Origin of the sequence: Rhodococcus sp. NPDC056506, assembly GCF_042794945.1 — a bacterium.
In the GTDB taxonomy this organism is placed as follows: domain Bacteria; phylum Actinomycetota; class Actinomycetes; order Mycobacteriales; family Mycobacteriaceae; genus Rhodococcus_F.
Genome location: NZ_JBHTSW010000003.1, coordinates 57,672 through 282,471 on the forward strand (window position 1 = coordinate 57,672; position 224,800 = coordinate 282,471).

General features: G+C 62.0%; 223 protein-coding genes and 1 pseudogene (2 of these 224 only partly in view). 123 read left to right on the forward strand and 101 right to left on the reverse strand.

The features are described 5' to 3' along the window. Positions 1 to 491, reverse strand: the 5' end (the start) of a protein-coding gene (locus ACFQ6H_RS04065; protein ID WP_378644506.1) for an FAD-dependent oxidoreductase. The gene continues 1,042 nt to the left of window position 1, outside the view; 491 of the gene's 1,533 nt are visible here — the first part of the coding sequence; it begins with the start codon at positions 489 to 491; the stop codon falls past the left edge of the window. A 153-nt stretch (positions 492 to 644) separates the two neighbouring features. Here ACFQ6H_RS04065 and ACFQ6H_RS04070 point away from each other — a divergent pair, with 153 nt between their 5' ends. The 7 genes from ACFQ6H_RS04070 (at position 645) to ACFQ6H_RS04100 (ending at position 8,383) form a co-directional block, all read left to right on the forward strand. After that, positions 645 to 1,271: a TetR family transcriptional regulator gene (locus ACFQ6H_RS04070; RefSeq protein ID WP_378532734.1), complete on the forward strand. Its 627-nt coding sequence runs from the start codon at positions 645 to 647 to the stop codon at positions 1,269 to 1,271. A gap of 192 nt (positions 1,272 to 1,463) precedes the next feature. After that, the gene (locus tag ACFQ6H_RS04075) at positions 1,464 to 2,627 is read left to right on the forward strand and encodes a steroid 3-ketoacyl-CoA thiolase (protein WP_378629116.1); all 1,164 of its coding nucleotides are present in this window, start codon (positions 1,464 to 1,466) and stop codon (positions 2,625 to 2,627) included. Positions 2,628 to 2,661: 34 nt separating this feature from the next. Further along, on the forward strand, positions 2,662 to 4,842 hold the full coding sequence (locus ACFQ6H_RS04080; RefSeq protein WP_378644113.1) for an acyl-CoA dehydrogenase: 2,181 nt from the start codon (positions 2,662 to 2,664) through the stop codon (positions 4,840 to 4,842). A 7-nt stretch (positions 4,843 to 4,849) separates the two neighbouring features. Continuing rightward, entirely contained in the window at positions 4,850 to 6,052 is a 1,203-nt protein-coding gene (locus ACFQ6H_RS04085; protein WP_378644115.1) for a lipid-transfer protein, read from the forward strand. Beyond that, a complete protein-coding gene (locus ACFQ6H_RS04090) occupies positions 6,052 to 6,921 on the forward strand; it encodes a MaoC/PaaZ C-terminal domain-containing protein (RefSeq protein ID WP_378644117.1) in 870 nt (289 codons plus the stop codon). Before ACFQ6H_RS04085 ends, ACFQ6H_RS04090 begins: the two co-directional genes overlap by 1 nt. Beyond that, positions 6,921 to 7,571: a PaaI family thioesterase gene (locus ACFQ6H_RS04095; protein WP_378446788.1), complete on the forward strand. Its 651-nt coding sequence runs from the start codon at positions 6,921 to 6,923 to the stop codon at positions 7,569 to 7,571. Before ACFQ6H_RS04090 ends, ACFQ6H_RS04095 begins: the two co-directional genes overlap by 1 nt. Positions 7,572 to 7,594: 23 nt before the next feature. Then, positions 7,595 to 8,383: an SDR family NAD(P)-dependent oxidoreductase gene (locus ACFQ6H_RS04100; RefSeq protein ID WP_378644509.1), complete on the forward strand. Its 789-nt coding sequence runs from the start codon at positions 7,595 to 7,597 to the stop codon at positions 8,381 to 8,383. 7 nt (positions 8,384 to 8,390) lie between these two features. On the opposite strand, the gene ACFQ6H_RS04105 is transcribed toward ACFQ6H_RS04100, so the two are convergent. Continuing rightward, positions 8,391 to 9,215 carry a mycofactocin-coupled SDR family oxidoreductase gene (locus ACFQ6H_RS04105; protein WP_378644120.1) on the reverse strand — a complete coding sequence of 275 codons (825 nt, stop codon included), beginning with the start codon at positions 9,213 to 9,215 and terminating at the stop codon, positions 8,391 to 8,393. A gap of 135 nt (positions 9,216 to 9,350) precedes the next feature. Between ACFQ6H_RS04105 and ACFQ6H_RS04110 the strand changes: the two genes are divergently transcribed. Next, positions 9,351 to 9,506: a hypothetical protein gene (locus tag ACFQ6H_RS04110; RefSeq protein WP_378644123.1), complete on the forward strand. Its 156-nt coding sequence runs from the start codon at positions 9,351 to 9,353 to the stop codon at positions 9,504 to 9,506. A 22-nt stretch (positions 9,507 to 9,528) separates the two neighbouring features. Here ACFQ6H_RS04110 and ACFQ6H_RS04115 read toward each other — a convergent pair whose 3' ends face one another. The 6 genes from ACFQ6H_RS04115 to ACFQ6H_RS04140 are packed head-to-tail and all read right to left on the reverse strand — an operon-like array spanning position 9,529 to position 15,003. Then, entirely contained in the window at positions 9,529 to 10,989 is a 1,461-nt protein-coding gene (locus ACFQ6H_RS04115) for a DUF222 domain-containing protein (RefSeq protein ID WP_378644126.1), read from the reverse strand. A 43-nt stretch (positions 10,990 to 11,032) separates the two neighbouring features. Then, on the reverse strand, positions 11,033 to 11,581 hold the full coding sequence (locus tag ACFQ6H_RS04120) for a nuclear transport factor 2 family protein (protein ID WP_378644128.1): 549 nt from the start codon (positions 11,579 to 11,581) through the stop codon (positions 11,033 to 11,035). Between the two features lies 1 nt (position 11,582). Next, positions 11,583 to 12,479 carry a TIGR03619 family F420-dependent LLM class oxidoreductase gene (locus ACFQ6H_RS04125; RefSeq protein WP_378644130.1) on the reverse strand — a complete coding sequence of 299 codons (897 nt, stop codon included), beginning with the start codon at positions 12,477 to 12,479 and terminating at the stop codon, positions 11,583 to 11,585. A gap of 5 nt (positions 12,480 to 12,484) precedes the next feature. Beyond that, a complete protein-coding gene (locus ACFQ6H_RS04130; protein ID WP_378629166.1) occupies positions 12,485 to 12,841 on the reverse strand; it encodes an EthD domain-containing protein in 357 nt (118 codons plus the stop codon). A gap of 33 nt (positions 12,842 to 12,874) precedes the next feature. Beyond that, on the reverse strand, positions 12,875 to 13,345 hold the full coding sequence (locus ACFQ6H_RS04135; protein WP_378629169.1) for a nuclear transport factor 2 family protein: 471 nt from the start codon (positions 13,343 to 13,345) through the stop codon (positions 12,875 to 12,877). After that, positions 13,342 to 15,003, reverse strand: coding sequence for a class I adenylate-forming enzyme family protein (locus tag ACFQ6H_RS04140; protein ID WP_378629171.1), 1,662 nt, complete (start codon positions 15,001 to 15,003; stop codon positions 13,342 to 13,344). The genes ACFQ6H_RS04135 and ACFQ6H_RS04140 overlap by 4 nt, the downstream gene beginning before the upstream one ends. A 254-nt stretch (positions 15,004 to 15,257) precedes the next feature. Between ACFQ6H_RS04140 and ACFQ6H_RS04145 the strand changes: the two genes are divergently transcribed. From ACFQ6H_RS04145 to ACFQ6H_RS04155, 3 genes are read left to right on the forward strand one after another with little or no spacing between them, the layout of a single operon-like run. After that, positions 15,258 to 16,889 (forward strand): AMP-binding protein, encoded by a 1,632-nt coding sequence (locus ACFQ6H_RS04145; RefSeq protein ID WP_378644512.1) that lies wholly within the window; start codon positions 15,258 to 15,260, stop codon positions 16,887 to 16,889. Then, on the forward strand, positions 16,886 to 17,716 hold the full coding sequence (locus ACFQ6H_RS04150) for an SDR family NAD(P)-dependent oxidoreductase (protein ID WP_378644133.1): 831 nt from the start codon (positions 16,886 to 16,888) through the stop codon (positions 17,714 to 17,716). The genes ACFQ6H_RS04145 and ACFQ6H_RS04150 overlap by 4 nt, the downstream gene beginning before the upstream one ends. After that, positions 17,713 to 18,594, forward strand: a complete 882-nt coding sequence (locus ACFQ6H_RS04155; RefSeq protein WP_378644136.1) for an LLM class F420-dependent oxidoreductase — start codon at positions 17,713 to 17,715, stop codon at positions 18,592 to 18,594. The genes ACFQ6H_RS04150 and ACFQ6H_RS04155 overlap by 4 nt, the downstream gene beginning before the upstream one ends. A gap of 13 nt (positions 18,595 to 18,607) precedes the next feature. On the opposite strand, the gene ACFQ6H_RS04160 is transcribed toward ACFQ6H_RS04155, so the two are convergent. Continuing rightward, on the reverse strand, positions 18,608 to 19,870 hold the full coding sequence (locus tag ACFQ6H_RS04160) for a TetR/AcrR family transcriptional regulator (RefSeq protein WP_378644139.1): 1,263 nt from the start codon (positions 19,868 to 19,870) through the stop codon (positions 18,608 to 18,610). A 210-nt stretch (positions 19,871 to 20,080) separates the two neighbouring features. Here ACFQ6H_RS04160 and ACFQ6H_RS04165 point away from each other — a divergent pair, with 210 nt between their 5' ends. Next, positions 20,081 to 20,320 (forward strand): LuxR C-terminal-related transcriptional regulator, encoded by a 240-nt coding sequence (locus ACFQ6H_RS04165; RefSeq protein WP_378446777.1) that lies wholly within the window; start codon positions 20,081 to 20,083, stop codon positions 20,318 to 20,320. Between the two features lie 36 nt (positions 20,321 to 20,356). On the opposite strand, the gene ACFQ6H_RS04170 is transcribed toward ACFQ6H_RS04165, so the two are convergent. Next, entirely contained in the window at positions 20,357 to 20,920 is a 564-nt protein-coding gene (locus ACFQ6H_RS04170; RefSeq protein ID WP_317825746.1) for a GtrA family protein, read from the reverse strand. 65 nt (positions 20,921 to 20,985) lie between these two features. Then, on the reverse strand, positions 20,986 to 22,191 hold the full coding sequence (locus tag ACFQ6H_RS04175) for an enhanced intracellular survival protein Eis (RefSeq protein WP_378644142.1): 1,206 nt from the start codon (positions 22,189 to 22,191) through the stop codon (positions 20,986 to 20,988). Between the two features lie 135 nt (positions 22,192 to 22,326). Here ACFQ6H_RS04175 and ACFQ6H_RS04180 point away from each other — a divergent pair, with 135 nt between their 5' ends. Then, positions 22,327 to 23,547 (forward strand): fatty acid desaturase family protein, encoded by a 1,221-nt coding sequence (locus ACFQ6H_RS04180; RefSeq protein WP_378531539.1) that lies wholly within the window; start codon positions 22,327 to 22,329, stop codon positions 23,545 to 23,547. Positions 23,548 to 23,551: 4 nt separating this feature from the next. On the opposite strand, the gene ACFQ6H_RS04185 is transcribed toward ACFQ6H_RS04180, so the two are convergent. The 4 genes from ACFQ6H_RS04185 to ACFQ6H_RS04200 form a co-directional block, all read right to left on the reverse strand. Continuing rightward, positions 23,552 to 24,220: a methionine ABC transporter permease gene (locus ACFQ6H_RS04185; protein WP_007732650.1), complete on the reverse strand. Its 669-nt coding sequence runs from the start codon at positions 24,218 to 24,220 to the stop codon at positions 23,552 to 23,554. Further along, on the reverse strand, positions 24,217 to 25,218 hold the full coding sequence (locus ACFQ6H_RS04190; protein WP_378644144.1) for a methionine ABC transporter ATP-binding protein: 1,002 nt from the start codon (positions 25,216 to 25,218) through the stop codon (positions 24,217 to 24,219). Before ACFQ6H_RS04190 ends, ACFQ6H_RS04185 begins: the two co-directional genes overlap by 4 nt. Positions 25,219 to 25,230: 12 nt before the next feature. After that, the gene (locus ACFQ6H_RS04195; protein ID WP_378644146.1) at positions 25,231 to 26,088 is read right to left on the reverse strand and encodes a MetQ/NlpA family ABC transporter substrate-binding protein; all 858 of its coding nucleotides are present in this window, start codon (positions 26,086 to 26,088) and stop codon (positions 25,231 to 25,233) included. A gap of 114 nt (positions 26,089 to 26,202) precedes the next feature. After that, complete coding sequence (locus ACFQ6H_RS04200) at positions 26,203 to 26,661, reverse strand: nuclear transport factor 2 family protein (protein ID WP_378644153.1); 459 nt, start codon at positions 26,659 to 26,661, stop codon at positions 26,203 to 26,205. 130 nt (positions 26,662 to 26,791) lie between these two features. Here ACFQ6H_RS04200 and ACFQ6H_RS04205 point away from each other — a divergent pair, with 130 nt between their 5' ends. Genes ACFQ6H_RS04205 through ACFQ6H_RS04230 form a run of 6 tightly spaced genes read left to right on the forward strand, consistent with a single transcriptional unit; the run spans position 26,792 to position 32,456 of the window. Beyond that, entirely contained in the window at positions 26,792 to 27,958 is a 1,167-nt protein-coding gene (locus ACFQ6H_RS04205; RefSeq protein WP_378644155.1) for an acyl-CoA dehydrogenase family protein, read from the forward strand. Beyond that, positions 27,955 to 28,902 (forward strand): MaoC family dehydratase N-terminal domain-containing protein, encoded by a 948-nt coding sequence (locus ACFQ6H_RS04210; protein WP_378644157.1) that lies wholly within the window; start codon positions 27,955 to 27,957, stop codon positions 28,900 to 28,902. The genes ACFQ6H_RS04205 and ACFQ6H_RS04210 overlap by 4 nt, the downstream gene beginning before the upstream one ends. Next, on the forward strand, positions 28,902 to 30,017 hold the full coding sequence (locus ACFQ6H_RS04215; RefSeq protein ID WP_378644160.1) for an acyl-CoA dehydrogenase family protein: 1,116 nt from the start codon (positions 28,902 to 28,904) through the stop codon (positions 30,015 to 30,017). Before ACFQ6H_RS04210 ends, ACFQ6H_RS04215 begins: the two co-directional genes overlap by 1 nt. After that, positions 30,014 to 30,442 (forward strand): MaoC family dehydratase, encoded by a 429-nt coding sequence (locus ACFQ6H_RS04220; protein ID WP_378644162.1) that lies wholly within the window; start codon positions 30,014 to 30,016, stop codon positions 30,440 to 30,442. The genes ACFQ6H_RS04215 and ACFQ6H_RS04220 overlap by 4 nt, the downstream gene beginning before the upstream one ends. Continuing rightward, on the forward strand, positions 30,442 to 31,620 hold the full coding sequence (locus ACFQ6H_RS04225; protein ID WP_378531557.1) for a lipid-transfer protein: 1,179 nt from the start codon (positions 30,442 to 30,444) through the stop codon (positions 31,618 to 31,620). Before ACFQ6H_RS04220 ends, ACFQ6H_RS04225 begins: the two co-directional genes overlap by 1 nt. 14 nt (positions 31,621 to 31,634) lie before the next feature. Next, positions 31,635 to 32,456 carry a MaoC/PaaZ C-terminal domain-containing protein gene (locus tag ACFQ6H_RS04230; RefSeq protein ID WP_378644165.1) on the forward strand — a complete coding sequence of 274 codons (822 nt, stop codon included), beginning with the start codon at positions 31,635 to 31,637 and terminating at the stop codon, positions 32,454 to 32,456. 111 nt (positions 32,457 to 32,567) lie between these two features. Here ACFQ6H_RS04230 and ACFQ6H_RS04235 read toward each other — a convergent pair whose 3' ends face one another. Continuing rightward, entirely contained in the window at positions 32,568 to 33,344 is a 777-nt protein-coding gene (locus ACFQ6H_RS04235) for an SDR family oxidoreductase (protein ID WP_378542573.1), read from the reverse strand. A 199-nt stretch (positions 33,345 to 33,543) separates the two neighbouring features. On the opposite strand from ACFQ6H_RS04235, the gene ACFQ6H_RS04240 reads away from it, so the two are divergent. Further along, positions 33,544 to 34,305, forward strand: a complete 762-nt coding sequence (locus ACFQ6H_RS04240; RefSeq protein ID WP_378531563.1) for an SDR family NAD(P)-dependent oxidoreductase — start codon at positions 33,544 to 33,546, stop codon at positions 34,303 to 34,305. Positions 34,306 to 34,320: 15 nt separating this feature from the next. Here ACFQ6H_RS04240 and ACFQ6H_RS04245 read toward each other — a convergent pair whose 3' ends face one another. Together ACFQ6H_RS04245 and ACFQ6H_RS04250 are read right to left on the reverse strand one after the other, a co-directional pair. Beyond that, positions 34,321 to 35,097, reverse strand: a complete 777-nt coding sequence (locus ACFQ6H_RS04245; protein ID WP_378644168.1) for an SDR family NAD(P)-dependent oxidoreductase — start codon at positions 35,095 to 35,097, stop codon at positions 34,321 to 34,323. Next, entirely contained in the window at positions 35,094 to 35,732 is a 639-nt protein-coding gene (locus tag ACFQ6H_RS04250) for a hypothetical protein (RefSeq protein WP_378644170.1), read from the reverse strand. The genes ACFQ6H_RS04245 and ACFQ6H_RS04250 overlap by 4 nt, the downstream gene beginning before the upstream one ends. 188 nt (positions 35,733 to 35,920) lie before the next feature. On the opposite strand from ACFQ6H_RS04250, the gene ACFQ6H_RS04255 reads away from it, so the two are divergent. The 5 genes from ACFQ6H_RS04255 (at position 35,921) to ACFQ6H_RS04275 (ending at position 40,872) form a co-directional block, all read left to right on the forward strand. Next, the gene (locus tag ACFQ6H_RS04255) at positions 35,921 to 36,820 is read left to right on the forward strand and encodes a LysR family transcriptional regulator (protein ID WP_378644172.1); all 900 of its coding nucleotides are present in this window, start codon (positions 35,921 to 35,923) and stop codon (positions 36,818 to 36,820) included. Between the two features lie 84 nt (positions 36,821 to 36,904). After that, positions 36,905 to 37,936 (forward strand): hypothetical protein, encoded by a 1,032-nt coding sequence (locus tag ACFQ6H_RS04260; RefSeq protein ID WP_378542579.1) that lies wholly within the window; start codon positions 36,905 to 36,907, stop codon positions 37,934 to 37,936. 5 nt (positions 37,937 to 37,941) lie between these two features. Then, complete coding sequence (locus tag ACFQ6H_RS04265) at positions 37,942 to 38,928, forward strand: hypothetical protein (protein WP_378542581.1); 987 nt, start codon at positions 37,942 to 37,944, stop codon at positions 38,926 to 38,928. A 13-nt stretch (positions 38,929 to 38,941) separates the two neighbouring features. After that, entirely contained in the window at positions 38,942 to 40,225 is a 1,284-nt protein-coding gene (locus ACFQ6H_RS04270; RefSeq protein WP_378644175.1) for an adenylosuccinate synthetase, read from the forward strand. Continuing rightward, positions 40,222 to 40,872 carry an NUDIX hydrolase gene (locus tag ACFQ6H_RS04275; RefSeq protein WP_378644177.1) on the forward strand — a complete coding sequence of 217 codons (651 nt, stop codon included), beginning with the start codon at positions 40,222 to 40,224 and terminating at the stop codon, positions 40,870 to 40,872. Before ACFQ6H_RS04270 ends, ACFQ6H_RS04275 begins: the two co-directional genes overlap by 4 nt. Positions 40,873 to 40,878: 6 nt before the next feature. Here ACFQ6H_RS04275 and hppD read toward each other — a convergent pair whose 3' ends face one another. Continuing rightward, positions 40,879 to 42,084 (reverse strand): 4-hydroxyphenylpyruvate dioxygenase, encoded by a 1,206-nt coding sequence (hppD, locus tag ACFQ6H_RS04280; protein WP_378446760.1) that lies wholly within the window; start codon positions 42,082 to 42,084, stop codon positions 40,879 to 40,881. A gap of 177 nt (positions 42,085 to 42,261) precedes the next feature. Between hppD and ACFQ6H_RS04285 the strand changes: the two genes are divergently transcribed. After that, the gene (locus ACFQ6H_RS04285; RefSeq protein WP_378531577.1) at positions 42,262 to 42,783 is read left to right on the forward strand and encodes an Lrp/AsnC family transcriptional regulator; all 522 of its coding nucleotides are present in this window, start codon (positions 42,262 to 42,264) and stop codon (positions 42,781 to 42,783) included. Here ACFQ6H_RS04285 and ACFQ6H_RS04290 read toward each other — a convergent pair. Next, positions 42,780 to 44,324 (reverse strand): MFS transporter, encoded by a 1,545-nt coding sequence (locus ACFQ6H_RS04290; protein ID WP_378542586.1) that lies wholly within the window; start codon positions 44,322 to 44,324, stop codon positions 42,780 to 42,782. The two genes, ACFQ6H_RS04285 and ACFQ6H_RS04290, sit on opposite strands and share 4 nt — an antisense overlap. Positions 44,325 to 44,380: 56 nt before the next feature. Between ACFQ6H_RS04290 and ACFQ6H_RS04295 the strand changes: the two genes are divergently transcribed. Then, entirely contained in the window at positions 44,381 to 45,031 is a 651-nt protein-coding gene (locus tag ACFQ6H_RS04295) for a TetR/AcrR family transcriptional regulator (protein ID WP_378644180.1), read from the forward strand. Between the two features lies 1 nt (position 45,032). Here the strand turns inward: ACFQ6H_RS04295 and ACFQ6H_RS04300 are convergent, their stop codons facing one another. Continuing rightward, a complete protein-coding gene (locus ACFQ6H_RS04300; protein ID WP_378644183.1) occupies positions 45,033 to 46,118 on the reverse strand; it encodes an adenylate/guanylate cyclase domain-containing protein in 1,086 nt (361 codons plus the stop codon). A 206-nt stretch (positions 46,119 to 46,324) separates the two neighbouring features. Between ACFQ6H_RS04300 and ACFQ6H_RS04305 the strand changes: the two genes are divergently transcribed. Next, complete coding sequence (locus ACFQ6H_RS04305) at positions 46,325 to 47,044, forward strand: DUF6319 family protein (RefSeq protein ID WP_378446755.1); 720 nt, start codon at positions 46,325 to 46,327, stop codon at positions 47,042 to 47,044. A gap of 74 nt (positions 47,045 to 47,118) precedes the next feature. Next, positions 47,119 to 47,775 (forward strand): serine protease, encoded by a 657-nt coding sequence (locus tag ACFQ6H_RS04310; RefSeq protein WP_064687707.1) that lies wholly within the window; start codon positions 47,119 to 47,121, stop codon positions 47,773 to 47,775. A 13-nt stretch (positions 47,776 to 47,788) separates the two neighbouring features. Here ACFQ6H_RS04310 and ilvD read toward each other — a convergent pair whose 3' ends face one another. Further along, positions 47,789 to 49,483 carry a dihydroxy-acid dehydratase gene (gene ilvD / locus ACFQ6H_RS04315; protein ID WP_378644186.1) on the reverse strand — a complete coding sequence of 565 codons (1,695 nt, stop codon included), beginning with the start codon at positions 49,481 to 49,483 and terminating at the stop codon, positions 47,789 to 47,791. A 142-nt stretch (positions 49,484 to 49,625) separates the two neighbouring features. On the opposite strand from ilvD, the gene ACFQ6H_RS04320 reads away from it, so the two are divergent. From ACFQ6H_RS04320 to ACFQ6H_RS04330, 3 genes are all read left to right on the forward strand, one after another. Continuing rightward, positions 49,626 to 49,967 (forward strand): hypothetical protein, encoded by a 342-nt coding sequence (locus ACFQ6H_RS04320; protein WP_378644189.1) that lies wholly within the window; start codon positions 49,626 to 49,628, stop codon positions 49,965 to 49,967. A gap of 103 nt (positions 49,968 to 50,070) precedes the next feature. Then, complete coding sequence (locus ACFQ6H_RS04325) at positions 50,071 to 51,759, forward strand: alkaline phosphatase D family protein (protein ID WP_378531593.1); 1,689 nt, start codon at positions 50,071 to 50,073, stop codon at positions 51,757 to 51,759. Beyond that, on the forward strand, positions 51,756 to 53,030 hold the full coding sequence (locus ACFQ6H_RS04330; RefSeq protein ID WP_378644191.1) for an alkaline phosphatase family protein: 1,275 nt from the start codon (positions 51,756 to 51,758) through the stop codon (positions 53,028 to 53,030). The genes ACFQ6H_RS04325 and ACFQ6H_RS04330 overlap by 4 nt, the downstream gene beginning before the upstream one ends. Here the strand turns inward: ACFQ6H_RS04330 and ACFQ6H_RS04335 are convergent. After that, positions 53,027 to 53,584 carry a TIGR03086 family metal-binding protein gene (locus ACFQ6H_RS04335; RefSeq protein WP_378644194.1) on the reverse strand — a complete coding sequence of 186 codons (558 nt, stop codon included), beginning with the start codon at positions 53,582 to 53,584 and terminating at the stop codon, positions 53,027 to 53,029. The genes ACFQ6H_RS04330 and ACFQ6H_RS04335 overlap by 4 nt on opposite strands. A 101-nt stretch (positions 53,585 to 53,685) precedes the next feature. Between ACFQ6H_RS04335 and ACFQ6H_RS04340 the strand changes: the two genes are divergently transcribed. The 6 genes from ACFQ6H_RS04340 (at position 53,686) to ACFQ6H_RS04365 (ending at position 60,186) form a co-directional block, all read left to right on the forward strand. Next, positions 53,686 to 54,681 carry an aldo/keto reductase gene (locus ACFQ6H_RS04340; protein ID WP_378644197.1) on the forward strand — a complete coding sequence of 332 codons (996 nt, stop codon included), beginning with the start codon at positions 53,686 to 53,688 and terminating at the stop codon, positions 54,679 to 54,681. 45 nt (positions 54,682 to 54,726) lie between these two features. Next, on the forward strand, positions 54,727 to 55,998 hold the full coding sequence (locus ACFQ6H_RS04345) for a nitrate/nitrite transporter (protein WP_378531637.1): 1,272 nt from the start codon (positions 54,727 to 54,729) through the stop codon (positions 55,996 to 55,998). Between the two features lie 70 nt (positions 55,999 to 56,068). Next, the gene (locus tag ACFQ6H_RS04350; RefSeq protein WP_317551990.1) at positions 56,069 to 56,497 is read left to right on the forward strand and encodes a DUF6325 family protein; all 429 of its coding nucleotides are present in this window, start codon (positions 56,069 to 56,071) and stop codon (positions 56,495 to 56,497) included. A gap of 24 nt (positions 56,498 to 56,521) precedes the next feature. Continuing rightward, positions 56,522 to 56,845 (forward strand): SHOCT domain-containing protein, encoded by a 324-nt coding sequence (locus ACFQ6H_RS04355; RefSeq protein ID WP_378531639.1) that lies wholly within the window; start codon positions 56,522 to 56,524, stop codon positions 56,843 to 56,845. An 83-nt stretch (positions 56,846 to 56,928) separates the two neighbouring features. Beyond that, positions 56,929 to 58,833, forward strand: a complete 1,905-nt coding sequence (locus ACFQ6H_RS04360) for an alkyl/aryl-sulfatase (RefSeq protein WP_378644201.1) — start codon at positions 56,929 to 56,931, stop codon at positions 58,831 to 58,833. Between the two features lie 114 nt (positions 58,834 to 58,947). Beyond that, positions 58,948 to 60,186, forward strand: coding sequence for a DUF222 domain-containing protein (locus ACFQ6H_RS04365; RefSeq protein ID WP_378644204.1), 1,239 nt, complete (start codon positions 58,948 to 58,950; stop codon positions 60,184 to 60,186). A gap of 69 nt (positions 60,187 to 60,255) precedes the next feature. Here the strand turns inward: ACFQ6H_RS04365 and ACFQ6H_RS04370 are convergent, their stop codons facing one another. Then, a complete protein-coding gene (locus ACFQ6H_RS04370) occupies positions 60,256 to 61,251 on the reverse strand; it encodes an endonuclease/exonuclease/phosphatase family protein (RefSeq protein ID WP_378644206.1) in 996 nt (331 codons plus the stop codon). An 81-nt stretch (positions 61,252 to 61,332) separates the two neighbouring features. Next, positions 61,333 to 62,754: a short-chain fatty acyl-CoA regulator family protein gene (locus ACFQ6H_RS04375; RefSeq protein WP_378644209.1), complete on the reverse strand. Its 1,422-nt coding sequence runs from the start codon at positions 62,752 to 62,754 to the stop codon at positions 61,333 to 61,335. Between the two features lie 168 nt (positions 62,755 to 62,922). On the opposite strand from ACFQ6H_RS04375, the gene prpD reads away from it, so the two are divergent. The 6 genes from prpD to ACFQ6H_RS04405 all read left to right on the forward strand — a co-directional run bounded on the left by prpD (position 62,923) and on the right by ACFQ6H_RS04405 (position 68,773). Continuing rightward, positions 62,923 to 64,425: a 2-methylcitrate dehydratase PrpD gene (gene prpD / locus ACFQ6H_RS04380; RefSeq protein ID WP_378644212.1), complete on the forward strand. Its 1,503-nt coding sequence runs from the start codon at positions 62,923 to 62,925 to the stop codon at positions 64,423 to 64,425. Beyond that, complete coding sequence (gene prpB / locus ACFQ6H_RS04385) at positions 64,425 to 65,342, forward strand: methylisocitrate lyase (protein WP_378644215.1); 918 nt, start codon at positions 64,425 to 64,427, stop codon at positions 65,340 to 65,342. Before prpD ends, prpB begins: the two co-directional genes overlap by 1 nt. Continuing rightward, positions 65,339 to 66,460: a bifunctional 2-methylcitrate synthase/citrate synthase gene (locus tag ACFQ6H_RS04390; RefSeq protein ID WP_378629267.1), complete on the forward strand. Its 1,122-nt coding sequence runs from the start codon at positions 65,339 to 65,341 to the stop codon at positions 66,458 to 66,460. Before prpB ends, ACFQ6H_RS04390 begins: the two co-directional genes overlap by 4 nt. 125 nt (positions 66,461 to 66,585) lie before the next feature. Then, positions 66,586 to 67,368: an enoyl-CoA hydratase gene (locus ACFQ6H_RS04395; protein WP_378629270.1), complete on the forward strand. Its 783-nt coding sequence runs from the start codon at positions 66,586 to 66,588 to the stop codon at positions 67,366 to 67,368. A gap of 60 nt (positions 67,369 to 67,428) precedes the next feature. Next, the gene (locus tag ACFQ6H_RS04400; protein ID WP_378644217.1) at positions 67,429 to 68,289 is read left to right on the forward strand and encodes an SDR family NAD(P)-dependent oxidoreductase; all 861 of its coding nucleotides are present in this window, start codon (positions 67,429 to 67,431) and stop codon (positions 68,287 to 68,289) included. A 10-nt stretch (positions 68,290 to 68,299) separates the two neighbouring features. Then, positions 68,300 to 68,773 (forward strand): MerR family transcriptional regulator, encoded by a 474-nt coding sequence (locus ACFQ6H_RS04405; RefSeq protein ID WP_378644220.1) that lies wholly within the window; start codon positions 68,300 to 68,302, stop codon positions 68,771 to 68,773. A gap of 6 nt (positions 68,774 to 68,779) precedes the next feature. Here ACFQ6H_RS04405 and ACFQ6H_RS04410 read toward each other — a convergent pair whose 3' ends face one another. Then, positions 68,780 to 69,289, reverse strand: a complete 510-nt coding sequence (locus ACFQ6H_RS04410; protein WP_378644223.1) for a MarR family winged helix-turn-helix transcriptional regulator — start codon at positions 69,287 to 69,289, stop codon at positions 68,780 to 68,782. 94 nt (positions 69,290 to 69,383) lie between these two features. Here ACFQ6H_RS04410 and ACFQ6H_RS04415 point away from each other — a divergent pair, with 94 nt between their 5' ends. Then, a complete protein-coding gene (locus ACFQ6H_RS04415) occupies positions 69,384 to 70,352 on the forward strand; it encodes an NAD(P)/FAD-dependent oxidoreductase (RefSeq protein WP_378644226.1) in 969 nt (322 codons plus the stop codon). Here ACFQ6H_RS04415 and ACFQ6H_RS04420 read toward each other — a convergent pair. Together ACFQ6H_RS04420 and ACFQ6H_RS04425 are read right to left on the reverse strand one after the other, a co-directional pair. Then, entirely contained in the window at positions 70,310 to 71,230 is a 921-nt protein-coding gene (locus ACFQ6H_RS04420; protein WP_378644228.1) for a TIGR01777 family oxidoreductase, read from the reverse strand. The two genes, ACFQ6H_RS04415 and ACFQ6H_RS04420, sit on opposite strands and share 43 nt — an antisense overlap. Continuing rightward, entirely contained in the window at positions 71,227 to 71,904 is a 678-nt protein-coding gene (locus tag ACFQ6H_RS04425) for a TetR family transcriptional regulator (RefSeq protein WP_378644231.1), read from the reverse strand. Before ACFQ6H_RS04425 ends, ACFQ6H_RS04420 begins: the two co-directional genes overlap by 4 nt. A 145-nt stretch (positions 71,905 to 72,049) precedes the next feature. Here ACFQ6H_RS04425 and ACFQ6H_RS04430 point away from each other — a divergent pair, with 145 nt between their 5' ends. Together ACFQ6H_RS04430 and ACFQ6H_RS04435 are read left to right on the forward strand one after the other, a co-directional pair. Next, positions 72,050 to 72,454: an EVE domain-containing protein gene (locus ACFQ6H_RS04430; protein ID WP_378644234.1), complete on the forward strand. Its 405-nt coding sequence runs from the start codon at positions 72,050 to 72,052 to the stop codon at positions 72,452 to 72,454. 12 nt (positions 72,455 to 72,466) lie between these two features. After that, the gene (locus ACFQ6H_RS04435; protein WP_378644236.1) at positions 72,467 to 72,913 is read left to right on the forward strand and encodes a MarR family winged helix-turn-helix transcriptional regulator; all 447 of its coding nucleotides are present in this window, start codon (positions 72,467 to 72,469) and stop codon (positions 72,911 to 72,913) included. Positions 72,914 to 72,919: 6 nt separating this feature from the next. Here the strand turns inward: ACFQ6H_RS04435 and ACFQ6H_RS04440 are convergent, their stop codons facing one another. Further along, positions 72,920 to 73,573, reverse strand: coding sequence for a TetR/AcrR family transcriptional regulator (locus ACFQ6H_RS04440; protein WP_378644239.1), 654 nt, complete (start codon positions 73,571 to 73,573; stop codon positions 72,920 to 72,922). Positions 73,574 to 73,669: 96 nt separating this feature from the next. Between ACFQ6H_RS04440 and ACFQ6H_RS04445 the strand changes: the two genes are divergently transcribed. Genes ACFQ6H_RS04445 through ACFQ6H_RS04455 form a run of 3 tightly spaced genes read left to right on the forward strand, consistent with a single transcriptional unit; the run spans position 73,670 to position 76,457 of the window. Further along, on the forward strand, positions 73,670 to 74,131 hold the full coding sequence (locus ACFQ6H_RS04445) for a MaoC family dehydratase (RefSeq protein WP_054781524.1): 462 nt from the start codon (positions 73,670 to 73,672) through the stop codon (positions 74,129 to 74,131). Positions 74,132 to 74,159: 28 nt separating this feature from the next. Further along, on the forward strand, positions 74,160 to 75,332 hold the full coding sequence (locus ACFQ6H_RS04450; RefSeq protein WP_378644241.1) for an acyl-CoA dehydrogenase family protein: 1,173 nt from the start codon (positions 74,160 to 74,162) through the stop codon (positions 75,330 to 75,332). Between the two features lie 9 nt (positions 75,333 to 75,341). After that, a complete protein-coding gene (locus tag ACFQ6H_RS04455) occupies positions 75,342 to 76,457 on the forward strand; it encodes an acyl-CoA dehydrogenase family protein (protein WP_378644244.1) in 1,116 nt (371 codons plus the stop codon). A 273-nt stretch (positions 76,458 to 76,730) separates the two neighbouring features. On the opposite strand, the gene ACFQ6H_RS04460 is transcribed toward ACFQ6H_RS04455, so the two are convergent. Next, positions 76,731 to 77,393, reverse strand: a complete 663-nt coding sequence (locus tag ACFQ6H_RS04460; RefSeq protein ID WP_378542626.1) for a response regulator — start codon at positions 77,391 to 77,393, stop codon at positions 76,731 to 76,733. Positions 77,394 to 77,429: 36 nt separating this feature from the next. Beyond that, the gene (locus ACFQ6H_RS04465) at positions 77,430 to 78,614 is read right to left on the reverse strand and encodes a histidine kinase (RefSeq protein WP_378542627.1); all 1,185 of its coding nucleotides are present in this window, start codon (positions 78,612 to 78,614) and stop codon (positions 77,430 to 77,432) included. Between the two features lie 165 nt (positions 78,615 to 78,779). On the opposite strand from ACFQ6H_RS04465, the gene ACFQ6H_RS04470 reads away from it, so the two are divergent. From ACFQ6H_RS04470 to bla, 4 genes are all read left to right on the forward strand, one after another. Continuing rightward, positions 78,780 to 79,502, forward strand: coding sequence for an ABC transporter ATP-binding protein (locus ACFQ6H_RS04470; protein WP_378542628.1), 723 nt, complete (start codon positions 78,780 to 78,782; stop codon positions 79,500 to 79,502). Further along, complete coding sequence (locus ACFQ6H_RS04475) at positions 79,499 to 80,836, forward strand: FtsX-like permease family protein (protein WP_378644246.1); 1,338 nt, start codon at positions 79,499 to 79,501, stop codon at positions 80,834 to 80,836. The genes ACFQ6H_RS04470 and ACFQ6H_RS04475 overlap by 4 nt, the downstream gene beginning before the upstream one ends. A gap of 258 nt (positions 80,837 to 81,094) precedes the next feature. After that, entirely contained in the window at positions 81,095 to 82,594 is a 1,500-nt protein-coding gene (gene dacB / locus ACFQ6H_RS04480; protein WP_378644248.1) for a D-alanyl-D-alanine carboxypeptidase/D-alanyl-D-alanine-endopeptidase, read from the forward strand. Positions 82,595 to 83,176: 582 nt separating this feature from the next. After that, positions 83,177 to 84,082, forward strand: a complete 906-nt coding sequence (bla, locus tag ACFQ6H_RS04485; RefSeq protein ID WP_378644250.1) for a class A beta-lactamase — start codon at positions 83,177 to 83,179, stop codon at positions 84,080 to 84,082. 34 nt (positions 84,083 to 84,116) lie between these two features. Here the strand turns inward: bla and dacB (ACFQ6H_RS04490) are convergent, their stop codons facing one another. From dacB (ACFQ6H_RS04490) to ACFQ6H_RS04520, 7 genes are read right to left on the reverse strand one after another with little or no spacing between them, the layout of a single operon-like run. After that, the gene (gene dacB / locus ACFQ6H_RS04490; protein ID WP_378644252.1) at positions 84,117 to 85,478 is read right to left on the reverse strand and encodes a D-alanyl-D-alanine carboxypeptidase/D-alanyl-D-alanine-endopeptidase; all 1,362 of its coding nucleotides are present in this window, start codon (positions 85,476 to 85,478) and stop codon (positions 84,117 to 84,119) included. After that, the gene (locus ACFQ6H_RS04495) at positions 85,475 to 86,467 is read right to left on the reverse strand and encodes a phosphatase PAP2 family protein (RefSeq protein ID WP_378644254.1); all 993 of its coding nucleotides are present in this window, start codon (positions 86,465 to 86,467) and stop codon (positions 85,475 to 85,477) included. Before ACFQ6H_RS04495 ends, dacB (ACFQ6H_RS04490) begins: the two co-directional genes overlap by 4 nt. Then, positions 86,464 to 88,386 (reverse strand): glycoside hydrolase, encoded by a 1,923-nt coding sequence (locus tag ACFQ6H_RS04500; RefSeq protein WP_378644256.1) that lies wholly within the window; start codon positions 88,384 to 88,386, stop codon positions 86,464 to 86,466. Before ACFQ6H_RS04500 ends, ACFQ6H_RS04495 begins: the two co-directional genes overlap by 4 nt. Positions 88,387 to 88,431: 45 nt before the next feature. Beyond that, positions 88,432 to 89,772 (reverse strand): ATP-binding protein, encoded by a 1,341-nt coding sequence (locus ACFQ6H_RS04505; RefSeq protein WP_378644258.1) that lies wholly within the window; start codon positions 89,770 to 89,772, stop codon positions 88,432 to 88,434. Next, positions 89,769 to 90,434, reverse strand: a complete 666-nt coding sequence (locus tag ACFQ6H_RS04510) for a response regulator transcription factor (protein WP_133727074.1) — start codon at positions 90,432 to 90,434, stop codon at positions 89,769 to 89,771. The genes ACFQ6H_RS04505 and ACFQ6H_RS04510 overlap by 4 nt, the downstream gene beginning before the upstream one ends. Positions 90,435 to 90,491: 57 nt before the next feature. Continuing rightward, positions 90,492 to 91,493, reverse strand: a complete 1,002-nt coding sequence (locus tag ACFQ6H_RS04515) for a GDP-mannose 4,6-dehydratase (RefSeq protein WP_378644263.1) — start codon at positions 91,491 to 91,493, stop codon at positions 90,492 to 90,494. Further along, positions 91,490 to 92,653 (reverse strand): glycosyltransferase, encoded by a 1,164-nt coding sequence (locus ACFQ6H_RS04520; RefSeq protein ID WP_378644265.1) that lies wholly within the window; start codon positions 92,651 to 92,653, stop codon positions 91,490 to 91,492. The genes ACFQ6H_RS04515 and ACFQ6H_RS04520 overlap by 4 nt, the downstream gene beginning before the upstream one ends. 277 nt (positions 92,654 to 92,930) lie before the next feature. Here ACFQ6H_RS04520 and htpG point away from each other — a divergent pair, with 277 nt between their 5' ends. From htpG to ACFQ6H_RS04550, 6 genes are all read left to right on the forward strand, one after another. Then, positions 92,931 to 94,859, forward strand: a complete 1,929-nt coding sequence (htpG, locus tag ACFQ6H_RS04525) for a molecular chaperone HtpG (RefSeq protein WP_378644267.1) — start codon at positions 92,931 to 92,933, stop codon at positions 94,857 to 94,859. Between the two features lie 155 nt (positions 94,860 to 95,014). Further along, on the forward strand, positions 95,015 to 95,554 hold the full coding sequence (locus tag ACFQ6H_RS04530; protein WP_378644269.1) for a DinB family protein: 540 nt from the start codon (positions 95,015 to 95,017) through the stop codon (positions 95,552 to 95,554). An 81-nt stretch (positions 95,555 to 95,635) separates the two neighbouring features. After that, positions 95,636 to 97,216, forward strand: coding sequence for an FAD-binding oxidoreductase (locus ACFQ6H_RS04535; protein WP_378446964.1), 1,581 nt, complete (start codon positions 95,636 to 95,638; stop codon positions 97,214 to 97,216). Then, positions 97,213 to 98,130, forward strand: a complete 918-nt coding sequence (locus ACFQ6H_RS04540) for a diacylglycerol kinase (protein ID WP_378531690.1) — start codon at positions 97,213 to 97,215, stop codon at positions 98,128 to 98,130. The genes ACFQ6H_RS04535 and ACFQ6H_RS04540 overlap by 4 nt, the downstream gene beginning before the upstream one ends. A gap of 47 nt (positions 98,131 to 98,177) precedes the next feature. Further along, positions 98,178 to 99,005 (forward strand): potassium channel family protein, encoded by an 828-nt coding sequence (locus ACFQ6H_RS04545; RefSeq protein ID WP_378644271.1) that lies wholly within the window; start codon positions 98,178 to 98,180, stop codon positions 99,003 to 99,005. A gap of 47 nt (positions 99,006 to 99,052) precedes the next feature. Next, positions 99,053 to 99,739 (forward strand): TetR/AcrR family transcriptional regulator, encoded by a 687-nt coding sequence (locus ACFQ6H_RS04550; protein WP_378644273.1) that lies wholly within the window; start codon positions 99,053 to 99,055, stop codon positions 99,737 to 99,739. Between the two features lie 6 nt (positions 99,740 to 99,745). On the opposite strand, the pseudogene ACFQ6H_RS04555 reads toward ACFQ6H_RS04550, so the two are convergent. Then, positions 99,746 to 100,933, reverse strand: a pseudogene (locus ACFQ6H_RS04555) (metallophosphoesterase). A 121-nt stretch (positions 100,934 to 101,054) separates the two neighbouring features. Here ACFQ6H_RS04555 and ACFQ6H_RS04560 point away from each other — a divergent pair. Continuing rightward, positions 101,055 to 101,684 carry a GyrI-like domain-containing protein gene (locus ACFQ6H_RS04560; protein ID WP_378629327.1) on the forward strand — a complete coding sequence of 210 codons (630 nt, stop codon included), beginning with the start codon at positions 101,055 to 101,057 and terminating at the stop codon, positions 101,682 to 101,684. A 3-nt stretch (positions 101,685 to 101,687) separates the two neighbouring features. Here the strand turns inward: ACFQ6H_RS04560 and ACFQ6H_RS04565 are convergent, their stop codons facing one another. The 6 genes from ACFQ6H_RS04565 to ACFQ6H_RS04590 all read right to left on the reverse strand — a co-directional run bounded on the left by ACFQ6H_RS04565 (position 101,688) and on the right by ACFQ6H_RS04590 (position 106,787). Next, positions 101,688 to 102,080, reverse strand: coding sequence for an RNA-binding S4 domain-containing protein (locus ACFQ6H_RS04565; RefSeq protein ID WP_029256216.1), 393 nt, complete (start codon positions 102,078 to 102,080; stop codon positions 101,688 to 101,690). Between the two features lie 24 nt (positions 102,081 to 102,104). Next, positions 102,105 to 102,980 carry an oxygenase MpaB family protein gene (locus ACFQ6H_RS04570; RefSeq protein WP_378644275.1) on the reverse strand — a complete coding sequence of 292 codons (876 nt, stop codon included), beginning with the start codon at positions 102,978 to 102,980 and terminating at the stop codon, positions 102,105 to 102,107. A 163-nt stretch (positions 102,981 to 103,143) separates the two neighbouring features. After that, positions 103,144 to 103,992 carry a 3-hydroxybutyryl-CoA dehydrogenase gene (locus tag ACFQ6H_RS04575; RefSeq protein WP_378644278.1) on the reverse strand — a complete coding sequence of 283 codons (849 nt, stop codon included), beginning with the start codon at positions 103,990 to 103,992 and terminating at the stop codon, positions 103,144 to 103,146. 92 nt (positions 103,993 to 104,084) lie between these two features. Further along, a complete protein-coding gene (locus ACFQ6H_RS04580; RefSeq protein WP_003939784.1) occupies positions 104,085 to 105,242 on the reverse strand; it encodes an acyl-CoA dehydrogenase in 1,158 nt (385 codons plus the stop codon). Positions 105,243 to 105,401: 159 nt separating this feature from the next. Further along, entirely contained in the window at positions 105,402 to 106,094 is a 693-nt protein-coding gene (locus ACFQ6H_RS04585; RefSeq protein ID WP_378644280.1) for a TetR family transcriptional regulator, read from the reverse strand. A 72-nt stretch (positions 106,095 to 106,166) separates the two neighbouring features. Next, positions 106,167 to 106,787: a TetR/AcrR family transcriptional regulator gene (locus tag ACFQ6H_RS04590; RefSeq protein ID WP_378531704.1), complete on the reverse strand. Its 621-nt coding sequence runs from the start codon at positions 106,785 to 106,787 to the stop codon at positions 106,167 to 106,169. 90 nt (positions 106,788 to 106,877) lie between these two features. On the opposite strand from ACFQ6H_RS04590, the gene ACFQ6H_RS04595 reads away from it, so the two are divergent. Next, the gene (locus ACFQ6H_RS04595; protein ID WP_378644282.1) at positions 106,878 to 108,245 is read left to right on the forward strand and encodes a cytochrome P450; all 1,368 of its coding nucleotides are present in this window, start codon (positions 106,878 to 106,880) and stop codon (positions 108,243 to 108,245) included. Positions 108,246 to 108,260: 15 nt separating this feature from the next. On the opposite strand, the gene ACFQ6H_RS04600 is transcribed toward ACFQ6H_RS04595, so the two are convergent. Continuing rightward, positions 108,261 to 109,865 (reverse strand): acyl--CoA ligase family protein, encoded by a 1,605-nt coding sequence (locus ACFQ6H_RS04600; RefSeq protein WP_378644284.1) that lies wholly within the window; start codon positions 109,863 to 109,865, stop codon positions 108,261 to 108,263. Positions 109,866 to 110,004: 139 nt separating this feature from the next. Here ACFQ6H_RS04600 and ACFQ6H_RS04605 point away from each other — a divergent pair, with 139 nt between their 5' ends. Together ACFQ6H_RS04605 and ACFQ6H_RS04610 are read left to right on the forward strand one after the other, a co-directional pair. Continuing rightward, positions 110,005 to 110,871, forward strand: coding sequence for a response regulator transcription factor (locus tag ACFQ6H_RS04605; RefSeq protein ID WP_378542665.1), 867 nt, complete (start codon positions 110,005 to 110,007; stop codon positions 110,869 to 110,871). Between the two features lie 115 nt (positions 110,872 to 110,986). Next, the gene (locus tag ACFQ6H_RS04610; protein ID WP_378542667.1) at positions 110,987 to 112,414 is read left to right on the forward strand and encodes an amidase; all 1,428 of its coding nucleotides are present in this window, start codon (positions 110,987 to 110,989) and stop codon (positions 112,412 to 112,414) included. A gap of 31 nt (positions 112,415 to 112,445) precedes the next feature. Here the strand turns inward: ACFQ6H_RS04610 and ACFQ6H_RS04615 are convergent, their stop codons facing one another. From ACFQ6H_RS04615 to ACFQ6H_RS04670, 12 genes are all read right to left on the reverse strand, one after another. Beyond that, positions 112,446 to 113,126 carry a 3'-5' exonuclease gene (locus tag ACFQ6H_RS04615; RefSeq protein WP_378644290.1) on the reverse strand — a complete coding sequence of 227 codons (681 nt, stop codon included), beginning with the start codon at positions 113,124 to 113,126 and terminating at the stop codon, positions 112,446 to 112,448. A gap of 124 nt (positions 113,127 to 113,250) precedes the next feature. Then, positions 113,251 to 114,384, reverse strand: coding sequence for an o-succinylbenzoate synthase (menC, locus tag ACFQ6H_RS04620; protein ID WP_378446709.1), 1,134 nt, complete (start codon positions 114,382 to 114,384; stop codon positions 113,251 to 113,253). After that, positions 114,374 to 115,195, reverse strand: coding sequence for a GNAT family N-acetyltransferase (locus ACFQ6H_RS04625; RefSeq protein ID WP_378644293.1), 822 nt, complete (start codon positions 115,193 to 115,195; stop codon positions 114,374 to 114,376). The genes menC and ACFQ6H_RS04625 overlap by 11 nt, the downstream gene beginning before the upstream one ends. Beyond that, on the reverse strand, positions 115,173 to 116,336 hold the full coding sequence (locus ACFQ6H_RS04630; protein WP_378446708.1) for a M20/M25/M40 family metallo-hydrolase: 1,164 nt from the start codon (positions 116,334 to 116,336) through the stop codon (positions 115,173 to 115,175). Before ACFQ6H_RS04630 ends, ACFQ6H_RS04625 begins: the two co-directional genes overlap by 23 nt. Then, the gene (locus tag ACFQ6H_RS04635; protein ID WP_378644296.1) at positions 116,333 to 119,692 is read right to left on the reverse strand and encodes a serine hydrolase; all 3,360 of its coding nucleotides are present in this window, start codon (positions 119,690 to 119,692) and stop codon (positions 116,333 to 116,335) included. The genes ACFQ6H_RS04630 and ACFQ6H_RS04635 overlap by 4 nt, the downstream gene beginning before the upstream one ends. Beyond that, on the reverse strand, positions 119,689 to 120,480 hold the full coding sequence (locus ACFQ6H_RS04640) for an ABC transporter ATP-binding protein (RefSeq protein ID WP_003940215.1): 792 nt from the start codon (positions 120,478 to 120,480) through the stop codon (positions 119,689 to 119,691). The genes ACFQ6H_RS04635 and ACFQ6H_RS04640 overlap by 4 nt, the downstream gene beginning before the upstream one ends. Beyond that, entirely contained in the window at positions 120,477 to 122,357 is a 1,881-nt protein-coding gene (locus tag ACFQ6H_RS04645; RefSeq protein WP_378644298.1) for a dipeptide/oligopeptide/nickel ABC transporter permease/ATP-binding protein, read from the reverse strand. Before ACFQ6H_RS04645 ends, ACFQ6H_RS04640 begins: the two co-directional genes overlap by 4 nt. A 1-nt stretch (position 122,358) precedes the next feature. Beyond that, positions 122,359 to 123,372, reverse strand: coding sequence for an ABC transporter permease (locus ACFQ6H_RS04650; protein WP_378644301.1), 1,014 nt, complete (start codon positions 123,370 to 123,372; stop codon positions 122,359 to 122,361). Positions 123,373 to 123,434: 62 nt separating this feature from the next. After that, positions 123,435 to 125,036, reverse strand: a complete 1,602-nt coding sequence (locus ACFQ6H_RS04655) for an ABC transporter substrate-binding protein (protein ID WP_378644303.1) — start codon at positions 125,034 to 125,036, stop codon at positions 123,435 to 123,437. A 227-nt stretch (positions 125,037 to 125,263) separates the two neighbouring features. Continuing rightward, on the reverse strand, positions 125,264 to 126,862 hold the full coding sequence (locus tag ACFQ6H_RS04660) for an ABC transporter substrate-binding protein (RefSeq protein ID WP_378644306.1): 1,599 nt from the start codon (positions 126,860 to 126,862) through the stop codon (positions 125,264 to 125,266). Positions 126,863 to 127,006: 144 nt separating this feature from the next. Next, positions 127,007 to 128,608, reverse strand: coding sequence for a PucR family transcriptional regulator (locus ACFQ6H_RS04665; RefSeq protein WP_378644309.1), 1,602 nt, complete (start codon positions 128,606 to 128,608; stop codon positions 127,007 to 127,009). Positions 128,609 to 128,657: 49 nt separating this feature from the next. Beyond that, the gene (locus ACFQ6H_RS04670) at positions 128,658 to 129,572 is read right to left on the reverse strand and encodes an SDR family NAD(P)-dependent oxidoreductase (protein ID WP_378531730.1); all 915 of its coding nucleotides are present in this window, start codon (positions 129,570 to 129,572) and stop codon (positions 128,658 to 128,660) included. A 100-nt stretch (positions 129,573 to 129,672) separates the two neighbouring features. Between ACFQ6H_RS04670 and ACFQ6H_RS04675 the strand changes: the two genes are divergently transcribed. Both ACFQ6H_RS04675 and ACFQ6H_RS04680 read left to right on the forward strand, forming a co-directional pair. Then, positions 129,673 to 130,290, forward strand: a complete 618-nt coding sequence (locus tag ACFQ6H_RS04675; RefSeq protein WP_378531732.1) for a TetR/AcrR family transcriptional regulator — start codon at positions 129,673 to 129,675, stop codon at positions 130,288 to 130,290. Between the two features lie 314 nt (positions 130,291 to 130,604). Further along, complete coding sequence (locus tag ACFQ6H_RS04680) at positions 130,605 to 131,756, forward strand: magnesium and cobalt transport protein CorA (protein WP_007731382.1); 1,152 nt, start codon at positions 130,605 to 130,607, stop codon at positions 131,754 to 131,756. A gap of 87 nt (positions 131,757 to 131,843) precedes the next feature. Here the strand turns inward: ACFQ6H_RS04680 and ACFQ6H_RS04685 are convergent, their stop codons facing one another. Beyond that, positions 131,844 to 132,461: a hypothetical protein gene (locus ACFQ6H_RS04685; RefSeq protein ID WP_007731384.1), complete on the reverse strand. Its 618-nt coding sequence runs from the start codon at positions 132,459 to 132,461 to the stop codon at positions 131,844 to 131,846. Positions 132,462 to 132,570: 109 nt separating this feature from the next. Between ACFQ6H_RS04685 and ACFQ6H_RS04690 the strand changes: the two genes are divergently transcribed. From ACFQ6H_RS04690 to ACFQ6H_RS04750, 13 genes are all read left to right on the forward strand, one after another. After that, complete coding sequence (locus ACFQ6H_RS04690) at positions 132,571 to 133,617, forward strand: ATP-dependent DNA ligase (RefSeq protein ID WP_378542681.1); 1,047 nt, start codon at positions 132,571 to 132,573, stop codon at positions 133,615 to 133,617. After that, positions 133,617 to 134,657, forward strand: a complete 1,041-nt coding sequence (gene ligD, locus ACFQ6H_RS04695) for a non-homologous end-joining DNA ligase (RefSeq protein ID WP_378446698.1) — start codon at positions 133,617 to 133,619, stop codon at positions 134,655 to 134,657. The genes ACFQ6H_RS04690 and ligD overlap by 1 nt, the downstream gene beginning before the upstream one ends. A gap of 95 nt (positions 134,658 to 134,752) precedes the next feature. Next, positions 134,753 to 135,268 carry a DUF6764 family protein gene (locus tag ACFQ6H_RS04700; RefSeq protein ID WP_378644312.1) on the forward strand — a complete coding sequence of 172 codons (516 nt, stop codon included), beginning with the start codon at positions 134,753 to 134,755 and terminating at the stop codon, positions 135,266 to 135,268. Between the two features lie 108 nt (positions 135,269 to 135,376). Further along, positions 135,377 to 136,588 (forward strand): serine hydrolase domain-containing protein, encoded by a 1,212-nt coding sequence (locus ACFQ6H_RS04705; RefSeq protein ID WP_378644315.1) that lies wholly within the window; start codon positions 135,377 to 135,379, stop codon positions 136,586 to 136,588. A 15-nt stretch (positions 136,589 to 136,603) separates the two neighbouring features. Next, positions 136,604 to 136,822, forward strand: coding sequence for a dodecin (locus ACFQ6H_RS04710; RefSeq protein ID WP_003939815.1), 219 nt, complete (start codon positions 136,604 to 136,606; stop codon positions 136,820 to 136,822). A 10-nt stretch (positions 136,823 to 136,832) separates the two neighbouring features. Continuing rightward, entirely contained in the window at positions 136,833 to 137,714 is an 882-nt protein-coding gene (locus ACFQ6H_RS04715; protein ID WP_378644318.1) for a hypothetical protein, read from the forward strand. 81 nt (positions 137,715 to 137,795) lie between these two features. Further along, on the forward strand, positions 137,796 to 139,478 hold the full coding sequence (locus ACFQ6H_RS04720) for an FAD-dependent oxidoreductase (RefSeq protein ID WP_378531743.1): 1,683 nt from the start codon (positions 137,796 to 137,798) through the stop codon (positions 139,476 to 139,478). A 216-nt stretch (positions 139,479 to 139,694) separates the two neighbouring features. Then, entirely contained in the window at positions 139,695 to 140,618 is a 924-nt protein-coding gene (locus tag ACFQ6H_RS04725) for an Ig-like domain-containing protein (protein WP_378644321.1), read from the forward strand. A gap of 74 nt (positions 140,619 to 140,692) precedes the next feature. Next, entirely contained in the window at positions 140,693 to 141,667 is a 975-nt protein-coding gene (locus ACFQ6H_RS04730; RefSeq protein ID WP_378446692.1) for a carbohydrate ABC transporter permease, read from the forward strand. Continuing rightward, positions 141,664 to 142,566 carry a carbohydrate ABC transporter permease gene (locus tag ACFQ6H_RS04735; RefSeq protein WP_378531745.1) on the forward strand — a complete coding sequence of 301 codons (903 nt, stop codon included), beginning with the start codon at positions 141,664 to 141,666 and terminating at the stop codon, positions 142,564 to 142,566. Before ACFQ6H_RS04730 ends, ACFQ6H_RS04735 begins: the two co-directional genes overlap by 4 nt. Before the next feature lie 37 nt (positions 142,567 to 142,603). After that, positions 142,604 to 143,935, forward strand: a complete 1,332-nt coding sequence (locus tag ACFQ6H_RS04740) for an ABC transporter substrate-binding protein (RefSeq protein ID WP_283302725.1) — start codon at positions 142,604 to 142,606, stop codon at positions 143,933 to 143,935. A 15-nt stretch (positions 143,936 to 143,950) separates the two neighbouring features. Then, positions 143,951 to 145,036, forward strand: coding sequence for an ABC transporter ATP-binding protein (locus tag ACFQ6H_RS04745; RefSeq protein WP_378542689.1), 1,086 nt, complete (start codon positions 143,951 to 143,953; stop codon positions 145,034 to 145,036). Between the two features lie 16 nt (positions 145,037 to 145,052). Then, positions 145,053 to 145,379, forward strand: coding sequence for a YnfA family protein (locus tag ACFQ6H_RS04750; RefSeq protein WP_029256194.1), 327 nt, complete (start codon positions 145,053 to 145,055; stop codon positions 145,377 to 145,379). Between the two features lie 68 nt (positions 145,380 to 145,447). Here the strand turns inward: ACFQ6H_RS04750 and ACFQ6H_RS04755 are convergent, their stop codons facing one another. Next, on the reverse strand, positions 145,448 to 147,406 hold the full coding sequence (locus ACFQ6H_RS04755; RefSeq protein WP_378644323.1) for a M13 family metallopeptidase: 1,959 nt from the start codon (positions 147,404 to 147,406) through the stop codon (positions 145,448 to 145,450). A 113-nt stretch (positions 147,407 to 147,519) separates the two neighbouring features. Between ACFQ6H_RS04755 and ACFQ6H_RS04760 the strand changes: the two genes are divergently transcribed. The 3 genes from ACFQ6H_RS04760 to ACFQ6H_RS04770 are packed head-to-tail and all read left to right on the forward strand — an operon-like array spanning position 147,520 to position 150,798. Further along, complete coding sequence (locus ACFQ6H_RS04760; protein WP_378644326.1) at positions 147,520 to 147,969, forward strand: helix-turn-helix transcriptional regulator; 450 nt, start codon at positions 147,520 to 147,522, stop codon at positions 147,967 to 147,969. A gap of 5 nt (positions 147,970 to 147,974) precedes the next feature. Then, on the forward strand, positions 147,975 to 148,385 hold the full coding sequence (locus ACFQ6H_RS04765; RefSeq protein ID WP_209909792.1) for a VOC family protein: 411 nt from the start codon (positions 147,975 to 147,977) through the stop codon (positions 148,383 to 148,385). A 52-nt stretch (positions 148,386 to 148,437) separates the two neighbouring features. Beyond that, the gene (locus ACFQ6H_RS04770; protein WP_378644328.1) at positions 148,438 to 150,798 is read left to right on the forward strand and encodes an ATP-binding cassette domain-containing protein; all 2,361 of its coding nucleotides are present in this window, start codon (positions 148,438 to 148,440) and stop codon (positions 150,796 to 150,798) included. A gap of 13 nt (positions 150,799 to 150,811) precedes the next feature. On the opposite strand, the gene ACFQ6H_RS04775 is transcribed toward ACFQ6H_RS04770, so the two are convergent. From ACFQ6H_RS04775 to ACFQ6H_RS04800, 6 genes are all read right to left on the reverse strand, one after another. Further along, the gene (locus ACFQ6H_RS04775) at positions 150,812 to 151,795 is read right to left on the reverse strand and encodes an intradiol ring-cleavage dioxygenase (RefSeq protein ID WP_378629415.1); all 984 of its coding nucleotides are present in this window, start codon (positions 151,793 to 151,795) and stop codon (positions 150,812 to 150,814) included. 66 nt (positions 151,796 to 151,861) lie between these two features. Continuing rightward, complete coding sequence (locus ACFQ6H_RS04780; RefSeq protein ID WP_378629418.1) at positions 151,862 to 152,788, reverse strand: PaaI family thioesterase; 927 nt, start codon at positions 152,786 to 152,788, stop codon at positions 151,862 to 151,864. Positions 152,789 to 152,832: 44 nt separating this feature from the next. Next, complete coding sequence (locus ACFQ6H_RS04785; RefSeq protein ID WP_378531757.1) at positions 152,833 to 153,615, reverse strand: pirin family protein; 783 nt, start codon at positions 153,613 to 153,615, stop codon at positions 152,833 to 152,835. Between the two features lie 114 nt (positions 153,616 to 153,729). Next, the gene (locus ACFQ6H_RS04790) at positions 153,730 to 154,476 is read right to left on the reverse strand and encodes a pirin family protein (protein ID WP_378629422.1); all 747 of its coding nucleotides are present in this window, start codon (positions 154,474 to 154,476) and stop codon (positions 153,730 to 153,732) included. A 1-nt stretch (position 154,477) separates the two neighbouring features. Continuing rightward, positions 154,478 to 155,443: a pirin family protein gene (locus tag ACFQ6H_RS04795; protein ID WP_378542700.1), complete on the reverse strand. Its 966-nt coding sequence runs from the start codon at positions 155,441 to 155,443 to the stop codon at positions 154,478 to 154,480. Between the two features lie 148 nt (positions 155,444 to 155,591). After that, the gene (locus ACFQ6H_RS04800; RefSeq protein WP_378644329.1) at positions 155,592 to 156,314 is read right to left on the reverse strand and encodes an IclR family transcriptional regulator; all 723 of its coding nucleotides are present in this window, start codon (positions 156,312 to 156,314) and stop codon (positions 155,592 to 155,594) included. 138 nt (positions 156,315 to 156,452) lie between these two features. On the opposite strand from ACFQ6H_RS04800, the gene ACFQ6H_RS04805 reads away from it, so the two are divergent. The 6 genes from ACFQ6H_RS04805 to ACFQ6H_RS04830 all read left to right on the forward strand — a co-directional run bounded on the left by ACFQ6H_RS04805 (position 156,453) and on the right by ACFQ6H_RS04830 (position 161,922). Further along, on the forward strand, positions 156,453 to 156,902 hold the full coding sequence (locus ACFQ6H_RS04805) for a nuclear transport factor 2 family protein (protein ID WP_378542704.1): 450 nt from the start codon (positions 156,453 to 156,455) through the stop codon (positions 156,900 to 156,902). A gap of 49 nt (positions 156,903 to 156,951) precedes the next feature. Continuing rightward, entirely contained in the window at positions 156,952 to 157,788 is an 837-nt protein-coding gene (locus tag ACFQ6H_RS04810) for an SDR family NAD(P)-dependent oxidoreductase (RefSeq protein WP_378542706.1), read from the forward strand. Next, complete coding sequence (locus tag ACFQ6H_RS04815) at positions 157,781 to 158,563, forward strand: SDR family NAD(P)-dependent oxidoreductase (RefSeq protein WP_378644330.1); 783 nt, start codon at positions 157,781 to 157,783, stop codon at positions 158,561 to 158,563. Before ACFQ6H_RS04810 ends, ACFQ6H_RS04815 begins: the two co-directional genes overlap by 8 nt. After that, positions 158,560 to 160,017: an FAD-dependent oxidoreductase gene (locus ACFQ6H_RS04820; protein ID WP_378644333.1), complete on the forward strand. Its 1,458-nt coding sequence runs from the start codon at positions 158,560 to 158,562 to the stop codon at positions 160,015 to 160,017. Before ACFQ6H_RS04815 ends, ACFQ6H_RS04820 begins: the two co-directional genes overlap by 4 nt. A 76-nt stretch (positions 160,018 to 160,093) precedes the next feature. Beyond that, entirely contained in the window at positions 160,094 to 161,407 is a 1,314-nt protein-coding gene (locus tag ACFQ6H_RS04825) for an MFS transporter (RefSeq protein ID WP_317552316.1), read from the forward strand. 26 nt (positions 161,408 to 161,433) lie between these two features. Next, entirely contained in the window at positions 161,434 to 161,922 is a 489-nt protein-coding gene (locus ACFQ6H_RS04830; protein WP_378644336.1) for a nuclear transport factor 2 family protein, read from the forward strand. Positions 161,923 to 161,989: 67 nt separating this feature from the next. Here ACFQ6H_RS04830 and ACFQ6H_RS04835 read toward each other — a convergent pair whose 3' ends face one another. Together ACFQ6H_RS04835 and ACFQ6H_RS04840 are read right to left on the reverse strand one after the other, a co-directional pair. After that, entirely contained in the window at positions 161,990 to 163,630 is a 1,641-nt protein-coding gene (locus ACFQ6H_RS04835) for an ABC-F family ATP-binding cassette domain-containing protein (RefSeq protein WP_378644338.1), read from the reverse strand. 208 nt (positions 163,631 to 163,838) lie between these two features. After that, complete coding sequence (locus ACFQ6H_RS04840) at positions 163,839 to 164,396, reverse strand: TetR/AcrR family transcriptional regulator (RefSeq protein ID WP_378644341.1); 558 nt, start codon at positions 164,394 to 164,396, stop codon at positions 163,839 to 163,841. Positions 164,397 to 164,447: 51 nt separating this feature from the next. On the opposite strand from ACFQ6H_RS04840, the gene ACFQ6H_RS04845 reads away from it, so the two are divergent. The 8 genes from ACFQ6H_RS04845 to ACFQ6H_RS04880 all read left to right on the forward strand — a co-directional run bounded on the left by ACFQ6H_RS04845 (position 164,448) and on the right by ACFQ6H_RS04880 (position 171,967). Then, on the forward strand, positions 164,448 to 165,404 hold the full coding sequence (locus tag ACFQ6H_RS04845; RefSeq protein ID WP_378531778.1) for a DMT family transporter: 957 nt from the start codon (positions 164,448 to 164,450) through the stop codon (positions 165,402 to 165,404). Then, entirely contained in the window at positions 165,401 to 166,996 is a 1,596-nt protein-coding gene (locus ACFQ6H_RS04850; protein ID WP_378644344.1) for an amidohydrolase, read from the forward strand. Before ACFQ6H_RS04845 ends, ACFQ6H_RS04850 begins: the two co-directional genes overlap by 4 nt. Positions 166,997 to 167,769: 773 nt before the next feature. Next, on the forward strand, positions 167,770 to 168,711 hold the full coding sequence (locus tag ACFQ6H_RS04855; protein WP_378644347.1) for an Ig-like domain-containing protein: 942 nt from the start codon (positions 167,770 to 167,772) through the stop codon (positions 168,709 to 168,711). A gap of 215 nt (positions 168,712 to 168,926) precedes the next feature. Beyond that, complete coding sequence (locus tag ACFQ6H_RS04860) at positions 168,927 to 169,439, forward strand: alternate-type signal peptide domain-containing protein (RefSeq protein ID WP_378644350.1); 513 nt, start codon at positions 168,927 to 168,929, stop codon at positions 169,437 to 169,439. A gap of 22 nt (positions 169,440 to 169,461) precedes the next feature. Next, the gene (locus ACFQ6H_RS04865) at positions 169,462 to 170,007 is read left to right on the forward strand and encodes a hypothetical protein (protein WP_378644352.1); all 546 of its coding nucleotides are present in this window, start codon (positions 169,462 to 169,464) and stop codon (positions 170,005 to 170,007) included. Continuing rightward, positions 170,004 to 170,744, forward strand: a complete 741-nt coding sequence (locus ACFQ6H_RS04870; protein WP_378644354.1) for a signal peptidase I — start codon at positions 170,004 to 170,006, stop codon at positions 170,742 to 170,744. Before ACFQ6H_RS04865 ends, ACFQ6H_RS04870 begins: the two co-directional genes overlap by 4 nt. Positions 170,745 to 170,753: 9 nt before the next feature. Then, complete coding sequence (locus ACFQ6H_RS04875) at positions 170,754 to 171,359, forward strand: SipW-dependent-type signal peptide-containing protein (RefSeq protein ID WP_378644357.1); 606 nt, start codon at positions 170,754 to 170,756, stop codon at positions 171,357 to 171,359. Then, positions 171,356 to 171,967: a signal peptidase I gene (locus ACFQ6H_RS04880; protein ID WP_378644359.1), complete on the forward strand. Its 612-nt coding sequence runs from the start codon at positions 171,356 to 171,358 to the stop codon at positions 171,965 to 171,967. Before ACFQ6H_RS04875 ends, ACFQ6H_RS04880 begins: the two co-directional genes overlap by 4 nt. A 513-nt stretch (positions 171,968 to 172,480) precedes the next feature. On the opposite strand, the gene ACFQ6H_RS04885 is transcribed toward ACFQ6H_RS04880, so the two are convergent. Then, a complete protein-coding gene (locus tag ACFQ6H_RS04885; RefSeq protein ID WP_378644361.1) occupies positions 172,481 to 172,810 on the reverse strand; it encodes a hypothetical protein in 330 nt (109 codons plus the stop codon). On the opposite strand from ACFQ6H_RS04885, the gene ACFQ6H_RS04890 reads away from it, so the two are divergent. Beyond that, entirely contained in the window at positions 172,797 to 173,051 is a 255-nt protein-coding gene (locus ACFQ6H_RS04890; RefSeq protein WP_378644363.1) for a hypothetical protein, read from the forward strand. The two genes, ACFQ6H_RS04885 and ACFQ6H_RS04890, sit on opposite strands and share 14 nt — an antisense overlap. A 4-nt stretch (positions 173,052 to 173,055) precedes the next feature. Here the strand turns inward: ACFQ6H_RS04890 and ACFQ6H_RS04895 are convergent, their stop codons facing one another. Further along, positions 173,056 to 173,469, reverse strand: a complete 414-nt coding sequence (locus ACFQ6H_RS04895) for a limonene-1,2-epoxide hydrolase family protein (protein WP_378644365.1) — start codon at positions 173,467 to 173,469, stop codon at positions 173,056 to 173,058. Then, entirely contained in the window at positions 173,466 to 174,707 is a 1,242-nt protein-coding gene (locus tag ACFQ6H_RS04900; RefSeq protein WP_378644367.1) for a cytochrome P450, read from the reverse strand. The genes ACFQ6H_RS04895 and ACFQ6H_RS04900 overlap by 4 nt, the downstream gene beginning before the upstream one ends. A gap of 185 nt (positions 174,708 to 174,892) precedes the next feature. Here ACFQ6H_RS04900 and ACFQ6H_RS04905 point away from each other — a divergent pair, with 185 nt between their 5' ends. The 4 genes from ACFQ6H_RS04905 (at position 174,893) to ACFQ6H_RS04920 (ending at position 178,968) form a co-directional block, all read left to right on the forward strand. Beyond that, positions 174,893 to 175,444, forward strand: coding sequence for a TetR/AcrR family transcriptional regulator (locus ACFQ6H_RS04905; protein WP_378644369.1), 552 nt, complete (start codon positions 174,893 to 174,895; stop codon positions 175,442 to 175,444). 122 nt (positions 175,445 to 175,566) lie between these two features. Then, positions 175,567 to 176,715: a TetR/AcrR family transcriptional regulator gene (locus ACFQ6H_RS04910; RefSeq protein WP_378644371.1), complete on the forward strand. Its 1,149-nt coding sequence runs from the start codon at positions 175,567 to 175,569 to the stop codon at positions 176,713 to 176,715. Between the two features lie 58 nt (positions 176,716 to 176,773). After that, a complete protein-coding gene (locus tag ACFQ6H_RS04915) occupies positions 176,774 to 177,901 on the forward strand; it encodes an acyl-CoA dehydrogenase family protein (protein ID WP_378644373.1) in 1,128 nt (375 codons plus the stop codon). Next, complete coding sequence (locus ACFQ6H_RS04920; RefSeq protein WP_378644376.1) at positions 177,898 to 178,968, forward strand: acyl-CoA dehydrogenase family protein; 1,071 nt, start codon at positions 177,898 to 177,900, stop codon at positions 178,966 to 178,968. The genes ACFQ6H_RS04915 and ACFQ6H_RS04920 overlap by 4 nt, the downstream gene beginning before the upstream one ends. Before the next feature lie 13 nt (positions 178,969 to 178,981). On the opposite strand, the gene ACFQ6H_RS04925 is transcribed toward ACFQ6H_RS04920, so the two are convergent. Beyond that, a complete protein-coding gene (locus tag ACFQ6H_RS04925) occupies positions 178,982 to 180,520 on the reverse strand; it encodes a long-chain fatty acid--CoA ligase (RefSeq protein ID WP_378644378.1) in 1,539 nt (512 codons plus the stop codon). A 192-nt stretch (positions 180,521 to 180,712) separates the two neighbouring features. On the opposite strand from ACFQ6H_RS04925, the gene ACFQ6H_RS04930 reads away from it, so the two are divergent. Both ACFQ6H_RS04930 and ACFQ6H_RS04935 read left to right on the forward strand, forming a co-directional pair. Then, positions 180,713 to 181,714 carry a phosphatidylinositol-specific phospholipase C domain-containing protein gene (locus tag ACFQ6H_RS04930; RefSeq protein WP_378644379.1) on the forward strand — a complete coding sequence of 334 codons (1,002 nt, stop codon included), beginning with the start codon at positions 180,713 to 180,715 and terminating at the stop codon, positions 181,712 to 181,714. A 59-nt stretch (positions 181,715 to 181,773) separates the two neighbouring features. Beyond that, complete coding sequence (locus ACFQ6H_RS04935) at positions 181,774 to 182,550, forward strand: trans-aconitate 2-methyltransferase (protein ID WP_378531839.1); 777 nt, start codon at positions 181,774 to 181,776, stop codon at positions 182,548 to 182,550. 27 nt (positions 182,551 to 182,577) lie between these two features. Here ACFQ6H_RS04935 and ACFQ6H_RS04940 read toward each other — a convergent pair whose 3' ends face one another. The 5 genes from ACFQ6H_RS04940 to ACFQ6H_RS04960 all read right to left on the reverse strand — a co-directional run bounded on the left by ACFQ6H_RS04940 (position 182,578) and on the right by ACFQ6H_RS04960 (position 187,167). Continuing rightward, the gene (locus tag ACFQ6H_RS04940; protein WP_378531841.1) at positions 182,578 to 183,573 is read right to left on the reverse strand and encodes a glycine betaine ABC transporter substrate-binding protein; all 996 of its coding nucleotides are present in this window, start codon (positions 183,571 to 183,573) and stop codon (positions 182,578 to 182,580) included. Continuing rightward, positions 183,570 to 184,349 carry an ABC transporter permease gene (locus tag ACFQ6H_RS04945; protein WP_378532752.1) on the reverse strand — a complete coding sequence of 260 codons (780 nt, stop codon included), beginning with the start codon at positions 184,347 to 184,349 and terminating at the stop codon, positions 183,570 to 183,572. Before ACFQ6H_RS04945 ends, ACFQ6H_RS04940 begins: the two co-directional genes overlap by 4 nt. Positions 184,350 to 184,384: 35 nt before the next feature. Next, positions 184,385 to 185,602: an ATP-binding cassette domain-containing protein gene (locus ACFQ6H_RS04950; protein WP_378531843.1), complete on the reverse strand. Its 1,218-nt coding sequence runs from the start codon at positions 185,600 to 185,602 to the stop codon at positions 184,385 to 184,387. Further along, the gene (locus ACFQ6H_RS04955) at positions 185,599 to 186,246 is read right to left on the reverse strand and encodes an ABC transporter permease (protein WP_283302663.1); all 648 of its coding nucleotides are present in this window, start codon (positions 186,244 to 186,246) and stop codon (positions 185,599 to 185,601) included. The genes ACFQ6H_RS04950 and ACFQ6H_RS04955 overlap by 4 nt, the downstream gene beginning before the upstream one ends. A gap of 300 nt (positions 186,247 to 186,546) precedes the next feature. Next, positions 186,547 to 187,167 (reverse strand): malonic semialdehyde reductase, encoded by a 621-nt coding sequence (locus ACFQ6H_RS04960; protein WP_378644382.1) that lies wholly within the window; start codon positions 187,165 to 187,167, stop codon positions 186,547 to 186,549. Between the two features lie 110 nt (positions 187,168 to 187,277). Between ACFQ6H_RS04960 and ACFQ6H_RS04965 the strand changes: the two genes are divergently transcribed. After that, on the forward strand, positions 187,278 to 187,631 hold the full coding sequence (locus tag ACFQ6H_RS04965; protein ID WP_378644388.1) for a winged helix-turn-helix transcriptional regulator: 354 nt from the start codon (positions 187,278 to 187,280) through the stop codon (positions 187,629 to 187,631). Between the two features lies 1 nt (position 187,632). On the opposite strand, the gene ACFQ6H_RS04970 is transcribed toward ACFQ6H_RS04965, so the two are convergent. Beyond that, complete coding sequence (locus ACFQ6H_RS04970) at positions 187,633 to 188,049, reverse strand: PPOX class F420-dependent oxidoreductase (RefSeq protein ID WP_378644391.1); 417 nt, start codon at positions 188,047 to 188,049, stop codon at positions 187,633 to 187,635. A gap of 229 nt (positions 188,050 to 188,278) precedes the next feature. Here ACFQ6H_RS04970 and ACFQ6H_RS04975 point away from each other — a divergent pair, with 229 nt between their 5' ends. Both ACFQ6H_RS04975 and ACFQ6H_RS04980 read left to right on the forward strand, forming a co-directional pair. After that, positions 188,279 to 189,127 (forward strand): alpha/beta hydrolase, encoded by an 849-nt coding sequence (locus ACFQ6H_RS04975; RefSeq protein ID WP_378644393.1) that lies wholly within the window; start codon positions 188,279 to 188,281, stop codon positions 189,125 to 189,127. A gap of 178 nt (positions 189,128 to 189,305) precedes the next feature. Next, positions 189,306 to 189,509, forward strand: coding sequence for a PspC domain-containing protein (locus ACFQ6H_RS04980; RefSeq protein WP_378531852.1), 204 nt, complete (start codon positions 189,306 to 189,308; stop codon positions 189,507 to 189,509). A 9-nt stretch (positions 189,510 to 189,518) separates the two neighbouring features. On the opposite strand, the gene ACFQ6H_RS04985 is transcribed toward ACFQ6H_RS04980, so the two are convergent. Beyond that, entirely contained in the window at positions 189,519 to 190,178 is a 660-nt protein-coding gene (locus tag ACFQ6H_RS04985; RefSeq protein WP_378531854.1) for a TetR/AcrR family transcriptional regulator, read from the reverse strand. 99 nt (positions 190,179 to 190,277) lie between these two features. Between ACFQ6H_RS04985 and ACFQ6H_RS04990 the strand changes: the two genes are divergently transcribed. After that, a complete protein-coding gene (locus ACFQ6H_RS04990; RefSeq protein ID WP_378644396.1) occupies positions 190,278 to 191,774 on the forward strand; it encodes an MFS transporter in 1,497 nt (498 codons plus the stop codon). 49 nt (positions 191,775 to 191,823) lie between these two features. On the opposite strand, the gene ACFQ6H_RS04995 is transcribed toward ACFQ6H_RS04990, so the two are convergent. After that, positions 191,824 to 192,531, reverse strand: coding sequence for a TetR/AcrR family transcriptional regulator (locus ACFQ6H_RS04995; RefSeq protein WP_378531856.1), 708 nt, complete (start codon positions 192,529 to 192,531; stop codon positions 191,824 to 191,826). Between the two features lie 141 nt (positions 192,532 to 192,672). On the opposite strand from ACFQ6H_RS04995, the gene ACFQ6H_RS05000 reads away from it, so the two are divergent. Both ACFQ6H_RS05000 and ACFQ6H_RS05005 read left to right on the forward strand, forming a co-directional pair. After that, positions 192,673 to 193,110: a GtrA family protein gene (locus ACFQ6H_RS05000; protein WP_020908979.1), complete on the forward strand. Its 438-nt coding sequence runs from the start codon at positions 192,673 to 192,675 to the stop codon at positions 193,108 to 193,110. 62 nt (positions 193,111 to 193,172) lie between these two features. After that, positions 193,173 to 193,943 carry an ABC transporter permease gene (locus ACFQ6H_RS05005; RefSeq protein ID WP_378531858.1) on the forward strand — a complete coding sequence of 257 codons (771 nt, stop codon included), beginning with the start codon at positions 193,173 to 193,175 and terminating at the stop codon, positions 193,941 to 193,943. On the opposite strand, the gene ACFQ6H_RS05010 is transcribed toward ACFQ6H_RS05005, so the two are convergent. The 3 genes from ACFQ6H_RS05010 to ACFQ6H_RS05020 form a co-directional block, all read right to left on the reverse strand. Then, positions 193,921 to 194,592, reverse strand: a complete 672-nt coding sequence (locus tag ACFQ6H_RS05010; RefSeq protein WP_378542759.1) for an NAD-dependent epimerase/dehydratase family protein — start codon at positions 194,590 to 194,592, stop codon at positions 193,921 to 193,923. The two genes, ACFQ6H_RS05005 and ACFQ6H_RS05010, sit on opposite strands and share 23 nt — an antisense overlap. 362 nt (positions 194,593 to 194,954) lie before the next feature. Further along, on the reverse strand, positions 194,955 to 196,436 hold the full coding sequence (locus ACFQ6H_RS05015) for a flavin-containing monooxygenase (RefSeq protein ID WP_378644399.1): 1,482 nt from the start codon (positions 196,434 to 196,436) through the stop codon (positions 194,955 to 194,957). A 73-nt stretch (positions 196,437 to 196,509) separates the two neighbouring features. Further along, on the reverse strand, positions 196,510 to 196,968 hold the full coding sequence (locus tag ACFQ6H_RS05020; protein ID WP_378531865.1) for a DUF5990 family protein: 459 nt from the start codon (positions 196,966 to 196,968) through the stop codon (positions 196,510 to 196,512). A 38-nt stretch (positions 196,969 to 197,006) separates the two neighbouring features. Between ACFQ6H_RS05020 and ACFQ6H_RS05025 the strand changes: the two genes are divergently transcribed. Beyond that, positions 197,007 to 198,176 (forward strand): lipase family protein, encoded by a 1,170-nt coding sequence (locus ACFQ6H_RS05025; protein ID WP_378644402.1) that lies wholly within the window; start codon positions 197,007 to 197,009, stop codon positions 198,174 to 198,176. Positions 198,177 to 198,212: 36 nt separating this feature from the next. Here ACFQ6H_RS05025 and ACFQ6H_RS05030 read toward each other — a convergent pair whose 3' ends face one another. From ACFQ6H_RS05030 to ACFQ6H_RS05050, 5 genes are all read right to left on the reverse strand, one after another. Then, a complete protein-coding gene (locus tag ACFQ6H_RS05030; RefSeq protein ID WP_003940071.1) occupies positions 198,213 to 198,545 on the reverse strand; it encodes a CD225/dispanin family protein in 333 nt (110 codons plus the stop codon). Between the two features lie 72 nt (positions 198,546 to 198,617). Further along, on the reverse strand, positions 198,618 to 199,145 hold the full coding sequence (locus tag ACFQ6H_RS05035) for a hemerythrin domain-containing protein (RefSeq protein WP_378542765.1): 528 nt from the start codon (positions 199,143 to 199,145) through the stop codon (positions 198,618 to 198,620). After that, the gene (gene msuE / locus ACFQ6H_RS05040; RefSeq protein WP_378531872.1) at positions 199,142 to 199,708 is read right to left on the reverse strand and encodes an FMN reductase; all 567 of its coding nucleotides are present in this window, start codon (positions 199,706 to 199,708) and stop codon (positions 199,142 to 199,144) included. Before msuE ends, ACFQ6H_RS05035 begins: the two co-directional genes overlap by 4 nt. A gap of 8 nt (positions 199,709 to 199,716) precedes the next feature. Next, positions 199,717 to 200,775: an LLM class flavin-dependent oxidoreductase gene (locus tag ACFQ6H_RS05045; RefSeq protein ID WP_047271106.1), complete on the reverse strand. Its 1,059-nt coding sequence runs from the start codon at positions 200,773 to 200,775 to the stop codon at positions 199,717 to 199,719. Positions 200,776 to 200,786: 11 nt separating this feature from the next. Next, positions 200,787 to 201,290 (reverse strand): MarR family winged helix-turn-helix transcriptional regulator, encoded by a 504-nt coding sequence (locus tag ACFQ6H_RS05050; RefSeq protein WP_007731489.1) that lies wholly within the window; start codon positions 201,288 to 201,290, stop codon positions 200,787 to 200,789. Positions 201,291 to 201,448: 158 nt separating this feature from the next. Between ACFQ6H_RS05050 and ACFQ6H_RS05055 the strand changes: the two genes are divergently transcribed. After that, complete coding sequence (locus tag ACFQ6H_RS05055) at positions 201,449 to 202,747, forward strand: DUF222 domain-containing protein (RefSeq protein WP_378644405.1); 1,299 nt, start codon at positions 201,449 to 201,451, stop codon at positions 202,745 to 202,747. A 91-nt stretch (positions 202,748 to 202,838) separates the two neighbouring features. Here ACFQ6H_RS05055 and ACFQ6H_RS05060 read toward each other — a convergent pair whose 3' ends face one another. Next, positions 202,839 to 203,831 carry a GGDEF domain-containing protein gene (locus ACFQ6H_RS05060; protein WP_378542774.1) on the reverse strand — a complete coding sequence of 331 codons (993 nt, stop codon included), beginning with the start codon at positions 203,829 to 203,831 and terminating at the stop codon, positions 202,839 to 202,841. 173 nt (positions 203,832 to 204,004) lie between these two features. On the opposite strand from ACFQ6H_RS05060, the gene ACFQ6H_RS05065 reads away from it, so the two are divergent. Continuing rightward, on the forward strand, positions 204,005 to 205,273 hold the full coding sequence (locus ACFQ6H_RS05065) for a VWA domain-containing protein (RefSeq protein WP_378644408.1): 1,269 nt from the start codon (positions 204,005 to 204,007) through the stop codon (positions 205,271 to 205,273). Between the two features lies 1 nt (position 205,274). Here the strand turns inward: ACFQ6H_RS05065 and ACFQ6H_RS05070 are convergent, their stop codons facing one another. The 4 genes from ACFQ6H_RS05070 to ACFQ6H_RS05085 form a co-directional block, all read right to left on the reverse strand. Next, positions 205,275 to 206,366 carry an alpha/beta fold hydrolase gene (locus tag ACFQ6H_RS05070; RefSeq protein ID WP_378644411.1) on the reverse strand — a complete coding sequence of 364 codons (1,092 nt, stop codon included), beginning with the start codon at positions 206,364 to 206,366 and terminating at the stop codon, positions 205,275 to 205,277. Between the two features lie 146 nt (positions 206,367 to 206,512). Continuing rightward, entirely contained in the window at positions 206,513 to 207,139 is a 627-nt protein-coding gene (locus tag ACFQ6H_RS05075) for a superoxide dismutase (protein ID WP_378644414.1), read from the reverse strand. Next, entirely contained in the window at positions 207,132 to 207,704 is a 573-nt protein-coding gene (locus tag ACFQ6H_RS05080; protein WP_378644416.1) for a flavin reductase family protein, read from the reverse strand. The genes ACFQ6H_RS05075 and ACFQ6H_RS05080 overlap by 8 nt, the downstream gene beginning before the upstream one ends. Before the next feature lie 104 nt (positions 207,705 to 207,808). After that, positions 207,809 to 208,654 carry an LLM class F420-dependent oxidoreductase gene (locus ACFQ6H_RS05085; protein WP_378644419.1) on the reverse strand — a complete coding sequence of 282 codons (846 nt, stop codon included), beginning with the start codon at positions 208,652 to 208,654 and terminating at the stop codon, positions 207,809 to 207,811. Between the two features lie 88 nt (positions 208,655 to 208,742). Between ACFQ6H_RS05085 and ACFQ6H_RS05090 the strand changes: the two genes are divergently transcribed. From ACFQ6H_RS05090 to ACFQ6H_RS05110, 5 genes are all read left to right on the forward strand, one after another. Beyond that, entirely contained in the window at positions 208,743 to 209,579 is an 837-nt protein-coding gene (locus ACFQ6H_RS05090; RefSeq protein WP_378644422.1) for a class I SAM-dependent methyltransferase, read from the forward strand. Positions 209,580 to 209,822: 243 nt separating this feature from the next. Further along, complete coding sequence (locus ACFQ6H_RS05095; protein ID WP_378644425.1) at positions 209,823 to 210,680, forward strand: ABC transporter permease; 858 nt, start codon at positions 209,823 to 209,825, stop codon at positions 210,678 to 210,680. After that, complete coding sequence (locus ACFQ6H_RS05100; protein ID WP_378644428.1) at positions 210,677 to 211,777, forward strand: aliphatic sulfonate ABC transporter substrate-binding protein; 1,101 nt, start codon at positions 210,677 to 210,679, stop codon at positions 211,775 to 211,777. The genes ACFQ6H_RS05095 and ACFQ6H_RS05100 overlap by 4 nt, the downstream gene beginning before the upstream one ends. Continuing rightward, positions 211,761 to 212,588, forward strand: coding sequence for an ABC transporter ATP-binding protein (locus ACFQ6H_RS05105; protein WP_378542791.1), 828 nt, complete (start codon positions 211,761 to 211,763; stop codon positions 212,586 to 212,588). Before ACFQ6H_RS05100 ends, ACFQ6H_RS05105 begins: the two co-directional genes overlap by 17 nt. A gap of 81 nt (positions 212,589 to 212,669) precedes the next feature. Further along, positions 212,670 to 212,897, forward strand: coding sequence for a hypothetical protein (locus tag ACFQ6H_RS05110; RefSeq protein WP_007733785.1), 228 nt, complete (start codon positions 212,670 to 212,672; stop codon positions 212,895 to 212,897). Positions 212,898 to 212,921: 24 nt separating this feature from the next. On the opposite strand, the gene ACFQ6H_RS05115 is transcribed toward ACFQ6H_RS05110, so the two are convergent. The 6 genes from ACFQ6H_RS05115 to ACFQ6H_RS05140 all read right to left on the reverse strand — a co-directional run bounded on the left by ACFQ6H_RS05115 (position 212,922) and on the right by ACFQ6H_RS05140 (position 217,574). Then, complete coding sequence (locus ACFQ6H_RS05115) at positions 212,922 to 213,110, reverse strand: helix-turn-helix transcriptional regulator (RefSeq protein ID WP_378531923.1); 189 nt, start codon at positions 213,108 to 213,110, stop codon at positions 212,922 to 212,924. Next, positions 213,110 to 213,520, reverse strand: a complete 411-nt coding sequence (locus ACFQ6H_RS05120) for a hypothetical protein (protein WP_378644430.1) — start codon at positions 213,518 to 213,520, stop codon at positions 213,110 to 213,112. Before ACFQ6H_RS05120 ends, ACFQ6H_RS05115 begins: the two co-directional genes overlap by 1 nt. Positions 213,521 to 213,610: 90 nt before the next feature. Beyond that, entirely contained in the window at positions 213,611 to 214,129 is a 519-nt protein-coding gene (locus ACFQ6H_RS05125; protein ID WP_378644515.1) for a GNAT family N-acetyltransferase, read from the reverse strand. Positions 214,130 to 214,148: 19 nt separating this feature from the next. Further along, positions 214,149 to 215,027 carry an SDR family oxidoreductase gene (locus tag ACFQ6H_RS05130; RefSeq protein ID WP_378542795.1) on the reverse strand — a complete coding sequence of 293 codons (879 nt, stop codon included), beginning with the start codon at positions 215,025 to 215,027 and terminating at the stop codon, positions 214,149 to 214,151. Continuing rightward, positions 215,024 to 216,556, reverse strand: a complete 1,533-nt coding sequence (locus ACFQ6H_RS05135; protein WP_378644518.1) for a flavin-containing monooxygenase — start codon at positions 216,554 to 216,556, stop codon at positions 215,024 to 215,026. Before ACFQ6H_RS05135 ends, ACFQ6H_RS05130 begins: the two co-directional genes overlap by 4 nt. A 13-nt stretch (positions 216,557 to 216,569) precedes the next feature. After that, positions 216,570 to 217,574 (reverse strand): patatin-like phospholipase family protein, encoded by a 1,005-nt coding sequence (locus ACFQ6H_RS05140; protein WP_378644433.1) that lies wholly within the window; start codon positions 217,572 to 217,574, stop codon positions 216,570 to 216,572. A 129-nt stretch (positions 217,575 to 217,703) separates the two neighbouring features. On the opposite strand from ACFQ6H_RS05140, the gene ACFQ6H_RS05145 reads away from it, so the two are divergent. Further along, positions 217,704 to 218,294, forward strand: coding sequence for a TetR/AcrR family transcriptional regulator (locus ACFQ6H_RS05145; RefSeq protein ID WP_378644436.1), 591 nt, complete (start codon positions 217,704 to 217,706; stop codon positions 218,292 to 218,294). Here ACFQ6H_RS05145 and ACFQ6H_RS05150 read toward each other — a convergent pair. Further along, a complete protein-coding gene (locus tag ACFQ6H_RS05150) occupies positions 218,280 to 219,371 on the reverse strand; it encodes an alpha/beta hydrolase (RefSeq protein ID WP_378644439.1) in 1,092 nt (363 codons plus the stop codon). The genes ACFQ6H_RS05145 and ACFQ6H_RS05150 overlap by 15 nt on opposite strands. A 19-nt stretch (positions 219,372 to 219,390) precedes the next feature. Between ACFQ6H_RS05150 and ACFQ6H_RS05155 the strand changes: the two genes are divergently transcribed. From ACFQ6H_RS05155 to ACFQ6H_RS05165, 3 genes are read left to right on the forward strand one after another with little or no spacing between them, the layout of a single operon-like run. Beyond that, the gene (locus ACFQ6H_RS05155; protein WP_378644441.1) at positions 219,391 to 220,155 is read left to right on the forward strand and encodes an MBL fold metallo-hydrolase; all 765 of its coding nucleotides are present in this window, start codon (positions 219,391 to 219,393) and stop codon (positions 220,153 to 220,155) included. Further along, on the forward strand, positions 220,152 to 220,817 hold the full coding sequence (locus ACFQ6H_RS05160) for an alpha/beta fold hydrolase (protein WP_378644443.1): 666 nt from the start codon (positions 220,152 to 220,154) through the stop codon (positions 220,815 to 220,817). The genes ACFQ6H_RS05155 and ACFQ6H_RS05160 overlap by 4 nt, the downstream gene beginning before the upstream one ends. Before the next feature lie 43 nt (positions 220,818 to 220,860). Then, entirely contained in the window at positions 220,861 to 221,412 is a 552-nt protein-coding gene (locus tag ACFQ6H_RS05165; RefSeq protein ID WP_378644445.1) for an SRPBCC family protein, read from the forward strand. Positions 221,413 to 221,416: 4 nt separating this feature from the next. Here the strand turns inward: ACFQ6H_RS05165 and ACFQ6H_RS05170 are convergent, their stop codons facing one another. Next, a complete protein-coding gene (locus tag ACFQ6H_RS05170; protein WP_378644448.1) occupies positions 221,417 to 222,502 on the reverse strand; it encodes a LacI family DNA-binding transcriptional regulator in 1,086 nt (361 codons plus the stop codon). Between the two features lie 148 nt (positions 222,503 to 222,650). On the opposite strand from ACFQ6H_RS05170, the gene ACFQ6H_RS05175 reads away from it, so the two are divergent. Together ACFQ6H_RS05175 and ACFQ6H_RS05180 are read left to right on the forward strand one after the other, a co-directional pair. Next, positions 222,651 to 223,823: an acyl-CoA dehydrogenase family protein gene (locus ACFQ6H_RS05175; RefSeq protein ID WP_003939770.1), complete on the forward strand. Its 1,173-nt coding sequence runs from the start codon at positions 222,651 to 222,653 to the stop codon at positions 223,821 to 223,823. After that, a protein-coding gene (locus tag ACFQ6H_RS05180) for a CaiB/BaiF CoA transferase family protein (RefSeq protein ID WP_378644451.1) crosses the window boundary here: on the forward strand, positions 223,820 to 224,800 show its 5' portion. It continues 168 nt past the right edge of the window; the window shows 981 of its 1,149 coding nt (coding positions 1–981); the start codon lies at positions 223,820 to 223,822; its stop codon lies beyond the right edge, outside the window. The genes ACFQ6H_RS05175 and ACFQ6H_RS05180 overlap by 4 nt, the downstream gene beginning before the upstream one ends.

The window sequence follows — 224,800 nt, forward strand, 5'->3', positions numbered from 1 at the left end:
GGAGCATGGCCTTGACCGGTGCGGTCTTGGTCCAGTTCCGGACGCACCTTGCCGGCGAGATCACCGATGTCGGCGGGATCAAGATCGAGCGGGTTGATGGAGCGTCCCGTGTCCATCCGGCCCTCGGCCTTGTAGTAGTCGGGAAACGCCCGGAACTCGAATTCGATGTTCGGGTTCTCCTCGAGCAACGCGACCACTGCCGGTGCGGTCTCGACGTAGGCGTCCTGGCGATCGGACTCGGAGTCGCCGAGCAGCGCGCGCAGATAGGTGCGTGCGTTCTCCGTCGAGTCAGGCAGTCCCGCGCGTTCCTGTACCTGGGTTCCCGGCAGCCAGATGGATGCGCCCGAGTACGCGGAAGTTCCGCCGAAGCGATCGGTTTTCTCGAGGACGATCGTCGTCAATCCTCGAGCTGCCGCGGTGTATGCGCCGGTCAGCGCGCCGCCGCCGGAGCCGACTACCAACACGTCGCACTCGGTGGTCCAGTCCTGCATCATTGCGTCCTTACTCCAAGAGGGTGGGGTGTCCACGGAATACCGCACGGAGAGAGAAGGCCATGCCAGGTCCCACTGAGCGGGCAATATGCCGAGATGGGTGATCGAGATGCGAGAATTGGCGAGGTCGTTCGCGACCGAGACACAGAATCGATGATGGGGGCGACGTTGCCGAGAATTGCCGAGGTCAGGGACGCTGCCGAGCCCAGTTCGGACGAGCAGCGGGCGCGCCATGTGCGAATGTTGGAAGCGGCTGCCGAATTGGGGACCGAGAAGGAACTCTCACGGGTTCAGATGCACGAAGTCGCCAAGCGGGCGGGCGTGGCCATCGGCACCCTTTATCGCTACTTCCCCTCGAAGACGCACCTCTTCGTCGCGGTGATGGTCGAGCAGATCGATCAGATCGGCGACAGCTTCGCCAAGCATCAGGTTCAGTCGGACAATCCGCAGGACGCGGTGTACGAGGTGTTGGTTCGCGCCACTCGCGGGTTACTGCGTCGGCCGGCTCTCTCGACCGCGATGCTGCAGTCGTCCAGTACCGCCAATGTCGCGACGGTGCCGGACGTGGGCAAGATCGATCGTGGATTCCGGCAGATCATCCTCGATGCGGCCCGAATCGAGAACCCCACCGAGGAAGACAACACAGGTCTGCGTCTGCTGATGCAGCTGTGGTTCGGGGTCATCCAGTCCTGCCTCAATGGTCGAATCTCCATCCCCGATGCGGAGTACGACATCCGCAAAGGGTGTGACCTGCTTCTGGTGAATCTCTCACGACACTGACGTGACCTCGCCCTCTCGGGGGTGAGTTCGTCATAGCTTCAAAATTGAAATCAATTCTATTATTGAAGGTGTCGTGGTGCCGAAGTGGCCGTTTGTGGGGGCATTGCCCTCCTCTCTTTAATAGAATACATTGCAAAAAAGTTGACGGTGAGCCAGCTCACCGACCGAAAACTCCACGAAGGAGCGAACATCATGGGTCATGCAGTCATCGTCGAGGCCGCGCGGACACCGATCGGACGTCGTCGCGGCGCCCTGGCGGGACTGCACCCCGCCGAGATTCTGGGAGCAGCGCAGCTCGGGGTCCTCGAGCGGGCAGGCGTCGCACCGGAAGACATCGGACAGATCATCGGCGGCTGTGTCACGCAGGCGGGCGAACAGTCCAACAACGTCACGCGTCAGGCGTGGCTGCACGCCGGCCTGCCGTACAGCACGGCCGCAACCACCATCGACTGCGCCTGTGGATCTGCCCAGCAGGCAGTGCATTTGATCTCCGGACTCATTTCCTCGGGTCAGATCTCGGCCGGTATCGGCTGCGGCGTCGAGGCCATGAGTCGTGTGTTCCTGGGCCAGGCCAATGCGCCCGGAACGGGAAACCCGTACCCGGACGACTGGACCATCGACATGGGTGACCAGTTCACCTCTGCTCAGCGTATTGCCGAGAAGCGTGGCATCACACGCGCGGACGTCGACGCCTTCGGTCTCGAGTCGCAGCGCCGTGCAGCCCAGGCCTGGGCAGAAGGCCGTTTCGACCGGGAGATCGTTCCCGTCAAGGCTCCGGTCGTAGACAAGGAAGGCGTGCGTACCGGCGAGATCGCCACCGTCACTCGCGATGGCGGCCTGCGTGAGACGACGGCCGAAGCGCTCGCTGGGCTCAAGCCGGTTATCGAAGGCCATATCCACACCGCCGGCAACTCGTCGCAGATCAGTGATGGCGCGGCTGCGGTACTGCTGATGAGCGAAGAGCGCGCACAGGAACTGGGATTGAAGCCCCGCGCGCGGATCGTCGCGTCCGGCATGGTCGGATCCGATCCCTTCTATCACCTGGACGGACCGATCGAGTCCACCCAGATGGTGCTCGACAAGGCCAAAATGACCTTGGACGACATCGATCTCGTCGAAATCAACGAAGCGTTTGCCTCGGTCGTGCTCTCCTGGGCGCAGGTTCACGGCGCAGACCTGTCCAAGGTCAACGTCAACGGTGGTGCGATCGCGCTCGGACATCCCGTCGGTTCCACGGGCGCTCGTCTGATCACCACTGCGCTGCACGAACTCGAGCGCTCGAACAAGTCGACGGCTCTGGTCACGATGTGCGCCGGTGGCGCTCTCTCGACCGCCACCATCATCGAACGCATCTGACCCGTACTGACACTGTCGAATTGACGAGGTAGACATGACTATTGGATTGAGTGAAGAAGATCGCGACCTCCGCGACTCCGTACGGGGCTGGGCGGCGCGCCACGCAACACCCACCGTCATCCGGGAAGCTGTCGAGGCGAAGATCGAAACCCGCCCGCAACTCTGGAACGGGCTTGCCGAGCAGGGGCTTCTCGGACTGCACGTAGCCGAGGAATTCGGTGGCGCCGGTTACGGACTGGTCGAACTCGCGATCGTCGTCGAGGAACTGGGACGCTCCATGGTTCCCGGTCCGTTCCTGCCGACGGTAGTGATCAGCGCTGTTCTCAGTGATGCCGGAGTATCGGGCAGACTGCCGGCACTCGTGGACGGAAGCACGCTCGGAGCTGTTGCACTGCAGCCGGGTTCGCTGAAGATCATGCGGGACGGTGACACTGCCACGCTGAGCGGTACGTCCAGTCAGATTCTCGGCGGTCATGTCGGCGACGTGTTCCTGCTCGCTACGGACAGCGGGTTCGTGTTGCTCGAACGCGATCGTCTCGAGGTGACAGACCTGGCCAGCTACGACGTTGTACGTCGTAACTCCGAGGTCACCGTCGACGGACTAGTTCTCGCTGATGCGGAAATCCTCACCATCGACACCCAGCGCGTACTCGACATTGCCGCAACGTTGTTCGCGGCCGAGGCATCCGGCTTGGCGGACTGGGCAGTCACGACCTCAGCCGACTACGCGAAGGTGCGTCAGCAGTTCGGTCGTCCGATCGGCCAGTTCCAGGGCGTCAAGCACAAGGCTGCTCGGATGCTCGCTCTTGCCGAGCAGGCACGCGTCTGCGCCTGGGATGCTGCACGTGCCCTGACGCCGGCGAACGGTGTCGGTGCCGAAGAGGCTTCTCTCGCAGCAGCCGTCGCCGGAGCAACTGCTCTGGAGGCCGGCTTCTCCGTCACGCGCGACTGCATCCAGGTGCTCGGCGGTATCGGCTACACCTGGGAGCACGACGCACACCTTTACTTGCGTCGTGCGCAGTCCTTGCGAATTCTGCTGGGTTCCACGGCATCCTGGCGTCGACGCGTTGCCGAGTTGACCATTGCCGGTACCCGGCGCGTGCTCAGCATCGAATTGCCGCCCGAGGCCGAGGCGATCCGCGCCGACGTTCGAGCCGAGCTCGCACCGGCGTTGGACCTCGAAGGTGCCGCGCAGAAGACATATCTCGCGGAAAAGGGTTACACCGCGCCACACTTCACGGCTCCGTGGGGCAAGTCCGCCGATGCCGTCAGCCAGCTGGTCATTGCCGAAGAGCTACGCGCTGCGAAGATCAAGCCGCACGACATGATCATCGGCAACTGGGTCATCCCGACGCTCATCGCGCACGGCAACGAGGAGCAGCTTGCCAAGTTCGTCCCGCCGTCACTGCGCGGCGACATCGTCTGGTGCCAACTCTTCTCCGAGCCCGGCGCAGGTTCCGACCTCGCGGCTCTGAGCACCAAGGCCACCAAGGTAGATGGCGGCTGGAAGTTGCAGGGCCAGAAGGTGTGGACGTCGATGGCACGCGACGCGCACTGGGGAATTTGCCTCGCCCGCACCGACGCCGACGCCCCCAAGCACAAGGGCTTGTCCTACTTTCTCATCGACATCAAGAACAGCGGTCTCGACATTCGTCCGCTGCGCGAGATCACCGGCGAGGCACTCTTCAACGAGGTGTTCTTCGACGACGTCTTCGTTCCGGACGAGTGCCTGGTCGGCGAGCCGGGTGACGGCTGGAAGCTCGCTCGCACCACGCTGGCCAACGAGCGTGTCTCGCTGTCCAACGACTCGTCTCTGGGATCGGGCGGCGAGGCTCTGCTGAGCCTGGTCGACGGACTTCCCGGTGGTATCGACGACGAGCAGCTGACGGTTCTCGGAAAGGTGCTGTGCGACGCACAATCCGGCGGTCTGCTCGGTCTGCGCACCACATTGCGCTCGCTTACCGGCGCACAGCCGGGGGCTGAGTCCTCGGTGGCAAAGCTGATCGGCGTCGAGCACATCCAGCAGGTCTGGGATGTGGCGATGGAGTGGGCTGGTCCCAGTTCCCTTCTGGGCGATCAGCATCGGATGTCTGCGACGCAGATGTTCCTGAACTCGCAGTGCATGTCCATCGCCGGTGGTACAACCAATGTTCAGCTCAACATCATCGGTGAGCGAATCCTGGGTCTGCCCCGTGACCCCGAACCGGGAAAGTGATCTGCGCATGAGCAATCGCACCTTCGTCATCGGCGTGGGCATGACCAAGTTCGAGAAGATCGAGACCCGCGACTGGGAATACCCGGACATGGTGACCGAGGCAGTCTCGAATGCCCTGACCGATGCCGGGATCGGCTACGACCAGATCCAGCGTGCTGCAGTCGGTTACGTGTTCAACGCGTCGACTGCCGGCCAGCGAGCCCTCTACGAGACCGGGCTGACCGGCATCCCCATCTTCAACGTTAACAACAACTGCGCCACGGGGTCGACGGCGCTGATGATGGCGCGCGAATGGGTCCAGGCAGGACAAGCGGACTGCGCGTTGGCTGTCGGATTCGAGAGGATGACCAAAACGGCGTTGACCGGCAACGGTGAGATGCCCAAGGTCACCACTTTGGACTCTCAGCTGAAAATCATGGTCGAGGACTACGGCTTCGCCCGCTCGCCCATGACCGCTCAGTTGTTCGGCAACGCTGCCGTCGAACACATGAAGAAGTACGGCACCACGATCGAGCAGATTGCAGCCGTGGCGGTCAAGAACCACAAGCACTCGGTCAACAATCCGTATGCACAGTTCCGTGACGAGTACACCCTCGAACAGGTACTGGGCGACAAGATGATTCACGAGCCGCTGACGCGCTCACAGTGTTCGCCGACCTCGGACGGTGCTGGTGCCGCAGTGGTCGTGAGCGAGAAGTTCGTGCGTGAGCACGGTCTCGAAGACCAGGCGATCGAGATCGTCGCGCAGGCTTTGACCACCGACACCGAGGCAGCGTTCGCCGAGAAGTCGATGATCGACGTGGTCGGTGCGCCGATGACGGCAGCCGCGGCCGAACAGGTCTTTGCGCAGGCCGGGATCACCATCGATGATGTCGACGTCATCGAATTGCACGACTGCTTCGCGATCAACGAGATCATCACCTACGAGGGCCTGGGGATGTGCGCAGTCGGAGAAGGCGGAAAGCTCGTCGAATCCGGCGCGACCACGTACGGCGGCCAATGGGTCGTCAACCCGTCGGGTGGTTTGATCTCGAAGGGACACCCGCTGGGTGCGACGGGCTTGGCACAGTGCGCCGAACTCACGTGGCAGCTCCGCGGGACGGCAGATGCCCGCCAGGTCGAGGGCGCTCGAATTGGACTGCAGCACAACCTCGGACTGGGCGGCGCGTGCGTCGTGACGGTCTACCGATCCGGAACCTTGGAGAACTGATGGCTATCGATCTTGCGGTGGCATTGGCTGCCGAACCGACTGTGCGCGAGGCGTCGTGGACCGACCGCGACGTCATGCTTTACCAACTGGGTCTGGGGGCCGGCGTGAACGCGCTGGATCCTGCGGAACTCACCTGGGTGTACGAAAAGGGCCTGAAGGTACTACCGACATTTGCAATGGTTGCAGGCCAGGGAGTTTCGGCGGGTGTACTGCCGGCGCCGTCGATGAGCATGCCGGGAATCGACATCGACCTGCGCAAGATCCTGCACGGCGGGCAGTCGCTGTCACTTCACGCCCCGATCCCGTCGACGGGTACCGCGCGTATTTCCTCCCGAGTTGCCGACGTCTGGGACAAGGGAAAGGCGGCTGTGATCGTTCTCGAGACCGCAGCGCATGACCTTGACGGGAATCCGTTGTGGACCACAGGAATGCAGATCTGGGCGCGCGGCGAAGGCGGATTCGGCGGAGATACCGGACCCGAAGTTGTTGCCGGGGTGCCTGATCGAGCGCCGGACAAGGTACTGACGTCGAGTACCAGTCCCTCGCAAGCGTTGGTGTACCGACTCAGCGGAGACATGAACCCTCTTCACGCCGATCCTGCCTTCGCGAAGATGGCGGGCTTCGACGCACCGATCCTGCATGGTCTCGCGTCGTACGGCATCGTCTGCAAGGCAGTGGTAGACGGGATTCTCGACGGAGATCCGAGCCGGGTGAAGAACTACTCAGTGCGGTTTGCCGGTTCGCTGTTCCCCGGCGAATCCATCACCACCTCGGTATGGCAGGACGGCAACATACTGACCTTGGCGGCGACGTGCCCCGAGCGCGAGAACTCCCCGGTTCTCACACACGCAACAATGGAGATCAACTGATGGACCTCGGTACGCACCCCACGGCAGCAACACATCCGGGCGGCACGATTCTGACGTCGCCGCCGCAGGACGCCCCGGTCGACCGGGCGACGGCAGCGGCGCGTCGCGTTGTCGACGCGATGCTGCGGACCGACCGCGGAAACGCCAATTTGGACCGGGTTGCGGAGGAGCTCAACAGCATTGCCGAGCACCTCGAGCAGCACTCGCCCGAGGTGGCCGAGCGGTTGATCGACATGTGGAACGGTGAGGGCGTGACTCGTCACGATCCAGTGACCGGTCCCGAGAACGCCATTGCGCCGCCGCTCGTCCTGGAAGGGCTTGCTGACGGTTCGGTGCAGGGAGTCGTCACGTTGACACTGCCGTACCAGGGACCTCCCGGTCACGTGCACGGCGGCGTTTCGGCGCTGCTGCTCGATCACGTTCTCGGTGTCGCCAATGCCTGGGGTGGAACCTCCGGTATGACAGCACAATTGAGCACTCGCTACCACCGCCCGACTCCGCTGTTCGAGCCCCTCACCATCAGCGGCAAGTTCCTTTCCAAGGACGGCCGCAAGATTCACACCGTCGGCGAGATCAAGACGGCGGACGGCGAAGTGTGCGTGTCCGTAGAGGGATTGTTCATCGACAAGACGGTGCCGCGCCCCAGGTAGGGGTTCTGATGAAGGAGGCCCCCGTGGGCAAGCTCGACGGACGTGTAGCAGTGGTCACCGGTGCCGGTATGGGCATCGGTCGCGGAGTGGCAGGCGCGTTTGCACGTGAAGGCGCGTCGGTCCTGGTTGCCGAGATCGACGAGGCAGCTGGTATCGAGACGGCGCAGTGGCTGCGCGACGAATGGGGCGTGGACGCGGAGTTCATCCGCACCGACGTCACTGACAAAGCGCAGGTTGTTTCCATGGTCGACCGGGCCGTGGAGCGGTTCGGACGCCTCGACATTCTGGTCAACAATGCTTGGCGGACTTTCGGTTTCGCTCGGTTCGAGAAGATGACCGACGAGCAGCTGCGCGGCGGTTTCGACATGGCAGTGATGGCGGCTTTCTGGTCCATGCAGGCTGCACTACCGGAACTCGAGCGTCACGGCACGGGCCGCGTGATCAACATGTGCAGCCTCAATGGCGTCAACGCCCACATGTATTCGGTGCAGTACAACGCGGCCAAGGAAGCTCTGCGGACGCTCACTCGAACCGCCGCGCGTGAGTGGGCTCCTCGGCAGGTGACCTGCAACGTCATCTGCCCCGGCGCGCAGAGCGCGGCGTACAAGCGTGTTGCCGAAGCCAATCCGGAGAACGTGGCCGTCATGGCCGCCCAGAATCCGATGGGGCGGATCGGGGACCCTCTCGACGACATCGGTCCCGTTGCGGCCTTCCTGGCGAGTGACGACAGCCGCTACGTCACCGGCAACACCCTCTTCGTCGACGGTGGTGGGCACATCAACGGTGTGCAGTGGGCGCCGACGGTCGACTGATCGGCGGTTACTTGGCCGTGAACCCCGCGTCGACGGGCAACGCGATACCTGTGACGTATCGAGCTTGATCCGAGACCAACCAGGCTATCGCGTTGCTGACGTCGGAAGCCTCGATCAGCCCGACGTCCAAGAGATTGCCGACGTCGGCTCCGCTCGACGTGGGGGAGTCCGCAAACAGTTTCGCGACGACTTCGTTGACGACCATCGGCGTATTTGCTCCCGCCGGATGCACGGAGTTGACACGAATATTGTGGGGAGCAAGCCAGTGTGACCACGTGCGTCCCAGCCCCACGATGGCGTGTTTACTCGCGCAGTAGCCGTCGGATCCGCCGGTCCCGTCACCCCCACGTCCGACGAGTCCCAATGTCGAACCGGTAAGGACTATCGCGCCGCCCGTCCCTTGCTCGATCATCGCGGGCGCTGCGGCCTGGACGGTGTTCCAGACGCCGAAAAGATTGACCTCCATCTGGTCGCGGAACGCGTGGGCATCGTCGACGTCCGGGGACATCATGCCGATACCGGCGTTGGCCAGAACGATGTCGAGGCTGCCCAACGCAGCGATTCCTTCGGATACTGCAGTTCGCAGTGCGGGCAGATCACGAACATCCACTTCTCGTGCGACGATATTTCGCCCGAGGTCCTCGACCAACGCTGTTGTCTGCCGTAAATCGTCGGCGGTTCCCATCGGGTAGGCCACCGATTCGATCTGATGGCAGATGTCGAGCGCAATGATGTTCGCGCCCTCTTGCGCCAATCGCACGGCGTGGCTTCGGCCCTGACCTCGGGCGGCCCCGGTGATCAGTGCGGTTTTGCCTTCCAACTGTCCGGGCATGAGTGCTCCGTCCGTCGCAAATCTTGAATTCTCGGTCACGAGTAGAGACCCGAGTGGACGGCGAAACTCGTCGCCGGCGACGTAGTCTGAGTTCAGATACAGCGGGAACTCGCTTCGGAAGAGAAGAGGCTCGGGATGTCCGAATGGGTGAAGAAGGTCGAAGCTGAAGCCAAGGGGCTCCTCGCCGAGGCGGAAGAAGAGCTGACCGTCCTCGAAGGTGTCGACACCATTGATCCACTAGCTGAAGACGATCCGGCAATAGACGACGACGCCAAGCCGGCGTCGGACTGACACTGCGACGCATCGACGCGCCTCAGAACGGTGGCGGGTCATCCCCGTAATTGATGGGTTCTCGGTGAGCTCGCAGTGAATTCCACCGCCTACGGCGCTGGTTATTGCGTTCGATCTGGATACGGGCAGCCTTGTTCTCTGCCTGGGTCCGCCGATTTCGACCACCTTGCGGCGGTATCGGTTCGCGTAGGCCGGCCGTCAGCCCTGCGGGTCGCGTTCGGTAGCTGTGCCCGGTCGGCGACGTCAGCGACATGGTTCGATCCTCGTTCGACGCGAACCGCCACCGGTCGGAATGCTTGAGGCGATGATGGTTGCGGCAGAACGCACTCATATTCGACTCGACTGTTTTGCCGCCACGCTCGGGGTCGCCATGATGGAAGGGTTCATTGTGGTCGAGGTCGGAATTCCAGGCCGGGACATCACAATGCAGCCACTGGCAGCTGCCCGCGATGATCCGCAACCACGTGTCGAGTACTGCACCTGGCCGGTAGACGTGTGCCGACGCAGCCACCGGTTCGGTGGCGACATCAGCGGGTACGCGGACCTTTCGAATGACGGCGTCTTGTGCGATGTCGCGAGCATGCTCGGCGCTGATCACTCCGTACCCGTCCAGGTGGGCGGCCTCGCCGCCACCGCGCAGAGTGGAATCAGTCATCACGACGTGAACCACGGGTCGACGAACGACAACAGCACCCCTACGATCCTGCGGGCAATCAGCACGGTCACAGTTACACGGCAAGAACGGTGATCCGTTGGTCAACTCGAAGAGCGCGTCGGCTCGTCGTTGCTCGTAGGTTCGTGAGTCATTTCGGCACACCGACATCGCCAACTCGCGCAACCGGCCGTCGAAGGCCCGAGCCTGCTCGGCCGGAACGCTTCCCAAGATTTTGGCCATCCCGTCCTCGGCGGCACTGACCCCGACGAACCGATCGGTGAGAGCGCGACGTCGGCGTTCTCGCATGCCTTCCGGGTCCACCGCCGCCACGATCCGATCGATCGCCGCTGTCAGGCGCCGACCCGTCAGGCCGGTTCCACCGGCAACCGGTGGTGCGAGGACCTGCTCGAGCAGTAGTCGTTCGACCTCGTCGATCAACTCGTCTTTCACGTTCGCCGTTGCGGAATCGATCAATCCCACGCGGTACAGATCCAACTCGCCGCGCGCCATCGCCGCTCGAGTGCGATGCAAACGGGTCTTCAACGAGAAACCCAACCCGATCAACTTCCCGGCAGCTGCGCGACCCATCGTGAGCGTCGCACCGATTTCCGATTCCGCCAACTCGTGTGCGGTCGACGACCAGGTCCCACTGGCGACATGCTCTGAGCTTCGCCGCGAAAAGAACTCGGCAACGACGGCGAGCTTGCGTTCGACCAGCATCGCCTCGCATCTGTGCAGATCGGTCATGAGATCAACCAGGGCACAATCAGTTTCGGTACCGGTCAGCTGTGCTGAGATACCGAAAAGCTCCGTCGCGGGGTTGAACATCCATTCATTCTATTCGAATACGTGTTCGAATAGAATGGAATCCTCAAATCAGTCGAAAAAGTCCGGTTCCTGAATCTCGGTGCATCTCAAGGGTTTGCCGTAATGCTGTCAGGGGATCCGAGGTATCTCGACGCCCGCGCGGGCCAGGCCCCTCGGGGTTGACGAAGCGGCCCTCGTCCGAGCGGGTCCACTCTCGTACGGCCCACCGCTCCTTGATGGCCCAACGTCCATCACGTCGCTCCATATGGTCGATGAACCGCGCACCGCTGGTGAAGTTGACCATCCCGATGCCTTCAGCACCGCCCCAGTGAGTGGACATCGAGTACGCCTCGCTGATCGCCTGGTCGCCATGCAGTTCGACCAGATGATTGCCGATGTGGTGCATCGTGCCGCCAATCGCCGAGAGTTTCGGTGTGACCCAAGCGATGTACTCGTCGATGTTGCCGTCGAACCCGGTGTGATGGTCGACCGCATCCGGATGATAGGCGCTGCGGACGAGATCGAAGTCGAGGCGATCGATGCCGCGGCAGTACGTCAGAACCACCTCACGAATAGCCTGCTTGTCGATGAGATCCTGCAGTGCCCGGTCCATGTCACGCCTCCTTGATGTTGGTCATCCAGTCGATCAATTCTGGTAGTTCTTCAGCAGCGCAATCGAATACGGCAGGTCGGAGCACGACGACGGACGCGCCGCGGTCAAACCAGTCCCGGACTTTGTCCGCGGTTGCGGAGAGGTCTACGGATCCGCTGTCGCGTCGAACGGGTGCTGCGGACACCTGCACACGTGCGGTGTCCGGGTCACGGTCATGAGACTCGAACGTGCTGCGCAACAACGCAACACTGTCGGTGAATGTTCCCAGATCGGTCGGGTTCACGGTCCAGCCGTCGGCAACGCGTGCGATGCGGTCGAAGTTCCGCTGACTTGGTCCGAAACCGAAGAGCACCGGTACATGGGATTGGGTCGGCAGTGGGAGGCTGTGGTAGTTCTCGAAAGCGAAGTCGCGCCCCTTGAAGGTGGCCGGGGCATTGGTCCACAGTTCGCGGCACGCTGCGACAGTCTCCTCCATGCGGCCGAATCGCGCGTCGAATGGCATATTGGTGGCGGTGTATTCGGCTTCTTGCCATCCAACGCCGAAGCCCATTACGGTGCGACCTTCGGACAACGAGTCGAGTGTGGCAACCTGCTTGGCAAGCAGGGCCGCCGGGCGAACAGTGGCGATCAGAACCGATACCCCGAGGCGAGCGCGCTCTGTCACCGCGGCGATCGCGGACAGAAGTGAGATCGGTTCGTACCAAGGATGATCCAAAGGGAACAAGAAGTTGTGTTCGACTACCCGCTGAGCGTGTGCGTCGGCATTGAACCCCAGGTGATCGCCGGTGCAGATCAGATCGATCCCGGCACGGTCAGCGCGTGCGGCGAAGTCCAGAACGGGGCGAATCTTGCCGTCGAACATGGCCTCGAGGCCCAAAATGTTGACGCCGATCTCCATCGGACTCAGCTCCGAGGCAATTCGCGCTCGTCGACGACGAACTGAATGATCCTCGTTTGATCGAGGAAGTTGGATTCGTCAGCCCGAATCCGGTTGCCTACCTCCGGTTGGGCGTGAGTTGCGAGCATGTCTTCGTATCCGGACTTATCGCTGAACCACATTTCGGTGATGACATCGAATTGTGGATCCGGGGTGTCGCCGGTGCGTAGAACCTGAGTCAGGTCCGGGAAATTCCTTCGGTATTCGATGATTTGAGGGAATGTTTCGGTGATCAGCGGAGCATGGTTGTTCTCGTAGTAGTCGACGAATTCGTCTCGCGTCAGTCCGGGTTTGCGAGTGAGAAGGGCGATTACCTTGAACACGTGGTCTCCAGTTTCCTCGGCAACGAGATGGATTCAGAGTGCGCGTCGGGCGTGGGCGGACAGGTCGCCCATATTGTCCAGGCAGAAGAGCCTCGAGCTGAACTGCCACGTTCCGTCGACGCAGGTGAAGCGATCGAAGTAGCGCCCTGACAGGATAGGTTGCAGGGCAAGCGCTTCAGTACCTTGTATGACCGTGATGTACGAGAGTGCCGACGCCGATTCGCCGTCGACCGCAATCCGGGTGTTGGTCAGCAGATGTTTGGTTCGCGGAATCGGCGGATCTCCGTACATCCGAATGAATCCGCTGCATGCTGCAAAGACGGCATCGGCGTCGGACGAAATGAGCGTGGTGGCAACTCCGTCCGGTCCGCACTGCCCGTAGTCGGACTGGGCGAACAATGCGGCGACTTCACGCAATCTGCCCTGATCGATCAGATGCGTGTACTCACAGAGCAGGTCACGGATCGCCGACTCGGCAACGATCCGTGACAGCTCCGCGGTCATACGGTGATCTCGCGCCGAACCATCTTGCCGGTTGCATTGCGAGGCAACAGATCACCGGTGATGCGCCACTTCGACGGAACCTTGAAGTAGGACAGGCGTTCGGCGGCGTAGTCGCGCAACTCTGCCTCCGTGGTCTCTGCTCCGGGGCGCAGGACCACCACAGCGGATACTTCCTGGCCGAGGTCGGGGTGCGGCATGCCGATGACAGCGCACTCGATCACGTCTGGGTGTTCGTCGAGCGTCTGCTCGATCTCGGTGGGGTAGACGTTTTCGCCGCCACGCAGGATCAGGTCGGAACGACGGCCGGTGAGACGGAGACGCCCGTTCTCGATGACGCCGAAATCGCCTGTGCGGAGCCAGCGCCCGGGCGCGATTGCCGACTCGGTTGCCTCGTCGTTCTCCCAGTACCCGAGCATGACGAACGGGCTGCGGACACACACTTCACCTTCGATGCCGTCCGGCAGCCACTCGCCGAAGGGATCGCGAATCTCCATCGAGACGGTGATGATCGGACGGCCGAGAGTGCCTGGGAACTCTTCGAGTTCGGCGCCTACGGCCACTGCGATGGCGGTGCTGCATTCGGTGAGGCCGTAGCTGTCGACCAGAGCATTGCGTGCGAACGGCACCTGCTCCTTGAGTCGTTCTTTGAAAGCCGGCGACGACGGCGCGGATGCCAGCGAGAAGGAAGTCAGGGAAGAGACGTCGTACTTGGCAATGTTGCCGTGTTCGAGTAGGCGCGACGCCATTGTGGGTACCGCACCCCAGTTGGTCACGCGCTCGCGTTCGACCAGCCCGAGCACCTTGTCGACGTCGAAGCCGCCCTCGGTCAGGATGACGGCGCTGCCGGTCGCGAGACGGGGGACCACCAGATTATGCAGGCTGGCGATGTGGAAGAGCGGGGACGTGAGCAGATAACGCAGCGGGCTCGGCTTGGAAGCGTCGTACTCACGGCCGGTGAATGCGGCGCCGATTGCGTCGCTGTAGCGGTGGTAGTCGACGACGGCCATCACGTTGCGGTGCGAGTGGAGTGCGCCCTTGGGACGACCGCTGGTTCCGCTGGTGAACAGGATGACGGCGGGGTCGTCTTCGTCGATATCGGTGCTCGGCACGTCGGAGCCTGCATACTCCGAGATGAGCGCGGGCAGATCCTCTTCCATGGTGAGGACCGTGATGTCTGCCGGCAGCTCGGGGAGAGCGGCGCCGCGCTTGGCGTCGACGACAAGAACCTTCGGACGCGAGAGCTCGATCCCGTGGGTTACCTCTCGCGGAACCCACCAACCGTTGAGACCGACCGCGATCGCGCCGAGCGCCTGCGTCGCGAAGAACGTCATGACCCACTCGGGAGTATTGGCGGCGAGGATGCCCACTCGGTCGCCTTTACGGACCCCGTACTTGTCCCGCAGGGCAGTTGCCAGAGCGGCGACGGAGTCGGCGTGCTCGGTGAACGAGATTCGACGATCGCTGGTGACGAGATAGTCGCCGTCGCCCCATGCCCGAGATGCCGAGATGAGCTCACCGATGGCGCGACCACGGTTCTTCATCACGGGCATGACGGTGCCGAGAACCTCTTCTTCGACGATCTCGAATGGCCCACCTGGACCAGTGAGGCGTGAGACCGCCTGGTCCAGAAGCAACTGCGGATCTGCGGGGGCAGTCATGGAATGGCCTTTCGTATTGTGGCGCTTTTCACGTCACAAAATCTCACGAGAAAATCATATCTGTGGCGGCGGTTACCACTGAGCGAGACTGGGAGGGTTCCGGCTCTGAGGCGTCGATACGTTCGAGTCGTATCGCAGTTGGAGAAATCGACATTCCGATATCGACTAGGACACAGGACACGATGACGAACACCGCCACCGAAGCATCTTCGAACGCAGCGCTTGCAGCACCCCAGCGCGAGGACGTCGCGCAGATGTTGATCGACCGTCTCGGTGATCAGCACCTAGGTCTGCGCACGCGGACACAGGACTGGAGCTGGGACGAGGTGGTGCGCGAGAGCGCAGCGCGCGGCTCGCTTGCGAAGTCGCTTCGCGCGCCTGGACCGTTTCACATCGGAGTACTTCTCGAGAACGACCCCGAGTTCCTCTTCTGGCTCGGCGGCGCGGCTCTGACCGGTGCCACGACCGTCGGCATCAATCCGACCAGGCGTGGAGCCGAACTCGAGGCCGAGGTTCGGTACGTGGACTGCCAGCTGATCGTCACCGACAAAGCGGGCTACGAGAAGTTGGCCGGCCTTGACCTCGGTCTGACCGAAGACCGTTTTGTACTCGTCGACGACGCGTCCTACGTGGACAAGATTTCAGCTCACCAGGTCGAGTCACCTCAGATCGACCTCGGCGTCGACGCGTCGACGCTGTTCCTGCTTCTCTTCACCTCGGGCACCACTGGAATGTCCAAGGCAGTGCGGTGCAGCCAGGGACGTTTGACGCGGTTGGCCTACGCGAACTGTGCCAAGTACGACATCGACCGCGACGACGTCTGCTACTGCTGCATGCCGCTCTTCCACGGGAATGCGTTGATGGCCCTCTGGGCGCCGGCGCTCTCACAGGGAGCCACCGTCTGCCTCGTTCGCAAGTTCACCGCCTCGGGTTTCATGCCGGACGTTCGGTTCTACGGCGCAACATATTTCACTTACGTCGGTAAGGCCTTGGGGTATCTCATGGCGACGCCGGAACAGGCCGACGACATCGAGAACACCCTCACTCACGGCTTCGGGACCGAGGCGTCGCCGGGAGACAAGGCAGAGTTCATCCGCCGTTTCGGTGCGCAGCTTTTCGAGGGATACGGTTCGAGTGAAGGTGCCGGTTCGGTGGTGCTCGATCCGAACCAGCCTGCCGGCGCACTGGGCCGTCCCGCGAACGAGAACATCGTCATCGTCGATCCCGATACCCGCGAAGAGCGGCCCCGCGCAATCCTCGACGAGCACTCTCACGTGCTGAACCCCGACGAAGCCATCGGCGAGATGGTCGACAAGGCCGGGTCGAAGAAGTTCGAGGGGTACTACAAGAACGAAGACGCGATAGCCGAGAAGATTCGCCATGGTTGGTACTGGACAGGCGATCTCGGCTACGTCGACGAGGCCGGGTTCATCTACTTCGCCGGTCGCAAGGGTGACTGGATCCGCGTCGACGGCGAGAATACGTCGGCTCTGATGATCGAGCACATCCTGCGTCGCCACCCCAAGGTGATTGCAACGGGTGTCTTCGCGGTGCCGGATCCGCGTTCGGGTGATCAGGTGATGGCTGCGATCGAGGTCGCCGATCTCGCCGATTTCGATCCGGTCGAGTTCGCGGCTTATCTTGCCGCGCAAGCGGATCTGGGTACGAAGGCGGCGCCGCGGTTCGTTCGCGTTTCGACGGACCTGCCGGTCACAGGGTCCAACAAGGTGCTCAAGCGTGAATTGCAGGTCGACCGCTGGCGTACCGACGAACCGGTGTTCCACTGGGTGGGCCGTGGCGCCCCCGAATACACGTTGATGACCGAAGCTGACGTGGTGAATCTGGAGAAGGAGTTCGAGACACACGGCCGTTCGCGGTTCCTGTGAGTGGAGTTGCGCTGGTCACCGGCGCTTCCCGGGGGATCGGCCGAGAGTGCGCGCTTGCCTTCGCGCGCGCCGGATTCGACGTTGCAATCACTGCTCGCACCGTTCGTGAAGGAGAGGGGCGGGCAGCTCCGCGAACGAGGCAGGGCGAGCAAGTGATTCCTGTGCCCGGCAGCCTGGAGACGACGGTTGCCGAGATCGAATCCTTCGGTGTGCGCGCATTGGCCGTTCCGATGAACCTGCTCGATCTGGAATCCGTCCGCGGCGCCGGTGAACGGGTGCTGGAGGAGTGGGGACACGTCGACGTGTTGGTGAACAACGCCTACGCACAGACGGTCGGAAACATGGACCGGGTGCTCGACATCGAGATCGACGACGCTCAGGCGATGGTGATCGGGAATTACCTACACCAACTCGCTCTGGTTCAGGTGATTCTGCCGTCGATGATCAAGAGTGGCAACGGCGTTGTCGTCAACCTGGCATCGGGCTCGGCCACTATGGATCCGCCCGCGCCGCCGGGGGAGGGCGGCTGGGGATTGTCCTACGCTGCCTCGAAGGCGTCGTTCGGACGTATCGCCGGGGCGATCAACTCCGAGTATCAGGGCGCCGGGATCAAGGCGTTCAATCTGAGTCCGGGATTTGTCATTACGGAATCAGGGAAAGCCCGTGGTGGCGCAGACGCGATAGTCGACGCAGGGTTCGCTGCCACACCGGCATCCGTACCGGCTGCAGCGGCGGTGTGGCTTGCAACAGATCCGGATGCGGACCGGTTCCTCGGTCGCGTCGTGGACGGTCCGAAATTGATGGCGACACTGGAGGAAACGGTATGAAGCTCGGCGTAGTCGTTCCGGTCGAATTGGGTCGAAGTGGAGACCCCGATTGGATTCTGCAATTCGCCCGTGCGGCCGAATCGTTGGGTTTCGACGAGATCTCGGCTGTGGAGCACTCGGTGGTCATCGCCGACACCGAGAGTGAATACCCCTATTCTCCAACCGGGAAGTCGCATCTGCCCGATGACTGCGACATCCCGGATCCGCTGGAACTGCTCTCGTTCGTGGCCGGTGCCACAACCACTTTGGGGCTGTCCACCGGAGTTCTCGTGCTGCCCAATCACAATCCGGTAGTGCTCGCCAAGCGCCTGGCGACGCTTGATCGACTTTCGGGTGGGCGCCTGCGCATCTGCCTCGGACTGGGCTGGATGAAGGAAGAGATCGAAGCGTGCGGCGGTGACTTCGAGCGTCGTGGCAAGGTAGCCGACGAGGCAATCGCGGTAATGCGCGCACTCTGGGCAGGCAAGGAAGCGGTCGACTTCTACGGTGATTACTTCTCGTTCAAGGGTGCATACAGCTGGCCGAAACCTCACCGGGAGTCGGGAGTTCCGCTCTACATCGGTGGACACAGTCTCGCGGCCGCGAGGCGAGCAGGCCGGTTGGGTGACGGTTTCCAGCCGCTGGGACTTGCTGGTGAAGACCTCGACAAGTCCGTTGCAGCGATGAAAGCTGCTGCGGTCAAGGTCGATCGAGATCCCGCCGACGTCTCGCTCGTTCTCGGTGCGACATTGCCCAGACTCGACGAAGCAAAACTCGAGTGGGCTCGCACATTGGGCGCCGATCGAATCGTGCTGTCCGCCAGCCGTCGTGGTACGTCGTTGGAACTGATCATCGACGAGATGGCCGAATGCTCGACGCGTTTGGGGCTCGGAACGTAAATCCCGTACCTGATCAAGGATGAGCCAGCCCGTTCAGGAGCATCGCGCCGACGAAGGCCGCGTTGTCGGCCGGGCTGTCGGATCGACGGGTGAAGCACCGCAACAGGAGGGTGTTGGTGATTCCTGCGGCGATGTCCATCGGGCTGCTGATGGTCGACAAGACCCCGTTGTCCTGGCCCCGCTGCACAACCGGCGCGATGATCGAGGGAATATTGAGTTTCTCTTTGAGCGACAGCAGGCTCTCGGGCTCGCCGTAGGTATCGTGTGCAACGGCAACCAGCAGTGCATCCATGAACTCCGTTTCGTCAGAAGCTAGTTGAGCGCAGCGCAGTAGGAAGTTCTCGATGATCGCGACGTCACCAAGGCCGATCAGAATGTCGTCGGCAACGGTTTCTCGCAGTGAGTCCACTCGATTCTGAAGGGCCGCCACCAGAATGTGGGGCTTGGTGGGAAACAGTTTGTTCACGGCGGCGCGGGGAACCGCCGCAGTGTCGGCGATGTCGTTGATCTGCGTCATGAAGTATCCGCGCTTGCCGAATTCGCTACGGGCAGCGGCGAGAAAGGCTGCTCGCGGATCACGCGGTAGCGGCCGCGGCGCGGCGGGCTGGTCGATCGGTCCCACAACATCGTCTAGGTGTTGATGGAGGCCAGACGTATCGACGACGGCGCCCAATATCGCGAGCAGTGCGTCGGACATCACCTCGGGTGAGACGGAGCGGGAATCGATTCGGCTACGAATGCGGAAGCCGTCGATCACCGCGTTGACGGTGACAGCGAAGGTCTTGGTGGTGAACGGCCTTCGGAGTGTTGCGCCGGTTTTCTCGAAAAGGGCCTCGTAGGCAGCGGACACGAGCTCGTCGCGTCGACGATATTCGTTTTTCAGAGCGGCGGAAGTTCGCCTGTGTGAGCCCGCAAAAATGTGTGAGAGAAGACTTCTTGCAGTCGACGCGTCGTTGACGAGAGCGTCGAATACCCCTTTGACGAGAGTGGTGACCGTCGCACGAAGCGCGTCGTCATTTGCGGACAGCTGTGCACGTACGGTCTGCTTCACCGTGTCTGCGCTGTGCAAGGTCGATTCGGTGAGGCTGGCGATCACGGCCTCGACGAACTCGGATTTGGTGCGGAACTTGCGGAAGAACGTAGCCTGCGACGCTCCGGCCCGGAGGACGACCTGTTCGCTCCGCAGACCGCGTTCGAGAATGTCCTGAGGGTCCTCGACAAGCGACGTCACGCCGGCATCGATGAACAGCACGGTGGTGGCGTCGCGATCAGTCATCGTCAGTCCCTCGGTCGATCGGCAGTCTCGCCCGCACATAACGGGCAAACAAGACTCTATCGAGGTCAAGGCATGCGTGGGGGCTGTTCTGAGAGTGTTTGCTCTCGCGCGAGAGTTCTCCCAGTCAACAAATGGAGTGACCCGGCGATCTCGCTCCGTTTCCATGGGAGTTCGACCGCGCGAAAAGCCTGGAAGTTAGGGACACCACCGATGAAAACTGCCGACTCACCCAGCCTCAGTAGGCGTGAAGTACAGGTGCTGTTGACCTGGATTCGCTGCGACTCGAAAGCCGAAGTCTCCCGTGAGCTGTACATCGCGGAGGGAACTGTGAATACGCACCTTGCGCGTATTCGCGGGAAGTACGACGAAGTGGGCCGGACAGCGCCAACGAAGATGGCGCTGCTTGCTCGGGCTCTTCAGGACGGGTTGATCCGTATCGACGAACTCTGATCAACGCGCCAGCTGTCTGGTGCGTCGAGCCGGAAGTCAGTCGAGGGTGGTGGCGTCCGTTGTCGGTGTCTTGGCGCCAGGAGTCGCTTCGATGTCGAGAACGACCTGGCTGTCGGTGGCGTCTTCGGGGAAGACGTACCGGCGCATGGCCCACCACCGGAAGGCCGTCGCCAGCAGGGTTCCGATGATCGATCCGCTGATGAAGTCCGCGAAATTCTCCATCAACACTGATACCTCGGGTTGACGCAGGTGGAACACGTACCTGGAGGTCCAGAGCGGTACCTGGTTGATGGCCAAACCGATACCGGCGACGATGAAGAACAGCGCAGCCTCGTGATGGCGCTGTCTACCACCGCGCTGAGCGAACGACCACTCGCGGTTCAGGACGTAGGACAGAACCGTTGCGATCAGGACCGCGAGGATGTTTGCCGTCACCGGGTGCTGAGGCAGAACCGTCCACTTGATGCCGAAGAACAGCACCGTGGTGACGATGAAGGCGATGCCGCCGACCACCAGGAACTTGAGCATTTCTGCGTGCGGCAAGACGCGCACGAGAACCCGCTCAGGAAGCCTATTGACCATCTTTTCGACAAACGCCATTGTTCGAGGCTAACCCTGAATACAGCCGACGGCACAAATCGTCGACGCTCGTGTCGGCCAGATCATCAGAATCCGTACCCGAGAATTGCCGGCTTCGATGTGCTGAACGCGAAGTCGAGATTCCGGATTTCCTGCGAATCAGTTGCCTGGAGTCGGTGCGCCGCAGCAAAGGCCTTGGCCTGGTGCTCGCCCAGGTACAGGCTGCTCAGAACGTCGGCGGGCATCGTGATCGCGGGCTCGGCGTCGGTGGCCGTGCACGTGGCTTTGCCTCCCTTGACCTGAAGTGCAAAAGTTCCGCCCGCGCTCAGGAAAGGATCTTCGACCTTGATGACGGTGTCCAGGTCAGCAGCGTATTCACGAGCCTCGAGCGCCGCGGGCACGTCCATGATGCGAAGCCACAGACGATCGGAACGCGTGGTTGTCCTGGCGAGGCGGTAGTCCGACAGCATCAGCCGTAGGGGATCGGCGGGATGCTGGCGTGTCTCGATCCGGGTGACGAGGTCGAGCCCGCAGATCGTGCGCCACAGCGCCGCGTGCGCATCTTCGGTGATCGTCACGAACTCGTCGATCCGGGCGATGCTGTCGCGGCCCTCGCTCGTGTGCCGGTAAGCGATGTATCCGTCCGCGTGTGTCAGAAAGAACAGTCCGGAGGCTCCGTCACGATCCTCGGACGGGTCGGCGAACATGTGATCCCACAGTGGTTGCGGACGAACCTGCGCGCCGGGAGTCTGCAGTCGCCAGCGATCGTAAATTTCGGGAAGAAGCGTCGTGGCAGCCTTCACGTCGACAATCGACACACCGCCGTTGTCGGGCACCTCCGGGCGGAACTGCGCGAAGCGTCGATCGAGGGTGATGCCCTCGCTGACGGTGGCCGGGCCGTATCCGAAGCGGTTGTAGATGCCGGCCTCGCTGGCCGTCAGCGCTGCAAGCGGCGCACCGGTCGACTCGATATGGGCGTGAAGTGCAGTGAACATCGAGCGTAGGACGCCGCGGCGACGATGAGTCGGGGCGACGGATACCCAGGTGATCCCGCGCGTGGGGAGTTGGCGTCCGCCGGGCACGGTAAATTCCATGTCGATCTCGATGGCCACGCCGACAGGTACGTCACCGTCGACGGCAAGGATGATGTCCTCGGGCTTGTAGAGCGCCTTTGTCAGCTCGCTGACCGCGGGAGACGGATGAAAACCGAACCCAACCGAGTCGAGTAGTTGGAGAGCCGGCCAGTCACTCTCGGTAGCGGTGCGGATGGTGATCTTGTTTTCGGGGCTCACGTATATCGACTCTGGCATAGATTGCACGAAGACGCACATGAATATCGGAGCCGACGTTTCTGCACCGACTCCCAGGGGTACCGCCCGACGGACCAGTCCTGCGGCACGGAGAAAAACCGATACGGAGAAAACACTGTGGCGATCACCGACATCAAAGAATATGCCCACCTCACCGAGGAAGACGTCGAGGCGCTCGGGCGTGAACTGGACGCCATTCGGGTCGATATCGAGGAGAAGCGCGGCGCGCACGATGCTCGATACATCCAGCGGACAATCGCGTTTCAACGCTCTCTGATGGTGGCCGGCCGCATCGTCTTGTTCGCCAGCAAGAAGAAGCCCGCCTGGATTCTGGGGACTGCGCTCCTGGGGGTCGGCAAGATCATCGAGAACATGGAACTCGGCCACAACATCATCCACGGCCAGTGGGACTGGATGAACGATCCCGAGATTCACTCGAGCAACTGGGAGTGGGACAACACCTGCCCGTCCTCGGGATGGAAGCACTCGCATAACTTCACTCATCACAAGTTCACCAACATCGTCGGTCTGGACAACGATGTGGGTTACGGAATCATGCGCGTAACTCGAGATCAGAAGTGGCACGCCGACTATCTCTTTCAACCGATCACGAATTTCGTGCTCGCGACACTGTTCGAGTGGGGCGTGGCACTGCATCACCTGGAAACGGACAAACTCCGCAAGGGCGAGGTGAAGTGGTCCGAGAAATCGGACATGGCCAAGGACGTCGGAAAGAAGATCGCGCGGCAGGTGACAAAGGATTACATCCTGTTCCCCGCTCTGACCGGCCCGGCGTGGAAGACCACGTTGACGGCGAACGTCGTTGCGAACCTCATCCGAAATTACTGGAGTTACGCCGTCATCTTCTGCGGGCACTTCCCCGACGGTGCCGAGAAGTTCACGCTCGAGGAATTCGAGAACGAATCGCGCGCTCAGTGGTACCTACGGCAGATGCTGGGCTCCGCCAACTTTCACGCCGGCCCGGTCATGGCCTTCATGAGCGGCAACCTCTGCTATCAGATCGAGCATCACTGCTTCCCGGATCTGCCGAGCAACCGGTACTCGGAAATTGCGGTGCCGTTGCGCGACCTGTGTGACAAGTACGACCTCCCGTACACGACCGGGCCGCTGTGGAAGCAGTACGGATTGACTCTGCGCACCATCTGGAAGTTGTCGCTGCCCAACAGGTTTCTCTCGGCATCCCAGGACGACGCTCCGGAGACGCACTCGGAGTTGAAGTTCCGTATCCGAGGCGGTATCAAGGAAGTGTTCGGCGTCGATCCGCAGACCGGTAAGCGGCGTGGCTTGCGAACAGCGATCGCAATGGTCTCGAGCTGATCAGTCAGCGCTTGTGCGCCATCGAACGAACCACGAGATCACCGGTCGACTGGATTGCCTGCACCAGCACGATCAAGATCACGACTGCGACGAACAGCACCGGTGTGTTGAATCGTTGGTAGCCGTACTTGATTGCGAAGTCGCCGAGTCCACCGGCGCCGATGGCACCTGCCATGGCTGAGAAACCGATCAGCATCACCGCAGTCAGGGTTGCTCCGGCTACAAGTCCTGGAACTGATTCGGGTAGTAGCACTTTGGTGATGATGTCCTTGTCGGTCGCGCCCATGGACCGTGCTGCCTCGACGCGCCCGGAATCGACCTCACGCAAGGCGTTCTCGACGACGCGGGCGAAGAAGGGCACCGAACCGATGGTCAACGGCACGATCGCTGCCGTGGCGCCGAGCGCTGTTCCGACGATCGCCCTCGTTGCCGGGATGAGGAGGACCAACAAGATGACGAACGGCAGCGAACGGCCGATGTTCACCACGGTGCCCAGAACCGAATTGAGGACGCGGTTGGGACGGATTCCGTCGGGAGCGCTCGCGTGCAACAGAACTCCGAGCGCAATACCGATGATCACGGTGAGCACGAACGAGACGCCGACCATGTAGAGCGTGTCGAGTAGGGCTTCCCATGCTTCGCCCAGGGAATCCTGCCAGGACGTCTTGTTCATGAGAACGTCACCTTCACTCCGCGCTGCGAAAGATGTTCTTCGACAGACTTTCTTGTCTCTTCGTTGCTGGTGAGTCCGGTGTGCGAGGCGAACTCCACGCGAAGGCGACCGACCTGATGAGTGCCGATGTTCTCGATACCTCCGGAGATCACCGTGACGTCGACGTCGAGATCTCGCGAGAGTTGGGAAATCACGGGCGAGGTGGACAGTGAATCGACAAAGGTGAGGAGTGCGGGAATTCCGGTCAGGGTAGTTCGCACCGTTCCGGTCGGCAGTAGTGCCTCGCCGAGTGGCGATCCCGGGTCCGCGACCAGTTCGGTGAGAGTTCCCTCGTCGACGATGCGGCCCTGATCGATCAGAGCGGCGCGGTGGCAGATTCGTCGAACCACGTTGAGTTCGTGGGTGATCAGAACAATGGTGACACCGAGGCGTCGATTGAGATCGGCGAGTAGATCGAGGATCGAATCGGTTGTGTCCGAGTCGAGGGCGCTCGTGGCCTCGTCGCACAGGAGGACGTCGGGTGAAGCCGCCAAGGCCCTCGCGATCCCGACCCGTTGTTTCTGGCCACCGGACAGTTGCGAGGGGAAGGCGTCACGTCGGTCTTCCAGGCCCACCAACTCGATCAGCTCGTCGACGCGGGCACGTCGATCTGCCCGCGAGTATCCCGCCACTTCGAGAGGGAAGGCGATGTTGGCGGCGACCGAACGGGAATGCAGCAGGTTGAAATGCTGGAACACGACACCGATCCGCTTGCGTGTGTCGCGCAGTTGCGCTGGGCTCAACGCGGTAAGATCGGTGTCGCCCAACAGAATCCGGCCACTGGTCGGGCGTTCGAGCAGGTTGAGGCAGCGCAGCAGAGTCGATTTACCGGCGCCGCTCTTGCCGATGATGCCGAAGATTTCGCCGTCTTCGATTTTCAGGGACACGGAATCGAGTGCATGCAGAACTTTTGTGCCGCTGCGGTATTCCTTGGAGACCGATTCGATCGAGAAGACCATGACGGGTCTCGCTCAGGTGGCGCTGGCCGGAATGACCGAGCCCTGGTAGGTCTGCTCGATGAACGTCGCGACGTCGGTGGACGTCAATGCCTCGGCCAACTTCTGCACTCGCGCATCGTTTTCGAGGGAGGTGCGTACGGTCAGGACATTGGCGTACGGGTTGCCCTCGGCCTTCTCGAGCACCAGGGCGTCCTTGGCCGGGTTGAGACCACCTTCGATTGCGTAGTTGCCGTTGATGATTGCGAGATCGACATTTCCGTCGTCGAGCGTGCGCGGCAGCTGCGGGGGATCGACCTGGGTGAACGTGAGTCCCTTGGGGTTGTCGATGATGTTCTTCTCGCTGATCTGCGTGATGTCCGTGCCGGGAGCGCCCAACTGCTGATCCAGCTTGATCAATCCGGCCTGCTGCAGCAGGTACAGCCCACGGGCGAAGTTCGTCACGTTGTTGGACAGCGCCACCGTTGCGCCTTGGCGTAGGTCGGCCACGTTGGTGACCTTCTTGGAGTATGCACCGAGCGGCTCGACGTGGACTTTCGCCACTGCGACCAGGTCGTCGACACCCTTCTCCTTCGACCACGATTCCTGATACGGCACGTGCTGGAAGAAGTTGGCATCGGTGTCGCCGGCTTCGAGCACCTCGTTGGCGTCGAGGTCGCCGGTGATCTCGCTGACCTCGATCTTGGTGTCGCCGAGCAGGCCCTTTTCTTCGACGAACTTCAGGATCTCGGCATGCGGAACCGAAGAAGCGACGACACGAAGGGGCGCGTTGGCGTCGGAGGAGCTGTCGCTCGAGCACGCTGCGACGGTTCCGACTGCGACGGCGGCCACTGCGAAGGCAGCGAGGAATCTTCTGGTGCGCGAGCGTGACATGTGAATCTCCAAGACATAGCCGAACGCACGCCGAGATGGCGTGACAGTTGCTGAACGCTAGCCCGGTAAACCTCCCGTGAGGAGATACAGAATCACCGCGATTTTTTCATGTACCTATTGTCCGAGCAGGATGACCGGAACGTCCTCGGCGAAATCGACGACCAATTCGCGACGCGAGAACAGCCAGGTGCCGTCGACCTTTTCGAAGCTGTCCTGGTAACGGATCTCGATCCGGTTGTCCCGGTGACCGTCGCCCCTCGGATAGATGTGGTGAGCGGAGCAGTAGGCCTCACCGTGTGCGGTGGTGGGGCTGTCGAGGTCGAGGATCTGCTGCTCGACGATGTGCCGCGTCGAGTGCAGATGTGAGACGGCATCGACCACGGAACTACTGACGACGGAGTTTCCACGTATCTCCGTCGGCGCATCGGTTCCGTTCAGTGCCGGCGGCAAGACGAATGCCGCATCGTCGGTGAAGAGAGCGGCAAGTGCGGTGGTGTTTCGGCGGTCGACGGCCTGTGCATACCTGGCGGCCAAGTCGGTGAGAGCGACGCGATCCGAGGAGTCCATGCGCATATCTCACCCTATGTGACGCCGCTCATGTTTCGGCTTCCCGCTCATCGAGACATTCACAGCGCCCACCTGGGCATCTGGTTAGCGTCCAGGCCAAGAGTTGCCAGCCATGAATGCCATAGGAGAAACAGCGATGGATCTGAGGGAATCGCCCGAGCAGCAGGAGCTCCGCAAGGAGTTGCGCGCGTACTTCGCGGCGCTGCTGCCGGAAGAGAAGCGTCGCGCGGCCGGCGAGCAAGGTGTGGGCGGCGAGTACTTCCGCGAGATCGTGAAGTTGCTGGGCAAGGACGGCTGGCTCGGCATCGGCTGGCCGAAGGAATTCGGTGGACAGGGACGCTCCATCGAGGAGCAGTTCGTGTTCTTCGACGAGGTTCAGCGCGCGGGACTGCCGTTCCCCTTCGTGACCGTCAACACCGTCGGCCCGACGTTGATGAAGTACGGCACCGAAGAGCAGAAGGAACGTTTCCTGCCCGGCATTCTGGCCGGCGACATCGTCTTCGCCATCGGATACACGGAGCCCGAGGCCGGCACCGACCTCGCGTCACTCAAAACTCGTGCGGTTCTCGACGGTGACGAGTGGATCGTCGACGGCAACAAGATCTTCACCAGTGGCGCCAATACTGCCGACTACGTGTGGCTGGCCTGCCGCACCGACGCGGATGCCCCCAAGCACAAGGGCATCTCGATCCTGATCGTCCCCACCGCGGACGCAGGCTTCGAGTGGTCACCGATCAACACCGTCGGCGGCTTGATGGTGACGTCCACGTACTACTCCGGAATTCGCGTCCCGTCGAAGGACGTTGTCGGTGAGGTCAACGGAGGCTGGCAGCTCATCACCGCGCAGCTCAACCACGAGCGAATCGGCCTGGCGGCCATCGGTGGCCGTACCTACGGTCTGTGGAACCTGGTCCTGGACTGGGCCAAGGAAAACGGCGCCATCAACATCCCCTGGGTCCAGCAGGATTTTGCGTGCACACACGCCAAGCTCGAGGCCATGCGACTGCTGAACTGGAAGATGACGGCCGCCGTCGCACAGGACACGCTCTCCGGGGCCGACGCCGGTGCCACCAAGACGTACGGCACCGAGACTCATGTCGACGTCTATCGCACCCTGCTCGGAATTCTCGGCTCCGCCGGACGCATCCGCCCCGAGTCCCCGGGCGCTTTGCTGGCCGGTCAGATCGAACAGATCTCGCGTCAGGGTGTCGTGAATACCTTCGGCGGCGGCGTCAACGAGGTTCTGCGTGACATGGTCGGCACCATCGGGCTCGGCTTGGTTCGCGAAAAGAGGGTCAAGTGAGCGACATTTCGGCGCAACTCGACGCTTTTGTCGGCCAGACTCTGGTTCCCACTACCTGGGGACCCGACGAGGTCAACATCCCCATGATCCGGCATTGGGCCGAGACCATGGGCGATACCAACCCCATCTACCTCGACGACGACGCCGCCCGCGCCACCGGACGCGACGGCGTCGTCGCTCCCGCTCAGATGCTCCAGGTCTGGATCATGCGGACGTTCACCGACAAGATGGCGGGCAACGACCCCTCGCAGGTGTGGACCGATCTGATCGCCACCCTCGACGCAGCCGGTTACTCCTCCGTCGTGGCCACCGATTCCGATCAGGAGTTCTTCGCCGAACTGCGCCCAGGCGACCGCGTGAACTACACCGAGGTCATCGAGTCGATTTCGCCGGAGAAGAAGACCGGACTTGGCGTCGGGCACTTCGTCACGACGCTCAAGACCTACCGCAACGGTGACGACCAGGTTGTCGGCACCCAGCGGTGGCGGACGCTGCGGTTCAAGCCTCAGGAAGCTGCTGCGCCCGAAGCACCTCGTGCACTGCGTCCGCGTCCGGCTCTCAACGCGGACAACGCTTTCTGGTTCGAAGCCGCCAAGGAACACCGTCTGGTGATCCAGCGCTGCACGTCCTGCAAGACGTTGCGTCATCCCACCGGCCCGATGTGCGGGGAGTGCCAGTCACTCGAGTGGGACACGATCGACGCGTCGGGCCGGGGCACGGTGTACAGCTTCGTGGTCAATCACCACCCCAAGATCGACGCGTTCGACTACCCGCTGATCGTTGCGGTCGTCGAACTCGAAGAGGGAACCCGATTGATCGCCAACATGGTGGGCATCGCGCCCGAAGATGTCGTGGTCGACATGCCCGTGGAACTTGACTGGATCGACGCCGACCCGGATCTGACGCTTCCCGCGTTCCGGCCGGCCGTACGCGAGGAGCACTGATGGACTTCAATTTCAGCGAAGAGCAGGAAGCAATTCGCGCACTGGCCGACGAGGTCTTCACCAGCAAGGCGACGATCGAACGCACCAAGGAGATCGAACTCTCCACTGAGCGCGTCGACCGTGAACTGTGGCGTGAACTCGCGAGCACCGGGCTGCTCGGAATCGCACTGCCGGAGGAGTTCGGCGGCGGCGGGCTCGGATTGTCGGAGCTGTACGCGCTGCTCGAACAGCAGGGACGTCACGTTGCGGCCGTGCCGATCTGGGAGACGACCCTTGCGGCATTGGCTGTCAACGAATTCGGCTCCGATTCCCTTCGCGCCGAACTCCTTCCGGGAGTTGCCGACGGCAGTCGATTCCTGACGATCGGGCTCGAAGAATTCGGCCCGTACACGGGCGGCGACCCACTGACCACGGCTGAGCAGGACGCCGACGGCAATTGGACCGTGACGGGTGAGAAGGCAGTAGTGCCGATGACTCACATCGCGAACCTCGCCCTCGTCTCGGCAACCACGTCCACCGGTACGGCATTGCTGCTGGTGGACCTCAGTGCCGAAGGAGTGACGCTCGAACAGACGCAGTCCACCAACTGGGAGATCTGTGCCAACGTCACCTTGGCCGGAACGCCGGCGCAACTCATCGGCGCGGCCGACGGAACCACGGTTCCGTGGCTGATCGACCGAGTCGAGCTGGCATTGGCCGCAATTCAATGGGGCGTCGGATCGGGCGCTGTGGCACAGGCCGTCACGTACCTGAACGGCCGCAAGCAGTTCGGCCGTCCGCTGGCGACCTTCCAGGCCGTCAATCATCAACTCGCTGACTGCTACATCGATCTCGAAGCGATGCGCGTAACACTGTGGCAGGCTGCCTGGCGCATCTCCGAGGGACTGGATCTCGGCACCTCGGTACTGGTCGCCAAGTGGTGGGCCACCGACGGCGGACAGCGCGTCGTGCATCGCACCACGCACGTCCACGGCGGCATGGGCGTCGACACCGACTACCCGGTTCACCGTCACCTGCTGTGGGGTAAGCAGATTGCCGCCACCCTCGGGGGTTCCAGCTCCGACCTCGCGCGACTGGGTGCGCAGCTTGCGTCCGGTGTGGAGGTGCTCGCATGACTGTTCTCGTCGGTCGTAGCTACGCGGACATCGAGGTCGGCGAGGCTCTCCCCGAGTTGGCGATCCCGCTGACCCGCACATTGATCGTCGCGACCGCTATTGCCACCCGCGATTTCCAGGACGTGCACCACGATCCGAGCCTGGCGCAGGAACGCGGCTCCAAGGATGTCTTCATGAACATCCTGACGAGCAACGGTCTTGTCGGCCGGTACGTCACGGACTGGGCCGGATCGGCATCGACCCTGCGCCGCATCGCCATTCGTCTCGGCGCACCCAACTACCCGGGTGACACGATGACGATGACCGGCGAGGTCGTGTCCAAGGAAGACGGTGTTGTCGTGGTCAAGGTGCAGGGCGCGAACAGCCTCGGCAACCATGCATCCGGCACCGTCACAGTCGCTTTCAAGGAAGAGGGGAGGCCCTGATGGCGATCAGCCCGCTCTCGGGAGCCGCCGCCATCGTCGGCATCGGATCCACCGAGTTCTCCAAGAACTCCGGCCGCACTGAACTGCAGTTGGCGTGTGAGGCCATCGTGGCCGCGCTCGCTGACGCCGGTATCGATCCGTCCGAGGTAGACGGACTGTCCACCTATACGTCGGAGACCAACGGCGAAGCCATCGTGGCTCGCAACTGTGGCCTCGGTGAGCTGAAGTTCTTCTCGCGCATTCACTACGGTGGCGGCGCTGCGTGTGCCACGGTGCAACAGGCCGCTATGGCAGTTGCGACGGGTGTTGCCGACGTAGTGGTCTGCTACCGCGCTTTCAACGAGCGCTCCGGTGTGCGGTACGGCCTTGGCCAGCACGATCGGCCCATGGACAGCACCGCCGACCGCGCGGCATATGCTTGGATGACTCCTCAGGGATTGTCGACTCCCGCTCAGTGGGTCGCGATGTTCGCCCGTCGATACATGCACCAGTACGGTGCGACGAGTGAGGACTTCGGACGAGTTGCAGTGGTGGCGCGCAAGCATGCCGCCAACAACCCGGCTGCTTGGTTCTACGAGCGTCCGATCACGCTCGAGGACCATCAGAACTCGCGCTGGATCGCCGAGCCGCTGCACCTGCTCGACTGCTGCCAGGAAACCGACGGCGGCCAGGCATTGGTCATCGTCTCTGCCGAGCGCGCAAAGGATCTGGCCAACAAGCCCGTCGTCATCAAGGGCGCCGCTCAGGGCAGTAGCAAGGATCAGCACATGATGACCAGCTACTACCGTCCTGACATCTCCGGTATTCCGGAGATGGGCCTGGTTGCTCGTCAGCTGTACGGCCAGAGCGGCCTGACCCCTGATGACATCAACGCAGCGATCCTGTACGACCACTTCACCCCGTTGGTGCTTCCCCAGCTCGAAGAACTGGGCTTCTGCAAGCCAGGCGAGGCCAAGGACTTCATCCGCGAAGGCAACCTCGAGATCGGTGGACGCCTGCCGTCCAACACTCACGGTGGTCAGATCGGCGAGGCATATCTGCACGGCGTCAACGGAATTGCCGAAGGTGTGCGATTGGTCCGAGGCACGTCGACCAACCAGCCCGAGGGCGTCGAAAACGTATTGGTCACAGCCGGAACAGCAGTACCCACCAGCGGTCTCGTTCTCGGCGCTGGTTGAGAGAGGAAAAGACAGTGACAACTTCGGAAGCTGCGAAGACCGCCGGCGATTGGCGCGGAGCCGATCTCGGGACCCGCACCGTCTCGTACACCGAGCGCGACGCGATCCTGTACGCACTTGCCTTGGGCGCCAAGGCAACCGAGCTGGACCTCGTCTTCGAGGATCAGCTTCGGGTACTGCCGACCTTTGCTCTGACGCTGGCGCAGTGGGCCCCTGACGCGCTGGGGTCAGCGGGAGCCTTCGACACCAAGACGGCGCTCCACGGCTCGCAAGAGCTGAAAGTGCTTGCCCCGCTTCCGCGTAGCGGTGACGTGACCTTGAAGGCTTCGGTCGGCGAGGTGTGGGACAAGGGTGCGGCTGCGGTGTTCGAGGTCAGGGTGGAGTGCGAATACTTCGTCGCGACCTGGTCACTTTTTGCTCCCGGTGCCGGTGGATTCGGCGGAGAACGTGGACCCTCACGTCCGGCGGAGCCGACGGGCGAGCCTTCGCTCACCGGTGTGCTGACCACCGCGGAGAATCAGACAGCGATGTACCGCCTGCTGGGCGACAAGCACCACATCCACATCGATCCCGAGGCTGCGGCGCGGATCAACCAGCCGCGTCCGATCATGCACGGACTGTGCACGTTGGCCGCCAGCACGCTCGAACTCGCTCGGGTCGCCGGAGTGCATCCGGCAGACCTCGTCAGCCTCGACGGCCGATTCGCTGCGGCAATCCATCCGGGTGAAGCGCCGTCCATCGTTGCGTGGGGAACTCCCGACGACCTGGCGTTTCAGGTCAATAAGGGTGATCAGGTGGCGATTTCCGGTGCACGAGTGAGCTTCTCCACTCACTAGTCCCTCCATACTCAACTGCGGGGTGCTTGACCTCTCGTCGCACCCCGCAGTTGTTCGCACGAAGAAAGCAGCCCCTGAGCGCATTCGCTCAGGGGCTGCTTTGTGAGTGATTCAGTCCTGATGGGTCGCCATGTAGCGAGCCGGGTATTCGCCGCCGCCGTGGACGGCGATGTCGGCACCGTTCACGTACGAGGAGAGTGGGCTCGCCAGGAACAGGCAGGAGTTGGCGATATCGGTCGGCACGGCCATACGCTCCATCGGAATGGTCCTGGTGACAGCAGCGCCGCCGTCGGCACCGTAGACCTCGGCGGCTGCCTCCGTGCGGATCAGGCCCGTGGTGATGTGGTTGATCCGGACCTTGGGCGCCCATTCGAGGGCCAACGCCTTGGTCAGGACGAGGAGGCCCGCCTTGGCTGCGCTGTACGCCGCGGTTCCGGGCTGCGGATCGATTGCCGAGACGCTGCCGATGTTGATGATGGCACCGCCGTCGTCCTGCGTCTGCATCACTGCGTTGGCAGCCTGGGCAACGTTGAAGGGCGCCAACAAGTTCAGTGCCACGATCTTCTCGACGAAGCGGGGCGACACCGTCGCAGCATCGGCGTCGGGGGAGCCGCCGGCGTTGTTGACGAGGACGTCCAGACGGCCGAAGCGCTCGACGGCGTCCTGGACGAGGGCTGCGGCGTCGGCGGGGTCACGGACGTCCGTGGCGCGAAAGGCTGCGCTACGACCGTCGGCCGTGGGCAGAGTTTCGGGTTCGTTGCGGCCACAGACCAGCACGTTCGAACCCGCGGCGAGGAAGGTTTCGGCGATGACGAAGCCGATGCCTTTGGTGCCGCCGGTGACGATCACCGAGCGTCCGCTGAAATCGACGGGGTTGGGCAGTGTCACGGTGGAGCCTTCCTGGTGCAGTGCCGAGCTGAATTGCCGCCCAATGTGATTGACGCGACACGGTCGCACACCTTAGGGTCAAGCAAGTGCTTGGTTGTTTTGTAGGTCGAGTGTAGACGACAAACACCGGCAGTCACCAGAATCGACCGGTCGCTCTCGCAAAAGGGCCCCGCACGTCGACGGACATTGGAGTAGTCACATGGGCAAGCTCGAAGGCAAAGTTGCACTCATCACGGGTGCGGGTCAGGGAATCGGGCAGGGGATCGCCCTGGCCTTGGCCAAAGAGGGCGCCGTGATCGCCGTTGCCGGCCGTACCGAATCCAAGTTGCACACCACCTGCGGACTGCTGGCTGACATCGGTGCACGCGGAGAGGCAGTGGTCTGCGACGTCAGCAAGAGGGACGACATCACCGCCGCCGTGGACCGTACCGTCGAACTGTTCGGCGGAATCGACATCCTGGTCAACAACGCCAACGACTGTAAGCCCGGCCCGCTCTTGAGCGTGCTCGACGAAGACTTCGAGCGTTCCTTCGCGACGGGCCCACTCGCCACCCTGCGCATGATGCAGGCGTCGTACCCGCACATGAACAGTCGAGGGGGCGGCGTCATCATCAACATGGTCACCTCGGCGGCCGTGCGCTGGGACGCCAGCAACTACGGCGCCTACGGGTCCATCAAAGAAGGAATGCGCTCGTTGACCCGCGCCGCAGCCTGCGAATGGGGCAAGGACAACATTCGAGTTCTCAACGTCGCCCCGCATGCCAAGACCCCCGCGTTGCAGTGGTGGATGGACAAGAATCCGGAAGAAGCGGCGGCTTTTGTCGCGGGTATCCCGCTGGGTCGCGTCGGAGATCCCGAGACCGACATCGGTCGTGCCGTCGTCTTCCTCGTCAGCGAAGACGCCGGGTACCTTACGGGCGCAACGATCCCGCTCGACGGCGGTCAGTCGCGCTGGGGCTGACCGCCATCGACTCGGTCAGGTCATCACGGCGCCGCCGTCGACGGCAATCGTCTGCCCGGTGACGTTGCGAGCCTTGTCGCTGAGCAAGAACGCGACCATTTCGGCGATGTCTCCGGGCGTCTGGGCTCGACCCATCGGAACCATCTGGGCGACAAAAGAATCGAAGACGTCAGCATCGGAAACATCTGCGAGCGAGGGATCGCGTCGGCGCAGTTCCTTGATGGTTCGAAGCCACATGTCGGTGAGGATCAGTCCGGGCATGACGGTGTTCGAACGGAGTCCTCGAGTCGCGCCGATCCTGGCGACGCTGTGACTCATCTCGATCACGGCGGCCTTCGACGGTCCGTAGTGCGCGAGCATGTCACCGCCCAAGCGGGCACCGATCGAAGCGATGTTGACGATCGCTGCCGGCCCCTCAGTTCTGCTGACGAATTCGCGGCACATCAGGAAGCTGCCCTTGGTGTTCACGGCAAACGTGTTGTCCCACTGATCCTCGGTGATCTCGAGGAACGGCGTGAAGACGCCGATTCCGGCGCCGTTGACGAGTGCCGTCGGACTTCCGATCGACGTCGCCACGTCGAACGCGTTCTTGACGTCGCCTTCACGTCGAACGTCGCATCGTGCCGTATGGACCGCTACGCCAAGGCTTTCCAGGCGTGCTGCGGTGTCGGTGAGTGCAGCCTCTTCGATGTCGAGGAGAAGCAGGGTGCCGAAGTCCTCGGCAAGGCGCTCGGCAATGGCGGCGCCCAACCCGGCAGCTGCGCCGGTGACAAGCGCTACCGGCGCGCTCACGGCAGGTGCGTTTCGAGCAGTGGGGCAAGCAGTTCGGCTGCGCGTGCCGCCGTGATGACCTCGCTCGGGTCCACCTTGGTCACGACTTTCGAAGCAGAATCTTCGTAGACATGCTCACCGATGAGTCGCCCCTGCTCGTCGTACGGCCAGACGAATGCCAAGGTCCGACGCACGAGATACCAACCGTCGGGGTCGATGTCCGACGACTGTTCGGGGGCTGCAGGGGTGGATCCACCCGATTCGTGCACCGCGCCGAACACCCCGTCTCCCAGAATCGATCCTGGGACGAATTGGCTGAAGAGGGTCTCACCCGAGAACCCGCTGTCGGAGACCGCGAAGTCGGACTGTCCGGTCCACATGACAAGGGTGTCCGTCTGGGCGAGTGACTGGTAGAAGTTGGTGACGGCGTCCATGCCGTCCAGAACAATCGACTGCCCGTCCTCGAACAACCGGTAGACGGGTTCTTCGACGGTCATGTCGGGCGAGAGGATTTCCTTGTAGCGACCGGAGACCTCGAGCAACGCGTGGCGCCGGTAGTTTCGGAGGATCTTCTGGTGCCGCGGATTGTCGACGGTTTCCAATTGCTTTTCGACGCCATCCATCATGTGGACGAATTCGTGCTCGTACTTGCTCATCACATCTCCTGGTTTCGCAGATTCGGCGGGCTGTCCGGATCTGCGCCAACTGTGACCTGGCGAGGCATTCGCTGTACATGTAGAACTTCGTTCGACAATTGCCGGTTTGCTTAACTCTGCTGTTCAGATACCGTGATGGTCATCACTTTGTCGGTTAGTGACCGCCGAAAACAACCGAATGGACGGTAATGAAGAAGACGAGAAGAGGCGAAGATCTGAATCTGCGCTTGGTGTCCTCATTGCTCGTCGTCGTGACGGAAGGGCACTTCGGGCGAGCAGCAGATCGGCTGTTCGTCACCGCGCCCGCCCTCAGTCAGCAGATTCGCCGACTCGAGGAACAGGTGGGTGTCGAGTTGGTTGATCGCAGTTCGCACCCGGTGGTGCTCACCGCCGCGGGCGAGGTGTTTGTCGCGGATGCGCGACCCGCTCTCGATTTCGCCATTCGCGCGATGAACGGACTCGATGCGCTCGAGCGTCGGCGGGCCCGGAGATTGAGGATCGGATTCATCAATGGGGCTGCTGGAAGTTTGGGGCGTGCGGTGATCGATTCGTTGCACGCGGAGGTGGAACTGGTCCAATTGGATTGGTCCCAACAGGTTTCGGCGGTAGCGAGCGCGACCGTCGACGCGGCATTCGTGCGTCCACCGCTGCCGGTGCTCGACGGTGTGGTGCTCGAACGGATCGGCGTCGAGCCGCGGGTTGTGGCCCTGCCCCGGGGGCACCGGCTGGCGGGCCGTACGAGCATCGAGATTTCTGAAATAGATGGGACAGTGCAGGTTTCAAGTGACGGCGCACCACCCGAATGGGTGAAATGGTGGTCGGTGGACCCACGCCCCAGTGGTGTGCCCGTCCGGTACGGCCCCTCTGTCCGCACGATGGACGAAGCGCTCGAGGTTGTCGCCAACGGTCGAGCGGTGGTGATAACGGCAGCAACGATCGCCGAGTACTACACCCGCTCGGATATCAGTTTCGTGCGAATCTCCGACATCGAGCAATGTTCGATCGATCTGTGTACCCGCGAGGGCGACAGCAGTCCGGCAGTGATCGAGCTACGCAAAGCTGTTTCAGCCCTCGGTGTCGACAGGTGATTGCCGTGTCCTGATGTGATGCGCATGTACTCGGATGAAATGCGCATTCTTGCCGTCTTCGTTTTAGTCGGTTAGACTAAAACTATGAAAACGATCAGCACGGCACTTGAAATCGTCGAGGCAGCACGAGTTTCGGCCGATGTGTTCGGAGGAGTCTCCAGTGATCTCGACTCCCGCCGTGCTGCACAGCGTCGTTTTCATCGGCTTGCCTCCGCCATTCATCCGGACCGGGTGAAGCCCGAAGATCGGGTGCGGTACTCGGCCGCGGCGTCCCGATTGAACGAGCTTTACCGGAGTTGGACGGAGGAGTCCGAGCCGGCGGATTCTCGGCCCGCTTATATCGGAGAGCGGGGAGAGTACGCGTTGGGTGGACTGGTAGCGCGCGGGTCGGTCGCCAACCTGTACCGGTCCGATGCCGGTGTCGTACTCAAGATTCCGCGAAACCCTCGGTCGAACTCGATGATCGAGGCCGAACGGAATGTGTTGACGGACATCGAGAATTCGTCCGACGTCGGTTGGGCAGCCCCGTACTTCCCGCGGTTGATCGATCGAATCACCCATGTGGATGCCGGCACGAGACGTCAGATCGACGTGCTCGACGATCTGACTGAAGGTTTTGTGAGTCTCGCCGACGTTCGCGCCGCATATCCAGGTGGCCTCGATCCACGGGACTGGGCCTGGATGCACCGACGGCTACTTCGGGCTCTAGCGGCAGCGCACGCTACTGGTTGGGCGCACACCGCGATCACTGCGGACAACGTGCTGATCGAGCCTGATCGGCATGGGGTTGTGCTGGTCGGGTGGTCCTTTGCCACCCGCACGGGCAACCGCCCGGTGGCGACGATCGGTTCCGATCGTGATTCCTACCCACCGGAACTCGGCGAAGCAGCTTCGTCGGCTTGGGACATCTACATGGCTCATCGCTTGATGCTCCGAATGCTGGGCGAGCAGACCCACGAACGGATGAAGGCGTTTGCAAGCGGCTGCCTGCAGGACAACCCCAGGCTGCGTCCCAGTGCGATCGATCTACTGGGTGAGTTCGACGAACTCCTCGATCTTCTCTATGGCCAGCGGACATTTCGTCCGTTCGCCGTTCCCTCCACGAAAGGACAGTGATTGTCATGGGCTACGGACACTGGGACGACAACACCTATTTGGCGGGCAAGACTTTTCGCGCCGCACGCGGTGTCGATGACTTCGGCTACACCGATTCGCTCCGGTCGCGTCCGCGGAGCAGTTGGAGAGCGGACCCGACGCTCGACCCCTTCGGCGTCGACAAGCGTGAGTGCCGAGATTCGGACGGGCACCCCGATTCGCTGCCGATAGCAGTGCTTTTCGATGTCACCGGTTCGATGGGTGCGGTCCCTCGCATCATGCAGGACAAGCTCGGGAAGCTGCACGGACTGCTGCAACGCAAAGGATATGCCGACGATCCGCAGATTCTGTTCGGCGGTATCGGCGACGCGGATTCCGACCGGGTGCCACTGCAAGTCGGGCAGTTCGAGTCGGGAAACGCGATGGACGAGCAGCTTCGAACCATCTTCCTCGAGGGCAACGGTGGTGGTCAGAAGTCGGAAAGCTATGAATTGGCAGCATATTTCATGGCGCGCCACACCAGTACGGATGCCTGGGAGAAGCGGGGACGGAAAGGCTACCTCTTCATCATCGGCGACGAGTTGAACAAGCCGCGGCTCTCGGCTCGTCACATCCGTTCGGTGATCGGTGACAAGGTTCGCCAGGACGTATCGGTGCCGTCGATCTACCGTGAACTCGAAGAAAGATGGAACGTCTACTTCGTTCTGCCAGATCAGTCGTCGTACTTCAACGATCCGGAAATCGCGGATCACTGGAAGAAGTTGCTCGGTGAACGCTTCGTCAAACTCGACGACCCCGCCGCAGTGTGCGAATTGATCGCGCTGACGGTCGGAATCGGCGAAGATCGCATCGATTTGCGCGACGGACTGACGGATCTCCGCGACATCGGTTCCACGGCTGAAGCGGAGACCGTCGGAAAGGCCCTGGCTCTGATTCCACGACGTACCACTGCAACGGTGGCCGGGTTGCCCCGTGACCTCGGAACCGGCACGGACGACGTCGATTTCGTCTAGAAGGAGGAAGTCTGTGAACGCTTTCGAAGGTCGTGACGTCGTCGTCGTGGATCTCGGATTCGGCGACGCGGGGAAGGGAGCAACAGTCGACTGGCTGTGCTCCGAGCAAGCCGATCTCGGTGTGGCCGCCGTGGTTCGGTTCAACGGCGGAGCGCAGGCAGCGCACAACGTGATCGTCGGCGAGCGGCACCACACGTTTTCGCAGTTCGGCTCGGGTACGTTGTCCGGTGTCCCGACGTTTCTCTCGAGATTCGTGTTGGTCGAGCCCATCGCGCTCGCCCGGGAGGCGCGCGTCCTGGAGTCGATCGGAGTTCGAAGCCCGTTCGACCTCATACGTATCGACGCGCGCGCATTGTTGACGACGCCGATTCATGTCGCAGCCAACAGAGCCCGCGAGGATGCTCGCGGCGGCCACCGGCACGGCTCGTGTGGCAAGGGGATCGGTGAGACTGCGGCGTATGCGCTGGGCCACAGTGCGCCGACGGTGGGGGACTGCTTGCGGCCGGATTCCTTGCGTTTCAAGTTGTCGGCGTTGGCAGCCCACTACGGACCGTTGATCGCGGAGAGCCGCCACGGGTTTCCACCGATCGACGACATGGTCGACATGTACAGGGAATTCGGAGCTGTCGTAGACATTGCCGGCCCGGGCGCACTGGGCGGGTTGAGTGCCGGTGGTCGTCTGGTATTCGAGGGAGCGCAAGGCGTCCTTCTCGACGAGTGGCGGGGGTTTCACCCACACACCACGTGGTCGACAGTCGAGCCGTCTAATGCGCGAGCGATGATCGACGAGTTGGGTCGGGACAGTTACGTACTCGGTGTCACCCGCACATACATGACACGACACGGAGCTGGACCGTTCCCGACCGAGGATCCGGATCTGGCGAAGGTGTTGCCAGAGCTGCACAACGGGGCCGGTGAGTATCAAGGTGGATTCCGGATGGGTCACCTCGACGAGTTGTTGTTGCGCTACGCAATCGAGGCGAGCGGCGGTGTCGACGGATTGGCGCTGACTCATCTCGATGCGATGGATCGTGCGCGGGCCGCCGGCACCCCGATCCATGGAGTGCAGGCGTACGAAGGACTGTCATCCGTTCCCGTCGGGGAGTGGAAGGATCTCGATCACCAACAGGCGCTGACAGATTTCTTGAAAGCCGTAGGGGTTGTGCCGAAGGAACTTCCGGCCGACCCGGACGATTTCGCCTGGTATCTGAGCGAGGAAATGGGGGCGCCGGTGGTTCTGACCGCGGACGGTGCCGACCGGGCCGATCGCCAGGTGCGATGCCCAGTGCCTGCATGATGGATGGTGTGGACCAGTCACTTGTCTCGATCGATGTCATTGCGCTCCGGTTCGGCAATCCGGAGCCTGGGATGTTGCGATTTGCCGTCACGCCGCGGCAAGCGGAGCCGTACACCGGGCAGCTAGCGCTGCCCGGTGTGCTGCTGGGCGCCGGTGAGCGGTTGCAGGACGCCGCCAGGCGGGCGGTGACCACCAAGCTCGGAATTCCGGACGGGAAGGTCCTCGCCAGCGGGCAATTGACCGTGTTCGACGAGCCCAATCGCGACCCACGCGGGCCGACGCTCTCGGTGACCATGTGGGCAGTGATCTCGTCTGACGAGGTGCCGAATTCAGCCGAGTGGGTGAGCTGGGACAACCCGGGTGTCCTTGCGTTCGACCACAATCGGATAGTCGCCGATACCCGCCCGATCCTTGCAGACACCCTGTTGTGGCGAGATCAGGCTTTCACGCGTGCGCTGCTGGGACCGTCGTTCCCGGCGTCGTACGCGCTGGCCGTGGCGGAGGAACTTTCCGGTGAGCGTCCGGACCCGGGCAACTTGAACCGGACGCTCAAAGCGTTGCCAGGGCTGGAACGTACGGACGAACGAGTCCGGGTCAGTGCCACCGGGCGACCCGCGGTGGTCTGGGCGTGGACCGAAAACAGCTGACCTACCTCAGAAGTTGCCCCGCGCGGCCTGCTCACGCTCGATCGCTTCGAACAGGGCTTTGAAGTTTCCCAGTCCGAATCCCAGTGAGCCGTGGCGTTCGATGATCTCGAAGAACACGGTGGGACGATCTCCGATCGGCTTGGTGAAGATCTGAAGAAGATAGCCGTCCTCGTCGCGGTCGACGAGGATGCCTCGCTTCTGCAATTCCTCGATCGGAACTCGAACCTCTCCGATACGCGCGCGCAGTTCGGGATCCTCGTAATACGAAGCCGGAGTGGAGAGAAACTCGATTCCTTCGTCGACCAGAGCGTCGACTGCTCCGAGGATGTCGTTGGTCGCAAGTGCGAGATGCTGAGCGCCGGGACCTTGGTAGAACTCGAGGTACTCGTCGATCTGTGACCGCTTCTTCGCGATGGCAGGTTCGTTGAGTGGGAACTTGACTCGGTGATTGCCGCTCGAGACGACCTTGCTCATCAGCGCGGAGTAGTCGGTGGCTATGTCGCCGCCCACGAACTCGGCCATGTTGGTGAATCCCATGACCCGGTTGTAGAAGTCGACCCACTGGTCCATCTTGCCCAGTTCGACGTTTCCGACGACGTGGTCGAGGGCCTGGAAGATTCGCTTGGGCGCGCCGTCACGCTTGCGGTACGACGACGTCCGTTCGACGTATCCGGGAAGGTAAGGGCCGGTGTAGCGGGAACGGTCGACGAGGGTGTGCCGAGTCTCGCCGTACGTAGCGAGGGTGGCCAGGCGAACGGTGCCGTGCTCGTCGGTGACGTCGTGCGGTTCGCTCAGCACCGTCGCACCTTGGGTGATCGCGTGCGCGATGCACTTGTCCACGTCGGGGACGCTGAGCGCGATGTCGCGGATGCCGTCGCCGTGACGGCTGTGATGCGCGATCAATTCGCTCGCCGGATCCACAGCACCTTTGACGACAAAGCGCACGGCACCGCTCTTGAGTACAAACGCGTGGTGGTCGCGGTTTCCGGTGGACGGACCCGAATACGCCACCAATTCCATGCCGAATGCGGACTGGAAGAAATGTGAAGTCTGCGTGGCGTTTCCGACGATCCATTCGAGGCCGTCCCAACCACTCACCGGGAAGGGATCGTGATCGCTGTCGTACTCGACCAATCCGACCAACTGGCGTAATTGCTCCAGATCCAGGCCGGCCAACTGTTCGTCGTCGGTGAGAGTCTGTTCGACGGTCATGATGAGTCCCCTCTGAGTGCGAAGTACACAGTGCGGTGCTCGAGTTATGTTCGGCACTGCCAGTACAAACAGATAAGTCCTTCAAAGGTTGGGTAGTCAACGGAGGTAGTTGAAAGTAGACATAGCGCCGGAATCCGAAGATTATGGCACTGTTTTATAGGCAATATGCATAGTTGAATGACGAGTGGAGCAGACGTGAATCTCGACGCAGTGGATCTGGCTCTGTTGGACGCGATGAACAAGCACCCGCGTGCCGGTGCTTTGGAGCTCTCGCGTCAGGTCAAGGTTGCCCGGGCGACGGTGCAGGCGAGACTGAAAAGGATGGAAGATGCAGGCGTCATCGCCGGGTATGCCCCGCACATCAACTTGGCTGCAGCGGGTTTCGGGGTGCAGGCATTCGTGACTTTGCAGATCGCACAGGGGGCGCTCGACACCGTCACCACCGAACTCGAAGCCATACCTGGTGTTCTCGAAGCCTTTGCCACTACTGGCTCCGGCGACGTGCTGTGCCGGATTGCCGCTGCTTCGCACGAGGATTTGCAGGCGACTCTGCTCGAACTGAACCGGTCGGGGGTAGCCACTCGCTCGACCAGCGTCATGGTTCTCTCGGTTGTGGTGCCGCTTCGGTCGATGCCCCTACTTCAGACTTTGCAGTCGAAGCAGACGACCAAGGCTCCGGCGTATCGACACGACGGTTAGTCCCGCTGACGGCCCGGAGCCCAGAATCCGAGGACGATCGCGGATACCCACATGATCGCGGCGAGTGTGAGCGCTCCTTGGTCCATGCCTTTGATGAAGGCGTCACGGGCGAATTCAGCCAATTGTGCGCCTTGCGGTCCGGCTGCTTCGGCGACGTGAAGTGCAGCGGCCAGGGAGCCGGATACCGGCTCCCTGGCGGGTTCGGGCAGCAAATCGACCGCGGGCTGAACATGATTGCCGTACCCGGCGGCGAGGATGCTTCCAGCGAGTGCAACGCCGATGGCAGAGCCGATCTCACGGGTCGCGTCGTTGACTGCTGATGCAACGCCCTGTTTGGAGTCTGGTGCATTGGAGACGATGGCAGCAGTTGCTGGGGTTGTCGACAAACCCAATCCAATGGCGGCCACTACCAAGGGAACACAGACTTCGGCATAGGTCGAACTGGCATCCAAGCGCGTCAGGAGTGCAATTCCGGTTCCGAGGAAGGCGACTCCGGTTGCGGTGAGGGCGCGTAGACCGATACGCGGAATCAGCAGGGGCGCAACCACGGACAGGGCCATCACCGGCACGGCGATCGGCATGAGGGCTAGCGCCGATTGCAGAGGAGAGTAGTCGAGCACCAGTTGCAGATACTGCACGATCAGAAAGAACAGGCCGAAGGTCGCCAGGAACTGCAGTGTCAGTGACGCTGCGCCACTGCCGAATGCGCGGTTGGCAAACAGCCTGACGTCCAGCAGTGGATGGAGAGTGCGTAATTCGACCCAGCTGAAGACTGCCGTCATGGCAATTCCGCCGATCAGCAGAGCAAGGACCACCGGATCGAGCCAACCACGGGCGGGTGCCTCGATCATCCCCAGGACGAACAGTCCGATCGAGCCTGCGATCAGTGCGGTGCCTGGAAGATCGAGTGGAGTTGCCTCCGCGTCCTTCGACGTCACGATCGTGAACGACACCACGAGGATCAGGACGGAGACGACGGCCAGGCTGACGAATATCGAATGCCACGACCATTTTTCGAGGAGCAGGCCGGAGACGACCAGTCCGGCGATTGCACCCGAACCAGCCACTCCGGACCAGACTCCGACTGCGCGGGCACGCTGGGCCGGCGGAAAACCTGCGGTGAGCAAGGACAATGTCGCGGGCATGACAAATGCGGCGCCGACGCCGGAGATCACTCGGGAGACGATGATCCACGACGGTTCGTCCGCGAAGACCGGAATCGACGAGCCGGCGGCAAAAACGAGTAGTCCGAACATGAGAAGTTCGCGTCGACCGTAACGATCGCCGAGCGCGCCCGCCGGCAACAGGAGACATGCCAGTGTGAGCGTGTACCCGTCTACGATCCACGTGAGCTGGCTCTGTGTTGCACCGGTATCGCGGGCCAAGTCGGGAAGGGCCGTGTTGAGCGCGGCCATCGCTGCGACGACCAGTGCGACAGCGCAGCACGCGACCGTCAGCATCCAGATCTGTCGGATGGTCCACGAGGACTGTTCGAGCGTCGTATCGCTACTCACGAAACCTCCCGATAGAAACAAGACCATCAGTATCGTTACAAGAACGGCAGTTCCACAACCCCCAAGTGGGTATAACTGAAGTTGTGACGGTGGGAATCGACAAGCAGGAGATCGATCAGCGGGTCAGCGACGAGGATCCGCGCAAACAACGATCCCGGTCCAGGTTGCTCGACGCGGCGACCAAGCTGCTCGCAGAGGGCGGCGTGGACGCGGTGACGATCGATGCCGTCACCAAGTTGGCCAACGTCGCACGTGCGACGTTGTATCGCCATTTCGACAGTGGCACCGAGTTGCTCGCCGCGGCATTTGCTCGCCTGTTACCTCCGGTGCCGGAGATGTCCGGTGAAGGCGACCTCCGCACGCAGTTGCTCGAGTTGCTGACCAGTCAGGCCAAGGCCATCGAAAGCGCACCGATCCAGGTGACGGCGATGTGCTGGCTCGGCTTGGGGCCGGAACTGAAGGGCTACTCGAGCGTCGACGCCCTGTCCACGGACAAGCCCGAATTGCGATCACTGCGACAGACGGTCTTCGAGCAGTACCGGCATGCGTTCGATCGGATCCTGCGCTCGCCGGAGGCAATCGACGCGTTGGGCGAGTACGACTACGACGTCGCGCTTGCACAGTTGGTCGGCCCGTTGGTGCTCACCAAACTGGCGACGCTGACGCCTCTCGGGGAGGCCGCGTGCGAGCAGATCGTGGACGATTTTCTGGTCGCACGCGGGGTGTCGAGCTGACTCACGGCTCCAGATTGCGTCGTAGAACGTACTGTTCGAGCCTGTCGATTCCGCGCACTCGCCGCGGACGAAGGTGCCGCAGTTTGAAATTGGCGTCCGAGCCGAGCTGGTTGGCCAACTCGGAATCGATCAGCACGGTGCCGGGACGAGCGGAACTGGTCAGGCGCGCGGCCTTGTTGACCACAGAACCGTAAAGATCTCCGAAGCGAACCAACGTCGGACCCATGGCCAGACCGACCCGAAGCTGTGGATCGTCGTGATCGGCGAGGACGGCTTGCTGGATCTGCAAAGCGATCTCGGCGGCGTGGTGGGGACTTTCGGCGGCAAACATGACTTCGTCACCGACGGTTTTGACCACCCAGCCGTAGTTGCGCCCGATGATTTCGGTGGACGCCGACTCGAACCGCTCGAGCAGATCGTTGAGTTCGGCGGAGTCGAGGCCGCGGGTCAGCGAGGTGTACCCCACGATGTCGGCGAAACCCACGACCAGAACACGACTCGCGACTTCTTCGCCGGGGTTTCCGACGTTGCGGCCCGTCGAGGAGGCGACGTGACGCTTCCAGACGTACGTCTGCAGGGATTCGACCGCGGGGATGATCTCGGCGCCGAGGCTCAAAACGATCTTCCGGATCGCTTCGGGCTCGTGATCCGCCGAGTCGGCGAGCTGGTCGATGATGTGGGTGCTGATCAGCGAGACCTGCCACTCAGCCAACCTCGACATCGACTGCCCGAGTGAGCGGGCGGCAGCCACCTCACTGCTCTGCGAGATGACTCCTCGATTCACCATGTCGATGATCGTCTTGAGAGCGTTGGCGTCCTGCTGGGTGAACATGACTGCGTCGGGATCCTCGTCGACTGCAAAGCCCATCGCGACCCACAGACGATCGGCACGCTCACGTGTCACACCGGCGAATTCCGCGATCTGCGACTGAGTGAAGCAACGGGGCCCGCCGAGAAGAGACTCCTCGATGTCGGCTTGAATTCGGCTGAGCAGATGAGCATCCACGTCGACCGGATCAGCAGTGTGAGGTTCAGAAGGGGCGGGTTCGGTGACCTCGTCGATCCACTCTGACTCCGAACTGCTCACCGTGCTCCTTCTTGCCGCAACGAATTACTGTCCACCATCTTCCACGCGGTGCCCCGAGAACAGTACTGAATCGGCCGAACCGCCTCCGAATCCTCGGGCTCAGTCGGGCGGTGAGAGCAAACGCGTCGGTGGCTTGTGCAAGAGTTGCCCCGAGAAAAGCACTATCGATACTGAAATGCACCACATTCTTCTGAAAGGACTTGCGCATGCCACCCCGTAGACGTTCCGGCGCTGCCGCATCAACGCCGGATCACCTCACTGCGGAAAATCTGGCAGCGCTCGCCACGGCTGTCGCCGAAGGTAAGCGCGCCACCGTCTATCTGCGCGAGGCAACCCCCAGCTTGGGGATCGAAGCCGGTACCTCGGCGAAAGTCGTGTCGGTGGACGGCAATACCGTGCTCATCCGTCCCAAAGGCGTCAACGACGAATTGCCTTTCGAAGCAGAAGAATTGCGCATCAACCGTGTGTCCGCGTCACCGGCCAAACCGGCCCCGCGGCCCAAACCAGTTGTGGAGTCCGAACCCCTTATGGAGCCACTCGTAGAACCCGTTCGGCCCAAGCCGCGGGCGCAGGCTGCACCCGCCCCGGTGCCGGCGACTCCGCCGGTTCCTGCCGCGACACCTCGCCCGGCCGTCAAGCGTGCGAAGAAACTGCCGGCCGGCATCAGCGTCACCATCCATGCGGGCGCGGACAACGACTGGAGCGTGACGGTCACACAGGGCGCGAAGCGTCCGGGCAAAGCGGTTCCGGTTGCACCCGACGCAGTCGAGCGAGCTGTCCGCGAGTTGGGCGAGCCCACCGCCATCGAGGCCGTCGAGTCCATCATCGTCGCTGCGCGAGACATGGCTGCAGCGCGAGTCGACGAGTTGAGTCGTCAGCTAGAGGAGGCGCGCAAGATGCTCGAAGCGCTCGGAGCTACCGACTAGAAACGCTGCGTAGGTCCGCACTTTCCGGGGTATGCGTTTTTTGCAGCGGGGAGATTACCGGCGGAGAGATTGTGATGTTGCAGCGAATTGTTTCGGCTCTGGCAGCGTTGGTCTTGGCACTCGGACTCGGGTTCATCGTCAGCAGTAACGCGGTTGCTGCACCCACGCCCATGGGTGGTGGTTCGGGCATCATCATCGACAATCAGCTGGTCTGTACCTTGACCACCATCGGTCATGACAACGGCGGCAGACTTGTGGGCATTACCGCTGGTCACTGCGGTGGTCCTGGATCGTTCGTGATCCCGGAAAGCAACGAGGACGCGGGCGTGGTCGGCACGTTCGTCGAGTCGAACCCGGAGTTGGACTACGGGGTCATCCAGTTCGATCCGGGCAAGGTCACACCAGTTCGGACGGTGGGCGCGGCCACCATCACGTCGATCGGCGCTCCGGCCAGCTTCCCGGCCACAGCCTGCAAGGAAGGCCGCACGACCGGCACCACCTGCGGCGTCGTCTGGGGAGACCTGAGCGCCGACGCATCCACCTGGACTCAGATCTGCGTCGACCACGGTGATTCGGGAGCTCCGGTCACGGTCGGCACGACACTGGTCGCGATGGTGAACGCCTATCTCTGGGTGCCGTGCCTGGGGCCGGAACTCGGCACCAACATGACCTCCATCGTGGACACGATCAATGCCCACGGCGGAGTTGGCGCCGGGTACCGGCCCATCTAGCAGCGAGCTGGGATCAGCCGCACACTGCTCCACCCGAGGCTGATCCCACGAGCTTGGAGTACTTGGCCAGCACACCACGCGTGTAGCGAGGCGGCAACGGCTCCCAGCCCTTCTTGCGGGCTTCCAATTCGGAATCGTCGACCAACAATTCGAGTTGTCCGGTACCCACGTCGAGCCGGATCTGATCGCCGTCGCGAACGAACGCGATGGGACCGCCGTCGACGGCCTCGGGCGCAACGTGTCCGACACACAGGCCGGTGGTGCCGCCGGAGAATCGTCCGTCCGTCAGTAGCAGGACGTCCTTGCCGAGACCCGCACCCTTGATCGCGCCCGTGATCGCCAGCATCTCGCGCATTCCGGGGCCACCCTTCGGGCCCTCGTAGCGGATGACGACAACGTCACCACCAGTGATGGTTCCGTCTTCGAGTGCGTCCATTGCGGCGCGCTCGCGTTCGAAAACCCGTGCAGTTCCGATGAATACGTCGGATTCGAAACCTGCCGACTTGACGACTGCGCCGCCGGGAGCGAGCGACCCCTTCAGGATCGTGATGCCTCCGGTCGGGTGAATGGGCTTGTTCATCGCCCGCAGAACCTTGCCGTCGGGATCGGGCGGGGTGATGTGCGCCAGATTCTCCGCCACGGTCTTGCCGGTGACGGTCAGGCAATCTCCGTGCATGAGTCCGGCGTCGAGCAATGCCTTCATGATGACGGGGACGCCGCCGATACGGTCGACGTCCGTCATGACGTGCTTTCCGAAAGGCTTGACGTCGGCGAGGTGCGGGACCTTTGCGCCGACGCGAGCGAAGTCGTCGAGCGTCAGCGGGACGTACGCTTCGTGCGCGATCGCGAGGAGATGGAGCACCGCATTGGTGGAACCGCCGAAAGCCATGACCACCGCGATGGCGTTTTCGAATGCTTCCTTGGTGAGGATGTCCCTGGCGGTGATGCCTCGACGCAGGAGCTCGACCACGGCTTTGCCGCTTTCGCGGGCGAATCCGTCACGGCGACGGTCCGGTGCGGGCGGTGAAGCGCTGCCGGGCAGCGACATTCCCATGGCCTCGGCGGCGCTGGCCATCGTGTTTGCGGTGTACATGCCGCCGCACGCGCCTTCGCCCGGGCAGATCGCTCGTTCGATGGTGTCGACGTCGGCGCGGCTCATCAGTCCGCGCGAGCAGGCGCCAACCGCCTCGAACGCGTCGATGACGGTGACTTCGCGCTCGCTGCCGTCGGAAAGCTTGGCGACGCCGGGGAGAGTGGAACCGGCGTAGAGAAATACGCTGGCCAGGTCGAGGCGGGCCGCCGCCATCATCATGCCGGGCAACGACTTGTCACACCCGGCAAGAAGAACCGATCCGTCGAGGCGTTCGGCCTGCATGACGGTCTCGACGCTGTCGGCGATCACCTCGCGAGAGACGAGGGAAAAATGCATGCCCTCGTGACCCATCGAAATGCCGTCGGAGACGGAGATCGTGCCGAATTCGAGGGGGAATCCGCCGGCCTCCCGCACGCCCTCTTTGACGGCTTTTGCCAGGCGATCGAGGGACAGGTTGCACGGCGTGATCTCGTTCCAGGACGAGGCGACGCCGATTTGCGACTTGACCCAGTCGTCGTCGCCCATTCCTACTGCACGCAACATGCCGCGCGCTGCGGTCTTTTCGAGTCCGTCGGTGACGTCACGACTTCTGGGCTTGATGTCGGGTTCGGTCATTTTCCAAGCATAGGCGTCGGCGGAGTGTCTTTCCGGCAGACTAGCGACTCGAGTTGTCACGAAACACCGCCCGTCGTGAATAGACTCGTCGCATCGCAGTCGGGGCTGGGTGCGTAGGTGATTGACGTACAGGGGGATTCACGTGGAGTCGGAACTGATTTCGGCTTTCGGATTTGCAGTTCTGGCCGCTTTCTTGACCGGTAGTGGTGTCTTCCTGGTTGTCCTGACTGTTCTGCATGAGATTGCCCGGTGGAAGGGACGCTTCGTATCGGTGTGGGTGACGTTCTTTGCCGCACTGCTGATTCTGCCGGTGCTGTTCGGCGCATTGATCGCAGGCTATTCCGCGTTCTCCGAGGTCGACGGGTCCGAGGCTCTGATTCCGCCGGCGTTCTGGATCCTGATCGCGGCCGGGGGTGCACTCGGCGGTTACATCGGAGTCAAGGTCGGTGTGGTTCGAGGCTCGGCCCTCGACTACCGGTTGTAATCGGGATCGACTCGATCAAACTTCCAGAGAAGCGCAGGCGAAGCCTGGGTGAACATCCCGAAGCTCTCTTGAACGCCCGTTCAGGTGCGGGTTCACTCCTAGCGTGCACACGAATGCCTTCGATCGAATATCCAGACGTGGCCTGCTGCAGGGATCGGCGGCCCTCGCCGGCGCAGTAGGTCTCGGTGTCGCTTCGGCGAGCCACGCCGGTGCCGCGGTTCCGGGTGGCAGCCCGGGCTTCGCGCACGGCGTGGCATCCGGTGACCCGCTGCCGGATGCGGTGATCATCTGGACCCGCATCACCCCAACGGCAGAGGCGACGCCGGGTTCGGGCGTCGGGCCGACGGTGACGCTCAACTGGCAGGTCGCGACCGATGAGGGGTTCGCGAGCGTCGTTGCGTCAGGAAGTGTTGCCGCTTCGGCAGATTCCGATCACACCGCGAAGGTCGACGTCACCGGACTCGATTCGTCGACGACGTACTGGTACCGATTCACTGCGGGTTCGGCCGTTTCCCCGGTGGGCCGCACCCGCACGGCTCCGTCGCACTCGGCAGATCTCGATCGTCTCCGCTTCGGCGTCGTGTCCTGCTCCAACTGGGAGGCCGGGTATTTCGGTGCCTACCGCCACCTCGCATTCCGCGAAGACCTCGACGCGATCATCCATCTCGGTGACTACATCTACGAGTACGGGCAGGGGGAGTACGGCGCGCGGAACGGATCCATCCGTTTGCACGAGCCGGCCCACGAGATCATTTCTCTGGCCGACTACCGAATACGGCACGCGCAGTACAAGACCGACCCGGATCTGGCAGCACTTCACCTGAAGCTCCCGTTCATCACCACGTGGGACGACCACGAATCGGCTGACAACGCGTACCGGGACGGCGCCGAAAACCACACGCCAGGTGTCGAAGGCGATTGGGCTGATCGAAAGGCGAACTCGGCCAAGGCATATTTCGAGTGGATGCCTGTCCGACCGTCGGGTAGTGGCTCGAATGTTCAGCTGTATCGCCGGTTCCGCTTCGGGAATCTGGCCGAGATCTCGATGCTGGATCTGCGCACCTACCGTGACGAGCAGCCGACGATGAAGCAGGTCGACGATCCGTCGCGCACCATTACCGGACGCGCACAGATGGATTGGTTGACCAACGGGATCGTCAGCTCCCCGACACAGTGGAAGATCGTCGGCAATCCGGTCATGATCACGCCGTGCGTGTTCCCGCCGCTCGAACCGGCGACCACCGCGGCGTTGACCGAACTGGTGGGAGTGCCGCACGCTGGAATCCCGTACAACACCGATCAGTGGGACGGGTACACCACCGACCGCACCAGGCTTTTCGACGCCATCACCTCGAACGGCGTGGAGAACACAGTCTTCATCACCGGTGACATCCACACGTCGTGGGCGTGCGACCTACCGACCAACGCCGCCAACTATCCGGGTGGACCGACCGTCGGCGCCGAGTTCGTCGTCCCGTCGGTGACGTCCCCCAACATCGACGACATGCTGAAAGTACCGCCGCGCACGGTAACCGTTGCGGCAGAAGAAGCATTCAAGGCCGTGAACCGACACGTGCGGTACGTCGAACTGGATTCGCACGGCTACGGCGTCTTCGAAATCGCCCGCGAAGGTACCCAGATGGACTGGTACTACGTCGACGATCTCACCAATCCGCAGAGTAACGCGCACTACGCCGTGAGCTACCGCCTACCGGCAGGTGCTGGCAGTAGAGTCTCACCCACCTCGGCCGCCCTCGATCAGGCCTCGTACCGACCAGGAGTCGACCAGTGAGCATCGAAGTTTCGCGGCGTAGCGTTCTGATCGGTGGAAGTGTTGTTGCGGGATCGGCATTGCTCGGCACACCCGCTCGCGCGAGTGTTCCCACCAGCGCTGGTATCCCAGACCTGGACGTGCATGTCATCGTCGTCGACGGCATGCGGCCGGACGAGCTGCGATCGGAGCTCACCCCGACGCTCACCGGGCTTGCGGCCGGCGGTATCCACTACCCGGATGCCAGCGCCATCACGATCGCGGAGACACTGCCGAACCACACGGCGATGATGACGGGAGTGCTGCCGATGCGTTCGGGAGTGCCGGCCAACTCCGTCTACGATCCGGCCATCGACAAGAAGCGCGACCTCGATCGGCCTTCCGACCTGCAGACCTCGACGGTTCTGGATCGGGTGCGCACCGAACTCGGATTGACCACTGCGAGTGTGCTGTCCAAGCGCTACTTGCACGGGCTGTTCGGTGATCGCGCCTCACTGGTGTGGGATCCTCAGCCGCTTGTTCCTGGTACAGAGCATGCGCCGGACAACTTCACGATCGACGCCCTGATCCGTGTCGTCGGCGGGAACTCGCCGCGACTGTCGTTCACGAATCTCGGTGACGTCGATCGCGTCGGCCACCTGGATCTGTCCGGTCCGTCCATCCGTATCGCCCGCACAGCCGCACTTCAGAACACCGACAACCAGGTTCGCCGCTTCGTCGACTTCCTTCACGACACCGGTCGTTGGAATCGGAGCATTCTGATCGTGTTGGCCGACCATTCGATGGACTGGTCGGAGCCCGCGAGGCTCATCGGCCTGGATCGACCGCTGAACGCGGACCCGTTGTTGGCAGGCAAGATTCGGATCGCCCAGAACGGTGGCGCAGACCTGATCTACTTCGTCGGACCCGATGGCGAACGGGCCGAAGCCGTCAGCCGGATTCAGCAGATCGTGGACGGAGTCGACGGCGTCGAATCCAGCCACCTTCCGGCCGAATTCGATCTCGGCACCAATGCCGGTGACGTCGTTGCGTTTTGCGCTCAGGGTTGGCGGTTCAGTGATCCGACTCCACTGTCCAACCCGATTCCCGGCAACCACGGTCACTTCGTGACGCTGCCCATCCCGTTCTTTCTCAGTGGTGGGCATCCCGCTCTCGACGGCGGACGGAAGATCGACACGCAGGCTCGCACGATCGACGTCGCGCCGACGGTTGCTGCTTTGCTCGGCCTCGGTGCACCTGCCGGTGGGTGGGACGGCGTCGCCCGCACGGCGGGTGTGTCGCTGAACGTCTAGCGAGGGTCGCGACCGGTCAAAGCAATCAGCCTGTCCTGCAACGACGCATCGTCAGGAAGGTCGACGGGAGCGGAGAACAGGCCGCTCTCGGCGAGCATGTCGCGCTGCCCGTCGAGGTCGGACCAGACGGCCTCGACGAGGTCGGGATCGAGTCGCTCGTCCGCGCCGACTGCTCGCGCGAGATCCCAGGTGTGGATCGTGACGTCCGAGGTCTGTTGGCGTAGATACGGTTCCACCTTCACCGTGCCGTACGAGAGGTGAACGTGGGCACTGAGGTCCGTCGATTTCCATGCCTTGATGGCGGCATCGGAATACTTCTGCCATTCGGTCCACAGATCGTCCCCGACGGGAAGGATATCCGGTGTCGCCTCGCCGACTGTCAGTCCGGCCAGGAGCGGCGGTACCCATTGCTGCTCCTCGATGACGTGGCGAACGAGGTGTTCGACCTGCCAGTCGGAGTCAGGCGTGGGTGCGTTCCAGTCCTCGACTGCGGCGAGTCGTGAACCGAATTCGCGGTGGGCGGTGAGCACGAGTTCGAGCCAATCGAATGCCATCACTCGAGGGTAACCCGATCAGCGTGACGTTAATCGGTGCGTGAGGCGTCGATTCGGTGAAGACTGTCGAGGTTGTCGCTCAGTCGAATCGAGGAGTTTTCATGACCGTCCCCACCGTCACTCTGGCCGAAGGTCTCACCGTCAGTGCCCAGGGATACGGCGCGATGTCCGTCGCCCCTGTCTACGGCCCCGTTGATCCGGCCGAGGCGCTCGCCACGTTGCATCATGCGGTGGACATCGGGATCACGTTCATCGACACCGCCAACGTGTACGGCGAGGGCTCGAGTGAGCGTGCGGTGGGAGAACTTCTCAAAGACCGTCGAGACGAGGTGCAGTTGGCGACGAAGTTCGGGCTGGTCGGCAACATCGCCAACGGTCAGCGCGGGATCAACGGAGACCCGGCCTACGTACCGCAGGCACTCGACGAGTCTCTGGGACGACTCGGCGTCGATCATGTCGACCTCTACTACTTGCACCGGGTCGATCCGAACGTCCCGATCGAAGACACCGTCGGCGCGATCGCAGAGCAGGTGAAGGCGGGCAAGGTCCGCAACATCGGCCTGTCCGAAGCGACCGGTGACGAACTGCGTCGTGCGTACGGGGTACATCCGATCGCGGCGATCCAGTCGGAATGGAGCATCTGGAGTCGGGACGTCGAGAACAAAGTAGTGCCGACCGCCGCGGAACTCGGAGTCGGCTTCGTACCCTTCTCACCCGTCGGTCGAGGCTTCTTGGCGGGGTCGTTCGATGCGGAGACGCTCGGTGACAACGACCTGCGTCGACGCTTCCCTCGCTTCTCAGAGAGCGCGCTCCCTGCTAATCAGAAGGTTCTCGACGTGGTCCGTGCGGTGGGCGACGAGCTCGGCGCGACGCCGGCACAGGTTTCCCTGGCATGGCTCGACGCCAAGGGCCGTCAGTACGGATTGCCTTCCGTATCGATTCCCGGCACTCGGTTTGCTGCCCGCGTCACGGAAAACGCCGGAGCATTGGACGTCGTTCTGAGCGAAGACCAGATCGCGCGTCTCGACTCACTCGCCGCGATCACCGAAGGCTTCCGTTCGGCCGATCTGAATTGGGTGTCTCAGGGCCGCGAATGATCATGTCCTGAGCCTTGCGAAAGACAGGAGTAACATACAGACCCGATGAAAAAAGTGTGGTTGGTCTGGGGTGTCGGTGTTTTTGCCTACGTGATCGCCGTGCTTCACCGCACTTCCTTCGGTGTCTCGGGTCTGTCTGCCGCTGACCGGTTCTCGATCTCTCCCAGCGTCCTGTCGAGCTTCGTCGTGCTGCAGATCGTCGTGTACGCGGGCATGCAGATTCCAGCGGGCGTTCTCCTCGACCGCTACGGTTCGCGGATCATGATCGCTGTCGGTGCGTTCATCATGATGTCCGCGCAGTTGGCGCTTGCGTTCACCGAATCGCTGCCCGTTGCGATCGGTGCGCGCATCGCCGTCGGTGCGGGAGACGCTCTGACCTTCATCTCGGTGCTGCGATTGGTACCGCAGTGGTTCCCGCCCCGGCAGGTGCCACTGGTCTCGCAGTTCACCGGCATTCTCGGTCAGCTGGGTCAGGTTCTGTCCGCCCTGCCGTTCATGCTTCTGCTGACCGGGCCGGGCTGGACGTTCGCCTACGGCAGCGCGGCGGCCGTCGGGGTTCTGGCCTTCGTTCTTGCGCTGACGGTCATTCGCGATGCGCCGCCCGGCGCCGAAGTGGTGGCAGCGCCGGCTGGTGCCACGGAGATCGGTCGACAGATCAAGACGGTGTGGATGCGACCCGGCACACGTCTCGGGTTCTTCAGTCACATGGGTACGCAGTTCTCGATCACCACGTTCGCGTTGCTGTGGGGTGTGCCGTATCTGAAGTCGGCTCAGGGCCTCGATTCCGCGACCGTCGGCTCGCTGTTGACGCTGTCGGTCATCTCGGCAATCGTGGCCGGCCCTATCCTGGGAATCCTGACCGGTCGCTATCCCATGCGTCGATCGTGGTTGGTTCTCACCATCATGGTTGCCAGTGCGCTCATGTGGACGATCGTGCTCTCACGCAGTGAACCGTCTCCGCTCTGGCTGTTGACGATCCTGGTGGTCGTGATCTCGGTGGGCGGGCCGGGTTCGGTGATCGGCTTCGACTACGCGCGCACGTCCAATCCGAGTTCGGCGATGGGCACAGCGCAGGGCATGGTCAACATCGGCGGATTCCTCGCTTCGCTCATCGTGATTCAAGTGATGGGCGTGATCCTCGGACACATGGGCGGATACACGTTCGACGGTTTCCGCGTCGCCTGGATGGTGCAGTATCCCGTCTGGGTTCTGGGCATCATCGGTGTACTCGTCACCAGAGGTAAGGCCCGACGCGAACTCGCGGCAGAGGGCGTACACGTGCGCCCGATTCGCGAAGTCATACGCCGCAACAAATAGTTCGATCGCGGCAGGTAATTCATCCCCTGCGGGTGAGGTCACTGCGCGCCGGAGCCACCAGGCTTGATGGATGAACGACGCAATGAACATCGGACCGGTCGAGCTCGTGGTGCTGGCATTCCCAGGTTCAACTGTGGATCCTGAAGCTGTCGCCGCGCTGCAGAACGTGGTGGAACGAGGTTTTGTCACTCTGCTCGACCTCGTCTACATCGCCAAGGACGCCGACGGACAGGTATCGCAGATCGACGTCGACGAAGATCTCACCGACATCGGACTGGCGATACTGTCCATCGAAGCCAAGGCATTGATCAGTGACGAGGATCTGGACGTGGTCCGCGAGTCACTCGAACCAGGCACGTCCGCCGCAGTCATCGTCTACGAGCAGACGTGGGCGCGCGAACTCGCGTCGACGGTTCGCGGCGGCGGCGGCGAAGTAGTCCTACACGTTCAGATCCCGCGCGAGGTAGTCGTCGCAGCGGTCGAAGCAGCATTTCAGTAGCGACAATTACCTAAGGAGTTCGGCATGGTTTTTCGAGGTGGACGCAGAGGGCGGCCCGGATTGCTCGGCACGGTAGCGCGCACTGCGGTAGTGGCTGGAACCGCAAAAGCGACGTCCAACGCCATGGATCGACGGAGCCAGCGCAAGGCTGACGAACAGCAGCAGGCGTACCAGCAGCAATACCCGCAGCAACAGGCCCCACCGGCCCAGGTCGCTCCCGTACAGTCCGTTCCCCCCTCCGGCGCCGACGATCTGGTCTCCAAATTGCAGGAACTGGGACAGCTTCACCAGTCCGGCTTGTTGACCGACGCAGAGTTCGCGGCCGCGAAGGCGCAGTTGCTGAGCTAGCCCTGCGATTTCCCTCAACACGGTTTCCCTCGAAAACAAGCGGCAATACGGCATTGCCGCAATTCGGCATGAAAGGCTGATCAATGATCGACCCCCGCGCAGCATCTGCCGCAATCGAAGCGGCGAACTCCCGAGTCGCCGAGACTCTGCCGTTCTCCGACGACGCCGATTTCACCGATGCAAAGCGAGGTTTCGTTGCCGCGCTCGATCCGGGAGTGGTAACCGGTTCGGACGGAAAAGTTGTGTGGAACAACGACTCCTACGCTTTTCTTGATGAGGAGTGCCCGCCAACGGTCAATCCGAGCTTGTGGCGTCAGTCGAGGTTGGTCGCCAAGCAGGGACTTTTTGCGGTGACGGATTCGATCTATCAGATTCGTGGACTTGATCTCTCGAATATGACGTTTATCGAGGGGGAGACCGGAATCATCGTCATCGATCCACTGATCTCTCGGGAAACCGCCGCCGCTGGGCTCGCGTTGTACCGGGAGCACCGTGGTGATCGACCAGTCGTCGCGGTGATCTACACGCATTCGCACATCGACCACTTCGGCGGGGTCAAAGGGGTGACCACCGACGACGATGTCGCTGCCGGGCGATGCGTGATCGTCGCCCCGACCGGCCTCGTGGAGCATGCTGTCGAGGAAAACGTCTATGCGGGAACGGCAATGGGTCGACGCGCGGCCTACATGTACGGGGCGGCATTACCCCGAGGCCCTCGAGGTAGCGTCGGAGCCGGGTTGGGGCAGACCACCTCCACCGGCACGCCGACGCTCATTTCGCCGACGGTGTCCATCTCGGAAACGGGTCATACCGAGACGATCGACGGCGTTCGGATCGAGTTCCAGATGACGCCCGGTACCGAGGCGCCGTCCGAGATGAACTTCTACTTCCCGGACTTGCGCGCACTGTGTATGGCGGAGAACGCAACTCATACTCTCCACAACCTGCTTACGCTCCGCGGAGCCCTCGTGCGAGATCCTCACGTCTGGTCTGCGTACCTGACGGAATCGATCAATCGTTACGCCTCACGATCCGACGTTCTGTTTGCGTCCCACCACTGGCCGACGTGGGGGACCGAGCGGCTCACCGAGTTCCTGTCACTGCAGCGCGACCTCTACGGGTACCTCCACGATCAGACACTTCGTCGAATCAACCAGGGGTGGACCGGTCTCGAGATCGCCGAATCGATCGAGCTGCCACCTGCATTGGCGCAGGCGTGGCACACGCACGGGTACTACGGTTCCGTCAGTCACAACGTCAAGGCCATCTACCAGCGCTACATGGGCTGGTTCGACGGCAACCCTGCGCATCTGTGGGAGCATCCACCCGTCGAATCGGCCAAGCGTCACGTGGAGTTCATGGGCGGATCAGCAGAAGTGTTACGAAAAGCTCGGGAATCCTACGAGCGCGGCGACTTTCGCTGGGTTGCGCAGGTGGTGAACTACGTCGTCTTCGCTGAACCGGACAACGTCGAGGCCAAGAACCTGCAGGCCGATACCTTCGAGCAACTCGGGTACGGCGCCGAGAACGGTACGTGGCGGAACTTCTACCTCACCGGTGCATACGAACTGCGCAACGGCTCGGTGGGAACGCCCACGGTTGCCGCGGCGCCCGACATCACCGCGGCGCTGTCGGTGAGTCAAGTCTTCGATGCAGTATCGCTGCGCGTGGACGGAGTGCGCGCAGCGGGATCGCACATCGTCATCGATTGGAACATCACTGACGAAAACATCGTTCACCGAACGGAACTCAGCAACGGAGTTCTGATTCATTTCGATATCGATCCACTCGAGGGCGCCGGGTCTGTGGATGCAACCTTCGGTCTGAGTCGGCGCGACTTGCTCGGTGTGCTGCTCGGCGGTGCGGACTTGGGTGCTGAGATCGCGAATGGAACCATCTCGGCTTCCGGCGACCCGGCGAAGCTCGCAGAACTTGCCGGTTACCTTGACGAGCCGGATCCAAATTTTGCGATAGTCACTCCGACCTAGTGCTGTTTCACTCGCGAACGAGTCTGTACTTCAATAGGTCTCGAGTTGTGAGCGTTCTTGAAGTTGTCCGTTATGTCTCTGGTTATCGAAAGTATGTTCGATTAAACTTTCGGTATGAACAGCCGCGATGCGTGGCAGCTGGATGGCGAGGGCCTCAAGTGTGAGGTTCTGGATCTGGTGCGTGTCCGGCATGAGTTGCAGTCGCGGATGGTGTTGTTGATCGTGGAGATGTTTTCCCGGGAGGCTGCGGTAGGGAAGGGTTTTCGGGCGATCGCGCAGTGGTTGCATGGTTCGACGAATGTGGAGATCGGTGAGTGCAGTCTGTTGGTCAGTCTGGCGCGGTTGCTGTTGCTCGAACCTGTTGTCGCGGATGCTTTTCACCGGGGTGACGTTGATGCGTTGAAGGCTCGTCAGGTGGCGTCGTTTTGTCAGCATCCGCCCAAGAACATGACGCCGGCGGATGTGGACAAGGCCCGCGGGATCCTGTTGGAGTTGGCGTCGAAGAACATCGCGGATTGTGATGCTGTGCGGGCGGCGATTCGGCGGATCGAGAAGCAGTACGGCAAGCGTGAGGACGGCGTCCCGGTGGGTGAGGATTCGGAGCGTAACGAGTTCTATGCCTCGAAAGGCCTGTACGGGCGGGTGTCGGTGAAGGGCGATCTGGATGCGATCAACGGGGCACGTTTGATCACGTTGTTGTCGAGCCTGTCGGCGCCGACGCCGGAGAAGGACGGCGTGAAGGACACCCGCACTCCGGCGCTACGGCGGGCGGATGGGTTCTGCGAACTGCTGCGGCGGTACGAGCGGGCGGGGTTGGGTCCGATCGAGGGCGGGGTGAAACCGCACATCACTGTCACGGCCAGCGCGAAAGACATGACGGATCTGCAGGCGCTGAAGGATCTACTGCCGTCGACTCAGGAACTGGGGTTCGCGTGGACGGATTGGGTGGGCCCGATCAGCATCGACACTGCCCGAATGTTGGCCTGCGACTGCACCGTCACCCGAATTTTGTTGGACGAGAATGGTGTTCCGCTCGACTGCGGCAAGGAAGTGCGAACGGCGACGGTACCCCAGCGGCGGGCGTTGGCTGTGCGTGATGGTGGGTGTGCGTTTCCGGGGTGCGGGACTCCATCGGGGTGGTGCGATGCTCATCATATTGTTCACTGGAACGATGGTGGCCCAACGGATCTCGACAACCTGATTCTGTTGTGCGGTCATCATCATCGGACGATGCATCACACGCAGTGGCGGGTCGAGATCGGCCCGGATCGGAAGGCGGTGTTCTATCCGCCGATGTCGATCGATCCGTTCCAGCATCCGATCGGCGGGAACAGCCCACCGACAGCGGCATGAACGCGACAACTGCAGACGCGAGCACCGGGGCCTAACCATGCCCCGGTGCTTGCTCAATCCAGTATTAACTCAAGACAACGTGATGTCGGCAATCAAGCCGTGGTGATCGGATCCCTCGATCTTGATCCGTTCGAGGGAAGTCGCCACGGCGCCTTTCGTGATGATGTGGTCGATACCGACCACGGCCGGCAACCATTTGTCGGTCGGATAGGTCGGGATCAGGCCGGAACCCAATTGGTCGGCGGCGCTGGTGTATCCGTTCGTGAGAAGATTCCGGAACTGTTTGTTCGAGTACGACGCGTTGAAGTCGCCGCTCACTATCACGTTGTCCCGCCCGGCGACTTTGTCCATGTAGGACCCGAGCCTTCTCTGCTCGGCCGCCCACTCCGAGGCCGGTGAGATGTAGGCCGGTGCCGGATGTACTGCGAAAAGCGTGACCGGTTGAGACAAGCCGACATTCAGCTCGGCGGAGAGTGTTTCAGGTGAAAATCCGTCGAGACTACGCGGATTGGAGAGCGGAAAGCGACTGTAGATGCCGGCTCCGCCACCGCCGTCGGTGTACGGGACCAGGAATTGGTGGCTCAGAACTTCTTCCAGTCCCGCGGCTTTCAGGGCTTCGGCTTCCTGGTATGTCAACTCCTGGACGGTCACGACGTCGACGTTGCGTCCGCGAACCGTCGCCACAAGCGACTCCGGATCCGCTGCACCGACCATCAAGTTGGCCTGCATGATTCGAATCGACGGGCCGGTCGCGGACGTCGATTCCCCAGTGCCACCGATGTACAGCGGGCTCACAGACCATCCGAACAACCCAAGGACGAGGATCGAGGCGGCGCACACGATCCACTGGCGCCCGATACCCGAGACCACGGCGCTGATCAGCGGTGCGATCATCAACAGAGGTGCCACGGACGCCAGAACGATCACGATGTTGTGATCGACGTCGAGCACGGTCGCGGCCAAAGCGGCCAGACCAGTCGCGATTCCGGCAACACCAACCACGGCAGTAAGGCGGCGAAGAACACGCCGGCGCGGGGTCACGGTATCGGGTTGCATGACCTCCATGGAAGCAGAAGAGCGTCGTAGCTCCGGGAAACTGCAGGTGGAGTCGGTGCGCCCGACTGTTTGTGCCCGACTGTTTGCGTCCTATTGTTGCGGATACGGCAGATGACTACTGCTGTTCTCGCTGACGGAGATCGAGCGACCGAGTTGAGGGAAGGCGCGTTGGGAGCACGCCGGTCTGTCGCAGACCTTGCACCCCGCACCGATCGGCACGATGGTCGCGGGGTCGTCCGTCTGGATTCCGTGGGAGTAGACCATGCGATCGGCGTAGCCGATGTCGCAACCGAGCCCGACGGCGAAGTTCCGCTCAGGTGCGAGGTATCCGAGTCCGCCGCTGTGGGTAGTGCGCGCCACCCAGAGGTATGTCCGACCGTCGGGCATCTTCGCGACCTGGGTGAGGATGCGTCCGGGGCTCGCGAATGCCTCATGGATGACCCACAGCGGGCAACTTCCGCCAACTCGCGAGAAGTGAAAAGCGGTAGCAGACTGACGCTTCGAGATATTGCCGGCACGATCGGTTCGGACGAAGAAAAAGGGAATGCCGCGCTGGCCGTGTCGTTGGAGGGTGGACAACCGGTGACAGACGGTTTCGAAGCCGACCTCGAATTTGAGGCTGAGCAGGTCGATGTCGTATCGCAGGGCCTCGGCGGATTCCAGGAATTGGCTGTACGGGAGTAGCAGTGCGCCGGCAAAGTAGTGCGCGAGGCCGATACGCGCCAGTGCCGCGGACTCCGAACTGAGCGATTCATCCTCAGCGACAAGGGTATCGATCACGTCGGCCTGTGTGAAGAAGGCCAACTGCATCGCGATCTGGAACGCGCGTTGTCCTGCCGACAGACGTCGCGCCAGGGTGAGGATCGACTTGTCCGGATCGTAGAAGCGCTTGGGGCCGAGCTTGTCTGGTTCGTCCGTGCGGATCGTCACGGTGACGCCGTGCTGGTCGCGAAGCAGTCGTGCCAGTTGCAGGTCTACTGCGCCCACGGACAGTCCGTTGTCCACGAACATCCGCTCAGCAGCGTCGTCGAGTACGGCGATGTGATTCTTTCGGTCGTAGAAGAAGTCCCGAACTTCCTCGTAAGGCATGGGCACCAAAGACACATCAGATGCTGTCTCGCCGGACAACTGCGTCGAGAACTGGTCCAACTGCTCTGTTGCGGCGTGAAGGCGGCGGTGCAACATCACGAGGGTGCGTCCGACCGCCGGCATTCGGGCCACCAATTCGTCCACCTCCGCCAGCGATACGTCCCCGGATTCCGAGGTTTCGGTCAGAGCGTGATGAACGTCCGCAACCAGGCGTGCGTCGGAATCGGAAGCGAAGAATTGCACGTCGAGATCGAACTCGGCGTTGAGCTTGAGGAGGACGGGGACCGTCAGCGGTCGTTGATCGTTCTCGAGTTGATTGACATAACTGGGGGAGAGTTCGAGTGCCTTTGCCAGTGCGGACTGTGACAGGTTTCGTTCTTCCCGCAGTCGTCGCAGCCGCGCTCCCGCGTACATCTTCTTCATCGAATTCTCCTCGGTGCCGATCGCGTTCACCCTACCGAGAAGCCGTTCGCAACATTCGCAACATTGCAGGATTGTTTTTGCACAAATAGGCAATTGCGAGGGCCTATCCCGCGGTGAACGCGCTGCGTAGCGTGCAAATAGATACCGAAGCACGTGAGAAGAGGATCGATGAAGACGCATCTCGTACGCACCCACCGCTCTGCCGAAGAGTTCCCCAAGGAAGACCACCTCGCGTGGAAGATCGCGGAAGTTGCGACGGATTCCGTCGACGTCACCGATGCCACGTCCGACATGATCGTCAACCGGATCATCGACAACGCGGCGGTTGCTGCCGCCTCCCTGGTGCGCCGTCCCGTGGTGAATGCGCGGGCGCAAGCACAGTCGCATCCGTATACGCCGGGCTCCACCGTGTTCGGTATCCCCGGTACGTTCTCGCCTGAATGGGCCGCCTGGGCCAACGGCGTCGCGGTTCGTGAACTCGATTTCCACGACACGTTCCTCGCCGCCGAGTACTCGCACCCCGGTGACAACATCCCGCCGATCCTCGCCGTCGCTCAGCACACCGGCCGTGACGGAAAGGACCTGATTCGTGGTCTGGCAACCGGCTACGAGATTCAGATCGACCTGGTTCGGGCTATCTGCCTGCACGAGCACAAGATCGATCACGTCGCACACCTCGGCCCTTCGGCCGCCGCCGGTATCGGAACTTTGCTCGGTCTGGGCACCGAGACGGTCTACCAGGCAATCGGTCAGGCGCTGCACCTCACGACGGCGACACGGCAGTCTCGCAAGGGCGAGATCTCCAGTTGGAAGGCATACGCGCCTGCGCTTGCAGGCAAGGTTGCCGTCGAGGCAGTCGATCGTGCGATGCGCGGTGAAGGTGCACCTTCACCGATCTGGGAAGGCGAAGACGGTGTCATCGCCTGGCTACTCGGTGGCCCGGACAAGGAGTACCACGTTCCGCTGCCCGGTTCGGGTGAGGCGAAGCGCGCCATCCTCGACTCGTACACCAAAGAACACTCCGCGGAGTACCAGAGCCAGGCGCCGATCGACCTCGCTCGCCGAATGCGTTCTCGTGTCGGCGATCTCGACCAGATCGCCTCGATCGTCTTGCACACCAGCCACCACACCCACGTCGTCATCGGCACCGGTTCCGGCGATCCGCAGAAGTTCGACCCCACCGCGTCACGCGAAACCCTCGACCACTCGGTGATGTATATCTTTGCCGTTGCGCTGCAGGACGGCACCTGGCACCACGAGCGCTCCTACGCGCCCGAGCGTGCACAGCGCCCGGACACGATCGAGCTGTGGAACAAGATCTCCACACGCGAAGACCCCGGATGGACACGCCGTTACCACTCGACGGATCCGGACGAGAAGGCTTTCGGTGCTCGCGCCGAGATCACCTTGAAGAGCGGCGAAGTCATTGTCGACGAGCTGGCGGTGGCCGACGCGCACCCGCTCGGCGCACGTCCGTTCGCTCGCGATCAGTACGTTGCGAAGTTCCGCACCCTCGCCGAGGGCGTCATCGAGCCGAGCGAACAGGATCGTTTCCTGGACGCCGCACAGCGCACAGCGCAGCTGAAGGCCGGCGAGCTCGATCAGCTGACCTTCACCGTCTCCGAAAACGTCCTTGCTCGGGCACCCAAGGTCGCCAAGGGACTCTTCTGATGACGGGCCTCATCGCAGCATCGACGTCCGCAGCCGACAAACGCATCGCTTTCCGTGCCGGGCTGACCTCCGGCAAGATTCAGCGCTTGCCAGGTGCCATCAATCCGCTGACAGCCAAGCTGATTCAGGAAATCGGGTTCGAAGGTGTCTACGTATCCGGTGGTGCATATTCCGCCGGGTTGGCGCTTCCCGACATCGGACTGACCACGTTGACGGAGGTCGCCGGCCACAGCAAGCAGATCGCGCGGGTCACCGACCTCCCGACGCTCATCGACGCCGACACGGGTTTCGGTGAACCCATGAGTGCCGCCCGAACGGTCACCATTTTCGAGGACGACGGAGTAGCCGGACTCCACCTCGAAGACCAGATCAACCCCAAGCGCTGTGGGCACCTCGACGGCAAAGCGATCGTGCCCACCGAAGACATGGTTCGCCGTGTTCGCGCTGCGGTGTCGGCCCGTCGTGACCCCAACTTCGTCATCTGCGCGCGCACCGATGCTGCCGGAATTGACGGTATCGACGCAGCCATCGAGCGAGCAAAAGCCTATGCGGACGCCGGTGCCGACTTGATCTTCACAGAAGCCTTGGCCACCGAGGCCGACTTCGAGAAGTTTCGCGTAGCAGTCGACACTCCGCTCCTCGCCAACATGACCGAGTTCGGGAAATCGAATCTCATTTCGGCGAAGACGTTGGAGGAGATCGGCTTCAACGCCGTCATCTACCCCGTCACCACCCTGCGGTTGGCGATGTTCGCCATCGAAAAGGGCCTGCGTGAGATTTTTGCGGAGGGCACTCAAGAAGGACTGCTCGGTGAGATGCAGCATCGCAGCAGGTTGTACGAGATTCTCGAGTACGAGCGCTACAACGAATTCGACAGTGGCATTTTCAATTTCAGCTTGGAGGGGAGTAGGACATGACCGAACAGATTCCGACGATCTACAAGGGCTTGGCCGGAGTTGTCGTCGACACGACGGCGATCTCCAAGGTAGTGCCCGAGACGAATTCGTTGACGTATCGCGGTTACGCAGTGCAGGACCTTGCCGCGAACTGCAGCTTCGAAGAAGTTGCGCACCTGCTCTGGTACGGCGAACTGCCGACGCCCGAGCAGCTCGAATTGCTCTGTCTGCGTGAGCGTGCGGCGCGCCGCGCCGATCGCTCACTGCTCTCGCTCCTGGCCAAGATGCCCGACAACTGCCACCCGATGGACGTGGTCCGGACGGCGATCAGCTACCTCGGCGCCGAGGATCCGGCGGAGGACGACAACTCGGAGAAGGCCAATCTGGCCAAGGCGCTGCGGATGACGGCTGTACTGCCGACCATCGTGGCAGCTGATTTCCGCCGCCGCCGCGGTCAGGATCCCACCCCGCCGCAGCCGGATCTCGGTTTCGCCGAGAATTTCCTGAACATGTGCTTCGGCGCTGTTCCCGAGCCGGCCATCGTGAAGGCCTTCGAGGTCTCGCTGATCCTGTATGCGGAGCACTCCTTCAACGCCTCGACGTTCGCCGCGCGCGTTGTGACGTCCACACTTTCGGACATCTACAGCGCAGTGACCGCTGCGATCGGCACCCTCAAGGGCCCGTTGCACGGCGGCGCGAACGAAGCCGTCATGCACGACATGCTCGAGATCGACGACCCCGATCGCGCGGAAGCCTGGATGTCGGAGAAGTTGGCTGCCAAGGAAAAGGTCATGGGCTTCGGGCACCGCGTCTACAAGAATGGTGATTCGCGTGTTCCGACCATGAAGCAGGCGCTCCTCGACGTCGCGGCGGCGACCGACGGCGCGAAGTGGGTGCAGATGTACGAGATCCTCGAGAAGACGATGGTCAGTGCAACCGGAATCAAGCCGAATCTCGATTTCCCTACCGGCCCTGCGTATTACCTCATGGGCTTCGACGTCGAGATCTTCACGCCGATCTTCGTGATGAGTCGTATCACCGGATGGACGGCGCACATCATCGAGCAGGGGCAGTCCAATGCGCTGATCCGGCCGCTGAGCCAGTATTCGGGCGTGCCACAGCGAACTGTCGTGGCATGACGGTGGCATGACACTGCTCTAGTGTTTCTCTGTTCGCACTATCTGCAACTTTGCATCTCTAATTCGCAAAGATATTCAAGTGCAATGTGTTTCGCTTCTTCTCTACCGGAAATAGCGTGAGTGTCATGACTGAAACGCACGAAGACATCTCGATCATCCGTCATGGCCATACGCTCGACGTCGTGTTCAACCGGCCGGAAAAGCGCAACGCGTTGACCCCGCAGATGTACGACGCCATTGCCGGAGCCTGCCGGCGCGCCGACTCCGACCGCGAGATTCGGTTACTTACCCTCCGCGGAGCCGGGGGAGAGGCGTTCTCGGCGGGCTCCGACATTGGCCACTTTCAGACTTTCTCGAGCTTTCACGACGGACTCGACTACGAAAGTCGGTTCGTCGGCGTGCTGACCGAACTCGAGAAAGTGAGGGTCCCCACCCTCGCGGTCATCGACGGCGTGTGCGCGGGCGCAGGGCTGTTGCTGCCGGCGGCGTGCGACGTGCGGATCGCGACGCACGGGTCCCGCTTCTGCCTTCCGATCGCGCGCACACTCGGAAACTCGTTGTCAATCCATTCCGTGGCGTTGCTGGCGGACAGGATCGGCAGTTCGCGTCTGATGTCGTTGGTCGCTCGGGCGGGGGTCATGTCGAGCGATGAGGCTCTGCGGAACGGCTTCCTCAGCGACTGTGCAACAGAGACAGAGTTCGCGAGCCTGACTGCCCAGGTATCGCGGGAACTGCTGGCGGCTGCCCCGATGACCGTGTGGACGATCCGAGAGTCCCTGCGCCGCATCAGGACCCGATCGGTCACCGACAACAACGATCTGATGAGCATGATCTACAGCAGTGACGACTTCAAAGCCGGTGTCGACGGTTTCCTTCGCGGCGAGCGACCGGTCTGGGCCGGCGTGTAGTTCGGCGGTAGAACCACAGGCTTGCGTTGGAGCGCGCTCTAACCCCTAGCGTTGCCGACCATGACAACAAAGACCTGGATCATCACTGGAGTTTCTCAGGGTTTCGGACGTGAACTCGCACTGTCTGCACTTCGATCGGGGGACGCGGTAGTCGCTGCAGTTCGTCGTCCCGAGTCCGTTGCAGATATTGCGTCGGCGAATCCGGATCGGTTCTCGGCGGTGACGTTCGACGTCAGAGATACCGCAGCAGCTCCGGGCGTCGTCGAACATGCGCTCGGGCGTTTCGGTCGCGTCGACGTGCTGGTCAACAATGCCGGTCGTGGGATGGTCGGCGCGGCGGAGATGGTGGACGATTCGACCTTGCGGGATCTCATGGAACTGCACCTGATCGGACCCGCCGCGTTGGTGCGCGCCGTCCTCCCGTCGATGCGGGCGCAGGGCAGCGGGACGATCGTGCAGATGAGCAGTCAAGGTGGCCGGATGTCGTTTCCCGGTGTCGGGGCGTACTCGGCGTCGAAGTTCGCTCTCGAGGGTTGGTCGGAGGCTCTTGCCGGTGAGGTCGCGCAGTTCGGCGTTCGGGTGATGATCGCCGAGCCCAGCCGATTCCGTACGGCATTCAACACGCCTGGCGTTCTGAGCTTCGCCGAATCATCTTCGGAATACCGTGATTTGCTCGATCCCGTTCTGCGGGACATGGCGGCGGCAGACGGCGTTCAGGAGGGTGATCCGGAGAAGGCAGCAGAGATCATCACCTCGCTTGTGCACAGCGAGAATATGCCACTTCGTCTGCCACTCGGAAAGGAAGCCGTGGAGCGGGTGTCCGCGTCGTATCGGAAGAATCTCGCCGAGGTATCCGTCTGGGCCGACCTGGCTCGTAGCGCCGATTTCGCGGATGCTGCCGGACCTGTCCGCCCGTTCTAGGCTGAGAGTCATGGCTACCGAAGACTTGATGCGTAAGGCGCTCGAGGCACTTGGGGAAGTGGACGGGCCAATGTCGATCGAGGTGATTCACCGACTCGTCGATGCAGGGGACGTTCAGGACCCGATGTCGATCGCCGAAGTCTCGGACCTGCTGGATGTCTCGGCACATACGCTGCGCTACTACGAGAAGATCGGTCTGGTCGAGGTCGATCGTGACTCGAGCGGACATCGTGTGTACGGTCCGGAATCTGTTCGCAGGCTGGTGTTTCTGACCCGCATGCGCATCTCGGGTATGGCGATTCGCGACCTGCATCACTACGTCGAACTGGTCGACGCCGGTGAAGGGACAGTTCCGGAGAGGCTCGACATGCTGCTCGAGCACCGGGACACCGTTCGGCGGCAGATCAAGGAACTCACGCTGTCTCTGGCCGCGACGGAGTACAAGATTGCAACGTACGGTGGGCGAACCGGGGAGCAGGAGTAGCGCCGGTTACTTGTCCTGCATTCGATCGAGCCCACTTTCCATGGATACTGCCAGTCGCTCGAGCGCGGCAAGGACCTTCCCTCGGTCTCGCCCGAGTTGGGTGAACAATTCACCGTGAGCGGCGAGTTCGAGTGGGAAGACGTCGTCGACAACTTTCTTTCCCTGGGCGGTCATCGTGATCAGTGCAGACCGCCGATCTTCGGGATTGCTCGCGCGGGAGACAAGGCCTCGCTTCTCCAGTCGTGCGAGTGCCTTGCTGACCCCGGCCCGTGACATGCCGAGTCGTTCGGCGAGTCGAATCGCGGTGACAGGTTCGTCTGCGTACCTCAGTGGCACAAGCAGTTCCACTTCCGACACGGTGAGATCCGCGGTTTGGTATACCGGTTCGACTGCTAGTTCGAGAAGCGCCGTAATCCGTTTGAGTTGCGCGACTACTTCCATGGGCGAGGTGTCGAGGTCGGGATTGTTTTCGGCCCAGAGGTTGCAGGTACGGGAGCGGAGTGTTGGTTCGTTCACGATTCCTCAACTTTGTTAACCGGTAAACAAATTTGCTAGATTGCCAGAATAGCCCACCGTCTCGGGTGGGACGATCTGCGGACTGGGGGAGCACATGAGGTTCGACGTGGTGATTGTCGGTGGCGGTGCGGCGGGGTTGAGTGCCGCGCTTGTTCTGGCTCGGGCTCGGCGGCGCGTGATGATCGTCGATGCAGGTAGCCCGCGCAATGGTGTCTCCGAGCACCTGCACGGGTACCTGACGCGGGATGGGGCGAGTCCTACGCAACTACTTGCGGCCGGCCGCGAGGAGGTTCTCGAGTACGGCGGCGAAATGACGACAGGCACCGCAATCCGAATCGAGCGCACGGATGACGGTGGATTTCTTGTGCAAACCGATGCGACCGCGCCGCTGGAGGCACGGACTGTTCTGGTGGCCACTGGTTTACGTGACGAGCTGCCGAACATCGCTGGGCTGCACGATCGGTGGGGAGTCGATGTCCTGCATTGCCCCTATTGTCACGGATACGAGGTTCGAGATTCCCCGATCGGTGTGCTCGGTGGTGACAACAGGCCGTTCACCATTCATCAGGCGTCGTTGGTGCGTCAATGGTCGGAGGATGTCGTCTTCTTTCCGAATCGCATCGAGCTGACCGGAACTGAACGGGAGCGGCTGACTGCCAGGGGGATTCGCATTGTCGAAGGCGACGTGGTCGGGGTGTCGGTTGGTGATGGTCGATTGGACGGCGTCGAACTGGCCTCCGGTCAGGTGATTCCGCGAAGCGTGGTGTTTGTCGGCCCACAATTTGTTCCGCGAGGCGATCTGTTGACTGACCTGGGGTGTCAAGCCGACGAAAACGGTTGGGTGGTAACTGATCCTGCGGGGAGTACCAGCGTGCCTGGAGCCTGGGCCGCGGGGAATGTGTCGGATTCTCCGGCGCAGTTGATCACCGCCGCCGCTGCCGGATCAAAGGCTGCGATTGCACTGAATCACTATCTGCTCGAGCAGGATATCGTGCGAGCGGTTGCGATCGCAGCCGAACTTCAGCCGAGTGAAACCGGAAGCAACCCTCGCGGGGTCTCTTGAGCGATCTGGTTCAGTGCAGACTCCAACGTCGGAAATTGATACTGGAAGCCGCTGTCCGCGAGCACCCCTGGTGAAACCCAGCGACTCTTCGTTACCAGTTCAGCCTCGGTGCGGATGATTCGTGCGCCGAACTCGAGCATCCAGCCCGGCGTCGGAAACCCATATTGTCGGCCAAGTTTCGCTCGTACCATCCGCATCATGTCGGTGTTGGTTACCGGATACGGGGATGCGATATTGACCGGGCCTGAGATCTCCGGATTCTCGTAGACGTGGATGATCGCGCGAATGACGTCGGCGATGTGAATCCAGTTGAACATCTGTCGGCCGTCGCCCATTCGTCCGCCGAAGCCCATTCGGGCGAGGTTGACGAACGGATTGATCGCCCCACCGCCGGCTCCGAGGACGATCGACATCCGAAGTGCCACTTTGCGAACAGGCGTTGGGGCTGAGAACAATTCGTGTTCCCACGCTCGCGCGACCGCTACGGAGAATCCCTTACCCAGCTCTCCGTTCTTCTCGTCCATCGGTCGATCTCGTGCGTCTCGGTAGATCGTGCCGGTACTGGCATTCGCCCAGAGTGAGGGTGGCTGCGGCGTGCGGGTCAGCGCACGACCCAACAGTGCAGTCGTTTCCACTCGGGAGGAGAAGATGTCGTCGGCAGTGCGCTTGTTGTAGCGGCAGCTTACGGAGCGGCCGGCGAGGTTGACGAGCAGATCCGTGCCGCTGAGTACATCGGCGACGCCGTGCTCGTCGGACCACGTGGCATCGCTCGTTCCTCCCCGGCCGATCGTCCGAACGTCGACCCCGTTGGATTCGAGCGTTCGAAGAAGGTGTTGGCCTACGTAACCCGACGCACCACAGACAACAACGGTCTTCATGGTTTTGTGCTCCCCTCTGGAGAAACGACTTTGGTCATCAGGGCGGCGACGTCGCCGACCAGGCCGCGGGCCACTGGCAGCCGGGCGAGGGTGAGCGCTTTGGCGATGATCGGGACCATGCCGTCGACGAGGGATCGGGTACGCGTTTGCCCCGGAGACGAGTCGGTGACCCAGTGCAGCGTCACGCCCAGATAGCTGAGCCACAAGAGTGTGGGGAGCTGGGTCTCCAAGGACGCCGGCGCCTTCTGCTTCGACGCCGCCAGTGCTTCGCGCATCAGATCGACGGCCATCGATCTCGCATCACTCGACTCGGCCGAGAACGGGCTGGACGGCGACGCGGTGGGCAGGGCAACGTGCAGAAACGCGCTACCGAAGCCGTGATAGGGCCCCATGGCATCGAGTCCGGTGTGCATAACGATCGCGAGATTTTCAGCGAGTGAGCCACCTTTGCGCAGGAGTGGGAGCGCACGCTCTCGGTGATCACGTTGGATGACGAGATACAGCTCGTGAACCAGTTCGTCTTTGCTGGCGAAGTAGTAATAGGCATTCCCGAGGGAGACACCTGCCTCAGTCGCGATCTTGCGCATGGTCGTCGCTGCGAAGCCCTCGTCGCGGAAGAGCCGCAATGCTGTTTCCACCAGCTTTTCCCTGGTCTCGATCCCGCGACTACTCATCGACACTCCTTCTTTGAACATGTTCAAGTGCAGCGTACGCCCTGGAGTTGAACACGTTCAAGACCCAATCTGTTGCGAGGAAGATAATAAGCGCGCATACTAAATGCATGAATGAATGTGCTTTCGGTTCGCCAGGGGGTCGGCGATGAATGCCTGGTTAGGGGTTGTCTCTGCCGAACATGTGCGTCGCGCGGTGGATCTCGGCATCGCACAGATCGGGCACGGAAAGAGAGCCGGATTGGCACGGATGAAAGCAGGTGACGTGGTGGTCTACTATTCGCCGGTCGAGTCCATCGGCGACCGAGATCCGTTGCGCGAGTTCACAGCTCTCGGTGTGATCGAAGAGGGTGAGATCTGGCAGGCGGACGAGGGGTGTTTCAAGCCGTTTCGGCGGCGAGTTCGGTACGAACAGTTCAACCCCGTTCCTCTCGACGCAGTCCGGAGTCGATTGGCGCTGACCTCGGCACCGAATTGGGGGTATCAACTCCGGCGTGGCTTGATTCCGTTGGATGACAACGACGTCGAGGTTCTGCGTTCGACGACGAGCTGACACACTGGCGCTGTGGCGAAAAAACTGGAAACCGACTTCGAGGACGCGGACGAGAGTCCCGGTCTGATGTTGTGGCGCGTCACCAATGCTTGGCAAGCCTCGATTCGCGCTGCGCTGCGACCTTTCGACCTGACCCACGTGCAGTTCGTTCTGCTCGCAGCACTGACCTGGCTGGATGCAGAGACGCCGATAACTCAACGCGGTCTTGCCGAGTACGCGCGCACCGACGCGATGATGACGTCACAGGTGATTCGGACCCTCGAATCCAAGGGGTTTGTCGAACGACGTCCACATCCGACCGATGCTCGTGCTCGCTCGCTTGCCGTCACGCCGGTGGGTGCGGCCTTGGCCGGCAGGGCGAATCGCGCGGTGGAATCTTCGGACCGGGAATTCTTCGCCGCTCTCGGGGATCGTCAGGCGGCCTTCGTCGCGATGCTCCGCGCGCTTGATCGACGGTAACAACCCTCAGGTTCGAGGAGATTGCTCTGTAGTTCTCTGCAGCAGTGCGTATTTGGCTTCCAGTCCGTCCAGCAGGGATTCCAGTGCGAGTTCGAAGCTGGCGCCGTCGATCTCGGTGGCACGCTCACGCAACAGGTGTGCTCGCGTGAGGTGCGGGTAACGCTCGGCGTAGATAGCGGGATCGTCCACGAATCCGCCGGAGAACGTCGCCGTCGCAGCACCCATGACCACGTACTTGACGGAAGCGCCGATCAGCGTTGCCGTGCGCTGCGGCCATCCGGCGCGCACCAGGCCGCCGTGGATGGCGTTCGCGCGATCGAGGGCGATGGGCCTGACGCTCGGACCGTAGGCCAGATAGGGAACGATGTTGGGATGCTTGCCCAGGGCAGCGTGGTAGGACCGCGCCCACGTACGCAGCGCGCCGCGCCAATCGTCGGAGTCGAAGCCGCTCACGTCGACGGACTCCATGATGACGTTCGCGACGTCGTCGAGTAACTCGTCCTTGTTGGCGTAATGGCTGTACAGCGACGGTGCCTGTACGCCGAGAACTGTGGCGAGTTTGCGCATCGAGAAGTCGGTCAAACCGTGCTCGTCCACCAGTTTCAGGGCAGTGTCCCTGATGATCGGCTTACTCAGTAGTGGAACCCGCGGTCGCGCCATCGCACAGAACCCTTTCGTCTGAAAGTACTGGACAACCTTACACCGTGAGTTTATTATCGAATTAACCTAACAGTGTTCGGGAACGTGGAGGATCAGATGACACGGGTGTTCGAGAACAAGTCCGATCTCCTGGGGGCAGTCGGTGAAACGCTGGGTTCGAGCGAGTGGGTCGAGGTCACCCGTGAGATGGTCCATCAATTTGCCGACGCGACCGGTGACCATCAGTGGATTCATGTCGACGACGAAAGAGCCAGGCGCGAATCACCTTTCGGTGGACCGATTGCGCACGGGTATCTGACGCTCTCACTCCTGCCGCTTCTGTCGAAGTCCGTGTATCGCATCGACGGCGCGAAAATGGTCATCAACTACGGGTCCGACAAGGTTCGATTCCCGAGTCCGGTGCCCGTCGGGGCCAAGGTTCGAAATACCGCAGTGCTCTCCGCAATCGAAGAATTGCCGAACGGTTCACTACAGAGTCAGATCACCAACACCGTCGAGATCGAAGGCGTGGACAAACCTGCCGTTGTTGCGCAGACCGTCGCGCGAATCTTGTTCTGAAATCCTGCAAGAAGAAAGCAGACTCCACATGAATCTCGAACTGACCACTGAGGAAGTTGCGTTCCGCGAGGAGATGCGAAAGTTCTTCACCACCGAATTCTCGCCCGAACTTCGAGCACGTGCGGCCGGATTCGGAAAGCTGACTCGTGAGGACATCGTTGCGGGCCAACAGATTCTGAACGCACACGGGTTGGCGGTTCCACACTGGCCGGTCGAATGGGGCGGCAAGGACTGGACTCCGGTTCAGCGCCACATCTATTCCGAGGAAATGCAGTTGGCGTCGGTACCCAACCCGTTGCCGTTCAACGTGAGCATGGTTGGGCCCGTTATCGCTGCCTTCGGTTCGCAGGAACAGAAGGAGAAGTTTCTCCCCGCTACAGCCAACGCCGATATCTGGTGGTGCCAGGGTTTTTCGGAACCCGAAGCCGGTTCGGATCTCGCTTCACTCAAGACGGCCGCTGTTCGTGACGGCGCAGACTACATCGTCAACGGTCAGAAGACATGGACCACTCTCGCGCAGCACGCCGAGTGGATCTTCTGTCTGGTTCGCACAGATGCCAGTGCCCAGAAGCGGCAGGCCGGAATTTCGTTCTTGCTCATCGATCTGGCAACTCCCGGCATCACGGTTCGCCCCATCAAACTGATCGACGGCAGCGTCGAGGTCAACGAGGTGTTCTTCGACAACGTCCGCGTACCTGCGGAGAATCTCGTCGGCGAAGAGAACAAAGGCTGGGACTACGCCAAATTCCTGCTCGGCAACGAACGCACGGGTGTCACGCGGGTCGGGTTCTCCAAAACCCTTGTCGCCACGGCAAAAGAGAAGGCACGGGAGGTTCGCGTCGGAACCGGCACCCTCCTCGATGATCCGTTGTTCGCGGCTCGGTTGGCTGAGCTGGAGAACGATTTGCTTGCACTGGATCTGACTCAACTGCGAGTTGTGGCGAGTTCGGCAGACGGCAAGCCGAATCCGGCGTCCTCGCTGCTCAAGCTCCGCGGCTCCGAATTGCAGCAGGCAGCAACGGAATTGCTGATGGATGTTGCGGGTCCGGACTCGTTGCCGGTGAATACGGCCGAGATCGACTCGCCGGAGTGGGCGCAGCAAGCGGCGCCGCGCTACCTGAACTACCGGAAGGTTTCCATCTACAGCGGATCAAGTGAGGTACAGCGCTCCATCATTGCCTCCTCGATTCTCGGATTGTGAGCATCTGACATGAATTTCGAACTCGACGACGAGCAGACGATGCTCCGCGACACGACGCGCGAATTGCTCAGCCGCAGTTACGACGCGGAGAAGCGCAACGCCACCTCGGCCACTGACGAGGGATGGAATGCTGCGGTCTGGAAGCAGTTCGGCGAGCTGGGGCTGCTCGGCCTGCCGTTCACGGAGGCTGACGGCGGAATGGGCGCTGGACCGGTCGAGACCATGGTCGTGATGACCGAACTGGGCCGCGCGCTTGCACCCGAGCCGTACCTGGGTGGTGTTCTGATCCCCGGCGGTTTGATCGCTGCGCTCGGTTCGCCAGATCAGCGGGCGCGACTCCTGCCGGCGCTCAGCGACGGGACCACTCTGTCGGCCTTCGCACATGCGGAACCTGGCACGCGCTGGCCGGTTGCCACCGTCACGGCCGCGGCTTCACATTCGGGATCGGGGTGGACGATCACCGGCGTCAAGAACCCGGTCCTGCAGGGCGACAGCGCGCACGTCGTGATCGTCAGCGCCGCACTTCCAGGCGGCGGCACTGGGCTCTTCTTGATAGATGCAGACGGTTCGGGTGTCGTACGGCGCACGTACGCCACTCACGACGGCCGGCGCGGTGCGCAGTTCACGTTCACCGATGCCGCGGCCGAACAACTCGGTGAGGGCGGCGATGTCACGGAGGCGATCGTCGAAGCAGAGGTTCGGGCGCAGGCAGCTCTGTGCGCCGAGGCGATCGGGATCATGACCGAAGCGCTGCGACTGACGACGGATTACCTGAAGCAGCGCAAGCAGTTCGGTGTTCCTCTCGCGAAGTTTCAAACATTGGCGCATCGGGCCGCCGACATGTACGTGGCGCTCGAACTGGCGAGCAGCATGAGTCTGTATGCCACCATGTCCATTGCCGACGGCGTGATCGATCCGACCATCGCGTCGCGCGCGAAGCTGGCTGTCGGTCGCGCCGCGCATCAGATCGGACAGGAAGCGATTCAGATGCACGGCGGCATCGGAATGACAGCCGAGTATCCGGTCGGGCATTACGTCTCGCGACTGGTGGCCATCGAACACACTTTGGGTGCCTCGGACGATCACCTTCGGGTGCTGGCCGGCGGCGTCTCGAAGAATCGATGAGCGGGCCTACCGTCCGGGACAGAAAGGCCGGTTAGCGGATTCTACGAATGCAACTGTGGTGACAGACACCACGGATGTACCACCCGCTAGTGCTGTGGTCACGAGGTCAGCTCGGAGGCGGCGCTCGACGACCGTTCGTTTCTTGTAGTCGTCGAATATGCCGAGCTATCACGTGCCGATCCGAGGAAGTTCGCACCGGTGTCGACCCTTTCTCGACTGTCGCAGCAGAATGATCTGCGCCCGGCTTTGATTGACTTACTTCGCTTGATTCGCTCAGCGGCGTTCAATCCAGGCAAGGATCGCTTTGACGCGCCGATTATCTTCCCCGGGAGGCAAACCCAACTTGAGAAAGACGTTGGCAACGTGCTTGCTGACCGCAGCCCTGGACAGATACAGAGTGTCGGCGATCTCGCCGTTGGATTTACCTTCCGCCATCAACGCGAGAACTTCGCTCTCACGTCCAGTGAGCCTGCCGATCGGACCGGGGGAGGCGTCCTGTCGGATGACATAACGCACTACCTCCGGATCGACCACTACGCCTCCACCGGCAACCGTTTCCACTGCTCGAAGGAAGTCTCCAACCCGTCCCACTTTCTCCTTGAGCAAGTAGCCGACACCGTCCGCGCCCGGGCCACTGAGCAGTTCCTTCACATATGGACCGGTGACGTATGCAGACAACACCAGGATCGGGAGATCGCGATGGCGGGCGCGCAGATCCATCGCGGCGCGCAATCCGTCATCTGTATGTTCAGGCGGCATTCGTACGTCTGTGACGACCAGGTCCGGCAATTCACCTGAGTTGGCCATGTCGTCGACGGTCGTAACCAGCGAGGGGGCGTCTTCACATTCGCGGACGACCTCGTGGCCGCTCGCGGTCAGGATTTCCTTGATGCCGGCGCGAATGAGCGCGGCATCATCGGCCAGCACGATCTTCATGGCGTGTTCGTTCCTCGTCTGTTCGGTGTCGGACTGTCACCATGGTGGTTCGGCAGGGGCCGTCACTGTCAGAGTAGTTCCCTTCTCGGGAGGACTGACGACCTGAATTTCGCCACCGACGCTTCGCATTCGTTCCCGCAGTCCCGCCAAACCAGTGCCCCGGCCATCGGTAAGGTCAAGGCCTCCGACCCCGCGGTCGACAATTTTGGCCATCACACCGTAAGGCGAACAGTGAAGTTCGATCAGGACGTGGTCGACGCCGGCATGCTTTACGACATTGGTGAGGGCTTCCGAAATAGTGAAGTAGACGGCACCGGCGACGGGTCCTGACAGATTCGAGTCGTCACCCTCGGTATCGAGCTCGACGGTTAGGGATGACCGGGCTACCAGTTCGCGAACCGCCGCCATCAACCCTAAGTCACTGAGATCGCGGGGGTGGATGCCGCGCACCGTTTCGCGTAAGCGTTCCAAGGCGCGTTCTGCTTGCGCTTGCGAGCGTGACGCCAGTGCACTGATGCGCTCGTTGTCTGCGCCGGAATCGGCGGCGGCTTGAAGTAGTCCGAGGCTGAGTACCACCGCAACGAGATCCTGCTGCGCGCCATCGTGCAGATCGCGCTCAATGCGTTGTCGTTCCAGTTCGAAAGCCTCGGTCAACGAGGCCCGGCTCGTGCGCAGGTCGAGAAGTTGATTGTGCAGATCGAAGTCGTTTCGGTCTGAAAGCGCGAGCAATATCAGGTCGCGAAGCCAGGAAATTCCGGACAATAGCGCTGCCGTCAGTGCTGCGAGAACAAACCCGGTCGGAACGGCCGCGACCGACTGGCCTGCGGACGTCGGCGTGAATGGTCCCACCTGCGCCGCGATACCGAAGAACCAGAAGACGGGTGAGAAAACCAGCGCCAAGGCTCCGATGAAGCCGAAGAACGCCACAAGCAGAGAAGGCAACGACAAGACCACGGCAATCAGCATCACCGGCAGGTCTGTTCGCCAGAGCGCGGATGTGCGGACCCGTAGTCGAATCCAACTGACCCAGGGTTCGTTCGCAGGCCGCAGAGGTGCGCTCGGCGCGCCGCAGGCTCTGGCACGCACACGATCAAGTTCGGCTACCACGATCGCGGTGATCGGCAGCAGCGGTATCAGTACCAAGGACAGGAGAAATAGTGGAAGGAGGGCTGCGGCGACGATCTCCAGCACTACTCGTCGCGCCAGCACGGAAATCGACATGACGTCACACTCTCCCAGACGACGGTGGAGGAAGAGGTAGTGCTGGTTCTACCCCTTGAGGGAGACAGCACCAGTGTTTTCCAGGATCGAGAATGTTGAGATTCTTACATGCCGAACGAATCCATCACCAGTACCACTCCTTGTGTCCGACTTCGTGGACTGCGGATGGATTTCCCCGTTCTTGGCCGCAGTGGCGAAACCAACCGGGTACTGCACGACCTCGATCTCGACATACCCGCGGGGCACCTCACCGCAGTCGTCGGACCGTCCGGTTCTGGCAAATCGACTCTGCTGTTCTGCGCGGCAGGGCTCGAGGAGCCGACCGGAGGCACCGTGGAAGTGCTCGGCACCGATCTCCAATCCCTGAACGCACGCAAACGTGCAGCGTTCCGGAGCAAACACATCGGTTTCGTATTTCAGGAGTACAACCTGGTCAGCTCGCTCACCGTCGAAGAGAACATCGCTCTCCCCGCTCGCCTCGCGGGTCACAAAGTGCCCAAAGCTCGAATTCGCGAGGCAATGGACCGCCTCGGCATCGGTAATCACGCCGCCCGACGACCCGACCAACTCTCCGGTGGCGAGCGGCAGCGTGTCGCGGTCGCCCGCGTCGTTGCCAATCAGCCACGCATCGTCTTTGCCGACGAGCCCACAGGCGCACTCGATCTCGTGTCAGGGCAAGTAGTACTGGATTGGCTGCAAGCTCTACCGGCACACGGCACCTCCGTGGTGATGGTCACTCATGACCCATATGCTGCTGCCCGTGCTGATCATGTGGTCGTCATGGGTTCTGGGCGTGTGCACAATGTCATGCCCGGTGGAGACGGACATGCGGTGGGCGAGGCCATAATGGCCGCGCAATCGGCGGCTGTTGGGGATGTGCTCGCATGATTCGATTGGTTCTCGCAGATATTCGTCGTCAATTCGCAATGTGGCTGTGGACCGTCTTGTGTGCCACCGTGGGTGGAGCCTGCGCCGCTGGCGTGGTGATCGCGATGTTGGCCGGCATGAGTGCGACGCGGGTTGCCGGTGATGCAGCCATGACTCAGGCTTCCATAGCGCTTGGCGGAAACATCGTCTTCTTCACCGTTCTTGCCGCAACCGCAGTCGTTGCCTCCACGGTGGGACTGACATTGACAACGCAGCGCCGCGAGCATGCGCTCTGGATAATTCTCGGGATTCCGCGCCACCATGTACGGCGCGTGCTGATCATCGAATTGTTGGTTCTCGGAATGGTGGCGGGTTTGCTCGCGTTGCCACTGGCGCTCGTAGTCGGTCGTGTGGCCCTGATGCAATGGACGGAGACGGGGCTCGATCTGCACGGTGCTCATGTCGGTTTTCAACTGTGGTACGTCGGGGTCGCGCTGGCAGCGGGGATTGCACCGTGTCTGCTCGGAGGGTGGGGTGCTGCTCGGCGTGCATCGAAGACAGGGGAGATGCGCGCTTTTCGTGAGACTACCGAGTTAATGGCTCGTCCAGGCATCGGCCGAAGTGTCCTCGCGGCGTGCCTGTTCGCTGGTGTGCTCGGAATGTGGATTCCAGGTCTTGGGTCTGAACTGAGCGGACCCGAGCAGCGCACTGCCTTTGCCTTCGCCGGCAATCTCTTCTTGGTGTGTCTGCTGCTTCTGATGGGCCCGTGGACTATTACGCCTCTGATGAAACTGTGGACTGCGATGGTTCCAGTCGGTGACGTCGCTTGGCGGCTGGCGATACAGTCGTGTCGCGCCCGTGCTGCGCGGAGTGTCACCACTGTTTTGCCATTCGCGCTGGCATTGTCGATGGTGAGCATCTTCATGGTGATCGGCAATGTGATGCCTGACGACTCCACCGGTCTCGGCGACGTGCTTGTCGTGCTCGGTTGGGTGTTCGTCGTTTCCTGGGTTGGAGGACTTGCGGTCATCGCGTTAGTCGGTCGTGAACGACGCCGCGACGCGGCGCTGATCGGTATCGCCGGTGCCCCGCCAGCCGTAATAGCCCGTTCGACAATGTATGAAGGCTTGATATACGCCACTACCGCAGTCCTTTTCGGAGTTCTGACGTTGCTGGTATCTTGCTGGACAGTCGCACTGGCCGCACGAATGTCAGTCTCGTCGGTATTGGGCGGCCTGCCGTGGCCGATGCTCACTGCGCTGGCAGTCATGACGCTGATCATGACCAGCGCAGCATTGATCTGGCCGACGATCACCACTTCACAGGCCAATCTCGCCCAGCAACTTCGCGCCTGACTGACGGTAACTTCGACGAGATGCGAGGTGCGTCTGAAGCGTTGTCGTCCCAATCCGAGAATCGAACAAATGACAGGAAATCCTTTGTCCAAGAATGAAAATCATTCAGAACGACTGGAAGTGTCCGACTTCGATCGAAGGCCGCGACGCCCAAGGCTGATGGCGCTCATCACCACACCGATAATCGCAGCCGTCGCACTGTCGGCATGTTCCGCCAATCCCGACGACAGAGCATTGGGTATCGATGCGGAGACGTCAATGCCCACAAACGAAGTCAATCCCGAGGTACGCGAACTCATGGCTGGACCCCCGTGGGAATCGGGTCAGTGGGGTGTTCTCGTAGCGGACGAAGCGACGGGGGAGATCGTGCAGTCGCTGAACCCGGAATCACAGTTCGTCACGGGGTCCACGGCGAAGACCTTCGCAGTCGGGGCGGCGTTGGATATTCTCGGCAGTGACCACCGATTCCAGACTCCGATCGCCCATACCGGAGAAGTCACGGCAGACGGTCGACTCTCGGGCGATCTGATCATGGTCGGCAGCGGAGATCTAGCGCTCGGCGGTCGCTCGGCATCGCCCGACACCCTCGAGGTTCCCGATTTCGATCACTTCGACGCCAACGCCGTTCCAGGCATGGCGACCATCACCCCTCAAGACCCGTTGGCCGGACTCGACGAACTTGCCGGCCAGATCGCTGCCGAAGGAATTCGCAAGATCGACGGCGACGTTGTCGTCGACAACCGCCTCTGGGACCCGATTTCTGTTGGCGGTGTACCGATTACGCCCACGATGATCAACGACAACCTCATAGATCTGCTCATCAGCCCGCTCGATCGAGGACAACCCGCCACAGTCGACTGGCGACCGAAAACCGCAGCCTTCACGGTCGAGTCGGACGTGATGACAACACCGATCGGCACCAAGCCTGCGGTCACTGTCGACGCCGCCGACTCGGGGCACATCATCGTGCATGGAACTGTCCCCGCCGACGCGAAAACACCATTCGTCGCAACCTACCAAGTACCAGACCCTCCGGCATTTGCGCGGACCTTGCTGATCGAGGCACTTGCCCGCCACGGCGTCACAACCAGCGCGCCGACATTGGGTACGAACCCCAGCGACATCCTCCCGTCACAAGATCGTGTTGCGGCACTGCCAGTCTCGGCGTCCTACACCTCACCTCCCTTCAGTGAATACGCAAAGCTGATCAACAAGGTCAGCCACAACCTCGGGGCGAATCTCTTGCCGCCGCTGATGGCTGCGCAACGAGGTCTCCAGACCTACGAAGAGGGCATGCAGATCGAACGAGAATTCCTCGCAAAAAGTGGCGTCGACCCAGCGTCGTTTACGTTAGTCGACGCCCAAGGCCTACCTGGGGACAAAGCCACGCCTCTGGCACAGACCGAACTTCTTCGAGCCCTCGCCCGCCGCGACGATTTCGAAGTATTTTACGATTCGATGCCCAGCCTGGGCCTCGATGGATCGCTCGCCGACGTCATCGATCGCACCGATCCGGCGGCGGGACAGATCCGCGCAAAAACCGGTACCTTGGTCGACGCGCCCGACGGGAACATGCAACTCGCCACGAAAGCGCTGGCTGGATATATGAACTCGCAAAGTGGCCGGCGACTCGTCTTCGCGATATACGTCAACAACATCCCTGTGCCCAGCGGAACCGTCGAAGATGCGATCGACTTAGCCCTCGATGCCAACAAGCAACTCGGAGCGATCGCTGCTGCGATCTATCGCTCATCGTAGCGGGATCCTCGACGGCTCGTCGGACGCATAGGGGTGCAACCCGAATTCGCAAGGGGATCGATGTCGTCCGATGGCTATCCAGACAAACCATCACAGGACCATCGGCGTCGCACGAGAGATCGGGTTCCTCGCTGACCGTTCGGCAACGCTTCACCTCGCGAAACCCACTTACCGTTCGACTCCGAGCTCTGGCCGGTGAACCATCGAGGACGATGACGATGGTAAATGGCGCCGCACTCGCGCCTTGGCATAAAGCTCCGTTGGGCGGCGAGTGAAGGCTCGAAGTCATTGCGGCTCAACCGGGTAGATTGTCACTCCCGTCCGCGTGAGCGTGGTGAGTTGAACGTTCGGCTCACCGTCAATGTCCACGTAGACGAACCCAGGACTGTTCAGTTCACGGCGAACCACAGGCATTGTGCCCTATCTGGATCAAAATAGGTGGAACCCGCTGCGAAAGAAAAGTAGTGCTGAGCTCAGACATGGGGAACGTGCGTCGGCGAGCGTACTTCGCCTCGCGTATGTTGTTGCGTGGAATTGATTTTGGGATTCCACCAGTAAGTTTGTGAAAGGTTGTTGACAGTGATGGTTGAGAGTGGGGCAGTCACGCGGCGTGCGTTTTTGGTTGCGGCGGTGTTGATTCCGGTCGTGGGATGTTCGGCGAAGAGTAATCAGATTGCAGATGCCGGGCCGACGAAAGTTGGCGCGGGAGATCCAAGTGATCTTCTGGTCGAACTCGAAGGTCGATACGACGCGAGACTGGGGGTGTATGCGAGTAGTTTGAACACCGGGAGGACGGTGGAGTATCGCGCGGACGAGCGGTTCGCGTTCTGCTCTACGTTCAAAACCCTCGCTGTCGCAGCTGTATTGGATAAGTATCCATTGAGTTATCTCGATACCGTAGTCCACTACACTGCCGCCGATCTGCAGTCGTACGCCCCGATCACGGAGCAAAAGCTCGATGCCGGGATGGCGGTTGGTGAATTATGCTCCGCAGCAGTGCAATACAGTGACAATACCGCCGCCAACCTCCTGCTGCAGATGCTCGGCGGACCTTCTGAAGTCAATGCATATCTTCGCAGTATCGGTGATGATGTGACTCGGCTGGATCGGATCGAACCCGAACTCAATACCGCCATTCCAGGCGATGATCGTGACACGACGTCCCCGCGGGCGATCGGTACGGACTATGAGCGTCTTGTCCTCGGCGATGCACTGACGCCGGACAAACGTGAGGTGCTCACGGGTTGGCTTCGAGGCAATACCACTGGTGCGGAGCAGATACGGGCCGGTGTTCCCCAAAAGTGGACGGTCGCCGACAAGACTGGCAGCGGCGACTACGGAACCCGTAACGACGTCGGTGTCGTGTGGACGGATACTTCAGATGCGGTGACGATTTCTATCCTGACGACGCGGTCGGATAGAGACGACACCGCGGACAAAGCGATCATCGCCGACGCCACACGTCTCGTCGTCTCAGCGCTCACCTGACGTCGGTGAAGAACCGATCCCGAAGTCTCGGGGTTTATCGGCACCCGCAACCGCGTAGCGCCGTTGCTACGGCGTCGAGGGCGGGTCTTGCTGCCTCGGGTGCGGTGCCGTTGGACATGAGGGTGAATGTCAGGACTCGCCGGTCGTTGTCGACGACGATTCCGGCCAGCGAACTGACACCGGAGAGGGAGCCAGTTTTCGCGCGCACCCACCCTGCTGCCGGGGACGGCGGGTTGAATCGATCCGCCAAGGTGCCTGTCGCTCCGGCGACGGGGAGTGTGTCGAGCAGTGGGCGAAGTTCCGGGGTGTCGGGCCCGGCTGCCGCGGTGAGCACCTGATCGATGAGGCGTGCCGAGATGCGGTCGTCGGTGGATAATCCGCTTGCGTCTCGCAATTGTGCTCCGGTGGTGTCGAATCCGCTCTCTTGCAGTGTGTGAGTGATGGCGTCGACTGCTCCGTCGAAAGTTGCGGGTAACCCACGGGCGAGTGCAATCTCGAACCCCACCGTCTCGGCGAGTACGTCGTCGGAGTGCACCATCAGGTCGTGTAAGCGTGTGCTCAACGGAGCAGATTGAACCGAGGCCACCACGGCCGCCGCTGGTGTGGCCGTAGAAGGTGTGGTGCCTTCGGTGACAGATGCCGGGTCCAGTCCGAGTTGTTCAGCGAGGGCTCGGCCGGTGTCCAGTGCGGGAGTGTGGGTGCGCGGAGAGTAGTCAGCCAAGGGGTCTGCGCGGCCGCCGTCGAGCATGACCGATTCGATAGGGGTGATACTCCCGCCGGCGATGTCGGCGGTGTCCCATCCGGGGGCAATTGCCGGGCCTGGAAATATTGTGTTGTCCACCATGAGGCTGCTGACGTGTATACCGGAACGGTGGATCTGGTTGATCAGGTCATCGAGATGTGGGGCGTCGGTGTAATAGCCTTGCGTGCCGGTAGGTTTCGCGGTCAGTGTCGGGTCGCCGCCGCCGACGAGCACAAGTTGGCCGGGGTTGGCGCCTTGGACGACGGTTGTTGTAGTTCGGTGATCGGCCGGCAGTGTGAGTAGTGCGGCGGCGGTCGTGAGAACTTTGACTATGGAACCAGGTACTTGCGGGGTGTCGGTCTGTTGTTGCCACAGTGTTGCGCCGGTCTGGGCGTCGGTGACGTGACCTGTCAAACTTCCGAGGTCGGGGTTGTCGAGTGCGGGTTGGAGCACTGCCGAGAGTATTTCAGGACTGGGTGAAGGGGCATCCGTCGGCACCGGCGTGATTTTCGGGTGCGGAGTAATCAGTTGTGGGGCCGTCACTGTCGGGGGAGGGGTGGGAGTGGGGTCGAGTTGGCTGCACCCGGCAGTGAAGGCCGCCACCATCGTCGTTGCTGCGTATGCGAGAAGGGATCCAGACCGTCTGTTTGTCATTGTTCTGAGTCGTTTCTTCGACATTCGATGTCAACCTCATTGCCGCACTTCTTGGGGGTCGCCGATCCGATTGTGGCGATCATCGACCTGACGTGTGTTGTCGCCCTGGCTGACAACTCTAAGCAATGGCCGTGGAAGCCGCGAAAGCGGCCTGTCCGGCGCTCTCCGGGACGGGGAGCAGTGGGCGATTGCGATATCGCGCATACGAAGACAGTCATTGGAACCGCCACCGTTGCCGCGAGTACACCGGTGAGCACACCGTATGGTCGTGGATCGAGGGCCAGAACGATCACCGTCGTCGCTATCGGCCCACCCACCAGCATGGCCACCAACATGAACCCCCGTATTCGGCGACCACCCACCGGGAAGGCAGCTGCGAAGAGGCTGACGATTGCGGCTGCGAGCAATACGGATCCCGCAACATCGCTGAGGCGGTGCCATCCCTCGCCCATGATGTCGCGGCTGACCAGCGCCACCCACGCCGCGCAGGGCACGACTCCAAACAGGCGCATCCACGACGGTGCGATCAGGAGCAGGCTGAGGGCAATACCCATTGCACCGGCGACATGGCCGCTCGGAAACGTGTTCGCCGTCGGCCAGGGGACGTCCTGGTCGAGTTGAGGCCGCTCGAGAAGGTCGAGACGGAGCGTTCTCGCCGTCACTATGCACACGATGGGAACTGCAAGCGTCGTCACAGCAGCGAGCGGCCGACGAATCATACTCCCTGTCAACAGGATCGCGGCTGCGACGGAGATCCACATGAGCGGGTTGGTCATGATGTCCAGCCGCAGGACGTCGGGCACCGATATGCCGGTCTGCGCCGACTTCGCAGCCTGAAATACTTCCCGGTCGAGTTGTTGACCGCCGGCGGTACCAACAATCAGAAGGAATACGGCGACCGCACCCGCGGCGAATGACATGCCGACGACAATCACTGTCCACAGTGTTCCGTTGCGTACGGCGGGCGTCATCGTGGCGGAATCGGTCACGGACACAGCGTGGTGATCGCGGCGCCGATCGATGCACTGGCGCAGCCCGGGCCGATGTCACCAACGTCGGGGTCATGGTAGGTGCTGTCGTCAAAATTGGCTGTCACCAACAGCTTTCCATCCCCGAAGATGGTTCGCTGCACCATTCTGTCGTTTGACAACCACTGAAAGTCCGTCATGGGCTCAGTTCCAGCCGCTTCTTGCAGGGTGGCGAAGAACTTCTGCATGGTCGCCATCCTCGGGCCTTCCTCCGCGATGGTTTGTGCGTTCAGGGTGTAGTTCAGCGGCGTGTTGTAGAGCATTGCCAACAGCGCGCGATCGGTTTGCTCGGCCGGCAGCTTGTTGAAGGACAACTCCCATCGATCCGTACTGACTACCGAATCGTGCAGCACCGTCTCGTACAGCGGCACACGGTATTTCGGATCAAACATGCCGGCTTTCAGATCTGATGAAAGCGCGACGGGCTTGAAGAAGAAGGCCGGGCCGTTCTTCCCCCAGTACGCACCCCAGTTCGCCTTGTCTCGTTCCGCTTTCCAGAGGCCGTTCATCACCGGCGTGCTCGATCCGTGACTGAAGGACACAACGCTGTTGGCCCACGACCCGGCTGTCTCGGATCCCAGCACCAGATCCTTGCCGATCACCTTCATGCGGTCGATGCGGTTCTGCCGGTCCTTGGACTGGGTCATCCGGTGGTCCGGGTTGTAGTCGTCGAATACCTCGCCTGTCGCATCGACGTCCAGGAAGTAACTGTTCACGCCGTTACCCACCTTTGCGGCGACGCGAGAGGCAACAAGCTCAGGGTCGGCAGCTAATGCCTCCGAGCTCAAGTAGCAACCGCGACCGCTGAATCCGCCTTCCATGTCGCCCTTTTCGTCAATGATGCAGGCGCCGGGCCAAATCCCTTCGGGCCACGAAGACGAGGGATTGTCGACCTCACCGGTCGGGTCCTGTGCGTTGGCGAAGGTGTCGTACGGCCCGACGAGAAAGCCGTAGTTCGTGGCTGTTTCGACGGCCTCGCGGGTCATCGGCTGGTCGTCGGCGTCGTAGCCGAGCCACATCTTGGTGATGCCGAGGTCATGGAGTTGGCGTATCGCTTCGGGAGTACGCGCATCTCCCCACAGATAGGCGTGAAAGGCACCGACCAGCTTGACCGTGTCCGGGTTCTCAGCGATCTTCTGCTGCAGTGTGCGCAGTCCGCCCTGTTCTTCGAGCAGACTGCGGTAATCCAGTGCAGGGGCCACCGGGGACCCGTCGGTGACTGACAGGGCAACCGTGTAGGTGCCAGTGCCCTTTTCCTGGCTGAAGTCGTGTGTTGCAGTGCTGCGCAGCCGGCCGTCAACCGAGGCGAAGTTCAGGGAGGTACCCAAGTCGGTCGGCACCAGATAGCTCGCCCCTACGGTGCCCGCGCTGAACCCCCAGAACGGCATCGTCAGATCCTGCAATCGTTGCCCCTCGTCCCCGACCAATCCGATATCGGGGTGGTTCCAGAATGTGTCGTCGACCGGGATACTCAGCCCTTCACCTTGGGGAAGTTGCAGATCTCGCGCACCGGCCCCGGTGACCGGCCACGACACGCGTTGATCTCGCGAACTGGTCAGGTCGATCACCAGGCGGCCGGCCTGAGCAACCGCTGTCACGTCGAGGCCGCGGTCGGGGTATGACCAACGGGCACTGTCATTCTCGACTGACACCTGGCCGGGATCTCCGAGGTCTGTCGCAGCGGCGGCTGACAGTTCGACGTCGCTGTCCACGCGTAGGTCGTTCACATCGATCCTGGCCTCGCCGCCCTCGATCTGCACCGTGATGGTGCTTCCATCCACCCGCACCGCAGGGTCCGCCGCACTCGCGGTACACCCCGTGGAGGCAAGCGCGACCAACACGGTGCCCACAGCGATAGAAGTCAATGCCTGTGTTCTCATAGTTCGAAAAGTAAGCGCCGAACATTAGAACAAGATCAGAGTGACTTACTCTCGGGCCGGCAGGCGCACGGTGAACACCGCTCCACCGTCGGGGTTGTTGCCCACGCTGATCGAGGCGCCGTGGGCATGCGCGATCTGTTGGGCCATAGCCAGTCCCAGTCCGGAGCCGGAGGTGCCCCGACTACGGGGTGACCGATAGAAGCGTTCGAAGATCCGAGGCAAATCCGCTTCGTCTATGCCGGGTCCGTTGTCCGAAACGGTGAGAACACCGCCTGTCAGGCTCACGTTCACCGTCCCACCCGGCGAAGTGAATTTTGCCGCGTTGTCAACCAGATTCGACACCATCTTCGCGAGCCGCACATCGTTACCGCCTACCGTGTACGGATTCGTCGTGCAGTGGAAATCAATCTTCGGCCAATGGGCACGTGCCGCCTCGACTACCTGCTCGACGACGCGCTCGAACGCGACATCCTCCCTCTCGATGTCCGGCTCGGTGCCCCGTGCGATATCTACGATGTCGTCGATCAACCTTCGCATATCTGCAGTACTGCGAGCGAGCGCAGCCCGTACCCTCTTCTGCTGTTCGTCTGTCAGCGTGTCGCTTCGGGCCAGAAGTTCCGCGTTCGCGATGATCCCCGTCAGCGGCGTCCGCAGCTCGTGCGAGGCGTCGGAGACCAACCGTTTCTGCGATTGGACGGAGTCATCGAGTGCACCAAGCATGGTGTTGATCGATTCCCCGAGCCTGGCAAGCTCGTCCGATCCCTCTACTGTGATCTTTCGGCTCGGATCCCGTTCCTTTGCAACAGTTTCGGCCTCGCGGGACAGTCTGGCAACGGGACGCAGCGTGTAGCGGGCGACTGCGTAGCCGAGGATAGCGCTGATGATGATGCCGATACCGCACAACAGCGCTAACAACCATGCAATCCGATCGAGCGCCCGGTGTTGCTGATCGGCACGGACTCCGACAAGGAGCGCACCACCGTCCTCGAGCGGTGTCACATACATCCGTCCGGGTAGACCCGCGAGGTCGATGTTCGCGAGGAAAGGCCCTGACTCGCCGTCGAGGACGGCATCGAGGGCAGGGGGCTTCGGCAGGATAGTGGCGGGTTCGTCTGTGGCACTCGGTTCGCCTGTCGCATCGAGGACCTCGAAGCAAGCCGGCGAGGAAAGATAGGCGCACTCGGCGCCACTGCCCAACTCCTGGCCACCGGCGATCCGTAATTGGATCGCCGTCGCTTCCCGGATGAGACCGATGTCGAGGCTTCGGTACACCTCCCGTGACGAGATCCAGTACGCCCCCACCGCGCAAAGCAGCACCACCGCAGCCACGGCAATCGACGTGGTGATGGCCATTCTCGTTCGGATGGCCAATCGCGTACGCGTCACGGCAACTCCAGCCGGTATCCGATCCCGCGAACCGTATGAATAATGCGTGACTCGCCGCCCGCCTCTAGTTTCGTGCGCAGGTAATTAATATATACGGCAATGGAATTCGACTGAGGCCCGAAATCTTGACCCCACACCCGATCGCTGATCACCTCACGGGTGAGCGTCTGGCCGGAGTTCGCGATGAGTAGTTCCAGCAGCGCGAACTCGGTTGCAGTGAAATCCATGCTCCGGCCGGATCTGACGCCGCGCCGTGTCTGCGGGTCGAGAGAAAGATCCCCGAACTGCACCTCGGGTTCCGGTGGCGCTGCCCGCCGCAGCAGGGCACGTACCCGCGCGCCAAGTTCGTCGATGTCAAAGGGTTTCGGCAGGTAGTCGTCTGCCCCTGCATCGAGTCCCGCAATCCGATCGCCTACCTCCGAGCGTGCCGTCAGAACCAGGATGGGGATCCGATTGCCCTGCTCACGCAAGATTCGACATACGGCGAGACCGTCGATTCCCGGCATCATGACGTCGAGCACCATCGCATCGAACGAATGCTCGGAGACCGCGGCCAGAGCGCTCGAACCGTCGGAAACCGCCTGCACCTCGTACCCGTCGGATTCGAGAGTTGTCACTACCGCTTCGCGGACCGACGGATCATCATCGACGACTAGGATCATCTTCTTATCGTGCCTGACGTGAGTCCGATACGGATACAACCCGTGCGACGTCTCGCATCACACACGGTAGCGGCGAGGATCGGTGATTGGATGAGCTTTGATCCACTCCGAGGTGCGCGTGAGTCCTGCTTTCAGGGAGACCTGTGGGCTCCAGTCCGTCAACTCACGCACTCGACTGTTGTCGGACACCAGGCGGTGAACCTCGCTGCCTGCTGGACGGTTACGTGAGCCTTCGGTTGTGACAGATGCGGAAGACCCCGTGATCTCGATCAGCATGTCAATCAAGTCGCGGATCGAAATCTCCTGGCCGGTGCCGAGATTCAAGGTCAATCCGAGCGTTCGCTCGGATTCCGCGATCTCCATGAAGCCCCGGGCAGTATCGTCGACGTAGGTGAAGTCCCGAGTCGGGGTCAGTGCGCCGACAGCGATCTCGCCTGCACCGGAATGCAACTGGTGCAGGATCGCAGGAATCACGGCGCGTGTCGATTGCCGCGGGCCGAACGTGTTGAACGGTCGGCAGATCGAAATCGGCGTATCGAAGGAGTGAAAATAGGACAACGCGACCATGTCCGCCGCAATCTTGGATGCGGAGTAGGGAGACTGGGGTTGCAACGGGTGAGTTTCGGATATAGGTACTTCCCGAGCAGTTCCGTAGACCTCGCTGGTTGACGTATGCACCACCCTCCGCGCGCCGTGACGGCGCGCGGCATCCACAATATTCTGGGTACCAAGGACATTCGTCTCCAGATACGTTTGTGGAGCCTGGTAACTGTATGGGATTCCGATCAGTGCCGCGAGGTGGAAGATGGTGTCGATCCCCTCTGCCGCATCGAGGACTTGTCCGCTGTCACGGACATCTCCTGCGATCATCTCGATATCGGGAAGGTGATCCGAAAGAAAGCCGGCCGATGCGTAGGGCTTGTAGTGCGCGAGAACTCGTACGTGCGCGCCTTGCCTGAGTAACTGCTCAACCAGGGAGCTGCCGATGAAGCCTTCGCCGCCGGTGACCAAGACCTTTCGTCCGAACCAGAATCCATTGACTTGCACAATTTCACTCATTTGATTCCTTCACTCGTATTGACGTTTTCGGGCGTCGCGTGTTTGCGGGTGGCGAGCTCCCGTAGCCAGTTCGCTACTGTTAGTGCGGAATCGTTCAGTCCCGGAGTGAGATCGGTTGCCGCCGTCGCACGTTCAGCGGATTCTCCGAGAAGGTCGTCAATCGCGCTCGCCAGGTTTGCCGTGGTCAGATCCGCGTCTCCCAGCATTCGGGCGCCGCCGCGAGTTACGAGAGCTCGAGCATTGTGTCGCTGGTGGTCACCGATCGCGTGTGGGTAAGGCACGAGGACGCTGGGCACCTCTACATGCGAAATCTCGGCGACGGTGATCGCTCCGGATCTCCCGACAAAGACGTCGGCGCCCGCATATACCAAATCCATCCGGTCCAAGTACGGCAACACCAGCACGTTGTCGAGGTCTTCGACAGCGGCGGAGGCCTCGGAGAAGTACTCGGGCCCAGCCTTCACAACCAGGCGGATGTTGTTGCGGCCGCGCCACTCGCGCGCCAGTGACAGTGCGGTATCGGTCATTCGGCGAGATCCGAGGCTGCCGCCGCAGACGATGACGAGGGCTTGTCCTGCCGCCGCATCGAAACTGGCACGTGCCTGATCACGGAGCGCATGTTTGTCGAGGCCGGCGATCTCCCTCATCAGCGGGGTTCCGACTACCCGAACCTCACTGCGCTTGAATGCCGGCGCAGCCTCGGCAAATGCTACTGCGACCCGGGAAGACAAGTTCGCGCACAGTCGGTTTGCCCGTCCTGCCACGGCATTGGATTCGTGGATCAGTGTCGGTATTCCGGCGAGGTGCGCACCCAGCACGATCGGCAGACTGGGATACCCGCCGGTACCGAACACGACGTCTATATCGAGTTCACGAATCGTTCTGGCGCACTGAATGCCGGACCGTGCGAGTCGTGTCGCTGCTCTTGCACTACCGCGCACACCGGTAAGGCCTTCGATCTCGGCTGTGCGCAGTCGGTAGCCGGCCGCGGGCACAATTCTTTCTTCCAGTCTGCCTTTCGCGCCGAAGAAGTCGATCTCGACATTGGCATCGGGAATCTGACACAAGGCCTCGGCTACAGCGAGTCCCGGATAAATATGTCCACCGGTGCCACCCGCTCCGATGGCGACTCGCAGAGTCGATCGCGGTTCGTTTGTCATACCGGCACTGTGCGTGAGCGAGATTAGAACTCTGTTAGCGCCGACGCTCTGTGTGTCAGGGTGAGTTGAGTCCAGCGCTTCACAGTGACCCCGCCTGCAGGGAAAGATGTGAGAAACCCGGCGAACTCACCGCCGAAAGGGCCGAGATCGCCGCGACTCGAATCCAACTGGACGAACAGGTTCGGGTGACCTCCCTTTGTCCGTGCGGGCGCCGACCCCCGGTATTCGAGGTCAAGTAAAATTCCTGTGATCAGTCCGAGAAGAGAAAGGGATCGAAGTGACCGCGCATACCGAGCAGCTCGAGTTCCAAGCAGAAACACGTCAGCTGCTGGATCTGATGGTTCATTCAATCTATACGAACAAGGACAGCTTCCTTCGTGAGTTGATCTCCAACGCTTCGGACGCGCTGGACAAGCTCCGCCTCGAGTCTTACCAGGACAAAGACCTCAACGTCGACGTCTCCGATCTGCATATCGAGATCGACATCGACAAGGCAGCACGCACCCTGACCATCCGCGACAACGGCATCGGCATGTCGCGTGACGAGGTCGTCGACCTGATCGGCACGCTCGCCAAGTCCGGCACCGCCGAAGTCCGTCGCAAGCTCAAGGAAGCCAAGGATGCAGCGGCATCCGAAGAACTGATCGGTCAGTTCGGCATCGGCTTCTACTCCACGTTCATGGTCGCGGACAAGGTCACGCTGCTGACCCGCCGCGCTGGTGAAGATCATGCGACGCGCTGGGAATCGACCGGCGAAGGCACGTACACGCTCGAGCATGTGAACGAGGCACCGCAGGGTAGCTCCGTGACCCTGCACCTGATGCCCGAGGATTCCGAGAACGGCCTGCACGACTACACGTCGGAATGGAAGATCAAGGAACTGGTCAAGAAGTACTCCGACTTCATCGCGTGGCCCATCCGCATGGATGTCGCTCGTACGTCGACGCCGGCCGAGGGCGAGGAGCCCGAGGTCACCATCGAGACCGAGACGATCAACTCGATGAAAGCTCTGTGGACTCGTTCCAAGGACGAGGTGTCCGAGGACGAGTACAAGGAGTTCTACAAGCACGTCAGCCACGCCTGGGACGAGCCGCTCGAGATCATCCCGATGAAGGCCGAAGGTACTTTCGAATACCAAGCGCTGCTGTTCATTCCGTCGACGGCGCCGTTCGATCTCTTCATGCGTGAGCGCAAGGCCGGCATCCACCTCTACGTCAAGCGCGTCTTCATCATGGACGACTGCGAAGAGTTGGTGCCCGATTACCTGCGTTTCGTCAAGGGTGTCGTCGACGCACAAGACCTCTCGCTCAACGTCTCTCGTGAAATTCTGCAGCAGGACCGGCAGATCGCTGCCATCCGTCGTCGTCTGACCAAGAAGGTCCTCTCGACCATCAAGGACATGAAGGCGAACGAGCCCGAGAAGTACTCGACCTTCTGGACCGAGTTCGGACGCGCGCTCAAGGAAGGCCTGATGGCCGATGCCGACAACCGCAAGACGCTGCTCGATATCTCTTCGTTTGCCTCGACCAACAGCGAAGAGGGCGTGACCACCCTCGCGGAGTACGTGGAGCGCATGAAGGACGGTCAGGAACAGATCTACTTCATGACCGGCGAATCTCGTCACCTCATCGAAAGCTCCCCGCACATGGAGGCTTTCAAGGCCAAGGGCCTCGAGGTTCTCGTACTCACCGACCCCGTGGACGAGATGTGGGTCGACGCTGTCTCGGACTTCGACGGCAAGACCTTCCAGTCGATCGCCAAGGGCGAGGTCGACCTGGACACCGAGGACGAGAAGAAGGCGGCCGAGGCCGAGCGCGAAGAGAAGGAAAAGGAATTCGGCGCGCTACTGACGTGGCTGACCGAAACCCTGTCCGACGACATCAAGGAAACGCGTCTCTCGACGCGCCTGACCACGTCGGCTGCCTGCATCGTCGGCGACGCGTTCAGCATGTCGCCGACACTCGAGAAGATGTACAAGGCTTCGGGTCAGCCTGTTCCGCACAGCAAGCGCATCCTCGAGCTCAACCCGGCACACCCGCTGGTCTCGGGTCTGCGGGAGGCGCAGGCCGCCAACGACAATGCAGAGAACCTGACGGAAACCGCTCAGCTTCTCTATGGCATGGCGTTGCTTGCCGAGGGCGGCGAGCTGAGCGACCCGGCGCACTTCACGCGTCTGCTGGCCGATCGTTTGGCTCGCACAGTCTGATCTGGTCCTAGCTGGCTCGAACTCCCGGCATCCACCTTCATCGGTGGGTGCCGGGAGTTTTTTCTTGATCGTTTTCTATTGAGGACCGTTTCTGTCCGCAATAACTTCTAACGTAGTCCTCACAGGGCACGAACCCACTAGCGAAGGAAAACATCATGAACGCACCGACCACCACCGTCACCGGCGAGCGCGCGGATCTCCTCCAGAGCCTGCGACAGCATCGTGAATTCCTTCTCTTCACCGTCAAAGACCTCACCGACGAACAGGCTGCTTCGAGGCCGACCGTGAGCGAACTGTGCCTCGGCGGATTGGTCAAGCATGTGGGGCAGTCAGAAAAGGGTTGGGTCGACTTCATCCTGGAGGGGCCGGCCGGACTGGGTGGAGACTTCGATCCCACCCAGTGGTCGGAAGAGATGCAGCAGGAACGGGTGAACGAATTTGCCATGGTCGAGGGTGAAACCCTGGCAAGCATCGTTTCCGAATACGAGGGGATCGCGGCCAGGACCGACCAGTTGGTGGCCTCGCTGGACAGCCTCGACATCTCGCATCCACTGCCGTCGGCACCGTGGTTCGAAGCGGGGGCTCGCTGGTCAGCCCGACGCGCGTTGCTGCACATCATCGCCGAGACGGCCCAGCATGCGGGCCACGCGGACATGCTTCGCGAAGCCATCGACGGTTCCAAGACGATGGGTTGATCGACCTGTGATGTTTACACATCACACAAATATGTAACACTAGTGTCTATGAGCACCGAAAAGTCTGCCTTGCAACCGCCGATGCAGTGGGACGCCTGGGGCGATCCGGCCAAGAAGCGTGAACTGTCGGACGCAGTCACATCGTTGTTGACCGGATTTCTCGGTGTCTCCGCACCGACTCGATCGCGTCTCGCCATCGAAGACGTTCAGGTGACTCCGTCCGCTATGGCTCAGTCGCATGTCGAAGCGCTGGCAGGGCTGGTCGGGGCCGAGTACGTCAGCACCGAGGATTCCGATCGAATTCTTCGGGCCGGTGGCAAGAGCACCCCGGATCTGCTTCGCCGTCGTAGCGCCGAGCCGCAGGATGCCCCCGACGCAGTCGTCACCCCAGGGACAGACGCAGAGGTCGAGCAGCTTCTCCGGTACTGCACTGCCAACCGGATCGCAGTGGTCCCGTTCGGCGGCGGCACCAGCGTCGTCGGCGGGCTCGATCCCATCCGCGACGGGTTCGACGCAGTTCTTTCTCTCGACCTGCGTCGGTTCGATCAACTCGTCGGGTTGGACGAGGAGTCGGGCATCGCGACGTTCGGCGGGGGAACCACCGGCCCACGCGCCGAGGAGCTACTGCGTGAACACGGCTTCTCGGTCGGGCACTTCCCGCAGAGCTTCTTGTTCGCCACTCTGGGCGGATTTGCCGCTACCCGGTCTTCGGGGCAGGCGTCGGCTGGATACGGACGCTTCGAGGACATGGTCCAGGGCCTCACTGTTGTCACCCCGAGTGGTGTGGTCGAGACCGGGCGCGCGCCGGCATCCGCCGCCGGCCCCGACCTGGGTGAGCTCTTTGTCGGCTCCGAGGGCACCTTCGGCGTCATCACGCACGTGCGTGTGCGGGTTCACCGCCTGCCGGAGACCACGGTGCGCGAAGGGTGGAGCTTCCCCGACTTCGCCACCGGCGCAGCTGCATTGCGTGAGCTTGTCCAGGAAGGATCGGCTCCGACCGTGCTGCGGTTGTCCGACGAGGCCGAGAGCGGCGTGAATCTGGCGACCACCGACAAGATCGGCGAGAACGCCTTCACCGGTGGTTGCCTCGGCATCACCACCTACGAGGGCACCGCTTCGCACACCGCTGAACGGATGGCGGAGGCCCGAGCAATTCTCACCGCTCACGGCGGCACGTCGCTCGGCGAGGAGCCCGGAAACAGCTGGGAACACGGGCGATTCGATGCGCCGTATCTGCGTGACGCTCTGCTCGATGTCGGCGCACTGTGTGAAACCCTCGAGACAGCAACCACGTGGGGTAACCTCGCGAACCTGCGCTCCTCGGTCACCGAGGCGCTGACCAAGGCTCTCGTCGAGCAGGGGACTCAGCCGCTCGTGATGTGCCACATTTCGCACACCTACAAAACCGGTGCTTCGCTGTACTTCACCGTAGTCAGCGCGCAGACCGAGGATCCGATCGCTCAGTGGCACAAGGCGAAAACTGCCGCTGGCGATGCGATCATCGCCGCCGGTGGCACGATCACCCATCACCACGCTGTCGGCGCCGATCACCGCCCATGGATGAAGGACGAGATCGGTGAATTGGGCGCGAATATCCTTCGCGCAGTGAAGAATGCAGTGGACCCTGCTGGCATCCTCAATCCTGGAAAGCTGATTCCGTGACCGAAACCCGCAGTCAGATCGAGAAGGTTACCGTCCTGATCAATCCGATGGCGGGACATGGTCACGCGCCCGCGGCAGGACGCAAAGGTGTTGCGCGACTGCGCGCTCGGGGAGTTGCCGTCACCGAGATCATCGGAACCGACGCCGACGACGCCAAGAAGTTGGCGCGTCGTGCGATCGAGGAGGGTACCGACGCACTCGTAGTGGTCGGCGGCGACGGTGCCATCAGTATCGGACTGCAGGCTGCCGCGTTGACCGAGACGCCCATCGGGCTCATTCCGGCAGGCACCGGCAACGATCACGCCCGTGAGTTCGGCATTCCCACAGGCGATCCCGAAGCAGCAGCCGATGTGATCGCAGACGGTGTCGTGCAGCAGTCAGATCTGGCGAAGATCACGCTGGCCGACGGTTCCGTCGTCTGGTCGGGAACCATCATCGCCAGCGGATTCGACTCGCTGGTCAGCGAGCGGGCCAATCGGATGTCCTGGCCCAAGGGGCCGATGCGCTACAACCTGGCGATGCTCGCCGAGTTGGCGAAGATGAAGCCGTTGCCGTACCGGATCGAACTCGACGACGAGGTCATCACGGTGGACGCGACGCTCGTGGCTGTTGGCAACGGCCGCTCGTACGGTGGCGGCATGCTCATCACTCCGGGCGCGTCGAAGTCGGACGGGTTGTTGGATCTGACCGTCGTCGGGCACGGTTCGAGGTTGCGTCTGGTGCGCCTGTTTCCGCGGGTGTACAAGGGAACTCACGTCTCGCTCGACGCGGTGCAGACGTACCGATCCAAGAAGGTGCGGTTGGTCTCCGAGGGCATCATCGCTTACGCGGACGGCGATCGGGTGGGGCCGTTGCCCATCACGATCGAGGCAGTTCCCATGGCGCTCAACATCTTGACGCACACTCGGATCTGAGTTGGGTCCTGCCGGGCACCAGGTAGCGGTGGTGTCAGACTTCTCGGATGAACGAATCGACGAAGTCGGCGCACCGCCGCACTGCGTGGACGTCGGAGAAATGGCAGCTAGCCACCGACATCCCGTTGACCGCTGCGGCCTGCCTGTTCTTGGTGGCGTACGCGTACCAAGTGCTGGCGCAACCGACGGGCCTCCCCCATCGTCTGACCGAATGGATCATGTGGGCTGTGTGGGTCGTTTTTGCCGTCGACTACGCAGTTCGCCTGTGGTTGGCACCTGCCCGCGGTCGCTGGTTCGTCAGGCATCTCTTGGATTTGGCGATGGTGGTGTTGCCCATGCTGCGTCCGCTGCGCCTACTTCGGTTGGTCACACTGCTTGCGATAGTCCACCGCTCGAGCGGGCAAAGCTTGCGTGGACGAGTGGTCGTGTACGCCACCTTTGCCACGGCATTGCTGATCGGTGTTGCGGCGCTGGCCATGCTCGATGCCGAGCGTCATGCGCAGGGCGCTGCCATCACGTCGTACGGAACGGCATTGTGGTGGGCGATGGAGACGGTCACGACCGTCGGTTACGGAGACATGGCTCCCGTTACCACGACCGGGCGCATGATCGCCGGAGCATTGATGATCGGCGGAATTGCGTTGCTGGGCATCGTGACTGCCACACTCGCTTCCTGGTTGGTCGAGCGCGTGGCGGAACAGGACGAGGCATCCCAGGCTGCGACGCGTAAGCAGGTGGCGGATCTGTCCGAGGAAGTCCGAGCCTTGGCTGCCCGCACTCACCGGGTTGATCTCGCGTCCGTCGATACCGATTCGCTGCGTCGTGAATTGGCGTCGAGGGGAGTCGTGGCGCAGCACGCGTCTTCAGGCAACTGACATGCATCGCAGCGAACAATAGAACGATGGTCTGATAATCTTGCGTGATGGTGGCGACCCACGGATTTCAGCGCGCGCGCAGGCCTGAGCAGATCGAAGCGCGTCGGTGCGCGATTCTCGATGCGGCCCGCGCGATGCTCGGGTCCAGGCCCGTCGCCGACATCAGCCTGCGTGAGCTCAGTGAGAGCGTCGGACTGGCGAAGTCCAATGTGCTTCGCTACTTCGACAGTCGCGAAGCCATCTTTCTCGAAGTGCTCGACGAGAACTGGGTTGCGTGGTTGGACGGGTTGTCCGAGTCGTTGGCTCCGGCCGGTGACGACTCACCGTTCGCCACTGAAATCCATGTGGCATCGACGGTTGCGGAATCGCTTGTCGCACAGCGTTTACTGTGTGAGTTGATGAGCGTCATGGCAGGTGTCCTCGAAAGAAACATCTCCGTCGACTTCGCCCGTGACTTCAAGAAGCGGGCAACGGTCAACTCGGGAAGGTTTGCGTCGCTGATTCATTCGCAATTGCCTCACCTCTCGGAGGGCGACGCGGCTCAATTCGCCAAGGTGACCCTGGTGATCGTTGCCGGCATGTGGCCGACTGCCGAGCCTGCCGAATCCATGGTCGTCGTACTGAACGAGATGCAGGCGCCCCCTGCTGCCGACATGTTCGCAACCGGCCTACGTGAAGGTCTGATCAATCAGCTCGTCGGGCTGTCGGCGCGAGCGGCAACCCGAACGAGCTGAGCACGTTCAGGCGCTGTGCAGCGTCAGGACTGTGATCTCGCTCGGTGCGAACACTCGGAAGGGCGGACCCCAGAACCCGGTTCCCCGGCTTGTGTACAACTGCGTGCGGTCGCCGTGACGGGTGAGCCCGTGCACCGACGGTTGATCGAGTTTGACCAGAAGGTTGAAAGGCCAGATCTGTCCGCCGTGGGTATGACCGGCGAGCTGCAGATCCACTCCCGCGGAAGCGGACTGAGTTACCTGCTTCGGTTGATGGGCGAGCATCAGGATCGGCAAATCGGGGTCGGTGCCGGCAAGGGCCATATCGAAGTTCGCGCCGTGACCGTCGAGCTTCGATCCCAGAGCGGTGGCGTCGTCGACTCCGGCGATGACCAGGTTGTCGCCGCCCTTGGTGACGACGAGGTGCCGGTTGTGCAGGGCATCCCAGCCGATCGAGGTCATGTAGTCGAGCCACTCCTGAGCCTCGTGGAAGTACTCGTGATTCCCGGTGACGTAGACACGAGCGAATCTGGCTTCCACCGACGCGAGTGGGGTGGCTTGGCCGAGGCGCTGCTCCACTGTTCCGTCGGCAATGTCACCGACGTGGGCCACGATGTCGGCGTCGAGTTAGTTGACTGCCGCGATAACGCGCGCGGACCACTTCTCGCGATTGATCGGGCCGAAATGGGTGTCGGTAATTGCGACTACTCGAAGCTTGTCCATTCCCGCTCCGAGCCGAGGGATGGTGACGTCGACGTGCTTGATCCGTGGCAGTCGCATGGCTTCCCGATAGCCCCAGATCAGCAGCACGGCCGAGACGATCAGCGCCGCAACGGCGACAATTCTCGACCGAAGCAGATCCTCCACGCCGCCGACGAGGAGTCCGAGTCGCAGGATTTCGCCGAGCAGCGTCCACACGAACACGACCCAGATGACTCCGAGGAGCGCATCGCCGACCATGCGAATGGGATCACGATCGGTGTGGCCATGGCTGAGCACCATCGAGGCAGGCAGGGTGATCAGGAGGGCGGCAAACAGAACGGTGCCGAACACTGTCACGGCCGTCGGCGGCCAGTCCGGCCGGATGAACAAACTCCACCACGGGTACACGAACAGTAGGGCCAAGATCGACGCGACAATCGCGGAAATGGCCACGATCCGCAACGGTCTGCGGCGCGGAGCTTGGACGACGTCGGTCGCCTGGGGTGTAGTCACCCCGTCCAGAGTAAAGGTCCACTGGTCTATTAACAAGGAGACGCCGGTCCGCTATTCGGTTGTCGGTGTCTTCGGCTAGTTTCCTGATGTTGAACTTGGTCCAAGCTCAGGTGGGTGGCATATGGAGAAGTACGACGTCAAAAAGGACTACAAGGATCTCTATTCGCCCGGCCGTCGCGATTTTGCCTTCGTGACCGTCCCTCGCTTCGGCTACTTTGCCGTCGACGGTCACGGTGATCCCAACACTGCCACCGAGTACTCCGAGGCGCTCGAAGCGTTGTATTCGGTGTCCTACGCGACCAAGTTCGCGAGCAAGAAGGAACTGGATCGCGACTTCGTCGTGGGCCCGCTGGAAGGGTTGTGGCGGGCAGATGACCCCGAGGTGTTCGTGACGCGGGACAAGTCGTCGTGGGATTGGACGATGATGATCTCGCAACCGGAGTGGATCACGGAGACCGAACTGTCTGCGTCGATTGACGCAATCCGGGCCAAGGCAGTGCGGGCCAAGAAGGACATTGCCGCTCTCGACAAGGTCAGGTTTCTCGAGTTGGAGGAAGGCCTGTCCGTTCAGATTCTTCACGTCGGCTCGTACGACGACGAAGCTCCCACCCTGGACCGGCTGCACAACACGTTCATCCCGTCGAACAGCCTGAGCTTCAACGGCGATCATCACGAGATCTACCTCAGCGACGCTCGCCGGACGCCGCCCGAGAAACTGAAGACGGTTCTGCGTCAGCCTGTTTCGAGGTAGCGATTACGGCTCGAGGCCGCGCAACTTCTCGAGGTCGCGTCGCTCACGTTTGGTCGGTCTGCCGGCGCCGCGATCACGTCGCGGGATGGACGCGATCAGTTCGGGAGGCGGTGGGGGTGGTGAATTATCCTGCAGGCAATCGGCGGCCAGCACGGCGCTGACTCGTTTCGTGATCGGCTTGACTACTACGACGATGCGCTCGATGCCGGATACGCGCACCCGTACCTCGTCGCCGGCTTTCACCTGCTGAGCCGCCTTTGCCGACGTTCCGTTGACCCGAACGTGTCCTGATCGGCATGCGGTCGCCGCCTGCGAGCGTGTCTTGAAGAGTCGAACGGCCCACGTCCAGCTGTCCACGCGGACACTGATCGCGTCGGAGGGGAGTTGGGCTGGCACGCTCTCCAGCCTACCGATGCAGGCTCAAAGACCCTGTGTGCGGATACCCGAGTATGCGCGCGGTGCGTACTGCAGACGTAGGGGAAGTAGATGCCAGAACCGATCGGTCAGTGTCAGGAAGCGGGCGAACCAGAAGTACATTCGTTCGTCGCGCGGCGTCCATTCCCATCCGAGGGTTTCGCGCGCCTTCTCCGGCATCAGTGCCTTGCCGATCCAGTTCGCCACGGCCATCGTGGGGCGCGAGGAGAGTTTCCACAACCACGTCGGCACCTTAGGTGCCGGTGCGATGTTGTGCTCGGAGATGCGCGTCGACCACTTCGTGGTGTGAGTGTCGATCAACCGGTTGTCGAGCATGTCTTCCCAGTACGCGCGAAAGCTCGCGTAGTCGTCGAAAGCGGGTCGATCGGTGAGACCGTAACAACGCCACCAGGTTACGGCCTCACGGACAAGCTGGTCCTTCTGCTCCGGTGTGAACTTCTTGTATGCGAATCGTTCGTTGAAATCGAGTATCACCTCGAAGAACGTGACGTGAGTCCACCAGAAAGTGTCAGGAGCGAGGGCGTGGTAGCGCCCGCCGGTTTCGTCTGTTCCTTTGAGATCGGTGTGGAAGTTGCGAACGAGCGTGCCTGTGCCCTCTTCGGTCCGGTCGTACACGACCCCGTAGATGGGAGGAAGTGAGCGAAACAGGCGGTCGAGCGGATTGTCGAAGAAGTTCGAATGATCTTGCAGCGCTCCACTTACCGCGGGGTGCATGTTCTGCAGCGTGCCTGCGCGTCCGAGATACAGCAGACCGCGAACGTCGCCGAAGTGTGTCCACGTCAGGGAGCCGGGGCCGATCGGATCGGCTCGTAGTTCCCTGGGCTTGGGTCGACGAGTGTCGGTGTCCGGATTGCTGCTCATCTGGTTGACCCTCCGCCTGCGCTCATGTGACAACGGTTGTTGTCACATGATGACTTTTGCTGCGCCGCGCGAATTTGTCAATGGATTCGGCAAGATCTGCCCGAAACAACTCCGGCCCTTCACCTGCGACAGGTGAGGGGCCGGAAGAGTGAAGCGGTCGGACTCAGGCGTATTCGTAGAAGCCGCGACCGGTCTTCTTGCCGAGGCGACCGGCGTCGACCATGCGGCGAAGCAGTGCCGGCGGAGCGTAGTGCGGTTCTGCGAATTCCGCGTACAGCGACTCTGCTGCTGCGAGAGCGATGTCGAGACCGACGGTGTCGAGGAGCGTCAGCGGACCCATGGGGTAGCCGCAGCCACCCTTCATGGCCTCGTCGATGTCTTCTGCTGTGGCGTAACCGGATTCGAGCATCCGGACGGCCTGGCACAGGTACGGGATGAGCAGGGCATTGACGATGAAGCCCGAGCGGTCGCCCGCTCGAACCGTCTTCTTACGCAAGGTGTTCTTTGCGTAGTCGGTGACGGCGAGGACGGTCTGTTCGGACGTTGTGAGGCTGACCACGATCTCCACGAGCGGCATGACCGGCACGGGGTTGAAGAAGTGAACGCCCACAACCTGGCCGGGGCGCGAGGTGGCCTTGGCGATCTTGATGACGGGGATCGACGAGGTGTTGGTCGCCAGAATGCCTGCAGGCTTGACGATCTTGTCGAGCTTGCCGAAGATCTCGTACTTGAGAGCCTCGATCTCGGGAGCCGCTTCGATCACCAGATCGCGATCGGCGAACTCTTCGATGTCCAGGGTGACGCGAACGCGTGCGACGGCGGCGTCGGCGTCTTCCTGGGTGATCTTGCCCTTGGCTACGCCGCGGTTGATCGACTTGGCGATCCGCTCGCGAGCGGCGGCCGCGAATTCTTCCTTGGTTTCGAGCACCAGTACCGAGCTACCGGCTTTTGCACAAACTTCGGCAATGCCGGCACCCATGGTGCCGCCGCCGATTACGCCTACGAGTTCCACGATTCTCCTCAAGATTCTTCAGACAGGGGACAAGCCCCCGTGCGCGGTTAAGGAGTCTATGGACTGCCTAACCGCGCACAGGGCCGGAGGCCCTACTTCAGCAGCGCACGCGACATCACGACGCGCTGAATCTGGTTGGTGCCCTCGTAGATCTGCGTGATCTTGGCGTCGCGCATCATGCGCTCGACAGGGAAGTCGGTGGTGTAGCCGGCGCCGCCGAACAGCTGCACTGCGTCGGTGGTGACCTCCATGGCAACGTCCGAAGCGAAGCACTTGGCGGCAGCGGAGATGAAGCCGAGGTTCTTCTCGCCACGCTCGGCGCGAGCAGCGGAGGTGTAGACCATCAGACGTGCGGCTTCGACCTTCATCGCCATGTCGGCGAGCATGAACTGCACAGCCTGGAAGTCGCTGATGGACTTGCCGAACTGCTTGCGGTCCTTGGTGTATGCCAGTGCTGCGTCGAGTGCACCCTGGGCCAGGCCGACGGCCTGTGCGCCGATGGTGGGACGCGTGTGGTCGAGGGTCTCGAGAGCCGTCTTGAAGCCGGTGCCCGGTTCGCCGATGATGCGGTCACCGGGGATGCGGCAGTTCTCGAAGTACAGCTCGGCGGTGGGGGAGCCCTTGATGCCGAGCTTCTTTTCCTTCGGTCCGACGACAAAGCCCTCGTCGTCCTTGTGGACCATGAAGGAGGAGATGCCGTTGGCACCCTTGTCGGGATCGGTGACAGCCATGACGGTGTACCAGGTGGACTTGCCGCCGTTGGTGATCCAGCACTTGGAGCCGTTGAGGATCCAGTCGTCGCCGTCAGCCTTGGCGCGGGTACGCATCGAGGCAGCGTCGGATCCGGCTTCACGCTCGGACAGTGCGTACGACGCCATTCCGCCGTTGACGAGGTCCGGGAGCACCTTGGACTTGAGCTCTTCGGAACCCTTGAGGATCAGGCCCATGGTGCCGAGCTTGTTCACGGCGGGGATCAGCGAGGAGGAGCCACAGACGCGGGCAACTTCCTCGATGACGATGCAGGTGGCGACGGAATCGGCGCCCTGGCCGTCGTAAGCCTCGGGGACGTGGATGGCGTTGAAGCCCGACGCGTTGAGGGCGGTGAGAGCTTCCTCGGGGAACCGTGCGTTCTCGTCGACGTCCTTGGCGTACGGCGCGATTTCCTTCTCGGAGAGTCCGCGGATAGCAGCCCGCAGTTCGTCGTGCTCTTCGTTCAGCGCGAAGAGATTGAAATCCGGGTTTCCTGCCATGGGAACGCTCCTTGGTGAAGGTGGCTTGAAGGCGGTCGGTGCGGCTCCGGCGTTACCAGCGAGATTCGCGGACAGACCGGTGCCAATGACTCCAGTCAAACACGGCACTGAGTGCCAGGTCAAGGGATGGGCGTGTGAAGTTTCGGTGCACGAGGAGTGTCAGCCGAGTTGTTCGTGGATCTTTCTGCTGATCTCCTCGGGGGAAGTGCCCGGGGCGAACGCTACTACCAGCACAGACTTCGATTCTGGCGTGCTGGTCTTGGATCCGGGGGCCACGCCATACGTCCGCCGAACGTCGAGAAGCGCCTGACTCAGCGCTTCGGCTGTGGCGTCCTCGTCGCCCTTGATCATGCTTCGCAAGAGGTAGTTGTGGCACGCGGTGACAGCTGCGGCAAAACCGACAACCTCGAGGACGGGTTCGCGGGGAACAGCGCTGCGGAGGTAATCGACGAAAAGGCGCTCGTAGCGGAATCCGGTGACCAGCTCGCGATCGCGGAGGGCCGGGACATGCTGTACGACGCGGTATCGCCGCATCGACAGGTCACGGTTCCGGCGGAAGAAATCGAAGACGAGTCCTGCTGCGTCGCACACGGACGCCCAGGGGTCGGCGGAATCGGATGCAAGGAATTCGGCGACGTGTTCGAGGAGGGATTCGTGATCGGCGAAGATCACGTCTTCCTTGGAGCGGAACTGCCGGAAGAACGTCCGACGCGATACACCGGCTGCAGCGGCGATCTGCTCGACGGTGGTGGCTTCGTACCCGTTCTCCGAGAACAACCGGATCGCTTGAGACGCGACGTGCACCCGAAACTGTGCGGGGTCAGTTCCGGGCAAGTCTGCGCGTTCACTCATGGGGACAAGTATTGCGCCTGTGGGGACCATCCCGGTGTGACGGGCAGGATCGAGGTGCCGGGCAGTTCTGTATCAACGGTGTGCGGTGGATGTGAATTGGTAGGTTGCCGCCTCGACGATCTCCTCGGGGGAGATAGCGATTTCCTCGTTCAACCATGCGGTGACCAACTCGGCGAGGCCGCCCACAAAGAGCAGTCCGTTGATCTGACCTTGACGTGGTGGCCAAGCTCGGTCGCCGTACATTTGCGTGGCTTCGTCCGCGACCATCTGAGCGAAGCCGTGCAGTACTGCGCGTCGGTGTGTACGCAGGGGTTCGTATGCAGCGGATTCGATCATTGCGACACGGCCTTTACGGGGATCCTCGGTGAGGATGGTGACAAACGACGCGATGGCATCTCGCACGCGTTGCTCGAGGGTCCCGTCGCTCGCTCGCAGTGCGGCCAGACCTGCGTCGCGGACCTCGTCGGCAATCCCGTCCAGGATCTTTTCCAGCAATTCGTCTCTGCTGGAGAAACTTTCGTAAAAGTAGCGTTCCGTCAACTTGGCCTGTGCGCAGATAGCGGTCATCGTGGCGCCGCGATTGCCTGAGGCCGCGAAGAGTTCCATCCCTGCCTCCATCAAGCTTTCGCGCCGCAGCGCCGAGCGCTGGTCGCTGCTCAGGCCGGCATATCGACGCGGCGTAGGGGGAGTCATAGGTCGATATTGACAGACGCATGAGTGTGACGCAGACTACTATCAATCTGACAGGAGACACTGTCAGATTGAGCGAGAGTAGAGGTCACAGTGCCCAAGATCCTGGCTCGTCCCCCGATGAACTCACCTTTGCACCCGATTTCGGGTCGTTCCGGGCTGCCCCTGGTCGGGCATGCGCTGGCATACATTCGCGATCCACTCGCCTTGATGCAGGAGAACTGGGATCGATTCGGCGAGGTGTCCTGGTTCTCCATGGTCGGTCGGCGATGGATCGCTGTACTCGGGCCTGACGCATGTCAGGAGGTCCTGCAGAACAAAGATCGGGCTTTCGTCAACAGCGACGGCTGGTCGGTGCTGATCGGTCCCTTCTTTCACGGTGGGCTGATGTTGCTCGATTCCGAAGAACATTTACGACACCGTCGAATCATGCAGCAGGCGTTCACTCGGTCACGGCTCGAGAAGTCTGTCGACGTTCTCAACCCGGCAATCGACTCGGCGCTCGACGCATGGTCTCCCGCTGACGGATTCCGTGCCTATACGGCACTGAAGACGTTGACCCTCGATCTCGCCACAGACATTTTCATGGGCGGCGCGGAAGGAAGCACCGAGAGCGAAATATCTTCGGTGAAGAAGGCTTTCGTCGATTGTGTCCAGGCAGCAACCTCTCTGGTTCGCTACCCCGTGCCGGGGACGCGATGGAAGCGAGGGCTCGACGGCCGCCGGGTCCTGGAAGACTTCTTTCGTCGTTACCTGCCGGCGCGTCGAAGTCTCGAAACCGATGACCTGTTCTCCGTGCTCTGTCACATCGAATCCGAAGCGGGACAACGCTTCAGCGACGACGAAGTGATCGACCACATGATTTTCCTCCTGATGGCCGCACACGATACTTCGACGATCACCCTTTCCACGATGATGCAATACCTGGGTCAGCACCCCACGTGGCAGGACAAGTGCCGGACAGAATCGCTCGCTCTGGGGACCTCGACGCCCAGCTATGCAGATCTCGACGGCCTGAGCAGCCTTGACCTGGTGATGAAGGAATGCCTCCGACTCGTCTCTCCCGTACCGGTTATGGCGCGGCGAGCGGTCCGCGACACTCAAGTACGGGGTCACTTCGTACCGGCGGGAACGTATGTTTCTGTCGCCCCTCACTTCACGCACCACATGGCGCAGTACTGGCCTGATCCCGAGCGTTTCGATCCCGAGCGCTTCGCCGAGAACCGACGCGAAGACAAGGTTCATCGGTACGCGTGGGAGCCGTTCGGCGGTGGAGTGCACAAATGTCTCGGAATGCACTTCGCCGGCGCCGAGATCAAGGCAATCATGCATCACCTCCTTCTGCGCTTCGACTGGAACGTCGACGCCGATTACGTCGCCCCGCTCGACTTCACGTCCTTACCGTTCCCCTCCGACGGTCAACCTGTCGATCTGCGTCGGCGTCCCACTCCGGTGCGCTGAGCCCCTCCGGCCGAGCTAGTTCGACGCCCGCAGTTCGAACTTGAGGACCTTGCCGGTCGGGGTGCGGGGAAGGTCGAGGGGGAAGACGATGTCACGGGGAACCTTGTATCCGGCAAGCAAGGCGCGGGTGTGCTCCACGATGTCGTCTGCGGAAGCCTGTAATCCCTTGCCCAGCACCACGAATGCTTTCGGCCGCTCACCCCACTTCTCGTCCGGAACGCCGACGACTGCAACGTCGATCACGGCGGGGTGGCTCATGATCGCCTGCTCCACCTCGACGGTGGAGATGTTCTCCCCGCCCGAGATGATGATGTCCTTCGCGCGGTCCTTGAGCTGGATGTAACCGTCGGGATGCATGACGCCGAGATCCCCGGAATGGAACCAGCCACCGGCAAATGCTTCGGCAGTCGCGGCCTCGTCTCGGTAGTACCCGAGCATGACGTTGTTGCCGCGGAGCACGATCTCGCCCATCGTCTGACCGTCGGCGGGAACGTCGTTCATCTCGGCATCGACAACGCGAGCATTTTCGGCCTGCACCATGCCGACTCCCTGGCGGGAGAGAAGTGCGGCACGCTCGGACTGAGGCTTCTCGTCCCAAGTCTCCTGGTACTCGCAGATCGTGTACGGCCCGTAGACCTCGGTGAGCCCGTACACGTGGACGACGGTGACGCCGATGTCTTCGAGCTTTCCGATGATCGTCGGCGACGGGGGAGCGCCGGCGGTGGTGATGCGCAGGGCGTCGACCTTGTGAGCCTGCTCGGCATCGGCGATGGTCGAGCAGACGGTGGGGGCGCCGCACAGATGCGTCACGCCCAGATTGTCGATGGCGTCCCAGATCGCGTCGGCGCGGACCGCACGCAGGCAGATGTGTGTGCCCGCTGCCTGAGTGACGGCCCACGGCGTGCACCACCCGTTGCAGTGGAACATCGGCAGTGTCCACAGATACTTCGTCGATCCGTCGAAGCCGTTGTGAAAGGTCTCGCCTAGCGAGTTCAGGTACGCCCCGCGGTGGGAGTACATGACGCCCTTGGGCTTCCCGGTGGTGCCCGAGGTGTAGTTGATGGCGATGCACTGTTGCTCGTCGTCGACGCCCCAGTGCAGTGGCTGATCGGCGAGTGCTTCGCCTTCGGCAATCAGATCGGCGTATTGCCCGGTGACGATTCCGGCGGGAACGTCCGGATACGGGACGGTGGAGTCCGGGATCTCGATGATCTCGCGCAAGCTCGCCACGTTTGTCTTGGACGAGGTGACCGAACCGACGAATTCGGAGTCGACGAACAGGATCGTGGTTCCCGAGTGATCGAGAATGTACTCGAGTTCGGGACCGGCGAGGCGTGAGTTCAGGGCGATCAGGACTCCGCCGGCGAGTGGGACGGCAAAATGCGCGAACAGCATCTCGGGAACGTTCGGAGCCAGATATGCAACGCGGTCACCGGGCTGAATGCGTTCACGCAGGACGCGGGCCAGCGATGCGACCTCGTCTCCGAAGACGCGGTACGAGTAGGTCCGGTCGCCGTGTACGACGGCGGTGCGATCGGGGAACACCGCAGCGCTGCGCTCGAGAAAGCGCAGCGGACTGAGCGGGGTGTTGTTGGCTGCAACAGCTGTCGGGACAGACAAGGTTCCTCCGAGGCGACGTGGCACGGTTGGTGTCACGATAAGTGTGATCGGCACTACAAATGGTCTGGATGCACGCTATTGCCCAGTCACAGGTGCCGCTACCCTCTGAATTGGGTATGTGGGATGCCGGGAGGTGCGTGTGAGCAGGGTATTGAGGCCGAGCGACGACGACGCGTTGCGCGCCGAGCTGCGTCGACTACATCCCCGGACCGAGTTGCCGGTTCTGTTCGGCGGTTGTGTCAGCGACCGGTCGCTCACCATCACCGGGCACGTGGGCACTCGCAGCAACATCCTGCGAAACCTGCAAATCGACGCCGAATGCGGACTCGGTGGCCGGGCGATCGCAGAACAACGACCGGGCGCGGTCCAGGACTACGCGAACTCGTCGCACATCACGCACGACTACGACTACGAAGTGGGCGCCGAAGCGATCGAATCCTTGATGGCAGTCCCGATCGTCGTACGCGGGGTTACTCGCGGAGCGATCTACGGAGGACTGCGTGCCAACCTGCCGATCGGCGACGTGATCGCCGAGACGATGATGCGATCGTCGTACGCGTTGGCCCGCGAATTCGAGATCCGCGACGAAGTGGATCGGCGCGTGGCGATGCTCGATACCGCTGCGGTGGAACATGGTTCGAACCGCGACGCCCAGATCTCCGAGGGATTGACCGAGAGCGTACTGGCGCTCGGCGAGATCGCGGCGAACCTCGAGGACACGACTCTCAGCGCGCAGGTCCACGCCGTCGAGGCAAAGCTTCGGGCATTGGCCTCGCCGATTCCCTCCGCGAACACTCCAGCCGCGAACGCCGTTGTCCTGTCACCACGCGAGCGGGAGGTGATGGGGTACGTCGCCCTCGGACTACGAAATGCCGAGATCGCCGAGAGGTTGTCCTTGAGCGTCGAAACGATCAAGACGTACATGCGGAATCTGATGGGAAAACTCGACGTCCGCAGTCGTCATGAAGCGGTCGTGGAAGCGCGGCGGCAGGGTTTGATTCTGTGAGGGCTTGATTCTCTGATCGGTCCCGCCAAGCGGAATTTCGGAACTGCGTCGCCGCCCCGGTTGATATGACGGACCTCACTATCGGCAGAGTTCTACACGAGTGATGAGGGCATCGATGCAGGATTTGTTCGACAACAACGACATGACCGGCCTGGCCGAAGCAATCAAGAGCGGCGACGTCTCCGCCAAGGAAGTCCTCGAGTTCAGCCTGGACAGGCTCGACGAGCGCAACCCGGCAGTCAACGCAGTGATCAGTGAGCGTCGAGAGGAAGCGCGCAACGAGGTATCAGGCGGTCTGCCGGAAGGTCCACTGCACGGCGTCCCGTTTGTGATCAAAGACCTCGGCATGGACGTCGCAGGATTGCCGAGCACCAATGGATCTCGATTGTTCGCCGACGCTGTGGCAGAGGAAGATTCGACGCTCGTCGAGCGCTACCGTCAGGCTGGTCTGGTTGTCATCGGCAAGACGAACACCCCGGAGTTCGGCAAGAACGCCAGTACCGAACCTGCGCTGTTCGGACCCACCCGCAATCCGTATGCACTTGATCGTTCGCCCGGCGGATCTTCGGGTGGCACGGCTGTAGCTGTTGCCGTCGGAATCGTGCCAGGCGGACATGCCAGCGACGGTGGTGGATCGATCCGTATACCCGCATCGGCATGCGGCTTGGTAGGCCTCAAGCCAAGCCGTGGACGCACTCCGACGGCGCCGGCGCGCACGCTCTTCTCGTCGCCGATGAGTGTTCATCACGCACTCACCCGAAGTGTCCGCGACACCGCGCTGCTTCTCGATCTCTCCGCCGGACCGACAGTTGGCGATCCTTACGTGATTCTGGCGCCGAAGCGGCCGTACGTCGAGGAAGTGGGCGCGGATCCCGGACGGTTGCGGATTGGTCTGAGTAACGCGCTGCCGGACGGTACCCCGGTTGATCCGGAATGTGCGGCCGTCACAACCAGTGTTGCCGGCCTGCTCGAAGAACTCGGTCACGATGTCACCGAGAGTGCCCCGAACTTTCCCCTCGATGCGCTTACTGCCGGGCTTTCGGTGTTGATGGGTATTCCGATGACGATCGAGGTCGACGAACGACTCGCGGTCCTGAACCGCGCAATCCGGGACGACGACCTCGAGCCGATGGCCCGGATGATCTACGACCGTGCGAAGTCCGAAAGTGCGACGAACGTCGTCACGGCGTTGCAGGAACTCGAGCGGGCAGCCCAGGTGATCGGTGCGTTCTTTGTCGATCACGATCTGTTGCTGACGCCGACGATGGCTCGGCCGGCAGCTCCGCTCGGTCTGCTCGATACGGCAAATCCCATGTCGATCTGGGAACACTCGGCCGGATACAGCGGTTTGACCAGTCCGTTCAACAGTTCCGGTCAGCCGGCGATTTCCTTGCCGATGGGGCACGACTCGGCCGGTGTGCCGATCGGCGTTCAGTTGGTCGGTGCGTTCGGACGCGAAGATTTGCTGATCCAGGTTGCGTCGCAGCTCGAAACGGCCCGTCCGTGGTCCATTGCGCCGGTGTGGCCGCCGGTCCCTGTCTAACGCGCGCGGTTGTTCGAGCAAGGGGAGGGCGTCAGGCGATGATGCGAATTGGCCACTGGCCGTTCACATCTGCGACGTCCCTCCCCTGGCTGAGTAGGTACTCGGCGAAATCACGCTGGCGCTCGGCGTGCCAATCGGCTTGATCGACCATGAGATCGAGCCCCAGGATGTCGGGGAACCGCACGGCCAGCTCGCGGGCCAACGCAGCCGCTGCCTTGGCATCGGCCTCAGCCTCGTGGGCCGACTCGAGGGAAATCCCGTAGTGCTCGCACACGGCCGCGAGCGTTCGTTTGCCCTTGCGGAAGGTGTCCATGGCGCGATCGATCACGTACGGATCGATGACCAACCCCGGAACGAAGGCGGGCCTGCCGATGCGCAGACCCTCGGCGTGCATGACCGTCAGATCATAGGAGGCGTTGAACGCCACGACAGCGTGATCGCGTGCCCAGGAATTGTGCAGGGCCTCACGGATCTCTTCGTAGCCCTCGGAGTAGTTCTGGCCGTGTTGCGCCGCGAACTCGGTGCTGATGCCGTGAATGGCCGAGGCGCCGGCGGGGATGTCGACGCCGGGATCGAGTAGCCACGTGCGTGTTTCGACACTCGAACCGTCGATCACCGCGACGCAGGCACTGACGATACGAGCGGTCGACGGATCTCGTCCCGTGGTTTCGAGGTCGAACGCGCAGATCGGGCGATCGGACCAGCTACTCATCGGGGGCCTTTCGGTGCGGTGCATCATGTCCGAATCACTATGCACCTCCCTACCGACACAAACGACAAACAGTCACCTCCGCCCGGTGAGGGCGGAGGTGACTGTTTGTCGACGCTGTGGAAACCTACAGAATTTCGGTTCCGACGGTGAAGCGCTCCATGACGTCTTCACGCGGAGTCACACCGAATCCCGGTCCCTGCGGCACGGCGATGTGGCCGTCCTCGATGACAAACGGTTCGGTGATGTCTTCCTTGTAGAAGCGATCGGACGCCGAGATGTCGCCGGGCAGTGTGAAGCCGTCCAGCGCGGCGAGAGCGGCGTTGGCAGCGCGGCCGATTCCGGTCTCGAGCATTCCGCCGCACCACACCGCAATACCGTGCGCCGACGCGAGATCGTGGATTCGCTTGGCTTCCAGGTATCCACCGACACGGCTCGGCTTGATGTTGATGACCGAAGCAGCACCGAGCGTGATGGCGTCGGCTGCATCCTTGGCCGACTCGACCGACTCGTCGAGGCAGATCGGAGTCGAGAGGGACTGGGCAAGCTTGGCGTGCTGCACCAAATCGTCCTCGGCCAAAGGCTGTTCGATGAGGAGCAGTGCAAATTCGTCCAGGCGACGCAGCAGCTGCGCGTCGACAAGTGTGTACGCGGCATTCGCGTCGACCTGCAACGGGACGTCGTAGCCGAACTCCTTGCGCACTGCTGCGACAGGTTCGATGTCCCAGCCCGGCTTGATCTTCAGCTTGATTCGCACGTAACCCTGCGACAGGTAATTGCCGACGGTCTCGAGCAACTGCGGAATGCTGTCCTGGATACCGACGGATACACCGGACGGAACCCGCGTGCGAGTGGCACCGAGGTACCGAGCGAACGACTGTCCGCGAGCACGCAATTCAGCATCGAGAATTGCCATTTCGATGGCCGACTTGGACATCTGATGACCCACGATGTGATGAAGCACGCTGCCGACGGTCTCGGCCGAGAGCGGCTGATCCGACTGCGACTTACGCAGCGTCGGAACGAGATACTCGCGCAGCATCGCTCGCGCGCCGGCGGTGTACTCCGAGTTGTAGTACGGATCGCTCAGCGAGCCGCACTCGCCCCATCCGACAGTCTCCACCGGGCCGTTGGGGCCCTCGGTGGTGCCACTCACCTTCAGGACGAGGGTGTTGCGCTCGAGTTGGGTGCTGAATGACGTGGTGAAAGGGGAGACGAGAGGGATGCGCAGTTCGCGCAATTCGACGGACTCAATGTGCATGGACTTGCTCTTCTCCGGTTGTCTCGCAGATTTTCGTGAACATGTAATAGCCACTGGGGTCGAAGCCGGTCGATTGCCATTCCTTCGAGGCGATCAATGGTTCGAGGTACTCGCGAAGCGCGTGTCGCCAGGCAAAGGCGGAGGCGCGGTCGACAGTTCTCAGATGCTCTATGTCTCGGGGTATTCCGACTGCGATGTCGATGCAGTCGGGTGGGATCGGGAGCATCCGAGGTGTACCGTCCTCGGTGGGTTGGAGCACCTTGAATGTATCATCCACGGCCACAGCAGAACTCGGAGCTTCATCGGCGTCGAGATCCCAGCTGACCAGCATGCGGTCGCTGGCGTCGCCGGCATTGATACCGTCTGCCATCGATCCGTAGAAATCCGGATTGTATTCAGCCGGTTCGGCACCGAGACGCTGGATGTTGAAGTAGGCATTTCGTGCGACGAGCGGATCGAAGGTCCAACGGATCGTTCTGACGCCGCGCTCGATGCACCAGTCCCGCTGATGATGCTTCAGAGCGCGGCCGATTCCCTTGCCTGCGTGCCCCGGTAGAACTCCGGCGATGTGCGAGTGCAGGACCTGGCCGAGAGGCTCGACGAAGAAACCGACACAACCGCCGATCATCTCGCCTTCGGAGAAGGCTCCCACCACGTAATGGCCACCGTGATGGAGTGCAACCAACATCGCCGTGCCGAAATGAGCCGGTCCGGGACTGGTTGCCCAGATCTCGTCGAAAACGGCAGACAGATCGGCTATTTCGCGGGTGTCGACCAGTTCTCGAAACTCAACCGCTTTGCTTTTCGACACGAGGGCCCCCTTCAGACGTGATCGAACGAATAAGGCCCGCAACCAACGCCGTTCTCGGGGCGATAGCGGACACGAGCGCATGCTCGGTCTCGGCGTGTGCACCGCCGCCGACGCCACCGAGGCCGTCGAGGGTGGGGATGCCGATGCCGGCAGTAAAGTTTCCGTCCGAGGCTCCACCGACGGCGAGGCCGACGGGAGGAGTCAGATCATGCTCGAGCGCAACACGTTCCGCCAAGGCAAGCAACGGTGCGGACATCGCTGCTTCGAGGGGAGGCCGGTTGACGCCACCCGAGACCGTTACTACTGCTTCGGGGTGGATTGCCTGCAGGGCTCGGATATTCGAATCGACCCGCTCCTGCTCGGCTGCGCTGGTTGCGCGCACGTCCACGTCGACAAATGCTTCTGCCGGAACCGTGTTGGTGGTGGTTCCGGCCGAAATGACGGTCGGCGTGACGGTGGTTGCCTGCGCGGGAGAGGACAAGTCGTTGATCGCGATCACGAGACGAGCCAGCTCGACTGCCGAGTTGATGCCCTTTTCCGGTTCCAACCCGGCATGTGCAGCGCGGCCGGCAACATGGATCCGATACAGAGACACTCCCTTGCGGACGGTCTTGAGTTCACCGCCGTCGCCGCCGGCCTCGAGGACGAGCACCGCGCCCGCAGCAAGTTCCTCGATGAGGGACCGCGACGTGGGCGAACCGATTTCCTCGTCACCGGTCACAAGGAGTGTGATCCCGTCGAGTGCATCGTCACCGTGCAACTCTCGAACGATGGCGAGGGCGTGAATCGCCTGAACAACACCAAGTTTCATATCGAGGCCGCCAGGACCTCGAAGTGCTCCGTCGGTGACGGCTGCGGGCAGGCGCGTCAAGGTGCCGATCGGCCACACGGTGTCGTGGTGACCGAGCAGCATCAGCCGCGTCGGTGAGCTGCCGAAACGGGTCACCAGATGGGTTCGGCCTTCCCTCACTATCGACTCCGGTGTAACGCCGAGTCGTTCGTGGACAAGGTCTGACGTCCATTTCGCGCTGCGAGCAACAGCTTCGAGATCGTGAGACGGCGACTCGACTTCGATGAGCGCGATGGCGTCCTCGAGGATCTGAGGAAGTTGGCGCTCGGCCAGATCGCGGAGAACGGTCATCGGTTGTTCACTCGCGGATATGCGCGGCTTCCGACGTGTAACAATTGTGTACTCCCGTTGTCGGAGAAAGTGATCCGGATCCAACTCGATGTTTGAGGGAGTCGGGTCCCGAACACTCCAGGGTGAACTTCGATCAGGTTGAGAGAGACGGACTCTGCCGTTTCGGCGTTGAGCGAAGGATCGATGTGATCGGTGCGGTGGGCGGTCAGAGAACTGCCGGTCCGTTCCAGGACGAAATCGGCGGCAGCATCGCGGTACAGACCGCACAGCGCATCGAGTTCCTCGGGTGAGGACGTGATGCGGGTGTGGGGGTCACCAGGCGAGAATCCCGGTGTCACGGCGACGCCGCCGATCGAAGCGATCACCTCAGCCAGAAGATCGCCCGAGAGACCGTCCATCGCTCCGCCGTTGGCCATCAGGACTACTGCTATGCCGCAGGACGGGACCACCCGCAAGAACGACTGCTGGCCGAGAGTTCCGCCGTTGTGGCCGTGCGCCAGTACCCCGCCCCAATTGTGCAGCAGCCACGTAGTTCCCATGATGTCTGCAGACGACACGTCACCGATCTGGCGGCGTTCCTCGAGCATCGCCAGATGAGTGGAACGCTGAAGCAGCACCGGATCCTCGCGCATCGAATCCTGCGCGAACAGGAGTAGATCTTCAGCTGTGCTGTTGATGAGACCGGCGGGGCCCATCGAACGTGGGATGAGGAATTGTGGTGTCTGCTCGAGCTTGTCGGGGCCGCCGACGTGCCCGACTGCGGCGCGGTGCAGTGCCGTTTCCTCGGGCAGAGTCGTTGTCTTGGTCAGGCCGAGCGGCCCGATGATCCGCTCGCGCAGAACCGCGTCCCAACTCTTACCTCGGAGAACCTCGATGATTCGTCCGGCGATGACGAAGCCGGTGTTGCAGTAGGACCAATCGGTACCGGGAGCGAAGAGTTGCACCGTCGAGGTCAGGGCTGCGACGTATCGCTCGACGCAGTCGTCGCCGCGTCCGCCGTCGATGAAGACGTCACCGTCGATGCCACTGGTATGAGTCAACAGGTGGCGTGTCGTGACCGTTTCGGTGGCTACCGTGTCGGCAACCGCGAAGTCCGGCAGGATGTTCCGAACAGGTGCATCGAGGTCGAGCAGTCCTTCTTCGACGAGTTGCATGATCAGTGTGGCCGTCCAGACCTTGCTGATCGAACCCATCTGGAACAACGTGTCAGGTGTGGCCGCGACACCGGTGCGGGTGCTGACGACACCGGAAGTGACCACGGTGCGGTCGAATCCGCTGCGACCTGTGGTCAAAATTCCCAGCGAGGCACCGGGTACCCCGTACTTCGCGCTCAGGGTGTCGAGTCGGTACTGCCAGTAGTCGGGGTCGACCGTGATGAGTGCCGGCGTGGGGGAGAGGTGACGTTCGAGCCACTCGACCAGCCTGGTGCTGTAATCCAGTCGGTGGGACGGGCGGCCCGTCAACACGAAGGCATGCGACGCGTCCGGGTAGACCACCAGTTCGGTCGGGGTGCCGGCCAAACGCAGTCCACCGAACCACTGTTCGGCTTGGTTGACCGGGCACCGGACATCGCTGCCGCCGTGCAGTATCAGCGTCGGTGTTGTCACCTTCGTGACTCGCCCCAACGGCGAAAGTTCCTGTACCCGAGATGACTGCGGGTCGAATTCGACCGTCTGCAGCAAGATGCCCTCGTCCGACGGGCCCGCCGTGTTCGCGATGTCGCAGACGAGGCCACCGGCGACTGCGACGGCAAACCGATCGGTGACCGACGTCAGGGCGCAGGTCATGAATCCGCCATAACTGTAGCCCGTGAGCACCAGTTGTTTCGGATCAGCAATCCCTTCGGCGACAAGCGTTTCGACTGGTTCGAGCAGGTCAGCGCGATCCGCCTCGCCCCAGCCGTCCCGCACGCCGTCGAAGAAGTCGTTTCCGTAGCCGTCACTTCCGCGCGGATTGATCATCAAGACCGTGTATCCCAGCGCGACCAGTTCCGCGTGGTACGCGTGCATCACGGTGGGCGTTCCGGTCCAGGCATTGTGTGGTCCGCCGTGGACGTCCAGAACCAGCGGACCGGCGCCCGTGACGTTCGGGTCGCGCAGGATCCAACCCTGAACACGGGCGCCGTCGCTGATGTCGAACCAACGCTCGGTGGCGACTGGGAACGCGACGGAAGTTGTCAGTTCCGTGTTCAATTCGGTGACGGTTTCGACGGCGCGAGTCTCGAGATCGATGACGGCGACCTCACCGAAGGACGTCGCCGTTGCCAGCGCGACGACGGCCTTCCCTGACGTCAAGGCAAGGCCGGAGACCACGCTCTGTTCTCCGGTGAGAAGTGGTGAGGCGGAGCCTGATCCGAAATCGACCTTGTGCAGTTCGGTGGAGCCGTGGTTGCGGATGCAGAAAACGATGTCGCCGTCGGCGGTGAAACACGGTGCGCCACCGGGATAACCGGTCCCGCCAGGCATGACGTTTCGGTCGAGCTCGGACGTCAGACCGCGGTCTTCCACTCGCTGGTCGCGGTGCAGGACAAGAAGTTCGTTGTTGTGAATGATCGGCGTGTGCCAACCGACTGCTACGACGGCGTCGCCGGCAGGTGTCCACGCAAGTGGTCCGGCGATGCCGCGTGCGTGCCCCAGCATCCGCGGAGCCGAGGCGAGATCAATCAGCGATACGGTCCACGCGGAACTCGCCCGTGTCAGATCGGCATTGCCGTCCATCGCCGCGGTGAAAGCAAGTTCGGTGCCGTCGGGACTGTACGCGGGATGCGAAGCGTCCCAATCGCCGTCCGTCAGTTGCCGAAGCGAGCCGGCGGCCAGATCGAACTCGAACAGGTGCGCACGAACGCTGCCCCGGACGCCGGATCCGTCGACCTTGTAGTTGAGGCGTTTCGCCACCACGAGGCGTGACGATCCGGCGGCAGTGCGGTCGACCGGGGCACTGAAGGCGATTCGAGCACCGTCGGGAGAGAACACCGGTGCCCCAGCGCCGAGCGGGAGTTGTTCCGTGGTGGTCATCTGAACGGCGGGTCCCCCGGTGGCATCGACCTTCCACAGTTGCGGTGTGCCCGAGGAATCCGGCCGAACGAAGACCAACAGCGTGGAAACGGGATGCCATGCCGGTGAGGTGTCGGCAGGTCCCGCGGTGAGCTGTAGTTGCGGGGAAGCCAACCAGATCGAGTGCTCGTTGGTATCCGCGGCCGGATTCGCTTCGGTACGTACGTATGCAATGCGTCCCGACGCCGATACGGCGATGCTGGTCGGTGTAACCACGGACGCGTAATCCGGGATTCTCGCCCAACGACGTTCTTCGGCACGGGCTACGGCAGCGGGGGAGTCGAGAGTGGTCGGCGTTGTCATTGGAACATCGGCTCCCCGAAGGTCGGGATCGCAGACAACAGCTTGGCCGTGTACGGCTCCTTGGGCGAATCGATCACGTCGAGAACCGGTCCGTGTTCGACGATCTCGCCGCCGAGCATAACTGCGACGTGGTCGCAGACGTAGCGGATCACCGCGAGATTGTGGCTGACGAACAGAACCGTCAGACCCAACTGCTTCTGCAGATCCACCAAGAGATTCAGGACGGCGCCCTGTACGGATACGTCGAGGGCAGAGGTGATTTCGTCGGCAAGCAGGACTGCCGGTGCGGCTGCCAATGCCCGCGCGAGGGCAACGCGTTGGCGCTGACCACCCGACAACGACGACGGGTATTCGTGCGCCTTCTCCACCGGCAGTTGGACGGTGGTGAGGAGTCGAGCCACCTCGGCAGCGCGGTCACCGCGGCTGCGGCGAGCTTTGTCACGACGCTCGGTGGATCGCAGCGCCTCGGCCAATGACTGGCCGATGGTCATTCTCGGATCGAGGCACGAGTACGGATCCTGGAAGACCATCTGGATCCGGTGGCGCAGACGAGCCGTCGCGCCGCGGGCGTGAGCGACGTCCACACCGTCGAGAAGGATCTGGCCGGAACTGGGCTCGGCCAGGCCGACAGTTGCTCGCGCCAGTGTCGACTTTCCGGAACCCGATTCACCGACGAGACCGACCACCGATCCGGAGGGGATGTCGAGATTGATGTTCTTGACAGCGTGGAATTTTTTCGAACCGCTTCCGAGGTGGACGTTGACGTCACGGAATTCGAGCCTGCTCATCGGATCTCCTCTGCAACAGCCAACAGTTCTTCCAACTCGATGTCGGCGGTGCTCTCCTCGGCGTCGAGGCTCTCCACCTGCCAGGCTTCGTCGACGGTGGCAAGCGGCTTGTCGCGATCGGTGCTCATGGTGGGGACTGCGGCGATCAGCGCGCGGGTGTACGGATGCTTTGCACGACCGGCAGTCAGATCGTCGACTGCGATGTCTTCGACGATTTCGCCGGCAAACATGACCAGGACACGGGTACACATGCCGGTGATGACGGCCATGTCGTGCGAGATGAGAAGGATTGCGGCGCCGGTTTCTTCGCGAACCTCGTGGAGCAGCCCGAGGACCTCACGCTGAACGGTCACGTCGAGCGCAGTGGTGGGTTCGTCCGCGATGATCAGAGCGGGCTTGCCCATCAGACCCATGGCGATCATCGCGCGCTGACGCATACCGCCGGAGAACTCGTGGGGGTACTGCTTCGCACGCCTGGGCGCGTCGGGGATCTTGACGGCGTTCAGTCGCTCGACTGCCGCCTTCTTCGCGTCGGCCTTGCTCATGCCTTCGTGGAGCCAACCGATCTCGGCGACCTGGTATCCGACCTTGAGAGACGGATTCATGGACGACATCGGATCCTGGAACACCATCGCCATACGTGTGCCGAGTTGGCGGGCAACCTTGCGCGAAGCCGCGTCGTCCGGCCGCTTCCCGTCCTTCATCAGCACGGTGCCGTCGAACTCGATGAGCCCGGCGTCGACCACGGTGGGGTGGTCGGTCAGCTGCGCGATGGCCATGCAACTCAGTGACTTTCCGGAGCCGGATTCACCGACGATGCCCACGGTTTCGCCGCGATGAACTGTAAAACTGATGTTGTCGACGGGGCGACGCCAGTGGTCACCCGCGGGGACCGCGACGGACATGTTGCGAACGGTCAGTACCGCGTCGTCGTCGCTGGGCGTCGAATCCGTCTGAGCTGTGCGTGCATTGATCGGCTTCCACTTCGGCAGACGACTGCTGATCGGGCTGCGAACTCCCGCCCCGCGTGCAATGGCCTCGCCGAGCAACGTGAAGGTCAAACCGGCGAGCACGACGGCGATGCCGGGAGCAAGTGCGGTGGCCGGGTTGACGAAGATCTTCGACAGGCCTTCGTTGAGCATCCGGCCCCAGTCGAACGCGGGCGGCTGAATGCCCAAGCCGAGGAACGAGAGTCCGGCGAAGACCACAAGGCCGCTGCCGACAGCGATGCTGGCGTTGACGATGAGTGGTTCACGGATGTTGGGGAGAATGTGGCGGAACAACAACCCGGGCTTGGTGACCCCGAGGATGCGTGCTGCGTCGATGAAGTCGCGTCCGTTGACCGAGGAAGCCAGCGCGTACGTCAACCTCGCGAACGGCGAGGCCAGGGCGAGACCGATGGCGATCACCGCGCTGCCAGCACCCTGTCCGAGAACGACCAACAGGAAGATGGCCAGAAGGAGACCGGGGAACGCGATGGCGAAGTTGAGGAATGCCACGACCATTCGTCCGACCCACCGGGGAGCGAGCGTCGGGAGCGTACCGAGTATCAGGCCAATTGTGACACCGAGTGCGACGGCTCCGAGCGCCATGAGCACCGACAGTCTCGCGGCGGTCATCGTGCGGGCGAAGACGTCACGCCCGCCGGCGTCGGTGCCGAAGATGTGCTCGGAACTCGGTCCCTGAGACAGTGCCTTCGGGTTGGCCGCGACGGCGGCGTCACCCCAGATCATCGGTCCGAAGATGACGAGGGCGATCAGAGCGGTCAGGAACGTGAGGGCGAGGATTCCCAGTGGGGTGCGAAACGTTCCGACGATCCAGTGTCGTCGCGGAGGCGTCTTGGGGGCCGCAGTGGGGGCCGTAGGTGAGGTGCTCAACTCAGTTCTCCCGAATTGTGGATCGTGGGTCGATGAGAGCGAGCACCACGTCGACGATGAAATTGATGAGAAGGACGATGGCGCCGTAGACCACGACCAGCGTCTGGGCGAGCGGGTAGTCCTTCTCGGTGATGGACTTGACCAGCGCCATGCCCATGCCGGGCCAGGCGAAGATGCTCTCGATGAGCACGGTGCCGGCAATCAGACCCCCCAGGAGGAGTCCGGCGAGCGTCAGCGTCGACGTCATGAGGTTGGGCATTGCATGACGGAAGTAGATTCGTGCCACGGGCATTCGCTTGGCGCGCGCCGTACGGATGTAGTCCATGTCCAACACGCCGAGCGCCTCTGCACGGACGATGCGCGACATCGAGGCGATGGCACCGATCGACATGGCCGCGACCGGGAGGATGTAGCTTTCCGGTCCACCGCGGCCGGCGACGGGCAGAACAGGGAACGTGACGGCAAAGAGGTAGACCAGCGCCGTACCGAACATGAACTCAGGGATCACGGCGATGGTGCCCGACGTTGCGGTGTAACCGATCTCGACTCCGCGTCGTCGACCGTTGCGGGTCAGTGCAGCGAAGATGAGGCCGATCGGAATGCCCACCAGCAGCACCGTGACGACTGTGAGTACAGCCAGTTCGAGTGTTGCCGGTAGGCGGGACGCGATCACCTCGAAGACCGGAGTCCTCAAGGTGATCGAGTCACCGGGATTCCCGCTCAGCAACCCGCCGACGAATCGGAAGTACTGCTGCCACAAGGGAAGGTCGTAACCGAGCTGAGACCTCGTTGTCTCGACCAGTTCGACCGGTGCGTTCATTCCCAGTGCCAACCGAACCGGGTCTCCCGGAATCAGTTGGAGCATCAGGAACGCCGCAGTCACCAGCGCCCAGAGTGAAATCACGAAGGTGCCGAAACGACGCAGAAGATATGCGGGCCAGCTGTCGGACTCGAGCCACTTTGCTCGAGCCTGAGGCGCCGCTTCTGGTTTCGCGGCTTCAATAGTTTGACTCATGGGCTGTCTTTCCGGAGGGCGGGATGCTGGGGCGGGAAGATATTTCAGAGTGGGCGGGCGGCCTACTGGTAGAGACGCAGCGCAGAACCGTTGAGCGACTTGCCGAATGAGAGTCCGGCCTTGTTGAAGTACACGTTCATGACGGAGTCTGCGAAGGGCACGGCCGCGATCGTCTTGGTGAGCTCCGACTCGGCGTCGGCCCAGGCGTCACAAGCGTCGCTACCGGTCAGACCGGAAGCCTTGGTGGCTGCTGCTTCGTAGGCGGGGTTGCTGACCGATCCGAAGTTCTTGCCTGCTGCGGGAACCGGCCCGGCAAAGTACGCAGTGAAGGTGCTGGGCAGCGAGGAGTTGACCTGGACCCAGGCGATGTCCCAGGCAGAGTTGTCCTTGCCGCTCAGAATGACGTCGATGATCTTGTTCGAGTCGCCCCCGGTCACCTCGACGTTTGCGCCGAGTTCGGACCACGCCGACTGAGCAAGTTCGGCCGCCGCGTTGCGCGGATCGTCGGTGCCGTCGTACACGAGACGGAGATTGAGCGGCTTGCCATCCTTGCTTCGCTTGCCGTCAGCGCCGGCGGTCCAACCAGCGCCGTCCAGTGTTGCCTTGGCGGCAGTGAGGTCGAAGTCCGGAATGTTGCCTGCGACAGAGTCGTAAACGCAGGCGCGCGGTTCGACGGCGACGAGGCTGGTTGCCCGGACCCCGTGTCCGGCGGTGATGACCTGAGTGAGGTCGTCGAGATCGACCGCTTGGATCAGGGCCTTGCGCACTGCGGGATCGCTGGTGGGATTACTCGCGATCTGGTTGAAGTACATCTGGCCTGCCGGCAGTGGCCGACCGACGGAGTCCAGATTGGCTGCCGCGACGCGGTCCTTGTCCGGACCGGCGATCGGAGCTGCGTTGAGTTCACCCGAGAGCAGCTGATTTGCGGCGGTGCTCACGTTCGGCGACATGGCGGCGACGACCGTCTTGGGGACGCCCGGGGTGTCGGAGGTCGTGCCGTCGGGGCCCCAGTTGTAGCCCTCGCGACGCTGGAACGTGTAGTGGTCGTTGGCGGCCACTTCGGTGACTTCGAACATGCCGGTGCCGAGCGACTTCTTGTTCGACGCTGTCGGATCTTTCAATCCGGCCTCGCACAGGATCGGCAGGCGACCGACGTTGAGAAGAAGGAACGGGCTCGGCGCCGGAGTGCTCACCGTGACAGTGCGTGTTGCAGGATCGGCAGTCGCAGTGGCGCCGGTCGGCACGGAGGACCCGCGCAACTGTGAACCGTTGTCCGGGTTGGCCACGAAGTTGATGTTGTCCGCGACGGTCTGCGGTGTCAGCGTCGATCCGTCGGTACAGGTCACCCCGTCACGGATGGTGAAGGACGCAGAGGTCGGGGTCTCCTCCCACTTCTCCGCCAACCACGGTCCGACTTCACTGGTATCGGGATCCTGGTAGATCAGGTAGTCGTACGCCAAACGCGACAACTCGGCGGTCGCCGAGGCGGCCGACATGATCGGGTTGAGTGCACCTGGATCGGCCTGCAGGGCGAAACGGAAGGTCCCGTCCGTGGCCGGTTCACCGCCACCGGCGCCCGAGGACGTGCCTCCCGAGCCACAAGCGGACAACACGAGAGCGAGCCCAGCGGCTGCTGCAAGTGTTGGATAGGAGCGGTGTTTCATGGTGCCTCCGGGATGGAGCTGGTGCCCGAGCGAAGTTCGAGAGGGCGCGGTTGAGTGTTGACTGCTAAATCTTGGCGCATGACGTGACGCGCATCTCTGTCGATCCTCACGAAAATCGGGTCGATTTTCGTCCGCTCCCACGAAAACCGCCAGGATCAGTGAATACCTGTCCGTATCCCGACAGCGACCGACGAAACACGACGATTTCCCCGGTCGCTACCGGCGGTCTACTGGTACAGGCGCAGGGCCGAACCGGTGAAATTACGGCCGAATGCAAGACCCGCATTGTTGAAGTAGAGAGTCGTGATCTTGTCGGCAAAAGGTACCGCTGAGTTTGCTTTGATGATCTCCGATTCGGCGTCTGCCCAAGCGGCACAAGCATCCTCGCCGGTCAGTCCGGAAGCCTTGGCGACGGCGGCGTCGTAGGCAGGGTTGGAGATCGACGAGAAATTGAGTCCCGCAGCGGGCACCGGACCGGAGAGGAAGGGTACGAGCATGCTGGGCAGCGCGACGTTGATCGGCTCCCACGCAACATCCCACGCGGTGTTGTCCTTGCCGCTGAGTGCTACATCGAGGATCTTGTTCGAGTCTCCGCTGGTGAGTTCGACAGTTGCGCCCAGATTGTTCCAAGCGTTGAGTGCGACGTCGGCGGCAGCATCGGTCGAGTCACCGAATGTTTCGTAGACCATCCGAAGTCGGAGCGGTGTGCCGTCCTTGCTGCGCTTACCGTCGGCACCGATTTTCCAGCCCGCTGATTCGAGAGTTGCTGCGGCTGCGCTGGTATCGAAGGCCGGCAGGTTTCCGGCGACAGAGTCGTAGATGCAGGCCCTCGGTTCGATGGACACCATCGTGGTAGACCGGGTTCCGCGGCCGGCGGTGAAGATCTCGGCGAGGTCGTCGAGATTGAGCGCCTGGACAAGGGCTTTGCGCACGGCCGGATCGCTGGTCGGATTACCCGGGCTGTGATTGAAGAACATCTCGCCTGCCGGAGCCGGCTGCTTGACCGTGTTCAGGTTCGCGGCATTCAATCGGTCCTGATCGGCGCCGGAGACGGCGGCGGCATTCAGATCACCGGACAACAGCTGATTCGCAGACGTACTTGTATTGGTCACGATGGACGCGACGACATTCTTGGGCACTCCGGCAGTGTCGGAGGTGGTGTCGTCAGGTCCCCAGTTGTATCCGTCGCGCCGGACGTACGCGTAGTGATCGTTCGCCACGGCCTCGGTCATCTGGAACATGCCCGATCCGAAGGTCGTCTTGTTTGCCGCCGTCGGATCCTTCAACCCTGCCTCGCACATGATCGGGATCCGCGCCAGATTGAGGAGCAGGAAGGGAGAGGGCTCCGGAGTCGTAACCGTCACTGTCCGTGTTGCCAGGTCGGCGTTGGCTGTTGCAGTTGCCGGTGCGTACACCCCGCGGAGAGCGGATTTGTTTGCGGCGTTCGTGATGAAGTTGACGGTGTCTGCGACAGTCTGGGCAGTCAGGGCGGATCCGTCCGAACAGGTGACGCCGTCGCGAATGGTGAACGACGCGGAAGTAGTTGTCTCTTCCCACTTTTCGGCCAACCATGGCTTAGTTACGCCGGTATCGGGATCTGGGTTGAGCAGATAGTCGTAGCTCAGACGTGCCAGTGCGTGTGCCGGTGAAGCCGCGGTCATCAGCGGATTCAATGCGCCGGGATCGGCCACGAGTGCAAATTTGAAGGTGCCGTCGGTGAGGGGCTCACCCCCACCTGAGCCCGACGAGCCACCCGACGAGCATGCGGTCAGGGCAAGGACGGTGCCGGTTGCCGCGGCCAGTAGTGCGTAGGACCGTTGTTTCATGGTGCCTCCGGAAGGTGAAGTCCCGACCCGAATGACGGAGGTCCGTCGAGTGGGGAGCAAAAGACGATTGCATGAATCTTCACCCAACGAAAGAAGGAGAGCATCGTCCGAATTTACGAAGGTTCCGTGAGATTTGGTAGATCGCTACGACGTCGCCGGATAAAAGAGACGAATCTGGAGCATCAGACTGAATCGCGTCTCGGGGTCGTCGAGATCGATGCCGGCAATACCGGCAAGCTTCTTGAGGCGGTACCGGAATGTGTTGACGTGGATGTGAACCAAGGACGCAGCCGCCGGAATGTCACCGAACGTGTCGAGCCAGGCGCGGAGTGTGTCGACGAGGTTGATGTCGTGCGTGCGGTCGTATTCGCGTAGAACGGCGAGTGGACCCGACGCGGTCTCGTTCTCGTCCGCCAGGGCGTCGGAGAGGCGTAGAAGCAGGGAATTGATCTGCACGTCGTCGGCACGCGCGACGGTCCGGCCCGAGGAATTCCACGTCGACCTCAGAACGCGAAGCGCTCGGTCGGCTTCGTCGCGTGACTTCTCCAGCGTCATCACGTCGGTCACCGTTGCACCGATTCCGATGACCACCGACTTCTCCGAACGGGAACGGTCTGCGAACTCCGACGCGATCCGGCGCACGTAGTCGTCGTCGGTCTGATGCCGGGTGTGCGGGATGACGGCGTAGACGGTACCGCCGATCGCTGCCGCCACCGACAGTGGAAATACCTGGTGGAGATAGGTATTGAGTGTCAGGGCCAGTTGATCGACGTCGGCTTCGGCCTCCAACGACGCGCCGGCGCCGCCACGGAAGCCGGCCGCCAGCACGGTTGCCTTCGAACGACCGTAGCCCAGTCGCTCGGCCGCTTCCTTGGCCGAAGTGCCGCCACTGAGTAGTGTGATCACTTCACCCAGCCTCAGCCGTCGTGCCGAATCCGCGGCCAGTTTGGCGCGAAGCAAACTCATGGCGGCCACGCCCGCAGCCTCGACGAGCGTTTTGACCTGCAATTCGTTCGGCTCCTCGTCCAGGATTACCCAAATCGAACCGAGGATTTGAGATGCCGCATGTATTCGCATGCCGACTCGGGGCCTGATGCCCGGCCCGATTCCCGGTAGAAAGACCGGAAGGGCCGAGCCGTAGATCTTGTTGAAGTACCCCATGGACCTGAGTCGGTCGGAATAGTGCTGCGGCACTTGATGTCCGAGGACACTCTGCTTGCGTGCCTCGTCGCCGAAGGCTTGATCCGCCGAGAACGCGAGGATCCGGCTCGACTGGTTCTCGATGGTGACGGGGCCGTTCATCACCTGAGCGATCGAGTTGGCGAGATCGAACAGGTCGGCGTCGGCGGCCGTCGTGCGGTCCCCGTTGTTGCCGGATTCGAGGATCTCGTTGATCAACGACGCACTTTGGAGCCAGCTCGCATCCTTGACCATTCCGAGGAGCGCGACGTCGGTGTCGGCTACCGCCTGCTCGACGAGTCCGTCGAAGTCCAGGGGTTCCTTGACGATCAGTGCTACCGCGCCTGCCGAGCCGTATTCTCTTACCGCCGTTGCGATATCGGCCGAGCCGGCGAGACCTGCACCGAGCACGACGGCGCCCACACTGTCCTGCGTAGCTTCGGACCCTTCATGCAGGGTCACGCGGCTGACAGTGCGGGCGCCGTCGACGGTGTCGCCACCGCTGAGGAACGTCATTCCCAGTCTGTCGACGATGTCGACGATCGATACTCCCGTGGGTGTGGTCACCACCACACCTTAGGGGGAGCATGGTCGATCAGTTGGCTGGTTGCCCTGCTCAGTTGGTCGGCTGCTCCGCTACAGCCTTCTCGACGAACCGGCGGGTCTGATCGAATGCCGCGGGTACCTGAACGGAATTCGTCATGTCACTGATCTCGGCCCACCGCTCGGCAACGACCTCGGGCGAGAGTGCACTTTCGGGGATGTACACGCCCTGCGACTCTTCCATGCGAGCGATCGCGAAGACGCCGGCGCCGGCGCTGAGGATGGTCTTGGTTGGCGCATCGTCGGAGACCATGAACAGTGCGCCGGGTGAAATCGATTCGGGTGCAAGCAGAGCGAGAGTCTTCTCGTCGAGGAGGTCTTCGGTCATACGGGTCGCGGCGGTCGGAGCCAGCGAGTTGACCCGGATGCCCTTGCGTTCACCCTCGATGGACAGAACGTTCATCAGGCCGACGACGCCGGACTTGGCGGCGCCGTAGTTCGCCTGGCCGAAGTTGCCGTAAATTCCCGATGCAGACGTAGTCATGAGGATGCGTCCGTAGTTCTGTTCGACCATGTGCGGCCAGACCGCCTTGGAACAGATGACGGAACCCATCAGATGCACGTCGATGACTTTGCGGAAGTCGTCGAGCTCGGCCTTGATGAACGACTTGTCGCGCAGGATTCCGGCGTTGTTGATGAGGATGTCCACGCGGCCCCACTTGTCCACGGCCGTCGCAACCATGGCCGCAACGGCGTCGGCATCGGTGATGTCGCAGTGGTCCGCGATGGCCTCGCCGCCCAGCTCGACGATTTCTGCCACGACCTTGGCTGCTGCGGTATCGGCGCCGCCACTGCCGTTGACCGAGCCACCCATGTCATTGACGACGACGCGGGCACCGCGTGCCGCGAGGGCCAATGCGTGTGAACGGCCGAGTCCGCCGCCTGCGCCCGTGATGATCGCTACCTTGCCGGAAAAATCCAACGACATTGGAAAACCTCTCTGATCTGGGATACTACTCAGTATTACTATGCGACAACTTGGAAACAGTCAAGGGCTGGCAGGCAGTGTGAATGGGAGTGGAAGTCGAATGAGTAGTGATTTTCCGGACGTGCGATCCGCGATCATCACCAGCGCCGCCGACGCCTTCGCCGAAGACGGTTACGCGGCCACGACTGTAGATTTACTGGCCGATCGGATCGGTGCCACCAAAGGTCTTGTCTACTATCACTTTCGCTCGAAGTTCGACATTTACCTGGCAATCTACGAGCGCGGGATGAGCATGCTCCGCGCCGAGGTCGAGGCTCGGATGGACGTCGCAGACAGCGGCCTCGCGCGTCTCGAAGCGATGTCGCACGCCCACCTGGTCAATCTCATGACACATCTCGGGTATCACCACACGATCCACCAGGGGGTCCGGGGCCAGATGAACTCGGCGCTCAAACCGAGGCAACAGCAAGTCCTGGTGGAACTGAATTCTCTGCGGCTCGACTACGAGAATCTGTTCGTCGACGTGATGACCGAAGGTGTCGCGGATGGTTCCATTCGTGCGGGTTCACCTCGAATGGCGGCAAAAGTACTCCTCAGCAGTCTCAACGGCATCGACCTCTGGTACCGAAGGCGTGAAGGGCAGACGTTGGCGGAGACGGAGTCGTTGGCGGACCAGATCGTCGAACTCTTGGTCGGCGGATTGCGCGCCGCGAGCTGACTGAAAGCTGCATTCACCGTGCGGGTTTCCTTCGGCCGTTTCGGGCGGTCCTGCGGCTTGGCGTTCGGTTTGTCGTGCGGTTTGTCGAGCCCTGGCAGTCGGGGTAGCATGTTGGCGTCGTGCGCGGACTTGCGCAGGAATTCAGGGAAGAGGAGGTGTGGCTGTAATGCGTGGCCAACCTCCGAGTACCAACTGAAGCTGTAGCCGCCCGGTTTGATCCGGCATTTTGCTGCAGCTTCATCGTGTGTTCATCGGCTTCGGCTTTGCTGTGAAGCAAGCGTCGTCGTTCACTCTTCCCTTGAAAGCTGTTCAGCATGCGCGAATTTCGTCGTTCACGGTCGGTACTGCCACGTCGTTCTGCGGGTCTCGGTGACTCGCATCCCGGACACTCACGTGCCGCGCGCACCGTCGTCAAGGCCGCCCCGCCCGAGGCAGTAGCGCCCGTCGAATCGACCGTCGTCAACAGTGGCGTGTACCGCGACGGCGAGCGGATTGCGTCACCGTCCACGCTGGCGGAAGCGCTGTCCTGCCTTCCGGATTCGCAGTCGATGGCGTGGATCGGAATGTACCGGCCCGACGACGCTCAGTTGTATGCCGCTGCACAGCATTTCGACCTCCACGAACTGGCGGTCGAGGATGCGATCGTCGCGCACCAGCGCCCCAAGCTCGAGCGCTACGGCAAGACGCTGTTCGTGGTCCTGCGGGCAGCGCGGTACCGCGACGAGACCGAGCGGGTCGAATTCGGCGAGCTGCACATCTTCTGTGGTCCGAACTTCATTCTGACCGTCCGTCACAGTGAATCGCCGGATCTGTCGGCGGTGCGGACTCGCATGGAGAACGACCCCGACCTCTTGCGATTGGGCACCGAGGCTGTTCTCTACGCTATTCTCGACGCGGTCGTCGACGGGTACGCGCCGGTTGTTGCCGGCCTGCAGAACGACATCGACGAGATCGAAACCGAAGTGTTCAGTGGCGATCCCGGAGTATCGCGTCGCATCTACGAATTGACCCGTGAGGTGATCGAATTCCAGCGGGCGACTCGTCCGCTGCTGGGGATGCTGCGTGGGTTGTCGGCAGGATTCGACAAGTACCACACGGACGAAGAACTCCAGCGTTACCTCCGCGACGTCACTGACCATGCGACGACTGTGGTGGAGCGGGCCGACGGCTTTCGTCAGTTGCTCGGAAACATCCTCACGGTGAACGCAACTCTGGTGTCGCAGAACCAGAACGAGGAGATGCGCAATCTGACGCAGGCAAGCTACGCGCAGAACGAGGAGATCAAGAAGGTCTCGGCGTGGGCGGCAATTCTCTTCGCGCCGACGCTCATCGGAACCGTGTACGGGATGAACTTCGACGACATGCCGGAACTGCACTGGCACTTGGGCTATCCGTTTGCGCTCTCGATGATGTTCCTGACGTGTGGAAGTCTCTACACGATCTTCAAGCGTCGGGGCTGGCTGTAGAAAGCACTCGTTGTAGAAAGCGCTGTGCGCCTTGTCAACCGAATTCGGTTGGCAAGGCGCACAGGTGTTTTCGGGAAGGCGCTCGAATCAGAGCGTGGCGACGCAGACCGTGAACTTACGTTCCGGGTGCTCGAATCCCGAGTCTGCCCCCGAACCGCATTCGTCGATCGACGTGGAGTTCTGCAGAATTTCGACGACCTCGACGACATTGGTGCCGCTGGTATCCGAGCATTCGATGCGGGCAGGCTCGTCCATTCCGCTGCCGAGATCCATGCATCCGCCCACTACCCAGTCGACGTCGAGACAGACAGCGCCCTGCTCGTCACCCGCGAGAGTCTCGTAGTAGTACGAGTCGACATCGGAGGCACACAGATCAGAGGTGGGAACCTTGGCGACCACCTTGTAGTTGGAATCCTTGCTACCGCAGTCCGCGTTGTCGATTTCCGCGGCCGTCGTGGTACCGCCGAGCTTGACGCAATCACCGATCGACACGTCGATGTCGACGTCGCCGCCGTCGTCCGAGCCCTCCTGGCCGGTGATCTTCGAGGTGGTCGGGGCCGCTGAGGTAGTTGTCGAATCGGCAACCGAGGACGATGATTCCGCAATGGCTTTCGGCTCGATGTCGGAACCGCAACCGACGGTGAAGGCGGCGATTGCAGAAGTTGCGATCACCGCAGTGCAAAGTCGCCGGACGATTCCGGACATAGGGACCCCTTTGTTGATTCTTGGATAATTCTGATGGTTCGTAGATTGTTCGGGACCTATTCCAATACATCGGTAGTCGAATTGCCAACCGGACTGTCAGTATGGGTAGGTGGACCTACCCCTGATGCCGCCGCTTGCCCCGATGCTCGCGAAGGCCGCGGCCACCGTGCCGTCTCAGCCCGAGTCCGGTGATCCGACGTGGTCGTACGAGCCGAAATGGGACGGATTTCGAGCAATCATCTTTCGCGACGGTGACGAAGTGGTGCTCGGGTCGCGGGGAGGAAAAGACTTGGCGCGGTATTTTCCCGAAGCAGTTGAAGCTGTCAAAGCTGAATTGCCCGAGAAATGCGTCGTGGACGGCGAACTGGTGGTTCCCCGTGAAATCGACGGTGTGACGCGCCTGAGTTGGGAAGCATTGTCCGAACGTATTCATCCCGCCGCGAGCCGCGTTGCATTGTTGTCGGAACAAACGCCCGCACAGTTTGTCGGGTTCGATTTACTTGCGCTCGGGGACAGAGACGTCTCGATCGAGGATTTCGGTGTGCGGCGTGCGCTGCTCCTCGATTCCGTCGGCGGCGGACCGAGTTGCCACGTGACTGCCGCGACGGCAGACAGCGCCGAAGCAATGGGTTGGTTCGACACCTTCGAAGGCGCGGGCCTCGACGGGGTTGTCGCCAAGAAGCTGGCGGGGCCGTACCTGCCGAACAAGCGCGAGATGATCAAGGTGAAACACGCCAGGACCGCGGATGTCGTATTGCTGGGCTACCGTCCCCACAAGAGTCAGCCGGGTATCGGGTCGATGCTTCTGGGTCTGTTCGACGGTTCGGAATTGAAGATGGTCGGTGGCGCTTCGGCTTTTACCGCGGCGCGGCGAATCGAGTTGCTGGCCGAGCTCGAGCCTCTGCGGCTCGGGGACGACGTTGTGGCCGAAGGCGAGGCCAGTCGGTGGAGATCGGCCGCAGACCGCTCGTGGATTCCGCTTCGTCCGGAGCGGGTGCTGGAAGTGGCATACGACCAGATGGAAGGGGAACGCTTCCGGCACGCTGCACGATTCCTGCGCTGGCGTCCGGACAGGGTGCCCGACGAATGCACATTCGATCAGTTGGAGGTTCCGGTGCGATACGACTTCGCGGATGTACTTGCAGGTGGTAAGTGATGGCGAGTCCGGCAGAGGAATTGGACGTCGACGGGATCGCGGTCCGGTTGTCGAGCCCGGACAAGATCTACTATCCGCAGTTGGGTGAGGACGGCGGAACCAAGCGACATCTTGTCGAGTACTACCGCACGGTGGCGCTGCAGGGTGCAGCGCTGCGAGCACTCCAAGATCGCCCCACACATCTTCAGCGGTTCCCCGACGGCATCGAGGGCGAAGAGGTCTACCAGAAGCGTCTGCCGGCAAAGCGGCCAGAGCACGTCGAATCCTGCGAGGTCACGTTCCCGTCGGGTCGCAAGGCTGATGTCCTTCGAGTGCGCAGTGCCGCGAACATCGTGTGGGCTGCAAATCTCGGGACCGTCACGTTTCATCCGTGGGCCGTGCGGTGCCCGGACACCGATCACCCGGACGAACTCCGCATCGATCTCGATCCGCAACCGGGGACCGGATTCGACGAGGCCGTTGCCATCGCGGATGAAGTTCTTCGCCCACTGCTCGACGAGCTGGGATTGGAGGGATTCCCCAAGACGTCCGGTGGCCGAGGCCTTCACGTCTACATCCCGCTCGAAGCGCGCTGGGATTTCGTCGAGGTCCGTCACGCGGGTATCGCCCTCGCTCGTGAGGTCGAGCGTCGCAGTGCCGATCGAGCCACCACGGCGTGGTGGAAGGAAGAGCGCGGGGAGCGAATCTTCATCGACTTCAATCAGAATGCCCGCGACCGGACCATCGCGGCGGCGTACTCCGCCCGTAAGACACCGATCGCGACAGTGTCGACCCCGGTGACGTGGAACGAACTGCGCGACGTGCATCCCGACGACTGCACCATCGCCACGGTTCCCGGCCTGCTCGCAGACCGCGGAGATCCCATGGAAGCGATGCACGACAAGGCCTTTGCCCTCGACGTTCTGCTGGAGATGTGGGAGAAGGATCTTGCGGCAGGGTTGGGCGATCTGCCGTACCCGCCGAACTATCCCAAAATGCCCGGTGAACCCAAACGTGTTCAACCGAGCAAGGACCGCGATCGGAAGAACAAAGACGGGTAGCGTCAGAGGCGGACATATCGGGTAATTCGATCAGACGTCGAATGTACGGTCACGTCGAATGCACGGTCACGTCGAATGCACTGTGGGGGTTGGATATGGATCGCCGGAGAACGCGAGCAGTAGGTATAGCGGCGGGCGGCATGATTCTTGCCGCCTTCGGATTGTCATTCGGTAGTGGAACAGCCTCAGCTGCGACGTTGGATTGTTCGGCGCGCGGCCAAGATCAGACGATCGTCGAGGGGGCGTCCGCGTGCCGAGCGGTGGCAGATCCCTCCAGCTACGCGATTTCACACGTGGAGGGCGACGGCGTCGGCGTCGCGGATTCGCGAGACGGTGGCCGGTCGGCGGGCGTCGGACTCTTCGGCGGAGTTGCGGCGGCAGAGTCGCGCGGTGGTCTACTTGCCGCTGTTGCGTACGGCCCGGGTTCGCTGGCACTCGGCCGCACCGACTCCTCACCTTTTGCCGTGGTGCTCAGCGGCCCCGGCGGCAGAGCGGCGGTGGGCGACGCGGACGTCGGGGCAATCTGCTCGGGCGGCCCCACCCTTGTCTTCAACATCGCCACAGGTCAGGGATGTTTCAGTGACGGCATTTCGACCTGGGTCACCCCGTGAGGGCACCCCGGTCCTGAGCCTCGTGCGTGACAGTGGTCACAATGGTGTCAAGCTCCTGTCACCGATCGGGTGACCGGACAACTTGATCAGTGGGGATCGGAGGACGCGATGACTCCCAATGCACGACGGGGTTCGCTCGCCCGGGTGGAGGTGCCTTCGCGCACCGAGCTGTACGTGGACCGGCGATTCCTTCCTTTGGCAGACCGCTTCTTTGCGATGTACCGCCAACCGCAACAAGGCGGCGGCGCGCTCGTCGTGTACCTGGGCGGCGAGAAGGTGCTCGATATCTGGGCAGGCAATGCCGATCGCGATCGGCGCTGGGACCACGACACGGTGTCGCTGTCGTTCTCGACCGGCAAAGGCGTCGCCAGCACTGTTGTCCATCGGCTCGCCGAACGTGGACTCATCGACTACGACGCTCCGGTTGCTCAGTACTGGCCCGAATTCGCGGCGGCAGGCAAGGACAAGATCACCGTCCGCGAACTGATGTCGCATCGGGCGGGCCTTCATCGAGTGCGCGGCCTCATGCCGCATCCACTCGACCTCATGGACTACGACGCGGTCGTGGCTGCCTTGGCCGCCGAGAAGCCTGATCCGCGTCGGTTTCGAGGCCCTGGCTATCACGCTGTGACCTATGGCTGGTTGGTGGCGGAACTTGTCGCCCGGGTGTCCGGTCAGTCGTTCATCGACGTAGTGCAGGCCGAAATTGCGAAGCCTCTCGGAGTCGACGAATTCTGGTATCGCGTACCCGAAACCGAGCGTCCACGTATCGCGAAGCTGTTCCCACATATCAATCCTGCGGGCCTGAACTGGGCCTTCGCTTCGACCGTGCTCTCACACGTCGGTCCGACTCGCGGACTTGCGGAGGCCGCGATGCCGGACGGTTTCGACGTCATGGTGCGCAACCCCGCTGTCCACGACGCCGTGATGCCGGGCTGGAACGGAGTGTTCAGCGCACGTGCTCTCGCGAAGATGTACGGCGCCATCGCGAACGGCGGCGTGATCGACGGGAAGCGGTTCCTGAAGGAATCGACCATCGACCAGATGTCGACGATCCAGACTCGCGATCGTGACTACGTCCTTGCGGTGCGGCCCAACTGGACTCTCGGTTACCACCCGCCGATCATCGCCGCGCGTCGGCAGCCGCGTAATGCGATAGGCCACTACGGAGTCGGCGGTTCGGGCGCGTACGCGGACCTGTCCAGCGGACTCTCACTCGGTTTCACCACCAACAGGTTGGGTAGTGCTGTGACAGCTCTCGGTGATCTTCGCCTTGCGAGGCTCGGTGCCGAGGCGCAGGAGTTGGTTCGTCGAATCTGACACGAAGGGAATGCCATGAGCAGCAACGTGTACCGGGTGACCGAGATCGTCGGCTCGTCCACCGAGAGCAGTGACGCGGCAATTCGCACCGCCATCGCCCGGGCGAACGAGACGGTGCGCAACCTCGAGTGGTTCGAAGTGGTGGAAACCCGCGGGCACATCGAGAACGGCGCCGTAGCGCACTTCCAGGTCACGTTGAAGGTCGGCTTCCGACTCGACGGCGACGAATCTTGAGCCGTCCTTGTTGAGCGTTGACCTCACGGCGGCCGTCGGGTTCATGGCAGGACACGCCAGGACGCTCGATCGGCATCGACTGAATCTGATTCTCGGACAGGGTGACCGGACCGCGGCATTGGCGGCTGTGGACAGCTATCGCAACCCGGACGGTGGGTACGGCTGGGGACTCGAACCTGATCTCCGCTCGGCAACCAGCCAACCTGGCGGAGCGCTGCATGCCTTCGAAGCTTTTGCCGACATCGGAACGCCGACGCGCAGAGCCGTCGAACTGTGCGATTGGTTGCAGGCGAATTCGCTGGCCGGCGGCGGTTTGCCGTTCGCCTTCCCGATCGCCGACCCGGCCGGTTGTGCGCCCTTCTGGGTGAGCGCGGATCCGACTGCGCCGTCGTTGCAGATCACCAGCATCGTGTGTGCTGCAGCGGCCAGCGTCGCCGAATTCGACGAGGCTGTCGCCGAACATCCGTGGTTCGTCTCTGCCGTTCGATATTGCCTCGACTCGATCGACGGGGCGGAGTCTCTGCATGCCCTCGAGTTGGCCTTTGCGTTGCAGTTTCTCGACGCGGTTCACCGGGGCAACCCCGAAGCGTCGTCATTGGTGACCGCTCTTGGTTCGCGGATACCAGCTGACGGCTTGGTTCGCGTGGACGGCGGAGCGGAGGGTGAATTCATGCGGCCACTCGATTTCTCACCGCTTCCAGGTGGTCCGACCCGCACGTTGTTCGATGCATCGGTGATCGAGTCCGAACTGTCCGCGCTCGCTGCGCGACAACGTGATGACGGCGGATGGGCGGTGGATTTCGACAGCTACTCGCCCGCCGCTGCACTGGAATGGCGAGGTCACGCCACCGTGCAGGCGGTGTGGCTGCTGAAGCGCAATGGCGTGATCTGAAAACGATTCTCGCGCCAAATTGGAACACGTTATAGTCTGGGAACCAGTTCGAGCTTCGTGTTTCAGGGATAGGGGAATGTCATGGCGTATGTGATCACGCAGCCGTGCTGCAACGACGCCTCGTGTGTTGACGTGTGTCCGGTCAATTGCATTCATCCGACACCGGACGAAGCTCCGTTCGCGACCACCGAAATGCTCTACATCGACCCGGACACCTGCATCGATTGTGGTGCGTGTGTGGACGAATGCCCTGTTGAGGCAATTTTTCCGGACAACGAACTCGACGAGGACGACGCGCCGTATCTGCAGATGAACGCGTCGTACTTCGAGAAGCATCCGATGGGCCCGGATTGGCCCGAGCCGATCACGATGGCCAAGATCGACCCTGAGCTGGGAACGTTGAAAGTAGCGATCGTCGGTTCCGGCCCCGCCGCCTGCTACGCGGCGATGGAACTGACCGGAAAGCCCCGCGTCGAGGTCGACATGTTCGATCGACTTCCCACTCCCTACGGATTGGTGCGTGCCGGTGTGGCTCCGGATCATCCCGGAACCAAAGGCGTCACCGACCAGTTCCGTGCCGTGGTCGCGAAGAAGACCGTGCGCTGCCACTTCAACGTCGAGGTGGGCGCGCACATCTCGCATTCGGAACTCTTGGACCATCACCACGCAGTGATCTACGCGGTAGGCGCTGCCGGGGATCGCAAGCTCGAGATCCCGGGCGAGGATCTGCCGGGAAGTCACGCGGCCACGGAGTTCGTCGCCTGGTACAACGGCCACCCTGGATACGCCGACCGAACTTTCGACCTGTCCGGAGAGAGAGCAGTGATCGTCGGAAACGGCAACGTCGCACTCGACGTCGCGCGAATCCTGGTGACCGACCCCGACAAGCTTGCGAAAACGGACCTCGCCGAGCATGCATTGGAAGCGCTGCGCAACAGCAAGATTCGTGAGGTCGTCATTCTCGGACGGCGCGGGCCGGCGCAGGCCGCGTACACCAACCCCGAACTGTTGGCACTCGGACAGATGGCGGACGTGGACGTGTTGGTCGACCCGATCGAAGCCGAACTCGACGAGGCCAGTCAGGCATTCGTGGACAGTGATGCTGCCGAGCCGTCCGTGTTGTTCAAGGTCAAGCAGGCGCAAGAATTTGCTTCACGTACTGCCGATCCGTCTCGCAAGAGGATTGTTCTGCGGTTCCTCACCTCTCCCGTCGAGATCCTCGGTGACGACGCGGTCTCTCAGGTGCGCATCGTGAGAAACGAGTTGGTTGCAACGCCGACCGGTCAACTCTCCGCCCGACCCACCGAAACCGAGGAGACGATCGACACTTCGCTGGTGCTTCGATCCGTGGGATACCGCGGTACGCCGATGGCCGACTTGCCTTTCGACGACGCTCGCGGCGTGATCCCCAACGAGAACGGCCGAGTGATCGACACCGAGACCGGCACACCGATCCCGGGTGTCTACGTCGCGGGTTGGATCAAGCGCGGACCGACGGGCGTGATCGGCACCAATAAGTACTGCTCCGCGGAGACCGTTTCGATGATCTTCGACGACTTCGCAGGTGGACGCCTTGCCGCTCCCACCGAGGATGCCGACAAGTTGCAGGTTCTGCTGGCAGACAGGTCGCCGGATCAGGTGGACTATCAGGGTTGGCAGCGTATCGACAAGGCAGAACGCGCATCCGGTGCCGCGGCCGGACGCCCGCGAACCAAACTCATCTCCATCGAATCCATGTTGGCCGCTGCCCGCAGCGAGGGATAGCAACGGTTGGGCGAACATCCGAATTGCTCGATTGCCGCATTTGTGTGTTAATGACTATGGAAATGTGCGGTTTGCTCTCTTCGGCGTGCTCGGGTGTGTAGGTGTGCGCCCGGCGGGTGCGTCCGAAGGGTGCATCGGCATCGGTACCAGGCGGGTATCGATGCCGGCCGCGCACGATCCACGTGAGTACGTGGTCAGTCGAGCGAAGGTAGTGACATGGGCAGCAAACAGGGTCGTCGGACGTCGCGGGCTGCCGTGGCAATCGTCGGAGCGGTGGCTGCCGGCCTCGCTCTCGCCGGACCTTCCGCGGCTGTTCCTCTCTTTCCCGGTGGACCCGACATTCCGTTGCCCGTGATCCCCGGCGTTCCGTACCTCGACCCGGCAATTCCGGTTCCGGGCATCCCGGGTACGCCGATTCAGGCGCCCATCGGTGCACCCAACTTCTCCGCGCCGTCGCTCAACCCGTCCGCGGGCGAGACCGTCGGCATCGCGCAGCCGATCATCATTCGTTTCAACGAGGCCGTCGGTGACCGTGCGACGGCAGAACGCGGTATTCGCGTGACCACCAATCCACCGGTCGAGGGCAACTTCTACTGGATCAACAACAGTCAGGTCCGTTGGAAGCCGGCACAGTTCTGGCCGGCGAACATCTCCGTGACCGTCGACGCCGGTGATTCGCACTCCACGTTCAACATCGGTGACGCACTCGTCACGGTCGCGGACGACAACACGAAGCAGGTCACCGTCACCCGCAACGGTGAGGTGGTGCGCACCATGCCGACGTCGTTCGGCAAGCCGGGACACGAAACACCGAACGGCACGTACATCGTCGGCGAGCAGTTGCGTGACATGTACATGGATTCGTCCACGTACGGCGTTCCGATCGATTCTCCGGAGGGCTACCGCACCTACGTCGAGTACGCGACGCGAATTTCCTACAGTGGCATCTTCGTCCATGCTGCTCCGTGGTCGGTTGCGCAACAAGGTTTCACCAACGTCAGCCACGGCTGCCTCAATGTCAGCACCGAGAACGCCAAGTGGTTCTTCGAGAACGCAGGCAAGGGCGACCCGGTGATCGTGCAGAACACCGCAGGTGGAGTCCTCAGCGGCGCCGACGGATTGGGTGACTGGAACCGTTAGACCTCGTCGACGAAGGCCCTGCGCGAGAAGTATTCGCGCAGGGCCTTTTTCGTGTCGCGTTCAGCTCGAGTGTCTTGTACGTTCACCATTCATTCTTTGCGGGCGGTCAGACTGCCTCAGTGAGATCGAGTCCGGAAAGAACGCTGCCCACTTCAGGCAAGCCAGGTCTGTGGGGCAGACCATGGCGTGACTACGCGCTCTTTGCGCTCTTGGTAGGTCCCAATCTCGCGTTGCTGATCTTGTTCACCTATCGTCCGTTGGTCGACAACATCCGACTTTCGTTCTTCGACTGGAACATTGCGGACCCGAAGGCGACGTTCATCGGTCTGAGTAACTACCGCGAGTGGTTCGGACGAAGCGACACCTGGCAGATCGTCACCAACACAGTGGTATTCACGTTGGTCACCGTCGTGGGTTCGATGGTCATCGGCTTGGCGTTGGCCATGCTGCTCGATCGCAAGCTCGTCGGGCGAAACCTGGTCCGATCGGCCATCTTCGCTCCCTTTGTGATCTCCGGTGCCGCGATCGGTGTGGCGTTTCAGTTCGTCTTCGACCCCAACTTCGGATTGATCCAGGATCTCCTGCACCGTGTCGGACTCCAATCGCCCGACTTCTATCAGGATCCCCACTGGGCACTGTTCATGGTGACGGTGACGTACATGTGGAAGAACCTCGGGTACACGTTTGTCATTTATCTCGCTGCGCTGCAGGGAGTTCGGCAAGAGTTGAACGAAGCCGCCGAAATCGACGGCGCCAAGCCGTGGACAAAGTTCCGCCGCGTGCTCCTGCCTCAGTTGCGCCCGACGACGTTCTTTCTCTCCATCACCGTCATGCTCAACTCGCTCCAGGTCTTCGACATCATCAACGTCATGACCCGAGGTGGCCCGCTGGGGACGGGGACGACGACGATGGTCTACCAGGTTTACAACGAGACGTTCCGAAACTTCCGGGCGGGCTACGGCGCGACGGTTGCCACCATCATGTTCTTGATCCTGCTGATCATCACCGTCTACCAGGTTCGTGCCATGGATCGGGGAGAAGAGAAATGACAGCGGTAGAGGAAAAGAAAAGCGCTGCTCCGACTTCCGTCGTCCGGCCGGGCCCGGACCGCAGGAACGTGGATCGGCGTGAGGTCGGCGTCAAGATCCTCGGCTACGCGGCAATGGTGATCGCCTTGGTCATCATCGTCCTGCCGCTGTACTGGATCGTGATGACCTCGTTCAAGGAGCGACCGGAGATCTACACCCAGCCGGCAACGTGGTGGCCGTCGTCGTTGCATCCCGAAAACTATTCCGAAGCAACAACATCGGTTCCGTTTTGGATGTTTCTGCGAAACTCGATAGTGATCACGACGATTCTGTCCGCGGCGAAGTTCGTTCTGGGGACTCTCAGTGCCTACGGATTGGTGTTCCTGCGCTTCCCGGGGAAAAACTTCGTCTTTCTCGGCATCATCGCAGCGTTGATGGTTCCGAACCAGATCACCGTGATCTCGAACTACGCGCTCGTGGCAGAGTGGGGATGGCGTAACACGTTCCAGGGCATCATAGTTCCGCTCGCGGGTGTAGCCTTCGGTACGTTCCTCATGCGCAACCATTTCCTCTCGATCCCTTCGGAGATCATCGAGGCGGCGCGGATGGACGGCGCCGGCCACTGGCGACTGCTCTGGCGCGTGGTGCTTCCCGTGTCGGGGCCGACGATGGTGGCGTTCGGCATCATCACGGTGGTGAACGAATGGAACGAGTACCTGTGGCCGTTCCTCATGTCCGACGATTCCTCGGTAGCGCCGCTGCCGATCGGATTGACCCAACTGCAGAACAACGACGGACTCACCAACTGGGGTCCGGTCATGGCAGGAACGGTGCTGACGATGCTACCGATCCTGGTGATTTTCCTTCTGCTGCAACGACACATGATCAAGGGCCTCACCTCCGGTGCGGTCAAGGGCTGACAGCTTTCCCGTCACATTTCTTTTTCGAGGAGCAGTAATGGCAAACATGAACAGGCGTGGTTTCTTGAGCCTCGGCGGAGCAATCGCCGCCGGCGCCGCACTGACCGCGTGCGCGGGTTCCGGCGGGTCGAGCGCTGATGCTGCGGGAACATCCGGTGCAGCGGGTGATTCCAACACCATCACCTTCTGGTCGAACCACCCGGGCAAGTCCACCGACGTGGAGAAGGAACTGATCAACCGCTTCCAGACCAAGTACCCGGACCTGAAGGTCAACTTGGTGGACGGTGGCAAGAACTACGAAGAGGTGGCACAGAAGTTCAACGCTGCACTCTCCGGCGGAGATGTTCCCGATGTGGTTGTGCTGTCGGATGTCTGGTGGTTCAACTATGCACTGGCCGGGGCAATCGAGCCGCTCGACGGACTCTTCTCCGAGGTGGGCGTCGACTCGGCCGACTACGTCGATTCGCTGCTCGCCGACTACCTTTTCCAGGGTAAGCACTATGCGCTTCCCTACGCTCGGTCGACGCCGTTGTTCTACTACAACAAGGCGGTCTGGTCGCAGGCCGGCCTTCCCGACCGTGGGCCCGCGACGTGGCAGGAGTTCGACGAGTGGGGACCTGAGCTGCAGAAGGTCGTGGGCAATGGCAAGTTGGCACACGGGTGGGGCAACGCGAAGGATTACCTCGGCTGGACCTACGAAGGCCCCATCTGGACGTTCGGCGGCTCGTACTCCGACCAGTGGAATCTGCAACTCGACAACGAGAAGACCATTGCCGCAGGGCAGTTCCTCTCCAGCATGATTCACGACAAGAAGTACGCCGCGGTCTCCACCGACATCGCAAACGAATTCGGTACCGGCATTCTGGCGTCGACCATCGCGTCGACGGGCGATCTGTCCGGCATCAAGAAGACTGCGAACTTCGACTTCGGTACCGCTTTCCTCCCCGCGGTGGACGGAACTCCCGGTTGCCCCACCGGCGGTGCCGGGCTCGCGATCCCGTCCAAGATCTCCGATCAGCGGAAGAAGAACGCGCTCAAGTTCATCGACTTCATCACCAATGGTGAGAACACGGCATACTTCTCGCAGAACGTCGGCTACATGCCGGTCCGCAAGTCGGCAACGTCGGAGCCGAGCATGAAGGCGTTCCTCGACGCGAACCCCAACTCCCGAACCGCAGTGGATCAGCTTGCGCGCACGCGCTCGCAGGACTACGCACGCGTGTTCGTGCCGGGTGGAGATCAGATCATCGGTACCGGACTCGAGCAGATCGCTCTCCAGAAGGCCGACGTCGCATCGACATTCGCCGGCGTCGCGACGCAGTTGCAGCAGATCATCGACCGGCAGATCACCCCCAAGCTGCCGAAGTAGTAGGAGAGAACACTCATGGCAAACGTGCAATTCGCGGGAGTAACGCACCGCTACGAAGGAACCGATCGACCGGCAGTCGACCGTCTCGACCTCGACATCGCCGATGGTGAGTTCCTGGTACTCGTAGGACCTTCCGGTTGCGGTAAGTCCACCAGCCTGCGAATGCTCGCCGGTCTCGAATCCGCGTCGGACGGCCGGATCGAGATCGGCGGCACGGACGTCACGCACCTCGCTCCGCGAGCACGTGACGTCGCCATGGTGTTTCAGAGTTACGCGCTGTACCCGAACATGACCGTCGAACAGAACATGGGCTTCGCGCTCCAGAACGCCGGAGTGGGAAAGACGGAGCGCCGGGAGCGGGTACTCGAGGCCGCGCGGATGCTCGAACTCGAACCCTTGCTCGGGCGTAAGCCGGCAAAGCTGTCGGGCGGGCAACGTCAGCGAGTTGCCATGGGCAGAGCCATCGTTCGCCATCCCAAGGTGTTCTGCATGGATGAGCCGCTCAGCAATCTGGATGCCAAACTGCGCGTCAGTACGCGGTCACAGATCGCCGCCCTGCAACGTCGGCTCGGCACCACAACGGTCTACGTCACCCACGATCAGGTGGAAGCGATGACGATGGGAGACCGGGTGGCGGTCATGCTGGACGGTCGCTTGCAGCAGGTGGCGAAGCCGCGCGAACTTTACGACAATCCCGTCAACACTTTTGTGGCCGCCTTCATCGGGTCGCCGGGCATGAACTTGATCGAAGCGCCGGTCGAGGGCACCGTCGCAGTGGTCGGTGATCTACGGATACCGCTGCCCACCGGGGCGTCCGAGCGGGAACGGGTCGTCGTGGGAGTTCGCCCGGAGTCGTGGGATCTGGTGGGAGCGTGGCGAAGGGGCTCGCTGGCCGTGGATGCCGACCTGCTCGAAGAGTTGGGCGCCGAATCGTTCGTGTACGCGAAGGGGTCGCCGGATTGCCAGTGGCAGAGTCGATCCGGACGGATTGTCATCCGCGTCGACCGGAAGATGTCCGTGACGCCAGGGGAGTCGCTTCACCTGCTGCCCAAAGCGGGTGAGGTGTACTTCTTCTCCGCGGAGACCGGGGTCCGTCTGTAGCGATACTGTGTGCGGCATGACCGTCGCACGTTCGCTGCTGTTGTTCGTTCTCGCCGCGCTGCTCGAAATTGGGGGCGCGTGGTTGGTGTGGCAGGGAATTCGCGAGCACAAGGGTTGGATCTGGGTAGGGCTGGGCGTCATCTCGCTCGGCCTCTACGGCCTGGTCGCGACCATGCAACCGGATGCCAACTTCGGCCGTATCCTCGCCGCGTACGGCGGCATCTTCGTTGCGGGGTCGTTGCTCTGGGCGGTGGTGATGGACGGATTTCGCCCGGATCGCTTCGACATCGTCGGTGCGCTGATCTGTCTGGTCGGTGTCGGGGTGATCATGTACGCCCGGTAGGGCCTTCGGCCCCGTGCGCGCTCAGGGAGTCCAGGGGGTCCTTAAGCGCGCACAGGGGCTTGCGCCACTTACCAGATCTTCACACGCTTCTCCGGCTCCAAATACAGTGCGTCACCGGGCTTGACGTCGAACTCCTCGTGGAACGTGTCGAGGTTGCGGACGACGCCGTTGCACCGGAACTCCGGCGGCGAGTGCGGGTCGACGGCCAGGCGGCGAAGCGCTTCGGCCTCCCGGGCCTTCGTGCGCCACACCTGCGCCCACCCGAAGAACACGCGCTGCAAGCCGGTGAGTCCGTCGATGACCGGCGGTTCGGTGCCTTCGGTTGCGATCTTGTACGCCGCGATCGCGATCGACAGTCCGCCGAGGTCGCCGATGTTCTCGCCGATCGTGAACTCGCCGTTGACGTGGTGGCCTGGCAGTTCCTTCGGCTCGAATTCGTTGTACTGCTCGATGAGAGCCTTTGTGCGCTTGCCGAATTCGCTGCGATCCTCGTCGGTCCACCAGTCGACCATGTTGCCGTCGCCGTCGTACTTCGCGCCCTGATCGTCGAAGCCGTGACCGATCTCGTGTCCGATGACTGCGCCGATGCCGCCGTAGTTGGCAGCGTCGTCGGCTGCCGCGTCGAAGAACGGCGGCTGGAGAATGGCTGCGGGGAACACGATTTCGTTCATGCCTGGGTTGTAGTAGGCGTTGACGGTCTGCGGGGTCATGAACCACTCGTCACGGTCGACGGGGCCGCCCAACTTGGCCAGGTCACGGTCGTACTCGGCGGCGTATCCACGACGGTAGTTGCCCACCAGGTCGGTAGCCGAGATCTCGAGACCGGCATAGTCCCGCCACTTGTCGGGGTAACCGATCTTCGGAGTGAACTTCTCGAGCTTGGCCAATGCGGCCTCACGCGTCTGCGGGCTCATCCACTCGAGATCGGAGATGTTGCGGCGGTACGCCTCCTGCAGGTTTGCGACCAGTTCCAGCATCCGGGTCTTGGCCTCGGCGGGGAAGTGCCGATCGACGTAGAGCTTGCCGACGGCCTCTCCGAGCAGATCCTGAACCAGGCTGACCCCGCGCTTCCAGCGCTCACGGTTTTCTTCGGTCCCGGACAGCGTGGTGCCGTAGAACGCAAAGGTTTCGTCGACCAGGGCCGAATGCAGGTAAGGGGAGCGGGCATGAAGCACCTTCCACGCCGCCCACGCCTTCCAGTCGTCGAGTGACTCCGACGCCCACAGAGCGGTGAAGGTGTGCAGGAAGTCCGGCTGACGGACGACGATCTCGGCGAACTTCTCCGAATCGGCGCCGAGACCCGACAACCACGCCGCCCAGTCCAACCCGGGGTTCTGCTCGGTCAGTTCCTCGAAGCCCATGAGGTTGTAGCTCAGATCTGCGTCACGACGCTTGACGACGTCCCAGTGCCCGGCCGCGATCTTCTTCTCGAGTTCGAACACACGCTGTGCGTCGTACCCGACTCCGGCGAGGGTGAACATCTTGTCGATGTGCGCGACGTACTTCTCGCGGATTTCCGCGTAATTGTCCTCACGGTAGTACGACTCGTCGGGCAGGCTGATGCCCGACTGGCTGAAGTGAATCAGGTATCGCTCGGAGTTCTTTGCGTCGGTGTCGACGTAGTGAGAGATGGCACCGCCGACGCCGACGCGCTGGTGGCGTCCGATCACGGTGGCGAGCGACGACCGGTCCGGCGCATCGGCGACGGCGTCCAGCTCGTCGTCGATGGGGCTGAGGCCTGCAGCTTCCACAGCGTCGGCGTCCATGAAGCTCGAGTACAGGTCACCGATGCGCTGCGCGTCGGTACCGGCGGCGGCGTTGGACTCCGCGGCTTCGGTGATGATGGTCTGTACGTCTTCTTCGGCCTTGTCGTAGAGCGTGCGGAACGCCCCGTCGACGGCGCGGTCTGCCGGAATCTCGTATTCGGCGAGCCATTTTCCGTTGACGTGGACGAACAGATCGTCCTGCGCCCGTGTGTCGCCGTCGAGGTGGGTGAGGTCGATGCCTGAGCGATGAGCCGTGGTCATTTCTCCATCCTTACACGATCATGACGAACTGCTCGGTGTGTGCGTGATCGCTCCGAGCCCCAGTTCAACTATTGCGCTGGGCAACGTCGGTATGGCGTGGCACGATCGATTACGTGACCAGCAGACCTGCCGCAGATCCGCACCTGCAGGACCTCGCGCGATTACGACGCGTTCGTGACCGTATCGACCGCGAGTACGCACGGCCCCTGGACGTGGAGGCGCTCGCGCGGGGAGTGAACATGTCGGCGGGGCATCTCAGTCGTCAATTCCGCCAGGCGTACGGCGAACCTCCGTACGCCTACTTGATGACCAGGCGAATCGAGCGAGCGATGGCGTTGCTGCGACGCGGAGACCTCAGTGTCACGGACGTCTGCTTCGAGGTCGGTTGCAGCTCTCTCGGCACTTTCAGCAGTAAGTTCACCGAATTGGTGGGGGTTCCGCCCAGTGTCTATCGGCGCGAGGCCGAGCAGTCGACGGCCGGAATGCCGTCCTGTGTGTCGAAACAAGTCACCAAACCGATCAGGAATCGAGAAGCGCAGACCCCACAACCGCAATTAACGTGATCGCCATGGACATCACCATTCACTCGAGTTTCCTTCCGCAGGACGACCCCGATGCCGCCCTGAACTTCTATCGCGACACGCTCGGCTTCGAGGTTCGCAACGACGTCGGTTACGACGGGATGCGTTGGATCACCGTGGGGCCGCCCGGCCAGCCCGGCACCTCCATCGTGTTGCATCCGCCGGCCGTCGATCCCGGCATCACCGACGAGGAGCGCCGCACCATCATCGAGATGATGGCCAAGGGCACCTACGGCGGACTTCTCCTGGCCACGAAAGATCTGGACGATACGTTCGAGCGGCTTCAGGCCGGCGATATCGACGTCGTGCAGGAACCGACGGAGCAGCCCTACGGTGTTCGAGATTGCGCCGTCCGCGACCCAGCGGGAAACCTGATCCGTATTCAAGAACTGCGCTGAGACCGTCAACTGCGCTGAGACCGTCGGCGATCGACTGACAGATGGAGACACGATGACTGCCCTGCACACTGCAGACAGCCACGATTTGATCCGCGTGCAAGGTGCGCGGGTGAACAATCTCGAAGACATCAGTGTCGAGATCCCGAAGCGGAGGCTGACGGTCTTCACCGGCGTCTCCGGTTCGGGGAAGAGTTCGCTGGTGTTCAGTACGATCGCCGCGGAATCGCAGCGGATGATCAACGAGACCTACAGCGCTTTCGTTCAAGGATTCATGCCGACACTCGCGCGGCCGGACGTCGACGTTCTCGACGGCCTGACCACCGCGATCATCGTCGATCAGCAGCGGATGGGCGTCGACCCTCGTTCGACTGTCGGAACCGCAACCGACGCCAACGCGATGCTTCGCATCCTGTTCAGCCGTCTCGGAAAGCCTCACATCGGTTCGCCCCAGGCGTTTTCGTTCAACGTCGCCTCCGTCTCCGGTGCGGGCGCGGTCACCATGGAACGTGGTGGCCGTCAGACGAAAGAGCGTCGCAGCTTCAAGATCACCGGCGGCATGTGCCCGCGGTGTGAGGGACGAGGGGCGGTCAACGATTTCGATCTGACCGCGCTGTACGACGACACCAAGTCGCTCAACGAGAGTGCGATCACGGTCCCCGGCTACAGCATGGAGGGTTGGTACGGCCGGATCTATCGCGGCTGCGGCTTCTTCGATCCCGACAAGCCGATCAAAAAGTACACGAAGAAAGAACTGAACGACCTTCTCTACAAAGAGCCGACCAAGATCAAGGTCGAAGGAATCAACCTGACGTACACGGGGCTGATTCCGCAGATTCAGAAGTCGTTCCTGGCCAAGGACGTCGACGCGATGCAGCCCCACATCCGGGCTTTCGTCGAGCGCGCGATCACGTTCACCACCTGCCCCGAATGCGACGGCACGCGACTGAGCGAGGGGGCGCGGTCGTCGAAGATCAAGGGCGTCAACATCGCCGACGCCTGCTCGATGCAGATCAGTGATCTCGCGGAATGGGTCAGCGGACTGAAGGAACCTTCGGTCGCGCCGTTGCTCACGACGCTCGGTGAAACGCTCGACTCGTTCGTGGAGATCGGGCTCGGCTACCTCAGCCTCGATCGGCCGTCGGGAACCCTCTCCGGCGGTGAAGCTCAGCGCACCAAGATGATTCGTCACCTGGGTTCCTCGCTCACCGACATCACGTACGTATTCGACGAGCCCACCACCGGTCTGCATCCGCACGACATCGCGAGGATGAACGACCTACTGCTGCGCCTGCGGGACAAGGGCAACACGGTGCTCGTGGTCGAGCACAAGCCGGAGACGATCGTGATCGCCGACCACATCGTCGACCTCGGTCCGGGCGCGGGCAGCGCCGGCGGAAACGTCTGCTTCGAGGGCACCGTCGACGGTTTGCGTGCCAGCGACACCGTCACCGGCCGTCACTTCGACGACCGGGCCGCAATCAAGGAGACCGTGCGCGAGTCCACCGACGCAATCGAGATTCGTGGAGCGAACTCGCACAACTTGCAGGATGTCGACGTCGACGTACCGCTGGGAGTACTGGTCGTGGTCACCGGTGTCGCGGGGTCGGGCAAGAGTTCGCTGATCCACGGCTCACTCGCGAAACGCGAAGACGTGGTGTCGGTCGATCAGAGCGCGATCCGTGGCTCGCGTCGGAGCAACCCGGCAACGTACACCGGGCTGCTCGACCCGATCCGCAAGGCATTCGCGAAGGCCAACGGCGTGAAGCCGGCGCTGTTCAGTGCCAACTCCGAGGGCGCCTGCCCGACGTGCAACGGCAACGGCGTCATCTACAGCGACCTGGCGATGATGGCCGGCGTTGCCACTCTCTGCGAGGAGTGCGAGGGCAAGCGCTTCCAAGCCGAGGTACTCGAATACAAATTCGGTGGCAAGGACATCAACGAGGTTCTCACGATGTCGGTGGCAGAGGCCGAGGAGTTCTTCGGCGACGGTGAGGCCAAGACCCTCGCTGCGCACAAGATCCTTGTCCGACTGGTCGACGTGGGGCTCGGATACCTCACGATCGGCCAGCCACTGACGACGCTGTCGGGCGGTGAGCGTCAGCGCATCAAGCTGGCAACGCACCTGGGCGAGAAGGGCGGTGTGTACGTTCTCGACGAGCCGACCACCGGACTGCACCTGGCCGATGTCGAGCAGTTGCTCGGCCTGCTCGATCGACTCGTCGATTCCGGCAAGTCAGTCATCGTCATCGAGCACCACCAAGCGGTGATGGCGCACGCCGACTGGATCATCGACCTCGGCCCTGGTGCCGGTCACGACGGCGGGCGGATCGTCTTCGAGGGCACTCCCGAGGAACTGGTCGCCGACGGCTCCACCCTCACCGGAAAGCACCTCGCGGCATACGTCGGCGGCTGACCTGGCTCCTACCTCAGGCGTCGATACCCAGGTTGATGACGGCGAGGTAGGAACCGTCCGACTGCTTTTCGACGGTCATGAGGCCGGTGTCGTCGTAGATGCCGTCACTGGCGTTGTTCGTGTTGTTCTCACGACCGGTGTGCTCGCTGTACGGGGACTGCGAGTACACCTCGTCGAGGAGCGTCTCGTCGAAGAAGGTCTGCGACGTGAGGACCGTTTTCTTGTCGATGTGCACCTTGACGTGGATGTGCGTCGTGCGGCCCATGTACCAGCCGGGGAAGATCGTGGTGAACTGCGCGATGCCGTTTGCATCGGTGGTCTGGGCCCCGCGTAGGTAGGTGCCGTCGTCGGTGGTGGTGGCTTCGGTGTCGCCGACGCTGTACGAACCGTCCGACGTCTCACCGGAACCACCCATGCCGCCGCCCATCCCGCCGGGTGCGCCTGACGGAGGTTCCCCCATTCCGCCGCCGGGTGCACCTGACGGAGGTTCCCCCATTCCGCCGGCCGGGGGAGTTCCGCCGCCACCGCCGCCGTTGGCGCTCAGGGAACCGGATTCGAAACCGGAGTACACGCCGCCGGCGTCGCAGTGCCAGATCTCGACGACGGCGTTACCGACCGCGCCGATACTGCCGTCAGCGTTGCACTGGCTGTTGTCCTGCACGCGCATCGCCACCTGCAGCGTGGTGCCCGGACGGTCCTCGCGGATGTCGCCGCGAATGGAGTCGACGTCGAACCAGTAGGGGCCCTGTGTCTCTTCCTTGCTCATGACGCACTGCGGTGCCTTGGCCAGAAGTGCGGTCACGGCGTCGCCGGACGTGGCCGCAGCGGAAGTGCCGGAAGCTGTTGTCGTTGATGCGGCCGCAGCCGAAGTCGTCGTGGCGGTGCCACTGTTACCGGAACACGCTGCGATGAGCCCGCCCAGGCTGATGGTTCCGCCGAGTGCGAGGGCCCGTCGACGGCTCACGCGTAGCCGGCTTGCTTCGATGTCTTTGTTCACGCCGCTGTACCTCCATTGTGTGGGCTGTTGTCTCAATGGTGGACGGGCGACCTGGTTCGGAACTGGTTATCCGCTGTGAACTTGCTGGGAGAGCATTTGAATGCTCGAGGTGGCACGCACGTAGACCTGTCCGCCGGCGTCGACGATGCGAGTTTCGATCAGTGCGAGCCTGCGCCCGGCACGAATCACGACGGCCTCGGCGCGCATGATCGGCCCACCGATGTCGGGGGAGCGCAGGAAGTCGATCTTGTGGTCGAGGACGCGATAATCCTGATCGACGCTGGTCAGCGTCTGCGCTGCCAGACCGGTGATGGCATCGACCGCCGAGATGAGGACACCTCCCTGAACGGCGCCCAACGGGTTGGCCATCCAGGCGACCGGGGCGAACTCGCCCACGACGGAACCCGGGGTCACGTCGACGACCGCAAGATCGAGGAGCCCGGCGAGCGGACCGCGTTCGAGTTTGCCGTCGCGGATTCCTTCGACGACGTCGGACCCGGACAACCCGCTCAGGTTGCTTGTCTTCTCCGGCGTCGGGACGGGCAGCGGCTCACCCTCCACATAGTCGTCGATTCCCACGACGGGAGGACGCGAGACCACCATGGCGCGGCCGGCCATCACTGCCAGGAGCGAGCCGTTCTCGTCGCGAAGTTGACCGGACGCGAGCCCGACGCCGTCGTCGAGATGCACGAGTGTGCCGGTGGCGCCGACGTCGGCGACAGCGGGGATGTCGGCGCCCGCACTGACTGTGACCTGCGCGAGCACGGACTGATGGCCCGAGGTCAGTCCCGAGTACACCGCGCCGCCCATGGCACCGTCGATCATGACTCCGACGGAACCGAGCACGGTCTTGCCACGGTGATCGTGGAATCGCTCGCCGACGGCCTGCGCGAAGGCCAGGTCCCCGGGCACGACCGACACGGCGCGCACACCCATCAACGTGTTGAGTGGGTCAAGTTTCTTGACGGGCGCGGCGGAGTTGTCGATGCTCATGCGTCGAGTATCTCCAGCGCACCCAGTCTTGCCGAGACCGGGTCTCAACCACCGATACGTGAATGCATCTCCCAGACGAGGACTTCGGCCCCGGCGTCGGAGGTCAGTTGCTGCCCACCCGAATCGCTCAACCGGACGGCATCACCCTCGTACAGTGTGCCGACGCCTTCCATCTCGGCAGTACCCTGCGCGACGAAGACGTGCAGGAACGGTGCGCTGGGAAGATGTACCGAGGTGCCGGGCAGAATGCGCGCGACGTGCATGGCGGCGTTCTTGTTGTTGATGCGAATCGCCGAATGATCCTTGTAGCGGCCCATTCCGGAGGCAACCGGGATCAGACCGCCGCGCAGCAATTCGTCGTCGATCTCGAGTTGTTCGTACCCGGGAGTGAGTCCACCTTCGTCCGGGACCACCCACATCTGGATGAAATGCACGGGGTCGGAATGCTGTTCGCCGCCAATACGCCACGAATCGTTCTTCTCACTGTGCATGATTCCGGTACCGGCGCTCATGCGCTGGGCGAGCCCCGGATAGATGACGCCGGTGTGGCCGATGGAATCCTGGTGCACGAGTGAACCGCGAAGCACCCACGTCACGATTTCCATGTCCTTGTGCGGATGGGTGTCGAAGCCGGTTCCCGCCAGTACGGTGTCGTCGTTGTTGACGAGAAGCAATCCGTGATGGGTGTTGTCGGGGTCGTAGTGCTGCCCGAACGAGAACGAATGTTTCGAATCCAGCCAGGAGACGCGGGATTTCAAACGATCACCGGAGCGGTGCACATCGATGTGCGGTGTCGTCCGTGGGGCCTGTGCTCGACCAGATGCCATGGCTCCTCCTTCTGTGCCACCGGGATCCATCACTGCCGGATCCACCACTACCGGAATCCACCCTACGACGAACCTGCTGTGTAGTCCGAGCATTGGGCGTACTCGGTGGTGTCGTCAGTTCGTCGACGCGTGCATCTCCCACACGAGTATCTCCGCATCGTCGATCCCCTCGACTCGTTGACCGCCAGTATCCTTGAGACGCAACGAATCTCCCGGACCGAGCAATCCGACTCCCTCGACGTCGACAGTGCCACTGGCAATGAAGCCGTGCACGTACGGTGCGTCCGGCAGGAATACCGACCTGCCGGTCTCGAGGCGTGCAACATGAAGGGCCGCATGTTTGTTGTGCAAGCTGATCGCGCTGTGATCACGATGCGCGGGCATCCCCGACGCCAGGGTGATCAGGCCACCGGCGTCGAGCTCGGTGTTGATGTCGAGTTCTTGATAACTCGGAGTCACTCCGGATTTGTCCGGCGGTATCCACATCTGAACGAGGTGAACGGGTTCGGTGACACGTGAGCCGTCGGCCCGGAAGCGGTCGTTGCGTTCGGAGTGCAGGATCCCGGTACCGGCGCTCATTCTTTGCGCGAGGCCCCGATGGATGACTCCGGAGTGCCCAGCGGAATCCTGGTGAACCAGGGATCCGCTGAGCACCCACGTCACGATCTCGGTGTCGCGGTGCTGATGAGTGTCGAAACCGTAGTCGGCTTCGATGATGTCGTCGTTGTTCACCAACAGAAGTCCGTGCGCGTACGCGGCGTGATCGAAGTTTCCGGCGAAGGGGAAACTGTGACGCGCCGTGAGCCAGCCGTAGTTGAGATGCGCACGTTCGTCAGCTCGTTGGACGACTATCGACGACATGTCAGCTCAGCGTCTCGTGTGCCGCCGGGATGGATCCGAGACGTCCGGCCTGGAAGTCCTCGAAAGCCTGCATGACCTCGGACTTGGTGTTCATGACGAAGGGCCCGGCCATCGCGATGGGTTCGCGGATCGGCTTGCCGCCGAGGATGAAGACCTCGAGGGATTCGGTCCGTGAATCCTGGCGATCGGAAGCGGCGACGGTGATGGAGTCACCACGTCCGAAGACAGCTGTCTGTCCGACACGAATGGGCCGACGCTCGGCCCCGACCGTGCCTTCGCCGGCGAGGACGTAGACGATCGCGTTGAACTCGGGATTCCACGGAAGCGTCAGGCTCGCACCCGGGGCCACAGTCGTGTGGGAGAGCGCGATGGGTGTGTACGTCGAACCGGGTCCGGCGTGGCCGGCGATGTCTCCGGCGATGACGCGTACCAAGGCTCCGCCGTCGGGGGAGGAGAGCAATGCCACCTTGTTGCCGGTGATGTCCTGGTACCGCGGCGCTGCCATCTTGTTGTCGCGGGGCAGGTTGACCCACAGCTGGACACCGTGGAACAGGCCGCCGCTGACGACGAGGTGTTCCGGCGGAGTTTCGATGTGGAGGATGCCGCCACCCGCCGTCATCCACTGGGTGTCGCCGCCGCCGATAATGCCGCCGCCGCCGTTGGAGTCCTGGTGCTCCATGATGCCGTCGATCATGTAGGTGACGGTTTCGAAGCCGCGGTGCGGGTGCCACGGTGTGCCCTTGGGTTCTCCGGGTGCGTAGTTGACCTCACCCATCTGGTCCATGTGGATGAAGGGGTCGAGGGCGGAGAGGTCGATGCCTGCGAAGGCGCGGTGAACGGGGAAGCCTTCACCTTCGTATCCGACCGGTGCGGTGGTGATGCTCTTGACCGGGCGGTCGACTGCCGACTCTGCCGGCTCGTCGAGGCGGGGCAGGGCCAAGATGTTCTCGACTGTCACAGCAGGCATGTCGTACTCCTCGTGTCCGTGAAGCTGAAGTCAGGTAGTTGATTGTTCAACTATCTCATCAGGAGTCAACAAAGTCGAGCCCCGGGTATTCCCGGGGCTCGGCTGGTGTTCGGATCAGCCTGGTGTTCGGATCAGCTCGGTGTCTGGATCAGCGCAACATGCTGCCGAGGGTTCTTGCGGCTGCCATGACCTCGGCGCCCAGCGCTGCTTGGTCCTGGGAGTCGAAGACGGAAATTCCGAGGCTGGAAATGGCGTCGCGGCGTCTGCCTGGGATCACTGCCGAGATTCCCAGGACGGACGGGATGACTTCGCCGACGGTCACTGCATAGCCGCGTGCGCGTGCAGCCGTCACTTCCTCTCGTTCCCCACTCGTCGGCGGGAGTGAGGCAAGAATGGAAAGCCCGGCGGAGCCGCGGTCGATCGGATCGACCTGCCCTGGATGGAACGCGACGTGGACTTTGGCGCTGCGCGGTTCGACCACCATCAGGGCGCGCACTTCGGTGTCGCTCTCGCGGACCACCAGGTGTGCGGTCGCCTCGGTGGCCTCGGCGAGTTCTTGGAGAATCGGGCGAGCGAGGGTGCGCAAATCTTGTTCCACCGGTTCGGCGAGGGTGACCAGGCCGGCGCCGAGAGTGACGCGCTTGAAGGAGTCCTTGCGGCACAGGTGATGAGCCTCGAGTGTGCGGATCAATCGATGTGCGACGGTTCGGTGGACTCCCACGCCGTCGGCGATGTCGGTGACCGACAAGCCGTGCGGATAGGACGTCAGGAGTTCCAGGATCTCGAGTCCGTGGTGCAGCGTTTTCGACATGCTCGAGTCCACTTGAACTGCACTTTTGCGCGGTCGGTGTTCCTCGCTCAGCTCTGACATCAAATCCCTTTCTTGACGTTTGTGAGGTATGCCACCTACGCTTTGAACATATCGCACAGTGTGTGCGATTATCGCACACTTTACGAAGCTGCACAACCTTCGGGTGGATGCAGCGCAGCGTGTTCGGAGAGAACCTTCATGAGCAACTACCGCGTCGTGGCAACGGAGGACGTTGTCGCAATCCATCAGCTGTACGGCCACCAGAGTCATTGCATAGACTCTGGGCGCCAGCAGGATTGGGCGCAGACATTCACCGAAGGCGGTGAGTTTCATTCCCCCAGCTATCCGGAACCCGTGGTCGGTTTCGACGACCTTGCGGCTTTTGCTGCTCGCTTCTACGCTGCGGCGGAAGCTGCCGACGAGGTGCATCGTCACGTTCTGACCAATCTCGTCGTCGAGGCGGTGGACGAGAGTGCTCTGGCAGTGCGCGGGTACCTGCAGATCGTTGCCACCGCTCGCGGCGGCGAGTCGCGACTGGTGCGGATGACGACTGTCGCTGATCGTGTGGTTCGGGTCGGTGAGGAGTGGAAGATCGCCCGCCGCACCGTCTTCCGTGACGACGCGCCCCGAGCATCCGAACACGCTTGAAGTGCCGAAATGTTTCTTGCACAACAATATTCAGTAGGAGAAGTACATCATGACCGAAAGCTCTGACCAGACGAACCCGGGCCGCACCGTAGTGACGCAGATGTCGGCGGTATACCCGGAGTTGGCAGGCAAGGTCGCAGTGGTGACCGGCGCGGCTCAGGGTATGGGTGCGACGTTCGCCGAAGGACTGGCAACGCGCGGCGTACATGTCGTCGGCGCCGACATCAACGAAGAGCAGATGCTCGCCACGGCCGCACGAATCAACACGAACCTGGAGTCGAATGCACTGGCGGACAAGCCGGGTCGCGTCGTCGGAGCCCGGGTCGACGTCACCAAGCCGGACGAGCACGAACTGCTTGCCCAGTTGGCACTGAAGGAGTTCGGCCGGGTTGATTTCTGGATCAACAATGCGGGAATCTTCCCGTTCGCACTGGCCGAGGAGATCACCCCGGAACAGATCGGGGCTACGTTGAGCGTCAATGTCGAAGGAGTGCTCTACGGCGCTCAGGCCGCGGCGCGGCACCTCGGTCCCGGCGGCGCCATCGTCAACATGTCCTCGGTGTCGGCGCTGCGTGTGCGAAAGGGGAGAGGGGCATACTGCACGTCGAAGGCTGCCGTCGCGCACCTCACGGAGTCTCTTGCAGTGGAGTTCGGCGACAAGGGTATTCGGGTCAACTCCATTGCGCCCGGTTACATCGACACGGCGATGACGAAGTGGGTCCAGGAAGATCCGATCGCGCTTGCGAACGCACTCGACGCGGTACCGCTGCATCGTCTGGGCTCGCCCGAAGAGGTCTTCGGCCCGCTGCTGTTCCTGCTCTCGGACAGCGCGCGCTACGTCACCGGGCACAGCATTGCGGTGGACGGTGGTTCGCGGCATGTATGAGTCCATGAAATATCCCGGCGTCGTTCTCGTTACCGGCGGTGCTGCCGGGATGGGAGCGCATCACGCGCGCACGCTCGCCGCGCGCGGTTCGCATGTCTGCATTGCCGATGTTTCGGATTCATCCGGCGTGGTCGACGACATTGTCTCCGCCGGCGGATCGGCGTCCGCTCACCTTCTCGACGTCACCGATGCCGATGCCTGGGACCGGGTTGTCGACGAAATTCGCACCACTCGTGGGGAACTCGGCGGACTGGTCAACAACGCCGGCATCTCGCGTCGGCTCGAATTCATGGACACCCCGAACGACATCTGGGAGCTGACCATGAAGATCAACCTCTTCGGCCCGTTCTACGGTATGAAGGCGGTGGCGCCGCTGATGCGCGAGAGTGGTGGCGGATCGATCGTCAACATCTCGTCCATCGCCGGTCAGATCGGATACTTCTCTCCGGCTTACTCGTCGAGCAAGTGGGGTCTGACCGGTCTGTCGAAGTCGGCCGCAGGCAACTTCGCGCAGTGGGGGATTCGCGTCAACTCGGTGCACCCGGGACTGGTCGGTACGGCGCTGCTCGGCGGCGCGAACGACTTCGTCGCCGCGTCACTGAAGTCGGTTCCCTTCGGACGCATGGGAACTCTCGACGAGATCACCGAAGCAGTGCTGTTCCTGCTCTCGAACAGTTCGACCTACACCACCGGTACGGAACTCACTGTCGACGGCGGGTTGGTGTCGAACGGTCTTTACCACCGCATCATCGCGGAGACTGGAGAACTTTCATGACCGAGCACTGGGACGTCGTTGTCATCGGTGGCGGCGGAGCAGGTCTCGCCGCTGCGGTGTCGGCAGCTGAAGAAGGCGCATCCGTTCTGCTGTTCGAATCCGAAACCGAACTCGGTGGATCCACCGCGCTGTCGGCCGGCATCTTCACGGCCGCCGGAACGAGCGTGCAGGCCGGCCTCGGCGTCGACGACTCGGCAGAGAAGTTCTTCCAGCACTACATGGACCTCAACCAGTGGATGCTCTCACCCGGATTGATTCGTGCGTTCTGCGAAAACGCCGGTCCGACACTGGAATGGCTCATCGGACTCGGCGTCGAGATTCCCGCGGCGATCTCGGGTAACGCTCACCAGCCGGGACTCGCCCAAGCCGGCGTCGAGGACGTCTGGCGCGGCCACGTGCCCAAGGATCAGGGATACGGACTGATTCAGGTGCTGGACAAGGCTCGTCGTAAGCACGGGATCGAGGTCATCTTCGGAACACGGGTGCAGAAGCTGATCGAGGAAGACGGTCGGGTTGTCGGCGTTGTCGCCGACGACATCGAGGTGCCTGCGGGCGCCGTCGTTGTTGCCTCCGGTGGATTCGCGCAAGATCCGGGTTTGGTTGAACGCCACTTCCCGGACGCGAACAAGGCTGGGGACGCGTTGTTCGTCGTCGCGGCGGCGGGTAGCCGCGGAGATCACCTTCGCTTTGCCGAGGACCTCGGGGCTTCGGTGGCCGGCGACGGCTGGGGCTTGATGCTGCCCACCGTCTACTTCCAGCGATTCCATCACTGGCAGGCCGGTTTTCCGCCGAAGTCACGGATCTACGTCAACCAGGACGGCCGGCGATTCATGGACGAGGACAGCTCGTACGCCGTCTCGACCGGCATCATCGACCATCAGGGTGGATACGGATGGATGATCTTCGACGAGAACGCTCGCGTGAATCTGGCTCCGGGATATGCAGATTGGAATCCCGAACGCATCGAGGAAGAAGTTGTTGCCGGTGGCACGATTCGTGCGGACACGATCGAAGACCTCGCAGTGGCAACGGGTGTTCCGGTTGCGACGTTGACGCAAACCCTGCGTCGATGGAACGAGCAACTGCCCAGCGGTCACGACGACGACTTCCTTCGCCATCGCACGTTGCGGAACAAGGGCGCTGTCGGCAACCCGGATCCTATTGCGACAGCACCGTTCTATGCCGCGAAAATCCTTCCGGCAGAGCTCGTATGTACGCATGCGGGAATGGAGATCAACACGGATGCGGCCGTGCTCGGGCGCACCGGAGTACCGATCGAGGGTCTGTACGCGGCCGGTGAGGCGGGCGCCGGAATCCTCGGACTGAGATACGTGGGCGGCGGCAATGCAGTTGCCAACGCTTTGACCATGGGCCGCGTAGCGGGACGTAATGCGGCGAACTACACCAGGACCAGCGCCGAGAGCGTGCCGGTCCATTCCATCGCGCACACCTGACGTCCGACGTCTGCGCGGCACCGAATCCAGTCAGTATCCAATCCAGGCAGGGAACAACATGTCAGAGAATGAGACCATGGCGAGAGCCGAATCCACCGAGGGCAGCAGCGTGGCAACCGAACGACAGTCGACGACGAAGGTAATTCGCGCGGCCATCGTCGGTACCGTCGTCGAGTACTACGACTTCGGTATCTACGGGTACATGGCCACGACGATCGCCGCGCTGTTCTTCGTTTCCCATGACCCGAACGCAGCACTGCTCGGTACTTTTGCAGCATTCGCCGTGGCCTTCTTCCTACGCGTGCCAGGCGGAATCTTCTTCGGCCACATCGGCGACAAGTACGGCCGCAAGAACGCCTTGTCCTGGACCATCCTCCTGATGGTTCTTGCGACAGCAGGAATGGGATTGCTGCCGACTTACGCCACATTGGGTGTGTGGGCGACGTCCATCCTCGTTCTGGCTCGTTGCCTGCAGGGCTTCGCGGCCGGCGGTGAACTCGGCGGAGCCAACGCGTTCGTCTCCGAGTCCGCTCCCAAGCGGTGGCGTGCGACGCAGACGTCGATGGTCAACACCGGCACCTACCTGGGTTCGTTGGCAGCTTCGCTCATGGCTCTCGGCCTGACCTCGGTGTTCTCGCAAGAGCAGATCCTCGAATGGGCTTGGCGTATCCCGTTCCTGCTCAGCCTGCTGATCGGTGGTATCGGTATCTGGATCCGTAGCCAGATGGAAGACACTCCTCAGTTCGAAGAACTGCAGGACAAGGGTGAGACCAAGAAGCTTCCCATCCGGGAACTGCTCAGCACGTCCGGCGGCAGCGTCGTCAAGATCATCATGTTGGGCGCACTCATTACCGGTGGCTACTACATCGCCTCGGTGTATGCCGCGACTTACCTGCAGACCACTGGTGGTCATTCGTCACGGGTTGCGTTCCTTTCCACTTCTCTTGCACTGGTTCTCGGCGTCATCACCTTGCCAATCTCGGGATACATGGCAGACAAGTACGGGCGTCGACCGGTGCTGTTCGCCGGTAGCGCCGCCGCCGTGGTTCTCGGAATTCCGATGTTCATGATGATGGCCGGTTCCGGCATCTGGCAGGCGGTAGTCGGTCAGTCGGTGCTCTTCATCTGCGTTTCCGTTGTCAACGGTGCTTCGTACGTGACCTATGTCGAAATGTTGAAAGCATCAGTGCGGTACAGCGGTCTGGCCCTGGGTAACAACGTCACCAACATGTTCCTCGGCGGCACCGCGCCTTTCATCGCCACCTATCTCATCAGCTTGACCGGTAACTCTCTCGCTCCGGCTGGATACTTCGTCTTCTGTGCGGTGATCACCCTCGTCACGGTCTTCTTCATCAAGGAGACCAAGGGTGTTGAACTGCAGGTTGATTGATCCTCGGGTAGAACAGGAGCGTGACCGTGTCCCTCGCTGACAAGCAAGAAATCACCGAAGTCCTGTATCGCTATGCTCGGGCCGTCGATCGGAAGGATTTCGACAGCGTGGCCCTCTGCTACTTCGACGATGCGATAGACAACCACGGTGGATACATCGGAACCGTCGACGGGCTGATCGAAGACATGAAGCTCAGACACAAGACGATCGACTCGTCGATTCACTGCATTTCCAACGTATTGATCGACGTCAACGGCGATGTCGCTCAGGCCGAGTCGTACTGCTTGTGCTTCCTGCGGCAGGAGCGATCAGATACGGACGCGGTGCAGACCCTCGCGACGATCAAATGCCGTTACGTCGACAGGTTCGAAAGGCGCCATGGTGAATGGCGAATCGCGGATCGGATCGTCGTGTTCGACGAATCCCGTGAAGACGTGATCGAGAACGTCTTACCCACGGACTGGGTGACGCAACGTCGATCCTTCGACGATCCGGTCTACACCAGGACGCCTTGACCAGTAGTGCAGACGAAGGCCTTCACACACGATGTGTGTGAGGGCCTTTCTTCTGTTCAGCGCTTGGTCAGTCCACTACATCCGGCGCCGCGACCTCGGTCAAACAGCCGTCCGAGAGTCGAAGCCAGCGTTCGACCTTCGCCTCGGCCAGGAATCTCTCGTCGTGGCTGACCACCACGAACGCCCCCTGATATGCATTCAGGGCACTTTCGAGTTGAGCAACGCTCACCAAGTCGAGGTTGTTGGTCGGCTCGTCGAGAAGAAGCAGCTGCGGGGCCGGATCGGCGAAGAGAACGCACGCCAATGTAGCCCGCAGTCGTTCACCGCCCGAGAGGGCAGCGACGGGAAGATGAGCACCCGCACCCCGAAAGAGGAAGCGCGCCAGTATGTTCATGCGTTCCGGCGCCGGGAGATTCGGAGCAGACAATGCAAAGTTCTCGGCGACGGTGCGCGTGGGGTCGAGAAGGTCGAGCCTTTGCGACAGGTAGGCCACCCGACCGTCGGCTCGCTTGATCTCACCGGAAGTCGGCGCCAAGTCCCCATTGACGATTCTCAGTAACGTCGACTTTCCGACGCCGTTCGGCCCCGTCAAGGCGATACGTTCCGGCCCTCGAATGGCCAGGTCAGCCCCGGGGTCGGTGAAGATCGCGCGATCGTCGAACGCGAATTGCATTCGCTCACCGAGGAATACCGTCCGGCCGGCGGGTACGTGGGTTCTCGGGAGTTCGAGCGAAATCGTCTGATCGTCGCGAAGAGCGCGGCCGGCTTGGTCGAGTCGGTCCTTCGCCGCGTCGACCCGGGCGAGGTGTGTCTCGTTGGCCTTGCCGGACGACTCCTGAGCATTGCGCTTCATGGTCCCCGCAAAGATCTTGGGCAAGCCCGCGTTCCCGAGATTGCGGGCGGCGTTACTTGCGCGTCGCGAAGCACGTTCTCGGGCCTGCTGCAGCTCGCGCTTCTCTCGCTTGACCTCTTGCTCGGCGTTGCGGATGTTCTTCTCCGCCACTTCGCGAGCCGAGCGTGCCGCGGCTTCGTAGTCGGTGAAATTGCCACCGTAGAAGCTGATCTCGCCGCTGTGGAGTTCGGCGATGCGGTCCATACGGTCGAGTAGGCCTCGATCGTGGCTGACGACGAACAGGCAACCACTCCACTCGTCGAGAACGTCGTAAAGCCTGCGGCGCGCGTCCAGGTCGAGGTTGTTGGTGGGTTCGTCGAGGAGAAGGACATCGGGGCGTCGCAGGAGTTGCGCGGCCAGTCCGAGCGAGACGACCTGCCCGCCGCTCAGAGTGTCGAGGCGACGATCGAACGTCATGTCGGCCAAACCGAGTCGACCGAGTTGGGCTCGCGTTCGCTCCTCGATATCCCAGTCGGACCCGATTGTGGTGAAGTGTTCTTCTCGTGTGTCTCCGGATTCGACAGCGTCCAACGCAGCGAGCGTTGGAGCGATGCCCAAGACCTCGGCAACGGTCAGATCGCCCGTCAGTGGCAGGTCCTGCGGAAGGTATCCGAGAACCCCGTCGACAGACACACTTCCCGAGCGCGGGTGCAGTTGACCGGCGATCAGTCTGAGCAAAGTGCTTTTCCCGACGCCGTTCTGGGCAACCAGTCCGGTTCGGCCACCGGGCACAGTGAAGGACAGTTCGTCGAAGACCGGAGTATCGTCCGGCCAGGCAAATGACAGATTCGAGCAAACGATATAGGTATCGGGCATGAATAGACCTCAGGTGTTGTGCGGGCGCGGCAACGCTGCTCCGCGAAGAGTCGGGTGAGTGAACGACAACATGGCCACGACGGCAGCGCTCCGAGGCGTCTGCCGGTGGCCGTCATGCCCGGTTTTATCCGGAGATGTCGAGTTCACCAACCATGTCTGATCCTTTTTGGTCTGTGTCGTTTAATCCGACGATAACAGGAGCCGGTATTTACATACGAGCAATACCGGCGCAGAGAAGTTCGACCAGTCGTCGATACACCCGATCCGGGTCGGTGCCGGCCGGTTGTCCCTCTACCGATTCGAGGATGCAGAAGCCGTGCAGCGCGCTGCGAAGAGACCACGCCGCCTGCTCCGAATCATCCGGGCTCAGACCGTATCCCGCGATCACCTTGTTGATGACTTCGACCACCTCGCCGACGGCGGAGACCAGATCGGGATGCGGAGCGGTGGGGTAGCGATCGGTGATGGCGTAGAGGCCGGGGTGCGCTCGGACGAAGGCGCGCCATGCGTCGGCAAGCGCCATGACGGCGTCGTCGCGAGAGAGGCCGACCGCGGCGGCGCGCAATTGTTCGGCGAGGAGGTTGCGTGCGAGGAGGCTGAGTTGATGTTGGACGTCGTCGACCCCGTCGACGTGTTTGTAGAGGGCTGACTGCCGGACGTCGAGGGTCTCGGCGAGTTGACTCAGTACCAGAGCGTCGGCGCCTTTGCTGTCGACCAGGTCGGCTGCGGCCGCGATCACGCGTTCACGGGTAACCGGAGTTCTCATGTACGCATCTTCCCTGTATGACAGGCCTCGCGCTGGTGATACATTATCACCATGAGTGATGATGTATTGCCGGGCGCGTTGTCCGGCGACCACCTGCGCCGTCGTGACCTGCGCGTAGTCGTGACCGGTGCATGCATCCTCGGGTTGACCTCGGTGCTCTACGAACTCTCCGGGGTGTCGCCGTCGACGGGTGCGTTCTTTCGGTGCCTCTATGCGCTCGTCCCGCTCGGCGTACTCGTGCTCGTCCAGCGCCGCCGGTCACCCCGGCCGTCTTCGGGGCCCTGGATTGTGAAGTCTTCACTTGCCGGCGCTTTCCTCGGAATCGATCTGGTGCTCTGGCACGAGTCGATTCATTCGATCGGGGCAGGTCTTTCGACGGTGATCCTGAACCTGCAGGTGCTGTTCGTCGCAATCCTCGGCTACGTTGTTCTGCGCCAACGGATCGGCCGGGAATTGGTCGCGAGCCTTCCGTTGCTCTTCGTCGGAGTTGCTCTGGTGGCCGGGACGAGCACCACGCTCACGGGATCGAATCCTGCTGTCGGAGTGTCGTTCGCCATGGTCGCGGCGGGTGCCTACGCGGTCTACATCTTCCTCATGGGTCTGGCCACTCGGGCGGCGGGCAGAACGGCTCTGCCGATGTTCGTCTCGACCGGAGCCACTGCCCTCACGGCAGGTGTCTACGGCCTCGTGAGTGGAACTTTGGATCTGACGCCTTCGCTCGTAGCTCAAGGCTGGCTTGTGCTGCTCGCGTTGGTGTCTCAGGTAATCGGGTGGCTGCTGGTGGCCAGCGCCAGTCAGCGTCTGCCTGCCAGTGCCGTCGCCGCCAGCCTCGTGTTGCAATCGGCGTCGGCCCTGTTGTTCGGTGCGGTGTTGCTTGCGCAGACCCCGACACTCGTCCAACTCGCGGGTGCCGGAATGATTCTCGCCGGAGTGGTTGTCGCGACGCGGACACCCCCGAAGAAGTCCTCGACGACTGTTGTCGGAAAACGAATGGAGACAAGCGTATGACCACGGCGGCTGACCGCATCTACATCAACGGCGATATCAGGCCCATGGACAGTACGGTCGGCGACAACCCGACCGCCATTGCTGTAAAGGGCGGCAGATTCGTCGCCCTCGGAACTGATGCCGAGATCTCGGCGTTGTCCGATCACGACACCGCTGTCGTCGATCTTGCCGGAGCGGTGGTTGTTCCAGGGTTCATCGAGACGCACCTTCATCCGATGATGTGGGGTTTGATGCTCGGTGGTGTCGACGCAACGACGGGTGCGTGCCCCACCATCGAGAAGTTGATTGCGGCGTTGGCTGCGCGGGCCGCGATCACACCAGTCGGCGAGCCCATCGAAGCCTGGGGCTTCGACGACAGCCTCGTGGCGGACGATCGCGGCCTGACCGCGGCTGATCTCGACAGGGCTTCCGCCGAGCATCCGATTCTGGTGCGGCACTTGTCTGCTCACGGGATCTATGTCAACTCGATCGCACTGGAGAAGGCCGGGATCGATTCGACCACGGTCGATCCGGAGGGTGGTGTCATCGTCCGGGACAGGGACGGTGTACCCACCGGTGAGCTGTGTGAGATTCCGGCAATGTCGCTCGTACACGGCCTGGTTCCGGAAATGAATCCGGATGCATCCAAGACTGCGATGCTGCGGGCGCAGGAAGTCATGGCTTCGGTGGGCGTGACGAGTTTCCACGACATGTACGTCACGGCCGGGATGTACCAGGCGTACCGGCAACTCGATACCGATGGTGACCTGCGTCTGCGTGCGCGCCTCTATCTTGGGCACGGGGTGCACGATCAGTTGGGTGAGCTCGCCGATCCGAGCGACCGAATCCGTGTGGGTGGCGTCAAGCTCATTTCGGACGGGTCGATTCAGTTGCACACTGCTGCTCTGAGCGAGCCTTATCACGATCTGGATGGATGTCATTGCGGCGGAATGGCGATCCCGGCAGGTGCACTCGGGTCACTCGTCGAGGAGCATCACGTTGCCGGTCGGCAGGTTGCTATCCACACCAACGGTGATCAAGCCATCGATTTTGCATTGGACGCAATTGCTGCGGCGCGGGCGGCGCACCCGGACATCGAAGTCTCACATCGACTCGAGCACGTTCAGACCTTGCGGGAAGATCAGATCGCGCGAATGGTCGAACTCGGGGTGGTGGCGTCGATCTTCGTGAACCACGTCTACTACTGGGGCGACCGGCATCGCGATCGTTTTCTCGGACCGGGTCGCGGCGAACGGATCAGTCCCGTGGCGTCGGTGGTGGCGGCCGGTCTTGCTTACGCGCTGCATTGCGACTGCCCCGTCACTCCGGTGAACCCGCTCTTCACCATGAACACAGCCGTACATCGCGTGACGCGAGAAGGTCATGTTCTGGGTGCAGATCAACGGGTTTCCGCGTCCGATGCGTTGGCCGGCTACACGAGTGCCGCCGCTCGTCTCACCGGTGAGTCATCGGACAAAGGTCGGATAGCGGTGGGACTTTTGGCGGATTTTGTTGTGCTCGACGGAGATCCGTTGCACAGCGCTTCGATGGATTTGAATGAATTGTCGGTCCTGCGCACGGTTGTCGGCGGTGAGACCGTCTTCGAGGCATAGTCGCACACTTTATTTTACTTTGCATTTGGGTGTCGGTAGTCAACTCCTTACCGGCGCCGGTGACTATCGGTGTACGTGGGCCGGGAAGCGAATTTGCTTCCCGGCCTACTGCTTTGGGCCCGGCGGGCGTGTTCGCGATTCGATGATGCGAAAAGCTGTTGGTGGAGTGTTGATTTCGCCAGCGCTCGCGTTGTCATAGCCGGCCGATCCGGGACCCTGCAGCGATTGATCGCGCCCTTCCTCGGCCGCACATGTGAAACCGATGTGACTCCTCGTCGAATGCGTTTATTCCTTCTGTTTGCTCGAGGGTCGCTGTCATCTGTGTGCAAGCGTGTGAGGATGCTCGGGCGAGCCTGGAGTATGTAGAACGTGTTCTCGTTGACAATCGAACGAATCGTCCTTTCGGTCGCAGGTGCTATTTTGCACACTAGTTGCGATGCACAGCTAACTAGTTCAAACAGCACTGGTCAGAGTGCAATATTCACGCTTTGTGGGTTCCGGAATCCCTTCTGAACGTTTGACCAGTAAAACCACCACAAAAGCTGATACGTGTGATAAAAATTGATTTCGAAGCGGAACAGTAGCTACGTATGAGCGAGGGCATACACAGCATCTCGGTTCGGCTTGCAAGCTTTCTGCAACATGTTCGGCGCTTTGTAGTTCGGCACTTTTGATGTTCGGCATTTTGACGTTCGGCACCGATGACGGATGTACCTGGATCCGTCATCTCTTCACCCATACCCGGCAACGGGACAGATGAAATGAGTCTTCACATGCCTCGATTTTTCCCGGTCGGGGGCGGACACGAATCCCGTCTCCCCCGGCGCGCCACTGCTGTGTTGGCGGCGCTGCCGGCTGCACTGCTCCTCGCGACCTCGGGTGCGTTGCTCGCACCAGGTATCGCCTCGGCCGCCCCGGGCGACGACATCACGGACCAGTGCCTGGAGATGTCCCAGGACGGTGGACCCTGGGTGAAGCCAGCGGCCTTCGATCCCAGTGGAACCGACTACATCCCGATCCCCGGTGACGAGGGCACGCAGTTGGCCTTCAACGTTCGTAATGTCTGCGACCTGCCCGCCACCCTCACTCTTTTCAGTGAGAGCTGGTCCGTCTCGGGCGGCGGCACTGCGACAGTGCGGGGCAAGCTCGACGGCCAGGTCGGCCAGCAGTTCGTCATCGGGCCGAATGCGGATTCGTCGACTCGGATCGAGCTGGTGAAAACGCCTCTCGCACAGAACGCCAACGTGATGGCCGGTTTCATGATCGGCATCCCTGCCGGCGAAGTTTTGCAGGGATACGAGATCAACCCCGGCTGGGGTCTCGTCCTGGTGGAGGGCGAGCCCGCCGTGGTTGCTCCCAGTGCGCCGACCGGTTTGACTCTGGGTTCGGCCGAGGTAGAGGCGGGCACACCCGTCAAGGTCTCCGGCAAGGCAGAGCCGAACAGTACCGTCACCGTGACCGGAGGCGGCGCCACCTGCACAGCCACCGCGGATACGAGCGGGAACTTCAGCTGCAATCTGACGATCACCACGCCCGGCAGTCATCCGATTACCGCCACGGCGACAAATGCGGGTGGGACCAGCCCCGCCTCCACGGCGGTCACGGTCAAGGTCACAGCGAAAACCACCGATCCGGGTGGCAGCAGCAGCGGTTCGCTCGGCAGTAGCACCGGTTCGCTCGGAAGCCTGGACCTGTTCGGAAGCCTGGGCGGATAGCCCTCCGGCCCACGCGGCCACTTAGACCTCGCGATGCGCGGGGCGATCTCGAATATCTCCGCGCATCGCCAGCCTTCTCGGCCACCGAATTCATTCGGCGGCTTCGATTCCCATGCCCCTTCCAGGGCTGTTTCACCGGAGTGCACATCCGCACGGCCCGGGCTCAACCAAGCGCGTCGGATGTCCCGCCGCGAACTGCACAGGAGGAATACCAGATGAACAAGACCACAAAGGGCGCAATCGCCGCTGGTGCGGCTGCCGTTCTGCTCGCCGGCGGTGCCGGAACCATGGCCGCGTGGAACGCGTCCACCAACACCACGGGCGCCGGCACGGTCACCGCAGGATCGATGGCAGTTTCCGAGACCACTGCTGGCACCTGGAAGTGGGTCGGCGGCAGCAAGGACGGACAGGCGTTTGCGCCCACCGACAAGCTGGTCCCGGGCGACAAGGTCGCTTACACCTCGGTGTACCAGGTGACCCTGAACGGCACCAACCTGAAGGCCACCCTCACTCCCACCCTCGGCAACCTGACCGGCTCGCTGAAGGACGCGAATCTGCTCACCGTGAGCCCGTCGAGCACCAACGTCTCGCCGATTACCGCGTCCGGCCCCATCTCGTTCACCACCGAGGTGGAGTTCAAGGCGGATACCACCGGTCAGGTCGGCGCCGCCGGCACCGCCACCATCGGTGCCGGAACGATCCTCCTCGAGCAGACGCTCACCCCTTAATTCGAGACCAGAAGAAGGTCACGTGAAGACCCAATACAAATGGGCGATCGCAGCGTCGTCGGTTCTGCTCATCGGGTTCGTCTCGGTGCAGCAGACCGGCGCGCTGTGGCGCGATACCGCAGAATCGACCGGCGGCACTATCCAGGCGGGCATGCTCGATATCTCTGCCGGTGGCGAAGGGGTCAAGCAGTTCAACCTCGATGGGTTCAAGTTGGACAACAAGGGCCCGGGCGACAGCATTCAGATGCCTCTGCCGGTGATCAACTCCGGCAACGTGCAGATGAGCTACGTGCTTTCCGACGTGGTTCTCAATGGCGCCACCCCGCCGCCGCTCACCCTGCGGGTGGCCAAGGTGGCCAACGAGGCAGCATGCACCGCAACCGGTGATGTGGGTGCAGAGCTCTACAACGGGTCCATGGACGGCGCCGGCTTTGCTCAGGCCCAGCTTGTGCCGGCCGGTCAGGTGCAGGTGCTGTGCCTGCGGGCCACGTTAGGCCAGGGCGCGGCAGCGAGCCAACAGTCCAACGCGACGTTCACTTTCGACGCAAGCTCGGTGAGTCAGTCATGACCGTCACCGCGAGAAGCCAGCGCGCGGGCGATCGTGCCGAGTACCAACCCCGGCACAGCGCACACGTGGAAAAGTCTGAGCGGCAACATGATCCCGAACAAGGTGGAGACGACAAGACCACCCTCTGGTGGTGGACGCGCACCATCGTCTCGTGGGTGCTGTTGCTGCTGATGGTCGGACTTCTCGCGGTGATGGTCGTCATCCCTCGACTCACCGGCTCGACCGCGTACACGGTGCTCACCGGTTCAATGGAACCGACCATGCCTCCCGGCACGCTCATCGTGGTCAAGCCGACACCCAACGAGGATCTGACCACCGGGGACGTGATCACGTTCCAGCCTGTCTCCGGCGATCCCGCCGTGGTTACCCACCGCATCGAGGGCATCTACTACACCGGTGAAGGTGAGCGTCGCATCCATACTCGCGGCGACAACAACCCCATCGCCGACTCGTGGTCGTTGGTACCCGAGCAGATCCGTGGCCGGGTCATTTATTCGGTTCCGTATCTGGGCCGGGTGAACTCGGTGATCAACGGGCAATCGCGGTCGATTCTCACTACAGGCGTGGCTGCGGGCCTGGCTGTATATGCCGTGTGGATGATCGTCAGCGGCATCCGCGACAAGCGGGGCAAAGCCGATGACGACGAAAGCGGCACCGACTCGACTCCTTCCGGCCCGGAGTTCGGCGCGCCAGTATTGCCCGCCGACCCATCGGCACCAACCTCCGAATCGAAATAGGACAGCAGAATGTCTACAGAACAGAAATCGGGCGGCGACGCGCGTCTCGGGGCGCGGATGCGAAGCCGTCTGGGCGAGACCGGTTGGATACGAACCCGGGCCGTGCTCTCACTGGGTATGGTCCTGGGCCTCGGAGCGGTCGGCACGATGGCGGCGTGGTCCGACAGCGCTACCGCGACCACAGGAATGTTCAGTACTTCGTCGGTCCAGCTGAAAATCGACAATCAGCGGCCTGCCCACCAGTTCACCGAACTCAAGCGCAACAGCATGTTGCCAGGCCAGAGTGAGGCCGGGGCGTTGACGGTACAGAACACCGGAACGGCCGACTTTCAGTGGGCCGTATCCGCCGCTGCCACGGGATCATCCGCGCTGATCGGCAAGCTCAAGGTGTCCCTCCACCAAACTGGCGCCAATGACGGCAGCACCTGTTCGGGACCGATCATCGGCACGCAGCAGGCCTTCTCCGGCAACCCGACGCTCGTCTCGGGCAGGTCACTCGCAGCTGGTGTGTCCGAGCAGGTGTGCGTAAAGGTCACCGTCGATGCCACCGCGGGTCAGACCGAGCAATTCAAGATCGCCGACCTCGGCTTCAACTTCACCGCAACGGGGCAGTGATCATCGAGATGGACAGCACCGATGAGGAGGTGACCGTGGGACGCAATCGTGGCAAGGAAATTGCCTTGAATGTGGCTGCGGTCGCCGGGCTCATCTGCATCATCGCTACTCTCGCGTCCCTGATATTCGGGATCAAGCCGTTGGTGTTTCGCTCGGGTTCGATGGAACCGGCGATCTCCACCGGTGCGCTGGCGCTGGCGAAGACGGTGCCTGCAACTGAACTCTCAGTCGGCGACGTGATCAGTGTCGACAACGACCAAGGCGTTCGCATCACCCACCGCGTGGTCGAACTCGAAGCGGCCGGCGCGGACACCGTGCTCGCCACGCTCAAGGGCGATGCCAACAATGTGGCTGATCGACTGCCCTACACCATCACCGAGGCAGACCGCGTGTTCGCCAGCGTTGGCGGGCTCGGCTACGTCGTTGCTTGGCTTTCCAGCCCGCTCGCAACTTTCCTCGGCGGCGGATTGGTAGGCGCGGTGCTGGTCATCGCATTTGGACGAACTAAAGACCGGCGTCTGGAGAATGCCCGCGCCGCCACTACAAATGACGCCCGCGTCGATGCTGACGAAACCTGCGGGGAGCTTCAGGAGGCTCATAATGATTGAAATGCGACGGGCTAGCACCCGCATGAAGTCGCTGCGGTCGTTGATCGCCGTCGGCGGCGCTGCTGCAATGGCTTTCGGTCTGGCTCAGGCCACTGGGACATTGGCCAATCCAACTGACGTGGTCAATTCGACTGGCGCACAGGTGGCGACGGGCAACTTCTATCCGACGCCTTTGACCTCGACTGTGAACTGCTCGACATCGGGAGGATTAGATCTACTGGGGCGTAGAGCAAACCTGAGCTGGCCCGCGGTTCCAGGTGTCACGGGATACAAAGTGGTATTCGTCAGGAAATCCGACCCGAGCTACATCGTTCGAACGGATAATCTGTCGGCGAGTCAAACGTCGATCAGTGGAATTACCCATGGCAGTCGCAATGTGATGTGGGCGCGGGTGTACACCGTGAACGGATCGGCGATCTCATCTGGTTTCAGGTCCTCTGTCGAGATAACCCACAAGGACCTCACTTCCAACAGGACCGAATGTCAGGGCGACACTGGTCCGTCGTTGGCGAATCAACCGTGGGAGAACGTCTCCACCTGGGATCCGAGCACCCCGGCGCCGAATGGAGGGAATCCCCTGAGCAGGATGCAGGCCGAAGCGATGGTTGCGACCGAGCCGGATGCTGTCGAGTCGGATTCGAGCACCTCGCAAGCTCCGTCGACGAGCGAGACCGCCTCTCCGGCAACGTCTACCGAGTCGACCAGCACCACCGAGGCCCCGACCGCCACGACGACGCCGGACACGACAACCCCGGCACCGACCACGCCGGGAACCACATCGCCGGGAACCACATCGCCGGAGACTTCTCCGACGGCAGATCCGAAGCCGGTGCTTACTGACACAGTCGAGAATGGTGATCTCACCGGAGGCTGGACCGCAGGCGGGAACAAGGTCGCGGTCGTCGACGCTGACGGTAACGAACTTGCAAGCGGCCGTGTCGAATCGGGCTCAAACCTGCACTGGTACAACGACGAGCTGTGGATTGTCGGGGCAACCGAGGTCTACCGCATCATGAAATCGCCGCAGGACGGCGCGTGGAAGTTCTACAAGGACAGTGGGCAGAACATGCCTGACTTCGGGTAGCGGCTCATTGCTCGACCTCTCGACTGTGCCCCCGAGTCTCCGGACCCGGGGGCACGGCCAACAGTTTGTTGATCGGTGCGAGATCGAAATAGTCACGCCAGGCCACAATTTTAGAGTCCGCGATCTCGAAGATTCCCATGACCGGCAGGACCACGTGTTTGTCGCCGAGGTCGAATCGGTCGGTCCGTTCGTTGAGTACAGTCGCACCGTTGGCGGACTGGTGATGAATCGTGAATTCGATCCCACCGAAGGCGGAGATGAAGCCTTCGAGGAAATTCAGGATTTCGGTGCGTCCGACGATCGGCGCCATCGGAATATTATGGTAGACAGCATCTTCACTGAAGTACGACGCGATTGTCTCGGCACTACCGAGCTTCCACTCGGCGCAGAAGGCAGTGACCAGTTCTTCGGGGCTCATGGTGTGACCTCTCGACAGGGTGAGACGTTCAGGTGCAAACTTTGATGGCGGCGCACGAACATGCTCGGGACCCAACGTGGTGGGGATTCGGAATCGATTGTGACGTGCGAACTGTTTTCGAGAAGGACTGCGATCGCGGTCTTTGCTTCCAGACGAGCCAACGCCGCCCCGACACAGAAATGCGCTCCTTTGCCGAAGGCGAAATGCGCTCGGGGATTGACCCTGTCGAGATTCATGACCTGTGGTTCGGTGAATGACTCAGGGTCGCGGTTCGCCGAGCCCCACAGCAGTATGAGATGACTGCCGGCAGGTAGCGGCACGCCGCCGAGTGTTGTGTCTGCGTTGACATGTCGGTGATGTCCGCGAAAGGGTGACTCGAGCCTGAGTGTTTCTTCCAGGAACGCGCCCACGAGTAGAGGGTCCTCGCGCAGTTGCGTCTGTATCGCGGGGCGCTCGGCGAGTAGCCGTGCAGAGTTCGCGATCAACCCGGCGGTCGATTCGCCACCTGCGCCGACGAGTTGCACCAGCATCAGCACGGCCACGTCCTCGCTGAGTTCGCCTGCGTCACAGCAACGGACGAGATCTCCGAGTAGATCATCGACCGGGTTGTTCCGCGCCTGACGAAACTTGCCGTACAGATACCCGGTGAGTTCCGCCGCCGAGGCGACGACGCCTGTCAACCGTTCTGCGGTCACGATGCCGCTGAGAAGTTCGGTGCTGTCGTACGACCACGCCAGCAATTGGGGGACGTCGTGTGCCGGCAGGCCGATCAGCGTGGCAACCATCTGCAGCGGCAGCGCGTCCGCTACCGACGTGACCCATTCGATCCGTCGACCGTCGAAGCCGTTGTCCCACAACTGCTGCGTGTACTCGGTCATCGCCGGCTCGAGTGCTCGTATACGTTTGGCGACCAGTGTCGGCAAGACAAGTTTGCGCTGGTGCTGATGGTCAGGGTCATCAGCAGTGGCGAGAACGTGAACAGCCTTCCCGCCGCCGTTCATGTCGAATGTCACGGCCGAACCGTCCGGTGTCCGAACCAGTACGCCGGTGAGGTTGGAGGAGAAGTCATCGGTACGGGAAACGGCTTCGGTGACCAATTCCCACGTCGACACCAGATAGAAGTCGGTATCAGGAATTCGGTACACGGGGTGCTCGCGCCGGAGTACGTAGTAGAGCGGGTAAGGGTCGTCGATGTTCGGCGGCAGGAAAGGGTTGATGTCGAGCGTCGATGGTGTCACGAAGGGAAGATTTCACGGCCAGGAAGGAGAAGTCAACAGGTGGAAAAGGCCTCTGAACTGGGACTTTGTAAGAATCTCACGCATGTTGGGCCTTCCGGGCTTCACCCAGGTCAGGGGCTCGCAGTCTTCCCCAGCACAGAGATTTTTGATTGAATCTGTCTCAAAGTGAGACGAGGTGACGGAGAGTGACCGGTGCGAACGAGCGTCGCGCCGCCGACTGGTTGGCCGGCGGTAACCGCAGTGAACTCGCAACCGAGCGCATCTTCGCGGCTGCGGCAGAGCTGATTCGAGAACAGGGATTCGATCGGTTCAATGCCGACGACGTCGCTGCCCGCGCAGGCTGTTCGCGGGCAACGCTCTACCGCCACGTAGGTGGCAAGTCCGCGATCCGCGAGGGGTTGTTGTCACGAGGCGCGGCATCCGTGGCGAGCCAGGTTGCCACTGCGGTCGAATCACTGCGCGGCGACGAGCGGATCGTAGAGTCGATCCTCGTCGCCGTCGACGCGATCAGATCCGACGCTGCGATGAGCCACGGCCTTGCGGCGGCGCGGGCCAACGGAATCGACGAGTATCTCGTGTCCTCACCACTGCTGCCGCGTACTGCGCTGGAACTTGCAGGATTGGATCCTGAAGGGAATGAGTCGCAGTGGGTGGTTCGGATCGTGTTGATGCTGTTGGCGTGGCCTCTTGCAGACACGGCCGCCGAACGACGAATGGTCGAGTCGTTCGTCAGCTGAAGAGAAGGACTCCACGTTCGTGAGAAGTGCAACGGGTCGGTCGCTGGTGCAGAGTGTTCGTGCATTCGTTCATCGGCTCGGTACCCTGAAGTCTGTCTGCTGCCGCGAAGGAGAAAGTCACGATGGTCGTACGCAGACCCCGCGACCGTAAGCAGCAGATTCTTACAGCTGCAGGTGAGCTTTTCCGTGAGCACGGATATCACAACGTGTCCGTCGCACAAGTGGCTGCGGCAGTGGGAATCACGGCGCCTGCGCTCTATCGGCACTTCAAGAACAAGCCGGATCTCCTCTACGCTGCGGTCAACGCCGGCATCGAATCGCTCTACGATCGGGTCGCGGGGTCCGAAGATCTGAAATCGCTGATCACCGAACTTGCGGCATCGGTGTCCAGACGTAGGGGTCTGTCACTTCTGTGGCAGCGAGAGGCACGTTACCTGCCTGACGAGCAGCGTGAGGAACTGCGTTCGACTCTCAAGAGCGTTGCCTCACGCGATGCGGCACTGATCCGAACTGAACGCCCCGACCTCGACCAGGAAGACAGCTATCTGCTCGCCTGGGCTGTCATCGCAGTCTTCAACAGTGTGTCTTCGCGCCGAGTCTCCTTGCCGAGGCGTCAAATGGAACTGTTGCTTGCCGAATTGGCGGACCGCGCTGCATACACGGAGTTGGGTCGTTCGGAAGTGAAAGTCGCGGGAGCAACGGGTCATCTTCTGGTTGTGATGCCCAGACGTGAACTCTTGTTGACCGAAGCGATTCGGTTGTTCGACGAGCGCGGATATCAGGCAGTCAACACCGAGGACATCGGCGAGGCTGCAGGAACAACAGGACCGAACGTGTACAACCACTTCGATGCCAAGATCGACCTACTGACCGCGGCGGTCTCGAGAGGCGGCGAGCGGCGACGGCTCGGCGTTGCCCAGGCGCGCGGCACCGCAACCGGGCCGGAGGACGCGCTGTCCGGATTGCTTGTCGCACATATCGATTTCGCGATCAACGAGCGTCATTTGATCGGGTTGTTGATCAGCGAACTCGACCAACTACCGGACAAGTTCCGCCGCACGTGTGAACAGAACCAACGTGAGTACGTCGCGCTATGGGTCAAGATGCTCGAAGAAGTCCGTCCGGGCCTCGAGTCCGCCACCGCCAGGATCACCGTCAATGCCACTTTGACAGTTGTGGAGAACGCCGTCCGAATCGGCCGGCTTCGCCGTCGCGACGACCTGTCGGACAGACTCTTCGAGATCGGCTGCGCCCTGCTGCTGGGCGCATGAAAAATTCGGGTAAGCGCCACGGGCGGCAGATCGACTCACGAAACTGATCGGAGACGTCATGCGTTTCGACGCAACAGAACTGGCGATCGAGGAACTCGATCTTCAGGCAGAAGTACGGGAGTACCTCGACCAGCGACTCACCCCCGGTACCTACCCGCTCGGGCTCGGGATGTCCGGGGCGGTGGATCCGGTGTTCTCGCGAGATCTGGGTAGACGTGGGTGGCTCGGCATGTCGCTGCCGAAGGAATACGGCGGGGGCGGACGGTCAGCAGTGGATCGATTGGTCGTCGTGGAAGAACTTCTCGCGCGGGGAGCGCCGGTCGGTTATCACTGGATCGGAGACAGACAGTCGGGTCCGAGCATCGCCGCCAACGGCACAGAAGAACAGAAGCGGTACTTCCTTCCCGGTATCGCGAGCGGTGAGTTCTCGTTCTCGATCGGGATGAGTGAGCCCGACGCTGGTTCGGACCTGGCATCGGTACGCACTCGCGCCGAACGTGTCGATGGTGGCTGGAAAGTCAACGGCACCAAGATCTGGACTACGGGCGCCTTCCACGCCACACACATACTCGCCCTGCTTCGAACTTCGGCAGACAAGCACAACGGACTCACTCAGCTGATCGTCGATCGCGACAGCGAGGGCCTGACCGTCTCACCCATTCCGTTCATCGACGGAAGTGAGGACTTCTGCGAGGTGTCGTTCCAGGACGTTTTCGTGCCGGACTCGCGTCGCCTGGGAGACGTCGGAGCGGGCTGGGGACAAAACACCGGTGAACTCGCACTCGAGCGAGGTGGCGTCGACCGTTGGATGTCACTGATGCCGGTCCTCGAGAACTGGGCGGCCAACCAAGCAGCGCAAGGCGGTCCCGCTGCCCTCGCCGATCTGGGCTCGATTGCCGCACGCTGCTGGGCTTTTCGCGGGATGTCGCTGTCCATTGCACGGATGGTCGACGCCGGTCGCTCGCCGGTCACGGAGGCCGCGCTGATCAAGGAGATGGCAACACGCTTCGAACAGGACTGTGTTGCGACCGTCGCGCGGCATCTCGGCCGGGCTCCAGACCTTGCGTCCGACGATCCGTACGAATCACTGCTCGCCCGGGCCGTGCTGGTGGCGCCGTCGTGGTCGATTCGCGGCGGTACCAACGAAATTCTCCGCACCGTGATCGTGAAAGGGTTGGACCGATGAATTCGGGGTCACAGATCAACGCGTACACATTCGACGCCGACCTCGAAGCGATGGTCGAGCAATTTTTCGCCGAGAAGTCCGGCACCGAGGTGGTAGCGCAGGCGGAGATCGGCGGTCTGCCCACCGGATTATGGGACGCGGCAGTGGAACTGGGGCTGCCACTGGTCGGTCTTCCCGAATCTGCAGGTGGTTCCGGTGGCTCGCTCCTCGACGCCGTGACTGTGCAGCGCGCTGCCGCGAGGCACGCTGCGCCGTTGCCCCTCGCCGAGACGTACCTTGCCGGCAGACTGGCAGCAGCGGCCGGGCTACCGGTGCCCTCCGGAATCGCAACCGTGGCCCCGAGATCGCAGCGCGACGATGCGCGTCGGACCAGCGACGGCCTGGTATCGGGAACCTTTCACGATGTGCCGTGGGGGAGCGCCGCGTCCGTGCTGGCGGCAGTTCTCTGTGATCGAGTTGTACTCCTGAACATCTCCGACGCAGTGATCGGTTCCGGGGCGGATTTTGCGGGGCAACCGCGTCAGAGTCTGACGTTCTCCGAAGCGCGGACCGACGACGGTGACAACCCGGTCGATCCCCGGATTCTCGGTAGACTCGGCGCCTTCCTCCGTTCGGTGCAGATGGCGGGAGCCATGGAGGCGGTGTCGACGTTGACCCGGCGCTACGTGGCGGAGCGGGTGCAGTTCGGAAGGCCGATCGCGCAATTCCAAGCCGTCCAGCAGCATATCGTCACCCTTGCTCAGATGGCATCGATGTCGACGCTGGCCGTGGATCGCACTGCGCTTGCGCTCACCGGTCGCGACGCCGACTTCGAAGTGTTTGCAACCAAATTGGTGGTTTCGCAAAATGCGCTCGCGAGCGTGCGCGCGGCCCACCAGGCGCACGGTGCGATCGGCATGACTCGCGAATACCGCTTGCAACAACTCACCCGTCGACTGCATGCCTGGCGATCGGAGTTCGGCGACGAAATCGCGCTTGCTGCCGAACTCGGAACGGCCGTCGCGGCGGCGGCCTCCCTGCCCCGCTTGATCACCAACCCGCACAGGACATTTCAGCTGAAGCCCTGACCGTCGTCGATGATTATGTTGCGTTACAACGAAGATCGCGCTTGAGTACCTTCCCTGCTGCGGACAACGGCAGGGCATCGACGAATTGGAAGGAACGGGGAGCCTTGTATCCGGCGATGAGCGCCTTCACGTGTGCGCGTAGCTCTTCGGCCTCGGCGCCGAAACCGCTTCGAAGGACGATCACGGCATGAACGCGCTCACCCCACTGTGTATCGGGCAAGCCGATCACGGAACAAGCCGCGACGGATTCGTGTTGCGCCAAAGCGTTCTCGACCTCAGTGCAATAGACGTTTTCGCCACCGGTGATGATCATGTCCTTGAGGCGATCGACGATGAACAGAAATCCGCGATCGTCGAGATACCCCGCGTCTCCGGTATGCAGCCACCCTCCGCGTAGCACGTCGGCGGTCTCATTCGGTTTGTTCCAGTATCCGAGCATGACGTGGCTGCCGAACGTGACAATTTCACCCACCACGCCGGGCGGTAGTTCCGCGCCGGCCGGGTCGACGATTTTCACTTCGCAGTGCGGAAGTGCTCGGCCGGCGCTGCGGAGGAGATCGCCGCCCTCGAGGTGATCGGCCGGACTCAGCATGCTGATGTGCGCGGTTTCCGTCATGCCATAGCCTTGGGCGAAGGAGCTGTTGGGGAACATGTGCATGACCTGCCCGAGAAGCGTCGGCGAAATCGGGGAGGCACCATATCTCAGGATCCTGACACTGGACAGATCGTAAGTGGTTGCGTCTTCGCTGGTTTCGTTGTCGTGGGAGACCAACATCTGAAGCATCGTCGGCACTAGGCCGACGGTGGTTGGGCGATGGCGATCCACGGCCTCGAGAAATGAGCGCGGGGTGAAGTTCGGCATGAATACTTGAGTGCCACCCATCAGCGACTGAGCCAACCATCCGACTATCCCGGCGATGTGAAACAGAGGGTTGACCGCGAGGTTCGTTCCGTTGCTGACTGCCACACTGCCTGCCGCGAGAGTACCCAACGCAGAGGTCATCAGGGCTTGGTGGCTGATCATCACGCCCTTCGGCAGTCCGGTGGTTCCGCCGGTGTAGAGGAGTAATGCCAGCGTGTCGCCGCCGACGCGCAGATCGTCGACTGGAGTCGCCTCCGCGATCACCCGTTCATAGTCGAGCATTCCGTCGGGAACCGGGCCGTTGCCGCAGTAGACGACAGCAGTCAGGCTGGGACACGAATCGCGAAGGGCAGATCCGACGGAAGCGAAATTGTCACCCACCAGCATCACACTCGACCCCGAATCTTCGAGCGCGTACGTGATTTCCCCGTTGCTCCATCGTGAATTGACCGGACTGGCCACTGCCCCGAACCACCAGCAGGCCAGGAGCGCCTCGTGGTAGTAGTCGGAGTTCGAAGCCAAGATTGCGACTCTGTCGCCGGCGCGCAGTCCCAAAGTCTGAAACCCTCCGGCGAGTCGGGTGATCCGGTCGACCGATTCCCGGCACGTGCGTGCCCGGCCATCGGAAATGGTCATCACCGTATCGGGTGATGCTCGCAAGGATCGGTGAACGAATTGAGTCAGCTGCATGCGATTCCTCCTGCGAGTGTTCGACGAGTGCTCTGACTCGAATCAGTTCCGTCAATGATGGTATTGGCTTGATGATTGCTCTCATCCACCGCCTGAGACCGCGCTTCACCTTCGACTCACTCTAGGACGATCGTCCAGTTAACTCTGACGATTCCGTCCTGCCGCGGCGTACTTTCTGCGAGAGTGTCGAACATGCGTGGAATCCTGGTAGCCGGTGTGTGTGCGTTCGTGACCGCTGACCAAGCTCGCTCGTTCTCCGAGACGACGTCCGTCGGGGTCCACAATTCCTACGAGACGGCGACGTTTCCCTACTTCGCCGATGCACTCGACTCGGGAGCGTCGTTGCTCGAGCTCGACCTGTGGACCAACGGCGGCGGTCCGGACTGGCGTGTGTCGCACATGAATCCGGCGGCAAGCGAGAGTAACTGCGTCGGAGCATCGAACGCCTCCGAGTTGCGAAGTGGCCCGCGAGATCAGGGATTCCGCGGATGTCTGGCAGATATGCGGGCGTGGCACGAAGCCAATCCCGAGCATCCACCGGTGATGATCAAGTTGGAACTCAAGGACGGTTTCACCACCGGGTACGGACGTGGGCCCGCGGATCTCGACGCCTTGATTCTCGGGACACTCGGAGACGCGGTTTTCACGCCGGCTGATCTGATGGGTGAGTCTTACTCGACCCCGGATGCCGCCGTCACCGAGCGTGGATGGCCGAGCACCTCCGAAATGACCGGGAAATTTCTGTTCGAGCTGATACCGGGAACGATCGAGGAGGGGAACCCTCTCGATACGGAATGGACGGACCGGCAGTATGCGACGCACCTGCGGGATCTGTCCTCCGCCGGGCTCGTCGAACTCGGCGCGGCCTTTCCCGCTGTTCACCGGGCGTCACCGGGAGACCCACGTCTCGCCCGCTACACCGACCCGGGGATCCGTCCGTGGTTCGTGATTTTCGACGGTGACGCCCTCGACTACACCTCGGGAGTTGTGGATCCGAGTTGGTACCACGAACGGGGTTACCTCCTCGTCATGACCGACGCGCACAAGGTCGCTCCGCAGATCGACGGTACCCACGCCTCGGAAGCCGAGGCGGGCGAGCGACTCGACCTGTTGGCCGGGCAGCACGCAAGTTACATCACCGCGGACTGGTCGAGGTTGCCGAACGTACTGTCCACCGTGGTGCCGCGTCGGTGATGTCCGCTGACAAGATCTGACGGGCGGCAATTCTCAGGAACAGGGTGCAGGATGGGTTCATGCGCACAGTCACGTGGAATCCCGAAGTCTACGGCCGCTATTCGGGGGAGCGGTCACGCCCGTTCGTCGACCTGGTGTCCCGGGTGGCCACCGAAGACCCGACTCGCGTAGCCGACCTGGGCTGCGGATCAGGCACCCTGACCGCGATGCTGGGGGAAAGATGGCCGGACGCGTCGGTATCCGGTTTCGACTCGTCTCCCGAAATGGTGGCGCAGGCCCCGGCAGACCTACCGGGAAACGTCACCGTCGAGTTGGGGGACATCATGTCGTTCGACGCCACAGGTTACGACGTCGTCGTCAGTAACGCTGCACTGCAGTGGGTTCCGAGCCATCGCGAGCTGATCGATCAGTGGGCGGACACCCTGGGGTCCGGGTCGTGGCTGGCGTGGCAGGTTCCGGGAAACTTCGATGCTCCGTCCCACTCGCTCATGCGGAACCTCGCGGAGTCCGCGGAGTGGAGTGAGCGGCTGGGCGGCGTCTTGCGCGGTCCGGAAGGCGTTGACAGTCCGGTTGCGTACGCGCAGCGTCTCCAGGAACACGGATTCGACGTCGACGCCTGGGAAACGACGTACGTACACGTACTGGCAGGTGCCGATCCGGTGCTCGGATGGGTCCGGGGGACGGGATTGAGGCCGGTGCTCGACGTTCTCGGCGAAGCTGACGCGCCGGAGTTCGAGCGCCAGTATTCCGATCTGCTGCGTGAGGCGTATCCCGCAACAGCCGCCGGAACGCTGTTTCCGTTCCGGCGGGTGTTCTGCGTGGGACGCAAGCGGTAGATAGTCGGCCGGCTTGCGGTCAGCCGATCACTGCGCGGTGACGAAGCCTTCGGAGACCAGCCAGTCGCGAGCCACGTCTGCCGGCTCCTTGCCGTCGACGTCGACCTGCCGGTTGAGTTCGGTCATCACCTCGTTGGTCAGTCGCTCCGAGATCGGTGCCATGACTTCTGCTACCTGCGGATGTGCTTCCGCGAAGTCCTTTTTCATCACCAGTGCCGGATTGTATTTCGGGAAGAACTGGAGATCGTCGTCGAGCAGAACCAGGTCGAGAGCGATGATGCGGCCGTCGGTGGTGAACACTTCACCGAACTTGCACTGGTCGCTGTCGGCCGTCGCCTGGTAGATGATGCCCGTCTGCAGAATCTGTCGCTGGGCGCGCGACGCATCGAAGCCGTACTTGGCTGCCAGACCGGGATATCCGTCCTGACGGACGTTGAACTCGGTCTCTACGCACGTGACCGCAGCGCCGGGATCGGACTCGACCAACTTCGCGTAGTCGGAAACCGTCTTGACTCCGGTCTTCTCGGCTGTCTCCTTGCTCATCGCCAATGCATACGTATTGTTCATCGGCGCCGGATCCGTCCACACCATGTCGTTCGCAGCCAGATCAGCGTCACGGACCGCTTCGAACTGCGCCTGCGAGTCCGGGAGAGGAGTCTCGTTTCCGAGATAGTTGATCCACCCGGTTCCGGTGTATTCGTACGCAAGATCGATCTGCCCGTTCAACTGTGCGTCTCGGGTGCTGTTGGAGCCCTGGATGTTCGTGAGATCGCGAACATCCGCGCCTGCAGCGGACATCGCGAATTCGATGATGTATCCGAGCACGATCTGCTCGGTGAAGTCCTTGGAGCCGACGGTCATCTTCACGCCCTCGAGCTCGGGAACGGGCTCGATGCTGCCGGGACCGACAGCCAGGGGCAGTGCGCCACCGGATTCCAAGCCACAGGAAGCGACGAGTGTGAGGCCGAGCGTGGCAACGGCAAGTTTCCAGCCCCGCGTTCTGGTGATCGAAGTCTTGGTCATCGTAATCCCTTGGGCCCGAGATAAGTTTCGGCGAGCGCGCCGAGCCAGTCGATCAGTAGGGCCAGCGACACCGCGAGTACGGCACCGACCACGAGGGTGACGTTGTCGCGGAGCTTGTATCCGGTGTCGATCAGAATGCCCAGACCGCCGGCACTGACCAGGAAGCACAGCGTCGCCGTGCCGACCGCCAGAACGAGCGAAGTGCGAAGGCCCGCAAGAATGTACGGGACAGCCATCGGGAATTCGAGCTGGCGCAGCACGGTCAGAGAAGACATTCCCTGACCACGCCCGGCGTCGATGAGGGTCTTGTCCACCTGCTGATAGCCCAGAATCGTGTTGCGCAGCACGGGAAGCAGCGAATAGAAGGCGATCGGAAATACACCGATCCAGAAACCCGTTGTTCTGGTCGCGAGATAGAACAGCACGAGGAGGCCGATGGCCGGCGCCGCGGCTCCGATGTTGGCGATACCGACGAAGAACGGCGCCAAGCGGGTGAATCTCGGCCTGGTCAACAAGGTTCCGAGCGGAACAGCGATGGCGACGACGATGATGACCACTGCTGCGGTGATCAGCACGTGTTGCCACGTCAGCGTGACGATATTGTCGAGATTGATGCTGGCCTTCTGCGTCGCGTTGAGATCGCGAGTGAACGCCCAGGTCAACACGCCCGCAACCAGGATCAGAACGATGACCGGCTGAACGTACAGGCGCATCCTTTCCGCTCGGCGGGTGGCCGCATTTTCGGCGGCACCGAGATCGGGCGCATCAGTTTCCATTTCGGGAGCGGCGACGCGCTCTTCGGTCGGGGCACTCATATTCGACCCTCGACGTTCTCGGCGTCGGACTCCTCGTCGTGATCGTGGGCATGCTCCTCGCGCATCTCGGAGAGATGGCTCACGAGTGTGTCGATCGTGATGAGGCCGACGTACTCGCCGCGCCGTCCGGTGACCACAGTGGACGCATTGCTCTCGGCGAGAAGAGCTTCCAACGCATCCTGCAGGGTGGACTGGATGGACACGGCCTCACCGATCTCGTTGCCGACACCTCGGAGGCTCGACGCATGAGCGAGGTGGCCGGGGGAGACCCAGCGAAGCGGTCGCCCACGCTGATCGAGAATCAAGGCCCACTTCCACTTGCGCGCTGCGAGTGCGGTTCTCAAATCGTCGACCGAATCTGTTTCGCGCGCGGTGAGGCATTGCTTGAGCTTGATCTGACGCACCCGGGTCAATGTCAACTGCTTGAGTGATGCGTCGGCGCCGACGAAACCGGCGACCATGTCGTTGGCGGGATTGGCGAGAATAGCTTCGGGGGTGTCGTACTGCATGATGCTGGACTGGTTGCCCAGCACGGCAATTCGATCACCGAGCTTGACTGCCTCGTTGAAATCGTGGGTGACGAAGACGATGGTCTTACCCAACTCCGACTGCAGTCGCATCAGTTCGTCCTGGAGCAGGCCGCGGGTGATGGGGTCGACCGCACCGAAAGGCTCGTCCATCAACAGAACCGGGGGATCGGCAGCGAGTGCTCGCGCCACGCCTACACGCTGTTGCTGGCCGCCGGAAAGCTGGCGCGGGTACCGGTCGCGATAGGTGTCCGGATCGAGGCCGACGAGGTCGAGCATCTCGTCGGTCCGTGCTGCGATGCGTTTCTTGTCCCAACCGATGAGGCCGGGCACCGTCGCGACGTTCTTCGCAATGGTGAAGTGCGGGAACAAACCTGCCTGCTGAATCGAGTATCCGATGCCGCGGCGAAGCTTGTCTGGGTCGATGGACAGCGCGTCTTTGCCGTCGATGGTGATCTTGCCCGAGGTGGGTTCGATCAGACGGTTGATCATGCGCATCGTCGTCGTCTTGCCACAGCCCGAAGGTCCGACGAACACCACGATCTCACCGGCCGGAACAGTCAGTGAAACATTGTCCACCGCTGCTGCTTTCTGGCCCGGGTAACGCTTGGTCACGGATTCGAGAACGATCTCGACTCCGGATACCTTCTGGTCTGCGGATACGTCGGACGGAATGGTTTCGGTCATTGCAGCCCCTTCGAAGTAGTGAGACGGCCGATGACGACGTAGATTCCGTCGAGGATCAGGGCCAGAATGACGATGAGTACGGTGCCGACCAGCGCTTGCGGAACAGCATTGGGGCTACCGACCCGCGAGAGCCCGGAGAAGATCAGGTTTCCCAGACCGGGGCCCTTGGCGTACGCCGCGATGGCGAGGATGCCCATGAGCATCTGCGTACTGACCCGCATACCGGTGAGTATCGACGGCCACGCAATCGGCAGTTCGATTCGACTGAGTACGTGAAGGCGATTCATCCCCACACCGCGTGCTGCGTCCGTGATCGCCGGATTGACCGCGTCCAGGCCGATGATCGTGTTCCGAATGATCGGGAGCAGGGCATACAAGATCAATGCAGTGATCGTGGGGGCGACGCCGAGACCGAGTATCGGAATGAGCAGTCCGAGAAGGGCGAACGAAGGAACCGTCAGGATCGTGCTGGCCAAAGCTGTTGCCACGGACGAACCGACCGGGCTTCTGTAGACGAGAATTCCGATGATCACGGCGGCAATCGTCGCGATGATCACGGACTGGATAACTGCTGAAACATGTAGGTACGAGTCGGTCATCAATTGTTGTCGTCGTGCAACGACAAAATCCCATAGCGCGCCCATATTTCCGAACCCACTTTCTTCGGACTTCTGCTCGCAAGAACGTCTTCCCTCGACACCGACCGGCGCACAAGGGCTTTCCCCGCAGCCGTCGTCGGCCGAGGGGTTTGTCTCGACTGTCGTCCAAAAACTCGGATACTGCAACTAATTCCGATTGCAGCGTGTCGGATGTTGTTCTGGACGTGAGATTTTGCGAGACGCGGGTATGTACCCGCTGCGTGAGACGTTGAAACGTCCTGGAGACGACAAAGCGGGAGAGCTCCGAAGAACTCTCCCGCATTGCTTCATTTGTCCGAATTGGCCTCAGGCCCAGGTGAGCGCATCCTCATTTGAGAGTCGCGGCAGACGATCGAACCACGGGTTCTCACCGGGATGGCCGATGTTCACCACGAGGATGGTCTTGAATCGTCCGTCTGCGAAAAATTCGCCGTCGATTCCGGTCGCATCGAATCCGGCCATCGGACCGGCGACCAGACCGTGTGCGCGAATCGCGAGAATCACGTAGCCGGCCTGCAGTGCGGCGTTGAACCGACTGGTCGAACTGGCGGCAGCGTCGTCGGATTCGAAGTAGTCCTTCATCTCCGGACGGATGGGGAACAGCGCCGGGATGTGCTCGTAGAACTTGGTGTCGACGGCAAGAACGGCAACGGCGGGAGCGGCCTCGGTCTTGGCCTTGTTGCCGTCTGCCATGTGCTCGACGAGGCGCGCTTTGCCTTCCTCGGTACGGACGAACAGCACTCGCAACGGATTGGTGTTTGCCGCCGTCGGTGCCCACTTCGCGAGCTCCCAGATTGCGGTGAGCTCGTCGTCGGTCACAGGTTCGTTCGAGAAGGAGTTGGCGGTGCGAGCCTCGGTGAAGAGGAGTTCGCGGCCAGCTTGGTCGAGTTGCTGGTCGGTGAATGGGGTGGCTGCGTCGAGAGACATCAGGGGGCTTCCGTTCGGTGGTAGCTCCACCGAACATTGCCCGGTAAAGCTAGTTACTAGTAAAAAAATAGTGCCTACGGATACGTTAGCACTATGACTAGGATGGTGGGGTGGCAAGCAAGGGCGAAGCGGAGCACGAGCCCCGCGCATGTGACGGGGCGTTGGCCCGTGCGTTCGGCTTCCTGGGCAAACGATGGAACGGCGTCATTCTCGGCACGCTGCTGAACGGGCCGGCGGGATTCTCCGAACTCAAGCGAGCGGTCGGCGGGATCAGCGATTCGGTGCTCTCGGAACGCCTGACGGAGCTGGCCGGGGCAGGCCTGGTTACGAGGACCGTCGACGCAGGTCCGCCCATCGCCGTGGAGTACGAACTGACGGCCTCGGGGCAGGCGCTGCTTCCCGCTCTCAGTGAACTGACAACCTGGGCCGCCGAAAATCTGCCGCCCGAGAGTTGCCCGAACTGACCTATTGCGTGTGAACAGTCTTGTGAGATTCGTACCAGGTGTCACCTGCCGGTTCTCCCGCCAAGTTCCAACTCCACGAGACTGTCGGCGTGATGCGTGAATAGATTCCGGGGCCGACCATTCCTACCCTCTCGATCGGCTGTTCAGCGATCCCGTAGATCCTGATCCCGCGCGCGACAAACGGCTCGAATGACGGCATGTCGTCCATGGCGAGGGCGACTTCGAGTTGCCCCGAACCGATATTGCGGAACTTCTTGGTGTTCAGGACGGCTTCGCCTACCCCGCCGATCCACAAATGGACCCCGTCGTACTCGAAAGCCAACGGCACGACATCGGGTTGACCGTCCGGTGAGACGGTGGCCACGCGTGCCAGTGGCTGCGACTGCAGGTAGGCGATTTCTTCGTCCGTGAATGACATCTATTTCTCCTTCCGCGCGACGAAACATGTACGCAACGTAGATGCAACGTATCCAAAACTAGTGTTTTGGATCACACAGTGTTCGTGGGGTCGAGAGGCATTTGGTCACGAATCTGTGGGCAGAACGGGTCCTGTTCGCTACCGGTGGTGGACGAGGACAAGGTTCCGCGGGTTGAGCACACAGCCCGCGGAACCGCCCCCATCAGGGCACCGGCTGACAGGAGTCCAGGTGTCCGTAGTTGCGGAAGTCTCTGCGATCGATTTCGCGGAAACTGAATTCGAATGGGCGCAGAGATCGGCGCTGATTCGTGAAGTCGGCCCACTCGTTCCGGGTCCCCCATCACTGGCGATGTGTCTGAGCGAGCCGACGCGCGGACTGGTCGACATCGCTTCACTGCTTCTCGCGGCCCCTTGGTTGCTTCGATCACCGCGTGGAGACGGGCACCCAGTTCTCGTTCTCCCCGGACTGCTGACATCGGACGTGTCGACTCTTGCCTTGAGGGCGTACCTGAGTTTCCTCGGATACCGCGTCCACGGCTGGAATCTGGGCGTCAACACCGGCCCGACGGCGATGGTGGTCGACGGATTGCCCGCCGCATTGGCCCAGGTGGCGGATCGGTACGAGCAGAAGGTGTCGGTCATCGGCTGGAGCTTGGGCGGTATCTACGCTCGTAAGTTGGCGAGGGACCTGCCGGATTCGGTGCGACAGGTGGTGACACTCGGAAGTCCTTTCGCTCTCACCAGTCTGGAGCAGACGAGAGTCGGATCGCTCTACGCTCGTTTGTCCGGGAAGCACGCCATACTGCCTCCGGTCGACGGCATCGAATCCGAACAGGGGCCGCCCATTTCGGTTCCTGCCACGTCGGTCTACTCCAGACACGACGGTATCGTTCCGTGGCAAGCATGTTGTGAAACCACGTCCGGACAATCGGAAAGCGTTGCGGTGCAAGGCAGTCACATGGGATTGACCCACAACCCGTCGGCGTTGTGGACGGTCGCCGACCGTTTGGCGCAGGACGTCGACAACTGGCAACCTTTTGCGGCACCGAAACGACTTCGGCGGCTGTTCCCGCGCTGAAGTCTGGGGCCGATGTGTGGGGGAGAACCCTGAGTGCGACGCGGGGACAGACTGGTACCTGGGTATGTATTGCGGCCGGAAAAGATGGGTCCATGGCCTGATGCGCGTGAGTGCCCCGCCGGCGGATAGTGGAGATCGACGCGGATAGTCCGCGAGATCTACTGAAGGGGCACCGAACATGACTTCGCCGATGAAGACCCGCAAACTCACTCGAGCGCGCTCAGGTGCAATGTTCGGCGGGGTCTGCGCCGGGATCGCACGATACTTCGGGTGGAAGTCGTCGACCGTCCGCCTGCTGTTCGTGCTCTCCTGTCTGCTGCCCGGCCCGCAGTTTCTGATCTACATCGTCATGTGGATTTTCATTCCTCGTGAGGAAATCTGATCGAACCGCTCAACGACGGCGGTCTTTCAGGCACTGTTTGGCCTCGTGCAGTTCTTCGGCACTGAGCGGGGGGAGGGGGAGCGGGTCACGGTGCAAGCCCTCGGTGCGTAGTCCGTCGAGCATCACCGAAAGGTACCGGCGCCACACAGTCGGGTTGACGGGCTGCGCAAATTCGGTGACGGCGCCCACCATGAAGATGAGGCCGAAAAGGTCGGTGACGACGGCGTCGGGGCGCAGCATCCCGGCGTCCTGGGCCCGGTAGAAGATCCTCTCGACCGACGGTTCGACAATGGACCGCTGGCATGCCAACTGCTCGCAACCCTCGTCGGTTCCGTTCATGACGTCTTTGAGTCCACGGTTGACCGACATACGGCTGCAGGCGAATTCGGCAAACGTGACAAGCCCGTCCCACGGATCCGGATTGCTCAGTGATGCCTCGGCGGCCGCCGCCATGTCGGCGAAGTTCTGCTGGAAGACTCCGTCGATCAATTCTTCCTTGCTTGCGAACCGTCGATAGACGGTTCCGACGCCGACACCCGCGCGTCGGGCGACGTCGTCGAGTGTGACGTCGATCCCTTCTTCGGCGAACAATTCACGTGCGGCATCGATGATCAACTGCCGATTACGTGCAGCATCAGCGCGAAGCGGGCGCCCCATTGCGGTACTCATGTCCCCACTCTACCCGTCAAGTGGAGACAGCTTCTCCGTTTTGGTGTAGCGTTTTTGCTAACCGGAGAAGCCATCTCCGCATAGGTGGGGCGAGGGACTATGTCAGACATTGCTGAACGGACTGGATTCGAGCAGTCCTCAGCGCCTTCAGGGGACAACCACGCAAAGCGGTGGCTGGTTCTCGCGGTACTGGGAATTGCGCAGCTGATGGTGGTCTTGGATGCCACCATCGTCAACATCGCGCTGCCGGCTGCGCAGCGCTCACTGGAGTTCGGTGATTCCGACCGCCAGTGGATCATCACGGCATACGCATTGGCGTTCGGCAGCTTGCTGCTACTCGGCGGTCGACTGAGCGACTTGTTCGGGCGCAGGCGAACTTTCATCGTCGGCCTGATCGGCTTCGCGGTCGCCTCCGCTATCGGTGGCGCAGCCGTCAACTTCGAAATGCTTGTTGCCGCTCGTGCGGGCCAGGGCGTCTTCGGTGCACTCCTTGCTCCGGCAGCGCTGTCTCTGCTGTCCGTGACCTTCACGGATCCGGGTGAGCGCGCAAAGGCTTTCGGTATCTTCGGTGCCGTTGCCGGCGGTGGCGGCGCTATCGGACTGTTGCTCGGCGGAGCGCTCACCGAGTGGGTCGACTGGCGCTGGTGCCTCTTCGTGAACCTCTTCTTCGCGGCAATCGCATTGGTCGGAGCAGTCCTGTTGCTCGCGCCGCACACCAGTGACTCGCGGCCCAAGCTCGACATCCCTGGAACGATCCTGGTGTCGATCAGCTTGTTCAGCATCGTCTTCGGTTTCTCGAAGGCCGAGTCGGACGGCTGGAGTGCAACTCCTACCATCTCGTGGCTCGTTGCCGGCGTTGTATTCATGGCGGCATTCATCTACTGGCAGACCAAGTCCGAGCATCCGCTCCTGCCGTTGCGGGTGGTCCTCGACCGTATCCGGGCGGGCTCGTACCTGGCGATCTTCCTTTCCGGCGCAGGCATGTTCGCAGTCTTCCTGTTCCTGACGTACTACATGCAGCTGATCCTCGGGTACAGCCCGATCATGACCGGTCTCGCATTCATGCCGATGGTGTTCGGAATCGTGACAGCGGCAACGCTTTCGACAGCGGTCTTGCTACCGCGCGTCGGTCCGCGAGTGCTGATCGTGAGCGGAATGGTCATCGCGGCGATCGGAATGACGCTGCTGGCCCAGATTTCCGTGGACAGCACCTATGCCGTCCACATCCTCCCGGGCCTCGTCGTCACCGGACTCGGTATGGGTAGCATCTTCGCGCCGTCCATGCAGGGCGCAACCTCCGGCGTGCATCACGAAGATGCGGGCGTCGCATCTGCCACCGTCAATACGATGCAGCAGGTGGGCGGCTCGATCGGTACCGCGTTGCTCAGCACGATTGCGGCTTCGGCTTCCACCAACTACCTGGTGGGCCGCGAGATGAATCCGCTCACTCAGGCACAGGCTGCCGTCGAGAGCTACACCACGACGTTCTATTGGGCAGCAGGTATTTTCGCGGTCGGAGCGGTCTTGACCGGACTGGTTCTGCGGAGTGGACTGCTTCCCGATTCACCCGAAGGTGAGCCGGTAATCGCCCACTGACAGTAAATTTCGGGGTCGACGCCATTGCGGCGTCGACCCCGAAATCGAGTCAGCAGTTCTTATCGGGCGATGCCTGAAACCGATGAAGGACGTGATCGAGTTGTTCGGACGACAGCGCCGGGACGGGGAGTTCTCGATGGCCGGTGCGGGAAGCGCAGAGTCCGTCGATCATGAACCCGAGTGCGCGGCGGTAAGCCTGAGGGGCCTCGTCGCCGCCGAACTTCTGGGCCATCTTGACGACCTGCATGAGAAGCGGAATGTCGTTGACTTCGAAGTCGCTGCGCAGTGTGCCCTGTTCCTTGGCACGATTGACGAGTGCCGCGGTGTGCTGGGCGATCCCCGCGCGCGCGCGAGCGAAAGTGTCGGACGTGAAGCGCCCGTCCATCAGGAGATCACCGAATCCGCGGTTGTCCGCCATACGCAGGGAGATCACGTCGAGGAAGTAGACAAGGCCTTCCCAGGCGTCGGGCATCTCGCGGGCGGTGGCGGCGATCGTTTCGATCTCGGAGCACCGTGTGTCGAACAGGGCCTGGATCAGCTCGTCCTTGCTGGCGAACCGCCGGTAGACAGTGCCGACGCCGACGCCCGCGTGTTTCGCCACATCGGCAAGAGTGGCGTCCAGTCCTTGGGCCGCGAACACCTCGCGGGCGGAGTTGAGAATCCGCTCGAGGTTGGCCTTGGCGTCGGACCGAAGGCGCGGCTGTGAGCAGTCGGCCGAGGTCCCCGCACGAGAAGCGTCGGGGTGGGTTGTCGGCATCCTCACAGTCTACGGCACTAAGCGGAATGATCGATTCCGTTAGTGCTATATTGCTAAGCGGAACGTGTGGTTCCGATTGTCCGTACGAGAGAAGCCGATATGAGCACGTCTGACATCTGGGTCGGGAGCAATCCGATCTCGATGGTGGGTACGCGGAGCGCGGGTTTTGCGGCTACGAGGCTTCGCGCTCTTGCCGGAGACGGTGCCTTTGCCCAGCTCGTTCGTTTTGCTCTCGTCGGCGGAGCCAGCAACATTCTCTACTTCGCCGCTTTTCTGGCCCTGCGCGGTGACGGAGCGCTGGTCGCCAATGCTGTAGGTGCAGTCTTGAGCACCATTCTTGCGAACGAGCTGCATCGTCGGCTCACCTTCCACGCCGCGGATCGCGTCAACTGGTTCACTGCTCAGTGGGAAGGTGGCGGACTCGCCCTGGTCGGTTTGATCGCCAGTTCTGCTGCCATCAGTGCGCTCGGATTCCTGTTGCCCGGTGCTGACGGGCTCCTTCAAGCGGGCCTTGTGATCGCAGTGAGCGGAATTGTCGGCGGTCTGCGGTTTGTCGCACTTCGCGGTTGGGTTTTCTGAGCGGTTCGCGGGTTCGGATCGCGGGTTCGGATCACACTGGCTCGTAGGGAACACTGTGACCCATGAGCCTTTCGATAGCCGACTCCGGCGTCCGTTTGGCCGTGCTCTGTATTGTCATGGCGCTCGTGGCCACACTCGTCTACCGATTCGCTCGCCTCGGTAGCATTCGGATAGTTCCCGGCGCGCTCGCACGCGGCGCCCTTCAATTGGCTGCTGTTTCGTTGATCCTTGCCGCGGCATTGGCTCACATCTGGTCAGCGCTCCTCGTGCTCGTCGGCATGTTCGCTGCGGCGTCGTTCACCGCTGCACGACGCTCCGGCGCAGGAACTTCCGGCGGGTGGCTGACCGTCGCGTTGGCATCGGGAATCGGTGTGGTGTTGCCACTCATGCTGCTGTCCGGAGTGGTTCCGGTCGAAGGCGTCGCTCTTGTCCCGATCGGCGGAATTGTTTTGGGCGGCGCCATGACAGCGACGTCGATGGCAGCCAAACGCGGACTCGACGCCGTCGACGATCGTTTCGGGGAAGTGGAAGCCGCACTGAGCCTGGGTTTCTCGCAACGCGATGCGCGGTGGGAAGTCGCCCGTACCGCCGCGTCCGACGCCCTGTTGCCCGGAGTCGACCAGACCCGCACCGTCGGCCTCGTGACTTTGCCCGGCGCTTTTGTCGGCGTTCTGCTTGCGACGGGGTCGGCTGTTCAGGCCGGTGCAGTACAGATTCTTGTCCTGGCTGGGCTGTTGTTGGCGCAAACCTGCGCTGTAGCTGTGGCTTTGGAACTCGTTGCGCGCGGTTTCGTATTTCGGGGAAAGGCTGTCAGGCCTGCGCGAGTTCGTTGATCTTGTCGCTGCGCAGGACACGGTCGGGAAGATCGGGAGTGTTAGCCGCGAGGGTGATCATCGCCTTGCCGATGTTCTCGCTGGTGGTAACGCCGTTGGGCCACACCTTGCGCAGGAGTGGGTAGAGAGGCACGGAAACCTGATAGAAGAGCTTGTACCACCACGTTTTCGACGGCGATCCCGGGCGCGGACGGATGAACCCCGGCCTGAGGATGTAGGCCGTGAGGGGGACTGTGAGTAGCGCGTTCTCGGTTGCGCCACGTACTCGCTTCCACATGGTCTTGCTGGTTTCGGTGGAGTCGGCGCTTTCACCGGACACGTAGACGAAGACCATCTGCGGGTTCAAGCGCGACAGCGTTGTGGCGGCGGCAAGCGTGATGTCACGCGTGATGTGGGTATAGTCGGCTTCGTTCATTCCTGCGGAGGACACACCGAGGCAGAAGAAGCAGGCGTCGGCACCGATCAGATCTGCTTCGATTGCCGAGTAGTCCAGTAGGTCGCGGTGAACGATGTCGACGATCTTCGGGGCAGTTGAACCGCACGAATTGCGGCCGACGGTGACGACGGTGTCGATTCGTGGATCGTCCAGGCACTCGAGCAAGACGCTGTTGCCGACCATCCCCGTTGCCCCGAAAACGATGACCTTCATTGTGTCCCCCGCCGGTATTGGTTCTGCTTTCTGTGATGCGCACACTACGGAACAGCCTGAGAATCGACCGACAGCGACCACCAACTGAACGCTTGACCTGCATTTATGAGTCCATTTTGACCCGACTTGTGACTAAAGTCCCTACAAACCGGCTGGACGGTTGGCTGAAAATAGTTTTATGGACGAAGGAGTTGATGAAATACACGTTCTCGGATCGGAGTCCGCCGGTCGGATGATCGAGGCGTCGACGATCATCGTCCTGGGTGCACTCTGTGCCGTCGTCGCAGGTTCGGGCGTGTTTTTTGTTCTCGGATCGATTGGTGGATTTGCTCGACTGCTCTACTTGGTCATGCGGGCGCCGATCAACTCTTGCTCGGTACCAGTTTCGAACTTCGAACTGGCGCCTTCGAGAACGTCATGTGGTCGTTGATGCTCCCGAACGTCGAGTGAAGACGATCGAGGATGTAGTTCTGACGCATGTTCCAGGGTGACTTCGATCCCTGCTTCGGGAACTGTTCAACCGCGCGCATGACGTACCCGGACGCCAGATCCAGGATCGGACGCTGGTCCATGTCTTCGGTCGCGTGCGGCACACACTTCGCATAGCCGCGCTTGTCCATCTCGGTCAGTAGTCGGCACACGTACATCGACGTGAGATCGGCTCGCAGAGTCCACGAGGCATTGGTGTATCCGACGCACATCGCGAAGTTCGGTACGTCGCTGATCATCATGCCCTTGTAGACGTAACGATCACCGAGGGTGACGGGTTCACCGTCCACTTCGATCGACATCCCGCCGCATGCTTCCATCTTCAATCCTGTTGCAGTGACGATGATGTCGGCTTCGAGTTCGCGTCCTGATGCGAGCCGAATCCCGGTCTCGGTGAAGGTGTCGATGTGATCGGTCTCGATCGAAGCCTTGCCGGATCGGAGGGCTTTGAACAAATCGCCATCCGGTACGACGCACAAGCGCTGGTCCCAGGGATCGTAGGTGGGTGTGAAGTGGGGATCGAGTGGGATCTCTTCCGGGAGTTGACGACTGATCGCGAGGTTCAGCAGCCTCTTTGCGCGCGCCGGACTGCGTCGGCACAGTTGGTAGAAACTGAGGTTCACTACGACGCTCTTCCATCGAGCGATGCTGTGCGCGAGTTGATTCGGCAATACCGCACGGATGGTGTCCGACACCTTGTCGCTGGACGGCAGCGCCAGAATGTAGGTCGGCGATCGCTGGAGCATCGTGACGTGGCTTGCGTCCCGCGACATCGTGGGGACCAAAGTGACTGCGGTGGCGCCGCTTCCGATCACGACGACCTTCTTGTCGGAGTAATCGAGTTCTTCGGGCCAGAACTGCGGGTGCACCACCTCGCCGGCAAACGATTCGCGTCCGGGAAAGTCGGGGGTGTATCCGCCGTCGTAACTGTAGTAACCGCTGCAGAGATACAGGAAGTTGCAGGTCAGTGTTTCGTCTTCGTCGTCGGTCGTCACGGTGACTGTCCACGTCGAGTCCGCTGACGACCAGGATGCTGCCGTCACCTTCCGGTTGTACCGAATCTTCTTGTCGATCCCGTTTTCGCGAGCTGTATCGCGCACGTACCGGAGGATCGAATCACCGTCGGCAATTGCTTTGGCATCTGTCCACGGGCGAAACGGGTAGCCGAGCGTGAACATGTCGGAATCCGAACGGATACCGGGGTATTTGAAGAGGTCCCAGGTTCCGCCACTGTTCGCGCGGGCCTCGAGGATCGCGTACGACTTGCCGGGCAGTTCGGTCTGGAGTCGATACGCAGCACCGATGCCGGACAAGCCGGCGCCGACGATCAGGACATCGAGGTGTTCGGTGCTCATCAGTTCGGACTCCGTATCGATCGCGTGGTCACCCACAGAGTAAGTGTTCGTTCACCACACTACTGAACGATGCTCAGTAAGGCGAGGATGTCCACGTGATCGTCGGCGGCCGGATCGCCGCACACAGTGGTTTACCTGCGGCGTCGGTGAGTCCGAGTTCTCCGTGGAGCACGTCGGAACGGTCGGCCTCGTCAATGATGTGCTCGGGGACCGCGTCGAGCATCAGCTTTGCGCGCCGGAACATCTCGAACGTCTGGTCCTCGGATAACGTCACCCAGGACAGGTAGATGAAGCGTCCGCGCGGTGGGCCCTGGATGTACGGTCCGAGAATGTCCCAGGCATTGGGCTTTCTGTCGAGGTTCGCTGCCAATTCCCACCGCACTGTTTCGGTGTCTCCCGGTACGAGGTCGAGGATTTCGTGGGGCTTGCCCCGGCGCTGGACGCCGACGTGGATGTTGCTCCGTCCTTCGAAGGTTGCGGTTTCGGAACAATCCCGTCCGGGCAGGCTGTGACCGGTGATGATGATCTGCATATCGACATCATGCTCTGCACGGGTCGGGAGGGGTTGGCGTGGTGAGGCGTTCGGGTAAAAGCGTTGTTGCGGCCGTGGTGGCGAGCATTGTGTTGTCGAGCCTGCTGTTGTCGAGTCTTGTGGTGGTGTCAGGGGTTGCCGTGGCGACTGCGGACGAACCGGAAGTTGCGGGTGCGTTGGAATCGCACGAACTGCTCTCGGCTGCAGCCCTTCCGGTCGGTACCGGTGCAGCGGAGCGAGTTGTCTATCGGACCCTGCGAACTGCCGACAGGTGGGGAGAGTCGTCCGGGTCGGTGTTTCTACCGGAAGGTGCGCCACCGATCGGCGGCTGGCCCGTCATCTCCTACGCCCACGGAACTCTGGGCAGCGCCGATCAGTGTGCGCCGTCGTCAACCGGATTCGGTCCAGGGGAGATCGAACCGATCGAACGCTGGTTGGACCAGGGATATGCAGTTGTCGCTACCGACTACTCGGGTCTGGGCACCGACGGGGTATTGGCGTATCTCGACGGGCATGCCGCCGGCGCGAATGCCGTCGACATCGTGCGGGCCGCACACGAGTTGTACGGGAACGTGCTGAGCTCGCGGTGGATGGTCGCAGGTCTGTCCGAAGGTGGTCACGCGACGTACTTCGCAGGACACGAGGCCACCTCTCGTGCACCGGAATTGGATTTTCGCGGCTCTATTGTTGTTGCAGGCCCCACACATATGGAAGGTCTGTTTCCGTTGGGTGGACCGCTGTTTCCCGACATCGGCATCACGGGATTAGTGGGGTACGCGCTGTATGTCCTGGCTGGAATCGACGATCAACGACCCGAAGAGAACATTCGTGAGGTTCTCTCGCCCCAGGGAATCGAGTGGATGGAAAGGGCGCGAACTCTGTGCGCCGGGGATCTCGGCCGACAAATTCGAACCGAGCGAATCCAGTTGAGCTCGTTGTTCTCTCGGTCGGTGTGGACGCCGCGCATGTACGACCTGTTCCGCGAGATGATGCAGGTGCCGGTCGACGGCTACGACCGTCCACTGCGCGTGGTGCAGAGCGTGTCGGACACAACGGTTCCTGTCGCCCTTACCTGGGCGCAACTGGTCGACATGCGTTCGCGGGGAACGCAGTTCGAGTATCAAGAACTCGCCGGAATCAGCCACGGTCAAACGACGGTCGCTTCGATGGACCAGACCATGGAGTTCATCGATCGATTGATGAGGTGATGTTCGGCGGTGTTGTTGTTGTTTCAGTGTGGTTGTTCAGCGCATACGTCGCGGCCCGTAATCGTGGCCACCGTTGGCGAACCACACGATTGCCGCAATCGCGTACAGGATGCAGACCAGGAGTAGTAGCCCACCTGCGATCCACAGCGAGATTTGACCCAGTCGTTTCACTCGATCGGACGCGTACCGAGACCCGGCCACATCGCCGTCAGCCCACAGCGGATACACGTTGAAGGCGTGCGTGAAAGCGGAGAAGGAAAGCGGCCAGAAGAACAGCAGCGAGACCACTGCCCAACCCGCATTGACGGGCGGTCGAATCGGGTGCTGAGGAACGGATTGCTGGACGGTGGGTTGATCCGGGTTGGTCATGGGGGCTCCTGACATGAGGTGGCCCTTTCGACGCTACTGCGATGGAGCTGAAGAATCACTGAGCGTGCACGATCAGCCGTAATGCCAGTCGCGATCCATCCGTCGGAAGTACGGAAAGAGTGTGGCCTCCTCGAAATCGAGGTGCGACTGCATATGGTCCGCCAATTCGGAGATTGCGGCGTGTGCCCGATTGACCGTGGAGGATTCGGTGCTCAGTGCGAGCGACGCACGCTTGGCTTCCGACACGATCTCCCCGACAAGCTTGTGTTCTGCCTGCAGTCGTTCGACCGCAGGGGCCAACTCGGGAAAGTTCCTGGTCATTACCGGGAACATTCGTTGATCTTCGATGGTGTGGTGCAGAGTCAGCGTGTTGCAGTAGAAGTCGCAGTTGACCCGTAGTTGCCAGACGAAATCCGCGATCGTCAGATTGTCGATCATCTCGGGTATCCGAGTCAGATCGGCGGTTTCGTCCGACAACAGTTGCAGGGCATTCTCGAGTACCTCGATATCGGCTCGCAGAGGTTCGTGAACCTGACGTAGCTGTTCGATCATCCTCAGACCGGCAACTGTTGCCGTGTTGTGCGAATGAGGGGTGTTCACGTCAGCGCAACTCGATCCCGCTCCGCGAGCATCCTCGCTACCGGCAGGACGTCCTTTGCTGCCATCTCGATACGCTCGAATACCTCGGGGTTGAGGATAGTCGTTCCGTCGAAATCACCTGAGCTGAGATAGATCCCGACTGGAGCGGTCAGCGCTTGGAAGAAAGCGAACAGTGGCCGCAGGGCATGCTCCAACACGAGGGCGTGGCGGTCGCTGCCGCCCGTCGCGGCAAGAATCACCGGAGTGTTGGCAAGCGCGTACTGGTCGACGAGATCGAAGAAGTGCTTGAACATTCCCGTGTACGAACCGCGGAACACCGGTGACGCCGCGATGATGATATCGGCGGACTCGACAGCTGCCAGCGCTTCGGCGGTCACTGAGTCGACGTGATCGCGATCCAGAGCAGATGCAAGACCTGGAATCAGATCCACGATCTCGAAAACTCGTGTGTCGATCTGCTCGAAGTCTCCCAAGGTTTCGACGATCAGGTCGACGAGGGCACGAGTCTTGGAGGGTTTTTGGAGGTTGCCGACCACGGCAACAATTTTGAGCGGTGTGCTCATCGAAACTCCTATTCTTGGGACGACTTCAGTGATTCGATTTCCTTACGCACAACGGGGGCTACTTCGGTGCCGAGGATCTCGATCGCACGCAGCATGTCCTTCTGTGGCACGTTGCCGAACCCCATCTGGATCATGATGCGGTCATGATGGAATAGTTCGTACTGCGCCATCGTCTTGTCGATGATTTCCTGCGGGCCGCCGAGGAAGAACGCACCCGCGGTGGTTGCCTGCGCTTCATATGCCCTGCGCGGCATGGGAACTCCGTTTCCGCGCTGATGATGATTCTGCATCCACCCGGCCTGGAAGTACGGGTACGACGTGTCGAGTGCTGTTTGCTTCGAGGTATCGACAAATCCTGGCGAAGCAATCGAGACAGCCAGTTTCTTCGGATCGTGTCCGAACTCCGCTGCAGCCCTGCGGTATAGATCGACGAACGGTTCGAACTGTTGGTAACTTCCACCGATGATGGCCAGTGAGAGGGGCAGGCCCAGTTTCGCGGCACGGACGACAGAGGCCGGAGTACCTCCGACTGCGATCCACACCGGAATCTGACGGTCCGGGCGGGGCGTCACGTCACCGTCGATCAGTGGTGGGCGAAGTTGTCCTTCCCAGTTGATCGGGTTCTCGTCGCGCAGTTTCAGTAGTAGATCAAGCTTTTCGGCGAAGAGTTCGTTGTACTGGGACAAGTCGTACCCGAAGAGCGGAAATGACTCCGTGTACGAACCTCGGCCGGCAATGATCTCGGCACGGCCTTCGGAAAGCAGGTCGACTGTCGCGAACTGTTGGAACACACGTACGGGATCGTCGGAACTGAGTACGGTTACGGCGCTGGACAGCTTGATGTTGTCGGTAGCCTGAGCCATTGCCGCGAGCACAACTGCAGGGGCTGAGACTGCGAAGTCGGTGCGATGGTGCTCGCCGACGCCGAAGACATCGAGTCCAACCTGATCGGCAACGGTTGCCTGCTCCACCAAATGACGAAGGTGGACACCGGGATTCATCATCGCGCCGGTAGTGGGATCTGGGGTGAGTTCACCGAAATGGTAGACGCCCAATTCGAAAGCCATGTTGTTTCTCGCTATCTGTTCGTGGGGGTGATGGAAAGTTGTTCTACGTGCGCATCGCATGCGCCGCCTTGATTCGTGTGATGTGTGGCAAGTCGGGAGAAGAAGCGTTCGAGTACCGGAAGCTCCTCGGTTTCAATGAGATCGGAGAAGTATTCGGCGATCCCTCGCGTGTGTATGGCGGACGCTTTTCGAAGCGTCTTCTTGCCCGCAGGCGTCATCGATACCGTCACGACGCGTCGATCGTTGTCCGGTCTAACGCGCTCCACTAATCCGGCCTCGACCAATCGATCGACGACGCGCGTCACGCCACTGGTGGTGACCAGGACCAGTTCGGCCAGATCGCCCATTCGGATCGTATTTCCCGGAGCTTCGTGCAGTCGGAGCAGAACGTCGTACTGGCCAAGGGTGAGTCCGGTGGTGGTTCGAAGGTCCGCCTCCATCTTGCCGAGGATGACGCTGTGGGAGACGACGAGGTCGCGCCACACACGACCACGTACGTGTTCATCAGTTGTCATCGGTGACGCCCTCCATTTATTTGCGACCGCAAGTATTGCTTACTCAAATAATACGCGTGCGACGGTCGAACTATTCCCTGCTCTTATTTGCGCTGGTAGCAAGGGATTGACTCGAACGCGTGTTCGAGTATGATTTGGGGAGGGGATCGGGGGATTCAATGAGCGTCTTGTTGTCGGATGTGGTTTCGGGTTCTGCGGTGGGGTTGCGCGGACGCCTGTGGCAGTTGACTGCTGCCGAGTTACGCGCTGCGGCGGTCGAGGCGAGTGCGGAGATTCTGCGCCTGGAAGCGGTGCGGGTGGCGGTGGTGGACGAACTGTCGATGCGTCCGGATGATCAGGTGATTGCCAGCCGCGGTGTCGGTGCGTGGTTGGCGGCGAACACGATGCTGCAGGTTCGGGACGGGAAGAAGATCGCCGCGCTGGGCGCTGCGCTGCGGCCGTTTCCCGCGGTGGCAGCGAGTTTCGATGTGGGGGATTGCTCGTTCGATCACGCCGTCTTGATCGTCGCGTTTTGTGAGTCCCCGCCGAAAGGCATGCCGGAGGAGGCGTTACCTCGCTGTATCGACTTGTTGCTCGCGGCTGCGTCGGGAGTGGAGGCGACAACGACGAAGGTGCGGCACGTCATCGCGACCTTGGAGCGGGTGTTCGAATCGGATGAGATTCCACCGGCCGAAGACGCGGATCTCAATGAGTTGCGTATCGCGTCGACGCTGAACGGTCGGGTGGTGGTGCGTGGGGATTTCGACGCTCTCACCGGCGAAATGTTGCTGTCGGCGTTGTCGAATTTGACGATGCCGACCCCAGCACCGGACGGAACGCCGGATGCCCGGTCGGCGGCGAAGCGGACGGCGGACGGGTTCGCCGAACTGATCCGCCGCTATCTGGACTGCGCCAAGACCGGTACCGATGGTGGTCAACGTCCGCATGTGAACGTGCACATCAACGCGCGCGATCTCGCCGAGCATCGGGACTGCGCCGCTACGCCTTCTGATGGTGAAGAGTCTCGGTCGGATCTTGATGTCGGGCACATGCCATGGCTCGGGCCGCTGTCGGTCTCGCAGACGAGGCTTCTCGGCTGTGATTGTTTCCTGTCGACCGTCCTACTCGACGCTCACGGGGCGCCGTTGGATGCGAGACCCGGGAAACGGTTGGTCACTGCCGAGCAGAGAGTGGCGTTGATTGCCCGAGACAGGGGTTGCGCGTTCCCGGGGTGTTCATGCGTTCCGGCGTGGACGGATGCGCACCATATTAGGCACTGGGCCAACGGCGGCCCGACAGTGATGAACAACCTTGTCCTACTCTGCCGTTCACATCACCGGTTGATGCACCGCAAATCGGGGTTCGTCGGCAAGTGGGACATCAGAATCGGCGTCGACAACAAACCGTGGTTCATCCCGCCGCCCTCGATCGACCCGCAGCGGCACCCCAGGCCGGCGAACACTACCTTCAAAACCTGAGAACAGTTTCTCAGGCACAACAGAACACAGCAGAGCACCGCATCGAAGGGATCCCTCCGATGCGGTGCCGAGAGGCCGTGGCGGAGTCGAATCAGCGGTTCGAGCGCTTCTGTCGGTACATCTCGGCATCAGCCGCATCCCAAGTCTCGGAGAGACTCTGGGACATCGAAAAGTCAGCCCGCCCGACCGAACAGCGCACCTCGGCTAGCCGGAAGGACTTCTCCAAACGCTCGATCAGGTAGTCGACAGCGTGTGGTTGTGTGTCGGACAAGGCGATTCCGAACTCGTCGCCGCCCAACCGCGAAACTACGGCGCCCGGGTACGCGCACGCTGCCAGGATTTCACCGGCCCGTTGGACGTACTCGTCGCCGGCGGCGTGACCGAGTTCGTCGTTGATGGTCTTCATGCCGTCGAGATCAACGATGATGATCGATCCAGGATCGGCGAATTGCCGGTATCGCGTTTGCTCGGCTTCGAGGAAGCGGTTCCATCCACGACGATTGAGAAGGCCGGTCAACGGGTCGGTCTCCGCATCGAGTTGCGCAGTTTCGGCCAGACGAACCGACTGCGCACGCTGATAGTCAACGTCGAGAATGGTTCCGAGAAGCCGGCACAGGAGCGTGAGTAGTGCTTCGTTGTCCTCGAGAACAGAATCGCCCGGGGTCGGGTCGGCGCCACACAGCGTTCCGAAGAGGCTGCCGTCGCTGTGCAGAATCGGAATGCTCACGTAGGCGCCAATTCCTTCCCACCTGTCATCTCGGGAAAGCGCGGGCACGAGTTCTCGGTTGGACGAGACCGGTGGCGCATTTCCGCAGACGACCTCGCTGCACATGGTGTCTTGCCATGCGCGTGTCTCGCCGACTTCGATGTGAAGGGGGTTGGGTGAAACGGTCAGAAAGACCTGGTTCGACCCGTCGAATCGCGTGATCGACCAGAGTGCCAACGGGAGGTGGTCGTCGAGATAAGAGACGATCGAGCGACTTGCTTGGTCGAAATTCGTCAATGGCGGAAGTATCGGCATTGAGGGAAGTGGCAACGACGGGAATGTCATCGGCGGGATGGTGCGCGCCTGACCGTGCGACATCGTTTACCTCCTGATCGACAGTCCGATTCTGTCGACCTGCAGGCTCTTGGTCCCGTGTGCGACATATCTCCCTCGAACAGTCTGCCTCGAGAATCCCGACGATTGCTGAAAGTGTGCTGTGATTCTTCTGACCGCCAGGCCGGCAATTCGAAGCGGCCAGCTAATCTTCCGGTATGGAGCTGGCGCGTGGGGCGAACACAGTCATTGACGGAACTTCATTGAAAGTGGCGGTGAGCGGTAGCGCCCCGGGCACGGTGGATCTGATGGTGTTCCAGCTCGATGATCGCAACAAAGTGCGCGATGACGCGGATTTCATCTTCTTCAATCAGCCGGTCTCACCCGAAGGCGCGGTGCGCTTGGAGTCCGGCGGCGTCATCGAAATCGACATCGCAAGGGTGCCCGCTGACATTCACCAGCTGAGTGTTGCCGTGGCGTTGGATGCGGCGGCAAACGGAACCCTTTCTTCAGTCCGTGACATGGGCGTCGTGGTGGAACAGGCCGGTTCCGTAGCGGTTGTGGCTCCGGCTTTGGGTCTGACGACAGAGAGAGCGGCGGTCCTCGTCGAGATCTATCGCCGCGGCGCGGGGTGGAAGCTGCGCAACGTGTCAGCTGGCTGGGACAGCGGATTGGCAGATCTGGTAACAGCATTCGGCGTTTCTGTCGACGAGGAACCGCAGACCCAACCTGCCGGGTCCGCTGAATCGGTAGACGGAATTCGGAGCGTGCCTGACGAGGCGAAACTCTCGATGGTGAAGCGGGAGAAGCTGGACCTCCGAAAACGTGAGGTGGCCAAGGTCCTGCTGACCAAGGGTGGCAAAGGAATTCGTGCGCGAGTGGTTCTGGTGATCGACAAAACAGGCAGTATGGCCAAGCAGTACCGCACCAGGGTGGTTCACCGCGTTGTCGAACGCATGGTCCCCGTTGCGATCCAACTCGATGACGACGGCAAACTCGAGCCTTACTTGTATGCAGTCAGCTTCATCAAGCTTCCCGAGATCTCCGTGCATGATGCGGAAGAGTGGTCTGACACCTACCTGCACTTACGCGGTTCGCACGGCGGTTTCAACTACGACAAGATCGGCGCCGCGAATCGCGAAGTGCCGATCATGACAGAGATACTCTCCGGCCTGACCCGTGGTTCGGCCCCTACGCTTGTCCTGTTCTTCACCGACGGCGGCTTCAGTGAGCGCAAGGAAATCACGAAACTGATGCGCGAAGCGTCTGGGCTTCCGGCCTTTTGGCAGTTCGTCGGAATCGGCAAGGCCAACTACGGAGTGCTGGAGAAGCTCGACGACCTCGACGGCAGGGTGGTCGACAATGCCGGATTCTTCGCGCTGGACGACATCGACACCGTCGACGACGCGCAGCTGTACACCCGTTTGCTGAGTGAGTTCCCGGATTGGCACAAGGCGGCTGTGGCGGCAGGCATCACGAAGCCGTGACTCAGCTGGTCGAAACCAGCTGCGGTGCATTCTCTTTCAAGAACTCGTCGATGAAAGTCCAGGTGGAATCTCGCGCGGTGGGACCGGCAACGAGACCGAGGTGACTGCCCGGTGCCTTTTCGAATCGAACTGACGGCGCTCCGGTGAGGACCGAGGTGATCGCCTCTACCGAAGCGATGGGTGCGATCACGTCAGTGGCGCCGCCGATCGCGAGAACGGGGACCTTCAGTACGGACAGTTTGATCTCACGTCCGGCAAGTGTGATGGCGTCGTTGTAAAGTCCGTTGCCGAGCATGAGTTGTTCGCAGATCTGCTGAAACGCCTTGCCGGGGTATCCAGGCATTGCCGCCATGAACTTGTCGATCGACTCCATGCGAGCCAGCGTCTCGGTGTCGTGGAGGTTACGCACGATGAACCACGGCTTGAGGACTTCACGCTGCAAAGCCGTCACCTTGTAGCTCGCCTGAACGAGGGGAGCGGGTAGTCCGCCGACGAGATTGGTCGCGGACGTGAGTGGCGTGTCACCGGTGTATTTGCCGATCAGCCTCAAGGGGCTGATGGCGGGAATTTTCGTGTAGTCGATCGGTGTGCCGATCGCGGTGATCGACGCGATCGGAAGGTCGGGGTGCGCGGAGCTCGTGAGTAGAGACATGGTTCCGCCGAGACTCCACCCGATCACGGAAACGGCAGCGCCGTCATGCAGATCCGATATGGAGCGGATCGCTTCGGGGATGATGTCGTCGACCCAGGCCTCGAATCCCATTCCGCGGTCGGAGTACCGCATGGTTCCGTAGTCGAGAAGATAGGGAGTGTTGCCGCCGCCGAGTAGGTGGGCGGCGAGGCTCTGGCCTGGACGAAGGTCGTAGCAATCGGCGGAAACTGCGAGGGGCGGCACGAGAAGAACCGGGTTGCCCTTCGGTGTCCACAATGCACCGAAGCGATATAGATCGCGGTGTGGACCTTCGCTGATCAGCACGGACGGGGTGCGTTCAGCCTTCTCGACGCCGTCGCCGAACGAGAGTCCCCACGCGTTGCGCGCTGCGGTGTCCAGCGTCGGACGCCACGTCGCGATCAAGCCACTGATATCCAGCACTGGTTCCCCTCGGAGTCGAATCGGCTGACGGCCGAGACGGCCGCGCTGGGTGTATGTTACCTGCCTTCACATACATCGACGTCTGGGGTGCAGAAACCCAGCTCGGCAACGGAGCCACCGTGCCGAGCTGGGTTGATCGGTAGTAATCAAGCCGGGACGATCAAGCCCGTCGCGGCAGTGGCCGTTGCGTAGCGCTGTGCGACGTCTGCCCAGTTGATGACATTCCAGTAGGCCTTCACATAGTCGGCCTTGACGTTCTTGTACTGCAGGTAGAACGCGTGCTCCCACATGTCGAGCATGAGCAGCGGAACGATGCCGATGCTGATGTTGCCTTGCTGATCGGTGAGCTGCTCGATGACCAGTCGCTTCCCGATCGTGTCGTAGGCCAGTACTGCCCAGCCGGATCCCTGCAAAGTGGTTGCTACAGCGGAGAAGTGGTTGACGAATGCGTCGAAGGAGCCGAAGTGCTCGTCGATCGCAGCCGCCAACTCGCCCTCCGGCCGCTCACCGCCGTTGGGGGAGAGGTTCTTCCAGAAGATGGAGTGATTGGTGTGTCCGCCGAGGTGAAAGGCGAGGTTCTTGCTGAGTAGCGGTGCCTTCGCGGTAATCGTGCCGTCTTCACGGGCGGCGGCCAACTGCTCGATTGCGCTGTTGGCGCCCGCCACGTAGGTGGCGTGGTGCTTGCTGTGGTGCAGTTCCATGATCTCGCCGGAGATATGGGGCTCGAGAGCGGCGTAGTCGTAATCCAGCTCGGGGAGAACGTATTCAGTCATGTGTCGTGCCTTCCTTTGAGGAGATGTTGTGAGGTGACAGGTTTCTGTAGGTTCGATCGTGATAGACCAGTGGCGCCGAAACCTGCTGAGGATCGATGACGTCGACTACGCGTGCGGTGACAATCACCGCGGAGCCACACGTTGTGGCATTCAAGGGAACTGCGCGCAGGGCATGGCCCGTCCCATGCAGGAACGGTTCACCGGTCGGCAGTAACGACCAAGGCATGTCGTCCCCGAAGCGTGCGGCGCCGCGGGTCGCGAACGTGGCAGCCAGTCGTTCGTTTGCCGAATTTGCCAGGTGAACAACAAAACTGCGGGCGCAAGCAATGACTCTGGCAGAACCTCGCAACGACTGCAGCGAGAACGCCAGAACTGCTGGATCGGCGCTGATCGAGATCACCGACGACGACGTGATGCCGGCCGGGCCGTCGTCGCCCGTTGCCGTGATGATCGAGACGCCGGCGGGATGGTTCCGGAACGCCTCGACGAAGGAGCTCCGGATGGACAGCTCCGAATCAACGGGGCTGTCCGAAACAGATTGGGTGCCAACCAGTTTTGTGGTCACTCCTCACCCCTCTTCTGCCTCGGTTTTTCTGTCGTTGCACTGTCTTGTGCAATACCGACGTTAAAACCTCGAGTGCGGTTGAGGTCAAGGCGCTGTGGCGGACCTCACCGTCCGAGCTTGGTTGCCAGACGTTCCATGTATCCGACAACCTCTTCGGGGCTCTTGTCCGGAGTGCCGAACATTGCTTCGGTGACACCGATGTCGGCCCAGTGGGCGAGCTTCTCCGGGTCGGGTTTGCCTGCCAGGACTGTTATTTCAGGCTCGCCGACCCTACCTGCTTCGGCCCAGATCTTTCGAAGCAGTTCTACGTTTCCGTCGATCTCCTGCTCGATGGGTGTGGTGATCCAGCCGTCGGCGGACTTGGCGATCCAATTGAAAGTCTTCTCGTTGCCGCCACCTCCCAGGAGGATGGGCGGACGGGGTTTCTGAACAGGCTTGGGCCAGGCCCAACTTGGCCCGTACTTCACGAATTGGCCGTCGTACGAAGCTTCCTCCTTCGACCACAGTTCTCCCATGGCTTCGAGGTACTCACGGAGTGCGGTCCGGCGCTTGTTCGGTGGTACGCCGTGGTCTGCGAGTTCCTCTGCATTCCAGCCGAATCCGACGCCGAAAACCACGCGGCCGTCGGAAAGGTGGTCCAGCGATGCGATGGTTTTCGCGAGAGTGATCGGATCGTGTTCGAGCGGGAGGGCAACGGACGTACCCAACCGGATGGTGCTCGTGACCGACGCCGCGGTGCCCAGGGCGACCCAGGGGTCGAGTGTGCGCATGTAACGGTCGTCGGGTAATTCGGCGGACTGGGTTCCGGGGTGATCGGAATCCCTCGACACCGGGATGTGAGTGTGCTCCGGAACGTAGAAGGCGTCGAATCCATTCGCCTCGGCAGCCTTTGCCGCCTCGGCGGGGCGAATGCCGCGATCACTGGTGAACAGGCTGAGTCCGTAGCGCACTGGTTCTCCTTCGGTGGTCCGTCGAAAAACTGTAACCTGTTCCAGGATCGTTCGGATAGGTTTCCGGCCGAGTAAATCGATTGCCGACGTGACCGAGGTCGTGGTGGACTCGGGCGGACTTGTTGTGGACCGAGAGGTGGAAGGGGCCCAGGCACAGTTCTTTCGCAACGGCGGGTCGACCCTGTTTCCGGAAGAAGTGGCGCTGCTCGGCGAGATTGCAGGCTCCTCGATTTTGCATCTGCAGTGCAATTCCGGTCAGGATTCGTTGAGCTTGGCGGCCCTCGGTGCCAACGTGACCGGCGTCGACCTCTCGGATTCCGCGATCGACTTCGCCCGAACCTTGTCCACGGAATCCGGCATTGCCGCCGAGTTCGAGCGAGCGGAAGTATCTGGATGGCTCCGCGAAGCTGCCGCCGCTGAAAGAAAGTTCGACCGAGTCTTTTCTTCGTACGAAACTGTGATCTGGTTGCCCGATCTCGACGAGTGGGCAGAGGGGATTGCCGGTGTTCTGGCGCCTGACGGTCGATTCGTTCTGGTGGAGTTTCATCCATTTGCCATGTGTTTCGACGAGAAGTGGTCGCTGACATACCCGTACGGAGGCGGGACCCCGGTGACGGAACCCGGTGGCGTCGGCGACTACGTGGCAGACTCAGTCGATCTTGTCTTGCCGGGTGCTCCGGGAGTTGGAATCGCGAATTTCGAAAATTCTTTCCCCTCATGTGAATTCAACTGGTCTATTGCCGAGGTACTCGGCGCGTTGCGGCGGGCCGGATTGCTGCTCGAGTCCTTCGACGAATACCCGTACGCCAACGGCTGGCAAGGATTCGAGGAGATGACCGAACTCGGCGGCAAACGCTGGGGAGTCCCGGCCGGACGTCCCGAGCTGCCGCTGATGTATTCGCTGTCCGTTCGTTTGGCAGGCTGACGCCTATTTCCCCCGCATTTGCGGGTAATTGACGACACAGGTACTAATTACCCCCATGCCCACGACGCCACTGACACGACGCATCGCCGTCGACCTGTGCCGTCTTGGTGCTCACTGCTGTTGCTGTTGATTCCTTCCGACTCTCCTGAGTGAGAATGGCGCCTCCCTGTGCGCCTTCGTCCTTGCATATGCACTCGTAGCTGCATATGTGCCGGAATTTCCGTACGTCGAGGAAGAACAGCGATGTCGACTTCTGTCGAAGCAAAAGAACCAACACCGGTTTCGGAATCGAACCGTGAGCCGCGTCGGCGGTGGGCTCCGAGTGTGACCACCGTAGGACTTCCAGTGCTTTCGGTGATCGCATTCTTGGTGCTGTGGCAGGTCGCGGCAGCCAGCGGGACCTGGAGTGAGACCTTCGTGCCGTTTCCTAGCACGGTCTGGCATGCCTTCGTCAACACGATGACCACACATGACGGAGTGCGGGGCTACCAGGGGTATTTGCTCTGGGAGCACCTCTACATGACGCTTCGACGGGTGCTGGTCGGTGTGATCATCGGCGTCGGATTGGGCGTCATTCTCGGATTGGCCATGGGATCGGTGTCATGGCTGCGGAGTCTGCTCGAACCGTGGTTGACGTTCCTGCGCGCGCTGCCGCCCTTGGCGTACTTCTTCCTGCTGGTGATCTGGCTGGGAATCGACGAGGCGCCGAAGATTACATTGCTGGCGCTCGCTGCTCTCCCGCCCGCAGCAGTGGCCACGACAGCTGCTGTCGTCGCGGCGCCCGTCGGGCTGGTCGAAGCGGCCAGAGCGTTGGGAGCTTCACGGGCACAAGTGATCCGAGACGTGGTCGTCCCGTCGGCCTTGCCGGAAACATTCACGGGAATTCGGCTGTCGGTGGGTATGGCGTACTCGTCGGTGGTCGCAGCCGAACTGTTCAACGGCATCCCTGGAATCGGCGGAATGGTCAAGGATGCAAGCAATTACAACAACACGCCGGTTGTGCTGGTGGGGATCTTCGCCATCGGATTCTCCGGCCTGATCATCGACGGACTGCTGCGGGCCGCAGAGCGCCGCGCCGTTCCCTGGAGGGGAAAAGTATGACTGACAATCAGAAACACGCCAGCAGCAACCTGACGCGCAGCAGCAACCTGAAGTACAGCGAGGGAAGGGCTTCCCGGACGGCGTTCACGGTGCTGATCGGCGTCCTCGCACTGGTTCTCGGTGCGTGCTCGGTGGATCATTCCGGCCAGGATTCGTCCAAGGAAACGATTCGCATTGCCTACCAGTCCTTCCCGAGCGGCGATTTGATAGTCAAGAACAACCGTTGGCTCGAAGACGCGCTGCCCGAGTACAACGTCAAGTGGACGAAGTTCGATTCGGGAGCCGATATCAACACCGCCTTCATTGCCGGTGAAATCGACTTCGGTGCAATCGGTTCGAGTCCGGTTGCTCGTGGACTCTCGGCACCGCTGAACATTCCGTACCAGGTTGCGTTTGTTCTCGATGTGGCCGGTGACAACGAAGCTCTGGTGGCCCGCAACGCAACCGGAATCAAGACCGTGGCAGATCTGCGGGGCAAGAAAGTGGCTACGGCATTCGCGTCGACCGCTCACTACAGTCTGCTGGCGGCTCTGAACCAGGCCGGACTCAGCGCAGATGACGTTCAGTTGGTGGATCTCCAGCCGCAAGCATCACTCGCCGCCTGGCAGCGAGGTGACATCGACGCCGTCTACACTTGGCTGCCTACGCTCGACGAACTCCGCAAGGACGGAACACAGTTGATCGCCAGCCGCGAGCTGGCGACGGCGGGAAAGCCGACGCTGGACCTGGGTGTGGTGTCGACCGCGTTTGCGAAGGATCACCCCGAGATCGTCGACACCTGGCGGCAGGTTCAGGCCCGCGCGCTCACGACGATCGCTACTGACCCGAACGCGGCAGCGGAAGCTGTTGCCGCGCAATTGGGCGCCTCCAAGGAAGACGCGGCAGCGCAGCTGAAGCAGGGTGTGTTCCTCACTCCCGAGCAGATCTCCTCGCCGGAATGGTTGGGCACCGAAGGCGCTCCCGGAAATTTGGCAGTGAACCTGCAGAGTGCAGCACAATTCCTGGCTGAGCAGAAGCAGATCGACAGTGTGCCTGATCTGACGGTGTTTCAGAATGCTCTCTATGTGAAGGGGCTTCCCGATGTCCTTGACCAGTAGCGTGACCGCACAGCAGGCGGTCGGAGGGTTCGCAGCCGACCGCCCGGGGGCGATCAGAATCGACACCGTCTCACACAAATACGGCCACGGCCGAGAGTCCGTAACGGCGCTCGGACCGGTATCGATCGACGTCGCACCTGGTGAGTTCCTGGTCCTCGTCGGAGCGTCGGGTTGCGGCAAGAGCACCTTGCTGCGGTTGATTGCGGGATTCGAAAACCCATCCAGCGGAACGGTTCAGGTGTCGGGATCCGACCCGATCCCCGGGTCGAGTGCGGGAGTGGTGTTTCAGCAGCCGCGGCTCTTCCCGTGGAAGTCCGTCGGCGGCAACATCGATCTGGCACTCAAATATGCCGGCGTTGCAAAGAGCGACCGCGGGCAAAGACGCGACGAACTCCTCGACCGCGTCGGGCTGGGCGGCACTGCGGACCGGCGAATCTGGGAGATCTCCGGCGGGCAGCAGCAGCGGGTGGCAATTGCCCGGGCCTTGGCGGCCGAAACGTCGTTGCTTCTGTTGGACGAGCCCTTTGCCGCGCTGGACGCCCTCACCCGCGAGCGTCTGCAGGAGGACCTCCGCAACGTCAGCGCCGAGTCCGGGCGAACGAGTGTCTTCGTCACTCACAGCGCCGACGAGGCAGCATTTCTCGGCTCCAGGGTCGTGGTCCTGACAAGCAGGCCGGGCAAGGTCGCGCTCGATCTGAAAATCGATCTGCCACGAACAGGCGTCGATCCCGACGAGCTCCGCGGCTCCCCCGAATATGCGGCATTCCGAGCCGAAGTCGGCCACGCCGTCAAGGTTGCCGCTGCAGCGTAGGTACCCTGCGCGTCGACTACCAGGCGACCGCGTCGATAATAGGAAGGAGAACGTGCAGGACACGACGAACAAGGAGTGGTCATGGCAACTGAGGTGGAGTCCGGTGACCTCGTGCAGGCAGCCGGCCATGCGGGTCCGTGGACGGTAGTCGAAGTTCGCCAGGGTATGGCGCTGCTCGAACACAGTGACGGGCACAGGTTGTCGCGTCGAACGACGACGCTGACCGTCGTCCGCAAGGGCTCGGGCAAGAAAGCAACGGCCGTCGAAGACGGGAACGACGAAAACGGATCGCCAACTCTGTTCGACTGAAACCGCAGCTCAACTGATCTTCCGTCAGTCCGAGAAGATGTCGTCTACGCGTTTGTCGAAGTATTCGGCGATTCGGAACGCCAGTGACAGGCGTGGGTCGAAGTGGCCCTTCTCGATAGAGATCACGGTCTGGCGCGTGATGCCGAGTGCGTCGGCGCACGCTTGCTGTGACAATCCGGCTGCCGTCCGGAGTTCTTGAAGGTTGTTGCGCATCAGATCTCGATAGTGGGGGTGCGGTCCCTCGACACTGCCCAGTACCGGATTCCGAAGTCGGCCAGCCCGAGGGCTGTAAACATTACGAGCGGCAGTTCGGGAGCGCCGAAGACATTGTGCGCGATCAGTGCGATCCCCATGGCAGTGATCAAGTCGGTGAACGCACCGAAGCCGGCCTTGCGACTCCATTCGGTTTCGACAGTGTCCTCGGGGTAGGCGGGGGCCTTGTTGTTCTCCGATGGAAAAAGGGCCCACGCCGACCCGATACAGGCCGGTGCCATGACGATTGCAAAGACGATGAAGGCCAACGTCTTCCGATCGTCGGCGGTCAATGCTGCGAAAAAGCTGAAGGCCAGCGTTGCTGCGACGCCGATACCGACGATCAGGCTCCACCGTGCAGTGGTGCTCATGAGGCCTCCCAGGGGTCAGAGTTCTTTGACATTCCTGAGCGTAGGGTCATGTCCACCGCATGTCAAAGAACTCTTACATTGCACTGAGGGTCAAACGACCCCGAAAGGCGCGGCATAGGAAAACTTCCCCGTCTGATCAGCGCGGTGCGCGGTGAGGGTCCTGATCTGAAAGTGAGCGCCCCACTCGGCTTCCGGGGGCTCGACCCCGACGTCGGTACTGGTGACGAATCCGAACCGGGGGTAGTACTCGGTGCTTCCGAGAAGCGCGAGCAGTGGCACGTCCTGGGCGTCGGCCGCACCGATTACGGCGTGCATCAGGGCAGAACCGACGCCGCTGCGCTGGTTGCCCGGCGTGACTGCCAACGGCCCGAGACCAACCGCCTCGACTTTTCTGACCCATCCGCGTGTCCCGATCACGAAACCGACGATCTCGCCGTCTGCCACGGCGACCAGTGACAACTTCGGCAAGTAGTCGTCCGAGGCGAAGAGTTGACGTGTCAGTTCGATCTCGATGGGAGTCTCGCCGGGCGGCGCCTGGTCGGCAAACGCCGCCCCGAGCAGTGAATAGACGGCGTCACGGTCGGAAGAAGTTTCGCGGCGGATGTACATGGCCACGAAACTACCCGCTTCATCTCCGATCGTGCTCCTCGTTTTCGGCCTGACGTGCCACTCGCTTTTCGTAGTCCGCGCGCCCGTTCGGATCTACCGATGTCAGTGCGCGACGATCGTCGATCACCCGGCGTCCGATGTTGATCATCCATTCGGGTACAACAGCGTCGATGAGGTCCCAGCCCGCAAGGTAACGCGGAACCGTAGTTTCGGCTCGTCGATGCGTGACGGTGTCGACGACGGCTTTGGCCACGACCTCGGGTTCAACGGTCGGCATGCCCTTTCCGAGTGGCACACCGGAGGAGAGTCCGGTGCGCACGGCGCTGGGCAGGATGGCGCTGACGCTGACTCCGGAATCTGCGAATTCGACACGGGCAGAAGCCGAAAGACCCACCGCGCCGAACTTGCTTGCGTTGTACACGGCCATTCCGGGCACGGGGAGCTTGCCTGCCATGGATGCGATGTTGACGACGTGGCCGCGTCGTCGTTCCACCATGCCGGGCAGCACTGCACGCATCCCGTGAATCGGCCCCCAGACGTTGACGTCGAGGGTGACTCGACTGGTGGCGTCGGACTCGTCGAGGAAGCCCCCGAGCGGCATCACCCCAGCATTGTTGACCAGAATGTCGATGTGACCGAATTCGCCGATCACTTTGGGGATGAACACATCCCAGGATTCGCGCGAGGTGACGTCAAGTGCGTAGCCGCGGGCTCGTGCGCCGATGGACGCGGCTGTGTCGACGGCTGTCTCCTCGTCGAGATCGCCGACGCAGACGAGTGCGCCGCGAGTTGCGAACAACTCAGCTGTGGCCCGGCCGATTCCGCGGCCGCCGCCGGAGATGACAACGACTGCTCCGTCGAGATCGATCGGCGGGTAGGTGGTGCCGAAGAGGCTCATGCGGTGTACTCCGGTTCGAGGGTGGTGGTGGGCTCAGAGGGCGTGAAAGCCGACGAAGGGTTGTCGGAGAGCGTGTGGTTGTAGGCATACGGATCGAAGTCTCGTAAGCGTCGACGCATGGCGCCGGACGACCACGGCCAGTTGAAACTGTTGCGGCCGTTGACGTCGAAGAAATAGCTTTCGCAACCACCCGCGTTGTAGACCGTGGTTCCCAGGGCTTCCTGAACCTGAGAGTTGAAGGCTGCCTGTACTTCCGGCCGCACGTCGATGGTTTGCCAGCCGTGCCGACGAGCGTGGCCGATCGCCTGCGCCACATAGTTCAGCTGGGCTTCCAAGATCATGAATGCGGACGTGTGCCCGGTGCCGAGGCTCGGCCCCAGCAGAATGAACGCGTTGGGAAATCCGCTGACGGCGGAACCGAAGTACGCCTGAGGGCTTCCCTGCCAATGGTCGTCGAGTGATCGACCTTCTCCGTCGAAAACCTTGGAGGCGATGGGCATGTCGAGGATGTGGAAGCCTGTTCCGAAGATGATGGCGTCCACCTCCGATTCCGCTCCGTCGGCGCCGATCACGGTGTTGCCGCGGATTTCTTCGACTGCATTGGCGTGGACGCTGACGTTGGGTTTGCCGAGTGCCGGATAGTACGAATTCGACATGAGCAGTCGCTTGCAACCGAGGGTGTAGTCGGGTGTCAGCGCCTTGCGCAGCTTCGGATCACGGACCTGCAGGCGCAACTGGGCCGAACCGAGTTTCTGCACGATGCGCAGGATCCACGGATTGCGGAATCCCAATCCGAGCGCTTCCATGATTCCGTATTCGATGCTGCGCAGGGCTTTGTGTGCTCCCGGTACGAATCGCATGACGGACCTTTCGATCCGCGGTACGTAGTGGTCGGGTTTGGGGAGAACCCATTGAGCGGTTCGCTGGTAGAGGTGAAGTGTGGAGACCTCGGAGACGATGCGCGGAACGAACTGGACTGCCGAAGCGCCGGTACCCACCACAGCGACGCGTTTCCCGGTCAAGTCGTAGTCGTGATTCCACTGCGAGGAATGAAACACCTCGCCCTCGAACGTTTCCAGTCCTGGGATAGCCGGTGTCAAGGGTTCGTTCCACGGACCCGCGGCTGCGATCACGAAACGAGCAGTGAGTTCGCCACTGGAAGTTGTGATGTTCCACAGGGATTGCGACGCATCCCACTGGGAGGAGAGCATTTCGACCCCGAAGCGAACATGCTTGTCGACGCCGTGGCGTCGAGCCGTATCGTCGATGTATTCGCGGATCTCCGGCTGCTCCGCGAACAATCGCGTCCACTCCGGATTGGCGGCAAAGGAATACGAGTACAGACCGGACGGAACATCGCAGGCACAACCGGGATAGGTGTTGGCGCGCCAGGTACCGCCGAGGGATTCGGCCTTTTCGAGCAGAACGAAATTGTCGATCCCGAGGCGCTGCAGATGAATGGCTGCACCGATTCCGGAGATCCCGCCGCCGATGATCACGACCTCGAAGTGGTCAGGTTCGTTGTTCACTGAGTCTGCGCTTTCACTGGTGGGAATGGGTGGTGTGGAACGGATGCGCATCGAGTTCACGCTTGACGCTCGCACGTGTTGTGCGCAGGGATGATTCGAAGGTGGCGAGCCGCCGTCGGCCGTCCATGAAGTTGGCGCCCATGACGGCGAGATCGTCATCGGTGGCATCGATACGCAGAACCTTGGTGCCTGCAGCGCGAACCAGCTCGATCTCGCGGTCGAGGCCCTTGGACATTGCGTTGCGTAGGGCACCGCGTTCGAGGCGAGCAGCGCCGCGCGCCGGCCTCAGTGTTCGAGATGCCATGGGCGCCAGTACAACCAGCTCGTCGAGTTCGAGGGGGAGCAGGAGGTCTACCGATGCCGTCGATGCCGCGCCGCCGTCGATGTACCTGACGCCGTCGACGGTGACAGGTGGGAACCAGCCGGGAATCGCCCAGGACGCTCGAAGTGCTTCACCGACGGTTGTTTTCGGAGCCCCCTGTGCCCCGAATGCAACCCGTCGCCCCGTTCTGTAGTCCATGGATACCATGTACGCGTTCGGATGTGGGAGCCATGAATCGCCAGGGGCAAGTGATGCGGCGAGCGTGGTGAGCCACGACGGGTCGCCGCCACCAAGCGGTGCGATGCCGCTCATCCGGCTCAGAACCGGAAGATCTCGACGCGCCACCAGTCGTGGATTGCCGATCCCCAAGCTCGGTAGTGGTGGGATTTTTCCGGGTGCCGACGCGATGTGGGCGAGGAGTTCGGGGCGGGCCGCGGGATCACCGAGTTGCATGGCGACCAGCTCGTCGACGCCGACTCCGCTGCCGAGCATCGTCACGAACTCGGCTCCGGCAGAGGTGCCGATCATGGCGGTGGCTTCGCGGGGATCCCAATCGAGTGCATCCCGAACCGAGGCGAGTGCGGCAACGGTCCAGGCGAAGCCGAGAGTGCCGCCGCATCCGATTGCCAAGCCGCGTTTCGGCGCGCTGTTTCGTCCGGACCCGGTCGCGGTGGTGCCGGTCACTTCTGAAGTCATATTTCGGAGACTATCAGTATCTGAATAACGTGGGTACCCCAAATTTGGTTGTCCGGAGTGCGCCCGCGGGGCGCTTCCGGTATTCGGCTACCGTTGGAATCTCGATACTCAGAACCACTAGGAGGTTCGATGGCGCGATTGACCAGGCAGGAAGCGCAGGCGTTGACCCGCGAAACCTTGTTGGCGACGGCCGTCGAGCATTTTCTCGATCGTGGGTACGCCGCCGCGTCGCTCGATCAGATCGCCGAGGATGCCGGCTACTCCAAGGGTGCGGTGTACTCGAACTTCAAGAACAAAGACGAGTTGTGCGCCGAAGTGCTCGGCCGAATCAGGTTGACCAAGGTCGGCGAGATCACCGCACAGCTCGGAGCGAAGTCGACGCTCGACGACGCGGTGGCCGAGTTCGCGCGATGGGCAGAGCGGACGATCGGGGACCAGAGGTGGACTCTGCTCGAGGTCGAGTTCTCGGTCCGGTCGCGGCACAGCGAGGACATTCGAGCGAAAATCGCGGCGGGTGCCGACCAAGTGCGCGGGTTGATCGCCGGAATGGTGCAGCACCTCGCCGAATCCAACAACGTGACGCCGACGATGGACCCGAATGCGGCAGCCCTTCGAATGCTCAGCGTCGGAATCGGTTTGGGTCTTCAGCGTGCGATCAACCCGGAGCTTCCCGTCGATCCACTGGTGGATACGGTGCGCGAAATATTACTGGGTGCGTGAAACTGTCGGGCGGGCAAGGAGAACGCGCAACATCCCGCCGATCTCGGCGACGGCGGCGCGTGAACCGGCGCTCGGTCCCAGAATGTTGACGAAGCCGTGGATGAATCCGGGATAGCGTCGATCCGTCACGTGAACTCCGTTGTCGCGCAATCGTGCTGCGTAGGCTTCGCCTTCGTCCCGGAGTGGATCGAATCCCGCCGTGATCACGATGGCTGGTGGCAGTCCGGCCACATCGGGGGCGCGTAGCGGCGACACCATCGGGTCGCGTCGATCGGCATCGCTGCCGAGGAAGCTGGACTCGTAGAAGTTCATGTTGGCCTCGGTCAGGAAGAAGCCTTCACCGAACGTCGTTCTCGACGGCGCCTTCTCGTGAAAGTCGGTCGCGGGATAGATCAACAGTTGTGCTGCCGGAGGGGTCTTGCCGTCGTCGCGGGCACGCAGCGCCACCGTTGCCGACAAGTGCCCGCCCGCGCTGTCGCCGCCGACAGCGATGCGCGTCGGGTCTGCGCCGAACTCTTCGGCGCGGTCGACGATGTCAAGGTAGGCGGAATAGGCGTCGTGTACCGGTGTGGGGAAGGCGAATTCGGGTGCGAGCCGGTAGTCGACCGAGACGACCCGTGCGCCGGAAGTCTCGGCCAACAAGCGGCACGGAGCATCGTGGGATTCGATGCCGCCCTGCACCCAGCCGCCGCCGTGGAAGTAGACGAGTAAAGCGCCGGTGTCGGCGCTCGGAACGTAGAGCCGGGCGCGAAGGGGGCCGTCGGCGCCCGACACGGACATCTCTTCGGTGTGGACCGGTGCGGGCCGGCCGCCCATCATGATCGCCGTTCGGGTGAGATTGGCGCGGGCAGCGGCGAGTGACTGGGAATCGGTTGTATGCGACGGTAGTGGCCGCGTCTTCGCGAGCGTGAGCAGCAGGTGTGCGTCGGCGTCGAGTGTGTTGCCCTCGATGACGACGGGTGGACCGGTGATTCGGCGTTTCACCGCGCTGGGCAGCGCGAATGCGGCTGCCACCAAGGATGCTTCGGCGCGATCTCGAATGCTGCGGCTGCTGGCCTGATTCACGGATTCCGACACGTGGCGCACACTACCAAGCATGACTACTGCGGCACTGTCGATCACGCAGATCGAGAACACACACCTGGTTCGGTGCGGTCACGCCAATTGGGTGCTGGTCGAAGAGGGGTCCGATCTGACGCTGATCGACGGCGGATACCCGGCCAACGGGGCCGACGTCGAACGCTCGATCGAGCAGATCGGTCACCAGCTCGGGGATGTTCGGGCAATCCTCGTCACTCACGCGCACGTCGATCACATCGGCGGAATCGCGGACATCGTGACTCGGCTCGAGATTCCGGTCCTGATGGATCCGTTGGAGGTGCCCCACGCGAAGCGGGAGTATCTGCAGCAGTTGTCGCCGGCGAAAGCTCCGTTGCTGCTTTGGCGGCGAGGTGCTCCGAAGTGGCTTCGCGACGTGATCGGAGTGGGCGCGTTGAAAGGAGCGGAACTGCCTCACGCACAGGCCTTTGCGTCCGATGGAGCGCTGGACGTTCCAGGCCGTATCGTGCCGATTCCCACTCATGGGCACACCGACGGTCACAGCGCATATCTTGTCCCCGACGCAGGCGTCGTCGCGTCGGGTGACGCTCTGGTGACCGGACACGCGACGTCGAGCGTCGCCGGACCACAATTTCTGGTGTGCCCCTTCAATCATGACCGTGAAGCGACAGACCAGGCGTTGGACAATATCGCCGCTGCGCCCGCCGGCGTGCTGTTTCCCGGACACGGTCCGGTCTACGAAGGCAGCCTGGCTGTCGCAGTCGAACAGGCCCGAGCCGGCCGGACAAGGATGCGTCCATGACTACTGTCGAAACGGTCGACGGAGATTCAGTGCACGGTTTCCTGCATCGGCCTGATTCTGTGTCCTTCGCGTCGCCCGTCGCCACGCTTGCACTGACTCACGGCGCCGGAAGTAACTGCGACACTGTGCTGTTGCGCGCTGTTGCCGACGGCTTTGCCGTGGCGGGAGTGCAAGTTCTCCGGTTCGATCTCGCGTTTCGGGTGCGTCGAGCTTCAGGCCCGCCACATCCGTCGCGCGCTGCGGAGGATCGCGCGGGCATTGCCGAGGTGATTGCCGCTGTTCACGCGGACTGCTCGGTGCCCGGACCTGTTCTGCTCGGCGGACATTCGTACGGCGGGCGGCAAGCGTCGATGCTGGCGTCGGAGAATCCAGGGCTTGTCGACGGACTCGTTCTGCTGTCCTACCCACTGCATCCACCGAAGAAGCCCGAGAAGCTCAGAACGGAACACCTACCCGAGTTGAACACGCCGACGGTTGTCGTCCACGGATCGAAGGACGAGTTCGCGACCACGGAGGAGATTCGGGCTGCACTTGCGCTGATTCCCGCACCGACGCGATTGGTGGAGTTCGAGGGCGCTCGACACGACTTGTCCGTGGTGAAGTTCCCGGTGGTCGAACAGGCAGTCGCCGCAGCAACAGAACTGTTCACGCTCGGACGTTGACGCGCCGGTTGCCCGTGTCGGTGGTTCCTGGTGAGATCGAAGCATGAGTGCCCAGCAGTATCAGCCCAGTGCCCTGTCCGACGTCACGGTGAGCGTCGACGGCGACGACACAGTCGTCAGCTTTCCCCGGGTGCTGCCGTATCCGGTCGAGAAGGTGTGGGAGGCGATCACCGACCCGGAGATGTTGGCGCAATGGACGCCGTACACCGCCGATCGGAATCTGAGCCGCACGGGCGACGCCGTGATCACCATGCTCACCGAGGACGGCGCCCCCGAAATGTCGCTGCCGGTCACCGTTCACGTCGTGGAGACCACCCGGCGGCTCGAACACGAGTGGGGCCCGGACGAATTGGTGTGGGACCTGACCCCGATCGAAGGCGGTACCCGCGTCGTACTGACTCAGAGGTCGCGCGCCGAGGGGATGGCGTCGGCACTCGCTGCGGGGTGGCATCTGTGCTTCGACGTACTCGATGCCCTTCTGGCAGGCGAGCCCTTCGGACCGATCGTGGGTGAGCGGGCGCGCAAGTACGGCTGGGACGCGCTCAACTCCGGCTACGCGCGACGGTTGGGTATCGACGAATCTCAGGTCTGGTAGCTGCTCAGAGTTCCCGAGCGGCGGGCTTTCTGGTGGAGGCTCGCACGATCAGTTCGACAGGAAGTTTTACTGATTCGACGCTCCTGCCGGCGATCAATGCGAGCAGGTGTTCGAGCCCCGTCGCGCCGATCTTGCGGGCGGGGGACCTCACCGTCGTCAGTGGCACCGGGAGTTGGGAGACAACCGGGATGTCGTTGTAGCCGACCAGTGCAAGATCGTCCGGAATGCTCAAGCCGAGATCGCGGGCTACGCCGAGAACCCCGATAGCGATCGTGTCGCTCACCGTGAAGACGGCGTCGGGCCGTGAATCCCCACCGAGCAGTATTGCCGCGGCATCGACTCCGCCTTGGACTTCGAACTCGGACGCCACGATTCGGTGCGGCGGCAATTCCAAGCCTGCTTCGGCCAGGGCGTCGCGGAAACCTGCGACGCGTTCACGTGACGTGCTGGCGTGATCCGGTCCGGCGATCACACCGAGATCGCGATAGCCGCAATCCAGTAAATGCCTTCCCGCGAGGTAGCCGCCGAGGTGGTCGTCGCCGCTGACAAATGGCAGGCTGCCGAATGGAAGGCCGCGGTTCGCGGACGCCGTCGCCGGGTCGATGTGCCGGTTGAGCAGCAAGATCGGTAGTGAGCGCAGGGGGAGTGAGTCGACAAAATCGGTACCCGGCAGGTGGATGCTGCTCAGCATGAGCCCGTCGACCTGGCGGCTGACCAGGAACTCGACGGCTTTGCGCTGTGCGTCCAGATCGTCAGGTGGGCTGGAGAGCAGGACCGAGTAACCCGCCGCGGTGGCAGCTTCCTCGATGCCCTGGAACATGGTGGCCACCACGACGTCCGTCAGCCTCGGCATCACGACGCCGATGGTGGTGGTCTTGCGGGTACGCAGGCTGGCCGCCCACAGGTTCGGTTGGTAACCAAGCTCCTCGGCAACCTGACGAACTCGGAGCGCCGAGTCGGACCAACCGTCGGCGGGCTCGGGCTGACGGAGGACCCGCGACGCCGTCGAGATGTGGACCCCGGCCTGGTCGGCGATTTCGCGCAGCGTCGGCGGGCGGCCGTTGCTGCGGGTCGACGGATCGGGCGTCATCTGCGTCGGGGCTCCTGGTGTGCGTCGGTTCTGTGTCGGCCGGCTGTTCGGGGATTGACGGGTGTGTAATCGGGCTCTACTCTAGGCGATGCAAACGATTGCGCAATCGTTCTCGCAAAGGATTGCGCCCGAGAACACTGGAGGCCCCGTGACCACGCCGCAGTCCCTGTCCGAGCTTTTTGCCATCGACACCCTGCTGGACGCCGAGGAGATCGCGATCCGCGACACGGTCCGCAAGATGGTCGACGATCGCATTCGCCCGCACGTAGGCGAATGGTTTGAAGCGGCAGCACTGCCGGCTCGTGAGCTGGCCAAGGAGCTGGGCGCGCTCGGCGTACTGGGCATGCACCTCGAGGGCTACGGCTGTGCCGGGATGAGCGCAACGGCGTACGGGTTGGCCTGCCAGGAACTCGAAGCTGTCGATTCGGGCATTCGCAGCCTCGTCTCAGTCCAGGGTTCGCTCGCCATGTTCGCGATCCACCACAACGGAAGTGAAGAGCAGAAGGAAGAGTGGCTCCCGCGGATGGCGGCCGGTGAAGCCATCGGTTGCTTCGGTCTCACGGAACCCGATTTCGGATCCAACCCCGGCGGCATGCGAACCAACGCCAAGCGCGACGGCGACGACTGGATCCTCAACGGCACCAAGATGTGGATCACCAACGGCTCCATCGCGGACGTCGCCGTGGTCTGGGCGCGAACAGACGACGGCGTACGCGGATTTGTCGTTCCCACCGACACTCCGGGCTTCTCCGCCCCCGAGATCAAGAACAAGATGTCACTGCGAGCATCGGTCACCTCGGAGCTGGTGCTCGAAGATGTGCGTCTGCCTGCCTCGGCGATGCTGCCCAAGGCTCGCGGACTTTCCGGCCCGCTCGGCTGCCTCAACGAGGCACGCTTCGGCATCATCTTCGGCGCGATGGGTGCAGCACGTGACTGCCTCGAGACCGCGATCTCGTACGCGCGTGACCGCAAGGTCTTCGACAAGTCGCTCGCCGCGTACCAGATCACCCAGGCCAAGATTGCCGACATGGCAGTCGAATTGGGCAAGGGGCAATTGCTCGCCATCCACCTCGGGCGTCTCAAGGACGCCGGAACGGTCCGTCCCGAGCAGGTCAGCACCGGCAAGCTCAACAACGTCCGCGAAGCCATCAAGATCGCACGTGAATGCCGAACCATTCTGGGCGCCAACGGCATTACGCTCGAATACCCCGTGATTCGACACGCCAACAACCTCGAATCCGTTCTCACCTACGAGGGGACCTCCGAGGTTCACCAGCTGGTGATCGGTCGCGCTCTCACCGGTGAAGAAGCGTTCCGGTGACGGTAGACGCTGTCGGAGCGCTCGACGGGTTGGTGATCGCGGATTTCGGCCGCGTCCTCGCCGGTCCGTACGCCACGATGATTCTTGCCGATCTCGGCGCGGAGGTCGTCAAGATCGAGCGGCCGGGTGTCGGCGACGATACTCGCAGCTGGGGTCCGCCGTGGGTCGGTGACGAGTCGAGTTACTTCCTGTCGGTGAACCGCAACAAGAAGTCGGTCACCCTGGACTTGCGCGAGAACGCGGATCTCGAGAGTGCACGCGAGCTGGTTCGCAGTGCAGACGTAGTGGTGCAGAACTTCCTGCCGGGAACGATGGACCGTCTAGGTCTGGGCTACGACGCTGTCCGAGAAATGAATCCGCGTGCGGTCTACTGCTCGATCAGCGGCTTCGGTGGCAACAATTCTCTGCCTGGGTACGACCTGTTGATTCAGGCGGTCGGCGGATTGATGAGTATCACGGGTCCCGATTCCAAGACACCCACCAAGGTCGGTGTCGCGGTGGTCGACGTCATCACCGGCTTGCATGCCAGCGTGGGAATCCTTGCAGCGCTGCGCCACCGCGATCGAACGGGCGAAGGGCAGCACGTCGAGGTCAATTTGTTGTCCTCGTTGCTGTCCGCGCTGGCCAACCAGTCGTCCGGCTACGTGGCGGCGGGTGTGGTGCCCGCGGCCATGGGCAATCGGCATCCGAGCATCGCGCCCTACGAGGTGTTCGACACCGCCGACCGCCCGCTGGTTCTCGCTGTCGGCAACGATCGCCAATTCGGTTCGTTGGTAGAGGTTCTCGGAGTTCCCGAACTTGCCGCGGATGTACGGTTCATCTCGAATCGGGATCGGGTCGCGCATCGAGAAGAGTTGTTCGACGCCGTCACGGCTGCGTTGGTCAAGGGCACAGCAGACTCGTGGTTCGAGGCACTGACCGAGCGCGGAGTCCCGTGCGGGCCCCTCAACGACATCGCCGACGCGATTGCACTGGCG

Bases quoted from the DNA above. Each gene is read 5' to 3' on its own strand.
- ACFQ6H_RS04520 (WP_378644265.1), bottom strand. From the start codon at position 92,653: ATGACAAACGAACCGCGATCGACTCTGCGAGTCGCCATCGGAGCGGGT.
- ACFQ6H_RS04720 (WP_378531743.1), top strand. From the start codon at position 137,796: ATGGCGTATGTGATCACGCAGCCGTGCTGCAACGACGCCTCGTGTGTT.
- ACFQ6H_RS04740 (WP_283302725.1), top strand. From the start codon at position 142,604: ATGGCAAACATGAACAGGCGTGGTTTCTTGAGCCTCGGCGGAGCAATC.
- ACFQ6H_RS04260 (WP_378542579.1), top strand. From the start codon at position 36,905: ATGAAAACGATCAGCACGGCACTTGAAATCGTCGAGGCAGCACGAGTT.
- ACFQ6H_RS04240 (WP_378531563.1), top strand. From the start codon at position 33,544: ATGGGCAAGCTCGAAGGCAAAGTTGCACTCATCACGGGTGCGGGTCAG.
- ACFQ6H_RS04860 (WP_378644350.1), top strand. From the start codon at position 168,927: ATGAACAAGACCACAAAGGGCGCAATCGCCGCTGGTGCGGCTGCCGTT.
- ACFQ6H_RS04660 (WP_378644306.1), bottom strand. From the start codon at position 126,862: ATGAAACAACGGTCCTACGCACTACTGGCCGCGGCAACCGGCACCGTC.
- ACFQ6H_RS04680 (WP_007731382.1), top strand. From the start codon at position 130,605: ATGCGCGAATTTCGTCGTTCACGGTCGGTACTGCCACGTCGTTCTGCG.
- ACFQ6H_RS04755 (WP_378644323.1), bottom strand. From the start codon at position 147,406: ATGACCACGGCTCATCGCTCAGGCATCGACCTCACCCACCTCGACGGC.
- ACFQ6H_RS04635 (WP_378644296.1), bottom strand. From the start codon at position 119,692: ATGACAACGCCGACCACTCTCGACTCCCCCGCTGCCGTAGCCCGTGCC.
- ACFQ6H_RS04085 (WP_378644115.1), top strand. From the start codon at position 4,850: ATGAGCAATCGCACCTTCGTCATCGGCGTGGGCATGACCAAGTTCGAG.
- ACFQ6H_RS04815 (WP_378644330.1), top strand. From the start codon at position 157,781: ATGTATGAGTCCATGAAATATCCCGGCGTCGTTCTCGTTACCGGCGGT.
- ACFQ6H_RS05075 (WP_378644414.1), bottom strand. From the start codon at position 207,139: ATGACTGAATACGTTCTCCCCGAGCTGGATTACGACTACGCCGCTCTC.
- ACFQ6H_RS04095 (WP_378446788.1), top strand. From the start codon at position 6,921: ATGGACCTCGGTACGCACCCCACGGCAGCAACACATCCGGGCGGCACG.
- menC (WP_378446709.1), bottom strand. From the start codon at position 114,384: ATGCACATTGAGTCCGTCGAATTGCGCGAACTGCGCATCCCTCTCGTC.
- ACFQ6H_RS04225 (WP_378531557.1), top strand. From the start codon at position 30,442: ATGGCGATCAGCCCGCTCTCGGGAGCCGCCGCCATCGTCGGCATCGGA.
- ACFQ6H_RS04125 (WP_378644130.1), bottom strand. From the start codon at position 12,479: ATGGAGATCGGCGTCAACATTTTGGGCCTCGAGGCCATGTTCGACGGC.
- ACFQ6H_RS04785 (WP_378531757.1), bottom strand. From the start codon at position 153,615: ATGGCATCTGGTCGAGCACAGGCCCCACGGACGACACCGCACATCGAT.
- ACFQ6H_RS04090 (WP_378644117.1), top strand. From the start codon at position 6,052: ATGGCTATCGATCTTGCGGTGGCATTGGCTGCCGAACCGACTGTGCGC.
- ACFQ6H_RS04355 (WP_378531639.1), top strand. From the start codon at position 56,522: ATGGTTTTTCGAGGTGGACGCAGAGGGCGGCCCGGATTGCTCGGCACG.
- dacB (WP_378644252.1), bottom strand. From the start codon at position 85,478: ATGACAAACAGACGGTCTGGATCCCTTCTCGCATACGCAGCAACGACG.
- ACFQ6H_RS05140 (WP_378644433.1), bottom strand. From the start codon at position 217,574: ATGACTTCAGAAGTGACCGGCACCACCGCGACCGGGTCCGGACGAAAC.
- ACFQ6H_RS04990 (WP_378644396.1), top strand. From the start codon at position 190,278: ATGTCAGACATTGCTGAACGGACTGGATTCGAGCAGTCCTCAGCGCCT.
- ACFQ6H_RS04840 (WP_378644341.1), bottom strand. From the start codon at position 164,396: ATGAGAACTCCGGTTACCCGTGAACGCGTGATCGCGGCCGCAGCCGAC.
- ACFQ6H_RS04745 (WP_378542689.1), top strand. From the start codon at position 143,951: ATGGCAAACGTGCAATTCGCGGGAGTAACGCACCGCTACGAAGGAACC.
- ACFQ6H_RS05145 (WP_378644436.1), top strand. From the start codon at position 217,704: ATGGCGCGATTGACCAGGCAGGAAGCGCAGGCGTTGACCCGCGAAACC.
- ACFQ6H_RS04675 (WP_378531732.1), top strand. From the start codon at position 129,673: ATGAGTAGTGATTTTCCGGACGTGCGATCCGCGATCATCACCAGCGCC.
- ACFQ6H_RS04850 (WP_378644344.1), top strand. From the start codon at position 165,401: ATGACCACGGCGGCTGACCGCATCTACATCAACGGCGATATCAGGCCC.
- ACFQ6H_RS04220 (WP_378644162.1), top strand. From the start codon at position 30,014: ATGACTGTTCTCGTCGGTCGTAGCTACGCGGACATCGAGGTCGGCGAG.
- dacB (WP_378644248.1), top strand. From the start codon at position 81,095: ATGCCCACAAACGAAGTCAATCCCGAGGTACGCGAACTCATGGCTGGA.
- ACFQ6H_RS04650 (WP_378644301.1), bottom strand. From the start codon at position 123,372: ATGAGTCAAACTATTGAAGCCGCGAAACCAGAAGCGGCGCCTCAGGCT.
- ACFQ6H_RS04155 (WP_378644136.1), top strand. From the start codon at position 17,713: ATGAAGCTCGGCGTAGTCGTTCCGGTCGAATTGGGTCGAAGTGGAGAC.
- ACFQ6H_RS04735 (WP_378531745.1), top strand. From the start codon at position 141,664: ATGACAGCGGTAGAGGAAAAGAAAAGCGCTGCTCCGACTTCCGTCGTC.
- ACFQ6H_RS04115 (WP_378644126.1), bottom strand. From the start codon at position 10,989: ATGTTCAACCCCGCGACGGAGCTTTTCGGTATCTCAGCACAGCTGACC.
- ACFQ6H_RS04615 (WP_378644290.1), bottom strand. From the start codon at position 113,126: ATGAGTAGCTGGTCCGATCGCCCGATCTGCGCGTTCGACCTCGAAACC.
- ACFQ6H_RS04750 (WP_029256194.1), top strand. From the start codon at position 145,053: ATGACCGTCGCACGTTCGCTGCTGTTGTTCGTTCTCGCCGCGCTGCTC.
- ACFQ6H_RS04080 (WP_378644113.1), top strand. From the start codon at position 2,662: ATGACTATTGGATTGAGTGAAGAAGATCGCGACCTCCGCGACTCCGTA.
- ACFQ6H_RS04800 (WP_378644329.1), bottom strand. From the start codon at position 156,314: ATGTCAGAGCTGAGCGAGGAACACCGACCGCGCAAAAGTGCAGTTCAA.
- ACFQ6H_RS04500 (WP_378644256.1), bottom strand. From the start codon at position 88,386: ATGAGAACACAGGCATTGACTTCTATCGCTGTGGGCACCGTGTTGGTC.
- ACFQ6H_RS04825 (WP_317552316.1), top strand. From the start codon at position 160,094: ATGGCGAGAGCCGAATCCACCGAGGGCAGCAGCGTGGCAACCGAACGA.
- ACFQ6H_RS04215 (WP_378644160.1), top strand. From the start codon at position 28,902: ATGGACTTCAATTTCAGCGAAGAGCAGGAAGCAATTCGCGCACTGGCC.
- ACFQ6H_RS04375 (WP_378644209.1), bottom strand. From the start codon at position 62,754: ATGAAGAAGATGTACGCGGGAGCGCGGCTGCGACGACTGCGGGAAGAA.
- ACFQ6H_RS04465 (WP_378542627.1), bottom strand. From the start codon at position 78,614: ATGTCGATTTCCGTGCTGGCGCGACGAGTAGTGCTGGAGATCGTCGCC.
- ACFQ6H_RS04810 (WP_378542706.1), top strand. From the start codon at position 156,952: ATGACCGAAAGCTCTGACCAGACGAACCCGGGCCGCACCGTAGTGACG.
- hppD (WP_378446760.1), bottom strand. From the start codon at position 42,084: ATGACCGTCGAACAGACTCTCACCGACGACGAACAGTTGGCCGGCCTG.
- ACFQ6H_RS04910 (WP_378644371.1), top strand. From the start codon at position 175,567: ATGGTCGTACGCAGACCCCGCGACCGTAAGCAGCAGATTCTTACAGCT.
- ACFQ6H_RS04685 (WP_007731384.1), bottom strand. From the start codon at position 132,461: ATGTCCGGAATCGTCCGGCGACTTTGCACTGCGGTGATCGCAACTTCT.
- ACFQ6H_RS04110 (WP_378644123.1), top strand. From the start codon at position 9,351: ATGTCCGAATGGGTGAAGAAGGTCGAAGCTGAAGCCAAGGGGCTCCTC.
- ACFQ6H_RS04590 (WP_378531704.1), bottom strand. From the start codon at position 106,787: ATGACTCCCCCTACGCCGCGTCGATATGCCGGCCTGAGCAGCGACCAG.
- ACFQ6H_RS04725 (WP_378644321.1), top strand. From the start codon at position 139,695: ATGGGCAGCAAACAGGGTCGTCGGACGTCGCGGGCTGCCGTGGCAATC.
- ACFQ6H_RS04945 (WP_378532752.1), bottom strand. From the start codon at position 184,349: ATGGAAACTGATGCGCCCGATCTCGGTGCCGCCGAAAATGCGGCCACC.
- ACFQ6H_RS04255 (WP_378644172.1), top strand. From the start codon at position 35,921: ATGAAGAAGACGAGAAGAGGCGAAGATCTGAATCTGCGCTTGGTGTCC.
- ACFQ6H_RS05100 (WP_378644428.1), top strand. From the start codon at position 210,677: ATGACTGACAATCAGAAACACGCCAGCAGCAACCTGACGCGCAGCAGC.
- ACFQ6H_RS04205 (WP_378644155.1), top strand. From the start codon at position 26,792: ATGGATCTGAGGGAATCGCCCGAGCAGCAGGAGCTCCGCAAGGAGTTG.
- ACFQ6H_RS04995 (WP_378531856.1), bottom strand. From the start codon at position 192,531: ATGCCGACAACCCACCCCGACGCTTCTCGTGCGGGGACCTCGGCCGAC.
- ACFQ6H_RS04950 (WP_378531843.1), bottom strand. From the start codon at position 185,602: ATGACCGAAACCATTCCGTCCGACGTATCCGCAGACCAGAAGGTATCC.
- ACFQ6H_RS05030 (WP_003940071.1), bottom strand. From the start codon at position 198,545: ATGACCAACCCGGATCAACCCACCGTCCAGCAATCCGTTCCTCAGCAC.
- ACFQ6H_RS04460 (WP_378542626.1), bottom strand. From the start codon at position 77,393: ATGAAGATCGTGCTGGCCGATGATGCCGCGCTCATTCGCGCCGGCATC.
- ACFQ6H_RS04535 (WP_378446964.1), top strand. From the start codon at position 95,636: ATGCAGTGGGACGCCTGGGGCGATCCGGCCAAGAAGCGTGAACTGTCG.
- ACFQ6H_RS04820 (WP_378644333.1), top strand. From the start codon at position 158,560: ATGACCGAGCACTGGGACGTCGTTGTCATCGGTGGCGGCGGAGCAGGT.
- ACFQ6H_RS05010 (WP_378542759.1), bottom strand. From the start codon at position 194,592: ATGAAGGTCATCGTTTTCGGGGCAACGGGGATGGTCGGCAACAGCGTC.
- ACFQ6H_RS04510 (WP_133727074.1), bottom strand. From the start codon at position 90,434: ATGATCCTAGTCGTCGATGATGATCCGTCGGTCCGCGAAGCGGTAGTG.
- ACFQ6H_RS04795 (WP_378542700.1), bottom strand. From the start codon at position 155,443: ATGCCTGCTGTGACAGTCGAGAACATCTTGGCCCTGCCCCGCCTCGAC.
- ACFQ6H_RS04705 (WP_378644315.1), top strand. From the start codon at position 135,377: ATGACTCCCAATGCACGACGGGGTTCGCTCGCCCGGGTGGAGGTGCCT.
- ACFQ6H_RS05095 (WP_378644425.1), top strand. From the start codon at position 209,823: ATGTCGACTTCTGTCGAAGCAAAAGAACCAACACCGGTTTCGGAATCG.
- ACFQ6H_RS04585 (WP_378644280.1), bottom strand. From the start codon at position 106,094: ATGAGTGAACGCGCAGACTTGCCCGGAACTGACCCCGCACAGTTTCGG.
- ACFQ6H_RS04805 (WP_378542704.1), top strand. From the start codon at position 156,453: ATGAGCAACTACCGCGTCGTGGCAACGGAGGACGTTGTCGCAATCCAT.
- ACFQ6H_RS04960 (WP_378644382.1), bottom strand. From the start codon at position 187,167: ATGTCTCTCGACGCAGCCACCCCATTCACCGACCAGCAACTCGACCAA.
- ACFQ6H_RS05065 (WP_378644408.1), top strand. From the start codon at position 204,005: ATGGAGCTGGCGCGTGGGGCGAACACAGTCATTGACGGAACTTCATTG.
- ACFQ6H_RS04400 (WP_378644217.1), top strand. From the start codon at position 67,429: ATGACAACAAAGACCTGGATCATCACTGGAGTTTCTCAGGGTTTCGGA.
- ACFQ6H_RS04165 (WP_378446777.1), top strand. From the start codon at position 20,081: ATGAAAACTGCCGACTCACCCAGCCTCAGTAGGCGTGAAGTACAGGTG.
- ACFQ6H_RS04920 (WP_378644376.1), top strand. From the start codon at position 177,898: ATGAATTCGGGGTCACAGATCAACGCGTACACATTCGACGCCGACCTC.
- ACFQ6H_RS05130 (WP_378542795.1), bottom strand. From the start codon at position 215,027: ATGAGCCTCTTCGGCACCACCTACCCGCCGATCGATCTCGACGGAGCA.
- ACFQ6H_RS04340 (WP_378644197.1), top strand. From the start codon at position 53,686: ATGACCGTCCCCACCGTCACTCTGGCCGAAGGTCTCACCGTCAGTGCC.
- ACFQ6H_RS04365 (WP_378644204.1), top strand. From the start codon at position 58,948: ATGAACAGCCGCGATGCGTGGCAGCTGGATGGCGAGGGCCTCAAGTGT.
- ACFQ6H_RS04560 (WP_378629327.1), top strand. From the start codon at position 101,055: ATGGAGAAGTACGACGTCAAAAAGGACTACAAGGATCTCTATTCGCCC.
- bla (WP_378644250.1), top strand. From the start codon at position 83,177: ATGGTTGAGAGTGGGGCAGTCACGCGGCGTGCGTTTTTGGTTGCGGCG.
- ACFQ6H_RS05105 (WP_378542791.1), top strand. From the start codon at position 211,761: ATGTCCTTGACCAGTAGCGTGACCGCACAGCAGGCGGTCGGAGGGTTC.
- ACFQ6H_RS04185 (WP_007732650.1), bottom strand. From the start codon at position 24,220: ATGAACAAGACGTCCTGGCAGGATTCCCTGGGCGAAGCATGGGAAGCC.
- ACFQ6H_RS04370 (WP_378644206.1), bottom strand. From the start codon at position 61,251: ATGGAGGTCATGCAACCCGATACCGTGACCCCGCGCCGGCGTGTTCTT.
- ACFQ6H_RS04105 (WP_378644120.1), bottom strand. From the start codon at position 9,215: ATGCCCGGACAGTTGGAAGGCAAAACCGCACTGATCACCGGGGCCGCC.
- ACFQ6H_RS04140 (WP_378629171.1), bottom strand. From the start codon at position 15,003: ATGACTGCCCCCGCAGATCCGCAGTTGCTTCTGGACCAGGCGGTCTCA.
- ACFQ6H_RS04925 (WP_378644378.1), bottom strand. From the start codon at position 180,520: ATGCAGCTGACTCAATTCGTTCACCGATCCTTGCGAGCATCACCCGAT.
- ACFQ6H_RS04855 (WP_378644347.1), top strand. From the start codon at position 167,770: ATGCCTCGATTTTTCCCGGTCGGGGGCGGACACGAATCCCGTCTCCCC.
- ACFQ6H_RS05050 (WP_007731489.1), bottom strand. From the start codon at position 201,290: ATGACAACTGATGAACACGTACGTGGTCGTGTGTGGCGCGACCTCGTC.
- ACFQ6H_RS05005 (WP_378531858.1), top strand. From the start codon at position 193,173: ATGAGCCTTTCGATAGCCGACTCCGGCGTCCGTTTGGCCGTGCTCTGT.
- ACFQ6H_RS04700 (WP_378644312.1), top strand. From the start codon at position 134,753: ATGGATCGCCGGAGAACGCGAGCAGTAGGTATAGCGGCGGGCGGCATG.
- ACFQ6H_RS04070 (WP_378532734.1), top strand. From the start codon at position 645: ATGATGGGGGCGACGTTGCCGAGAATTGCCGAGGTCAGGGACGCTGCC.
- ACFQ6H_RS04935 (WP_378531839.1), top strand. From the start codon at position 181,774: ATGCGCACAGTCACGTGGAATCCCGAAGTCTACGGCCGCTATTCGGGG.
- ACFQ6H_RS04955 (WP_283302663.1), bottom strand. From the start codon at position 186,246: ATGGGCGCGCTATGGGATTTTGTCGTTGCACGACGACAACAATTGATG.
- ACFQ6H_RS04580 (WP_003939784.1), bottom strand. From the start codon at position 105,242: ATGGCAGGAAACCCGGATTTCAATCTCTTCGCGCTGAACGAAGAGCAC.
- ACFQ6H_RS04415 (WP_378644226.1), top strand. From the start codon at position 69,384: ATGAGGTTCGACGTGGTGATTGTCGGTGGCGGTGCGGCGGGGTTGAGT.
- ACFQ6H_RS04970 (WP_378644391.1), bottom strand. From the start codon at position 188,049: ATGTCATTCACGGACGAAGAAATCGCCTACCTGCAGTCGCAGCCACTG.
- ACFQ6H_RS04440 (WP_378644239.1), bottom strand. From the start codon at position 73,573: ATGGCGCGACCGCGGGTTCCACTACTGAGTAAGCCGATCATCAGGGAC.
- ACFQ6H_RS04305 (WP_378446755.1), top strand. From the start codon at position 46,325: ATGCCACCCCGTAGACGTTCCGGCGCTGCCGCATCAACGCCGGATCAC.
- ACFQ6H_RS05020 (WP_378531865.1), bottom strand. From the start codon at position 196,968: ATGCAGATCATCATCACCGGTCACAGCCTGCCCGGACGGGATTGTTCC.
- ACFQ6H_RS04915 (WP_378644373.1), top strand. From the start codon at position 176,774: ATGCGTTTCGACGCAACAGAACTGGCGATCGAGGAACTCGATCTTCAG.
- ligD (WP_378446698.1), top strand. From the start codon at position 133,617: ATGGCGAGTCCGGCAGAGGAATTGGACGTCGACGGGATCGCGGTCCGG.
- ACFQ6H_RS04265 (WP_378542581.1), top strand. From the start codon at position 37,942: ATGGGCTACGGACACTGGGACGACAACACCTATTTGGCGGGCAAGACT.
- ACFQ6H_RS04655 (WP_378644303.1), bottom strand. From the start codon at position 125,036: ATGAAACACCGCTCCTATCCAACACTTGCAGCAGCCGCTGGGCTCGCT.
- ACFQ6H_RS04395 (WP_378629270.1), top strand. From the start codon at position 66,586: ATGACTGAAACGCACGAAGACATCTCGATCATCCGTCATGGCCATACG.
- ACFQ6H_RS05015 (WP_378644399.1), bottom strand. From the start codon at position 196,436: ATGAGCACCGAACACCTCGATGTCCTGATCGTCGGCGCCGGCTTGTCC.
- ACFQ6H_RS04630 (WP_378446708.1), bottom strand. From the start codon at position 116,336: ATGACCGTTCTCCGCGATCTGGCCGAGCGCCAACTTCCTCAGATCCTC.
- ACFQ6H_RS04790 (WP_378629422.1), bottom strand. From the start codon at position 154,476: ATGTCGTCGATAGTCGTCCAACGAGCTGACGAACGTGCGCATCTCAAC.
- ACFQ6H_RS04550 (WP_378644273.1), top strand. From the start codon at position 99,053: ATGGTGGCGACCCACGGATTTCAGCGCGCGCGCAGGCCTGAGCAGATC.
- ACFQ6H_RS04455 (WP_378644244.1), top strand. From the start codon at position 75,342: ATGAATTTCGAACTCGACGACGAGCAGACGATGCTCCGCGACACGACG.
- ACFQ6H_RS04170 (WP_317825746.1), bottom strand. From the start codon at position 20,920: ATGGCGTTTGTCGAAAAGATGGTCAATAGGCTTCCTGAGCGGGTTCTC.
- ACFQ6H_RS04190 (WP_378644144.1), bottom strand. From the start codon at position 25,218: ATGGTCTTCTCGATCGAATCGGTCTCCAAGGAATACCGCAGCGGCACA.
- ACFQ6H_RS04285 (WP_378531577.1), top strand. From the start codon at position 42,262: ATGACGAGTGGAGCAGACGTGAATCTCGACGCAGTGGATCTGGCTCTG.
- ACFQ6H_RS04200 (WP_378644153.1), bottom strand. From the start codon at position 26,661: ATGCGCATGGACTCCTCGGATCGCGTCGCTCTCACCGACTTGGCCGCC.
- ACFQ6H_RS04075 (WP_378629116.1), top strand. From the start codon at position 1,464: ATGGGTCATGCAGTCATCGTCGAGGCCGCGCGGACACCGATCGGACGT.
- ACFQ6H_RS05125 (WP_378644515.1), bottom strand. From the start codon at position 214,129: ATGTACATCCGCCGCGAAACTTCTTCCGACCGTGACGCCGTCTATTCA.
- ACFQ6H_RS04530 (WP_378644269.1), top strand. From the start codon at position 95,015: ATGAACGCACCGACCACCACCGTCACCGGCGAGCGCGCGGATCTCCTC.
- ACFQ6H_RS04275 (WP_378644177.1), top strand. From the start codon at position 40,222: ATGATGGATGGTGTGGACCAGTCACTTGTCTCGATCGATGTCATTGCG.
- ACFQ6H_RS04135 (WP_378629169.1), bottom strand. From the start codon at position 13,345: ATGACCGCGGAGCTGTCACGGATCGTTGCCGAGTCGGCGATCCGTGAC.
- ACFQ6H_RS05170 (WP_378644448.1), bottom strand. From the start codon at position 222,502: ATGACGCCCGATCCGTCGACCCGCAGCAACGGCCGCCCGCCGACGCTG.
- ACFQ6H_RS05055 (WP_378644405.1), top strand. From the start codon at position 201,449: ATGAGCGTCTTGTTGTCGGATGTGGTTTCGGGTTCTGCGGTGGGGTTG.
- ACFQ6H_RS04390 (WP_378629267.1), top strand. From the start codon at position 65,339: ATGACCGAACAGATTCCGACGATCTACAAGGGCTTGGCCGGAGTTGTC.
- ACFQ6H_RS04940 (WP_378531841.1), bottom strand. From the start codon at position 183,573: ATGACCAAGACTTCGATCACCAGAACGCGGGGCTGGAAACTTGCCGTT.
- ACFQ6H_RS04930 (WP_378644379.1), top strand. From the start codon at position 180,713: ATGCGTGGAATCCTGGTAGCCGGTGTGTGTGCGTTCGTGACCGCTGAC.
- ACFQ6H_RS04835 (WP_378644338.1), bottom strand. From the start codon at position 163,630: ATGCCCGATACCTATATCGTTTGCTCGAATCTGTCATTTGCCTGGCCG.
- ACFQ6H_RS04450 (WP_378644241.1), top strand. From the start codon at position 74,160: ATGAATCTCGAACTGACCACTGAGGAAGTTGCGTTCCGCGAGGAGATG.
- prpB (WP_378644215.1), top strand. From the start codon at position 64,425: ATGACGGGCCTCATCGCAGCATCGACGTCCGCAGCCGACAAACGCATC.
- ACFQ6H_RS04470 (WP_378542628.1), top strand. From the start codon at position 78,780: ATGGATTTCCCCGTTCTTGGCCGCAGTGGCGAAACCAACCGGGTACTG.
- ACFQ6H_RS04570 (WP_378644275.1), bottom strand. From the start codon at position 102,980: ATGAGCAGCAATCCGGACACCGACACTCGTCGACCCAAGCCCAGGGAA.
- ACFQ6H_RS04610 (WP_378542667.1), top strand. From the start codon at position 110,987: ATGCAGGATTTGTTCGACAACAACGACATGACCGGCCTGGCCGAAGCA.
- prpD (WP_378644212.1), top strand. From the start codon at position 62,923: ATGAAGACGCATCTCGTACGCACCCACCGCTCTGCCGAAGAGTTCCCC.
- ACFQ6H_RS04195 (WP_378644146.1), bottom strand. From the start codon at position 26,088: ATGTCACGCTCGCGCACCAGAAGATTCCTCGCTGCCTTCGCAGTGGCC.
- ACFQ6H_RS04670 (WP_378531730.1), bottom strand. From the start codon at position 129,572: ATGTCGTTGGATTTTTCCGGCAAGGTAGCGATCATCACGGGCGCAGGC.
- ACFQ6H_RS04405 (WP_378644220.1), top strand. From the start codon at position 68,300: ATGGCTACCGAAGACTTGATGCGTAAGGCGCTCGAGGCACTTGGGGAA.
- ACFQ6H_RS05155 (WP_378644441.1), top strand. From the start codon at position 219,391: ATGACTACTGCGGCACTGTCGATCACGCAGATCGAGAACACACACCTG.
- ACFQ6H_RS04980 (WP_378531852.1), top strand. From the start codon at position 189,306: ATGACTTCGCCGATGAAGACCCGCAAACTCACTCGAGCGCGCTCAGGT.
- ACFQ6H_RS04770 (WP_378644328.1), top strand. From the start codon at position 148,438: ATGACTGCCCTGCACACTGCAGACAGCCACGATTTGATCCGCGTGCAA.
- ACFQ6H_RS04160 (WP_378644139.1), bottom strand. From the start codon at position 19,870: ATGACTGATCGCGACGCCACCACCGTGCTGTTCATCGATGCCGGCGTG.
- ACFQ6H_RS04345 (WP_378531637.1), top strand. From the start codon at position 54,727: ATGAAAAAAGTGTGGTTGGTCTGGGGTGTCGGTGTTTTTGCCTACGTG.
- ACFQ6H_RS04420 (WP_378644228.1), bottom strand. From the start codon at position 71,230: ATGAAGACCGTTGTTGTCTGTGGTGCGTCGGGTTACGTAGGCCAACAC.
- ACFQ6H_RS04335 (WP_378644194.1), bottom strand. From the start codon at position 53,584: ATGGCATTCGATTGGCTCGAACTCGTGCTCACCGCCCACCGCGAATTC.
- ACFQ6H_RS04145 (WP_378644512.1), top strand. From the start codon at position 15,258: ATGTTGATCGACCGTCTCGGTGATCAGCACCTAGGTCTGCGCACGCGG.
- ACFQ6H_RS05165 (WP_378644445.1), top strand. From the start codon at position 220,861: ATGAGTGCCCAGCAGTATCAGCCCAGTGCCCTGTCCGACGTCACGGTG.
- ACFQ6H_RS04430 (WP_378644234.1), top strand. From the start codon at position 72,050: ATGAATGCCTGGTTAGGGGTTGTCTCTGCCGAACATGTGCGTCGCGCG.
- ACFQ6H_RS05120 (WP_378644430.1), bottom strand. From the start codon at position 213,520: ATGAGCACCACTGCACGGTGGAGCCTGATCGTCGGTATCGGCGTCGCA.
- ACFQ6H_RS05045 (WP_047271106.1), bottom strand. From the start codon at position 200,775: ATGGCTTTCGAATTGGGCGTCTACCATTTCGGTGAACTCACCCCAGAT.
- ACFQ6H_RS04360 (WP_378644201.1), top strand. From the start codon at position 56,929: ATGATCGACCCCCGCGCAGCATCTGCCGCAATCGAAGCGGCGAACTCC.
- ACFQ6H_RS04445 (WP_054781524.1), top strand. From the start codon at position 73,670: ATGACACGGGTGTTCGAGAACAAGTCCGATCTCCTGGGGGCAGTCGGT.
- msuE (WP_378531872.1), bottom strand. From the start codon at position 199,708: ATGAGCACACCGCTCAAAATTGTTGCCGTGGTCGGCAACCTCCAAAAA.
- ACFQ6H_RS04120 (WP_378644128.1), bottom strand. From the start codon at position 11,581: ATGGACCGGGCACTGCAGGATCTCATCGACAAGCAGGCTATTCGTGAG.
- ACFQ6H_RS04780 (WP_378629418.1), bottom strand. From the start codon at position 152,788: ATGAGCATCGACAACTCCGCCGCGCCCGTCAAGAAACTTGACCCACTC.
- ACFQ6H_RS04250 (WP_378644170.1), bottom strand. From the start codon at position 35,732: ATGAGCAAGTACGAGCACGAATTCGTCCACATGATGGATGGCGTCGAA.
- ACFQ6H_RS04475 (WP_378644246.1), top strand. From the start codon at position 79,499: ATGATTCGATTGGTTCTCGCAGATATTCGTCGTCAATTCGCAATGTGG.
- ACFQ6H_RS05115 (WP_378531923.1), bottom strand. From the start codon at position 213,110: ATGCGCAACAACCTTCAAGAACTCCGGACGGCAGCCGGATTGTCACAG.
- ACFQ6H_RS04290 (WP_378542586.1), bottom strand. From the start codon at position 44,324: ATGGTCTTGTTTCTATCGGGAGGTTTCGTGAGTAGCGATACGACGCTC.
- ACFQ6H_RS04845 (WP_378531778.1), top strand. From the start codon at position 164,448: ATGAGTGATGATGTATTGCCGGGCGCGTTGTCCGGCGACCACCTGCGC.
- ACFQ6H_RS05160 (WP_378644443.1), top strand. From the start codon at position 220,152: ATGACTACTGTCGAAACGGTCGACGGAGATTCAGTGCACGGTTTCCTG.
- ACFQ6H_RS04515 (WP_378644263.1), bottom strand. From the start codon at position 91,493: ATGAGTGAAATTGTGCAAGTCAATGGATTCTGGTTCGGACGAAAGGTC.
- ACFQ6H_RS04310 (WP_064687707.1), top strand. From the start codon at position 47,119: ATGTTGCAGCGAATTGTTTCGGCTCTGGCAGCGTTGGTCTTGGCACTC.
- ACFQ6H_RS05110 (WP_007733785.1), top strand. From the start codon at position 212,670: ATGGCAACTGAGGTGGAGTCCGGTGACCTCGTGCAGGCAGCCGGCCAT.
- ACFQ6H_RS04710 (WP_003939815.1), top strand. From the start codon at position 136,604: ATGAGCAGCAACGTGTACCGGGTGACCGAGATCGTCGGCTCGTCCACC.
- ACFQ6H_RS04425 (WP_378644231.1), bottom strand. From the start codon at position 71,904: ATGAGTAGTCGCGGGATCGAGACCAGGGAAAAGCTGGTGGAAACAGCA.
- ACFQ6H_RS04765 (WP_209909792.1), top strand. From the start codon at position 147,975: ATGGACATCACCATTCACTCGAGTTTCCTTCCGCAGGACGACCCCGAT.
- ACFQ6H_RS05000 (WP_020908979.1), top strand. From the start codon at position 192,673: ATGGTGGGTACGCGGAGCGCGGGTTTTGCGGCTACGAGGCTTCGCGCT.
- ACFQ6H_RS04875 (WP_378644357.1), top strand. From the start codon at position 170,754: ATGTCTACAGAACAGAAATCGGGCGGCGACGCGCGTCTCGGGGCGCGG.
- ACFQ6H_RS04545 (WP_378644271.1), top strand. From the start codon at position 98,178: ATGAACGAATCGACGAAGTCGGCGCACCGCCGCACTGCGTGGACGTCG.
- ACFQ6H_RS04985 (WP_378531854.1), bottom strand. From the start codon at position 190,178: ATGAGTACCGCAATGGGGCGCCCGCTTCGCGCTGATGCTGCACGTAAT.
- ACFQ6H_RS04640 (WP_003940215.1), bottom strand. From the start codon at position 120,480: ATGAGCAGGCTCGAATTCCGTGACGTCAACGTCCACCTCGGAAGCGGT.
- ACFQ6H_RS04870 (WP_378644354.1), top strand. From the start codon at position 170,004: ATGACCGTCACCGCGAGAAGCCAGCGCGCGGGCGATCGTGCCGAGTAC.
- ACFQ6H_RS05060 (WP_378542774.1), bottom strand. From the start codon at position 203,831: ATGTCGCACGGTCAGGCGCGCACCATCCCGCCGATGACATTCCCGTCG.
- ilvD (WP_378644186.1), bottom strand. From the start codon at position 49,483: ATGACCGAACCCGACATCAAGCCCAGAAGTCGTGACGTCACCGACGGA.
- ACFQ6H_RS04895 (WP_378644365.1), bottom strand. From the start codon at position 173,469: ATGAGCCCCGAAGAACTGGTCACTGCCTTCTGCGCCGAGTGGAAGCTC.
- ACFQ6H_RS04350 (WP_317551990.1), top strand. From the start codon at position 56,069: ATGAACGACGCAATGAACATCGGACCGGTCGAGCTCGTGGTGCTGGCA.